This is a genomic window from Neptunicoccus sediminis, from assembly GCF_001719615.1.
Lineage (GTDB): Bacteria > Pseudomonadota > Alphaproteobacteria > Rhodobacterales > Rhodobacteraceae > Amylibacter > Amylibacter sediminis.
Genome location: NZ_MDVX01000001.1, coordinates 229201 through 457600 on the forward strand (window position 1 = coordinate 229201; position 228400 = coordinate 457600).

At 57.6% G+C, this 228400-nt stretch carries 213 protein-coding genes and 1 tRNA gene (2 of these 214 running past the window's edge); 90 read left to right on the top strand and 124 right to left on the bottom strand.

The window, feature by feature from the left end:
* The 4 genes from mnmG to hemJ form a co-directional block, all read right to left on the bottom strand.
* Positions 1-713: the 5' end (the start) of a tRNA uridine-5-carboxymethylaminomethyl(34) synthesis enzyme MnmG gene (gene mnmG, locus BFV97_RS01075; RefSeq protein WP_069298467.1), read on the bottom strand. It extends 1165 nt beyond the left edge of the window; the window shows 713 of its 1878 coding nt (coding positions 1-713); the start codon lies at positions 711-713; its stop codon lies off the left edge, out of view.
* Between the two features lie 15 nt (positions 714-728).
* Positions 729-2006 (bottom strand): tRNA uridine-5-carboxymethylaminomethyl(34) synthesis GTPase MnmE, encoded by a 1278-nt coding sequence (mnmE, locus tag BFV97_RS01080; protein ID WP_069298468.1) that lies wholly within the window; start codon positions 2004-2006, stop codon positions 729-731.
* A gap of 55 nt (positions 2007-2061) precedes the next feature.
* Positions 2062-3333, bottom strand: a complete 1272-nt coding sequence (gene rho / locus BFV97_RS01085; protein ID WP_069298469.1) for a transcription termination factor Rho — start codon at positions 3331-3333, stop codon at positions 2062-2064.
* A gap of 150 nt (positions 3334-3483) precedes the next feature.
* Complete coding sequence (gene hemJ, locus BFV97_RS01090) at positions 3484-3936, bottom strand: protoporphyrinogen oxidase HemJ (protein ID WP_069298470.1); 453 nt, start codon at positions 3934-3936, stop codon at positions 3484-3486.
* Between the two features lie 512 nt (positions 3937-4448).
* Between hemJ and BFV97_RS01095 the strand changes: the two genes are divergently transcribed.
* Genes BFV97_RS01095 through dnaQ form a run of 4 tightly spaced genes read left to right on the top strand, consistent with a single transcriptional unit; the run spans position 4449 to position 7159 of the window.
* Positions 4449-5045, top strand: a complete 597-nt coding sequence (locus BFV97_RS01095; protein ID WP_069298471.1) for a Maf family nucleotide pyrophosphatase — start codon at positions 4449-4451, stop codon at positions 5043-5045.
* Positions 5042-5872 carry a shikimate dehydrogenase gene (locus tag BFV97_RS01100; protein WP_069298472.1) on the top strand — a complete coding sequence of 277 codons (831 nt, stop codon included), beginning with the start codon at positions 5042-5044 and terminating at the stop codon, positions 5870-5872. Before BFV97_RS01095 ends, BFV97_RS01100 begins: the two co-directional genes overlap by 4 nt.
* The gene (gene coaE / locus BFV97_RS01105) at positions 5869-6477 is read left to right on the top strand and encodes a dephospho-CoA kinase (RefSeq protein ID WP_069298473.1); all 609 of its coding nucleotides are present in this window, start codon (positions 5869-5871) and stop codon (positions 6475-6477) included. The genes BFV97_RS01100 and coaE overlap by 4 nt, the downstream gene beginning before the upstream one ends.
* Positions 6470-7159, top strand: a complete 690-nt coding sequence (gene dnaQ / locus BFV97_RS01110) for a DNA polymerase III subunit epsilon (protein ID WP_069298474.1) — start codon at positions 6470-6472, stop codon at positions 7157-7159. Before coaE ends, dnaQ begins: the two co-directional genes overlap by 8 nt.
* Here dnaQ and secB read toward each other — a convergent pair.
* On the bottom strand, positions 7149-7634 hold the full coding sequence (secB, locus tag BFV97_RS01115) for a protein-export chaperone SecB (RefSeq protein ID WP_069298475.1): 486 nt from the start codon (positions 7632-7634) through the stop codon (positions 7149-7151). The two genes, dnaQ and secB, sit on opposite strands and share 11 nt — an antisense overlap.
* 72 nt (positions 7635-7706) lie before the next feature.
* Entirely contained in the window at positions 7707-8210 is a 504-nt protein-coding gene (locus BFV97_RS01120) for an FxsA family protein (RefSeq protein ID WP_069298476.1), read from the bottom strand.
* 113 nt (positions 8211-8323) lie between these two features.
* On the opposite strand from BFV97_RS01120, the gene BFV97_RS01125 reads away from it, so the two are divergent.
* From BFV97_RS01125 to BFV97_RS01135, 3 genes are all read left to right on the top strand, one after another.
* Positions 8324-8983 (top strand): Tim44/TimA family putative adaptor protein, encoded by a 660-nt coding sequence (locus tag BFV97_RS01125; protein ID WP_069298477.1) that lies wholly within the window; start codon positions 8324-8326, stop codon positions 8981-8983.
* Positions 8984-9063: 80 nt separating this feature from the next.
* Positions 9064-10041, top strand: coding sequence for a murein transglycosylase A (gene mltA / locus BFV97_RS01130; RefSeq protein WP_083225442.1), 978 nt, complete (start codon positions 9064-9066; stop codon positions 10039-10041).
* A 3-nt stretch (positions 10042-10044) separates the two neighbouring features.
* Positions 10045-10647, top strand: a complete 603-nt coding sequence (locus BFV97_RS01135; protein ID WP_069298479.1) for a Smr/MutS family protein — start codon at positions 10045-10047, stop codon at positions 10645-10647.
* On the opposite strand, the gene BFV97_RS01140 is transcribed toward BFV97_RS01135, so the two are convergent.
* The 10 genes from BFV97_RS01140 to BFV97_RS01185 form a co-directional block, all read right to left on the bottom strand.
* Positions 10625-11854: an MFS transporter gene (locus tag BFV97_RS01140; RefSeq protein WP_069298480.1), complete on the bottom strand. Its 1230-nt coding sequence runs from the start codon at positions 11852-11854 to the stop codon at positions 10625-10627. The genes BFV97_RS01135 and BFV97_RS01140 overlap by 23 nt on opposite strands.
* 38 nt (positions 11855-11892) lie before the next feature.
* The gene (hslU, locus tag BFV97_RS01145; RefSeq protein WP_069298481.1) at positions 11893-13200 is read right to left on the bottom strand and encodes an ATP-dependent protease ATPase subunit HslU; all 1308 of its coding nucleotides are present in this window, start codon (positions 13198-13200) and stop codon (positions 11893-11895) included.
* A 100-nt stretch (positions 13201-13300) separates the two neighbouring features.
* Positions 13301-13864 (bottom strand): ATP-dependent protease subunit HslV, encoded by a 564-nt coding sequence (gene hslV, locus BFV97_RS01150; RefSeq protein WP_069298482.1) that lies wholly within the window; start codon positions 13862-13864, stop codon positions 13301-13303.
* Positions 13865-13977: 113 nt separating this feature from the next.
* On the bottom strand, positions 13978-16479 hold the full coding sequence (gene infB, locus BFV97_RS01155; RefSeq protein ID WP_069298483.1) for a translation initiation factor IF-2: 2502 nt from the start codon (positions 16477-16479) through the stop codon (positions 13978-13980).
* Between the two features lie 6 nt (positions 16480-16485).
* A complete protein-coding gene (locus BFV97_RS01160) occupies positions 16486-17127 on the bottom strand; it encodes an RNA-binding protein (RefSeq protein WP_425412259.1) in 642 nt (213 codons plus the stop codon).
* Between the two features lie 24 nt (positions 17128-17151).
* On the bottom strand, positions 17152-18777 hold the full coding sequence (gene nusA, locus BFV97_RS01165) for a transcription termination factor NusA (protein WP_069298485.1): 1626 nt from the start codon (positions 18775-18777) through the stop codon (positions 17152-17154).
* The gene (gene rimP, locus BFV97_RS01170) at positions 18774-19337 is read right to left on the bottom strand and encodes a ribosome maturation factor RimP (protein WP_069298486.1); all 564 of its coding nucleotides are present in this window, start codon (positions 19335-19337) and stop codon (positions 18774-18776) included. Before rimP ends, nusA begins: the two co-directional genes overlap by 4 nt.
* Before the next feature lie 199 nt (positions 19338-19536).
* Positions 19537-20214 carry an SDR family NAD(P)-dependent oxidoreductase gene (locus BFV97_RS01175; protein WP_069298487.1) on the bottom strand — a complete coding sequence of 226 codons (678 nt, stop codon included), beginning with the start codon at positions 20212-20214 and terminating at the stop codon, positions 19537-19539.
* Entirely contained in the window at positions 20211-20678 is a 468-nt protein-coding gene (locus BFV97_RS01180) for a TspO/MBR family protein (RefSeq protein ID WP_069298488.1), read from the bottom strand. Before BFV97_RS01180 ends, BFV97_RS01175 begins: the two co-directional genes overlap by 4 nt.
* A gap of 67 nt (positions 20679-20745) precedes the next feature.
* A complete protein-coding gene (locus tag BFV97_RS01185) occupies positions 20746-22089 on the bottom strand; it encodes a glutamine synthetase family protein (protein ID WP_069298489.1) in 1344 nt (447 codons plus the stop codon).
* A 389-nt stretch (positions 22090-22478) separates the two neighbouring features.
* Between BFV97_RS01185 and BFV97_RS01190 the strand changes: the two genes are divergently transcribed.
* Positions 22479-23384: a LysR family transcriptional regulator gene (locus BFV97_RS01190; protein WP_069298490.1), complete on the top strand. Its 906-nt coding sequence runs from the start codon at positions 22479-22481 to the stop codon at positions 23382-23384.
* Positions 23385-23415: 31 nt separating this feature from the next.
* Here BFV97_RS01190 and BFV97_RS01195 read toward each other — a convergent pair whose 3' ends face one another.
* The 4 genes from BFV97_RS01195 to BFV97_RS01210 are packed head-to-tail and all read right to left on the bottom strand — an operon-like array spanning position 23416 to position 26375.
* Positions 23416-24357, bottom strand: coding sequence for an OmpA family protein (locus BFV97_RS01195; RefSeq protein WP_069298491.1), 942 nt, complete (start codon positions 24355-24357; stop codon positions 23416-23418).
* Complete coding sequence (locus tag BFV97_RS01200; protein ID WP_083225443.1) at positions 24354-24923, bottom strand: peroxidase-related enzyme; 570 nt, start codon at positions 24921-24923, stop codon at positions 24354-24356. Before BFV97_RS01200 ends, BFV97_RS01195 begins: the two co-directional genes overlap by 4 nt.
* Positions 24924-24939: 16 nt before the next feature.
* Complete coding sequence (locus BFV97_RS01205; protein ID WP_069299019.1) at positions 24940-25650, bottom strand: GNAT family N-acetyltransferase; 711 nt, start codon at positions 25648-25650, stop codon at positions 24940-24942.
* Entirely contained in the window at positions 25650-26375 is a 726-nt protein-coding gene (locus tag BFV97_RS01210; RefSeq protein ID WP_069298492.1) for a competence/damage-inducible protein A, read from the bottom strand. The genes BFV97_RS01205 and BFV97_RS01210 overlap by 1 nt, the downstream gene beginning before the upstream one ends.
* A 40-nt stretch (positions 26376-26415) precedes the next feature.
* Here BFV97_RS01210 and sfsA point away from each other — a divergent pair, with 40 nt between their 5' ends.
* From sfsA to radC, 3 genes are all read left to right on the top strand, one after another.
* A complete protein-coding gene (gene sfsA / locus BFV97_RS01215) occupies positions 26416-27123 on the top strand; it encodes a DNA/RNA nuclease SfsA (RefSeq protein ID WP_069298493.1) in 708 nt (235 codons plus the stop codon).
* 67 nt (positions 27124-27190) lie between these two features.
* Positions 27191-28045 carry a type I methionyl aminopeptidase gene (gene map / locus BFV97_RS01220; protein WP_245667518.1) on the top strand — a complete coding sequence of 285 codons (855 nt, stop codon included), beginning with the start codon at positions 27191-27193 and terminating at the stop codon, positions 28043-28045.
* Between the two features lie 49 nt (positions 28046-28094).
* Positions 28095-28853, top strand: coding sequence for a RadC family protein (gene radC, locus BFV97_RS01225; protein ID WP_083225445.1), 759 nt, complete (start codon positions 28095-28097; stop codon positions 28851-28853).
* Between the two features lie 81 nt (positions 28854-28934).
* On the opposite strand, the gene BFV97_RS01230 is transcribed toward radC, so the two are convergent.
* From BFV97_RS01230 to secA, 3 genes are all read right to left on the bottom strand, one after another.
* A complete protein-coding gene (locus BFV97_RS01230; RefSeq protein ID WP_069298496.1) occupies positions 28935-30437 on the bottom strand; it encodes a phosphate ABC transporter substrate-binding/OmpA family protein in 1503 nt (500 codons plus the stop codon).
* Between the two features lie 15 nt (positions 30438-30452).
* The gene (locus BFV97_RS01235; protein WP_069298497.1) at positions 30453-31631 is read right to left on the bottom strand and encodes a hypothetical protein; all 1179 of its coding nucleotides are present in this window, start codon (positions 31629-31631) and stop codon (positions 30453-30455) included.
* Between the two features lie 201 nt (positions 31632-31832).
* Positions 31833-34682 carry a preprotein translocase subunit SecA gene (gene secA, locus BFV97_RS01240; protein WP_069298498.1) on the bottom strand — a complete coding sequence of 950 codons (2850 nt, stop codon included), beginning with the start codon at positions 34680-34682 and terminating at the stop codon, positions 31833-31835.
* Positions 34683-34938: 256 nt separating this feature from the next.
* Here secA and BFV97_RS01245 point away from each other — a divergent pair, with 256 nt between their 5' ends.
* Genes BFV97_RS01245 through BFV97_RS01255 form a run of 3 tightly spaced genes read left to right on the top strand, consistent with a single transcriptional unit; the run spans position 34939 to position 37540 of the window.
* Positions 34939-35781, top strand: a complete 843-nt coding sequence (locus BFV97_RS01245; protein WP_069298499.1) for a peptidylprolyl isomerase — start codon at positions 34939-34941, stop codon at positions 35779-35781.
* A gap of 17 nt (positions 35782-35798) precedes the next feature.
* A complete protein-coding gene (gene argJ / locus BFV97_RS01250; protein WP_083225446.1) occupies positions 35799-37145 on the top strand; it encodes a bifunctional glutamate N-acetyltransferase/amino-acid acetyltransferase ArgJ in 1347 nt (448 codons plus the stop codon).
* Positions 37142-37540 (top strand): (deoxy)nucleoside triphosphate pyrophosphohydrolase, encoded by a 399-nt coding sequence (locus BFV97_RS01255; RefSeq protein ID WP_069298500.1) that lies wholly within the window; start codon positions 37142-37144, stop codon positions 37538-37540. The genes argJ and BFV97_RS01255 overlap by 4 nt, the downstream gene beginning before the upstream one ends.
* Here the strand turns inward: BFV97_RS01255 and hemH are convergent.
* Positions 37535-38578 (bottom strand): ferrochelatase, encoded by a 1044-nt coding sequence (gene hemH, locus BFV97_RS01260; RefSeq protein WP_069298501.1) that lies wholly within the window; start codon positions 38576-38578, stop codon positions 37535-37537. The two genes, BFV97_RS01255 and hemH, sit on opposite strands and share 6 nt — an antisense overlap.
* Positions 38579-38626: 48 nt before the next feature.
* Entirely contained in the window at positions 38627-39457 is an 831-nt protein-coding gene (locus BFV97_RS01265; RefSeq protein ID WP_069298502.1) for a methyltransferase domain-containing protein, read from the bottom strand.
* On the opposite strand from BFV97_RS01265, the gene BFV97_RS01270 reads away from it, so the two are divergent.
* Genes BFV97_RS01270 through BFV97_RS01285 form a run of 4 tightly spaced genes read left to right on the top strand, consistent with a single transcriptional unit; the run spans position 39439 to position 41804 of the window.
* Positions 39439-40236, top strand: a complete 798-nt coding sequence (locus tag BFV97_RS01270) for a ComF family protein (RefSeq protein WP_245667522.1) — start codon at positions 39439-39441, stop codon at positions 40234-40236. The genes BFV97_RS01265 and BFV97_RS01270 overlap by 19 nt on opposite strands.
* A 37-nt stretch (positions 40237-40273) precedes the next feature.
* The gene (gene grxC, locus BFV97_RS01275; protein WP_069299022.1) at positions 40274-40531 is read left to right on the top strand and encodes a glutaredoxin 3; all 258 of its coding nucleotides are present in this window, start codon (positions 40274-40276) and stop codon (positions 40529-40531) included.
* Between the two features lie 2 nt (positions 40532-40533).
* Positions 40534-41370 carry a carbon-nitrogen hydrolase family protein gene (locus BFV97_RS01280; protein ID WP_069299023.1) on the top strand — a complete coding sequence of 279 codons (837 nt, stop codon included), beginning with the start codon at positions 40534-40536 and terminating at the stop codon, positions 41368-41370.
* Entirely contained in the window at positions 41367-41804 is a 438-nt protein-coding gene (locus tag BFV97_RS01285) for a MarR family winged helix-turn-helix transcriptional regulator (RefSeq protein WP_069298503.1), read from the top strand. Before BFV97_RS01280 ends, BFV97_RS01285 begins: the two co-directional genes overlap by 4 nt.
* 4 nt (positions 41805-41808) lie before the next feature.
* On the opposite strand, the gene ubiG is transcribed toward BFV97_RS01285, so the two are convergent.
* Positions 41809-42552, bottom strand: coding sequence for a bifunctional 2-polyprenyl-6-hydroxyphenol methylase/3-demethylubiquinol 3-O-methyltransferase UbiG (gene ubiG, locus BFV97_RS01290; protein ID WP_069298504.1), 744 nt, complete (start codon positions 42550-42552; stop codon positions 41809-41811).
* 61 nt (positions 42553-42613) lie between these two features.
* Here ubiG and pip point away from each other — a divergent pair, with 61 nt between their 5' ends.
* Positions 42614-43579 carry a prolyl aminopeptidase gene (gene pip / locus BFV97_RS01295; RefSeq protein WP_069298505.1) on the top strand — a complete coding sequence of 322 codons (966 nt, stop codon included), beginning with the start codon at positions 42614-42616 and terminating at the stop codon, positions 43577-43579.
* On the opposite strand, the gene BFV97_RS01300 is transcribed toward pip, so the two are convergent.
* The 5 genes from BFV97_RS01300 to BFV97_RS01320 all read right to left on the bottom strand — a co-directional run bounded on the left by BFV97_RS01300 (position 43580) and on the right by BFV97_RS01320 (position 48899).
* Positions 43580-44719, bottom strand: a complete 1140-nt coding sequence (locus BFV97_RS01300; protein WP_069298506.1) for a benzoate/H(+) symporter BenE family transporter — start codon at positions 44717-44719, stop codon at positions 43580-43582.
* Between the two features lie 91 nt (positions 44720-44810).
* Positions 44811-46844 carry an NADPH-dependent 2,4-dienoyl-CoA reductase gene (locus BFV97_RS01305; RefSeq protein ID WP_069298507.1) on the bottom strand — a complete coding sequence of 678 codons (2034 nt, stop codon included), beginning with the start codon at positions 46842-46844 and terminating at the stop codon, positions 44811-44813.
* A 106-nt stretch (positions 46845-46950) separates the two neighbouring features.
* Positions 46951-47337, bottom strand: a complete 387-nt coding sequence (locus tag BFV97_RS01310) for a hypothetical protein (protein ID WP_069298508.1) — start codon at positions 47335-47337, stop codon at positions 46951-46953.
* Positions 47338-47346: 9 nt separating this feature from the next.
* Positions 47347-48120, bottom strand: coding sequence for a DUF6478 family protein (locus tag BFV97_RS01315; RefSeq protein WP_108721608.1), 774 nt, complete (start codon positions 48118-48120; stop codon positions 47347-47349).
* A 143-nt stretch (positions 48121-48263) separates the two neighbouring features.
* Positions 48264-48899 (bottom strand): hypothetical protein, encoded by a 636-nt coding sequence (locus tag BFV97_RS01320; RefSeq protein WP_157888249.1) that lies wholly within the window; start codon positions 48897-48899, stop codon positions 48264-48266.
* A gap of 65 nt (positions 48900-48964) precedes the next feature.
* Between BFV97_RS01320 and BFV97_RS01325 the strand changes: the two genes are divergently transcribed.
* From BFV97_RS01325 to BFV97_RS01335, 3 genes are read left to right on the top strand one after another with little or no spacing between them, the layout of a single operon-like run.
* Positions 48965-49888, top strand: a complete 924-nt coding sequence (locus tag BFV97_RS01325) for a CPBP family intramembrane glutamic endopeptidase (protein WP_069298510.1) — start codon at positions 48965-48967, stop codon at positions 49886-49888.
* Between the two features lie 57 nt (positions 49889-49945).
* Positions 49946-50869, top strand: coding sequence for an acetyl-CoA carboxylase, carboxyltransferase subunit beta (accD, locus tag BFV97_RS01330; protein ID WP_069298511.1), 924 nt, complete (start codon positions 49946-49948; stop codon positions 50867-50869).
* A gap of 47 nt (positions 50870-50916) precedes the next feature.
* A complete protein-coding gene (locus BFV97_RS01335; RefSeq protein WP_069299025.1) occupies positions 50917-52152 on the top strand; it encodes a bifunctional folylpolyglutamate synthase/dihydrofolate synthase in 1236 nt (411 codons plus the stop codon).
* 129 nt (positions 52153-52281) lie between these two features.
* Here BFV97_RS01335 and trxA read toward each other — a convergent pair whose 3' ends face one another.
* From trxA to regB, 8 genes are all read right to left on the bottom strand, one after another.
* A complete protein-coding gene (gene trxA, locus BFV97_RS01340; protein ID WP_069298512.1) occupies positions 52282-52602 on the bottom strand; it encodes a thioredoxin in 321 nt (106 codons plus the stop codon).
* 61 nt (positions 52603-52663) lie between these two features.
* Positions 52664-56044: a double-strand break repair helicase AddA gene (addA, locus tag BFV97_RS01345; protein WP_083225448.1), complete on the bottom strand. Its 3381-nt coding sequence runs from the start codon at positions 56042-56044 to the stop codon at positions 52664-52666.
* Positions 56044-59010 (bottom strand): double-strand break repair protein AddB, encoded by a 2967-nt coding sequence (gene addB, locus BFV97_RS01350; RefSeq protein ID WP_069298513.1) that lies wholly within the window; start codon positions 59008-59010, stop codon positions 56044-56046. The genes addA and addB overlap by 1 nt, the downstream gene beginning before the upstream one ends.
* Positions 59003-59695, bottom strand: coding sequence for a nucleotidyltransferase family protein (locus BFV97_RS01355; protein WP_069298514.1), 693 nt, complete (start codon positions 59693-59695; stop codon positions 59003-59005). Before BFV97_RS01355 ends, addB begins: the two co-directional genes overlap by 8 nt.
* Positions 59692-60699: an aminoglycoside phosphotransferase family protein gene (locus BFV97_RS01360; protein WP_069298515.1), complete on the bottom strand. Its 1008-nt coding sequence runs from the start codon at positions 60697-60699 to the stop codon at positions 59692-59694. Before BFV97_RS01360 ends, BFV97_RS01355 begins: the two co-directional genes overlap by 4 nt.
* A 6-nt stretch (positions 60700-60705) precedes the next feature.
* Positions 60706-61194 (bottom strand): tRNA (adenosine(37)-N6)-threonylcarbamoyltransferase complex ATPase subunit type 1 TsaE, encoded by a 489-nt coding sequence (gene tsaE, locus BFV97_RS01365; RefSeq protein ID WP_069298516.1) that lies wholly within the window; start codon positions 61192-61194, stop codon positions 60706-60708.
* A 73-nt stretch (positions 61195-61267) separates the two neighbouring features.
* The gene (locus tag BFV97_RS01370) at positions 61268-62452 is read right to left on the bottom strand and encodes a PAS-domain containing protein (protein WP_216635936.1); all 1185 of its coding nucleotides are present in this window, start codon (positions 62450-62452) and stop codon (positions 61268-61270) included.
* A 107-nt stretch (positions 62453-62559) separates the two neighbouring features.
* Positions 62560-63984: a sensor histidine kinase RegB gene (gene regB / locus BFV97_RS01375; protein WP_069298518.1), complete on the bottom strand. Its 1425-nt coding sequence runs from the start codon at positions 63982-63984 to the stop codon at positions 62560-62562.
* A gap of 182 nt (positions 63985-64166) precedes the next feature.
* Between regB and BFV97_RS01380 the strand changes: the two genes are divergently transcribed.
* The gene (locus BFV97_RS01380; protein WP_069298519.1) at positions 64167-64721 is read left to right on the top strand and encodes an ActR/PrrA/RegA family redox response regulator transcription factor; all 555 of its coding nucleotides are present in this window, start codon (positions 64167-64169) and stop codon (positions 64719-64721) included.
* A 5-nt stretch (positions 64722-64726) separates the two neighbouring features.
* Here BFV97_RS01380 and cdd read toward each other — a convergent pair whose 3' ends face one another.
* Positions 64727-65641, bottom strand: a complete 915-nt coding sequence (gene cdd, locus BFV97_RS01385; RefSeq protein WP_069298520.1) for a cytidine deaminase — start codon at positions 65639-65641, stop codon at positions 64727-64729.
* Between the two features lie 39 nt (positions 65642-65680).
* On the bottom strand, positions 65681-66559 hold the full coding sequence (locus BFV97_RS01390; RefSeq protein WP_069298521.1) for a LysR substrate-binding domain-containing protein: 879 nt from the start codon (positions 66557-66559) through the stop codon (positions 65681-65683).
* Positions 66560-66659: 100 nt separating this feature from the next.
* On the opposite strand from BFV97_RS01390, the gene BFV97_RS18685 reads away from it, so the two are divergent.
* Positions 66660-66827: a hypothetical protein gene (locus tag BFV97_RS18685; protein WP_157888250.1), complete on the top strand. Its 168-nt coding sequence runs from the start codon at positions 66660-66662 to the stop codon at positions 66825-66827.
* A gap of 12 nt (positions 66828-66839) precedes the next feature.
* Here BFV97_RS18685 and BFV97_RS01395 read toward each other — a convergent pair whose 3' ends face one another.
* Positions 66840-67427, bottom strand: coding sequence for an HD domain-containing protein (locus tag BFV97_RS01395; protein ID WP_069298522.1), 588 nt, complete (start codon positions 67425-67427; stop codon positions 66840-66842).
* A gap of 88 nt (positions 67428-67515) precedes the next feature.
* On the opposite strand from BFV97_RS01395, the gene BFV97_RS01400 reads away from it, so the two are divergent.
* The 4 genes from BFV97_RS01400 (at position 67516) to BFV97_RS01415 (ending at position 70660) form a co-directional block, all read left to right on the top strand.
* Positions 67516-67845, top strand: coding sequence for a hypothetical protein (locus BFV97_RS01400; protein WP_069298523.1), 330 nt, complete (start codon positions 67516-67518; stop codon positions 67843-67845).
* A gap of 80 nt (positions 67846-67925) precedes the next feature.
* A complete protein-coding gene (ahcY, locus tag BFV97_RS01405; protein WP_069298524.1) occupies positions 67926-69311 on the top strand; it encodes an adenosylhomocysteinase in 1386 nt (461 codons plus the stop codon).
* A 224-nt stretch (positions 69312-69535) separates the two neighbouring features.
* Positions 69536-69877, top strand: coding sequence for a DUF2853 family protein (locus BFV97_RS01410; protein WP_069298525.1), 342 nt, complete (start codon positions 69536-69538; stop codon positions 69875-69877).
* Positions 69878-69943: 66 nt separating this feature from the next.
* A complete protein-coding gene (locus BFV97_RS01415; protein ID WP_069298526.1) occupies positions 69944-70660 on the top strand; it encodes an extensin-like domain-containing protein in 717 nt (238 codons plus the stop codon).
* A 3-nt stretch (positions 70661-70663) separates the two neighbouring features.
* Here BFV97_RS01415 and BFV97_RS01420 read toward each other — a convergent pair whose 3' ends face one another.
* Genes BFV97_RS01420 through tsaD form a run of 3 tightly spaced genes read right to left on the bottom strand, consistent with a single transcriptional unit; the run spans position 70664 to position 73154 of the window.
* Positions 70664-71077 carry an EVE domain-containing protein gene (locus BFV97_RS01420; RefSeq protein WP_069298527.1) on the bottom strand — a complete coding sequence of 138 codons (414 nt, stop codon included), beginning with the start codon at positions 71075-71077 and terminating at the stop codon, positions 70664-70666.
* A gap of 14 nt (positions 71078-71091) precedes the next feature.
* Positions 71092-72063 carry an NAD(P)H-dependent glycerol-3-phosphate dehydrogenase gene (locus BFV97_RS01425; RefSeq protein WP_069298528.1) on the bottom strand — a complete coding sequence of 324 codons (972 nt, stop codon included), beginning with the start codon at positions 72061-72063 and terminating at the stop codon, positions 71092-71094.
* Positions 72060-73154, bottom strand: coding sequence for a tRNA (adenosine(37)-N6)-threonylcarbamoyltransferase complex transferase subunit TsaD (tsaD, locus tag BFV97_RS01430; protein WP_069299027.1), 1095 nt, complete (start codon positions 73152-73154; stop codon positions 72060-72062). The genes BFV97_RS01425 and tsaD overlap by 4 nt, the downstream gene beginning before the upstream one ends.
* A 79-nt stretch (positions 73155-73233) precedes the next feature.
* Between tsaD and BFV97_RS01435 the strand changes: the two genes are divergently transcribed.
* From BFV97_RS01435 to BFV97_RS01445, 3 genes are all read left to right on the top strand, one after another.
* On the top strand, positions 73234-73953 hold the full coding sequence (locus tag BFV97_RS01435) for a uroporphyrinogen-III synthase (protein WP_083225450.1): 720 nt from the start codon (positions 73234-73236) through the stop codon (positions 73951-73953).
* Positions 73954-74064: 111 nt separating this feature from the next.
* Positions 74065-75723 (top strand): hypothetical protein, encoded by a 1659-nt coding sequence (locus BFV97_RS01440; protein WP_069298530.1) that lies wholly within the window; start codon positions 74065-74067, stop codon positions 75721-75723.
* Between the two features lie 15 nt (positions 75724-75738).
* Positions 75739-77166, top strand: a complete 1428-nt coding sequence (locus BFV97_RS01445; protein ID WP_069298531.1) for a heme biosynthesis protein HemY — start codon at positions 75739-75741, stop codon at positions 77164-77166.
* Here the strand turns inward: BFV97_RS01445 and BFV97_RS01450 are convergent.
* From BFV97_RS01450 to BFV97_RS01495, 10 genes are all read right to left on the bottom strand, one after another.
* Positions 77084-78046, bottom strand: a complete 963-nt coding sequence (locus tag BFV97_RS01450; protein WP_069298532.1) for an alpha/beta fold hydrolase — start codon at positions 78044-78046, stop codon at positions 77084-77086. The two genes, BFV97_RS01445 and BFV97_RS01450, sit on opposite strands and share 83 nt — an antisense overlap.
* On the bottom strand, positions 78043-79482 hold the full coding sequence (locus BFV97_RS01455) for a protein adenylyltransferase SelO (protein WP_069298533.1): 1440 nt from the start codon (positions 79480-79482) through the stop codon (positions 78043-78045). The genes BFV97_RS01450 and BFV97_RS01455 overlap by 4 nt, the downstream gene beginning before the upstream one ends.
* Positions 79479-80408 carry an ornithine cyclodeaminase family protein gene (locus BFV97_RS01460; RefSeq protein ID WP_069298534.1) on the bottom strand — a complete coding sequence of 310 codons (930 nt, stop codon included), beginning with the start codon at positions 80406-80408 and terminating at the stop codon, positions 79479-79481. The genes BFV97_RS01455 and BFV97_RS01460 overlap by 4 nt, the downstream gene beginning before the upstream one ends.
* A 37-nt stretch (positions 80409-80445) precedes the next feature.
* Entirely contained in the window at positions 80446-80916 is a 471-nt protein-coding gene (locus tag BFV97_RS01465) for a YaiI/YqxD family protein (protein WP_069298535.1), read from the bottom strand.
* Positions 80913-82370 carry a Si-specific NAD(P)(+) transhydrogenase gene (gene sthA, locus BFV97_RS01470; RefSeq protein ID WP_069298536.1) on the bottom strand — a complete coding sequence of 486 codons (1458 nt, stop codon included), beginning with the start codon at positions 82368-82370 and terminating at the stop codon, positions 80913-80915. Before sthA ends, BFV97_RS01465 begins: the two co-directional genes overlap by 4 nt.
* Before the next feature lie 3 nt (positions 82371-82373).
* A complete protein-coding gene (fghA, locus tag BFV97_RS01475; protein ID WP_069298537.1) occupies positions 82374-83207 on the bottom strand; it encodes an S-formylglutathione hydrolase in 834 nt (277 codons plus the stop codon).
* 195 nt (positions 83208-83402) lie between these two features.
* Positions 83403-84341, bottom strand: coding sequence for an AEC family transporter (locus tag BFV97_RS01480; RefSeq protein WP_069298538.1), 939 nt, complete (start codon positions 84339-84341; stop codon positions 83403-83405).
* A 9-nt stretch (positions 84342-84350) separates the two neighbouring features.
* Positions 84351-85034, bottom strand: coding sequence for a nitroreductase family protein (locus BFV97_RS01485; RefSeq protein ID WP_069298539.1), 684 nt, complete (start codon positions 85032-85034; stop codon positions 84351-84353).
* Entirely contained in the window at positions 85031-85747 is a 717-nt protein-coding gene (locus BFV97_RS01490; protein WP_069298540.1) for an NYN domain-containing protein, read from the bottom strand. Before BFV97_RS01490 ends, BFV97_RS01485 begins: the two co-directional genes overlap by 4 nt.
* Positions 85744-86856: an S-(hydroxymethyl)glutathione dehydrogenase/class III alcohol dehydrogenase gene (locus tag BFV97_RS01495; protein WP_069298541.1), complete on the bottom strand. Its 1113-nt coding sequence runs from the start codon at positions 86854-86856 to the stop codon at positions 85744-85746. Before BFV97_RS01495 ends, BFV97_RS01490 begins: the two co-directional genes overlap by 4 nt.
* A 115-nt stretch (positions 86857-86971) precedes the next feature.
* Here BFV97_RS01495 and BFV97_RS01500 point away from each other — a divergent pair, with 115 nt between their 5' ends.
* Entirely contained in the window at positions 86972-87796 is an 825-nt protein-coding gene (locus BFV97_RS01500) for a hypothetical protein (RefSeq protein WP_069298542.1), read from the top strand.
* A 181-nt stretch (positions 87797-87977) separates the two neighbouring features.
* Entirely contained in the window at positions 87978-88892 is a 915-nt protein-coding gene (locus BFV97_RS01505; protein WP_216635937.1) for a leucine-rich repeat domain-containing protein, read from the top strand.
* On the opposite strand, the gene BFV97_RS01510 is transcribed toward BFV97_RS01505, so the two are convergent.
* The 9 genes from BFV97_RS01510 to BFV97_RS01550 form a co-directional block, all read right to left on the bottom strand.
* Positions 88889-91753, bottom strand: coding sequence for an error-prone DNA polymerase (locus BFV97_RS01510; protein WP_069298544.1), 2865 nt, complete (start codon positions 91751-91753; stop codon positions 88889-88891). The two genes, BFV97_RS01505 and BFV97_RS01510, sit on opposite strands and share 4 nt — an antisense overlap.
* Positions 91754-92005: 252 nt before the next feature.
* Entirely contained in the window at positions 92006-92506 is a 501-nt protein-coding gene (locus BFV97_RS01515) for a hypothetical protein (protein ID WP_069298545.1), read from the bottom strand.
* Entirely contained in the window at positions 92503-92988 is a 486-nt protein-coding gene (locus BFV97_RS01520; protein ID WP_069298546.1) for an RNA pyrophosphohydrolase, read from the bottom strand. The genes BFV97_RS01515 and BFV97_RS01520 overlap by 4 nt, the downstream gene beginning before the upstream one ends.
* The gene (locus tag BFV97_RS01525) at positions 92985-94316 is read right to left on the bottom strand and encodes a S41 family peptidase (RefSeq protein WP_069298547.1); all 1332 of its coding nucleotides are present in this window, start codon (positions 94314-94316) and stop codon (positions 92985-92987) included. The genes BFV97_RS01520 and BFV97_RS01525 overlap by 4 nt, the downstream gene beginning before the upstream one ends.
* Before the next feature lie 9 nt (positions 94317-94325).
* Positions 94326-95468: a murein hydrolase activator EnvC family protein gene (locus tag BFV97_RS01530; RefSeq protein ID WP_069298548.1), complete on the bottom strand. Its 1143-nt coding sequence runs from the start codon at positions 95466-95468 to the stop codon at positions 94326-94328.
* Positions 95465-96982, bottom strand: a complete 1518-nt coding sequence (gene gpmI / locus BFV97_RS01535) for a 2,3-bisphosphoglycerate-independent phosphoglycerate mutase (protein WP_069298549.1) — start codon at positions 96980-96982, stop codon at positions 95465-95467. Before gpmI ends, BFV97_RS01530 begins: the two co-directional genes overlap by 4 nt.
* An 86-nt stretch (positions 96983-97068) precedes the next feature.
* Positions 97069-97539, bottom strand: a complete 471-nt coding sequence (rlmH, locus tag BFV97_RS01540) for a 23S rRNA (pseudouridine(1915)-N(3))-methyltransferase RlmH (protein ID WP_069298550.1) — start codon at positions 97537-97539, stop codon at positions 97069-97071.
* 7 nt (positions 97540-97546) lie between these two features.
* Positions 97547-97876, bottom strand: a complete 330-nt coding sequence (gene rsfS / locus BFV97_RS01545; protein ID WP_069298551.1) for a ribosome silencing factor — start codon at positions 97874-97876, stop codon at positions 97547-97549.
* Between the two features lie 156 nt (positions 97877-98032).
* Positions 98033-98902 carry a branched-chain amino acid aminotransferase gene (locus BFV97_RS01550; RefSeq protein ID WP_069298552.1) on the bottom strand — a complete coding sequence of 290 codons (870 nt, stop codon included), beginning with the start codon at positions 98900-98902 and terminating at the stop codon, positions 98033-98035.
* Positions 98903-99077: 175 nt separating this feature from the next.
* On the opposite strand from BFV97_RS01550, the gene BFV97_RS01555 reads away from it, so the two are divergent.
* From BFV97_RS01555 to dxs, 6 genes are read left to right on the top strand one after another with little or no spacing between them, the layout of a single operon-like run.
* Positions 99078-99575 carry a MarR family winged helix-turn-helix transcriptional regulator gene (locus BFV97_RS01555; protein WP_069298553.1) on the top strand — a complete coding sequence of 166 codons (498 nt, stop codon included), beginning with the start codon at positions 99078-99080 and terminating at the stop codon, positions 99573-99575.
* A 6-nt stretch (positions 99576-99581) separates the two neighbouring features.
* Positions 99582-100289, top strand: coding sequence for a response regulator (locus BFV97_RS01560; RefSeq protein ID WP_069298554.1), 708 nt, complete (start codon positions 99582-99584; stop codon positions 100287-100289).
* Between the two features lie 33 nt (positions 100290-100322).
* On the top strand, positions 100323-101255 hold the full coding sequence (locus BFV97_RS01565) for a histone deacetylase family protein (RefSeq protein WP_069298555.1): 933 nt from the start codon (positions 100323-100325) through the stop codon (positions 101253-101255).
* Positions 101255-101494, top strand: coding sequence for an exodeoxyribonuclease VII small subunit (locus BFV97_RS01570; protein WP_069298556.1), 240 nt, complete (start codon positions 101255-101257; stop codon positions 101492-101494). The genes BFV97_RS01565 and BFV97_RS01570 overlap by 1 nt, the downstream gene beginning before the upstream one ends.
* A gap of 6 nt (positions 101495-101500) precedes the next feature.
* Positions 101501-102370, top strand: a complete 870-nt coding sequence (locus tag BFV97_RS01575; protein WP_425412251.1) for a polyprenyl synthetase family protein — start codon at positions 101501-101503, stop codon at positions 102368-102370.
* Positions 102371-102396: 26 nt separating this feature from the next.
* Positions 102397-104325, top strand: coding sequence for a 1-deoxy-D-xylulose-5-phosphate synthase (gene dxs / locus BFV97_RS01580; RefSeq protein WP_069298557.1), 1929 nt, complete (start codon positions 102397-102399; stop codon positions 104323-104325).
* An 18-nt stretch (positions 104326-104343) separates the two neighbouring features.
* Here dxs and BFV97_RS01585 read toward each other — a convergent pair whose 3' ends face one another.
* Genes BFV97_RS01585 through hslO form a run of 5 tightly spaced genes read right to left on the bottom strand, consistent with a single transcriptional unit; the run spans position 104344 to position 109238 of the window.
* On the bottom strand, positions 104344-105150 hold the full coding sequence (locus BFV97_RS01585) for an ion transporter (protein WP_083225451.1): 807 nt from the start codon (positions 105148-105150) through the stop codon (positions 104344-104346).
* A gap of 38 nt (positions 105151-105188) precedes the next feature.
* The gene (locus tag BFV97_RS01590) at positions 105189-106415 is read right to left on the bottom strand and encodes a class I SAM-dependent RNA methyltransferase (RefSeq protein WP_069298558.1); all 1227 of its coding nucleotides are present in this window, start codon (positions 106413-106415) and stop codon (positions 105189-105191) included.
* 55 nt (positions 106416-106470) lie between these two features.
* Positions 106471-107625 carry a CCA tRNA nucleotidyltransferase gene (locus BFV97_RS01595; protein ID WP_069298559.1) on the bottom strand — a complete coding sequence of 385 codons (1155 nt, stop codon included), beginning with the start codon at positions 107623-107625 and terminating at the stop codon, positions 106471-106473.
* The gene (locus BFV97_RS01600; RefSeq protein ID WP_069298560.1) at positions 107609-108256 is read right to left on the bottom strand and encodes a CoA pyrophosphatase; all 648 of its coding nucleotides are present in this window, start codon (positions 108254-108256) and stop codon (positions 107609-107611) included. The genes BFV97_RS01595 and BFV97_RS01600 overlap by 17 nt, the downstream gene beginning before the upstream one ends.
* Positions 108246-109238 carry an Hsp33 family molecular chaperone HslO gene (gene hslO / locus BFV97_RS01605; protein ID WP_069298561.1) on the bottom strand — a complete coding sequence of 331 codons (993 nt, stop codon included), beginning with the start codon at positions 109236-109238 and terminating at the stop codon, positions 108246-108248. Before hslO ends, BFV97_RS01600 begins: the two co-directional genes overlap by 11 nt.
* Positions 109239-109335: 97 nt before the next feature.
* Here hslO and BFV97_RS01610 point away from each other — a divergent pair, with 97 nt between their 5' ends.
* The gene (locus BFV97_RS01610; RefSeq protein ID WP_069298562.1) at positions 109336-109773 is read left to right on the top strand and encodes an NUDIX hydrolase; all 438 of its coding nucleotides are present in this window, start codon (positions 109336-109338) and stop codon (positions 109771-109773) included.
* Here the strand turns inward: BFV97_RS01610 and BFV97_RS01615 are convergent.
* Positions 109770-111113, bottom strand: coding sequence for a PP2C family protein-serine/threonine phosphatase (locus BFV97_RS01615; RefSeq protein WP_245667524.1), 1344 nt, complete (start codon positions 111111-111113; stop codon positions 109770-109772). The two genes, BFV97_RS01610 and BFV97_RS01615, sit on opposite strands and share 4 nt — an antisense overlap.
* 155 nt (positions 111114-111268) lie before the next feature.
* Between BFV97_RS01615 and BFV97_RS01620 the strand changes: the two genes are divergently transcribed.
* Positions 111269-111613, top strand: coding sequence for an Hpt domain-containing protein (locus tag BFV97_RS01620; RefSeq protein ID WP_069298564.1), 345 nt, complete (start codon positions 111269-111271; stop codon positions 111611-111613).
* Between the two features lie 47 nt (positions 111614-111660).
* On the opposite strand, the gene BFV97_RS01625 is transcribed toward BFV97_RS01620, so the two are convergent.
* Positions 111661-112422: an alpha/beta fold hydrolase gene (locus tag BFV97_RS01625; protein ID WP_245667525.1), complete on the bottom strand. Its 762-nt coding sequence runs from the start codon at positions 112420-112422 to the stop codon at positions 111661-111663.
* Positions 112423-112555: 133 nt separating this feature from the next.
* Between BFV97_RS01625 and BFV97_RS01630 the strand changes: the two genes are divergently transcribed.
* On the top strand, positions 112556-113773 hold the full coding sequence (locus tag BFV97_RS01630; RefSeq protein ID WP_069298565.1) for an argininosuccinate synthase: 1218 nt from the start codon (positions 112556-112558) through the stop codon (positions 113771-113773).
* A gap of 56 nt (positions 113774-113829) precedes the next feature.
* On the opposite strand, the gene BFV97_RS01635 is transcribed toward BFV97_RS01630, so the two are convergent.
* On the bottom strand, positions 113830-114552 hold the full coding sequence (locus tag BFV97_RS01635) for a sulfotransferase-like domain-containing protein (protein WP_069298566.1): 723 nt from the start codon (positions 114550-114552) through the stop codon (positions 113830-113832).
* Between the two features lie 105 nt (positions 114553-114657).
* Here BFV97_RS01635 and msrA point away from each other — a divergent pair, with 105 nt between their 5' ends.
* Entirely contained in the window at positions 114658-115308 is a 651-nt protein-coding gene (gene msrA / locus BFV97_RS01640) for a peptide-methionine (S)-S-oxide reductase MsrA (protein WP_069298567.1), read from the top strand.
* Positions 115309-115314: 6 nt separating this feature from the next.
* Here msrA and BFV97_RS01645 read toward each other — a convergent pair whose 3' ends face one another.
* A complete protein-coding gene (locus BFV97_RS01645; protein WP_069298568.1) occupies positions 115315-115596 on the bottom strand; it encodes a YggT family protein in 282 nt (93 codons plus the stop codon).
* Between the two features lie 178 nt (positions 115597-115774).
* Between BFV97_RS01645 and BFV97_RS01650 the strand changes: the two genes are divergently transcribed.
* Complete coding sequence (locus tag BFV97_RS01650) at positions 115775-117106, top strand: MFS transporter (RefSeq protein ID WP_069298569.1); 1332 nt, start codon at positions 115775-115777, stop codon at positions 117104-117106.
* Between the two features lie 4 nt (positions 117107-117110).
* Positions 117111-118097: a penicillin-insensitive murein endopeptidase gene (gene mepA, locus BFV97_RS01655; protein WP_083225452.1), complete on the top strand. Its 987-nt coding sequence runs from the start codon at positions 117111-117113 to the stop codon at positions 118095-118097.
* A gap of 69 nt (positions 118098-118166) precedes the next feature.
* Here the strand turns inward: mepA and BFV97_RS01660 are convergent, their stop codons facing one another.
* Positions 118167-119036 (bottom strand): LOG family protein, encoded by an 870-nt coding sequence (locus BFV97_RS01660; protein WP_069298570.1) that lies wholly within the window; start codon positions 119034-119036, stop codon positions 118167-118169.
* Between the two features lie 97 nt (positions 119037-119133).
* Here BFV97_RS01660 and BFV97_RS01665 point away from each other — a divergent pair, with 97 nt between their 5' ends.
* The 5 genes from BFV97_RS01665 (at position 119134) to BFV97_RS01685 (ending at position 123279) form a co-directional block, all read left to right on the top strand.
* Positions 119134-120054, top strand: coding sequence for a threonine/serine dehydratase (locus BFV97_RS01665; protein ID WP_069298571.1), 921 nt, complete (start codon positions 119134-119136; stop codon positions 120052-120054).
* 66 nt (positions 120055-120120) lie between these two features.
* Entirely contained in the window at positions 120121-120948 is an 828-nt protein-coding gene (gene dapD / locus BFV97_RS01670; RefSeq protein WP_069298572.1) for a 2,3,4,5-tetrahydropyridine-2,6-dicarboxylate N-succinyltransferase, read from the top strand.
* A 62-nt stretch (positions 120949-121010) separates the two neighbouring features.
* Positions 121011-121334: a hypothetical protein gene (locus tag BFV97_RS01675; protein ID WP_069298573.1), complete on the top strand. Its 324-nt coding sequence runs from the start codon at positions 121011-121013 to the stop codon at positions 121332-121334.
* 117 nt (positions 121335-121451) lie between these two features.
* A complete protein-coding gene (locus BFV97_RS01680; RefSeq protein ID WP_069298574.1) occupies positions 121452-122114 on the top strand; it encodes an HAD hydrolase-like protein in 663 nt (220 codons plus the stop codon).
* Positions 122104-123279, top strand: coding sequence for an FAD-dependent monooxygenase (locus tag BFV97_RS01685; protein WP_069298575.1), 1176 nt, complete (start codon positions 122104-122106; stop codon positions 123277-123279). The genes BFV97_RS01680 and BFV97_RS01685 overlap by 11 nt, the downstream gene beginning before the upstream one ends.
* A 257-nt stretch (positions 123280-123536) precedes the next feature.
* On the opposite strand, the gene BFV97_RS01690 is transcribed toward BFV97_RS01685, so the two are convergent.
* From BFV97_RS01690 to BFV97_RS01700, 3 genes are all read right to left on the bottom strand, one after another.
* A complete protein-coding gene (locus BFV97_RS01690; RefSeq protein ID WP_069299032.1) occupies positions 123537-124643 on the bottom strand; it encodes a site-specific DNA-methyltransferase in 1107 nt (368 codons plus the stop codon).
* A gap of 90 nt (positions 124644-124733) precedes the next feature.
* Positions 124734-125366, bottom strand: a complete 633-nt coding sequence (locus BFV97_RS01695) for a ribonuclease HII (RefSeq protein WP_069298576.1) — start codon at positions 125364-125366, stop codon at positions 124734-124736.
* 95 nt (positions 125367-125461) lie between these two features.
* Positions 125462-125854: a hypothetical protein gene (locus BFV97_RS01700; RefSeq protein ID WP_069298577.1), complete on the bottom strand. Its 393-nt coding sequence runs from the start codon at positions 125852-125854 to the stop codon at positions 125462-125464.
* Positions 125855-126020: 166 nt separating this feature from the next.
* Between BFV97_RS01700 and BFV97_RS01705 the strand changes: the two genes are divergently transcribed.
* The 11 genes from BFV97_RS01705 (at position 126021) to BFV97_RS01755 (ending at position 138026) form a co-directional block, all read left to right on the top strand.
* On the top strand, positions 126021-126338 hold the full coding sequence (locus BFV97_RS01705) for a hypothetical protein (RefSeq protein WP_069298578.1): 318 nt from the start codon (positions 126021-126023) through the stop codon (positions 126336-126338).
* Positions 126310-127035 (top strand): winged helix-turn-helix domain-containing protein, encoded by a 726-nt coding sequence (locus tag BFV97_RS01710; protein WP_083225491.1) that lies wholly within the window; start codon positions 126310-126312, stop codon positions 127033-127035. The genes BFV97_RS01705 and BFV97_RS01710 overlap by 29 nt, the downstream gene beginning before the upstream one ends.
* Before the next feature lie 174 nt (positions 127036-127209).
* Positions 127210-128652: a DUF2125 domain-containing protein gene (locus BFV97_RS01715; protein ID WP_069298579.1), complete on the top strand. Its 1443-nt coding sequence runs from the start codon at positions 127210-127212 to the stop codon at positions 128650-128652.
* A 93-nt stretch (positions 128653-128745) separates the two neighbouring features.
* Complete coding sequence (locus BFV97_RS01720; protein WP_069299034.1) at positions 128746-130092, top strand: TldD/PmbA family protein; 1347 nt, start codon at positions 128746-128748, stop codon at positions 130090-130092.
* On the top strand, positions 130085-130855 hold the full coding sequence (locus tag BFV97_RS01725) for a 3'(2'),5'-bisphosphate nucleotidase CysQ (RefSeq protein ID WP_342672140.1): 771 nt from the start codon (positions 130085-130087) through the stop codon (positions 130853-130855). Before BFV97_RS01720 ends, BFV97_RS01725 begins: the two co-directional genes overlap by 8 nt.
* A 130-nt stretch (positions 130856-130985) precedes the next feature.
* Positions 130986-132269 carry a 3-deoxy-D-manno-octulosonic acid transferase gene (locus tag BFV97_RS01730; RefSeq protein ID WP_069298581.1) on the top strand — a complete coding sequence of 428 codons (1284 nt, stop codon included), beginning with the start codon at positions 130986-130988 and terminating at the stop codon, positions 132267-132269.
* Positions 132266-133264: a tetraacyldisaccharide 4'-kinase gene (gene lpxK / locus BFV97_RS01735; protein ID WP_069298582.1), complete on the top strand. Its 999-nt coding sequence runs from the start codon at positions 132266-132268 to the stop codon at positions 133262-133264. The genes BFV97_RS01730 and lpxK overlap by 4 nt, the downstream gene beginning before the upstream one ends.
* 197 nt (positions 133265-133461) lie before the next feature.
* A complete protein-coding gene (locus tag BFV97_RS01740; RefSeq protein ID WP_069298583.1) occupies positions 133462-134580 on the top strand; it encodes an aminotransferase class V-fold PLP-dependent enzyme in 1119 nt (372 codons plus the stop codon).
* Positions 134581-134628: 48 nt separating this feature from the next.
* Complete coding sequence (locus tag BFV97_RS01745; RefSeq protein ID WP_069298584.1) at positions 134629-136605, top strand: 3-hydroxyacyl-CoA dehydrogenase NAD-binding domain-containing protein; 1977 nt, start codon at positions 134629-134631, stop codon at positions 136603-136605.
* Positions 136598-137017, top strand: a complete 420-nt coding sequence (locus tag BFV97_RS01750) for an acyl-CoA thioesterase (protein ID WP_069298585.1) — start codon at positions 136598-136600, stop codon at positions 137015-137017. The genes BFV97_RS01745 and BFV97_RS01750 overlap by 8 nt, the downstream gene beginning before the upstream one ends.
* Before the next feature lie 22 nt (positions 137018-137039).
* Positions 137040-138026 carry a glycoside hydrolase domain-containing protein gene (locus BFV97_RS01755; protein WP_157888252.1) on the top strand — a complete coding sequence of 329 codons (987 nt, stop codon included), beginning with the start codon at positions 137040-137042 and terminating at the stop codon, positions 138024-138026.
* 4 nt (positions 138027-138030) lie between these two features.
* Here BFV97_RS01755 and BFV97_RS01760 read toward each other — a convergent pair whose 3' ends face one another.
* From BFV97_RS01760 to BFV97_RS01770, 3 genes are read right to left on the bottom strand one after another with little or no spacing between them, the layout of a single operon-like run.
* Positions 138031-139173, bottom strand: a complete 1143-nt coding sequence (locus BFV97_RS01760) for a CaiB/BaiF CoA transferase family protein (protein WP_069298587.1) — start codon at positions 139171-139173, stop codon at positions 138031-138033.
* A 3-nt stretch (positions 139174-139176) separates the two neighbouring features.
* Positions 139177-139782 carry a DsbA family protein gene (locus tag BFV97_RS01765; RefSeq protein ID WP_069298588.1) on the bottom strand — a complete coding sequence of 202 codons (606 nt, stop codon included), beginning with the start codon at positions 139780-139782 and terminating at the stop codon, positions 139177-139179.
* Between the two features lie 17 nt (positions 139783-139799).
* Positions 139800-140339, bottom strand: a complete 540-nt coding sequence (locus tag BFV97_RS01770) for a DUF721 domain-containing protein (protein WP_069298589.1) — start codon at positions 140337-140339, stop codon at positions 139800-139802.
* A gap of 149 nt (positions 140340-140488) precedes the next feature.
* Here BFV97_RS01770 and BFV97_RS01775 point away from each other — a divergent pair, with 149 nt between their 5' ends.
* On the top strand, positions 140489-141466 hold the full coding sequence (locus BFV97_RS01775) for an A/G-specific adenine glycosylase (protein WP_083225492.1): 978 nt from the start codon (positions 140489-140491) through the stop codon (positions 141464-141466).
* 14 nt (positions 141467-141480) lie between these two features.
* Here BFV97_RS01775 and BFV97_RS01780 read toward each other — a convergent pair whose 3' ends face one another.
* The 7 genes from BFV97_RS01780 to BFV97_RS01810 form a co-directional block, all read right to left on the bottom strand.
* Positions 141481-142716, bottom strand: coding sequence for a Tm-1-like ATP-binding domain-containing protein (locus BFV97_RS01780; RefSeq protein WP_069298591.1), 1236 nt, complete (start codon positions 142714-142716; stop codon positions 141481-141483).
* Positions 142709-143656 (bottom strand): phosphotransferase enzyme family protein, encoded by a 948-nt coding sequence (locus tag BFV97_RS01785; RefSeq protein WP_069298592.1) that lies wholly within the window; start codon positions 143654-143656, stop codon positions 142709-142711. The genes BFV97_RS01780 and BFV97_RS01785 overlap by 8 nt, the downstream gene beginning before the upstream one ends.
* Positions 143653-144933 (bottom strand): aspartate aminotransferase family protein, encoded by a 1281-nt coding sequence (locus BFV97_RS01790; RefSeq protein WP_069298593.1) that lies wholly within the window; start codon positions 144931-144933, stop codon positions 143653-143655. The genes BFV97_RS01785 and BFV97_RS01790 overlap by 4 nt, the downstream gene beginning before the upstream one ends.
* The gene (locus BFV97_RS01795; protein WP_069298594.1) at positions 144930-146414 is read right to left on the bottom strand and encodes an aldehyde dehydrogenase family protein; all 1485 of its coding nucleotides are present in this window, start codon (positions 146412-146414) and stop codon (positions 144930-144932) included. The genes BFV97_RS01790 and BFV97_RS01795 overlap by 4 nt, the downstream gene beginning before the upstream one ends.
* Positions 146411-147895 (bottom strand): tripartite tricarboxylate transporter permease, encoded by a 1485-nt coding sequence (locus tag BFV97_RS01800; RefSeq protein WP_069298595.1) that lies wholly within the window; start codon positions 147893-147895, stop codon positions 146411-146413. The genes BFV97_RS01795 and BFV97_RS01800 overlap by 4 nt, the downstream gene beginning before the upstream one ends.
* Before the next feature lies 1 nt (position 147896).
* Complete coding sequence (locus tag BFV97_RS01805; RefSeq protein ID WP_069298596.1) at positions 147897-148415, bottom strand: tripartite tricarboxylate transporter TctB family protein; 519 nt, start codon at positions 148413-148415, stop codon at positions 147897-147899.
* 70 nt (positions 148416-148485) lie between these two features.
* Positions 148486-149427, bottom strand: a complete 942-nt coding sequence (locus BFV97_RS01810; protein WP_083225455.1) for a tripartite tricarboxylate transporter substrate-binding protein — start codon at positions 149425-149427, stop codon at positions 148486-148488.
* Positions 149428-149567: 140 nt separating this feature from the next.
* Between BFV97_RS01810 and BFV97_RS01815 the strand changes: the two genes are divergently transcribed.
* The 3 genes from BFV97_RS01815 (at position 149568) to BFV97_RS01825 (ending at position 153007) form a co-directional block, all read left to right on the top strand.
* Positions 149568-150341, top strand: coding sequence for an IclR family transcriptional regulator (locus tag BFV97_RS01815; RefSeq protein WP_069298597.1), 774 nt, complete (start codon positions 149568-149570; stop codon positions 150339-150341).
* A gap of 53 nt (positions 150342-150394) precedes the next feature.
* On the top strand, positions 150395-151747 hold the full coding sequence (locus BFV97_RS01820; RefSeq protein WP_069298598.1) for an aminotransferase class III-fold pyridoxal phosphate-dependent enzyme: 1353 nt from the start codon (positions 150395-150397) through the stop codon (positions 151745-151747).
* Between the two features lie 126 nt (positions 151748-151873).
* Complete coding sequence (locus BFV97_RS01825) at positions 151874-153007, top strand: alkane 1-monooxygenase (protein WP_069298599.1); 1134 nt, start codon at positions 151874-151876, stop codon at positions 153005-153007.
* Positions 153008-153097: 90 nt separating this feature from the next.
* Here the strand turns inward: BFV97_RS01825 and serA are convergent, their stop codons facing one another.
* Complete coding sequence (serA, locus tag BFV97_RS01830; RefSeq protein ID WP_069298600.1) at positions 153098-154693, bottom strand: phosphoglycerate dehydrogenase; 1596 nt, start codon at positions 154691-154693, stop codon at positions 153098-153100.
* A gap of 62 nt (positions 154694-154755) precedes the next feature.
* On the bottom strand, positions 154756-155895 hold the full coding sequence (locus tag BFV97_RS01835) for a phosphoserine transaminase (RefSeq protein WP_069298601.1): 1140 nt from the start codon (positions 155893-155895) through the stop codon (positions 154756-154758).
* Positions 155896-156051: 156 nt separating this feature from the next.
* On the opposite strand from BFV97_RS01835, the gene serB reads away from it, so the two are divergent.
* The 5 genes from serB (at position 156052) to BFV97_RS01860 (ending at position 161051) form a co-directional block, all read left to right on the top strand.
* Positions 156052-156933: a phosphoserine phosphatase SerB gene (gene serB / locus BFV97_RS01840; RefSeq protein ID WP_069298602.1), complete on the top strand. Its 882-nt coding sequence runs from the start codon at positions 156052-156054 to the stop codon at positions 156931-156933.
* A 68-nt stretch (positions 156934-157001) separates the two neighbouring features.
* On the top strand, positions 157002-158243 hold the full coding sequence (locus tag BFV97_RS01845; RefSeq protein ID WP_245667527.1) for an aminotransferase-like domain-containing protein: 1242 nt from the start codon (positions 157002-157004) through the stop codon (positions 158241-158243).
* A gap of 226 nt (positions 158244-158469) precedes the next feature.
* Positions 158470-160239 (top strand): sulfoacetaldehyde acetyltransferase, encoded by a 1770-nt coding sequence (xsc, locus tag BFV97_RS01850; protein ID WP_069298604.1) that lies wholly within the window; start codon positions 158470-158472, stop codon positions 160237-160239.
* Between the two features lie 113 nt (positions 160240-160352).
* Entirely contained in the window at positions 160353-160949 is a 597-nt protein-coding gene (locus BFV97_RS01855) for an alpha-ketoglutarate-dependent dioxygenase AlkB (protein ID WP_069298605.1), read from the top strand.
* A gap of 10 nt (positions 160950-160959) precedes the next feature.
* A tRNA-Ser gene (locus BFV97_RS01860) sits at positions 160960-161051 on the top strand.
* A 318-nt stretch (positions 161052-161369) separates the two neighbouring features.
* On the opposite strand, the gene BFV97_RS01865 is transcribed toward BFV97_RS01860, so the two are convergent.
* On the bottom strand, positions 161370-166532 hold the full coding sequence (locus BFV97_RS01865; RefSeq protein ID WP_069298606.1) for a DUF7507 domain-containing protein: 5163 nt from the start codon (positions 166530-166532) through the stop codon (positions 161370-161372).
* 521 nt (positions 166533-167053) lie between these two features.
* On the opposite strand from BFV97_RS01865, the gene BFV97_RS01870 reads away from it, so the two are divergent.
* The gene (locus BFV97_RS01870) at positions 167054-169546 is read left to right on the top strand and encodes a cation:proton antiporter (RefSeq protein WP_069298607.1); all 2493 of its coding nucleotides are present in this window, start codon (positions 167054-167056) and stop codon (positions 169544-169546) included.
* 26 nt (positions 169547-169572) lie between these two features.
* On the opposite strand, the gene trhA is transcribed toward BFV97_RS01870, so the two are convergent.
* From trhA to BFV97_RS01905, 7 genes are all read right to left on the bottom strand, one after another.
* Positions 169573-170214: a PAQR family membrane homeostasis protein TrhA gene (gene trhA, locus BFV97_RS01875; protein WP_069298608.1), complete on the bottom strand. Its 642-nt coding sequence runs from the start codon at positions 170212-170214 to the stop codon at positions 169573-169575.
* Between the two features lie 133 nt (positions 170215-170347).
* Complete coding sequence (locus BFV97_RS01880) at positions 170348-171478, bottom strand: AI-2E family transporter (protein ID WP_069298609.1); 1131 nt, start codon at positions 171476-171478, stop codon at positions 170348-170350.
* Between the two features lie 55 nt (positions 171479-171533).
* Entirely contained in the window at positions 171534-172481 is a 948-nt protein-coding gene (locus BFV97_RS01885; protein ID WP_069298610.1) for a YihY/virulence factor BrkB family protein, read from the bottom strand.
* Positions 172482-172546: 65 nt separating this feature from the next.
* On the bottom strand, positions 172547-173812 hold the full coding sequence (locus BFV97_RS01890) for a DUF3618 domain-containing protein (RefSeq protein ID WP_069298611.1): 1266 nt from the start codon (positions 173810-173812) through the stop codon (positions 172547-172549).
* Entirely contained in the window at positions 173805-174203 is a 399-nt protein-coding gene (locus BFV97_RS01895; protein WP_069298612.1) for a phage holin family protein, read from the bottom strand. The genes BFV97_RS01890 and BFV97_RS01895 overlap by 8 nt, the downstream gene beginning before the upstream one ends.
* Positions 174200-174748 (bottom strand): hypothetical protein, encoded by a 549-nt coding sequence (locus BFV97_RS01900; protein WP_069298613.1) that lies wholly within the window; start codon positions 174746-174748, stop codon positions 174200-174202. The genes BFV97_RS01895 and BFV97_RS01900 overlap by 4 nt, the downstream gene beginning before the upstream one ends.
* 426 nt (positions 174749-175174) lie before the next feature.
* Positions 175175-176461 (bottom strand): acyl-CoA dehydrogenase family protein, encoded by a 1287-nt coding sequence (locus BFV97_RS01905; protein WP_069298614.1) that lies wholly within the window; start codon positions 176459-176461, stop codon positions 175175-175177.
* Positions 176462-176659: 198 nt separating this feature from the next.
* Between BFV97_RS01905 and BFV97_RS01910 the strand changes: the two genes are divergently transcribed.
* From BFV97_RS01910 to BFV97_RS01920, 3 genes are all read left to right on the top strand, one after another.
* Entirely contained in the window at positions 176660-177823 is a 1164-nt protein-coding gene (locus tag BFV97_RS01910; protein WP_069298615.1) for an acetyl-CoA C-acetyltransferase, read from the top strand.
* 121 nt (positions 177824-177944) lie between these two features.
* The gene (locus tag BFV97_RS01915) at positions 177945-178688 is read left to right on the top strand and encodes a FadR/GntR family transcriptional regulator (RefSeq protein ID WP_069298616.1); all 744 of its coding nucleotides are present in this window, start codon (positions 177945-177947) and stop codon (positions 178686-178688) included.
* 149 nt (positions 178689-178837) lie between these two features.
* Positions 178838-179473 (top strand): hypothetical protein, encoded by a 636-nt coding sequence (locus BFV97_RS01920; protein WP_069298617.1) that lies wholly within the window; start codon positions 178838-178840, stop codon positions 179471-179473.
* A gap of 229 nt (positions 179474-179702) precedes the next feature.
* On the opposite strand, the gene BFV97_RS01925 is transcribed toward BFV97_RS01920, so the two are convergent.
* The 6 genes from BFV97_RS01925 to BFV97_RS01950 form a co-directional block, all read right to left on the bottom strand.
* On the bottom strand, positions 179703-181292 hold the full coding sequence (locus BFV97_RS01925) for an acyl-CoA synthetase (protein WP_216635938.1): 1590 nt from the start codon (positions 181290-181292) through the stop codon (positions 179703-179705).
* Positions 181293-181347: 55 nt separating this feature from the next.
* Positions 181348-182655: a TRAP transporter large permease gene (locus BFV97_RS01930; protein WP_069298619.1), complete on the bottom strand. Its 1308-nt coding sequence runs from the start codon at positions 182653-182655 to the stop codon at positions 181348-181350.
* A complete protein-coding gene (locus tag BFV97_RS01935) occupies positions 182648-183184 on the bottom strand; it encodes a TRAP transporter small permease (protein ID WP_069298620.1) in 537 nt (178 codons plus the stop codon). The genes BFV97_RS01930 and BFV97_RS01935 overlap by 8 nt, the downstream gene beginning before the upstream one ends.
* Positions 183185-183245: 61 nt before the next feature.
* Positions 183246-184382: a C4-dicarboxylate TRAP transporter substrate-binding protein gene (locus BFV97_RS01940; protein WP_069298621.1), complete on the bottom strand. Its 1137-nt coding sequence runs from the start codon at positions 184380-184382 to the stop codon at positions 183246-183248.
* 156 nt (positions 184383-184538) lie between these two features.
* A complete protein-coding gene (locus tag BFV97_RS01945) occupies positions 184539-185315 on the bottom strand; it encodes an enoyl-CoA hydratase-related protein (RefSeq protein ID WP_069298622.1) in 777 nt (258 codons plus the stop codon).
* A 27-nt stretch (positions 185316-185342) separates the two neighbouring features.
* On the bottom strand, positions 185343-186218 hold the full coding sequence (locus BFV97_RS01950) for a crotonase/enoyl-CoA hydratase family protein (protein WP_069298623.1): 876 nt from the start codon (positions 186216-186218) through the stop codon (positions 185343-185345).
* A gap of 366 nt (positions 186219-186584) precedes the next feature.
* Between BFV97_RS01950 and BFV97_RS01955 the strand changes: the two genes are divergently transcribed.
* The 4 genes from BFV97_RS01955 (at position 186585) to BFV97_RS01970 (ending at position 193687) form a co-directional block, all read left to right on the top strand.
* Entirely contained in the window at positions 186585-187616 is a 1032-nt protein-coding gene (locus BFV97_RS01955) for a phosphotransferase family protein (protein WP_069298624.1), read from the top strand.
* A 97-nt stretch (positions 187617-187713) separates the two neighbouring features.
* Positions 187714-189276 (top strand): class I adenylate-forming enzyme family protein, encoded by a 1563-nt coding sequence (locus BFV97_RS01960; RefSeq protein ID WP_069298625.1) that lies wholly within the window; start codon positions 187714-187716, stop codon positions 189274-189276.
* A gap of 158 nt (positions 189277-189434) precedes the next feature.
* Positions 189435-190574: an efflux RND transporter periplasmic adaptor subunit gene (locus tag BFV97_RS01965; RefSeq protein WP_069298626.1), complete on the top strand. Its 1140-nt coding sequence runs from the start codon at positions 189435-189437 to the stop codon at positions 190572-190574.
* Positions 190571-193687, top strand: a complete 3117-nt coding sequence (locus BFV97_RS01970; protein WP_069298627.1) for an efflux RND transporter permease subunit — start codon at positions 190571-190573, stop codon at positions 193685-193687. The genes BFV97_RS01965 and BFV97_RS01970 overlap by 4 nt, the downstream gene beginning before the upstream one ends.
* 34 nt (positions 193688-193721) lie before the next feature.
* Here the strand turns inward: BFV97_RS01970 and BFV97_RS01975 are convergent, their stop codons facing one another.
* Complete coding sequence (locus tag BFV97_RS01975) at positions 193722-194900, bottom strand: alpha-D-ribose 1-methylphosphonate 5-triphosphate diphosphatase (protein WP_069298628.1); 1179 nt, start codon at positions 194898-194900, stop codon at positions 193722-193724.
* A gap of 104 nt (positions 194901-195004) precedes the next feature.
* Between BFV97_RS01975 and BFV97_RS01980 the strand changes: the two genes are divergently transcribed.
* The gene (locus BFV97_RS01980; protein ID WP_069298629.1) at positions 195005-195691 is read left to right on the top strand and encodes a DUF1045 domain-containing protein; all 687 of its coding nucleotides are present in this window, start codon (positions 195005-195007) and stop codon (positions 195689-195691) included.
* Here BFV97_RS01980 and phnN read toward each other — a convergent pair.
* Genes phnN through phnG form a run of 7 tightly spaced genes read right to left on the bottom strand, consistent with a single transcriptional unit; the run spans position 195666 to position 200681 of the window.
* Complete coding sequence (gene phnN / locus BFV97_RS01985; protein WP_069298630.1) at positions 195666-196214, bottom strand: phosphonate metabolism protein/1,5-bisphosphokinase (PRPP-forming) PhnN; 549 nt, start codon at positions 196212-196214, stop codon at positions 195666-195668. The two genes, BFV97_RS01980 and phnN, sit on opposite strands and share 26 nt — an antisense overlap.
* Positions 196214-196897, bottom strand: coding sequence for a phosphonate C-P lyase system protein PhnL (phnL, locus tag BFV97_RS01990; RefSeq protein WP_069298631.1), 684 nt, complete (start codon positions 196895-196897; stop codon positions 196214-196216). The genes phnN and phnL overlap by 1 nt, the downstream gene beginning before the upstream one ends.
* 2 nt (positions 196898-196899) lie before the next feature.
* Positions 196900-197670, bottom strand: a complete 771-nt coding sequence (gene phnK, locus BFV97_RS01995; RefSeq protein ID WP_069298632.1) for a phosphonate C-P lyase system protein PhnK — start codon at positions 197668-197670, stop codon at positions 196900-196902.
* The gene (locus tag BFV97_RS02000; RefSeq protein WP_069298633.1) at positions 197667-198536 is read right to left on the bottom strand and encodes an alpha-D-ribose 1-methylphosphonate 5-phosphate C-P-lyase PhnJ; all 870 of its coding nucleotides are present in this window, start codon (positions 198534-198536) and stop codon (positions 197667-197669) included. Before BFV97_RS02000 ends, phnK begins: the two co-directional genes overlap by 4 nt.
* 32 nt (positions 198537-198568) lie before the next feature.
* The gene (locus BFV97_RS02005; protein ID WP_069298634.1) at positions 198569-199669 is read right to left on the bottom strand and encodes a carbon-phosphorus lyase complex subunit; all 1101 of its coding nucleotides are present in this window, start codon (positions 199667-199669) and stop codon (positions 198569-198571) included.
* Complete coding sequence (phnH, locus tag BFV97_RS02010; RefSeq protein ID WP_069298635.1) at positions 199660-200238, bottom strand: phosphonate C-P lyase system protein PhnH; 579 nt, start codon at positions 200236-200238, stop codon at positions 199660-199662. The genes BFV97_RS02005 and phnH overlap by 10 nt, the downstream gene beginning before the upstream one ends.
* On the bottom strand, positions 200238-200681 hold the full coding sequence (gene phnG, locus BFV97_RS02015) for a phosphonate C-P lyase system protein PhnG (protein ID WP_069298636.1): 444 nt from the start codon (positions 200679-200681) through the stop codon (positions 200238-200240). Before phnG ends, phnH begins: the two co-directional genes overlap by 1 nt.
* Positions 200682-200781: 100 nt before the next feature.
* On the opposite strand from phnG, the gene phnF reads away from it, so the two are divergent.
* Positions 200782-201489: a phosphonate metabolism transcriptional regulator PhnF gene (gene phnF / locus BFV97_RS02020; RefSeq protein WP_069298637.1), complete on the top strand. Its 708-nt coding sequence runs from the start codon at positions 200782-200784 to the stop codon at positions 201487-201489.
* Positions 201490-201588: 99 nt separating this feature from the next.
* Here phnF and phnE (BFV97_RS02025) read toward each other — a convergent pair whose 3' ends face one another.
* The 4 genes from phnE (BFV97_RS02025) to phnC form a co-directional block, all read right to left on the bottom strand.
* On the bottom strand, positions 201589-202914 hold the full coding sequence (gene phnE, locus BFV97_RS02025) for a phosphonate ABC transporter, permease protein PhnE (protein WP_069298638.1): 1326 nt from the start codon (positions 202912-202914) through the stop codon (positions 201589-201591).
* Positions 202911-203759: a phosphonate ABC transporter, permease protein PhnE gene (phnE, locus tag BFV97_RS02030; RefSeq protein ID WP_069298639.1), complete on the bottom strand. Its 849-nt coding sequence runs from the start codon at positions 203757-203759 to the stop codon at positions 202911-202913. Before phnE (BFV97_RS02030) ends, phnE (BFV97_RS02025) begins: the two co-directional genes overlap by 4 nt.
* Positions 203760-203838: 79 nt before the next feature.
* The gene (gene phnD / locus BFV97_RS02035; RefSeq protein ID WP_069298640.1) at positions 203839-204741 is read right to left on the bottom strand and encodes a phosphonate ABC transporter substrate-binding protein; all 903 of its coding nucleotides are present in this window, start codon (positions 204739-204741) and stop codon (positions 203839-203841) included.
* A gap of 54 nt (positions 204742-204795) precedes the next feature.
* On the bottom strand, positions 204796-205611 hold the full coding sequence (gene phnC / locus BFV97_RS02040; protein WP_069298641.1) for a phosphonate ABC transporter ATP-binding protein: 816 nt from the start codon (positions 205609-205611) through the stop codon (positions 204796-204798).
* Between the two features lie 416 nt (positions 205612-206027).
* Between phnC and hemP the strand changes: the two genes are divergently transcribed.
* The 7 genes from hemP to BFV97_RS02075 all read left to right on the top strand — a co-directional run bounded on the left by hemP (position 206028) and on the right by BFV97_RS02075 (position 215321).
* Positions 206028-206204, top strand: coding sequence for a hemin uptake protein HemP (gene hemP, locus BFV97_RS02045; protein WP_083225493.1), 177 nt, complete (start codon positions 206028-206030; stop codon positions 206202-206204).
* Between the two features lie 99 nt (positions 206205-206303).
* A complete protein-coding gene (locus BFV97_RS02050) occupies positions 206304-207581 on the top strand; it encodes an imelysin family protein (RefSeq protein ID WP_069298643.1) in 1278 nt (425 codons plus the stop codon).
* Positions 207582-207865: 284 nt separating this feature from the next.
* Positions 207866-209359, top strand: coding sequence for a di-heme oxidoreductase family protein (locus BFV97_RS02055; RefSeq protein ID WP_069299036.1), 1494 nt, complete (start codon positions 207866-207868; stop codon positions 209357-209359).
* 3 nt (positions 209360-209362) lie between these two features.
* Positions 209363-210373 (top strand): imelysin family protein, encoded by a 1011-nt coding sequence (locus tag BFV97_RS02060; protein ID WP_069298644.1) that lies wholly within the window; start codon positions 209363-209365, stop codon positions 210371-210373.
* Positions 210374-210375: 2 nt separating this feature from the next.
* Positions 210376-211446, top strand: a complete 1071-nt coding sequence (locus BFV97_RS02065) for a DUF1513 domain-containing protein (protein WP_069298645.1) — start codon at positions 210376-210378, stop codon at positions 211444-211446.
* A gap of 289 nt (positions 211447-211735) precedes the next feature.
* The gene (locus tag BFV97_RS02070; RefSeq protein ID WP_069298646.1) at positions 211736-214921 is read left to right on the top strand and encodes a PAS domain S-box protein; all 3186 of its coding nucleotides are present in this window, start codon (positions 211736-211738) and stop codon (positions 214919-214921) included.
* A gap of 13 nt (positions 214922-214934) precedes the next feature.
* Positions 214935-215321 (top strand): response regulator, encoded by a 387-nt coding sequence (locus BFV97_RS02075; protein ID WP_069298647.1) that lies wholly within the window; start codon positions 214935-214937, stop codon positions 215319-215321.
* A gap of 71 nt (positions 215322-215392) precedes the next feature.
* Here BFV97_RS02075 and BFV97_RS02080 read toward each other — a convergent pair whose 3' ends face one another.
* Positions 215393-215716 (bottom strand): Hpt domain-containing protein, encoded by a 324-nt coding sequence (locus BFV97_RS02080; protein ID WP_069298648.1) that lies wholly within the window; start codon positions 215714-215716, stop codon positions 215393-215395.
* Complete coding sequence (locus BFV97_RS02085; protein WP_157888253.1) at positions 215716-216783, bottom strand: response regulator; 1068 nt, start codon at positions 216781-216783, stop codon at positions 215716-215718. Before BFV97_RS02085 ends, BFV97_RS02080 begins: the two co-directional genes overlap by 1 nt.
* Before the next feature lie 654 nt (positions 216784-217437).
* Between BFV97_RS02085 and BFV97_RS02090 the strand changes: the two genes are divergently transcribed.
* Both BFV97_RS02090 and BFV97_RS02095 read left to right on the top strand, forming a co-directional pair.
* On the top strand, positions 217438-218478 hold the full coding sequence (locus BFV97_RS02090) for an extracellular solute-binding protein (RefSeq protein ID WP_069298650.1): 1041 nt from the start codon (positions 217438-217440) through the stop codon (positions 218476-218478).
* Between the two features lie 274 nt (positions 218479-218752).
* On the top strand, positions 218753-218953 hold the full coding sequence (locus BFV97_RS02095; protein ID WP_069298651.1) for a hypothetical protein: 201 nt from the start codon (positions 218753-218755) through the stop codon (positions 218951-218953).
* A gap of 60 nt (positions 218954-219013) precedes the next feature.
* Here the strand turns inward: BFV97_RS02095 and BFV97_RS02100 are convergent, their stop codons facing one another.
* From BFV97_RS02100 to BFV97_RS02130, 7 genes are all read right to left on the bottom strand, one after another.
* Positions 219014-220099, bottom strand: coding sequence for an ABC transporter ATP-binding protein (locus BFV97_RS02100; RefSeq protein ID WP_069298652.1), 1086 nt, complete (start codon positions 220097-220099; stop codon positions 219014-219016).
* Positions 220096-220905 (bottom strand): ABC transporter permease, encoded by an 810-nt coding sequence (locus BFV97_RS02105; RefSeq protein ID WP_069298653.1) that lies wholly within the window; start codon positions 220903-220905, stop codon positions 220096-220098. The genes BFV97_RS02100 and BFV97_RS02105 overlap by 4 nt, the downstream gene beginning before the upstream one ends.
* Complete coding sequence (locus BFV97_RS02110) at positions 220902-221780, bottom strand: ABC transporter permease (RefSeq protein ID WP_069298654.1); 879 nt, start codon at positions 221778-221780, stop codon at positions 220902-220904. Before BFV97_RS02110 ends, BFV97_RS02105 begins: the two co-directional genes overlap by 4 nt.
* 102 nt (positions 221781-221882) lie before the next feature.
* Complete coding sequence (locus BFV97_RS02115) at positions 221883-223283, bottom strand: aminotransferase (protein WP_069298655.1); 1401 nt, start codon at positions 223281-223283, stop codon at positions 221883-221885.
* Positions 223284-223352: 69 nt separating this feature from the next.
* Positions 223353-224135: a carnitinyl-CoA dehydratase gene (locus tag BFV97_RS02120; protein ID WP_069298656.1), complete on the bottom strand. Its 783-nt coding sequence runs from the start codon at positions 224133-224135 to the stop codon at positions 223353-223355.
* Complete coding sequence (locus BFV97_RS02125) at positions 224132-226210, bottom strand: acetate--CoA ligase family protein (RefSeq protein WP_069298657.1); 2079 nt, start codon at positions 226208-226210, stop codon at positions 224132-224134. Before BFV97_RS02125 ends, BFV97_RS02120 begins: the two co-directional genes overlap by 4 nt.
* 232 nt (positions 226211-226442) lie before the next feature.
* The gene (locus BFV97_RS02130; RefSeq protein ID WP_069298658.1) at positions 226443-227603 is read right to left on the bottom strand and encodes an acyl-CoA dehydrogenase family protein; all 1161 of its coding nucleotides are present in this window, start codon (positions 227601-227603) and stop codon (positions 226443-226445) included.
* Positions 227604-227677: 74 nt separating this feature from the next.
* Here BFV97_RS02130 and BFV97_RS02135 point away from each other — a divergent pair, with 74 nt between their 5' ends.
* Positions 227678-228400, top strand: partial view of a GlxA family transcriptional regulator gene (locus BFV97_RS02135; RefSeq protein ID WP_069298659.1) — the 5' portion only. The gene runs 234 nt beyond the window's last position; the window shows 723 of its 957 coding nt (coding positions 1-723); it begins with the start codon at positions 227678-227680; its stop codon lies off the right edge, out of view.

Genomic DNA, 228400 nt, shown 5'->3' on the forward strand with positions numbered 1-228400 from the left:
GCGACCGGTTCTTTTGAGAGAAATGAAAACAGGCTGGGATTATCATCCGCAGGTTGGGTTTCCAGACCGTCCCAGTTGATCGTGCGCCCATCCAATCGCGGCGGCGTGCCCGTCTTGAGCCGGCCCATGGGAAGGTCAAAGCTGTCCATCCGATTTGCCAGATCGAGCGAGGGCTTATCACCCATGCGGCCGCCGGGTTTGGAGACATCCCCGATGTGAATGACGCCGCGCAGAAATGTACCTGTGGTCAGGATGACGGCAGGTGCTTTCACCTTTGACCCGTCAGCCAACACCACGCCGGACACCGCGTCTCCGTTCATGATGAAATCTGTCACCTCGGACTCGATAACTTCTAGCCCATCTCGTGCAGAAAATTCTCTTTGCATCGCTTCCCGATACAATGCCCGATCTGCTTGCGTTCTGGGGCCTTGAACAGCCGGACCCTTGCGCCGGTTCAGCAAGCGAAACTGGATGCCGGCCTGATCTGCAACACGTCCCATCACGCCGTCCAGCGCGTCAATTTCCCGAACGAGATGACCTTTTCCCAACCCGCCTATCGCGGGGTTGCAGGACATCTCACCAATTTTCTTAAAGCTGTGCGTCACCAAAGCTGTGCGTGCGCCCATGCGCCAGGCTGCCTGCGCGGCCTCTGCCCCGGCATGCCCGCCTCCGATCACCACAACATCAAAGTCATATTGTTTCACGTGAAACATTCCCGCTGCTCGCGCCTATTTCCCTAAGCAGAAACTGGCGAAAATTTCGTCTAAAAGATCTTCTACACCTACGCGGCCGATAATTGAGTTCATCGCATGTGTTGCCGCGTGCAATTCCATAGCAATCAACTCGCTCTCTCCATTGGATTGGATCAGCTCCTGCGCTGCCTTCATATACAGCGTTGCTGACTCCATCGCAATACGATGCCGTTGCCGCACGGCAGATTGGGTGATCGCGACGCGCGATCCCAACACAGATGTGACATGCTCGATCATGCGATCCAGCCCCGCGCCGGTTTTGCCAGAGACGCCATCAGCTCTGCCCGCATCCGATTTTCCAACCAAAACAAGGTCATCCGCCTGCACAGCAACACCAAAACTCTCGCTACTGCCGTTTTCGGTCAAAAAAATGCGCAGGTCCGCTGTTTCCGCCCGGTTGCGCGCAAGCTCGACGCCGAGCGCCTCAATAGTATCGGCGGTTTCCCGCAAGCCGGCTGTATCAAGCACTGTCACCGGAATACCCTGCAGGTTCATCCGAACTTCAATAACATCCCGAGTCGTGCCTGCAATTTCGGAGGTAATGGCCGCTTGCCGCCCTGCTAGTGCATTCAGCAGAGTGGATTTTCCAATGTTGGGGGGGCCAATGATTGCAACCTCGAAACCGTCCCGCACGCGCTCTGCGACAAAACTCCCGGCGATTTCCCTTTCAAGATCGGCCATTACCCCATCCATCAACGCCCCGACTTCCGGGGTAACGTCCACCGGCACGTCTTCATCCGCGAAATCAATCGTGGCTTCGATCAGAGCTGCCGCGCGAATCAGATCGGCGCGCCATTTCTCGACTTTCTCGGTCAGCCCGCCATCCATCAAAGCGAAAGCTTGACGTCGTTGAGCCTCTGTCTCTGCCTCGATTAAATCGCTGAGCCCTTCAACCTGACTAAGATCCAATTGTTCATTTTCGAGCGCTCTGCGGGTAAATTCGCCGGGTTCGGCCATTCGTGCACCCGTCTTGGACAGGGCTTCCTGCACGGCCTCAATCACAGCAGGGCTGCCGTGGCATTGCAATTCCACCACTGGTTCGCCTGTAAAGCTCGCGCCTTTTTGAAAAACCAGCACGAGAGCTTGGTCCAGTACGATACCGTCGGCCGACTTCAGCAGCCGGAGCCCACGGCCGTCCGGCAGAGAGGAACAAAGCTGTTCTGCAACGGAAAAAGCGGCGTCCCCTGATATGCGTATCACGGAAACACCGGCTTTTCCTCGCGCTGTGGCAAGGGCGTAGATTGTCGCTGACATGATTAAACCTTTGAATCGAAAGGCTAATTATGGCGGAGTTGTCCTCGCCACTTTTTTAGGTGTTCATGGAGTCGAAAAATTCCGAGTTAGATTTCGTCTGCTTCATCTTACCAAGCAGGAATTCAATCGCATCGGTCGTTCCCATTGGGTTCAGAATGCGCCGCAGCACGAAGGTTTTGGTCAAATCGCCTTTATCAACCAACAGCTCCTCTTTCCGCGTGCCGGACTTCAGAATGTCTATCGCCGGGTAAACCCGTTTGTCCGCGATCTTACGATCAAGAACCAGTTCACTGTTACCCGTCCCTTTGAATTCCTCAAAGATAACCTCATCCATGCGCGAACCAGTGTCGATCAGCGCCGTAGCGATGATGGTCAGAGAGCCGCCCTCTTCGATATTACGGGCCGCCCCGAAGAAGCGTTTAGGACGTTGCAGAGCGTTGGCATCCACACCGCCGGTCAGAACCTTACCAGAGGACGGTACAACCGTGTTAAAGGCCCGTCCGAGGCGTGTGATGCTATCCAGCAAGATCACAACATCGCGCTTATGTTCGACGAGACGTTTCGCCTTTTCGATTACCATCTCTGACACCGCAACGTGCCGGGTCGCAGGTTCGTCAAAGGTAGAGGATACCACCTCACCCTTAACAGAACGTTGCATGTCGGTTACTTCTTCCGGCCGCTCGTCGATCAGCAACACGATGAGATAACATTCCGGGTGATTCTTCTCGATGCTGGCTGCGATATTTTGCAGAATCATCGTTTTACCTGTGCGCGGCGGTGCCACGATCAAAGAGCGTTGGCCCTTCCCGATTGGCGCAACAAGGTCGATCACACGCGGTGTCTTATCCTTAACTGTAGGGTCTTCGACTTCCATTTTCAGGCGCTCTTCAGGGTAAAGCGGCGTCAGGTTGTCGAAATGCACCTTGTGTTTGGCGTTCTCGGGATCGCTAAAGTTGATGGTGGTCACTTTGGTCAGCGCGAAATAGCGTTCGCTTTCATCCGGTGCTTTAATGACCCCTTCCACGGTATCCCCAGTCCGCAAAGAGTGTTTGCGGATCTGGTCGGGGCTGACATAAATGTCTTCAGGTCCAGGGAGATAGTTGGATTCCGGCGAACGCAAGAAGCCGAATCCGTCTTGCATCAGTTCCAACACGCCATCGCCCGAAATCTCGGCACCGTCTTCGGCCATTTCCTTCAGGATGGCGAACATCATGTCGCCCTTACGCATGGTAGATGCGTTTTCGATCTCTAGCTCTTCTGCCTGTTTCAGCAGATCTGCCGGGCTCATCGCTTTGAGTTCGGACAAGGAGACTTTTTCGGGTTCCATGTGAAATATCCTTATGACGCCTACCTGTTCGGTGTGCGTATAGCTTTCGTGTTCTGGGGGTATCAGCCTATCAGGCGGTTGGGGAAACCAGACTGTTTTTTTGCCTTGTAGGACAAAAGGATCGCGCTGTCAATTTCGCTGAGAAAAGCCTTAGAACGGTCGTACAACGATCATCGTAACGATGATAATCATTAAAACTGTGGGCAGTTCGTTCATGATCCGGTAGGACCGCGCGCTGCGTGTATTCCGGTCTGCCGCGAACTCCTTTCGCCGTTTCGCCAGCCAATGGTGGTAGTGGGTCATTCCCAACACCATCGCGGCCTTGATCCAAGGGTAGAACGACCCCCAATCCACTATACCCGGTGTGAACGCCAGCATCAGGCCAAAGACCCATGTGGCAATCATCGCCGGATTCATAATCAGCCGCAAAAGCCGGACTTCCATGCCTTTGAAAACTTCACTCGTCTCTGATCCGACAGGTCCGTGTTCCACGTGGTTCACGAACAGTCGGGGTAGATACAGCAGGCCCGCCATCCAGCTGATCACGGATAAGATATGGAGGGTTTTCGCCCACGGGTAAACCGTCGCCAGTAGATCGGTCATAATCTTTTCTTAAGCCAGTTTTAAGTTTCTCGGGTCAGAGCGGTTTTACACACGGGTTCGATACACACTCAATAAATATATAAGATTTAGAAAAGATGTTTATGAAGTAGGAGATCGCGAAACCTGTGGATTAAATTTCTATGCACAGATTTTGGCTGCTTTCCGGTTCTATTGATAACTTTCTGCTTTTCCAGCCACAGCCTGTGTGCAGCAGAGGTTAACGCCTGTTTTTCAATGCAGTGTTTGATCAAAAGCCTGTGGATAACTCTGTGTGCAAAAAAGGATTAGTGGATTCAGCCCACAGAATCGAACCGTTTATGGTGTTCTTTCCCCCCTGTTCAAAACTCCGGTATCGCTGGGGATAAATCCCTGGAATATCCACGGTGTCAAATCCGCAGGGGATAACCGTGGAAAACTCCAGAGAGTTCAGCCCGATTCGTCCACAGGCTCTGGTTCATGGTTTTAATCTGCGGTAGGCACAGAAATATGACAGTCACCGTGGAAAATAATAAATGACCCAGATTGTACTTGCCTCAGGTTCACAGATTCGCGGCGCCCTGCTGCGGGATGCGGGGGTCGAATTTACGACCGATGTGCCCCGTGTGGACGAAGAATCGATTCTTCTGTCGCTTCAGGCAGAAGGCGCAAAACCCGGTGATATTGCCGACACCCTTGCAGAATACAAAGCCCGGCGCATTGCCGACCGCCGTCCTGCGTCACTGGTGATTGCCGCGGATCAGGTGCTGACCTGCAACGGGCAGGTCTATAGTAAACCCAAATCTATCGACGAGGCGCGGGACCATTTGAAATCCCTGCGCGGTCAGGGGCATCAGTTACTTTCAGCGGTGGTGGTTTATGAACAGGCCAAACCGGTTTGGCGTCATATTGGACGGGCCCAACTGGTCATGCGGGAGTTTTCAGACAGCTTTATAGAGGATTATCTGGTGAAAGCCGGTGATACAGTCCTGACATCTGTCGGCTGCTATCAGCTTGAAAACATTGGAGTTACACTGTTCTCGCGGGTGCAGGGCGACTATTTCACCATTCTGGGGTTGCCCTTATTGGAGCTTCTCGATTTTCTGCGCAGCAGAGGAGCGATTGAATCATGAAAAACCCCCGTGTGCCCTTGGCTGGTGTGATCGGCTGGCCGATTTCGCACAGTAAATCACCGCGTATCCACGGTTACTGGCTCTCACAGCATGATGTGGCGGGGCATTACGTGCCCCTTGGCATCGCGCCCGAGGACTTCACAGAGATGATGCAGCAGTTGCCCAAACTGGGGTTCGTCGGGGCGAATGTGACTATTCCCCATAAAGAGGCAGCGTTGGAACTGGCGACCGAGGTTACACCCCGCGCGAAAATGATCGGTGCCGCAAATACGCTGGAGTTTTTGCCCGACGGCGGATTTCGTGCGGATAATACGGACGGGATCGGTTTCATTAACAACCTGCGCCAGCGCGCGCCGGACTGGGATGCGGGCGCAGGTCCGGCGCTGGTTCTGGGCGCGGGCGGTGCAAGCCGTGCGGTCCTGTGGTCCCTGCTGGATGCTGGCGTTCCCGAAATCCTGCTGGCCAATCGCACCCGCGCGCGTGCAGACGCCCTACGGACTGAATTTGGCGATAGGATCAGTGTCATAGACTGGTCGAAAATTTCAGATGCCACAGCAGAGTCCGCGCTGGTGGTGAACACCACTTCTTTAGGGATGAGCGGCCAGCCGCCTTTGGAGATCACCCTCCATTGTGCGCCGGATGCATTGGTGACAGATCTGGTTTACGCGCCCCTGACGACCGATTTGTTGCAACAGGCACAGGATAAGGGGCTTCGGACGGTGGATGGTCTGGGAATGCTGTTGCATCAGGCCGTACCCGGCTTTGAAGCATGGTTTGGCGTCCGGCCAGAGGTTGACGACACGTTGCGAGGGGTGGTTTTGAAATGATACAAAAACCCTATATTCTTGGGCTTACCGGCTCTATCGGCATGGGCAAATCCACCACGGCAAAGCTGTTTGCGGATCGCGGCATTCCTGTCTGGGATGCGGATGCGACCGTGCATCAGCTTTATTCAGGTGACACCCCTGCCGTGCGCCAGATCGCAGAAATGCTGCCCGAAGCGGTGGAAAACAAGGTGGTGAACCGGGACAGGCTGAAGGCTGCAATCGCCAAGGATCAAAGCATCCTGCAAAAACTGGAGCAGATCGTACACCCGCTGATCGCACAAAGCCGCGCCGATTTTGTAGCGGACGCGCGGGATCGCGGCGATGATATAGTCATCATCGACCACCCGCTACTGCTGGAAAGCACATCCGATCGTTACTGCGACGGGGTGCTTGTCGTGACAATAGATGCCGCCGAACAGCGCCGCCGCGTGCTGGAGCGGGGTACAATGGATGAAAAAACGCTGGAAATCATCCTTGCCAAACAGATGCCGGACGCCGAAAAACGCAAACGGGCGGATTTCATCGTTGAAACCACCACGCCAGAGGCCGCAGGCCAGCAGGTGGACGCCGTGATCGCGAAGATTAAGGACAGTTTGAATGCGTGAAATCGTAATGGATACGGAAACCACCGGACTAGACCCCAAAAGCGGCGACCGGATCGTTGAAATCGGTGGCGTGGAACTGTGGAACCACCTGCCCACGGGTAAAACCTATCACCAGTATATCAATCCCGAACGGGATATGCCGCAAGAGGCATTTGACGTACACGGTCTGTCGATTGATTTTCTCCGCGACAAGCCGGTATTTGCCAAAATCGCGCAGGAGTTTCTGGATTTTGTCGGGGATGCCAAGCTGGTGATCCACAACGCCGCGTTTGACATGAAATTCCTCAACGCAGAGCTGGGCTGGCTCAACATGCCGCAACTGCCCTATTCACAGGCGATTGATACGCTGGACATCGCGCGCCGCAAATTTCCCGGTGCGCAAAACTCCCTCGATGCCCTGTGCCGCCGCTTCGGGATCACCACGGAGCGGGCGCTGCACGGCGCGTTGCTCGATAGTGAAATCCTTGCCGAAGTTTATCTGGAACTGATCGGCGGTCGCCAACCCGACTTTGCGCTGGGGATCGTCGGGGGCACTGATAGCGACAAATCCGGTTCGCCAAGCAGCTGGACGGTTCCGCCCCGCCCCAAAACACTTCCGCCCCGGATAACCGAGGCGGAAAAAGAGAACCATGATGCCTTCATCAAGACCCTTGGTCCTGATGCGGCATGGCTTAATTCGTAGGCGCTTGTTCTGCGGCGGCCTGCTGGCGGCGCATCAGTTCCGAACGATAAAGCTGCATGAAATCAATGTTGTCGATGTTCAGCGGCGGGAAACCACCGTCTGCTGTGACATCCCGTGCGATACGGCGCACGAAGGGGAACATCATGCGGGGACATTCGATCATCAGGAAAGGGTGCAGCTGGTCTTCAGGGATGTTTTCGATCTGAAACAGACCGGCATAGTCAATCTCCAGCAGGAAGACAGCCTGCTCGCCGGATTTGGCGCTCACGTTCAGCTTTAGGGCAACTTCATAGCCGTTATCGCTTTTCTTTGCGGCGTCCAGATTAACCTGAACATTCACTTCCGGCTTGAGATCGCCGCCCAGATTTTTCTGTGCTGCGACATTTTCAAAGGAAAGATCCCGGATGTACTGGTTAACGATCTTCATTGCGACGGGCTTTGCTTCTTGTGCCGCGCCGTTGTTTTCTTCGGCCATGCCTAAACTCCCAATTCATAAATCTGCGCGGTGGTACCAATTCTACCGCTATAGGACAACGGCAATACCCGCCTAATCCGGCTTTGTCCAACCGGAGTTTCCGCGCGTTTGTGCATCATCGTCGTCCAGCACCACGTAATCCCCGTCAACCGTGCCATTGTCGGGACGGGTGCCCTGTCGGGGATCGGAACGGGGTCCCCCCGCGCTGGTGAAAATCACGGTGCTTTTGTTCACAAACTTTGCTGCACCCCAGCGGATTAGCAGGGCGCGAACCGGCGGTGTCAGCATCAATAGGCCGATGGTGTCGGTGAAAAAACCCGGTGTCAGCAAAAGCACGCCCGCCACAAGGATCATTGCGCCGTTCACGATCGGGTCCATCGGGCTTTGGCCCGTGCGCAGGTTGTTTTGCAACCGCGCCAATGCCGCCATCCCCTGCAAGCGCAGCAGATAGGTGCCGATTACTGCGGTCAGAATGACAATTGCCAGCGTTGGCCACAGTCCCAGCCAGCCGCCGACCTGAATGAACAGGCCGATCTCGATGATCGGTATGGCTATAAACAGGATTAAAAGCGGCATCTGGCCTCACATTCTCTCTTTTCGCATTCGGTGGACTTGAACCCCACTGTGTCCTAAATAAGTGTGACACGCGGTGAATTCCACCGTCTCTGTAAAAATATGAAAGAGGTTCCATGAACTCCGCCCTAATTCAGTTGCTTGTTCTGGCGGCTATTGCCGTATTTCTAGTGTTGCGGTTGCGTAATGTTCTTGGAACACGCGACGGATACGAACCGCCGGTAGAACGCACCGGCCCCACCACGGGCGGTCCCGCCCGCGACTTTGAAGTGATAGAGGGTGGTCCGGACCCCGACATCGCGGATCACGTCGATCCTGACAGCCGCGCCGGTCAGGCGTTTGCGGCGATGAAACGGGTAGAATCCGATTTCTCTGTGTCCGAATTCCAGTCCGGCGCCCGTCAAGCCTATGAAATGATCCTGATGGCCTTTGAAGGGGATGATCTGGAAACCCTGAAAGGCTTCCTCGCCCCCGATGTTTACGACAGCTTTGCTGCCGTGGTCGAAGAGCGTCAGTCCAAAGGTTTGAAAGTAGAGGCTAATTTCATCGGTATGCGCGAAATGAAGCTGATGGACGCGATGTTTGATCCAGCCAATAACGAGGCTGAAATCACCATGAAGTTTATCGCTGAAATCACATCCTGCGTAAAGAACGACGCGGGCGAAGTGATCGAGGGCGACCCGAATACGATCAAACGTCAAAAAGATGTTTGGACTTTCGCCCGAATTATGGGAAGTGACGATCCGAACTGGCAACTGGTTGCAACCGGAGAGTAACAATAAGACGAACGGCGGAATTTTTACGGGCTGCCGTTCTTGCAATCGGTGCGCTGACACACACAGCACAGGCAGACACGATGACCGTTAAAGCCGTTTCCTTTTCAGAACTTCCAGATTGGGAAACGGATGACCACGGCGCGGCGCTGGCTGTTTTTGTGCAGTCGTGCGATAAAATCCGCGTGAACAACCAGACTGCGGCAGAGGATTGGACCGAACTTTGCGCCTTTGCCCGCCAGACCACAGACGCGCGGGCGTTCTTTGAACTCTTCTTCCAGCCGGTCCTGATCGAAGACGGTAGCCACACGCTATTCACCGGATATTACGAACCGGAAATCGTCGGGTCGCGCCATCGGACCGGTAAATTCCAGTATCCCCTGTATAAGCGCCCCCGCGAGATGACACTGGGCAAACCGTGGAAGACCCGTGCCGAGATCGAATCCGGAGCTTTGGACGGGCGCGGGCTGGAACTGGCTTGGCTGTCCGATCCAGTAGAGAATTTCTTTTTGCATGTGCAGGGGTCTGGCCGGATCAAGCTGAATGAAGGCGGTGCCATGCGGGTCGGCTTTGATGGCAAGAACGGCCAGCCCTATCGGTCTATCGGTAAGGAGATGATACGCCGTGGCATTCTGTCCGCGCATAAGGCGTCGGCGGGACGGATCAAGGCTTGGGTGCGCAAAAACCCGGTGGATGGCCGACGCATCCTGCAACATAACCCCTCTTTCGTTTTTTTCCGCGAATTAACCGGCCTTAACCCCGACGCAGGCCCGCCGGGTGCGATGGGGGTCTCTGTCAGCACGGGCCGCACTATTGCCGTGGACGACGACTACATACCCCTTGGTGCGCCTGTGTGGATCGACAAACGGGGCAAGGACCCGATCCGCCGCCTAATGGTGGCGCAGGACGTAGGTTCGGCCATCAAAGGGGCACAGCGGGCGGATATATTCTATGGTTCCGGAGCAGAGGCAGGCCGGATTGCTGGCCGGATCAAGGATGGCGGACGCATGTTCACTCTGTTGCCCCACGCCTCTGTCAAACGTCTCTTGCCGGAGGGCTGAACCATGCCCCGCAAGACGCGCCGTTCCCTGACTGATGATGAAAAAGACCTATGGAAGAAAGTGGTCGAACAGGTGGAGTCTATCGAATCCGCGCCGCCCCTGATCACCCAACCCAATTCCAAACCGATCAAAAAGAAACAAACACCGCCTGTACCGGATATTCAGCCTTTCAAGATCGGTGCCAAGGCGCAGGCCAAGGCAACCACCCGCGCCAAACCGCCCTCTTTCGTGGATCGCCCGAACCAGACCTCTCCCAATATGGACCGACGCAATTTTCAGCGCTTGCTCAAAGGTCAGTTGGAAATTGACGCGACACTGGACCTGCACGGGCTGACAGCGGATCAGGCGCGGATGCAATTGCAGATGTTTGTGCAAAACGCAAACCGGATGGGCAACCGGCTGATCCTTGTGATCACCGGCAAAGGCAATAAACAGTTCGTGGATGAATTCAACCGCCCCCGCAGTGGTGTGCTGCGCACCGGCGTGCCGGAATGGTTAAAAACCGGCCCTGTGTCCCATCTGGTGCTACAGGTCACACAGGCCCACGGCAAACACGGCGGAGGCGGTGCGTATTACGTCTACCTCAGGCGGCAACGGGCGCGGTGATGTTTGCACGGATGCGGCGGGTCACATAGGCGGTCCACAGGGACACGAGCACCATATAGACCGCATAGCCGACCATCTGATCAGGGAATGTAACGCCCAGATCAATGCCCCAGCCGGTAAACGCCGGTCCCACGGCCGAGCCGAAGACCATCAAGGCGGTGGCCAGTGCCTTGATGGACCCGATGCTGCGGGTGCCGTAAACCTCGGGCCAGAAAGAGGCACCAATCGTGGCATAGGCACCGCCTCCGACACCGATGATCGCAAAGGCAATCGCGGCGATGAACAGGCTGTCCGAGATGCCGAGCATGACAAAGCCGATGGCCATCGGGATTTGCGAAACCGCCAGCAAGCGTGTGCTGCCCCAGCGGTCCACAGCCCAGCCGCCGAAGAGTCCGGAAACCACCAGAGTTGCCGTGTAAATCGGGAAGAGCGCCACCAGTTCAACGTGGCTCCAGCCTTTGACATCGGCCATGTGAACCTGTTGGAAGAACAGCGCGGTTCCAAAGGTGCTCGACAGGGTAGCGATCGGGATCAACCCCCAGAACCGCCAGTCTGCCAGCACCTCTGCGCGGGTCCAGTGACGGCCCGACATGCCGGTTGCATCCGAAGATGTAGACACATCCGCTGGCACACGCTCTGCCCGTAAAAGCCACAATAACAGGGGGATACACAGTATCAGGAATCCCGCAGCTATCAGCCAGAGGCTCTGCCAGTGGAACTGCAACATCAGTGCTACAAAGACCACAGGCAGGATCGCCTGCCCCAGCGCAAAGCCCAAGCCCGCATAGGAAATCGCCTTGCCCCGCGCCCGCACAAACCAGCGGGCCATCGCCACAACCGCGATATGGGACAGCATCCCCTGCCCCGTAAACCGCAACCCGAAGACCAGGACCGGCAGCAGCCAGACCGCGCCGATGCGGCTCATCACCACACAGAGCACTGCAAGCGCAGCCATCACACTGACCGCCAGAACCCTGACGCGAAAGTGGTCCGCTGAACTGCCCGCCCAGATCATCAGCATCCCCGACACCATTGTCCCGAGAAAGTAAATCCCGCCCCAATCGCCGTGAGACAGATCAAAAGCAGACTGGATTTCACCTGCAAAGATAGAGATGAAATAGGTCTGCCCGAAGCTAGACAGAAAAGTCAGCAGGACACCGGCTGCCAACCAGCGGAAATTGTCGCGTATGAACTGGAATGTGGTCATACGCGATCAAGATCAGGAATTTACGGAAAGGTCACGCGCTAAAGCACGTAGCGGCTGACATCCGTGCTGCGGGCCAGTTCGCCAAGGTTGGCTTCCACGTATTCCGCATCAATCAGAACCTTGCTGCCGCCCTGATCCGGTGCGGTAAAGCCAAGTTCGTCAAACACCCGTTCGATGATGGTATAAAGCCGCCGCGCGCCGATATTCTCGACCGAGGCGTTAACCTCGGCCGCAATCTTGGCAATCGCTGCGATGCCGCTTTCATCAAAGCTGACCTCGACGTTTTCGGTGGCCATAAGGGCTGCATATTGACGGGTCAGGGCATTGTCGGTCTCTGTCAGAATGCGCACGAAATCCTCTTCGGTCAGCGCGCGCAGTTCCACACGGATCGGCAGGCGACCCTGCAACTCCGGCAGAAGATCGCTTGGTTTGGCGATATGGAAGGCACCAGAGGCGATGAACAGGATATGGTCGGTTTTTACAGGCCCGTGCTTGGTGGACACTGTGGTGCCTTCGATCAAAGGCAGCAAATCGCGCTGCACCCCCTCGCGGGAGACATCGCCGCCACGGGCATCGGATTTCGCGCAAACCTTGTCAATCTCGTCCAGAAACACGATGCCGTTTTCTTCCACGGCGGCAACTGCTTCACGGGTGACAGTCTCCTGATCCACCAGCTTGTCGGCTTCCTCGTCAATCAGCACCTTATAGCTGTCCGCCACAGTCATCTTGCGGCGCTGGGTGCGCCCTGAAAAGGCTTTGCCAAAGATGTCACCCAGATTCATCATCCCCATATTGCCGCCGGGCTGCCCCGGAATATCCAGCATCTGCATAGGGTTAGAGGTATCTGCAACGTCCAGTTCGATTTCTTTATCGTCCAGCAAACCCTCGCGCAGTTTCTTGCGGAACATCTCGCGGGTCTGTTCGCGGCTCTCCGGTCCGGTCAGCGCGTCGAGCACCCGCTCCTCGGCAGCACCATGGGCGTTCGCCTTTACCTCTTCGCGCTTGTGTTCACGGATCATCACAATGGCGCTGTCCACAAGATCGCGGATGATCTGTTCCACGTCACGGCCCACATAACCGACCTCAGTGAACTTGGTGGCCTCAACCTTCAGGAAGGGTGCTTTGGCCAGCTTTGCCAAACGGCGCGAGATTTCGGTTTTCCCGACACCCGTGGGGCCGATCATCAGAATGTTCTTCGGATACACCTCGTCGCGCAGGTCGTCAGACAGGTGCTTGCGCCGCCAGCGGTTGCGCAGCGCCACGGCTACAGCCCGTTTCGCGTCCTTCTGGCCGATGATGAAACGGTCCAGTTCGCTTACAATTTCACGTGGGGTCAAATCAGTCATTTACACGTTACCTTCTTTAATCTGCCACGGGGCAATTGGTCCTGCCCCTTACATGGGGCGATATGGTTAACAGCCAACATCAGGCAGAGGATCGCCGCCTCTAAGCGGATCCTGAAATCTTTTCTACTGTCATATTGCCGTTGGTATAGACGCAAATCTCTGCGGCAATTTCCAAAGCCCGCCGTGCGACCTCCTCGGCGGATTTATCGCTGTCTGCCATCGCCCGCGCCGCGGCCAGCGCGAAATTCCCGCCTGACCCGATTGCAGCCACATCATTTTCCGGCTCCAGCACGTCCCCCGCGCCTGTGATCACAAACAGGTCGGACCCGTCTGTCACGATCAGCATCGCTTCCAGATTGCGCAGGTATTTGTCCATACGCCAGTCTTTGGCCAGCTCCACAGATGCTTTTGCCAGTTGCCCGGGAGAGGCCTCAAGCTTTGCCTCAAGGCGCTCCAGCAGGGTAAAGGCATCGGCAGTTGATCCGGCAAAGCCGCAGACAACATCATGTCCACCGGGCGAAATCCGGCGGACCTTGCGGGCAGTGCCCTTGATGACGGTCTGCCCCAGTGAAACCTGACCGTCGCCAGCCAGAACCACTTCACCGCCTTTGCGCACGCCCACAATCGTTGTCCCGTGCCAGCCTGGAAATTTATCTTCGCTCATCTGTGTCACCATCCTTCTTCTGGCTTCAAATATCCCCGCCGGAGGCTGCTATGGCCAGCCAAAACGAAAAAGGGCGCAGCTTGCGCGCGCCCTTTTCCTGAAACGGGTCCGGATTAATCCAGTTTGCGTTCGATTTCTTCGGTTTCAAAGATCTCGATCACGTCACCTTCACGGATATCCTCGTAGTTCTCGAACGCCATACCACATTCCTGACCACCCTGAACTTCTTTCACTTCGTCTTTGAAGCGTTTCAGAGTTTTCAGTTTGCCTTCGTGGATCACAACGTTGTCACGCAGCAACCGCACCCCTGCCGAACGGCGGGCGACACCTTCGGTGACTTCACAACCGGCAATCTTGCCTGTACCGGAAATCTTGAAGACTTCTTTGATGGTTGCATAACCGATGAAGGTTTCCTTGATCTCGGCGGACAGCAGGCCAGAGGCCGCAGCTTTCACATCGTCAACCAGATCGTAGATGATGGAATAGTAACGGATTTCCACACTTTTCTGGTTCGCGCTGTTCCGTGCCGGTGCATTTGCCCGCACGTTAAAGCCGATGATCGGCGCGCCAGAGGCTTCGGCCAGTGTCACGTCGCTTTCGGTGATGGCGCCGACGCCGGAGTGTAGCACCCGAACGCGGACTTCGTCGTTGCCAACTTTTTCCATCGCCTGAACAATCGCTTCGGCAGAACCTTGCACGTCCGCTTTTACCAGAATTGGCAGCTCGGAGACGTTTTCATCTGCTTTGGCTTTGGCCAGCAACTGATCCAGTGTTGTACCGGCGCCAGCAGCGGCTTTCTTGTCTTTCGCCGCACTGATCCGGTAATCCGCAATCTCGCGGGCTTCTGATTCGCTGGATACAACGTTCAGAACGTCACCGGCCTCAGGGGCACCGTTCAGACCCAGAACCTCTACAGGCACGGATGGTCCGGCTTCGTCAACGCGTTCGCCCTTGTCGTTGATCAGCGCACGGACCTTACCGTATTGCTCACCCACAACGAAGATGTCGCCTTTGCGCAGCGTACCGTTTTGCACCAGAACCGTGGCAACAGGGCCGCGGCCTACGTCCAGCTTCGCCTCAATCACAGCGCCTTCGGCATTGCGGTTCGGGTTGGCTTTCAGCTCCAGCAATTCGGATTGCAGCGAGATCGCTTCAAGCAGTTTGTCGAGCCCCTCGCCCTTTAGCGCGGACATTTCAACATCCTGAACTTCACCGGACATGGCCTCAACGATCACTTCGTGACGCAGAAGCTCTGCACGCACCGCATCAGGGTCCGCACCGGGTTTGTCCATTTTGTTGATCGCAACAATCATCGGCACTTCGGCTGCATGGGCGTGGTGGATCGCTTCGATCGTCTGGGGCATGACGCTGTCATCAGCGGCAACAACCAGAACCACGATATCCGTGACCTGTGCACCCCGTGCCCGCATGGACGTAAACGCCGCGTGACCCGGTGTATCAAGGAAGGACAGCAATGTGCCATCGTCGGTTGTGATCTGGTAGGCACCGATGTGCTGGGTGATGCCGCCGGCTTCTCCGGAGACAACGTTCGTTTTACGGATCGCATCAAGCACAGAGGTTTTACCGTGGTCCACGTGGCCCATGATGGTGATCACAGGGGCGCGCGGTCTGAGGTCTTCTTCTTTGTCTTCAACCGTGATGATCGCTTCTTCAACGTCGGCGTCAGAGACACGCACCACTTTGTGGCCGAACTCTTCAACAATCAGTTCCGCAGTATCTGCGTCAATTGTCTGGTTCTGTGTCGCCATGATACCGTTTGTCATCAGTGCTTTAACAACAGCAGCGGTTTTTTCCGCCATGCGGTTGGCCAGTTCCTGAACGGTGATCGCTTCAGGCACCTGCACGTCGCGAATGATCTTTTCGCGTTCCTGCTTGCCACCCATCGACTTGCGGCGTTCCCGTTCCTGGGCGCGTTTCATCGCAGCCATAGAGCGTTGGCGTCCGCCTTCGCGACCCGACAGGGCCTGACTGATGGTCAGCTTGCCGGAGCTGCGACGGTCGTCGCCGCCCTTGCCGCGGGTCGGTTTCTTTTCTTCGGGGCGGGCCGGGCTTTTGTCGTCCCGTTTCGGACCCTTGGCCGGTGCTTTGGCTGCGGCGGCTTCGACAGCGGCCGGATCGACCGGAGCGACTGTGTCGGCGGCAGGTTTGGCGTCGGGTTTCGCCTTGGCTGCGGGTTTGTTCGCAGCTTCCTTGGCGTCCTTCTCGGCCTGTTCCTTGGCCCGCAGGCGTTCAGCGCGTTCTTCTTCCTCGCGCTCTTTTTCTTCTTTCTCACGGCGGCGCGCTTCCCGCTCTGCCTCGCGGCGTGCGGTTTCTTCTGCCTCTTTGGCAGCGCGCTCGGCTTCTTGTGCCTTGGCCGCCAGCAACGCCTTCTTACGGCGCTCCATTTCCACGTCGGAAATGCCCGGTGCGTTTACGCCACCGGATTTACCACCAGAACCGCCGCCGGATGTGCCGGGTTTTGGCACGATCACGCGCTTGCGCTTCTTCTCGACCACAACCGATTTAGTGCGCCCATGGGAAAAACTCTGCCGTACACGGCTTGTAGATGGTCGGCTACCGCCCAACCCCAATGGCTTTTTATCGTCGTCGCTCATTCGTCTTTAACCTTTCACCGCCGGATCGTCCGGCTGCATTGCCTCTGTTATGGCATCCCTGCCGCGTAGTCCGGCAAGCCTTGCCGCATCGCGTTTGACCGATTTTGTCAAACCCCCGCCGACAAGCGCCGCATGTATCACATAGTCACGCCCAAAAGCCAAACCCAATTCGGCGGCTGTCAGGCAGGAAATATAGGTATTCTGGCCGTTTGGCGGGCGAAGCTTGCGCTTTTGGGATTCCGAGCCGTCATTTGACTGCAGCAGAACCAAGGCAGCTTCGGAAATTAGCGCGCCTTTGGTCTTTTCAAACCCACAAATAGCATTTCCACCCCTGCGGGCAAGGGAAATCAGGTCCACAAGCCGCTGAACCAGAAGCTGTTCCAACAATTCCAGCAAGCCGTCCGGCACAGTTGCCCGTGCTTTGGCTGCCCTTGAGAACAGATTTTTCTTAATAGAGAGTTCCAGCGCAGACCGCTCTGCGCTGACCCACATGCCCCGTCCCGGAAGACGTTCGGCCAAATCAGGTGTCACCACGCCGTCTGGCGAAAGGACAAACCGAATGAGCCCTTTGCAGGGCTGAACCTCTCCCGTCGCTATACAGCGGCGGGTGGTTTCATCGGTTTGTGTCTTTCGTCCAGCGCGACCCAATGGCATATCCCGAAATCTGACGCATCAGACTTCGGTCTCCTCGGCTGTTTCGGCGTCGTCGTCTTCGACGTCATCGCCGGCCGCATCTTCGGCAAGTTGCTCTTCTGTGACCCAACCCAGCATCAGGCGGGCAGTCATTACCAGTTGCTGTGCCTCGTCGAGACCCACATCAAAGGTTTCCAGCAGACCTTCGTCCTTGACCCGTTTGCCGTCTACCGTGGTGTAGCCACCAGCCAGTTCCCAGTCTGCACAGGTCGCAAAATCCTCCAGCGTTTTCACGCCGTCTTTGGCCAGAGCGACCATCATTTGCGGGGTCAGACCTTCAAAGTCGATCAGGGATTGTTCGACACCCAGTTCCTTGGCTTCTTCCAGCGCCTTGGCGTTCATTTCATCCAGAGACTCACGGGCACGGGCCTGCAATTCCTCGGCTGTGTCCTGATCAAAGCCTTCAATCGACAGCAGTTCTTCGATTTCGATGTAGGCAACCTCTTCCAGAGTAGCAAAGCCTTCGGATACCAGAAGCTGTGCAACCACTTCGTCCACGTTCATGGTGTCCATGAACAGTTTGGAACGTTCTTCGAACTCTTTCTGACGACGCTCGGATTCTTCGGCTTCGGTCATGATGTCGATGTCCAGACCTGTGAGCTGGCTTGCCAGACGCACGTTCTGACCGCGACGGCCAATGGCCAGCGACAGTTGATCGTCCGGTACAACAACTTCAATCCGTTCTGCATCGTCGTCCAGAACAACCTTGGACACTTCTGCCGGTTGCAGCGCGTTTACAAGGAAGGTCGGCGCATCGTCATTCCAAGGGATGATGTCGATCTTTTCGCCTTGCAGTTCGTTCACAACAGCCTGAACACGGCTGCCGCGCATACCAACACAGGCACCCACCGGATCAATGGAGTTGTCATAAGAGATCACGCCGATCTTGGCGCGGGAGCCCGGATCACGGGCAACGGCCTTGATCTCAATGATGCCATCATAGATTTCCGGTACTTCCATTTTGAACAGCTCTGCCATGAATTCGGGGCTGGTACGGCTGAGGAAGATTTGCGGGCCGCGCATTTCAGAGCGGACTTCTTTGATATAGGCGCGGATGCGGTCACCGTTGCGGAACAGTTCGCGGTTGATCAACTGGTCGCGGCGCAGCACGGCTTCACCGCGGCCCACATCCACAATCACGTTGCCGTATTCTACACGTTTGACCAGACCGTTGATAATCGTGCCTTCGCGGTCTTTGAATTCGTCGTACTGGCGCTCGCGCTCGGCTTCACGCACTTTTTGCAGGATAACCTGTTTCGCAGACTGCGCGGCGATCCGGCCAAAGTCCATTGGCGGCAGATCGTCGATTACCCAGTCACCCACTTCGGGGTTATCCAGATGGGCGCGGGCCTCTTCGACGGTCATTTCGGTGAAGTGGTTTTCAACCTCGGCCACGACTTCGCGCACGCGGGTCATTTCCAGTTCGCCGGATTTCCGGTCGATCTTGGCGCGGATGTCCAGTTCGGGGCCGTATTTCGATTTGGCGGCTTTGGCGTAGGATTCCTCCATCGCCTGCAACACCAGATCGGGGTCGATCATTTTTTCGCGGGCAACCGCATCAGCGATTTGCAACAACTCCAAACGGTTCGCACTGGTTATGCTCATGACGCGTCCTCTTCGGTTTCAATATCGTCAAACTTGCTTTCATCCAGCCCACCGTCTTTGCGGGCTTTTAAACTTTCTGCGATCAACGCATCGCTGAGAACCAGCTTGGCGTCGGACAGCCAGTCGAATTGCAGACCGATGATGCCTTGCGGGATCTCTATCAGCACTTCGCCGTCCTGTGTCCCGCGCAATTCGCCCTTAAAACGGCGCTGGCCGTCGATCAACTCGCTGGTTTCGATCTTGGCTTCATAGCCTTCCCAAGCGTCGAAATCCTTCAGCCGTGTCAGCGGGCGGTCGATGCCGGGGCTCGACACTTCCAGCGCGTAATCCCCGTCAATCGGGTCTTCCACGTCCAGAATAGCAGAGAGTTCGGTTGAAATCTTGGCGCAATCATCCACCTCGATGCCACCTTCGGGGCGTTCGGCCATGATTTGCAGGATGGTTTGCTTGCCGCTCATCAGGCGCAGGCGCACCAGTTCATAGCCGAGATCCTCGATCACGGGCTGTACAATTTCTGCCAATCGTTTGTCGATGGCCGCTTTCGCGATCAGATCAGACATGGATATGGTCCCTTAGGCTACAGTGTCGGGCACAGGATGTGTCAGGCACAAAAAAACGGGCGCGCGGCCCGTCGTGAAATCCGATGGAAGTCTGGGGTTGGAGGCCAGTCTTACCGCTGTTGAGGTGGATATACGCCTGCGAATCGGAAAAGGCAAGCCACGCTTTCAGAATAAGCAATAGACCGCAAGTTTGGAGCACCTACCACGGTACGGGTTTTCCCGCCCAGTCAAAGAACTGTCCGGTCTGCTCCGGCGTCAGCCCGTCCAGCACTGTGATCAGATTTGCGGCCGCCTGTTCGGGCGGGACAGAGGCGTGATTGCGATAGTTTTCGGTGAAGGCGGTTGTCACAGTGCCCGGATGCAGCACAACACAGATCGCCTGTTTATGGCTGCGGGAAAGTTCAATGGCTGCGGTGTGAATCAGTTGGTTCAACGCCGCTTTGGACGCACGGTAGGAATACCAGCCGCCAAGGTTATTGTCCCCGATGGAACCGACCCGCGCGGACAGGGCCGCAAATACGGCCCGCTCCCGCTTTGGCAGCAACCGTTGTGCGTGCTTCAGAACCAGCGCCGGACCTGTCGCATTCACCGCGAATTGCGCGGCGAGTGTTTCCGGATCAAGCGCCCTGAGTGATTTCTCCGGTTGTGCGTTGTCTGAGGTCAGCGCCCCCGTTGCCGTGATGATGGTGTGATAGGGCGGATCGAGCTTGCCCAGCGCCTGTTGGATCGCGGCTTCATCCGTTATGTCAAAACCATCCGCGCTGCGGGAAAAGGTGGTCACATCACAGCCATCCGAGCGCAGCCTTTGCGCCAGTGCGCTGCCGATACCGCCAGAGCCGCCCAGCACCAAGGCGCGTTTTACGGGTGTTCCGCTCATGGGTTCAGATATAGCAGCGATGCATTCAGCACAGTCGCAAAGCTGACCCAAGCGGCATAGGGCAGGAAGAGCACCGCGGAAATCCGGTCCCGGTTCCAAGTTGTCAGGATAAATCCGAAAATCGCGACCAGCATCAGCACGATCACCCCAAGCGCAAGATCCATGCGGTGGGCACCAAAGAACAGGGGCGACCAACCAAAGTTCAGGATCATCTGTGCAAACCACAGCTTCATCGCGGCGCTACTGCGGTCAATCTGCCAGATACGCCAGCCTGCAATCCCGATCAGGATGTAAAGTGTTGTCCAAACCGGACCGAATACCCAAGCGGGCGGATTGAACGTGGGTTTAACCAATGTATCAAACCACGGACCGGGGGCTGTAGAAACCCCAATCAATGCGCCACAGACAACCACGCCGATGACAAAAACCACAAGCGACAGGAGGTTGGATTTTACCGAAACCATTTTCAGCCCTTTCGAGTGCTATGCCCCGACGGGGCTCGCCCTAGAAATAGACGGGGCAAGGGGTTCGTCAAACCGCATCTACATAGGTGCGCATTTCAAAATCACTCACCACCGCTGCGAATTTTGCCATTTCCTGACGTTTGGCCAGCACGAAAGAGGTAATCAGCAGCGGATCGAAGATCTCGGAAATCAGGGCGCTCTGTTCAAAGGCGTCCACCGCGCTGTCCCAGACTTTGGGCAGTTGTGGCAGCTCCGGATCATAGCCGTCACCCACCGTCGGGGCAGGGGGCATCTTTGCACGGTCCATCCCCCGCAGGGCCGCCCCGAGTATTGTCGCAAGCACAAGATACGGGTTCGCATCCGCGCCGGACACGCGATGTTCAATCCGGCGTGCTTCATCCGGACCGCCCGGAATGCGCACGGCAACGGTGCGATTTTCATAGCCCCAAGCCACAGCGCTCGGCGCGTGGCTCATCGGGGCGAAACGGCGGTAAGAGTTCAGATGGGGCGCAAATATCGCCATTGATTCCGGCATGGTGTCCAGTAATCCCGCCACCGCATGCAGCAACGCGTCAGAGCCTTCCTCCGTACCATTGGCGAAAATGTTATTCCCCTCCGCATCCAGGATTGAGAAATGCACATGCAGCCCGCTGCCGGATCTGTCGCCAAAGGGTTTGGCCATAAAGGTGGCAGACCGTTCGTGTTTGCGGGCCACCGCGCGAACGATCCGTTTGAACATCATGGCATCATCCGCCGCCCGCAGGGGGTCCGGCACATGGTTGAGGTTGATCTCAAACTGCCCCGTACCGTTTTCCGAAATCGCCGCATCCGCGGGAACACCCTGTTCTTCACATTGGCGGTAAACTTCGTTCAGGAAGGGTTCGAAATGATCCAGCTCGTCCAGCGAAACCGTTGCATAGGTTTCGGACACACGGTCCGACATCTGGCTGGTGGCGAAATCCGAGCCGGGATCGGTGACATAAAACTCAAGCTCTGTGGCGACGACGACTGTCAGGCCGCGATCGGCGTATTCCTGAACCACATTCGCCAGCGCCTGACGGGGATCGGCCGGAAACGGGGTGCCGTCTTCATTGGCAAACATCAATTGCACAAAGGCGGCCTGTTCTTCCCCGAGGCTGGAGAGGGTCACGCCCCGTTCGGTGGGCAGGCACAATCCGTCGCCGTCACCCGCCTCAAAAACCAGTGCGTTTTCTTCTACATCATGGCCCCAGACATCCACCACCGCCAGCGACAGCGGCATGCGCAAGCTGCCATCCAGAACTTTCTCAAGGCTGGCGATTGGCATCCGCTTGCCCCTGATCTGTCCGTTCAGATCATAGCACCCCGCCTGCACCGAGGTCACATCAGGGTTTTGTTCAATCCAGTCAGAAGCGGTCTTTGCCGTAGTCATTGTGTCACGATTAATCCTATTGCGTGTAAAATGGGTGATCCATGCGCCGTGAAGCGTCAACTGAAATCTGTGCAGACCGCAGTTTTGTGGTTGTCTTGCAAGCGGAACAGGCCCGCAGGGGGCAGGGGAATCGTCCCGGTAGAGGGAGGACAGGCAGGGACCGGATTTTCTGCGGCTAAATTGTGCAATTTTTCCAAAAATTTCTGAAATTACCAAATATCAACGGGTTATAGTGCTGTTTCCGCAGCACATTTGATTGTTTCATTGTATCCAATGCCCCAACAATACCTGAATCTGACGGGTGAATGTCCCTTTGTTTCCCAAATCGTGACGCATTTGCGGACCATAATAAACGGCATTGAGCAATAATAATATCGAGGTATTGAGGAATGGACCGTTTGACCGAGATGGAAGCCTTTGCCAGTGTTGTTGATCTGGGTGGTTTCACCGATGCAGCCCGAAAAATGGGATTGTCGAAATCCGCGATTTCAAAACATGTTTCCTCACTGGAAGCACGGCTCGGTGCGCGTCTGCTCAACCGCACTACACGCCGTGTCAGCCCGACGGAAATCGGTCTTGCCTATTATGACAAAGCCCGTCAGGTGCTGGACGATGCGGGCGAGGCGGATGCGATGGTTACATCCATGCAATCCACGCCGCGCGGGTCCCTGCGTCTGTCGGCCACAACCGATTTCGGTGTGAACCATATTTCCAAGGCGCTGGGTGCCTTTCTGAACCGTTATCCTGAAATCAATGTGAACATGGTCCTGTCCAACCGGAATGTGGATTTGCTCTCTGAAGGGTTCGACCTTGCGATCCGCATTGGTGAAATGCAGGACAGTTCCCTGCGCGCCCGCAAACTGGCAGAGACCAATATGCGGGTTATCGGGTCTCCGAAATATTTTCAGGACAATGGTGTTCCAAAGCGGATTGACGATCTGGCACAGCACAAACTGCTGCATTTTTCCAACCAGTCTTCGGGCAACTCGTGGAAGATTACCTCTAGCACCGGCGAAAAACGTCTGATTCGCGCCGGCGGCAGCCTGACGGTGAATGACGGGCAATCCTTGTTGCAGGCGGCAGAGGCCGGACTTGGCATCGCCTATCTGCCCAGCTTTTTGTACCACGATGCAGTAGAAGTCGGTCGCCTGAAAGCGGTCCTGCCGGATCTGCCGGTAGAGCAGCTTGGCATTCATGTTGTCTATCCGCCGGGTCTGTATACCCAGCCGAAACTGCGGGCATTCATTGATTTTCTGGTGGAGCATTTCAAAGGCAAAGGTCCCGAAAGCTGGTAGGCTCTCGGGGCGCTATTGTGTCCGGCCCGGACTAACGGGAGAAAACTGCCTCGACACGGCGGTTTTTCTGACGTCCGGCCTCGGTCGCGTTATCGGCGCGGGGGGACAAAAAGCCGACACCGTGGGCAGAAAGACGGCCCGCATCAATGCCGTGATCACGGATCAAGGCGCGGCGCACGCTATCGGCCCGCTTGGTTGAAATGGCGATATTGGCCTCGACCGAACCTGACATATCTGAATGCCCGACCAGCAGCACTTTCATCTCAAGATCCTGTTTCAGCAGTTCAGCCAGTTTGCTGAGCGATCCGGTGGGATCATTGCCCAGTTCCGCACTGCCTGTCTGAAACTCCAGCCCCTCAAGAACGAGCGATACCGGACCGATCTGACCCGTGGCGGCTGTTGGCTCAACCAGCTTTTCCGGCGGCTTCAGGGCTTGCACACTACTTGCATCCGACCATGCACCGGGGCTGTATTCCGTCATCTGCACATAAACCGCCACCGGCGACCGGCTTAGCAGAAAGGTCACATAGGCGGGATTTTCCGACACCGTTTGTTTGGCGGTGATGAAACGATAGTTGCGCAGATTCACCCGCATCATCGGTTCGTCCACCACATCAATACCAAAGCGGAAATCAAACCCGCCGCATTCTTTGGCAACGCAATACAGCAGGGTCTCATAGCCGGCCCGTTCCAACTGGCTGAGAATACCGGATTGCACCTGCGCTACGGTGCTTTCGCCCCCCATCAGCCAAACCGTACGCTGGATGTTCTTCGGCGCAGCAACCTTGGGAATTTCCCCGTCCTTAAACGGTCCGACTGGCACCAGCGCCGGCAGCGCGGGTTCCATTTCCGAGTAGGTTGCCTTCGCACCCAGCGGCAGTTGCAGTACAAACTCTGCCGCCGCTGCCGACAGTGGCAAGGCAGTGAGCAGACTGCAAAAGGTCAGGGCGCGGAGTGCAAAAGCAGCTTTCATCGGTAGGCGCTGTGATACTCCGCGTTGGGTTCCATCGCCACCGCCGAAGAAAAGCGGTTGGACATGTTGTAGAACGACGCAACCGCAGCCACATCCCAAATATCCGCGTCAGACAGGCCCGCGTCCCGCAAAAGCTGGCGGTCCGGTTCTTCGATCTTGGCGCTGGCCTCGGTCATCTTCACCGCAAAGTCGAGCATGGCCCGTTCCCGTGCAGACAGTTCGGCCACACGGTAGTTCATCACCAAAGCTTCTCCCAGTTCGGGTTTGCCGCTTAGCTGGCGCACGGCGGCCCCGTGGGACACAAGGCAGTAGAAACATTTGTTGTGGGAACTGACCACAACGGCAATCATTTCCCGCTCCAGTTTGCTCAGCCCGCTGTCCCCCAGCATCAGATCGTTATACATGCCGGTAAAGGCGTTCAGCTTGTCCACGTTATGGGCGTAGGATTGCAGAACATTCGGCACAAACCCCAGTTTCTCTACGCAGATGTCGAAATAGCGTTGGGTTTCCGGCGGCAGCGGATCCATCTGCGGCAGGTTCAGGGCGGTTACAAGAGGTTTGGTCACAATCAGAATGCTCCGGTTAGGGTGTTTTAATACGATAGTGATACTGGGTGGCGGTTTCCATGCCCATTTTACGGTAGAGCGATTGCGCGCCGGTGTTCGACTGTGTCGCGAGAACGGCAAAGACCGTTGCACCGTTCTCCACGCCCCAACCGGCAGCAGCCCGCATCAGGTTTTCCGCCACTCCGCGCCGCCGCACCCGTGTGAGCACTTCCACCGCATGGGCCATTGTCACCCCGTTGTGACAGCCGACAAAAGCCGCCGCAGCGGGGCGAGCTTCCATCCGACCGAGAATATAAGTCTTGGCACAACAGGCCCGCTCCATCACGTCGATCCGCGTGCGCCCGATACCGCCTTCGGCCCAGATTTCCGTCAGAATAGCCATTGGAAGGCCGGTGAAAATCGCCTTTCGTTTCGGGTCATACCCTTGGGCAATCTCGCGGGCATCCCCAACCAGCAGGTCCACCGGATCCTTTATGCTATAGCCCCGTGCGGCAAGGTCCTGATCCAGAGCGGACTGGTCGCCACGGATCATGAACAGCTTGTCCTGACCCATCGCCTCCATCGCGGCTTCGGCCTGCGCGATATCGCCCTCACCAGAGGCCGCAGACACACGTTGTCCGCCGCCGCGTCCTTCGCGCAGAGTCCACCCGCCCAGTTCCCGCGTTTTATGGGCGGGCCAGCTTGCATCGACGGCTTCAAAAAGCTGTTGTTCCGAAGGTATCTGCATCATTCAATCCCAAAAGCGTCACGGACCCGTGCGCTTGCCTCTGCCACACGCGCAGCCTCTGTGCCACGCAAAACCACGTTACTGCCCAGGCCCTGCGGCGTGTTGAACGGATAAGATCCGATCGACAGATCGCCAAAAGCCTGCGCAACTTCAGCCAGCGGTCCGGCAACATCCCCTTCGGGCAGATCCACCCGCACAGTTTGCGACACCAGCGGCACACCTGCAGCCAGTTCCGGCAGCAGGGCGTCCAGCATTGCTTCGAATATCTTTGGTACGCCGGCCATGACATGCACGTTCTCCACCGAAAAACCGGGGGCCTTGGATACAGGATTGTCAATCAGCCGCGCCCCGTCCGGTATCCGCGCCATCCGCATCCGCGCTTCGTTGATAGCCGCGCGCCCTTCGGGATAATTGGTGGCCAATACCTCCATCGCGTCCTCACGCACATCAATGCCGATCCCGAAAGCGGCAGCCACATTATCCGCCGTGATGTCATCATGGGTCGGCCCGATACCGCCGCTGGTAAACACATGCTGGTACTTGTGGCGCAACGCATTGACCGCGCTTTGGATTTCACCGCCATCGTCAGAGATCACCCGCACTTCTTTCAGGTCGATCCCCACATCAGTCAGCCGCCCCGCAAGGTGATACATATTCGCATCCCGCGTGCGCCCCGAAAGGATTTCATCACCAATCACCAAAAGTGCCGCCGTGGGGTTCGCCATATCGCTTGTCCTTATGTTTCCATCGTTTTAGGCTCGGTCGATGAAGTTTTCCAGCCCGCTTATCCGCGCCACCCTGATCCGCCGTTACAAACGCTTTCTTGCCGATTGCCGCCTTGAAGACGGTCGAGAGGTCGTGGCCCATTGCGCTAACACGGGCGCCATGACCGGATTAAAGCAGGAAGGGCAGGGCATCTGGCTGGAACCCAACGATGACCCCAAACGCAAGCTGAACTATAGCTGGAAGTTTGTGGAACTCGGAAACGGGCATTTTGCCGGAATTGATACCGGACTGGCCAACCGCCTGGTGCGCGAAGCACTGGATGCGGGACGGATCAAGGAACTTACCGGATATGACAACATCCGTGCAGAGGCAAAATACGGCCAGAACTCCCGCATTGATTTCCTCCTTACAGCAGAAGGCCGTCCCGATGCCTATGTCGAGGTTAAAAGTGTGACCCTGCATGGTGCGCCGGACTGGGCGGAATTTCCCGATACCGTCACGCTACGCGGCACCAAACATCTGGGCGAACTGACACAAATGGTGGCGCAGGGACATCGCGCCGTGATGCTCTATCTGGTGCAGCGGACAGATTGCACACGTTTCCGTCTGGCAGAGGCGCTCGATCCTGCCTATGCCACAGCCTACCGCGAAGCGCATGCTGCGGGCGTAGAGATGTTATGTTACGCTTGTGATATTACGCCGTCGGGCATACATCTTGGCACCGCACTGCCTGTAGAACAAATTTGAACGGGATGACTGGCAAAAAGGCTTAAATTGTCCTAATACGCCAGCCATTCACAGATCGGAGGTCCCCGTGGAAGGACGCCAAGCCCCAAGGCTCAACAAAGACGGTATTACCATTCACTCTGCGGAAGAGTTTGAAGGCATGCGTCGTGCAGGCCGTCTGGCCGCTGAAATTCTGGATATGATCGCGCCCCATGTTGTGCCGGGGGTAAAGCTCGACGAGCTGGACCAGATCTGCCACGATTTCATGATCGCCAATAACTCCATTCCTGCAACGCTTGATTATAAGGGCTATCCGAAGTCCTCGTGCATTTCGGTGAACCACGTGGTGTGTCACGGCATTCCAGGTGGCAAAATTCCGATGTGGAAAAACGACAAACACAAACGGACCGATGACACTCTGTTTGACGGTGACATCCTGAACATTGATGTGACTTGTATTCTGGACGGCTGGTTCGGGGATAACTCCCGCATGTATGTGGCCGGCAAGCCGAAACCCTACGCAGAGCGGCTGATCCAAGTCACCCATGATGCGCTGATGATCGGGATCGAACAGGTCAAACCGGGAAATACTTTTGGCGATATTGGCGCCGCCATCCAGCGCTACGTAGAAGCACAGGGCTGTTCCGTGGTGCGGGATTTCTGCGGTCACGGACTCGGGCGCGTATTCCATTCGCCGCCCAATGTGTTGCACTACGGGCGTTGGGGCACCGGACCTGTGCTGGAAGAAGGCATGTTCTTTACGATTGAGCCGATGGTCAATCTGGGCCGTCCCGAAACCAAGGTTCTGGCGGACGACTGGACGGCAATTACGCGGGACAAGAAACTCTCGGCCCAGTTTGAGCACTCTCTCGGGGTGACAGCGGATGGATTCGAAATCTTCACGGAATCCCCTGCAGGGCTGTTCCATCCCACCCAGCCTTGAACGGCGTGGGATTCATCACTGATTAACCAATTGCGTGCAAACTCGGCCTATGTCCGACTCCAAACGCGCCTTTGAAGAACAGCCACAACTGGGGTTTGCCGTGGTGGAAACCACGGCCCCCTTTGAACGTACCACGCCGGAATTTAGCAAGGACCACCGCAGACGATTGCGGGACCGGTTCATGCGGGCGGGGGCGGCAGGGCTGAACGAATATGAACTTCTGGAACTCATCCTGTTTCGCGCCATACCGCGGCGGGATGTAAAACCGCTGGCAAAACGCCTGATGGCGCGGTTTGGTGACATCAACCGCGTGATCTCGGCCCGCCCCGCACTTCTGCTGGATGTGGACGGGGTGGGGGAAGCCGTGGTGCAGGAACTCAAGATAGTTGAAGCTGCGGCGCATTCGCTGGCGCAGGCAAAGGTTTTGAACACCGATGTGCTGTCCAGCTGGTCCGCATTGATGACCTATTGCAAAACCGCAATGGCGCACCGGGAAACCGAACAGTTCCGCATCCTGTTTCTGGACCGCAAAAACGTGCTGATCGCGGATGAGGAACAGCAGAAAGGCACCGTGGATCACGTCCCCGTCTACCCGCGCGAGGTGGCCAAGCGCGCGTTAGAACTGAACGCCAGCGCTTTGATCCTTGTCCACAATCACCCGTCCGGCAATCCCGAACCTTCGCAAGCCGACATTGATATGACTCAAATGGTCGAACAGGCTGTAAACGCCATTGGCGTCACAATCCATGACCATGTCATTATCGGTGCTGAAAGCGACAGCAGCTTTCGCGCGCTCGGCCTGCTCTGACCACCACCAGCTTCTTCTGGCGTGAAATATCCCGGGGGCGCGGGGGCAGAGCCCCCGATCCATCGAAAGCAGTCAGATGGATTAGTCCGCGCGGTCCTTCACCCAAACCTCAACCCGACGGTTGATCTCTGCATCAGCGGCGCTGTCTTCGCAGACCAGCGGCGACGCTTCTCCATAGCCAAGAACGCGAAACTCCACATCTTCCAGTGAACCATCAGGCGCGGCTTGGATCAGGGCTGCCTGAACCGCTTCGGCCCGTTGCTTGGACAAAGCCTTATTCTGCCGTGCGCGGCCATCACCGTCTGAAAATCCCATCAGATAAACGATCTTGTCTGCGTAATTCCCAAGGATCAGTCCGGCGGCAAGATGTTCGGCGTTCTCGCGGGATTGGGCGTCCAGTCGGGTTGATCCGGGTTGGAACCGAAAGGTCGCGGACAGTCGTTTTGCGCCGGACATAATGCCGGTCATTTCCCGCACATCGGACAGGGGAACCTCTTTGCCGATAATCATCAGGGAGTTGGCCAGTCGCTGCCCTTGTTCATCCAGCCCGAGCGTTGCAATCCCCATATCCGCAAAGCCCAGATCCACCATCACAGCCTGTGCTTGCGGGCTGCGCAGAAACTCCAGAAACTCCCGTGCGAACAGGGGCATACGCTTTGCAGGGCGGGTCACGGACAGCTCGAATGTCATCGGATAGGAACCGGATTGCAGGGTAAAGGCTTTGGCCGCATTATACATGCCACAAGACCCGCGCAGACCCATTGGCCGGGCTGTACGCAGCATGGAAAACGGCAGAACCGCGATCCCGAAGGGATCATTCGCCACCACATCCGCCATATCCTTTAACCGGGCGTGCTCTTGCACAATAACGCCGGCCTGCGGTGCCAGTCCCATCGTGGCCAGACGGTCCTGAAACGGGCCCGCGCCCGCAGCAACATGAAGTGTCAGGGCGGAATCGCTACCGCCGAGGTCCTTCCAGTTGGTAATCTCGCCTGCGAGCACCTGTCGCATCTGGTCCATTGTAATGCCGTCCACCGGATTAACGTCCGATGCTGCGATCACGACCGCATCCAGACCGATGACCTGTGTGCGGGCCGGATCGGGGGATTGCAGCGTGGAAAACACAAGTGTGTCGCTCCCGTCGCGCATGGCGCTATAGGGATCACCGCCATCCTGCGGCGCCAGTTCGACAGTTGCCAGAGGACCGGCCGCTTCGGACGCGATTTCAACAGTCTGCGCCCCATCCGCGCCTGTGATCATCTCGACCTCGGCGCCCTGATAGATTGCAAATGCTTCCAACAGCGGCAGTGCTACGGCGCTGTCTCCGGCGATGGCAAAACGGGCAGTAGTCTCTTGGGGTGTCGGGCAACCGTCACCGTCACAGGTTACGGTGCGGGCATCCACCGTCAGGGGGCCAAATTCGGTTTTGACCCTGTAGAATTCCCCATCGTATTCCAGAAGGGTGCCTTCCACTTTCAGATCGCCGGTTTTTGCGGATAGCAGCACATCCTGTGCGCTTGAAAGTGTCGGGCTGCCAAGAAGCAGGGCCGCCAGACCCAATCGGCAAAGCAGTGAACGGAACATGAAAACCCTCGCTGGTTACTTGCGGGCTACTTTCATGTCTTTCAGCGCGTTTTTCAACAGCAGACTGGTTTGCACGGCGCCGCATTCGGGCAAACGCAAGGATATTTTACGAAAGCCGGCTTTGGCGTTGGGCTGGTGGCGGGCGGTCTGAATTTTCATCGCAGCGCCACAGGCCGTTTCACCGCGCAGGGTTTCGACCGCGAAAGAGACGATTTGCTGTCCCGCCGTCATCCGCAAGGGCAGGGTATAGACCTGTGCCAGTTGCGGTTCGGGCAGCGCGGCATCGCCCAGTTGTGCCAGATAGCCGCCGCCTTCCATGCGGGAGCGTGCAAAATCGCTCGGGTTCAGACGCCAGATATGGCCCGTTTCGCCCATGCCCGCGCCGTTTTGAAAGGCGTGGAGGAACGTGTCATTTGCGCCTTTCCACGAAATCCCGACACGCTCCAGAGTGGAGAGACCGGCGATATAGGCGCCCACTGTGGATTGCGTACCGTCCGACAGTTCCACGTCAAACCGGGAGTATTCGGCAAATACCGGCACCTTCAGTTCCAACTGTCCCGTAGCGTTCAGCCGTTCTTTGAACTGCAAACCGCCATGCCGGATCGTGGCATTCACATTCGGGTGGCAGGGGGCTTTCAGTTTCAGTTTCACCCGCGCCCCAAAGATCGGGGTGGCCCGCAGGTCCAGTGCACAACTGATTTTCGGGGTTTGCGGGATGCGCAGGGCATCTTTGAAATCGCTGAGCGTGACAGACAGCCCGTTGGTCAGGCCGGTCACTTCGGGGGCTGGCACGTCCGCGATGGAACGTGTCAGCACAATATCGCTGAAATCTGCAGGGGTGGCCAGTTCCGGAGCCCCGTCCTGTACCGCAATCGTGATCACGTCACTGCGTACCGCCGAAGGCACCGTCCGCGTAGCAGGCTCGACAGCGGCAAAGATCATCCGACCGGTTTCCACTTCGGGTTTCGCAGGGGGCACACTGGCAGCGATCCGCACGGGGGCGTCAGACACCAGTGCAGTAGGGCGAATATCTGTCACCGTTGGAATTTGCGGCGCAGCGAGGTTTGCAGCCACGGTCAGATTGGGTTGATACCCTTGGGTGCCGTGATCGCCAAGAAGCAGGCTGGCAGTCGCACCACCGACGGCGAGAACCACACCGGTCGCTACTGTCAGGAGTTTGTCATTAAGAGCCATGATAACCTCGATAAGCGTTAAACTTATCGAAAATTAGCAATCAATCGTGACAGTAATGGGCGGTCAAAAGGGTCGTTTACGGGCGATTTTGCCCCATTCGATTCGATTTTCGCTGCCGGAATCTGGCGAATCTTTGACGGATTGCCGGACTCCGTCAGGTAGCGGGAAAGATTAACACTTTCCCGCCACAAATTGTCTTAATTACAGTTTGCCGTGACACTGTTTGAACTTTTTTCCGCTCCCGCAGGGGCAGGGGGAATTGCGGGACGGATTACCCCATGTCGACTCGTCATTCTCGTCGAAGGCGACTGCAGGTGCCGTTGGTACGGTTTCCGGTTGTCCGCTCGGGGCTGCTTCAGTGGCGGGAACTGCAGCGGCCTGCGCTGCTTGTGCGGCCTGTGCCTCTGCCTGCATCTGGGCGATGATCTCGTTGCGCTCTTCCTCGGACATCATCCGCACGTGACCCAATTGGCCGGTCACATCGGCGCGCAGGCTTTCCAGCATGGCCTCAAACAGGGTGAAGGATTCTGTCTTGTATTCGTTCAACGGATCGCGCTGGGCATAGCCACGGAAACCCACGACAGAGCGCAGATGCTCCAGCGTGACCAGATGCTCGCGCCAGTTCTTGTCGATGGTTTGCAGCAAGATCTGCTTTTCGATGCTCCGGAACTGTTCCGCGCCGAATTGTTCGACCTTCTTGGCCATCGCTTCATCGGCGGCTTCACTGATCCGTTCCCGCAGGTCGGTATCGTCGATGCCTTCTTCATTGGCCCAGTCGATGATCGGCACATCAATCCCGATATGTTCGATCACCTTGCCATAGAGCCCTTCCACATCCCACTGATCGGGATAGGATTTGGCCGGAATACATTCATCCACCAGATCGTCGATCACCTGATCGCGCATATCCTTCACGGTTTCGGACAGGTCATCCGCTTCCATGATTTCAAACCGCTGGCCGAAGATGGCCTTGCGCTGGTCGTTCATCACATCGTCGAATTTCAGCAACTGCTTGCGGATGTCAAAGTTGCGACCTTCCACTTTGGCCTGCGCTTTTTCCAGCGATTTGTTCACCCAAGGGTGGATGATCGCCTCACCTTCGGACATGCCGAGTGTGGACAACACTTTGTCCAGCCGCTCCGATCCGAAGATCCGCATCAGGTCGTCTTCGAGGGACAGGAAGAAGCTGGATTTGCCCGGATCGCCCTGACGTCCCGAACGGCCGCGCAACTGGTTGTCGATGCGGCGGCTTTCGTGACGTTCGGTTGCCAGAACAAACAGGCCGCCCGCGTCGAGCGCTTTTTGTTTGTCAGCGGCAACCTCGGCTTGAATCCGTTCGCGGATCGCAACCGGATCTGCATCCTCGCCGGCTTCTTCGATGGCTTGCAGAACGCGCATGTCCACGTTGCCACCCAGTTGGATGTCGGTCCCGCGACCGGCCATGTTTGTCGCGATGGTCACAGCACCCGGTTTACCGGCATCGGCAACGATGGCCGCTTCCTGTTCGTGGAAACGGGCGTTCAGTACGTTATGCGGGATGCCTTCGGGACGGGCTGCCAAGGCGTCAATCGCATCTGCATCGGCGTTGAATTTGACCTTGTTCTCCTCCTTTTTCATCCCTTCGGCCCGCGTGCGCAGGTTGGCCGCGATCTGTTTCAGCAGGGCGGTGTCTTTCAGAAGGTTGGAAAGATACTCGGACTTTTCAATCGAGGTCGTGCCCACAAGGGTCGGTTGACCCTTTACATAGGCTTTGGCGATTTCCTCAACGATGGCGGTGAATTTTTCCTTGGCGGTGCGGTAGATCGCATCGTGTTCGTCAATCCGCGCGATGGGTTTGTTGGTGGGAATTTCCACCACACCCAGCCCGTAGATTTCGGAAAATTCTTCGGCTTCGGTCAGGGCGGTGCCTGTCATGCCCGCCAGCTTATCATAGAGGCGGAAATAGTTCTGGAAAGTCACAGAGGCCAGTGTGACGTTTTCGGGCTGGATGTTCACGCCCTCTTTCGCCTCAATCGCCTGATGCAGACCATCGGACAGGCGGCGGCCTTGCATCATGCGTCCGGTAAATTCGTCAATCAGCATCACATCGCCGTCTTTGACGATGTAATCCTTCTCACGCTTGAACAGCACATGGGCGCGCAGGGCGTTGTTCACGTGGTGGACGAGCGTTGTGCTTTCCGGATCATACAGAGAGGTGCCCTCTTCCATCAAACCCTGCGCCAGAAACTGTTGCTCGACAAATTCGTTGCCTTCTTCCGTCAGAACGGCAGAGCGGGCTTTTTCGTCGATGGTGTAATGCTCTTCCTTCAGGGAGGGGATCAACTGGTCCACTTTGACGTAAAGGTCGGAGCGGTCTTCGGAAGGTCCGGAAATGATCAGCGGTGTCCGCGCTTCGTCGATCAGGATCGAGTCCACCTCGTCAACAATCGCAAAAAAGTGATCGCGCTGGGCAATCTGGGACAGTTCGGACTTCATGTTGTCGCGCAGATAATCAAACCCGAGCTCGTTGTTGGTGGCATAGGTCACATCGGCGCGGTAGGCAGCAATTTTGACATCCTCGGGCATATTGGGCACCACGATTCCGGTGGTCATGCCGAGGAAGGAATAGACCTGATCCATCCATTCCGCATCACGCCGCGCCAGATAATCGTTCACCGTCACCACATGGACGCCGCGTCCTGCAAGCGCGTTCAGATACACGGGCAGGGTCGCCATCAGCGTCTTGCCTTCACCGGTCTTCATTTCTGAAATATTGCCCCGGTGCAGGAAAATACCGCCGATCAACTGAACATCGAAAGGACGCAGGCCAAGTGTGCGCTTTGCTGCTTCCCGTGCGTTGGCAAATGCCTCTGGCAGCAGGGAATCCAGCGTTTCGCCACCCTTGTAGCGTTCTTTGAATTCTTCGGTTTTGGCTTTGATGCCGTCATCGCTGAGCGCTTCAAAATCCGGTTCCAGACTGTTGATTTTAGCGACCAGCGACTTCACCGATTTGATCTTGCGATCATTGGGCGTCCCAATGATTTTTCTACTAATAGTGCCCAAGCCCAGCATAGCTGCTCCGTATATTTTCTACGCCGCACGACTGGCGGCAAAAAACTGACGTGACTGTGAAGGAACGTGCCAAAGCCTGCCTTGTGGCGGGGGGTTAGTCAGCGTAAAGCTGCTGCAACGCCGGATCGTCCTTGCATTCATGCCAGATTGGCATCTAAGCGGGTCTGTTCGCACTGTCAACGTTGCCCCAAACGTTCGGCACCATAAATACATGACGTGTCTGTAGGAAAACAGGCCAGAAAACAGGAGCAAGATCATGAAATTCACACGACTAATTGCCGCCTCTTCCGTTGCCGTAATGATGGCAACCGTCGCCCCCGCACAAGACGCGCCCACCGCACAAACCGTTCTGGCGACAGTGAACGGCAAGGAGATTACAGTCGGTCATGTGATCGCACTGACACGGCGTCTGCCCGAGCGTTTCCAGCAACTGGAAGACAAGGATCTTTATAAGGGCGTTCTGGATCAGTTGATCCAGCAAACCGCGCTGGCCGAGGATGTGGATACGTCCAAGAAATCCATCCAGATCGCGATTGAAAACGAGACCCGTGCTCTGTTGGCTTCCGAGACCCTGACCAAAATTGAAAACGCTGCCGTTTCTGATGAGCAGGTGCAAGCAGCCTACGACGAAGCCTTCGCAAATGCGCCTGCGGAAATGGAATACAAAGCCTCTCATATTCTGGTGGAAACCGAGGAAGAAGCCAAGGAACTGGTGAAAACCATCAAAGGTGGAGCGGATTTCGCGGAAACGGCCAAAGAAAACTCCACCGGACCATCCGGCCCGAATGGAGGCGATCTCGGCTGGATGGCCAAAGGGCGCACCGTACCGGAATTTGAAAACGCCATGATCGCACTAGAGCCGGGCGAAGTGTCCGACCCTGTGAAATCCCAGTTCGGCTGGCACGTTATCAAATTGGCAGAAACCCGTGAGGCTCCCAAGCCGACACTGGAAGAAGTGCGCGAGCAACTGGTCGAACAGATGAAAGCACAAGCTGTGGCAGAGCACATGGAAACAATCGAGGACTCTGCAGAGATTAATCGGGTTGAAATTGAATTCGATCCGTCCATTATCCGCGACACAGAATTGTTGGATAATTAATCCCTTGGGGGGCAGATATGGCCAAAACAAAAGCAAAGCTGAAACGTAAGGTCAGCAAGTTAAAGAAAAAGGTCAAAGGGTTGAAAGCCGAAATAAAGGCGCAATCGACGCAGCCTGCGGTTTCGCCCCTTGCCCCCTCCGAAGGCTTTCCGGCCCTTCCCGAAATCGGCGGCGTCACATTCGCAGCCGGTGCTGCCAGTGTAAAATATAAAAACCGCACCGACGTGATGCTGGCCCACGTTGCCAAAGGCAGCGCCGTTGCCGGTGTGTTCACCCGATCCTCTACCCGCTCCGCGCCGGTGCTGGACTGTCAGGCCAAACTGGTCGAACTGCAAAAAACCGATGTTGTCGAGGATGCTTTGGGGGTTGTTGTGAACTCTGGCAATTCCAACGCTTTCACGGGGCAGGTCGGTGCAAAATCCGTCGAATTTGTCTGTGCAGCAGCGGCCAAAACGCTTGGGGTCGGGGCTGGTAACATACTGACATCCTCTACCGGCGTGATTGGCCAGCCGCTGCCTCATGACCGGATCACGGCTGTTCTGGACGATCTGGCCAAGGGTCTTGATCCGTCGCGGGGCGAGGAAGCCGCGCAGGCCATTATGACCACGGACACTTTTCCCAAAGGGGTTGCAGCCAGCGTGGAAATTGACGGCAAACAGGTGAATATCGCCGGTTTCGCCAAGGGTTCAGGCATGATTGCGCCGGATATGGCGACGATGCTGGTCTATATCTTTACCGATGCAGCAATTACGTCCGCTGCGTTTCAGGCGCTGGTCTCGGATCATAACAAGACCACTTTCAACGCGATAACTGTTGATAGCGATACGTCCACCTCTGACACGTTACTCGCCTTTGCAACCGGCGCTGCGGGCAATGCGCGGATTTCCGATGCGCAGAGTGCTGACGGTCAAAAGCTCGGCGCGGCGCTGCAATCCGTGATGCGCGATCTGGCCCATCTGGTTGTAAAGGACGGAGAGGGCGCGACCAAATTCCTTGAAGTCGCTGTCACCGGAGCCTCTGATGATGCCTCGGCGCAGATTGTGGCCCTAGCGATTGCCAATTCACCGCTGGTGAAAACCGCTGTTGCAGGGGAAGACCCGAATTGGGGCCGCGTTGTCATGGCCGTTGGTAAGTCCGGTGAACCTGCGGATCGGGATAAGATCGCCATCCGCTTCGGGGATATTCTGGTGGCGGAAAACGGTTGGGTCTCGCCCGAGTATACTGAACAGCAGGGTGTGGATTACATGAAACAGCAGGACCTGCGCATTGCAACCGATCTGGGGATCGGAGAGGGCGCTGCGACTGTCTGGACCTGTGATCTGACCCACGGTTATATCACCATCAACGCCGATTACCGTTCATGAAGACACTTCTGGTTTCTGCGGTCGCCCTGATCGACAAGGACGGCCGCGTCTTGCTGGCGCAGCGCCCCGAAGGAAAGACGCTTGCCGGTTTGTGGGAATTTCCGGGCGGCAAGGTGGAGCCGGGGGAAACCCCCGAACACGCCCTGATCCGCGAGTTGGAAGAAGAACTGGCGATTAACACATGGGAAAGCTGCCTCGCGCCGCTGACCTTTGCCAGCCACAGCTATGAAGATTTCCACCTTTTGATGCCGCTATACGCCTGCCGGAAATGGGACGGTATCCCGACGCCCCAGGAAAATCAGGTGCTGAAATGGGTGCGCCCGAAAGAGATGTCCAACTATCCGATGCCACCAGCGGATATACCGCTGATCGCCATGCTGCGAGACCTGCTATAGCCAGCCGCCCGTTTCGGATTTGATGATTTCCGCCATCATTTCAACGTGATCGGGACGCTCGTTCAGGCACGGAATATAGGTGAAGGTTTCGCCGCCCGCTTCTTTGAATGCGTCCTGAATTTCATCGTTGATCTCTTCGAGTGTCTCGACACAATCCGATGAAAAGGCCGGAGCCATCACCGCGATGTTCTTCTTGCCTTCCCGCGCCAGTCGGGCGACGTCTTCGACGGTATAGGGCTGTAGCCATTCTTCCGGCCCGAATTGCGACTGAAAGGTCAGCTGCACTTTGTCCGCAGGCAGGCCCAGTTCCTCGCGCAACAGTCGCGTGGTTTTCTGACAGTGGCAGTGATAGGGGTCGCCTTCCATCAAATAGCGGATCGGAACACCATGATAGGATGTGACCAGCATGTCCGGCTCAACATCCAGCTTGGCGTAGGTTTCTTTTACGGTCGCGGCCAATGCCTTGATATAAAGCGGGTTTTCGTAATAGGCAGGCACCGTGCGAATGGACGGTTGCCACTTCATGTCCATCAGGGCGCGGAAGGCTTCGTCATTGGCGGTGGCTGTGGTCGGCGCGGAATACTGCGGATAGAGCGGGAAAAATACGATCCGGTCGCAGCCCTTTTCCTTCATCCGCTCTATCACCGAACGGGTGGACGGGTTGCCGTAGCGCATGCAAAAATCCACCTCCACGCGATCACCATAGAGCCCCTTAAGCGTCTCTTTCAACGCTTCGCACTGGTTGCGTGTGATGGTCAGCAGCGGGCTTTCGTCTTTGTCGGTGTTCCAGATACTGCGATATGCCTCGCCAGAGGTGAAAGGCCGTTTGCTCAGGATGATAAGCTGCAAGAGCGGCTGCCATTTCCAACGGGCATAGTCGATCACGCGGCGGTCCGACAGGAACTGGCTCAGGTAGCGGCGCATGGACCAATAGTCCGTTGCGTCGGGTGTGCCGAGATTGGAGATGATCACCCCAACCTTGCCAAAACTTACAGCGGGATGGTCGGCGGCGGCGTGGGCTGGTTTTTCTGCGGTCATGATGTCTCTCTCTGGTCCCGATCGGAGGTATCCTAAAGGCGGAAGCGATCAAGTCTTTTTATCAACTGCGGGAAATTCTGTCACACCCAGCGCATCAGCCAACCGGGTTTGCGCCGATCCGGGGCGCAGGGGTTTTTGTTGTGTATCCGACGGTGCCCAGCCTGTCAGGAAGGCCATTTCAAACGTCGCCATCATACGACCGTCTTCCATATGGTCCCGTGCGTAAATCTGCGTCATGCGCAAAAAGACATCGCGGCGGGCGAAATTGCGGCTGCGATCGCTCAGGGCGTTGGTCTCGCCCATTGCGCGCAACTCACGCATCAAATGCCAGGGGCTTTCATAGGCCACGCGCAGGGGTTCAAGATCGGCAACCGGCAAACCGTAGCCGGCCCGTTGCATCAACGCCCCCAATCCGCGCAGTTCCGCCATTGGTGCCACATGGGGACGGATACCGCCGCGCAGCTCGGCCTCGGATTCTGTCAGGCTGTGACGCAGTTCTTTCAGGGTTTCCCCCGCAAACATCACCGCAATCATCAATCCGTCCGGCCGCAGGGCGCGGCGCATCTGGATCAATTGGCCCACAGGATCGCTGGCCCAATGCAGGCACAGGCAGTGCACGATCAGATCGCAACTCTCCGGTTCCAGATCCAGCGTTTCTGCATCTGGTATCACACGGGCAGCCACACCCGTTTTTTCCGCCCAATAAGACCCGTTCCAGCCAATAAACACCGGATCGGTAAAGGTTCTGTTAACGTCTTTCAGTCTTTCTGAAACTTCATCGGCTGCGAAATCATGCAGGAACAAGGCATCGGTGCCCGTCACGCGGGCGCGGTGCTGGTCCAGTGCTTGCGGATCGAACAGTGTCTGGGTTGGGTTCATCGGGCAAATCTCCTGCCGCAGACCTAGCGCCCAATGTCAAAAAGGAAAAGCCTATCCTGCACGTCACGCAGAAATTGATCCGTCTTGCCTATCCGCCGCGCTGCCTGTCCTGTGGCGTTGACACCGCCGCGGAAAATACCCTGTGCCAGACCTGCTGGCCAGAGGCGCATTTCTTTTCTGGCAGTGTCTGCAACGGGTGCGGTGTACCCTTGGAGGGACATGCGGAAGAGGCCGATTTATGTGAAGCCTGCTTTTCCAATCCGGTGCCTTGGGCGCAGGGGCGATCTGTAGGTCTGTATGAAGGGCCGCTGCGCCGTATGGTTCTGGGGTTGAAACACGGAGACCGACAGGACAGCGCACCGCATATGGCCCGTTGGATGCTGGGGGTTGGCGCGGGGCTGATCACGCCGCAGACCGTTCTGGTGCCGGTGCCCCTGCACTGGAGCAGGATGCTAAAGCGACGATACAACCAGTCCGTCCTGCTGGCTCGCGCCCTTGCTGCAAGTAGTACAGCGCAGGTGCTGCCCGACGGGTTGCAGCGGGTGCGGGCGACGAAGACGCAAAAGGACATGACCCGCGCGGAACGGTTTGAAAATCAACGCAGTGCGATCCGACCCCATTCGCGGCGCACCCCGCTGATCCGCGACAGGCCGGTTCTCCTGATCGACGATGTGATGACCACCGGCGCAACGCTCTCTGCCTGTACGCATGCCTGTTTCACAGCCGGTGCCGCATCTGTCAGCGTTCTTGTTTTTGCCCGCGTTGCAAGGCTGGCGTAAAGCCCTATATATTGTGGCAAACAATAGGAATGCCATGATGAAAAATGTTGAAATCTATACCACGCCCATCTGCGGTTACTGTGCAGCCGCCAAACGCTTGCTGAACGGGAAATCCGTGTCTTTTGCGGAAATTGACGTGATGACCAACCCCGAAAAGAAGGCGGAAATGATCCAGCGCGCCAATGGCGGGCGGACTGTGCCGCAAATCTTTATCGGTGAGACCCACGTGGGCGGTTTTGATGATCTGAACCTGCTGGAACGGCAGGGTAAACTTGATGCTTTGTTAGCAGGATGACCCTGCGCGCCGGTCTGATCCAGCTGAACAGCAGCGACGATCCGGTTGCCAATCTGCCCCGCACGCAGGGGCTGATTGCGCAGGCGGCGGGGCAGGGTGCGAAATTCGTTGCCACCCCCGAAGTGACCAACGTGTTGTCCACCAGTCGCAGCCATCAAAAGGCTGTCTTGCAGCAAGAAGAGCAGGACCAGACCCTTGCCGCCTTGCGTGAACAGGCTGCTGATCTGGGGATCTGGCTGCTGATCGGTTCGCTCGGGCTGTTGACGGAAGACGCGGACGGGCGCTTTGCAAACCGCAGCTTTCTGGTTGATCCGCAAGGAAAAATCATAGCCCGTTACGATAAGATCCACATGTTTGACGTGCAGGTGACTGAAACCGAGACCTACCGAGAAAGTGACGGTTATCGCCCCGGTGACACTGCGACACTGGCTGAAACGCCCTTTGGCACCATCGGCATGACCATCTGCTATGACATGCGTTTTCCCCATCTCTATCGCCAGCTTGCACAGGCCGGCGCCACTATTCTGACGGCTCCGGCTGCATTTTCACCCGTCACGGGCGCGGCCCACTGGCACAGTCTTTTGCGGGCGCGGGCGATTGAGAACGGCTGTTTCGTGATTGCTCCGGCGCAGACGGGCACCCATGACATCTCCAAGGGCAAGCCGCGCTCTACCTATGGCCACACGCTGGTGGTCGACCCTTGGGGCGAGGTGTTACTGGACGCGGGAAAAGAAGAAGGCGCGTTTCTGGTTGATCTGGATCTGTCGCAGGTGGAAAGCGCCCGCAAGCGAGTGCCGTCCCTCAGCCACGATCGTCCCTTTCGTCTGCACCAAGGATGAGCGACAGCCCCGATATTTCCCTTGCAATCGGCCTGTTGTCAGAGGTCGTCGCAGCGGATCAACTGATCAAGGGCACGCTGTCCCGCCGACTGCCAAGGGGGATGGAGATGTCCCATTTTTCCGTTCTTAACCATCTGAGCAACTCTGGCGAAAAGACCCCTGCGCAGCTTGCGCGGAACTTTCATCTGACCAAAGGTGCGATGACCAATACGTTGAAGAAACTTGAAAACGCCGGATATATCCATATCCGCCCAGATTGGGACGATGCACGGCGCAAACAAGTGTCTATCAGCAACGCAGGCCGTGTGGCCCGCGAACTGGCGCTAGAGCAATTGGTGCCGGAATTTGAAAAGATCATAGCCGATCTGGGGGAACAGAAAATCCGCCAGACCCTGCCCGTCCTGCGGGCTTTTCGCACGGCGCTGGGCGGTTGATTCCTCAGGTCGGTTTCACGCTGGCTGTGACGTAATTCACGCTCAGATCCCGCTCTGATATGGACCAGCTCCACAATAGCGGGTTGAAGACAAACCCTTTGCGATCCACAGGGGTGAGCCCCGCCTGTTCGATCAGCCCGTACAATTCGTCCGGCGTGATGAACTTGGCCCAGTCATGGGTTCCCTTCGGCAACCAACGCATCACATGTTCCGCTCCGATGATCGCCATCATATAGCTTTTGGGGTTCCGGTTCAGGGTCGAACAGATCATGATCCCGCCCGGTTTCAGCAATTGCTGGCAGGCGGTCAGATAGGCCTGCGGATCAGAAACATGCTCCACCACTTCCATATTCAAGACCGCGTCGAACTGTTCTCCGGCGGCGGCGAGGTCTTCGGCAGTGGTATGGCGATAGTCGATCTCCAGCCCCATCTGATGGGCGTGGACCTGTGCCACGGGTATATTACCCGCCGCCGCATCCGCCCCGACGACTGTCGCGCCCAGTCGGGCCATAGGTTCTGACAACAGGCCGCCACCGCAGCCTATATCAAGGATACGCAGACCCTTCAGACTGTCCAGCGCGTCCTTGTCCCGCCCGAACTCTGCCGTGATCTGGTCCACGATATAACCCAGACGACAGGGGTTCAGCATGTGCAGCGGTTTGAATTTGCCGTTTTCGTCCCACCACTCGGCGGCCATCGTTTCAAACTTTGCGACTTCGTGATCGTCAATTGTTGTCGCTGCTGCCATTGCACTCATGTCCTCGAACTGCCAAGGTTGGGGATCAACCATGAAATAATATAGACCACCTATGCGAAATTCCGAGAGCCAAATTGGCGCATCCCGAAACCTTTACCCTGTCATCCAGCCGTTCAACCAGTTGATGCTGGAGGTTCCGGGCGATCATACGATCTATGTAGAGGAATGCGGGAACCCTAACGGCATCCCTGTTGTCGTGTTTCATGGCGGACCGGGGGGCGGGTGCAGTCCGGGGATGCGGCGGTTTTTTCATCCGGAATTCTATCGCATTATCCTGTTCGACCAACGGGGCTGCGGGCGCTCTCGCCCCCATGCCAGTGTGGAGAACAATACTACATGGGATCTTGTCGCGGATATTGAACTGATCCGGCAGAAACTCGGCATCGAAAACTGGATTGTCTTTGGCGGATCTTGGGGGGCAACGCTGGCGCTGGTCTATGCGCAGACCCATCCTGATCGGGTGAACCATCTGGTCCTGCGCGGTGTCTTTACCATGACTAAATCCGAACTGGACTGGTTTTATGGCGGAGGTGCAGCCGCATTCTTTCCGGATGAGTGGGAACATTTCGCCGGATTGCTGCCCCGCAGTGAACGGGATGACGTCATTGGCAACTATGCCAAGCGCCTGTTTTCCAAAAATGAGGACATACAGGTCCGCTTTGCCCGTGCTTGGACCGAATGGGAAAGCGCACTTGCTGCGCTGGAACAGTCACCCAACCGCGGTGTCGTGCCTGCGGCCTATGCGCTGGCCTTTGCGCGGATCGAGAACCACTACTTCCACAACGCAGGCTTCCTGCGGGAAGACGGGCAGATTTTCAAGGATTTGCACAAGATCGAACATATTCCCGGCTCTATTGTGCAGGGGCGTTACGATATGATCTGTCCGCCGCAAACCGCCTACCGTCTGCGGGATAACTGGCCGGCCGCGCGGCTGTTTACGGTTCCCGATGCGGGCCATTCCCTGTCCGAACCGGGCATCACCTCGACCCTGATCACCATTATGGACGAATTGTCCTGATCAGCGTTTCAATTGCTCTAGCCCCAGTGCCAAAAGTCCCGCAACCAGCCCCCAGAAGGCCGCTCCGATCCCGAAAACACTAACGCCGGAGGCTGTCACTACGAAGGTCAGCGCGGCTGGAAACAGGTGCTCTTTACCGCCAAACCCTGCGCTCGCCGCACCTATAAAAGGGCCGAGCAGCGCGACGCCGGCAACCGTGGCCACCAGCGCCGGGGGAAAGCCTGCAAACATCCCCACCAGCGACGCGCCAAATAGCGCAAGAACCGCATAAGTCAGCGCGTAAACCGGACCTGTCAGCCAGCGTTTGTCCGGATCGGGATGGGTGTCCGGCCCCGTGCAAATAGAGGCGGTGATCGCAGCGAGGTTGGACGTATGCGCACCGGCAAAAGCGGTCAAAACCGATGCGATGCCGGTGACGCCCAGAATAGAACGGCTCGGCGCCTGATACCCCGAAGCCCGCAACACTGCAAAACCGGGCAGGTTTTGTGATGCCATTGTCACTAGATATAATGGCAGCCCCAGCCCCAGCATCACCGGTAGATCAAAGGCTGGTGTGACCCAAACCAGCGTGGAAATCTGCAAGCTCTCCACCGGCTCGAGCATGCCGAGCATAAAGGACAGCCCGATCCCAAGCGCAAGCACCCCCAGCACAGCCCACATGGCAGAAAACAATCGCAGCACAAGGAAACCGGCAATCAGCGGCAGGACGAGCGCCGGAACCACCGCCGCGTGCTCAAAAATTGCGACCACAAATTCAAACAACACGCCCGCCAGCATGGCAGAGGCCAGCGCGGCTGGAATCCGCTCTATCAGCTCTGCGACAACCCGAAAACAGGCTGTAACCAGTACCAGAACCGCAGCGAACAGGAATGCCCCGACCGCCGCTTCAAACCCGTTTCCGCTGCTCGCCGCAATCAGCGCGGCGCCCGGTGTGGACCATGCGGTGATGATGGGCATTTTGTGCCGGATGCTCAGAATGGCAGTGGTTGCCATCATCGAAAGACACAAGGCTGCAACCCATGATCCGGTTTGCACCGGCGTCGCACCCACCGCCTCTGTTGCGGCCAGAATAACCGCCAATGATCCGCCAAAACCGACCAGTGCGGCAACAACTGCTGAGATGACTACGGATGCGCGCATGGGGCCTCGGGACTTGTGGGTGCCCCAGCCTTAGACGCTCCGGCAAGGCAGGAAAACCCCACCTTGCTTCAATGTTCCAAAAATACTCTGATCAGAGGGCAGCGGCCAGACGGGACCCATGATTGATCGCTCGTTTCGCATCCAGTTCGGCTGCCACATCGGCGCCCCCGATTACATGGCAGGATACACCTCTGGACTCTAATTCGTCCGCCAGTGTGCGGTTGGAAATCTGCCCTGCACACATGACAATCGTATCCGCTTCGATCAGGGTCGGGTTTTCGCGCGCCTCGCCAAAGCTGACATGCAGCCCCGCGTCGCTGATTTTTTCATAGTTCACACCAGCCAGCATTTTCACGTTCTTCATCGCCAGCGCAGAGCGGTGGATCCAGCCGGTTGTTTTCCCCAGACCCTTGCCCGGCTTTGAGGATTTGCGTTGCAACAAAGTGACCTGACGTGCAGGCGGTTCCGGCTGCGCCCCTTCCGGCGCCAACCCGCCGCGGGTGTCTTCGGGGTCGCCAACGCCCCATTCCTTTTTCCACAGGTCCAGATCCTCGGTCGGGCTGATGCCCTCGTGGACAAGATACTCTGAGACATCAAATCCGATACCGCCCGCACCGATGACGGCGACCCGTTCGCCCACGTTCACCTTGTCCCGCAACACATCAATATAGCTGACAACGTTACCGCCGTCCTGACCTTCGATGGCCGGATCGCGGGGTGTAACCCCTGTGGCGATGATCACCTCGTCGAACCCCTGCAGGTCCTCTGCGCTGACAAACTGCCCGAGCCGCGTTTCGATGCCTGATGTTGCAACCGCATGGGTGTAGTAGTCCACCAACCCGAAAAACTCTTCCTTGCCGGGGACTTGTTTTGCCATATTCAACTGCCCGCCCAGTTCGCTGGCTGCGTCGAACAGGGTCACTTTATGGCCCCGCTGTGCAGCAACGAGCGCCGTGGACAGTCCGGCCGGACCAGCCCCCACAATCGCAACCGTTTTTGGCGCGTCTGTGGGGGTATAGACCAGTTCGGTTTCCGAACAGGCGCGGGGGTTGACCAGACAGGAGGTCAGTTTCATAGAAAACGTGTGATCCAGACAGGCCTGATTACAGGCGATGCAGGGCGCGATACTTGCGGCCTGACCTGTTGCGGCTTTGTTGACGAAATCCGCATCCGCCAGAAATGGGCGGGCCATAGACACCATATCGGCGCAGCCTTCGGACAGGACGGCTTCGGCCACATCGGGCGTATTGATCCGGTTGGACGTAATGATCGGAATGGACACCGACCCCATCAGCTTTTTTGTCACCCAGCTAAAGGCACGGCGCGGCACGCTTGTGGCGATGGTGGGGATGCGGGCTTCGTGCCAGCCGATGCCGGTATTGATGATGGTGGCTCCGGCTGCCTCAACCGCTTTGGCCAGTTGCACCACTTCTTCCCAGGTGGAGCCGTTTGGCACCAGATCAATCATCGACAGGCGATAGATGATGATGAAATCGTCCCCGACTGCTTTGCGGGTGCGGCGCACAACCTCGACCGGCAGGCGCATCCGGTTTTCGTAGGAACCGCCCCATTCATCGGTGCGCTTGTTGGTGTGGGTCACAAGAAACTGGTTCAGGAAATAGCCTTCGGACCCCATGATCTCGACACCGTCATAACCGGCAGACCGTGCGTTCACAGCGCAGTTCACGATGTCTGCGATCTGTTTTTCAATCCCCGCCGCATCCAGTTCCGCGGGCGGAAACGGAGAGATGGGGGATTTCACCGGCGATGGCGCTACGGCCTTTGGGGTATAGGCATAGCGGCCTGCATGCAGGATCTGCATCGCAATTTTACCGCCCGCATCGTGGACCCTGTCGGTCACGATCTTATGGTGGGCAATATCCGCATCATTATAGAGACCGGACGCGCCGGGCATAACGCCGCCTTCTTCGTTCGGGGCAATGCCACCCGTGACCATCAGGGCAACGCCCCCCCGCGCCCGTTCCGCATAATATTCTGCAACGCGGTTCCAGTCTCCGGTCTCTTCCAGACCAGTGTGCATGGAGCCCATCAAGACCCTGTTGGGCAGGGTGGTAAACCCCAGATCAAGCGGTGCGAGTAAATTCGGGTAGGGAGCTTGTGCCATATGCCGTGAATCCGTCTGTTGAGAACCGTTGGCGCAGCATAGCTTACGTGAACGTCAATTGTCACGCGGGACGCAACGTTAAGGCAGATTTCACACGGCGGCGTGGTTAGCCCATGGTTTCGGTGCAGTGGCGGCGAAAGGCGCGTTTCAGCATATCAAGTTCAGCCCGCAACAGTTCGATTTCCGCCCGCAGGTCTTCTTCCAGCGGTTCGCCGGTGATGATAGAGAACCTGTCGAGAATGACGGTATCCCCCTCGGCCACCAACAGGAATGTTTGCACCCCGTCCGTCAGCAGTTCTGCCGGAATGGTCGCAGTCACTTCCCAATTGTCCCCGTCAGTGCCAATCGGTTCGACCGTGACAGAGCCGACAACGCTGCCCAGATGCAGCATTTCCAGCGCGGGCGTGGGATTGCCCTTACCCTTGGCCCGCATCAAACCGGTGTATTTTCCACCGACGATCTGTTTCTTGTTCAGCAGGAATTTCTTGGCCATACCGCCCCCTTAAATCGACGCGCGCGGACGCCGGATCATTGTCACGTCGCGGATTGTTACCTCGTTCATGGACGGCCCCTCAAAGATCAGGTCCACCCACATGCTGTCGCCGCGATCTTCGTTGAACTGGGTGTAATAAAGGTCGAATTCCACATAGAAATTCTGCCCGCCCATATCCAGCTCCCGCACGATCTGTTCGGTATTCGGACCGTGGCGGATATTCAGCCGCGCAAACATTTCCTGCGGCCGTTCACTTTCAATCCGCATATCCAGCCGCAGAATATGGCTGCGCTTCAATCCGTTGAGCGCTTCAGCAGGCATCTCCACCGCAAGGGACAGAAAAGAGCCGTCGAAATTGAACACATCCATGCGCAGCCCGAAAGGGGCGAAATCTTCCGCGCTGGTGTTGCGGACCTGCCGGAAGGCCAGTTCGGACTGGTTGCAATCGTGAAATATGGTAACTTCGTCACCGATCTTTTGTTTGCTGCCCACCGCTGCCAGACCCGAAGGATAAACCGGACCCGCCCAAGCCTGTGGCCGATAGGCCCATTCCGTGCGGGGTGGTTTGCGAATGGCGTTCGATCCGATGACCGGCAGGGTCAGGCGCGACACGGCCACGTGGTTGATACGGTCGATCAACCGGCGCGCCTGATTTGCCTTTTTGCGCAGGCCACGCAGATCGGACAGGGGCATGTCCTGCACCAATCCACTATGCGCCCGCCAGAAGCGCAGGCTTTGCCGGTGCCGCGTCTCTTCCAGAAATTTTTTCAATCGTTCTAACATGCCGTTTCGTTACACTGGCTGGGACAGACTTGGAAGGTTCATGACTCCGGTGTTAGCCGCAATAGTGCCAATTTGGAAACAATTCGTTGACTGTCGCATATTTCCGCGAATCCCGTTAAATATGCACAGGTTTCGTCATCGGCTCAGTTCAGGGATTTGATCCGGCGGGCGATCTCTTCCATCTGGGAGAAAACCTCTCCGTCGGGCATCAGACTGTCGACGAAATTCACCACCGAAACCGAAACCAGCCGGTCTGATACCACAAAGAACACGCGCCATTGTTCGGCGGTCGTATCGGGAATGACCGGCCCGTCTGCATCCCGTGTGTGGACGTAAAGGATGCCGTCCTCCTGCATGGTCCCCAGAATGCTCAGACGGTCCGGATTGCCCTCACGGCTTAGCGCAGCGCGGCCCTTTTCAGACTGGAAATAACCTTCAAGATCCTGTTCTGCGATCGCCTTCTGAATGCCAGTTTCTGCCAGAACGTTGATAATTACCAATCCCTTAGCGCGGTTTTCAGGTTTGCCGATGTCACAAGGGCCCATCACCACAAACGCCCCGCTGGACGAACTGCGGCTTTGTTTTTCGTTAAAGCAATACCCCGCTGCACGACCCAGAGTCACCGATTGACCGGCGACCTTCACAACCTTCGTATCTTGCGGCACCTCAGAGGCAGAGGCCGACACCCCGAACTCCGGCGCATTTACGCAGCCTGCAAGAAGCACAGCCACAAGACAGGCAAAACCAAGACGCATTCGGGACAGGCAGTTGATTGTCACTATGTCACCCTCTAAACCACGCACCACAGCAGGATCGCTTTGGTACCGGCGGAGGAATACAGCAGATGCTGCCACAAATGAACGATAAATTTGACGCATTCATCGCACCCGCCCGCGAGCACCGGGGCGGGTTGTTGTTTTTGGGCGCGGTTTTGTTCCTGCTGCTGGCCTATACCGAGATCACCTTCGGACTGGTCGCCCTGTTCAGCATCGGGCTGTCTGTGACACAGAACATCCCCCTTGCAGAGTCGATGGGAACGGTTTCCGCCCATGTGTCGAAACCTGAAACGCCGGTTGCGATGATCGGGGTTTTGCTGACTTTCGTCGCAATGCTTGCCGCGGTCTGGCTGACGGTCGGATTGTTTCGCGGCCAGTCTATCGGCACGCTTTTGGGCAGGGGCGGGGTGCTACGCAATTTTCTTCTGGCCTGCATGATCGTGGCGCCGTTTCAGGCAATCGCGTTCACACTGGCGCTGGGCAGCGGTGAAGCCGTGCCAAACCTGCCTCTGTCAAACTGGGTGTTGTGGATGCTGCCCGCCCTGCCGTTGCTGTTGATACAGGTCTCGGCCGAAGAGCTGGTGTTTCGCGGCTATCTGCTACAGGAATTTGCAACGCGGTTTCAGAACCGCTGGATCTGGCTGGTGTTACCGTCACTTGTCTTTGGCAGCCTGCATTTCGACCCCACCCGCTTTGGCACCAACAGTCTGTTGATTGTGGCCGCCACAACCCTGTTCGGGGTGATTGCTGCGGATGTGACAGTGCGCACCGGAAACCTTGGCGCGGCCATCGGTCTGCATCTGATGAACAACTTTCTGGCGATGATGTTGGTGTCGATGGACGGGACGCTGAACGGATTATCCCTGTTCGTGACCCGCATTCACGTCTCGGATCACGAAGCTGTGCGCCAGCTGCTGCTCATGGACATCGCGGCTTTGCTGGTTATTTACGGCTGCTACCTGCTGGTGATGCGCTGGCGGGAGCGGCGGTGATTGCATTCGCTGCGCTGCGGAATTAAATAGGGGCAACAGTTAAATCAGGACACACCCATGAACTGGATTTCGAACTACGTTCGCCCGAAGATCAATTCCCTGTTTTCCCGCCGCGAGGTGCCGGACAATCTGTGGACCAAATGCCCCGAGTGCGACACAATGCTGTTCCACCGCGAACTGGCAGACGGGCTGAACGTATGCTCCAATTGTGATCACCATATGCTGATCACCCCCCGTGACCGTTTTCACGCCCTTTATGACGGCGGCCTGTTCACCGAGGTTGAGGTGCCAGAGCCGAACGCAGACCCGCTGGGGTTCCGCGACCAGAAAAAATATCCCGAACGGATGAAAGCGGCGCAAAAGCAGACTGGCGAGAAAGAAGCCATGCTGGTTGCAGAGGGCAAGATGGGGCGCACCCATGTTGTTACCGCGGGACAGGACTTTTCCTTCATGGGCGGTTCTATGGGCATGTATGTCGGCAACGCAATTATCGCCGCTGCCGAACGTGCGGTGAAAAAGAAATGCCCGATGATCCTGTTTTCTGCCGCCGGTGGTGCGCGGATGCAGGAGGGTATTCTCTCGCTGATGCAAATGCCCCGCACCACGGTTGCCGTGCAAATGCTCAAAGAGGCGGGACTTCCCTATATCGTCGTGCTGACCCATCCGACCACAGGCGGTGTGACCGCCAGTTATGCCATGCTCGGGGATGTGCAAATCGCAGAACCGAACGCCCTGATCTGTTTCGCCGGTCCCCGTGTGATCGAACAGACCATTCGTGAAAAGCTGCCCGAAGGCTTTCAGCGGGCAGAATATTTGCTGGATCACGGCATGCTGGACCGCGTCACCCACCGCAAGGATATGCGGGATGAACTGATCTCCATTGTGCGGATGTTGACAAAGCAGACCCCTCCGGTTGCTGCCGACCTGCCCGCGCCTGCGTCCGAACGTAAGGAAGCGGCGAAAGAGGATTCAACCACGTGACATCACTGGCACAGACGGCCCATAGCGACATTGTGCTTGACCGCCTGATGTCGCTTCACCCCAAGATTATTGACCTGACGCTGGAGCGCATGACCCGTCTTCTCGATGCGCTGGGCAACCCCGAACGCCATTTGCCGCCGGTGATCCATGTTGCCGGTACGAACGGCAAGGGCTCGACCCAGGCGATGATCCGTGCCGGACTGGAGGCGCAAGGCAGCGCGGTTCATGCCTATACCTCGCCCCATCTTGCGCGGTTCCACGAACGGATTCGTGTCGCAGGGGAGCTGATCAGCGAGGAAGACCTGATCAAAGCGCTGGAGGCTTGCGAAACAGCCAATGGTGACACGCCGATCACCTATTTTGAAATCACCACCTGCGCCGCACTGCTGGCTTTTGCCAATACACCGGCAGATTACACCTTGTTAGAGGTCGGACTGGGCGGTCGGCTCGACGCGACCAATGTGATCGACAAGCCCGAGATCTGTGTGATCACGCCGGTTTCCATCGACCACGAACAATACCTCGGTGATACGCTGGGCAAAATCGCCTTTGAAAAGGCTGGCATTCTCAAGCGGAACACGTTCGGCGTGATCGGCCCGCAAGAGGATGAAGCCCTCGAAGTGATCGAACGACAAGCTGCCAAAGTAGGCGCGACCCTTAAGATACATGGCCAGCACTGGCATGTCTGGGAAGAAAACGGCCGTCTGCTTTATCAGGATGAGAACGGGTTGTGGGACTTGCCCATGCCCGCCCTGATCGGCAGCCATCAGATGCAAAACGCCGGTGCCGCCCTTGCCACATTGCGTATCCTCGGGGTGTCCGAAGAGGCGGCGGCGGATGCGATGACAAAAGCCACATGGCCTGCCCGCTTGCAACATTTGCGCAATGGCCCGCTGGTAGAGGCCGCAGGGGAATGCGAACTCTGGCTAGACGGCGGGCATAACCCTGCTGCGGGCAAGGCACTGGCAGAGGCGTTGGATCGCCTGCCGCAACGTCCGCTGCACTTGATCACCGGCATGTTGAACACGAAGGATGCCGCTGGCTACTTGCGACCGCTTGCACAGAAAGCTGTCACCCTGCACGGCGTCACCATTCCGGGCGAAGCCGCCACGCTGAGCGCGGAAGACACCGTTCAGGCTGCCCGCTCGGTCGGTCTGGATGCAGAGGTGGCCGGCTCGGTTCAAGAAGCCATTGAGACCATTAAATCCCGCGACGCTGCGGCCCGTATCCTGATTTGCGGATCACTGTATCTTGCGGGACGGATCTTGCGGGAAAACGACTAAGGCCTTCTTCTGGCGGTCAATATCCCCGCCGGAGGCCAAATTCCCTGCGCTCCGCGCGGGGATATTTTCAGAAAATGGAGAACGCCACGGACTGTACGACAGGCCGTGGCGTTTTTTATGCGGTAGAGATTAGATGCTTTCGTTGATCCAGCCTTGCAACGCGGCTTTCGGGGCTGCGCCGGTTTTGTTGGATACAACTGCGCCGTCTTTGAACAGGAACAGGGCAGGGATGCCGCGCACGCCGAGTTGCGCAGGGGAGCTGGGGTTTTCGTCAACGTTTACTTTGACGATCTTAACCTTGCCTGCCAGTTCGTCGGACAGTTCTTCCAGTGCCGGACCGATTTGTTTACACGGACCGCACCATTCGGCCCAGAAATCCACCACAACGGGCAGATCGGCGTTGGTGACTTCCGCTTCAAAAGTCGCGTCTGTTACAGCTACAGTTGCCATTAATTTTCTCCATAAGGGTATCTGAATGTTACCCGCAACCTATGAACCGGCAGCGGATAGGTCAAGCTGTCGCAGCGGTTTGGAACGCATTCCTCACAATGTCGTGCGGCACTGTCATGATCTCGCGGCTGACAGTCCAGAGCACGGCAACCTCTACCGTTCGGTCGGGATATATGGCGGATAATGCGTCGTGATAGGCCGCAAGCTGGCGCAGGATGCCAAGGGGAATTTCTGCGGGGCAGTCCGGCACTGTGGCGTTGGTTTTGAAATCAATCGCCAGCACCCGGTCCGGCGCTACGACCAGCCGGTCGATGATCCCCTCCATCCTTTGCCCGCCCAGCGCGGCAAGTGGCGCAGAGACGCCCACCTCGGCCAGAACCGTGTCTTCAAACACATACCCCAGTGTAGGATCGTCCAGCACGGCCGCGGCCTCGGCAAAGATATGGTCGAATTCCAGATCCGAGGTTGGCGCTATCGCACCGCTGAGCAGTTGGGCGGCCTTGGCGCGGCGTGCCTCTGGCGGTGTTTTTGTCAGATGCTCCAGCAACAAGTGCACCTGTGTACCCTTGCGCATGGCGCTGTCCTTATCTGCCCCGTCGACGCCGCCAAATACGATTTTGTCACCTTCAAATTTAGATGGCGAAAGCACCTCTGCCGCCTGTTTCGGCGCGGGGGGCATGTGGTTCACCCAATCCGGCAGAGCCGATGTCTTTCGCGGTGTGGTAGCCGGAATTTCCAGCGGGGCATTGCGCCAGTTGTGGAGCACAGACAGACCCGCACCGACGGCTGGAAGCTCGGCCTGTGTGACCGGCATCCAGTCGCCTTGCTCCATCGCTTCGGCCACCAGATTATACCAGCTTGCGCCTTCCTTACCCCGATCCCCAGCACCCGCCACCACCAGCCATTGCTCGGCGCGGGTCAACGCCACATAAAGCAGGCGCATCCGCTCTTGTTCGGCAAAGGTCTTGGCGGCCTCTTTTGCGTCTTTCTGAACCATCGGGGACATGTCTTCGGGGGATTTCCACAGAAAACCACCCTCTTTCAGTGCCAGTATTTGCGAGGAATCGCTGTTGCCCTTGCGCACTTCGGTATCGGGCAGGATCACAATCGGCGCTTCCAGACCTTTCGATCCGTGCACCGTCATTACACGGATCTGCCCCGCACCACTGTCCATTTCCCGTTTGATTTCCACTTTTCCCGCCGCGAACCAGTTCAGGAACCCCGGAAGGCTCGGCGCTTCGAGTTGTTCGTAGCGCATGGCTTGGGACAGGAGTTCGTCGATACCGTCTTCGGCCTCGGCGCCCAGACGGGCGAGGATGTTTTCACGCCCTTTGTGCAGGGTCAGGATACGTTCGATCAATTCGTAAGGACGCAGGAAATCCGCCTGTTTCAGCACATCCCGCAGGATCGCCAGTTGCGCAGGGTAGTGTTTTTCCGCCTCCCGCAAAGCCTGCCACAGGGTTTTGCCCTTTTCACGCGGTTGTGCCACGTGAAACAATTCAGCCTCGCTAAAGCCCAGCAGCGGAGAGCGCAGCGCCTCTGCCAGAGACAGATCATCCTCTGGCAGATCGGCAAACTTCAGCAGCGACAGCATATCCCGCACCGCCAGTTCCTGCCCGACGTCAAGCCTGTCTGCCCCTGCCACAGGCAGATTAAGGGTCTTCAGTTCTTTGATAATGCTGTGAAAAATCGGACGACGGCCCTGTACCAAGATCAGAAAATCGCTTGCCCGCACGGGACGGTTCTGACCGGGCAATTCCTGTTTGCTGTCGAGCACATGTTTGATCCACGCGGCAATCTGGCGGGCAAGAATGGTCTGGGGATTATCCGGTGCAGGGGTGTCCACAGGTTTATACCACGGGGTATCATCCTTGGTCTTTTCCGCCTCGATGAAAGGCCACAAATCCACACGCCCCGGCAGGTCAGTTTTGAACGGGCGATGCAGTGCCTTTTTCAAAAAGCCTTCACCGGCGGGGCCTTCAAACACTTTGTCCACCAGCCGCAAAATCGGTTCGCTGGAGCGGAAGGAATAGGATAGTTCCACTTCTTCCAGCCGGTTCTGCACGGCTTCCAGACGGCTGGAAAACCGTTGGCGCATCACGTCGAATTCCGCAGGATCGGCACCTTGAAAGGAATAAATCGACTGTTTCTCATCCCCGACAACGAAAATGGTCCGGTTGGTATCCTTGCCACTGTCACCGGAAGTAAATTCATCGGTCAGCAGCTTAACCACGTCCCACTGGCTCGGGCTGGTGTCTTGGGCTTCATCCACCAGAACGTGATCAATGCCGCCGTCGAGTTTGTACAGCACCCATTCTGCCGCTCGCGAACCGGACAGCAACCGACCCGCCCGTGCGATCAGATCGTCATAGTCAAGCCGCCCTGTCTGGGTTTTCAACTGGTCGTAACGCTCTAGAAACGCGGCAGAAAATTCGGCCATCGCCTCGGCCCGTTCGAGCGCAAGCTGGTTCACATAGAGCCAGTAAACCTCTTCCGTGCGTTCCATAATTTCATTCAGTGCCTGCACCAGTTCGGGGTGGTTTTCGCGGCACGGTTTTTGCGAGGGCAGCTTGTCCAGCTTGGCAGAAAACGGGCCTGCTTTGGCGCTTGGACCATAAAGCAGCAACCCGCCAGCGCCCTTGAGATAAGACTCTATGCTGGTGGCATTTGCCAGTTGTTCCAGCTTTGGTGCATCGGCGGTATTGGATTGTTCGGCATTCACCACCCGCGCAGTTTCCAGCAGCACTTCGCGGGTGTCGCGGTCCAGCACATAGGCCAGCATATCAGCGGGGCTTTCGCTGTTGGCAGCAGGGAATAGGGCGCGCACCGCTTCAATGTCCAGCGCATCCCGTTTGGAGGCGATTTCCGCCAGCAGCGCATCGGGTTCCAGCCCTGACATGAACCGTGCCAGACGGTCTACTGCGCTGGTGCCGTCCCCGTCCGCGAGACTTTCCAGAATTTCGGCGCGCATCAGTTTGGCCTGACGGTCCTCCAGCACTTCAAACTGGGGCGAGACTCCGGCCTCTAGCGGGAAACGGCGCAGCAGCTTGTCACAGAAAGAGTGGATCGTCTGGATTTTCAGACCGCCCGGCGTTTCAAGCGCATTAGCGAACAAGGTGCGGGCCTTGCGCATAGCAACAGGGTCTAATGCTGTGCCTTCGCCCAGTTCGGACAGGGCCTCGCGCAAGGCGTCATCAGGCATCATCGCCCATTCGCCAAGCCGTTTGAACAGACGGTTCTGCATCTCGGCGGCGGCGGCTTTGGTATAGGTCAGACACAGGATTTTCTGCGGCTGCGTTCCGTTCAACAGCAGCCGCGCCACGCGGTCGGTCAGCACGCGGGTCTTGCCCGAACCGGCATTGGCCGCCACCCAGGTAGAGGCTTCGGGATCGGCAGCGCGAACCTGTGCGCGGGTTGCGTCGTTCATCGGTGCTGCGGCCATCAGTTTGTCCTTCCCACGGGGATTTCCACGGGTGTATCGCTTTCTTCCCATTCGCCTTTGCGGGCAAGATGGTCAAATTCGTAAGCAAAGCTCATATATTGGACGCGCGTTCTCGATGGGAAGCCCTTCTCCGCAGATTGGAAGGACTGCACAAGTTCAACGAACTCTTGCCAGAACGCGTCAATTTCTGCAGGTGTAATGTCTATGCTAAGAGTCAATCCTTTGGTCTCCTGAGCGGCACCGCTTAGACCGATGTACTCCAGTAAAACGGGTATACCCTGACCTATTTTTTCAAATCCGCCAGCGACTGCAATTGCAGCCTCCAATTGAAGTTGTTTATTGAAGTGTTTAACTTGTGCCGGTTTTGGAGGAGAGCCGGATTTATAGTCGTAGATTAGGAAATTACCCGCTTCATCGGTGTCAATCCGGTCCGCTTTGGCCACCAGCTTGAAGTCGAGGGATTCGATCGTGCGTACACCCTCTATTTCCTGCGCGGTGGAGCCGCCCCGCAGACGGCGCTCTGCCTCTTGTGCGACAAACCAGCCGGTGATCCGCGCCAGCCGTGCCAGCCAGATGCGCTGCATCGCGGGCCATGGTACCTCGTTGCGCAGCACCTCTTCTGCTACATCCAGCAGCGCGGTTCGGGCATCTTCGGGAAGGGTCTCGGGATAGCGCTCTACAAAGACCTCAACCACTTTGTGCAGAGCAATGCCGCGGATCAGGGCATCCGGTTCGCGCCCCAGCGGATCGAGCCGCCGCAGTTGCAGAATTTTCTGCGCATAAACCGCGTAAGGGTCTCGGATCAGCCGTTCCACCTGTGTCACTGACAGTTGCTTCAGGCGTTTTCCGGCGGGGGGCATCGGGGCCGGACGGGGCGCGGGGCGAACCGTTGTGGCAGGTCGGTCCATTTGGCGTGCCATGTCGACCCAGTGCTGACCGTTCTCTGTCAGGGTCTTAACAGCAGCTTTGCCGGTTTCGCCCAAACCGTTCATCAGGTTTAGAATGCGCACGATCCAGCGCGAGGCCACTGTCGGCGCATCCCCGTCCCGCAGAGAGTGGCTTATCACCAGTTCTGCGGCGCCGCAGCCTTGCTGGAAATCATGTGCCGAGAGGCCGATCAAACGTTCGGGCGGGGGCAGGCCGATTTGTTTGCGCATGGCGCGGTTCAGCCACGGATCAGGGCTTTCGACACCGGGCCAGATCGGATCATTCATGCCGCCAAGGAGCACCAGATCGGCGGTTTCCACACGGGCCTCCAACGTGCCCCAGATCGCCACCATCGGATGAGAGGCACGGGCCTCCCGCGCGGTTTCAGAGCCTAGTACGTTGGAAAACAACGCGCGGTAATCGGCAAGGCTGAGGGGGCCAGCGGCATCAGCATCTTTTTGCAAGGTATTGAAAACCTGCGCGGCTTTCTCTCCGGTTTCCAGTTTCCACAACTCGTGATCGGTCTCTTGCGAAGGGCCTGCGGCAAGGGCTTCGGCGGTTTGCAGATGCAGTTCCAGCATGGCGGAGAGATCGCCATCGGCCATCGTTTCAAGGGGCGCCAGACAGCGCACGATCCAGTCGGCCCAGACACGGCGGGCGGGATTTTTTTCATCCTTGTCTGCCCAATCGCGCAGGGCGTCGAAGTCCACAAAAGGCGCACCGCCGCGCAGCTTTTGTTTTTCGTATTCACGGGCAAAACGGCGGCTGTCTCCCTCGCGCACGCCGCTGTCAGTTAGCGGGTGTTTCAACAGCGCAATCAGGTCCAGCGGTGTCAGACGTTGCCCCATGCAATTGGCCACCAGCCGCAGAAAAATACCGGGCGGTGTCAGGTGCAGCGGCCGCCCCGCACTGTCATCGGGCAGGATATTCCAGCGTTGCAACACGGCGCTGACACGGCGGGTCAGGGTCCGGTCGGGGGTGATCAGAACGGCACGTTTGCCCTCTTCCAGCGCGGCCCGCAGACGCAGGGCCAGTGCCATGGCTTCTTCCTTGGGGGTTTCGGCCTCTATCAGGGACCAGCCTTTGATTGCGGCCTCCAGATGGGGCACCAGTTCGGGTCCTTCATCAAGCCATTGGTCGGTAAACGGCGCAGGACGCAGCGCCAGAGATACCAGCGCATTGCGGGCCGGATTTGCGGGGCTGTCCGTTGCCCAATCTGCAATATCCCCTAGCGCTACCCCGGCCTGTTTGCAAAAATGTGCCAGCGCCGATTGCGGGTTGTCGAGCGAAACGGATTCCGCACTTAGCGCGTCCCAGTTTTCCACGCTGAGGGCCCGGTCAAGGCCGGGCAAAACCACCGCCCCTTGTGGCAGCGCGGCGACTGCACGCATAAACAGCGCGGTTTCCCCGCGTGATCCGGTGGACCCGATCGCCAACACAGGATGCTCTGGCGGGGTCTCGGCCCATTTCGCCGCGAATGCCAGCGCTGCCGCCCGCTGTCGGTCCTGCGGATCGGTCGGATTTTCCGTGTCCCAGTGTTGCGCTAGAATGTTCAGAAAATCGAGCGAGCGTTGCCAGTGACCGGATTGGTCCTCTACAGATATGTCCGCCAGCGCAGACAGGGGCACGCCCTCGCCCTGCATCTCATCCAGCACGGCGGCAAGGGATTGCGCGAGATCGAACTTCGCGGATTGCGGCGCAATCGACCCGTCGGCAGCCAACAACCGGCCCACAAGTTGCGCGAGCGTCAGTTGCCTGCGCAATTTCGAGACGGGTTCGGGCAGCACCACCGGTAGATCGGGGTGGTTTGCAATATCGGTCAGCACGCGGATTTTCGGCAGCAGCAGCGCACCGTCCTCGGTCAGCAGTTCTTTCAAACGCCGCGCCATTCGCTGTGTGTTTACGAATATCTCGGTGCGGCCCAGCATTTCCGGACCGTAACCGGCCAGTCTTGTTTGCAATCCGGCGATAAAGCTGCGGGAAAAATCGCAGCCCACAGGCACTGCAAAAACGCGGGGTTTGGACGTCGGTTCAAACATGTGCCAAAGCCTCTTCTGCGGCCTGAATGCCCGAAGGCCGACCAACATCCACCCATTTTCCGCTATAAACCCATCCAAAAGCCTGTCGCTCTGCGATCATCTGGTTCCACAGCAGGTTCAGGGAAAAAGACGTTTCCGAAATACCTGCAAGCCGTTCGGTTTTCAGGATTTGTACGCCGGAATAGACATATGGCGCTGTCGGATTTTCGCCGCGACGGATCAGGGTGTCATTTTCGTCTAGGGAAAAGTCGCCGCTGCCTTCATGGGCGATGGTCTGCGCCATCGGCACAAGTGTTAACAGCGCGTCCATTCGATCCGGATTCCAACGGGCTAACAGGTCTGGCACGGGGTTCGGACCGACAAATACCGCGTCAGAGTTCATCACCACGACCGGATCAGACCCGAGCTGTGGCAGTGCATTCATCAACCCGCCGCCAGTTTCCAGAATTTCAGGCTCTTCCCGCAGGCAGGTCACATTTGACTGCTTTGCAAGATGCGCTTCTATCTGTTCTGCGCGGTAGTGGGTGTTGACCACGATGGTTTTGAACCCGTTCAACAGGGAAAGGCTGTGGTCTATCAAGGGTTTACCGTCCACTTTGATCATGGGTTTGGGCATTTTGTCCGTCAGCGGGGCCATGCGCGTTCCAAAACCGGCGGCGAAGATCATCGCGGCTACGGGCTTCATCGTCCGGCCCCGATAATGCGCTTTCGCACCTCTTCTGTTGGTGGCGGCACGTGACGTTCGATCCAGTTTGCAACGGCTGTCAGTCGCGGATCGCGCAGATCCCGCTGCAAATGGTCCCAGACGCGTGGCATGTGGTTAAGATAAACCGGCTTGCCGTCCCGCACGCAAAGCCGAGCGAAAATCCCGATAATTTTGATATTCCGTTGCATTCCCAGTGTGTTATAGGCTGTTTGAAAGCTCTCCCGATCCACACCGGACTGCGTGACATAATGATCAAACATCGCGGTTTGCAAGGTGGGACTGGTATCGCGGCGGGCGTCTTCCAGCAGGGATACAAGGTCATAGGCCGGATGGCCTAGCAGCGCGTCCTGATAGTCAAGCTGTCCGACACGCCGGATGCCGTCCCGATCCGGCAGCCAAAGCAGGTTTTCCGAATGATAATCCCGCAGGACCACTGTGATTTGAGCCAGTCCGTCGCAAGCCTCGGTCATCAGGCTGTCAAATTCCGCACGCAATGCTGGTGAGGTTTCTTGCCCCGTTGCAGCCGGTAGATACCAGTCCGTCAGCAACTGTGCTTCGCGCAAGTAGGTTGCGCTGTCATATGGGGCAATCTCCGCAGGGGGCGGCGCTTTTGCCAGATGGACCAGAACATCGACTGCTGCGGTGTAGAGTTCGACCTCATCCGCGCGGGCGGTGCCGCAAAGACGGGCGAACAGATCATCACCGAAATCCTCTAACAGAAGAAATCCGGCCTCCTCATCGGAGGCCAAAATGCGGGGCGCGGAAATTCCTTGATCCAGCAACCAGTTGGTCATTTTGACAAAGGGGCGGATGTCCTCTCCCCGCTCTGGCGGGGCGTTCATCAGAACAGCGGCGCCGTGCCTCGGGTCCGTCAGCCGGTCATAGCTGCGGTTAGAGGCATCGCCCGCCAGATTGGACCGTGTCGCATGGTTCCATTCGGCGGTTTTCAAAAATTGGGTGATCAGTTCGGAACGGTCGGTCAACGGGGGCTAGCCTTGGGTCTTGGTCATAAATGAAAGCAATGAAACCGTAGTGTTCCATTTGCTGTCAGTCCATTCAAGCGAAACCCGACGCCGGTCATCCTCGCGCAGTTCAAAGGCAATGGAGAGGGCAGATTGCGGGCGCAAACTGCCAAGCCTTTCGGGCCATTCAATCAAGCAGATACTGTCTTCAAACGCCTGATCGAGACCAAGCTCGTATAATTCGTCCACCGCGGTCAGACGATAAAGATCGGCGTGCCAGATTTCCGTGTCGTGCAACTCATAAACCTGCACCAGCGTGAAAGTGGGGGAGGGAACGTCCTCAACCGCGCCGATTTCCTGAAGGCGGGTCTGGATATACATCCGCGCCAATTCGGTTTTGCCTGCCCCCACAGGGCCGGAGAGCAGAACCGTATCGCCAGCCACAAGGGTCTCGGCCAGCACATTTGCCAGCAGTTTTGTGTCTTCAAGACTGTTAAGATCAAAGCAGTGTTTCATGGGACGGGCCTGATTGCGGGAATTGTCCCATCCATCCCCCAGCCCAAAGGCGAATGCAACAGGCTTTACCGGATCAGGCGGTATCGGCCAGCCGTGCCGGGTCCAGCGCGGTGCCAGCCCGCTTGAATTCGCAAAACACCCGACCGTCGGCAATGGGCGAGACTGTCATGGTCAGTTCGGTGCCGCAGATATGGATGATCTGGGCCTGCCACTGGCTGCGCTCGCTGAAGTCGTGGACAAAATTGCGAAACTCGCCCCAGACGGGCGTGGGTTTGCAGTTCTTTTGAAACAACCGGCTGACATCTGTTACCGTTGGCGGTGCCACAGCCTTGGAAAGCGTGCAGCACCACAGGTCGTCAAACGCATCGTTCGCATAGGTCAGTTCCCCCGCCTGATTGAAGATTGCCACCGCGTCAGAAAGGCTCTCCAATGCGGCGTAAAGCTGGCAGATTTCTGCGCGATACCCCGTTTCCATCGCGGCAGAGCGTGAAATATCCTCAAACAACAAGGCGGCCCCGCCGCGGGGGTGGGGCCGCCCTGTCACACGGTAGATGGCGCCGGAGGGTAATGCCCAGTCTACCTCGTATTTTCCGGTGAAGGCACCGCTTTCCAATTCTGCAAATTCCTGTCGCAGCGTGGTAAAATCGCGCGGTTCGGGGATAGAGCCGTTGTTGCGCAAACGGTCCAGAAACGCGCGCATGGTCGGTTTGCGCGCCAGCCAGTCCGGTGCCAGCCCCAAAAGCGAGGACAGGGCCGGGTTGAACAGGGTCAGATCCCGTTCACGGTCAAAAACAGCAATCCCGATCGGCAGATGGGCAAAAGTCGCAGTAAGGGTCTGGATAAAGCGTTTCAGCTCATTCTCTGTCTCTGCGAGAAGGGTTGCGTCCTTGGCGTAAAATACCGTTCCCGAACCGTTTTTCTGGGATTGGATCGAAAAGGTTTCAGGCTTGTCCGGTTGTACGGATTTTAGCCTGAACATTTCTTCCGCTCCGGAAACGGCCTTTGTGGTCAGTTTCTCAAAGGCGCTTATTCCGTCGAAATTTCCCTGCGGGTCCGCCAGAGTTTTTTGGCAGTATTCGTTCAGCCAAGCGACTTGTCCGCCGGATTCAAGCCAGATCCCGAACGGGGCGGTATAGGCGATTTTACCAAGCGTCGGTCCCGCTGATACAAGGGTTCCGGCCCGCCGTGCGCGGCCCGTGGGCGTAGGGACAATCAAGGCGAGACAGATCCCCAGACCGAACAGTAACCCTACAAGCATGATCCCTGTGTGAAAATGCGCCAACCCCGCTGCCTTTCCTGTAATCCGATACCAAAATCACAGGAGACCCTAAAATGGTTAACATGGGGTTAATGGCCGTCCGCTGTCTAATGTGACGGATCAATCTGCCGGTTCGGTCCCACCACAGGGGCGCGGTCCACCTCCAGATCGGCGCGGTTCCAGCGCACGTTGACAATCGCTCCGGTCGCACCTTCCATAGCCTTCATTGCGCCGGCGTTCTGGCCCATCGTGTAGCCGTCCACCGCCGCATTGGTAAAGGTTAACTCCGCGCCGGTCCGTTCCAGCATGGTCTTGGCGATAAACAGACCAAGCCCCATGCCCTCATATTCCGGTCGAGAGGCAGCCTGACCGTCCGAAGACTTGCGTTTGCTCAGGAAAGGGTCTCCGATCCTGCCCAATAAATCCGGTGGATAGCCGCGACCGTCGTCGCCCACCATGACCCGGATGGAACTGTCGCTCCAACTTGTGTGGACCCAAACCGTGCTCTTGGCGAAATCCACCGCATTTTGCACAAGATTGCGAACACCGTGGATAAATTCAGGGTTGCGCTGGGCGTAGGGGATGTCTTCAAGGCGCGGTTGTTCGGCAGAGCCATTGGCGAGGAAGTGAATGATTTTCCCTCTGTTTTCATGGGGTTCTGCGGCTTCCTGCACGATCGAAGTCAAAGGTGCCGTCTTTAGCAGCAGGTCGTCCTTTCCCGCACGCCCCATATCCCGCAGAATATCGCGCAACCGTTCTGCCTGCGATGAAATAAGCTCTGCATCCTCGCGCAGTTCGGGTGAGTCTTCCAGTTCCTCTGCCAGTTCCGAGGCCACAAGTTTGATTGTGGCGAGCGGTGTGCCCATCTCATGGGCGGCGGCTGCCACCACACCGCCAAGCAGGGTTAGTTCATGTTCCCGAGCGAGCGCCATTTGCGTCGCCGCCAGCGCCTGACTCATGGTAAATGTTTCGCTCGTGACGCGCCGCGCATAGCCGCCCAGAAACAGAATGCCAATCACCAGCGCGGTCCAGTAGCCAGCCACATAAAGCTGCGGCAGGGCAACGATTTCTCCGGTTTGCAGGGTCAGGGGCACATAAAAGAACGCCAGCGCGCTGATCGCCAGCAGGGCGATACCGCTCACCAGAAATGTGGCATTGACCCGCAGGGCGGTGGCGGAAATCGTGACGGGCGCAAGGATCAGCAGCGCAAAGGGATTGTTCAGCCCCCCGTTCAGGAACAGCAGGATCACCAGTTGACCCAGATCGAACAGCAGCGTCAGGGTGGTTTCCTGCTGGGACAGGCGTTTGGTTTCGGGCAGCGTAAACGTGGCGGCAAGGTTAAAGATCACCGAAGCACCAATGGCGACCACGTTCATTCCGATCAACAGATCAAGACCCAGCACATAATAAGCCACAGCGACGGCGGCGGTTTGCCCGAAAATCGCCAGCCAGCGCAGGTAAATCAGCGTCCGCATCCGGACCCATTCGCTGCGGGCGGAGGCGTAGAAATAGGGCTGGGTGGTCTCTGACATGGGTTTGCCTGACTTTGTGCGGGGTTGTGACGCGTTCACATCCAGTCGAATTTGGCACAGGGGTGCTTTGGGGTGCAATGACAGATGCGCGGGTTAAGCGGGGGAAACCACGCTACAACACGGGTTTGACCTGACATTCGGGAAACTCTACTAAGGAATAACCACGATACGAAGGGACGGATATGTCGGAAACTGAGATGCGGGAAATCGGAGCGGACAACTCGTTAATGATCCTCGACGACGATGAACCCTTTCGCCGCCGACTGGCACGGGCGATGGAAAAGCGGGGCTTCAACCCGACAGCACTGGATTCCGTGGCTGCGGGACGGGCTTTTTGCACGGCAACGCCCCCGGCTTATGCGGTGGTGGATTTGCGTCTCGAAGACGGTACTGGTCTTGATGTGGTCGAAGTGCTGCGCGCCCGCCGTGCGGATGCCAAGATCGTGGTCCTGACAGGTTATGGTGCGATTGCCACGGCGGTGGCTGCGGTAAAGATTGGCGCGACCGATTATCTGTCGAAACCCGCTGATGCCAAAGACGTGACCCATGCGCTGCTGGCTTTGCCCGGTGACAAGCCGCCGCCACCGGAGAATCCCATGTCTGCGGATCGTGTGCGGTGGGAACACATCCAACGGGTGTTTGAACTGTGCGACCGCAATGTATCGGAAACCGCTAGGCGGCTGAACATGCACCGCCGCACCTTGCAGCGTATTCTGGCAAAGCGCAGCCCCAAGTAGACGGCTCAGCCGATTTGCGCTGTGATGTAGGTTAATGGCACATCCGGCGCGATGGCTGACAAGACGGCCTCTGTTGCGGAACGCTGACTGATCGGGGCCTGCGCCTCTACCAGTGTGGCCGCGGTGATGGCGATAGGGGATTGGCAGGGCTGGCGCATGTTCATCAGCGCCAGCGCGGATTGTAGCGGCGAAAAACTGGGGTTGTAGGCGGCGTTCTCTGCGTAGCGTCCCTGAAACACCGTGCCATCCGCCTGCGCAACCGCGATACCGCAATAGCCGCCGGTGTAGGGCGCATAGCTTGCCTCTGCTGCTTTGAGGGCAGCTTGCGCCAGCGGCTCTTTGCTCTGAATAGTAAGTTGCTGTTTTTGCGGCGACATCAGACCACCCTCCATCCCGAGATCTGCCGGACCAAAGGACTCTGGCAGGTAGTGGGAGAGCGGTTGGGTGGAATAGCTGAAATCTCCTGAATCGGACCCTTTGCGCATCAGGATGTTGAACCCGTGCCCAGCAGAGGCCAGTTCGTTCATAAACTGGCGGCAGTACCCGCAAGGCGCTGCGTTGACGGCGAGAGTGTCCAGACCTTCCTCACCCGCCTGCCAAGCGTGGTTAATGGCGGATTGTTCTCCGTGCACCGAAAAGCTGAGCGCATGGCCGGAAAACTCCATATTAGACCCGAAATAAAGGTTTCCCGTTGTTCGACCCAGTGCAACGGCGCCAACGTGAAAGCCTGACAACGGCACCCGCGCATAGGCAGCGGCCAGCGGCAGCAGTTGGATCATCAGGGTGCCAGTATCCTGCCCCAATTGCGCTGCCGCCCTCTCTACGGTCGCAGCAGGGATCATCGCACCTTTCGACAGGTCAGGCGCCAGCAGGTCGCGCAGGTCCGGCGCGAAATCATCGGGGAAGGGAAGTTCGGTCATGGGGGCGTCTTTCGTATTCTTTTGGGGAGTAACCCTGTTTCACGCAGTATTGGCAACCTGCAACAGCCATTTTCGCAGGATACGCTCCTTCGGACCGTCCCGCGACGGCAACCAGACGAGGTAATAGCCGAGGTTTTCGGAATCCAGTTCAAACAGGAGCTTCAACTGACCCGTTGCTACTTCTCGTTCGATCAGAGAGCGGGGATGCAGTGTCACCCCTAAACCTGCCATCACCCCGGACAGCGCGAGGCTTGAGCGTGACATCAGATTTACCTTCAATTTGTCAAAGTCCAGACCCTCTGCCTCCAGCATGGCGCGGCGCTCCATCATGGAGTCCTCCAGCAGCCAGGGTAGGGATTGTGTGTCTTTAAGGGTCTTGATTTCGCAATCTTTCACCAGATCGGGGTGCGCCACCACACAAAACCCGCCGTCTGTTAGCTTCTCAACCTCCATCCCTTGCCAGTCCCCCGCGCCGTAGCGGATCGCCAGATCAAAGACACCTTGGTTCAGATCCACCAGCGCGACACTCGGGTTGATGTTGATAGGGATTTCAGGATGATCGCGCCAGAAGGACCCGATGCGCGGCATCAGCCAGTTGGTCGCAAAGGCCGGCGTGACAGAGATATTCAGCGGCCGGTCTTCGTGCAGGCGGCGCAGGTCATCGACACCCGCAGCGATTTCCGCAAAACCGGTTTGCAACCGGACCGACAAAGCGTGCCCGCTAGGGGTCAGAACCAGTCCGCGCCCTTGTCTCTGCACCAGTGCCTCTTTGAAATCAGCCTCTAGCCCGCGCACGTGCTGGGCAATGGCCGCATGGGTGACATTCAGTTCCCGTGCGGCCCTGCTAAAATTTAGATGTCGCGCGGTCGCTTCAAACGCACGCAGAGCTGCCAGCGAGGGAATATCGCGCCAGTCCATCAGAATATAAGTTCAGCTAACATTTCCGAAATATTACGGATTCGATCTGCAAAGGCAATCGCCTTAGAGCTAGGGGATATATTCACAGAAAGGACACAGCATGTTCAACTCTATCGCCAAGGCCCTGATGATTGCCACCCGCAACGATAAGACCCGAAATGACGGGTATCACGCGCTAGATTCCGAAGCCTACCGCCATGAGGAGCGCAAGAAACTGGAATTGGAGCGTCAGGAAGCCCTGCGCCGCATCCATTCGCTCCACATTTGAAAGGTTGAAAGCTCAGCTTTCGATCAGATCGGTAAAGACTTCCATAAACGCACCCTTTGATTCCATCGGGGGGTGCGGCCGCAACCTGCGTCTGGGGATGTCGTCGAACACCGGCTTGCCAAACAGCTTATCCGCTTCTTCTTCGGAAAACCCTGCGATCTGAACCGCTTCCAGCCATGCGGAAATCCGGTCTGCCCGTTTGATCTGCTTCTTGATTGTCGGGGGCAGTTCCGCAGGCAGACCGAACCGGATATGGATCGCCGCCATCAACCGTTTGTCCAGCGCGGCATATTCAGGGCCGACCGCATCCTTAACAGGAGAAATCATATCCCCGATCACATATTCCGGTGCGTCATGCAGCAGGGCGGCCAGTTGCCAGTCCCGCCCCGCTTTCGGATAGAGGCGGCGGTAAAGTTCCAGCACAAAGACCGAATGTTCGGCCACGGAATAGGGGTAATCCCCGCGGGTTTGCCCGTTCCACCGCGCAACAAAGGCCAGCCCGTGAGCGATGTCCTCAATTTCTATGTCCAGTGGCGAGGGGTCCAACAGATCCAGCCGCCGCCCCGATAACATCCGCTGCCATGCCCGTTGTGGTTTCATGGGATCTCCTTTGCGGGCATTTCGTTTCTTTCAAGTGCCTATGCAACGATTTCGCGATTCATGCGTTGATTGCATGAAGGAGGCAACAATGAAACGCTTTTTTATCGCACTGACAACCGCCGTTTTGGCAACCACAACCGCACAGGCCGCCACGTCCTGCATGGACTCCGAAGAGATGGAGGCCGCTCTGGTGGATTGGTATTCCGAAAAGGCCGTTGGTCCGAAAATCAGCCGGAATGACACAGACATCCAGCTTTGGGCGTCCGAGCAAAACGGCACATGGACCCTTGTCAGCTATTACGAAAGCGGCCAGTCCTGCGTTGTTGCCCAAGGGGACCACACCACACCGGAACCTGATCTGGAACAGCAGGAAGAGCTGTACTCCCACTTGGAAACACCAACCGACCGGACGCTCTGACACCCCTGTGATTCATTGCCCGTTGAGCAAATAGCCGTTTGCTGCTAAGGCCCTGTCAAAACCAAAAGGAAGGTTCTGACATGGCGTCTGACTACATTGTAAAAGACATTTCACTGGCTGAATTTGGCCGCAAGGAACTAGACATTGCGGAAACCGAAATGCCGGGGTTGATGGCTCTGCGCGAGGAATTCGGTGAAAGCCAGCCCTTGAAAGGGGCGCGGATTGTCGGCTCGCTTCACATGACGATCCAGACCGCCGTTCTGATCGAAACACTGACAGCCCTTGGCGCTGATGTGCGCTGGGCGTCTTGCAACATCTTTTCCACACAAGACCACGCCGCCGCTGCAATCGCTGCGTCCGGTGTTCCTGTCTTTGCGATCAAGGGTCAAACCCTTGAAGAGCATTGGGATTATCTTGACCGGTCCTTCCTGTTTGATGACGGTCCGAACCTGATCCTTGACGATGGCGGCGATGCAACGCTCTACATCCTGCTTGGCGCACGGATCGAAGCAGGCGAAGACTTCGGCGTTCCGACATCCGAAGAAGAAGAAGCGATCCAGAAGCAGATCAAGAAACGTATGGCGGCCTCTCCGGGTTGGTTCACAAAGATGCGTGGCCAGATCAAAGGCGTGTCCGAAGAAACAACAACCGGCGTCCACCGTCTGTATGAACTGCAAAAGAACGGCGACCTGCCATTCCCTGCGATCAACGTGAATGATTCTGTGACCAAGTCGAAATTCGACAACAAATACGGCTGTAAAGAATCGCTCGTGGACGGTATCCGCCGCGCGACAGACACGATGATGGCCGGTAAAACCGCTGTGGTATGCGGGTACGGCGATGTGGGCAAAGGCTCTGCCGCGTCCCTGCGTGGGGCCGGTGCCCGTGTGAAAGTGACTGAAATTGACCCGATCTGCGCGCTTCAGGCAGCGATGGACGGGTTTGAAGTCACCACTCTGGAAGATTGCGTTAAAGACGCGGATATATTTGTGACCACCACCGGCAACAAAGACATCATCCGCATCGAGCATATGCGCGAGATGAAGGATATGGCGATCGTCGGGAACATCGGTCACTTTGATAATGAAATTCAGGTGGCAAATCTTGCCAATCTGAAATGCACAAACATCAAGGATCAGGTGGATATGTACGAAATGCCATCTGGCAACCGTATGATCCTGCTGTCCCAAGGGCGTTTGTTGAACCTTGGCAACGCGACAGGCCACCCGTCCTTTGTGATGTCTGCGTCCTTTACCAATCAGGTGCTGGCCCAGATTGAGTTGTGGACCCGTGGGGAGCAGTACAACAACGAAGTTTACATCCTGCCCAAACATCTGGACGAAAAAGTTGCCCGTCTGCACCTTGCAAAGATCGGCGTGAAACTGACAGAACTGTCCAAAGAACAGGCCGATTACATCGGTGTGACGACCGATGGTCCTTATAAACCGGAACACTATCGTTACTAAACGGTTCTGCCCGGTTTCTGGAAAATGCGAAACGACCGCTCCGGCGGTCGTTTTTTTGTCTGGCGCATGCGCTTTACAGCCGGAATACGGCCAAAACGCAAAGAATGTCACAAGCCCCCTTTTTTTGCATTCCCGCTTCCCCTAAGTTTTGCCCCGAGAAGGGCGCTACACGCAGGATGGCCCTTTCTTGATAACAGGGACAATCCGGCGCTTAGGAGTTAGAAATGGGAAAACGCGACGATTTGATTGCCAGATATGCTGACGATCTGAAGAATAAATGTGGAATGACCCCCGACATGGACCTACTGACCAAAGTAACCATCGGCTGTGGTCCGTCGATTTATGATGCTGATGCGGCAACGGTTGCGTCCAGTCAGGCCGGAGAACTGGAAACCGTCAAACAAAACTTCCTCGTCAAAAAACTCGGGCTGTCCGACGGACCCGAGCTTGATACCGCGATGGAAAAAGTGATCGACACCTATGGCAAATCAGAGCGGAACAAGTACCGCGCTGTGATTTATTACATGCTGACCAAAGAGTTCGGCAAAGAGTCTGTTTACAGTTAATTCTTTTCAAAACCAGAGCTTACGGGCGCCCGCTGTGGCGCCCTTTGTGATTTAAGGGGGATCGCAATGGGGCGCAAAAGTAAGCTCGGCTGGTTGCTTGGCGGTCTGTTTCTGCCCGTGGTCGCGCTGGCATTTGCTGTCACAACGCTATTGTATCACCCGCAAACACCGTTGCCACCGGAGTGGAACCCGACCCGTCCGCTGGATCCCAAGGCCCCGTTGACGCGGATCACCCAATGGAAACTGGCAGGGGCGGTAGCAGAACCGCAACTTTGCGCCGCAGCGTTGGAGCGGATTGCCGCGCCGGTTGTCGCCCTGCCACCGCAAGAGCAAGACGACCAGTGTCACATCAGAAACCGCGTACAGCTTTCGAATCTGGCGACAGCCCGAATTGCCCCGCTGGAAACCCGCTGCGACATCGCCCTGCGGTTGGCCATGTGGGAACATCACGGGTTGCAGCCCGCTGCGCAGGCGCTGCTGGGCGCAGGGATCAGCCGCATTCACCATTATGGCAGCTATTCTTGCCGGACAATCGCAGGGTCATCACGGATGAGCCAGCATGCGACGGCGAATGCGCTGGATATATCCGGTTTCGATCTGACAAACGGGCAAAAAATCCGCTTGCGCAATGATTGGCAAGCTACGGGAAAAACAGCAGAATTTCTGCGCTCGGCACGGAATAGCGCCTGTGCGTGGTTCCGCATGGTGCTAAGCCCTGATTACAACGCCGCACATCATGACCATTTCCACATGGATCAGGGGCGCTGGTCGGGATGCCGCTAGCCTCTACAGGCCGCCCATTTCGCAGATGATGTCCCATTCTTCGGGGCGCACGGGTTGCACCGACAAGCGGGAGTTTTTGACCAGCACCATCTCGGACAGACGCGGATCGGCCTTTACCATGTCCAGCGTGACAGGCGTTTTCAGCGGTTTGACCGCCTTGATGTCCACACATTCCCAGCGGTCATCGTCTGTTGTGCTGTCAGGATGGGCAGTTGCGCAGACCTCGACGATCCCGACAACGGCTTTTTCCTTCAAGGAGTGGTAGAAAAACCCCAGATCGCCGATTGCCATGTCACGCATGAAGTTGCGGGCCTGATAGTTTCGTACACCGTCCCATTCCTCGCCAGCATCGCCCTTGGCAACCTGATCGTCCCAGCCCCATGTGTTGGGTTCCGATTTGAACAGCCAGTAGTTCATGATGCCCTCCGCGTTTATCGGCTTTCCGGTTTCAGGGGGCGCGACATCAGTGTGCGCAGCACCTGTTCCAGTTCCTGCCGTCCATCCAACACATCCGCAACCGCCTGTGCAATCGGCATTTCGATGTTCTGGCGGCTTGCCAGCCCCAAAACCGCCTGCGCTGTGGCGATGCCTTCCACGGTTTTTCCGGTGCCGAACGCCCCTTCGCGGCCCAGTTTTTCCCCGAAAGCAAAGTTGCGGGATTGCAGCGAGGTGCAGCTCAACGCCAGATCGCCAAAGCCGGACAACCCCATCAAAGTCTCTGTTTTTGCCCCCATAGAGGCCGCAAGCCGTGCCAGTTCGGCAAAGCCCCGCGTCATCAGGGCAGCGCGGGCGCTTTCGCCCAGTCCGGCCCCCACCACCAGACCGCAGGCAATGGCGTAGACGTTCTTGAGCGCCCCGCCAAGCGCAACGCCGGTGGTGTCTTGGGACAGATACAATCGCAAGGAAGCAGAGGAGAGAACCTCTTGCAACCAAGCGCCGGTTTTTTGGTCTTCGCAGCCGAGCGAAAGCGCAGTCGGTTTGCCCTGTGTCAGCTCGCTCGCAAAGCCCGGGCCGGAGAGAACGGCGACGGTGGCATCGGGTTTTTTCTCTTTCAATATGTCCTGCTGAAGCAGACCCGTGCCGGTTTCAATACCCTTGGCGCAGAGCAGAACCGGCGCAGCGGCTGGCAGGGACGCTTCGGCCAGAAAGCTGCGCAGATGTTGTGCGGGCAAGACCATCAACAGGATTTCGGCAGTTTGCAAATCCCTAAGATCAGAGGTGATTTCCAATCCGTCAGGCAGGGGTACATCGGGAAGATAGCGTTTGTTTACGCCGGTTTGCCGCATGGTATTGATCTGTTCGGGGTCACGCCCCCAAAGCACCACCTCATTGCCGCCCGATCGCGCTACGCTGGCAAGGGCCGTGCCGAAGGCGCCTGCGCCGATCACGCCAATCCGCGTCACGCTTTGGCTCCTTTTTTACCAGAGCCAAGCATCGGTGTTGCCGCCTTGTCCAGCGGCCAGCGCGGGCGGGCGGACAGGGTCAGGTCATCGCTTTCGCCCCCCGCAAACCGTTCCAGTCCGGCCCATGCGATCATCGCGCCATTATCGGTGCAGTATTTCAGCGGCGGTGCAAGAAATCGGAAACCCTCTTGTGCTGCCACTTTCTGCAGCGCACTGCGGATCAGACTGTTCGCAGCCACACCGCCCGCTACGGCCAACACAGGCGTTTCCACAGGTTTGCCAAAGGCGATACAGGCGCGGCGGGTCTTTTCCGCCAGCGTATCAGCCACCGCCTGCTGGAAACTGGCGCAGAGATCGGCGCGATCCTGTACCGTCAGGCCGCCTTTTTCAGCGACCAGTGTATCGCGCGCACGGCGCAGGGCGGTTTTCAAGCCAGAGAACGACATATCCAGATCGGGACGATCCAGCAGCGGACGGGGAAAGCGGAACCGTTTCGGATCCCCGTTTTTCGCCTCTTCTTCGATCAAAGGCCCGCCGGGATACCCAAGGCCAAGAAGTTTTGCTGATTTGTCAAAGGCTTCGCCGGGGGCGTCGTCAATGGTGCCGCCCATGCGGGTGAACTGATCGGGACCGTGTACCCCCAGAAACTGACAATGCCCACCTGACACCAGCAACATCAGATAGGGGTATTCCACACCATCCGTCATGCGCGGGGTCAGGGCGTGTCCTGCCAGATGGTTGACCCCCACCAGCGGTTTGCCAGAGCCGATGGACAGACCCTTGGCACACATCACACCACTTATCACGCCACCGATAAGTCCGGGTCCGGCTGTCACCGCGATAGCATCCACCTCGCCCAGCGTCAGCCCCGCCTGTTCCAGCGCCTGTTCCACGCATAGGTCCAGCCGCTCTGCATGGGCGCGGGCGGCAATTTCGGGAACCACACCGCCAAAGGCCGCGTGTAACCCTTCCTGCCCCCAGACGACAGAGGATAACACTTCGGCAGACTCGCTATTCGTGCGACGCACTACGGCGGCGGCGGTGTCGTCGCAACTGCTCTCCAGCCCCAATACTGTGATATTATGTGACATTGCCAATCCGCGCCCGTCATGATTTTCTCGTCCCGCAGGTAACATTTGCGCCCCTTTTCAGCAATGGTCACATCACCCCATGACAGAACCCACGCTCCTAATGATCCGGCCCGAGCCGCAATCCCGTGCTTTTCTTCAGTCGTTCGCGGCGCAGAGCGGTTTCACACCGCCTGTGATCTACAGCCCCGTGCTCGGGATTGCGCCGCGCAAGCAGCCGGATTTGCCCACTGACGCCACCCTGTTGCTGTTCACCTCGGTCAATAGCGTGGCTGTCTGGTCCGACTGTACCACAGACCGGACGCCCCGTGCGCTGTGTGTGGGCGACAATACCGCTGATGCTGCACGGGCACAGGGTTTTACGGCGCAAAGTGCCGATGGCACAGGGGAAGACCTGCTTGCTTTGGTGCTGGCGCAGGCCACTGCGAAGGACCGGATTTTTTACCTTTCAGGCAATCATGCTGCGCTTGATCTGGCGCAGGCGTTGCAGGCCAAAGGATTGCAGGCCGAACGGATTGTTCTTTACGATCAATCACCCGTATCCCTGTCGCAAACAGCGCTGGACGCATTGAGCGGGCAGGCAGTCATTGTGCCGGTATTTTCCCCCCGAACCGCGCTCTATCTGGCGGATCAGATCGTCGGCAAGCCGCTTTTTGACTGTCGTTTTCTGTGTATCAGCACGAATGCGACAGTCCCGTTACGGGGGGTACAGGCCCCTGTAGAGATTGCCAGCCACCCGACACGGGCCGCAATGGTTTCGGCTTTGGACCTGATGTTGCGTAATTTCACAGCAAAAGCCTGAAGATTATAGGCAATTTCAGCGCAGTTTACGCATTGGACTTGAGAGAATGGCACAGAGACCCTAGTTTTGACGAAGGGATTCCTCCTAGAAGCAGAATAGGGCTATCGGCACGTGGCAGATAAATCCAAGAAAAAACCGGAAATCGAAGACGCGGAAGTCGTGGGTGGCACCGGTGCCAAAACCACGCCGGACACCAAGCCGACAGAGAAAACCAATGCCGCAGAGGTGAAGGCTGGCAAAACGTCTGATAAAGACGTCGCTAAAGCGGATGCTAAAGGCAGCGACAGCCCGTCCGCAGGTGCGTCTGCAACAGCGGCCAAAGCCCAGTCCTTTGAAAAGAAGTCCCCCACCGATAAAGCCGCTGGCGCGGGGAGCGACGGAAAAATTACAGACACTACATCCGCCGGTAAGACTGTGGATGCTAAACCGGATGCCAAAGCAAAAGACGCCAAACCTGCAAGTGCTGCAGCTGGTGGCTTGGCAGGGGCGGGCACTGTGGCCAAAGCTGGGGAGCCTGTAACCAAGTCGCAGGATAAATCCGGCGCGGATGCGGTGAAGAAACCTGATCCCGTTAAGAAACCTGATCCGGTGGCTACGCCTAACCCCGCTCCTGACGCCCATAGCACTGAGGATGAAGTTGAAGAGGATGACATCGGGTCGTCGTTCTCGGCCAAAGTCCTGCGGGCGCTGGCGCTGATTGTTCTGGGGATCGTCATCGCACTTTGGGGCGCACCAAAACTCGCGCCGATGTTGCCTGCGGGCCTGTCTCCGGTTGCCGAATTTCTGATGCCGGGCCAGACTGAAGCCAAAGCAGAGGTCGCAGCGCTTCGGTCCGATCTTGAGGCACGGTTGGCAGAACTGGAAAACGCCCCGCAGGATGGTGTGGATCAGGCCGCGATTGATGCGGCGATTGCGCAATATGCCGAAAGCCAGCAGGAGGAGCTCGCCGCGATCAAGGACAGCCTTGCAGCAACTGATGGCGTTGAGATTGAATCCCGCGTGGCTTCGCTTGAATCCCGTATCGAGGGCGTAGAGGCCGAACTGACCGCTGTGGGGGAACGCCTTTCGACGCAGATCACCGAAAACGGTGCGACACTTTCCGAAGAGGCCGCATCCAAACTTTCCGGTTTTCAGGCGACATTGCAGGGATTGAAGGCACAAGTGGCTGATCTGGCTGCAAAAAACGGTGCTTTGAACCAGAAAGTTGAAGATGCTGCCAAAGCAGCGGCGCGGCGTGTGGAGGAGGCCCAAAAGGAAGCCTCCAGCAAAGTCGCAACCACAGCGACGAAAAAACTGCTGACAGACATCTCCGTGGCTTTGGACAGCGGTGCACCGTTTCAGTCCGCGCTGGATAGTCTGAGCGAACTCACCGGTGTTGAGGCGCCGGAGGCGCTGGGCGCTGTGGCGCAAAGCGGTACACCGTCCTGGACAACCCTGCGCAACCGTTTCTCCGACCGCGCCCATGCCGCTTTGCGGGCCGATACCAAGGCCAATGCGGGGGAAGGTGTCGTGGGTAAATTCGGCGCTTTCCTGAAAACACAGGTGGGCACCCGCTCTATCGAGCGGCGCGAAGGGGATAGCACCGATGCGATCCTGTCCCGTGTGGAGGATGATTTGGTTAACCGCAGACTTGCCGCCGCGTTGAGCGAGGCTAATTCATTGCCAGAGCCTGCAAAAGCGGCGATGTCACAGTGGATTGCCGATTTGTCCGCCCTGAACGCGGCGCAAACCGCGTTAACCGATCTGAATGCCTCTCTTGGCGCAACCTGATAGAAAGCGCGACACATGCTGTGGTCCCTTATCCGAATAATCTTTTTCATTGCGCTGATTACAGCCGCGGCCTTTGCCGCCAGCTTTTTAATCGAAGCCGGCGGTCAGGTGCAGCTTTCCTTTAACGGCGCGGAATACACGTTTGAGCCGCTGGTCGGGCTGATCGGGCTGGTGTTGCTGATCCTTGCTATCTGGATCGTGGTCAAACTGCTGGCGCTAATGGTGGCGGTGTTTCACTTCTTTAACGGTGATGAAACCGCGATTTCCCGTTATTTCACCCGACACCGCGAACGCAAAGGGTTTGAGGCGCTGGCGGACGGGATGGTTGCCCTTGCCGCAGGTGAAGGACGCACCGCCAGTCAGAAAGCGGCCAAGGCGGAGCGTTATCTCGACCGTCCCGAACTGACCCAGCTTATCAATGCGCAGGCGGCGGAAATTTCCGGCGATACGAAAAAGGCGCTGAAACACTACAAGAACCTGCTGCAAAACGACCGTACCCGCTTTGTCGGCGTTCAGGGAATCATGAAACAGAAACTGGCCGAAGGGGACACGGATACCGCGCTGAAACTGGCAGAGAAAGCTTTTGCCTTGCGGCCGAACCATAATGGCACGCTGGATACTCTGTTTACGTTGCAAACCGAAAAGCAGGAATGGTCCGGTGCGCGCAAGACGATCGAGGCCAAGGTAAAGTCTCACGCGTTACCCCGTGATGTGGGACGCCGCCGCGATGCGGTTCTCTCGCTTGCGGATGCACGTCGTTTGCTGGAAGCAGGGGAAATCCCGTCCGGCAAGGAGGCCGCGTTGCAGGCCAACGCCCTGTCTCCCGATCTGGTGCCCGCAGCGGTTCTGGCGTCCGAGATGCATGTTCTGGACGGCAACAAGAAATCCGCTGCGAAAGTGATCAAAAAGGCGTGGGGCGCGACCCCGCATCCCGATCTTGCCAGTGCCTTTGCAGAGATCGAGCCGGAAGAAACGCCTGCAGCGCGGCTGAAACGGTTTAACAGCCTGCTGCGGATCAACTCTGATCATGCTGAAACCCGAATGCTTCACGCAGAACTGTTGCTGGCAGAGGAAGATTTCCCAGCAGCCCGTCGTGCGATGGGTGATCTGGCGGAAACACAGCCCTCGGCACGGTCCCTGTCCATTATGGCGGCGATTGCACGGGGTGAAGGCGCGGATGAAAAAGTCGTGCGCGGCTGGCTGTCCAAAGCGCTCTCGGCCTCTCGCGGACCGCAATGGATTTGTTCGTCCTGCAACAAAATCCATACCCAATGGGCGCCGAAATGCGACAATTGCGGCACTTTTGACGGGATGGATTGGAAAACCCCGCCGGAAAGCGATGATCTTGGATCGACGACGTCTATGCTTCCGATGATGGATGGTGCGCTTGAAGGGGTGGAACCTGTTCCCGATCCGACAAAAACGCCAGAACAGCGCGATTGACCTGTCGGGCGTGGGTCGTCACCAATGAGTGACCCGCGCCTTTAATCTCTACAATACGCGCCGTGCGGTTGATTTCCCGCAGGCGCATGGCGCAGGCAATCGGGATCACAGTGTCCTTGGTTCCGAAAACAGCCAGCACAGGCATGCCACGATCCAGCAGCCTGCGGTGCACATCGGTCTGGTCCGTATAGATCACATGGCGCAGGCAGCTTAGAACCGCCGCCCCGAAACCGGCAAATCGGGTCTCGCGGCACTGTTTTTCGATCATATCGTTATCCACACCTTCCAGCTTGCCTGCTTGTCTGCTGCCGCGGCGCAGGATCCAGCCGCCGAACAGGAACATGGCAAGATCCCCGATCACCGGCCAGCGGGCGATCCAGTTTGGCTCCGACTTTAGCAACCCCGCAGGGGTGAGCAGGATCAGACGTTTGATCCGGTCCCGCCGCAAGCCCGCGTAATGGGCTGCAATCGCCCCGCCCATCGAATACCCCAGCAAGCTATAACCCGCAGGAACGTCCAGTTTTTCAAGCAGTTCGTCGATCTCCCGCACATAGAACGCCATTGTGTGTCTTGCGTAGGGACGATCCGAAAAGCCGCGGCCAAAGTGATCGAACGTCAACACGCGGTAGCCTGCGCCGGTAAGGGCGCCCAGTTGGTCCCGCCAGACAAAGCTTGGCGTGGTCAGTCCGTGCACCATCACCAGCACCGGCCCGTTTTTGGGTCCGTGCCATTGGTAGTGGATCAATCCACCGGTTATCGGGACAAAATCCCCGGGCGCTGACCGGCGGGCCCGTCCTGTCATGGGGCGGCGCAAGAACCACACCACCGCAAGAAACAACCCGGAGGCAGCGAGAAGCATCGCGGGTGATAGCAGGGTCATGTGCCGCAGAAAGTCTGCTGTACGATCTGGTCCTCGGTCGGGGCGCGTTCATATTCCGCATGTTCCGGTTGCGGATCAAAGGGTCTTGTGACCACCGAAACAAGGGTGTGAAACAGCGTGTAATCCCCCGCCAGTGCGCTTTGAATTGCTTCCTCAACGCGATGGTTTCGCGGGATAAATACCGGATTGGCGGCTTTCATCCCATCCAGTAACGCCGGATCATGCCGCTTGCGCCATTGCTCCAGCCAGAGCTGCGCTTCCAGCGGTTCGACAAACAGCGCGGCGAAAGGCTCCTCTTTGCCGCCACCTGCAATGCGGGTCAGTTCGCTGAAGAACAGGGTGAAATCACACCCCTGATCCGCCATCAGTTTGAACATATCCTGCATGAAAGCGGCGTCCACAGGGATGCCGAGTTTGGCGGCAAATCCGGCGTTCAGAGTTTCGTTAAACAGGTCGGAAAACCGCCCCACAGCGCCTTCGGCCAGTTTGATTGCGGCATCCTGATCAGGGTGCAGCACAGGCAGCAGCGCTTCGGCCAGACGGGACAGGTTCCACACGCCGATATTGGGCTGGTTCACCCAAGCATAGCGCCCGTTGCGGTCAATGGAGCTGAACACCGTATTTGGGTGGAAACGGTCCATAAAGGCGCAGGGACCATAGTCTATGGTCTCTCCGGCGACCTGCATATTGTCGGTGTTCATCACCCCGTGAATAAATCCCAGACACATCCATTGGGAAATCAGACGCGCCTGCCGCTCTGTCACCATTTCGAGCATGGCCAGAACCGGATTTTCCGCTTCTTTGGCAGTAGGATAGTGCCTGTCGATCACGTAATCCGCCAGCGTCTGGATGTGCTCTTTCTGCTCTCGGGCGAAAAAGTATTGGAAGGTGCCAACCCGCACGTGGCTTTGTGCGATGCGGGTCAGGACAGCGCCCGGCAATCCGGTCTCCCGCTGTACCCTTTCCCCCGTAGTAACGGCGGCCAGCGCACGGGTCGTGGGCACGCCAGCGGCAGCCATAAATTCGCTGACGATATATTCCCGCAGCACAGGGCCTAGCGCGGCTTTACCGTCCCCGTTGCGCGAAAACGGGGTCGCGCCGGAGCCTTTCAACTGAATGTCGAGCCGTGTGCCATCAGGGGCGATGATCTCACCCAGCAGATGGGCGCGGCCATCGCCGAGTTGCGGCGACCAGCCGCCGAACTGGTGCCCTGCGTAGGCCATCGCCAGCGGTTCCGATCCTTGGGCCACACCCGCACCGGAGAGCATCTCTAGACCCTTTTGCGACGACAACCATGCCACATCCAACCCGATCTCTTCCGCCAGTCCCGTGTTCAGTTTGATCAGTTCCGGTTCCGGGGCTTGATCAGGATCGACACGGGCGAAGAAACCGTCGGGCAGGCGGGCGTAGCTGTTGTCAAAGGCGGGTCCTGTCATGTGGCGTTCCATTCCTTCAGGATATATTTTGCAGTCATCAGATCCAGATGGGCACCGCCACCGTTTTTGAACAGGGTAATCTCGTCATCGTGACTGCGTTTCGCTGTGCCTGCTACCAGTTCGTGGAAATCGCCTAGAATGTCATCCCTGCTGATAACACCTTCCTCCAGCGGGATTTTCAGTTCTCCGATGTGGTCCATCGTGGTGGCGCGGCTGTCAACAAAGATGCTGCTGCGGGTCAGGGCGGTGTCGTCCACCTCTCGCATGTCGGGGCGGTAGGCGCCGATCAGGTCGATATGTTGGCCCGCGTGCAGCCAGTCGCCCTGCAGGACCGGATCGCTGGACATGGTGGCACAGGACACGATATCGGCCTCTGAGACCGCATTCTCAAGGCTCTCTACCGGCTTGATATCATGGAAGTCTGACAGTTCCTGAGCCATCTCGACCGCTTTGGCGCCGGTTCGGTTCCAGACCAAGAAAGATGCCTTCGGAAAGACCGTAGAATAGGCGCTGACCAGATTGCGCCCGACAGTGCCGGCCCCGACAATCAGGATCGTTTTACTGTCAGGCCGCGCCAGCAGTTTTGCCCCGAGCAAGCTGTCACCGGCGGTTTTCCATTTGGTCACAAGATGAAAGTCGATCACCGCTTCCAGCGTGCCGAATTCATCGTCAAACACCATGACCCCGCCCTGAACCATCGGCTTGCCCTTGGCGACATTGCCCGGAACGATGGTGGCGGATTTTACAGCCACGCCCAATCCGTCGATCCATGCAGCACGGCTGAGCAGGGTATCCTCTCCGCGATAGGCAAACCCGTCTGCAATGCTTGCTGTCGCGAGCGTGTGCCCCTTGGCAAGCGCATCGGTCAAACCTTCCCAGCTCAGTCGGCTGTCCATTTCGTCAAATTCGATAAACGGGATTTTCATTCAAATATTCCTTCTTAATCGGGGAAATGCCGCTTCGTCAGGGTGCGCCACCCCCTGTTTCGCGCAGGGCAAAGCGGACCTCCCGTTCCAACACATCCAGAAAACGGGAGCGGTCGGCCTTGGAAAAGGGTTTGCCGCCACCCTGCCGGAACGGATCGGCCGCCCGCAGATCGGCCATCAAATCCCGCGTGGCCAGACGGTTGCCGATATTGCCCTTGGTGAACAATTCACCGTTGTGCTGGATCACGCGGGCCTCGGCCTCAAGACACTTGGCCGCCAACGGGATGTCGCCCGTGACCACAACATCACCCTTGCCGCAGCGATCGGCGATCCACATATCGGCCACATCGGGACCGGAATCCACCACGACGATTTCCACCAGCGGATGGGGGTTCGGACGGATGCCGCCGTTGGACACCACAAAGACCTTTACCTTATGCCGGTCCGCCACGCGCAGGGTTTCCTCTTTGACCGGACAGGCATCCGCATCAATGAAAATGCAGGTCACTTGGACTCCTTCGTCTTGGCCTTTGTTTCGGTTTTCTTTTTCTCCGGCGCCACCTTGTATTTCTCGGGGATGGGCATGCGGTTGAACGCATCCAGACCGGCGATTTTATAGGCTTCGGCAAGGGTGGGATAGTTAAAGGTGTTCTCGATAAAGTAATCCACCGTGCCTTTCAGGTTCAGCACCGCCTGTGCGATGTGGATCAGTTCGGTTGCACCTTCGCCCATGATCTGCACACCCAACAGGCGGCGGGTTTTCAAGGACACCAGCATTTTCAACATGCCGTTTTCGATCCCCATAATATGCCCGCGTGAGGTTTCGGAAAACCGCGCCAGTCCGATTTCGTAGGGGATGCCCCGCTCCTGTACTTCCTCCTCGGACATGCCGCAGGTGGACATTTCAGGCACCGAATAAATCCCATAAGGGAACCACGGCGATTGCGGCAGGGTCGGTGTATCGAGCGCATGGCAGGCTGCAACACGCCCCTGTTGCAACGATGTAGAGGCAAGCGAGGGGAAGCCGATCACATCGCCCGCAGCATAGATATGGGGCACCTCGGACTGATATGTGTCGCGGTTCACCGTGATGCGCCCGCGATGGTCTGTTTCCAACCCGACCGCGTCCAGATTGAGCGCATCCGTTGCGCCCATCCGACCCGCTGCGAACAACAGCATTTCAGCGCGGACATGACGGCCGTTTTCCATGGAAATTTCGACGAAATCGCCCTTTTGCTCCACCAGTTCCACCTTGGAGCCCAGACGCAGGTCGATGCCCATTTCGCGGATTTGCTGGGTAAACTCCGCGATCAATGTGTCATCAATGAAATCCAGAAAACTGTCGCGGGGTTCGACCAACGTGACCTGCACATCGAGCGAACAAAGGATCGTGGCGTATTCCACCCCGATCACACCGGCGCCAACCACAATCAGACTGCGCGGGATGTTGGGCAGCGTCAGAATCTCGTCACTGTCGAAAATCGTGGTGCCGTTAAAGGGGATGTAATCGGGCCGGAACGGGCGGGTGCCGGTGCAAATGACAAAGCTGTCCGCCGTGATCTCGGTGGTTTCTCCGTCCTGGCTTTTGACTTCGATCACATTGTCGGAAACAAAGCGGGCCTCACCCTCCAGCGTTTCCACACGATTGCGGGTGAACTGGTGTTCCAGCACATCTACTTCGTAATCGAGGGTCTTGTGAAGACGGGCCTGAAGGTCTTGGGATTCGATACGTTCCCGCGCACGGTAGGACCGCCCGTAAAAGCTGCGCTCGCGCCAGCCCGAAAGGTTCAGCGCGGTTTCCCGCAGGGTTTTGGACGGGATGGTGCCGGTGTGAACAGACACACCGCCCACACGGGCGTTGCGTTCCACCACCAGCACCTTGCGGTGCAGTTTCGCCGCCTGGATTGCAGCGGATTTTCCGGCAGGTCCGCTGCCAATAACAACCAGATCGTAGCGGCTCATATATTATACTCCGTAAAGGGCATCGGCGTGAAAGGCGACATGGTCTTCCATAAAGGTTGAGACAAAGAAATAGCTGTGGTCATAGCCTTCCTGCATCCGGAATGTGCCGGGCTGACGGCGAGCAGCCATCGCTTCGGACAGGGCTTCGGGTTTGAGAAGGTCCAGAAAGTTGTCGGCGCTGCCCTGATCTATCAAAATGTGCGACGGATGGCCGGTTTCGCGCATCAACAGGGTTGCGTCATGGGCGGCCCAAGCGGCCTCATCATCGCCCAGATAGGCGGAAAGCTGTTTGCGCCCCCAATCCGAAGCGGTCGGGTTGGTGATCGGGGCAAAGGCGGAAACCGATGTGTACTGATCCGGCCGCGCCATTGCCAGCGTCAGCGCACCATGCCCGCCCATAGAATGTCCGGTGATGCCCTGTGCCTCTTCCAGCAAGGGAAATTCGTTGAACACCAGCGCGGGCAGTTCCTCTGTGATGTAGTCATACATTTTGTAATGGGGCGCCCAAGGGTCCTCAGTGGCGTTCACATAGAACCCTGCGCCCTTGCCCAGGTCATAGGCATCATCGTCGGCCACATCTTCGCCGCGGGGCGAAGTATCGGGGAACACCACGGCTATTCCGTTTTCCGCCGCCCAACGCTGTGCGCCTGCTTTGGTCATGGCGTTTTCATGGGTGCAGGTCAGGCCGGACAGATACCACAGCACCGGAACCTCGTGCAGTTTGGCCTGTGGCGGCACGAACAGGCCGAACGTCATGTCACAGGCGCAGCTGTCCGAGTGGTGGGAATAGACCCCCTGTACCCCGTCGAAGCATTTGTTTTCCGATAGCATTTCCATAGCGGCTCTCCGTGTTTTTCCATCAGGCCTAGCCGAGAATCCGGCCCGCCTCAACAGATCAATCGTTTTGAGGGCAGTTTCGTGCTATGCACGGCCCTTTGTTCCCAAGCGCATAAGCAGAAGGAAACCGCCGGTGGCCAATATTCCCGAAGCTGTTAAAACTGTGATTGAAGAGGAAAAGGGCAAGGCTGGTGTCTAAGTCGGCCCGCTGCCGATCACCCAGCCAAGCACGACAGACAGAGTGGCAACACTGGCCACGGTGGACATCAGGATTGTTGACGACACCCGCGCCGGGGCAACACCGTAATGTTGCGCCAGTATGTAGATGTTGCCCGCGGTCGGCATGGCAGCGGTTGCAATCATGATACCGGCGGCGAAAGGGTCTACGTCAAACACCCAAAGCGCAAAAAACGCGACAGCGGCGGGCTGGATCACCAGCGTCCCAAAGCTGAGCCAGATCGCAATCGCAGGCCGTTCCGCCGACTGCCCCACCAGCGATGCGCCAATGGCAAACAGCGCACAGGGCGTCGCCGCAGAGCCGAGAATCCGCAGGAAATCATCCGCTGGCTGTGGCACCGGAAACTCCAGCGCCGACCAGACCAGCCCCAGCGACATGGACATCACCATCGGGTTCTTCAGCAGGCCGACACCGATGCGGCGCAGCGACCCAAGGGAAACGGAACCCTCTCGTGATGCAGTGATCACGATCACGACGAGCGACCCGAACACGATCAGATCAATCGCCAGCACAAACAGAACCGGCGCCGCAGCCGCATCCCCCAGCAGGGCCACCAGCATGGGCAGGGCCAGAAAGCCGGCGTTTCCGATCACAGCGCATTGTGCCTCAATCGCGGCAATGGCCCATCCGGTACGCCGCAACAGCGCGATGCCCATGAACAGGGCGTAGACCACCAGACAGCCCGCAAGATAGGCCATGCCAAATTCAAGATCGAAAATCTCGTTAATCGGAAGCGAACTGGAAAACCGCAAGAGCATCGCGCTCAGCGCGAAATAAAATACGAATTTGGTTAGATAGGTCGTGGCTTCGGGGCCGAAAAACCGCGTTACAGCGGCGAGATATCCGATCGCAATTAGGGCGAAAAACGGCAACGTTTGCAGGAATATCTCTAGCATTTAAATGTCTTATAAAACGGTCATAATCTGTGACAGCGGCTTTTTGTGTTTTGCAATTTCAGGAACTGTTGCGGTATCGCTTGGATGGCCCGTGGCGATAATCATCGTCGGTTTCTCCGATACGGGACGACCGCACATATCATTGAGAAACTTCATCGGATTGGGTGTGTGGGTCAGGCTGGACAGCCCTGCATGGTGCAAGGCCGTCAGCAGAAAGCCGGTGGCGATCCCGACACTTTCGGGCACGTAGTAATTCTTGAAACTGCTCCCGTCCTCCCGCAGACCATAGCGTTGGGCAAAGACCACGATCAACCACGGCGCGTCCGTCAGATGGGGTTTGTTCTTGTCAGTTCCGATAGGTTCCAGTGCGGCCAGCCACTCGGCTCCGGCACCGCCATCATAAAATACGTCCTCTTCGGATTCCGCAGCCGCGCGGATGCGGGCCTTGCGGTCGGGGTTGCGGATGGCCACAAAATGCCACGGCTGGTGGTTCGCGCCACTGGGCGCGGTTCCGGCGGCGGCGATGCAATCCTCAATCACCCCCTGATCCACCTCCCGATCCGAAAAATCCCGCACGGTATGCCGTTTGCGCATGAAATTCATGAAGGACAGCGCGTGAAACCGTGTCTCGTCGTCGGTGTAGTCGAACCGGTCGGGCAAGGGGATCGGGTTGTATGTCGGAGGAGTGGTCACTTTTGTTTGACCTTTTCCTGAACGAATACGACGTTACCCTGCTTTGTAACCTTGAATTTGCTGATTTCTTCTATGAGATCCAACAGCCGTTTCTTACCAAATGAACGGGGATCAAAATCGGGATAGCGCTTGTTCAACTCTTGCACGACCTGACTGAGATGGACCTCTCCGTTGCCATCATTAACCGCGCGAAGGGCGGTTCGGATGCGGTTGTAAGCAAAGTTCAGGTCTGCTTTTTCCACCGTCGGACCTGTCTTGGCATCTTCGGCCTTGGGCAGCAGGTTTTCGATATAAATGAACCGTTTGCAGGCCATTCTGAAGGCTTCGGGGGTTTTACGTTCCCCGATACCATAGACATGGACACCCTCTTCGCGGATGCGGTGGGCCAGACGGGTGTAATCCCCGTCTGACGAGACGATAAAGAAACCGTCGTAAAGCCCCGAGTGAAGCTGGTCGATCGCGTCGATCACCAGCGCAATATCGCTTGCGTTCTTGCCGGTTGTGGTGCTTGGCACGTGTTGGGCCACGATGCCGAACTGCACCTGATTGTCCGACCAGCGGTTCATCCGCGAGCTGGAAAAATCCCCGTAAATGCGGCGCAGGCTGATTTCACCAAAACTGGCAATTTCCTCAAGGATCACCTCGGCATAGGCCGCACTGACGTTGTCGCCGTCTATAAAGACGGCGAGTCTGGGGATATTGGCGTCGATCAAAATTCCACCACGGCGCGAATAGATTTGCCTTCATGCATCAGATCGAAACCGTGGTTGATTTCGTCCAGTGTCAGCTTGTGGGTGATCATCGGGTCGATCTCAATCTTGCCGTCCATGTACCAGTCTACGATTTTCGGCACATCGGTGCGCCCCGAAGCGCCACCAAAGGCCGTGCCGCGCCAGCTGCGACCGGTGACAAGCTGGAACGGACGGGTAGAGATTTCGGCACCGGCAGGGGCAACGCCGATGATGATGCTTTCACCCCAACCCTTATGGGCCGCTTCCAGTGCTGTGCGCATCACGTTTACATTGCCGGTGGCATCAAAGGTATAATCCGCACCGCCCTTTGTCAGTTCGACCAGATGGGCAACCAGATCGCCGTCCACCTTTGAAGGGTTCACGAAATCGGTCATGCCAAAGTGTTCGGCCATTTCCCGTTTGCCGTCGTTCAGATCAACGCCAACAATCTGGTCGGCACCCGCAAGGCGCAAGCCTTGGATCACGTTCAGCCCGATGCCGCCCAGACCGAATACGATTCCGCGAGAACCGATTTCAACCTTGGCCGTGTTGATCACGGCACCAATTCCAGTCGTCACGCCGCAGCCGATGTAACAAATCTTGTCGAAAGGCGCATCCTTGCGCACTTTGGCCAGCGCGATCTCCGGCACAACCGTGTGGTTGGCAAAGGTGGAACAGCCCATGTAGTGATGGATCGGCGTGCCATCCAGCATGGAAAAGCGGGTGGAGCCATCCGGCAGCAGACCCTGACCTTGGGTGGCGCGTACCTTCTGGCAGAGGTTTGTTTTCGGGTTGAGACAGTATTCGCATTCCCGACATTCCGGCGTATAGAGCGGAATCACGTGATCGCCCACTTCCAGACTGGTGACGCCTTCGCCCACTTCCACCACAACACCAGCCCCTTCATGACCGAGAATTGCAGGGAAGATGCCTTCGGGGTCATCACCGGAGCGGGTGAATTCATCCGTATGGCACAATCCGGTCGCCTTGATCTCGACCAGCACCTCTCCGGCCTTCGGGCCTTCAAGGTTTACTTCCATGATTTCAAGCGGTTTTCCTGCTTCTACAGCAACGGCGGCGCGGGTTCTCATTCACTCTCTCCGTATATGAACTTTCGGGGCTACCCTGCAAAATCTGGCGCTGTTTGACAATTCAAATCCCCTGATTGCTAGGAGTTTATTAACCAATATTTTGCAAGCTGGGGGAATGTGCCGCTGTTTTTTCCTGACGATTATCGCCGTTATGCTTGGGACCTCCCCCGCTCTGGCAGAGCCTTTTCGCCTGTTCAACCGCAGCTTCGACTATTCGGTAGAGGTGTACGGTTCCTTCAATGCACCCTCCGATCTGGCGGAAATCTATCAAAATAACGCAAAGTTTGAACTCTATGTAAAACCCTCGCTAACGCTTTTCAAACTTTCAAAGAATACCACATTCGTGAGCTATGCGACATTTGCCTTGATCAAAGACAGCTACGGGTTCGACTATAACAATAAATACACATTTGCCTTGGGCAGTGAGATTCGCATCAGGCCAAACGACACAGTGAAGCTGGCGTTCGGGGGCAAGTGGAAGATGGAGCAGGAGTTTGCGACCGGTATGATGCGCAGCGCGTTTGTCTGGACGGCCGATGCCTCGCTTTACAAAACGTGGCAACCCCGCTGGCTTCCCGGTCAAAGCAACAGCGAACTGGTGCTGAGCGGTTGGGCCAATCTGCGGCATCCCGGCTCTCTTCATCTGAGCGAGCGTAAGAACGGCCAGTTACAAGCCTTTGCAAAGCTGGCTGTCGCCATGCCTTTTCGCGCGACCCGCTTGAAAATCGCGCCGTTTCTGTCCCTTCTGGCCAAGATCGACCAGAAAGGCAGGGACTTTAACAACAGGCTGGAACCGGCTTTGGGGGTGGAGCTGGAAATTCCGGTTATCGGGGACGGTAGTGTCGCGATCGGGGCGAAAACCGCACGTCAAAACCGCTTTGCCACCCGCACCAGCTCTGGCGGGACGTCTGTTTATGTCAAATGGTACAAAAGGTTCTGAACCTTTGTTCCCGACCGCACTGCCGCGACGCCCGATTTAACTGTTGTAACTTGTCAGTCGTGACCTATTTTTAACCAACAGACTCTCCGTTTATCAGATTTTGAGGTTTTTCATGGGGCTTGCACGGCTGATTCCGGCAATTTCGGCACTGTTTTTTTGTATGACGCCGGCGATAGCGCAGGTGAATGTTCCCGTTGAAAATGACAATCTGCAACTTCCGGTGGATGAGGTTGAAGACAGCACCAACCGGACCAATGTGTTGGGCGCTTATGTGTCTGAACGGGGTGTTCTGGATCTGCGCAATGTGCAAGCGGATGATTTTTCCGAACTGGCTGGCGTAGATGATGTGCGCGACCTGTTGCTGGACGGGTCTTCCATCACCGACCTGACACCGCTGGCCGAAATGCGCGGGGTCGAAATGATCAGCATGTCCGAAACCCAAGTGACGGACCTGTCGCCGCTGACTTCTCTGAAATCCTTGCGTCATCTGTATATGAATGGCTCGGCGGTCACGGATCTCTCGCCGCTGGCGAACATGCCGTGGATCGAGGACATCGGCGCGGATGATACGTTGGTTGAAGACCTCTCGCCGCTTCAGCGTCTGACCAATTTGCGCCGGCTGAGCATTCGCGGGACGCTGGTGTCCGACCTGTCGCCGCTGCGCAATCACAAGAAACTGACATGGCTCAATCTGGCGGATTGTCTGGTGACTGATATTTCCGTTCTGCGCGGATTTGAGGTGATGCACGAACTTTCCCTTGGCGGCACGATGATAGAAGATATTTCGCCCCTGTCAGAGCTGTTCTTGATTAAAATCCTAAAGCTCGACGGGACATTTGTGCGCGACATCACCCCGCTGAGCAAACTGGACCTGCTGGTGGAACTGAACCTCGGGCTGACAGCGGTTGAGGATATTTCACCCCTGTCCAAACTGGAAAACCTCCGGTTTCTGGATCTGAGCGCCACAGCCGTTCAGGATGTCACGCCGCTGGCAGGGCTGGAAAAACTGCGAGAGGTCCGCTTGCAAGGCTCTGCTGTCAATGATTTCACCCCATTGGCAGAGCGGGAAAACCGCGGTCTCAAGATCGGCCGTTAACGCCCGCCCCCCTGTTTCTGCGGCTTCCCGCTCGCAGGGGTTTCCGGCGTTAAAAGGGGCCGCAATAGGGCCATCGGGTGGGCCCGCAGGGTCAGGCGCATGGACACATAGTCTTCCACCACGTTTTCGCCCTCGCTCATCTCTGGCAGGGTGACGGGCGGTTCCTCCAGACCCTCTCCGTCCAGTTCCTGCGCAAACAGCGGCAGGGGCGCTGCGCCTTTGACCGCTTTGGCATGCCACAAAGCCTCGCGGCGGGTGTCGCCCAATGTGGCAAAGGCATCCGCTTCGGCCAGAATCTCCAACACATGGGGCGGGGTTCCGGCACGACGCCAGACATCTTCTACTTGGGTATAACCGTTGCCCCGCGCCGAACAGATCCACGTGGCTTCTTCCTCGCTCATTTTTCGGATCTGGCGAAACCCGAGCCGCAAAGCCAGCCCGCCGCGCCCGTCCGGTTCCATCACATTGTCCCAGTAGCTGGCGTTGATACAGACGGGGCGAACTGTCACTCCGTGTTCGCGGGCATCCCGCACGATCTGGGCCGGAGCGTAAAACCCCATCGGCTGGCTGTTCAGCAATGCGCAGGCAAAAATTCCGGGGTGATGGCATTTCAGCCATGCACTGGCATAGACCAGCAGCGCAAAACTGGCCGCATGGCTTTCGGGAAACCCGTAAGATCCGAAACCTTCGATCTGGCCGAAACAGCGGGCCGCGAAGTCTTCGTCATAGCCGTTTTTCGCCATGCCCGAGAGAAAAAGTTCACGGAATTCAGACACATTGCCGTGTTTCTTGAAGGTGGCGAGTGATCGGCGCAAACGGTCCGCCTGTTCCGGCGTGAACCCCGCGCCAATGATCGCAATCTGCATCGCCTGTTCCTGAAACAGCGGCACGCCAAGGGTCTTGCCCAGCACCTCTCCCAAAGCATCAGAGGGAAAAGACACCTCTTCCAACCCCTGACGGCGGCGGATGAAAGGGTGCACCATATCCCCTTGGATCGGGCCGGGCCGGATGATTGCCACCTCAATCACCAAATCATAAAATGTGCGCGGCCGCATCCGTGGCAAAAAGTTCATCTGCGCGCGGCTTTCCACCTGAAACACCCCCAGACTGTCCGCCTCGCACAGCATGTCGTAAACTTTGGGGTCTTCGGGTGGCAGACTGGCGAGTGTGTATTCCGTGCCGTGGTGGTTTTCGATCAGATCAAACGCCTTGCGGATGCAGGTCAGCATGCCCAGCGACAGCACGTCCACCTTCAGAATACCCAGTGCGTCGATGTCATCCTTGTCCCAGCAAATGACCGTGCGCCCTTCCATCGCGGCATTTTCGATCGGAACCAGCGCGTCCAGCGCGCCTTCGGTAATGACGAAACCGCCCACATGTTGGGACAGGTGACGGGGAAAGCCGACGATCTGATCCACCAGATCAAGGGTCTGTTTCAGGCGCGGCTCGTTCGGGTTCAACCCCAGTTCGCGCAACTGCTCTTCGGGCATTCCGCCGCTGCCCCACCCCCAAAGCTGCGAGGACAGGGCCGAGATCGTATCCCCGGACAGACCCATCGCGCGGCCCACCTCGCGGATCGCCCTTTTGCCACGGTAATGCACCACCGTGGCGCAAAGCCCCGCGCGGTGGCGGCCATAGCGTTCATAGATATACTGGATCACCTCTTCGCGACGTTCATGTTCAAAGTCCACGTCAATATCGGGGGGCTCGTCCCGCGCCTCTGAAACAAATCTCTCAAACACCATCGTCCCCACCTCCGGCGAAACAGAGGTCACGCCGAGGGCAAAACAGGCCACGGAATTGGCCGCCGAGCCGCGCCCCTGACACAGGATGCCACGGGAGCGGGCGAAATCCACCAGATCATGCACGGTCAGGAAATAGGGCGCATAGCCGAGCTTGCCGATCAGGGTCAGTTCATGGGTTAACATCCGCGCCACCCGATCCGGCACGCCTTCGGGGTAGCGCCATTTCAGACCCTCTCGCGACAACCGTTCAAGCCGGGCCTGCGGCGCTTCCCCCACCGAAATTTCCGAAGGGTATTCGTATTTCAACTCATCCAGAGAAAACCGGCAGCGCTGTGCAATTTGACCGCTGCGATGGACCGCGTCCTCATGTCCCTCAAACAGCCGCAACATCGCCGCCTCATCGCGCATATGTCGTTCCGCATTGGACAGCGCCTTATGGCCGATGTCGTCAATGCGCAGGCTTTCGCGGATGCAGGTCAGAACATCGCTCAGCCTGCGGCGCGATCCGCGGTGCATCACCGGCGTGGCAGAAGCAACGGTCTGCATCCCCAACCTTCGCGCCTGCTCTGCCACAGCATCAAACCGTGCGCTATCCTGCCCGTCATAACAGGGCGCCATCAACACAGAAACCGCGCTACCAAAGCGGCGGACCAGCTGTTGTGCGCGATCCTGCCAGCCCGCTGCCCCCCGAGGATAGATCGGGCTGGGGGGCAGCAATATCAGCTCCATCGCTGTTGCCTGTTCCAGAATATCCTCAAACCGCAACAGACAGTCCCCCTTGCCCGCCTGCTGTTTTGCCCGTGTCAGCATCTGGCACAAACCGCCCCAGCCGGTCCTGTCCTGCGGCAGCGCCACCACCGAGAATCCGTCCACGGTTTCCAGTCGCGTTGCAGCTAACAGGCGGGGCACGACAGCCTCTTCCCCTGTTTCGCGCAGCTTGCGGGCAATTTCGCGCAGTTCCACATGGGCGCGCACAATCCCCGCCACAGAGTTCACATCTGCAATGGCAAGGGCTGGCATGGCAAACTCGAACGCTTGACGTGCGTATTCCTCGGCATGAGAGCCGCCGCCCAGAAAGGTGAAATTTGAAGTGTTGCAGAGTTCGACGAATGCCATTGCACAATTATATTCACGTTTTGTTCTTTTTGCGAGTCCCCCTAGACCTCAAAGCGCAGCATTTCCGGCAACGACGGGATTGGATATTTTAACCAAAAAGAGGCTCTTTAAGATTTCTTAACCAATAGGTGTCAAACTGGTCTTGCGGTACAGCCTGGGAAGGCGATGGCCGTCCAAAAAGAAGGCGCCCTGCACGGTTCTATCGGGGCGCCTGATTTCTCTTTTTGGATCAAATATCCAAAACCCGCGCTGTCAGCGGTCTTCCATCTTTTGCAGGTCGGACTCTGTGCATTTGCCCCGTGTCAGGCAGGATTGCAGCAGGTCAATACGGTCTTCGCTGGGCAATGACAGGGTGCCATCGGGACAGGCCTGCATGTCAAGGACCAGTCCGGCGTCCGTGCGGCGCAGGAACATCAGGTGATCCTCGTTGGGGGTGGCGGGCAGACCGCCGCACCAGTGGGCAAGGCAATGAGTCTGGATGGTCAACTCGCGGGTAAAATCTGCGCCAAAGCCGTCCAAGCCCATAAACCGCCCTGTCAGCTTTGCCGGGATCGTGCGGGGTTTGCCTTCGGTATAGGGCGGTTCCGTTCCGGTTGGTCGGATCTTGCCCAAAGCAATTATATAAGTGTCTTCAGAGTCTTGGAACCTGTTGAACGCCTCTGCAAGATTGGGGCGCAAACAGCTGAGCGCACGGGCTTCCGCCGCGAAGAGCAGGCCCGCAATCATCAAAGAAAACAGCCCCGCAAGTTTCATTTTGTTTTGTCCCGAAACTCCCGGATCACCCGCTCATAGGTGTCCCGTTTGAAAGGAACGATCTTTTCCAGCAGGTCTTCGGGTTTCAACCAGCACCATTCGCGGAATTCCGGTTCTTTGGTCGCGATGTTGACCACGGAATCCTCTCCGGTGAAGCGCAGCAGGAACCATTTCTGTTTCTGGCCGCGAAACCGCCCTTTCCAAAGCTTTGGCACCAGAGTGTGGGGCAGGTCGTAGGGAATCCAGTCTTCGGTTTCCGCTACAACCTCTACCGCGCTGGCGGGGATGCCGGTTTCTTCTTCCAGTTCCCGCAGGGCGGCGGTGCGGGGGGATTCGTCCTGCTCCACCCCGCCCTGTGGCATCTGCCAGGCGTCTTTGAAATTGTCGAGCCGCTGTCCGGCAAAGACGTGACCGTCCTTGTTGATGACCATCAGCCCGACACAGGGACGATAGGGTAGCTCTGCGATGGCTTCAGGGGTCATTCGGCATCATTCTCCAGAACGGACAGGCCCTTGAGCACGTCCAGAGCGTAAGCCAGTTGTGAATCATTGTTGCGCAACTCTGCGGCTTTCTCTGCTTGAAGCCGTTCCTCTTCCAACTGGTTTTGTTGGTCTTCGGTCAGGCTGTCATTGCTTAAAGAGCCGCGCAGGTCGGCTTCAAACCGTTGCTGGCGGGCGTCTTCTTCGGCGGCGACTTCAATCTGGGGGCGTTGTTCGACGATGATGTCCGGAGACACACCCAGTGCCTGAATGGACCGGCCCGAAGGCGTGTAATACCGCGCCGTGGTCAGGCGCATCGCGCCATCGCCTTGCAGGGGCATAATCGTCTGCACAGAGCCTTTCCCGAAGGAGCGCGTTCCGATCACCACAGCGCGGTGATGGTCTTGCAGCGCACCCGCAACAATTTCCGAGGCAGAGGCAGAGCCGCCGTTGATCAGCACAACGATAGGTTTGCCCTGCGCCAGATCGCCCGGCTGCGCATTGATCCGGTCGCTATCCTGCGGGTTGCGGCCACGGGTAGAGACGATTTCGCCTTTTTCAAGGAAAGCATCGCTGACCAGAATTGCCTGATTGAGCAAACCGCCCGGATTGTTGCGCAGGTCGATGACAAAGCCGCTTACATTGTCGATCCCGCCAAGTTCCGCGACCTTTTCATTCAGGCCGGCTTCAAGATTGGCATAGGTCTGATCGGAGAAGGTCGTGATCCGCAGAACAACGCTGTCCCCTTCGATCCGCGCGCGGGAGGCTTTGACCTTGATGGTGTCGCGCACGATTGTGACGTCGAAAGGTTCTTCGCTGCCTTCGCGCACGATGGTGATGACGATCTCGCTGCCGATTGGACCGCGCATCAGCTCTACCGCGTCGTCAAGGGTCATGCCGAGCGTGCTTTCGCCGTCCACCTGCGTGATGAAATCGCCCGCTTGCACACCGGCCGCATCTGCAGGGGTGTCGTCAATCGGGCTGACCACTTTGACAAAGCCGTTTTCCTGTGTGACCTCGATGCCAAGACCGCCAAATTCACCCCGTGTCTGCACCTGCATAGAGTCGAAATCTTCGGGAGGCAGATAGGAAGAGTGGGGATCAAGCGAGGTCAGCATCCCGTTAATGGCAGAGCGGATCAGTTCCTGTTCGTCCACCTCTTCCACATAGGCAGAGCGGATACGTTCGAAAATATCACCGAACAGGTCGAGTTGTTCGTAGGTGGATTTCGTGCGCGCGGCCTCTTGTGCGATCAGGGGGCCTGTCAGTTGCGCCGTCAAGACAATCCCTGCCAGAGTTCCGCCAACTGCGGCCAGTGCGAGTTTCTTCATAAATCCATCCTACCTGTCGTTGATGGCAAACCAGATCCCGGGGTCCACGGGTTTGCCGTTATGTCTTAGCTCCATATAGAGCGTTTCTTGCGCGGTTGCACCACTGCCATCAGAGGCTTCCACCAGAAATTCCTGCGTGGCAGCCTGACTGCCACCCAACAACCCCACCGGAGCGCCCTGATCGACGATTTGTCCGGTTTCACCGTAAACCTGTTCCATCCCGGCGATCACCAGTAGATATCCCGCCTGAGGCTCCAGAATGATCACGTTTCCGTAATCCAAAAGTGCGCCGGAATAGCGAATCGTTGCGGCGACCGGTGCAGTCACCAGCGCGAGGGGGCGTGCCGCGATCACCAGACCCGGACGTTTCAATCCGGCGGCATCCACCTCGTTAAAGCCGCGCAGTTGGGTGCCTTCCACCGGCAGGCGCAGGGTGCCGCGCATCCGGTCAAAGGGGATCGTTGCGGCGGCATCGGTATCAGGGGGGAGGACGCCGATGCTTTGTGCAAACAGCTCCAGCGAGGTGGCGCTATCCGCGAGGATCTGGGTCTTGATCGGATCGTCGGACATGCGGGTGGGCAAGTCTGTGCGATCCGAAATCGCCTGACTGAGCGCGACACGGGCCTCTTGCACGCCGGCCAGCCCCAGCCGCAGTTTCTCTTCGGCGCTGGTTTGAAGCGCTTGTAATTCCTGAAGTTCTTCCAGTTGGCTACGCAACTCTTCGGCCTGCCTTTGCAGCGCGGGCGTGACTTCGGACATCATCATACCGGATCGTGCCGTTCCGACAGGGCCGGTCGGGTGGATCAACAGCATTGGCGTGCTCGCCCGTTCCAGCGTTTGCAGGATTCCCAACAGACGACTAAGCTGGTCGCGGCGGTTTTCAAACTCCAGCCGGATCACCCTTTCGCGGATTGTGGCGCCGCGCAGACCGTCCCGCATGGCGCTTAGACCGGCTTCATAGGCCCGTACGGTTTCGCTGAGCGCTTTGACACGGTCCTTGGCGCTTTGGGCGTCGGCCAGATCTCGGGTTGCAGCGCTAAGCGCATCGGCGGCGAGTTGCGCCTTCATCACAGGATCACCCTGCGCCAGTGCCGCGCCACAGGCGAGCGTGGCAGATAAAACTGCCGCGAAAATTCCGCGCCCTGCTCTCATGCGTTTAGCAAACTCTTACCTGTCATTTCAGGCGGCTGATCCAGACCCATCAACGCCAGCAGCGTCGGGGCAAGATCGGCCAACCGACCGTTCGCGCGCAGCTTTGCGCTTTTCGGGCCGCCGATCAAGGCCACTGGCACGGGATTTGTCGTGTGGGCGGTATGTGGCCCGCCGGTGACAGGATCAATCATGGTTTCGCAGTTGCCGTGATCCGCACAAAGCAGCATCGCACCACCTGCATTTTCAAGCGCAATCAGAACCTGACCCAACCCCGCATCCACCGCAGCACAGGCGGTGGTTGCAGCCGCGATGCTGCCGGTGTGACCGACCATATCGGGGTTGGCGTAATTAACCACGATCAAGTGATATTTGCCGGAGTTGATCGCCTCCACCAGATGCTCTGTCACCTCGGCAGAGGACATTTCGGGTTGCAAATCATAGGTCGCGACCTTCGGACTAGCGGCAAGATAGCGGTCCTCGCCGTCCTCGGGGATTTCAACACCGCCGTTCAGGAAAAAGGTCACATGGGGGTATTTTTCGGTTTCCGCGATGCGGAATTGCTGCAAACCCTTTTTTGCAACCCATGCGCCGAGTGTGTTTACGATGTCTTCTTCGGGAAAGATGCAGTCTACATAGGTGCTGTGGGCTTTGGAGTATTCGGTGAAGCCGCTGACCAGCGCCAGTTCGGGGCGGGGGCCTGTGTCAAATCCGTCAAAACCGGGCTGCGCAATCGAGGCGAGGATCTCGCGGGCGCGGTCGGCGCGGAAATTCAGGCAGACCAGTGAATCACCGTCCTTCATGCCATCATAAGCACCAATAACCGCCGGTTTGAAAAATTCATCCATGACGTCATTCGCGTAATTTTCGTCGATCACGGCTTGGGCGCTGGCAAATGCTGCGCCCGTACCGTTCACCATCGCCTGATAGGCCAGTTCCACGCGATCCCAGCGGTTGTCGCGATCAAGGGCGTAATACCGGCCCGAAACAGTGGCAATCGTTGCACTTTCAGGAAGGGCAGTTTGCAGGGAGGCCAGATACCTGTCGGCAGATTGCGGGGCCACGTCGCGCCCGTCAGTGAACAGGTGCAGGGCGGTCTTGCGTCCTGCCTTGTCCATAATGTCTGCCATAGCGATCATATGGTCGATATGGCTGTGCACACCACCGTCCGACAGAACACCGCAGAGATGCACAACACCGTTGCCGGTGGTCATGATGCGTTCCACCGCAGGCTGCTGTGCCAGTTCGCCCCGTGTGATGATGCCGTTGATCTTGGCCAGATCCATTTCCACCACGCGCCCTGCGCCGATGTTCATATGGCCCACTTCGGAATTACCCATCTGACCTTCTGGCAGGCCGACATCCGGCCCGAAAGTTGTCAGTGTGTTGTTTGGGCAGTCCCGCAGGATACGGTCGAAGTTCGGTGTGTCCGCCAGCGCGACCGCGTTGCCTTCGGTTTCGGGGCGCAATCCCCAGCCGTCCAGAATACACAATACAACGGGTTTGATCGGGGACATCTGCTTACCTCTGGTCGGTTGTTGCCTTGCTGTGCAGATAGCGGCGATCGTTCTGAATGGCAAGTTTGCCCGCGGGATTCGGCGGATCAGGCCCGATGGTAGGGCGCATTCCCCAGGATCGAGGCTGCGCGGTAAAGTTGTTCGCTTAACATGACGCGCACCAGCATATGAGGCCAAACCATTTTTCCGAACGACAGCGCAAAATCAGCATCGGCCCGCAAATCCGGCGCCAGCCCGTCCGCCCCGCCAATCAGGATCGCCAGATCCTGCGTTCCGGTGTCGCGCCACTGGCCGAGCTTGTCCGAAAAATCCACCGAGCTGAGCAATTTGCCCCGCTCGTCCATGATCATGGTTAATGCGCCTTTGGGGATGGCCTTTCGCAACAGATCTGCTTCGGCGGCCATGCCTGCGTTCTTTTTATCCTCAACCTCAATCACGTTTACAGGACCGAGCCCCAAAGCGCGGCCCGATTTGTTAAAACGGTCAAGGTAATCGGAAATCAACGCCAGTTCGGGCCCCTTACGCAAGCGCCCGACAGCAATGATATGCAGCCGCATCAAAGGCTTATTCCGCGTCTTCCGCTACGGGCTGCCACATTTTTTCCAGCTGGTAGAACTCACGCACTTCGGGGCGGAACAGATGAACGATCACGTCCCCCGCGTCGATCAGAACCCAGTCTCCCGCAGCTTTGCCTTCGATCCGCGGATTAACGCCTTTATTTTGCTTCAGGCGCTCTGACAGCTTTTCAGCCATAGAGACAACTTGACGGGTTGAGCGGCCTGAAGCCACAACCATGTGATCGGCAACGGAAGATTTTCCGGCCAGATCCAGTGTCACGATGTCTTCGGCCTTGTCGCCTTGCAGCGAGTTCAGAACCAGATCCAGCATCGACATTGCTGGAATGTTTTCTTCTTTTTCGGCCGCTTGGGGCCCAACACGTTCAACCAGAACGATGTCCTCCGAATATACGCCACTCTTCCTCGGGCGCTGAGATACGATAAGGGTATCAGAGCGACCGAGTAGTCTCAAGCGAGAACAGGTAGGGCTAAATCAGCTGCGGACCAGTTTTTCGTATTCTTCCGAAATACTGCGAGTCAGTTCGCCTACTTCAAATGTGTGTTCACCGATCTGGCCAACAGGTGTGACCTCTGCGGCGGTGCCGGTCAGCCAGCATTGCTCGAACCCGTCGAGCTCTTCTGCCATGATGTGACGCTCTACCACCTCAACGCCGCGATCCTTCAGCATACCGATGACGGTCTGACGGGTCAGGCCATTCAGGAAACAGTCGGGTTTCGGGGTGTGAACCACGCCGTCTTTCACAAAGAAGATGTTCGCGCCTGTTGCCTCGGCCACATAGCCGCGGTGGTCGAACATCATCGCATCCGAACAGCCTTTGGCCTCGGCTTCGTGTTTTGCCATTGTGCAGATCATATAAAGACCGGCGGCTTTGGCAAAGCAGGGGATGGTTTCAGGGGACGGACGCTTCCAGCGGGAAATATCCAGCTTGGCGCCAACCATTTTGGCATCGCCGTAATAGGCGCCCCATTCCCAAACCGCGATGGCCATCCGGACAGGGTTTTTGGCAGAGGCGACGCCCATGTCATCCCCTGAACCGCGCCAGCAGACAGCCCGCACATAGGCGTCTTTCAGGCCGCTGGCTTCCAGCGTTTCATATTTGGCCGCTTCGATTTCATCGACGGTGTAGGGGATCGGGATGTCCAGTTCCTTGCCGGAAAACAGCAGCCGCTCGGAATGTTCGCGGCTTTTGAAGATCTTGCCATTATAGGCCCGCTCGCCTTCAAAAACAGAGGAAGCATAGTGCAAGGCGTGGGTCAGAATGTGGACATTTGCCTCCCGCCAGGGGACAAGTTTTCCGTCCAGCCAAATAGAACCATCACGATCATCGTAAGCGCCGGCCATTGTATTTCCTCCACCAGAAGCTGTGTATTTTGCATTAATTGCGTGTTGACGTAGAAATAAGACATAAAATTACGCCAAAGTCGAAATTTGCTATCATTTGATTCTTGGAAAGTCAACAAGACTGACATAAATTGGCGGGTAGCGGTAAAATTTGTGATCGGATGAAATATCAACCATGCAGGATCGTTTGCAACCCGGCGGGGAAAACCTGCTTTTTCTGACCGATGACCAGCTTTTGCAGGGCATTGAACTGCTGTTCTTTGCCTATCGCAATTTCACGTCCGATCCGGACCGTATCCTTGAAAACTATACTTACGGGCGCGCCCATCATCGTGCGATCCATTTTATTCACCGGCGCCCCGGCACAACCGTGAATGCGTTGTTGGATATTCTGGGCGTTACAAAACAGTCTCTGAACCGCGTATTGCGTCAGTTGATTGATGACGGTCTGGTGGAAAGCAAGGTCGGCGTGCGCGACCGGCGGGAGCGGCATCTATACCTGACCGCTGCGGGGCAGGCGCTGGAATCGGATCTGTCTTCGACCCAGCGGAAACGCCTGCGTGCGGCCTATAAAGAGGCCGGACCGGATGCGGTGCACGGTTTTCGGAAAGTTCTCGAAAATATTATGGACCCGTCCATGCGCCAGCATGTTAAGAAGTTGGTAAAGGACTGATCTTGCATGAATGAACCCCTGTCAGACGCTCATATTCTTATCGTTGATGATGACGAGCGTATCCGCACGCTGTTGCAAAAATTTCTGTCCCGTAACGGCTATTGGGTGACAGCAGCACGGGATGCCGCCCATGCCCGCCGCTTGCTTGCCGGACTGGATTTCGATCTGATCGTGCTGGATGTGATGATGCCGGGCGAGGACGGTCTGACCCTGACCCGCAGCCTGCGCGAAACCCTGACAACGCCGATCCTGTTGCTGACGGCCAAAGGAGAATCGAGCGAGCGGATCATGGGGTTAGAGGCGGGTGCGGATGATTATCTGACCAAACCGTTTGAGCCCAAAGAACTGGTCCTGCGGATCAATGCGATCCTGCGCCGCGTGCCGGTGGAACAGGCTGTTGTAGAAGCGCCGAAAACCCTGCAACTCGGGCCGGTGCGTTACGATGTGATCCGCGGCGAGTTGTGGGAAGGCGATACGCTGATCCGGCTAACCGCCACCGAAAGCACGCTGATGCGGATTTTCTCCGCCAACCCCCATTCCCCTATCAGTCGCAGCAAGCTGGTAGAGGATCTGGGCCGCGACAGCGATCATGCGCAGGAACGGGCCGTGGATGTGCAGATCACCCGCCTGCGCCGCAAGATAGAGGCAGACCCGAAGTCGCCACGCTATCTGCAAACCGTGCGTGGTGCGGGGTACATGCTGGCCCCCGATTAAAATATCTGCCCCGACGGACCGGAGGAGGGTTCAATGACCACCGCTTTTCTGACCCACAGCGATTGCCTGTCGCACCACAACCCCAAAGGGCACCCTGAATCCGTGGCCCGGTTAGAGGCCATTCACCAACGTATCTCCGCGCCGGAATTTGATGGCCTGATGCGGATTGAAGCGCCGCTTTGCACCGATGAGGACATATTGCTGGCCCATCCTGCGGCCCATCTGTCCGCGATTAAGGCGGCCTCACCTGAAAGCGGCTTTCAGTTTATTGACGGCGATACATCCTTGTCACCGGGCAGTTTGCAAGCAGCCTTTCGTGCGGTCGGGGCGAATGTACAAGCCGTGGATATGGTTCTGTCGGGGCAGGTGCAAAACGCCTTTTGCGCCACACGACCGCCCGGCCATCACGCAGAACAGCAGCAGGCTATGGGGTTCTGTTTTTTCGGGAATGTGGTGATCGGCGCAAAACACGCGTTGGAACGGCATGGTTTGTCCCGTGTGGCGATCGTGGATTTCGATGTGCATCACGGCAATGGCACACAGGATCTGGTCTGGGATGATCCGCGTATCCTGTTCGCCTCTACCCATCAGATGCCGCTTTACCCCGGCACGGGTGCGGCGTCCGAAACCGGCGCTTCGGGTAATGTGGTGAATGTGCCTCTGGCCCCTCACGCTGACGGGTCGGATCTGCGCGACGCTTTCGCGCAGGAAATCCTGCCGGCGCTTCATCAGCACCAGCCGGAGATGATCTTTATCTCCGCCGGATTTGACGCCCATGCCCGTGATCCGCTGGCCAATTTGAACTTTACCGAAGAAGATTTCGCTTGGGCCACCCGCGCCTTGTGTGATTTCGCCCGACAAAGCTGTCAGGGACGTGTGGTCTCGACTTTGGAGGGTGGATATGATTTGCAGGCGCTGGCTGCATCCGTTGCAGCCCATGTTGGCGTTTTGATGGAGCAGACCTAATGGCGGATACACCGATTTCCGAAATGAGTTTTGAAACCGCAATGGCGGAGCTGGAAAAGGTCGTTGGACAGTTGGAAAGCAGTCAGGTTGCGCTGGAAGAAAGCATCAAGCTTTATGATCGCGGTGCAGAGCTGAAAAAGCATTGCGCGGTGAAGCTGAAAGAAGCGGAAGAGAAAATCGCCCAGATTACCCTAGGTGCGGATGGCAGTCCTGCTGGTCTGAAGCCTTTCGAGGGTTAGATTTCCGTGGAACGTTTTGAACACAGGCTGGCCCGCATTGCGGCGGCCACGGAACAGGCGCTGCGCGATCTGCTGCCGCCGGTTGCCACCAATCCGATTGCCGCGCCGATGCATCACGCCGCCCTGAACGGGGGCAAGCGGCTGCGGGCCTATCTTGCGGTGGAATCTGCCGCCTTGTTCGGGCTGGATGTGGTGAATACAGCAGCGGCGATAGAGGCCATGCACGCTTATTCACTGGTGCATGACGATCTGCCCTGCATGGATGACGACGACCTGCGCCGTGGCAAGCCAACCGTCCACGTTCAATGGGACGAAGCCACCGCAGTTCTGGCCGGAGATGCCCTGCAAACGCTGGCTTTTGAAATTCTGGCCGATCCGCTGACCTCGGCCAATGCCTCGGTGCGGATCAAACTGGTGGCTGATCTGGCGCGGGCCTCCGGCGCAAATGGTATGGTTCTGGGGCAGGTGCAGGATATTGCCGCCGAGAGCGCGGATACGCCTTTAACACTGGATCAGATCACCGAATTGCAGGCCAATAAAACCGGTGCGTTGATCGAATGGTCGGCCTGTTCCGGCGCGACACTGGCGCAGGAAGATGCAGGCCCGCTGGCCGCATATTCCGCCGCGCTCGGCCGTGCCTTTCAGATACAGGATGATGTGCTGGATGTGATCGGGGATGCCAAGCTCGCCGGAAAACGTCTGCAAAAGGATGCCGAAGCGGGCAAAGCCACTTTTGTTTCCATCCTCGGACTTGAAGCCGCGCAACAGCAGGCCAGATCATTGGTAGATCAGGCCTGTGATGCCCTTTCCGTCTATGAATCCCGTGCCGAACCGTTGCGACAAGTGGCGCAATTCGTCATAAGCCGCAATTCGTGATAAAACGGCCCCAGAAGGAACCCCTTGTGAGCGACAGACCCAACACACCCCTGCTGGATCAGGTAAATGCCCCCGAAGACCTGAAACGTTTTTCTGATAAAGAATTGCGTCAGGTGGCGGACGAATTGCGTGCGGAAACCATTTCTGCCGTATCCGAAACCGGCGGGCATCTTGGCGCGGGGTTGGGCGTCGTAGAGCTGACCACAGCGATTCACGCGGTGTTTGACACGCCAAAGGACCGTCTGATCTGGGATGTCAGCCACCAGTGCTACCCCCATAAAATCCTGACAGGACGGCGGGATCGTATCCGCACGCTGCGGCAGGAAAACGGCCTGTCCGGTTTCACCAAACGCAGCGAAAGCGCCTTTGATCCCTTTGGCGCGGCCCACAGTTCCACCTCTATTTCTGCCGCGCTGGGCTTTGCCGTAGCGCGTGATCTGGGCGGCGCACCGGAACACGGGTTGGGCGATGCAATTGCCGTGATCGGGGACGGTGCCATGTCCGCTGGCATGGCTTACGAGGCGATGAACAACGCGGGCCATCTGAAAAAGCGTCTGATTGTCATTCTGAACGACAATGAAATGTCCATCGCACCGCCAGTGGGCGCGATGTCGTCCTATTTGTCGAAACTCTATGCCGGTGAACCGTTTCAGGAATTCAAATCCGCCGCCAAAAGCGCGATTTCCCTGCTGCCCGAACCATTTCAGGACGGGGCGAAACGGGCCAAGGATATGGTCAAACACATGACCGTTGGCGGCACCCTGTTCGAACAGCTCGGCTTTTCCTACGTGGGGCCGATTGACGGACACGATATGGAACAGCTTCTGGCCGTTTTGCGAACCGTAAAACAGCGGGCCACCGGGCCGATGCTGATCCATGTGCTGACGCAAAAAGGCAAGGGGTATGCACCGGCGGAAGAGTCTTCGGACAAATACCACGGGGTTGCAAAATTCGATGTTATTTCGGGCAAACAGAAGAAAACGCCTTCAAATGCACCCAGTTACACCTCGGTCTTCGCGCAGAGCCTGATTGCAGAGGCAGAGAAAGACAGTAAGGTTGTCGCCGTCACAGCTGCCATGCCGGATGGGACAGGGCTGGATAAATTCGCCGCCCGTTTCGGATCGCGCTGCTTTGATGTGGGCATTGCCGAACAACACGCTGTTACCTTTTGTGCAGGCATGGCGGCGGGCGGGCTAAAACCGTTCTGCGCGCTCTATTCCACCTTTTTGCAACGGGGCTACGATCAGGTGGTCCACGATGTGGCAATCCAGCGTCTGCCGGTCCGTTTTGCCATCGACCGCGCCGGACTGGTCGGTGCGGACGGGGCGACCCATGCGGGCAGCTTTGACATCGGGTTTCTTGCCAATCTGCCGGATTTTGTCGTGATGGCCGCCGCAGATGAGGCCGAGCTCGTCCATATGGTCGCCACGGCTGCCAGCATCAATGACCGCCCCAGCGCGTTCCGTTTCCCGCGGGGCGAAGGGGTCGGCGTTGACCTGCCAGAGGTTGGCGTTCCGCTGGAAATCGGCAAAGGTCGCATCATTCAGGACGGCAGCCGCGTTGCATTTCTGTCCTTTGGCACCCGTTTGCAGGAATGCGAACAGGCAGCGATCTCGCTGGCGCGCAAGGGGATCACCCCGACCATCGCAGATGCCCGTTTTGCCAAACCGCTGGATGAGGATTTGATCCGTGATCTTGCCGCCAACCACGAAGCCCTGATCACTATTGAAGAAGGCGCAGTAGGGGGTTTTGGCTCTCATGTGGCGCAGTTCTTGGCCGAGAGTGGCGTCTTTGATACGGGGCTGAAGTTCCGCTCTATGGTGCTGCCCGATACCTTCATCGACCAGAGCAGCCCCGCCCGCATGTATGAAACAGCCGGAATGAACGCGCCCCAGATTGAGGCGAAAGTACTGGATGTTTTGGGGATTTCACAGATCAGCAAAGCCCGCGCCTGACGCGGGCTGCGCCTTGGGTTATTTTTCCAGCCGCGCCAGTCTTGCGCTGATCTCGTCCAGTCGGGCCACCACGTCATCACGATAGGCGCCCGTCGCCTCGGCATCTTCGGCAAGGTGGGCGTCCTGCATGGAGTTCACGATCAGACCCACCAGCAGGTTCACTACAGCAAAGGTTGTCACCATGATGAAGGGAACGAAAAACGCCCAAGCGTAAGGGTAAACCTGCATCACAGGGCGCACGATCCCCATCGACCAGCTTTCCAGCGTCATGATCTGGAACAAAGAATAGGCAGAGCGCCCCAGCGTGCCAAACCAGTCAGGAAACGTAGCGCCGAACAGCTTGGTGGCCATCACCGAGCCGATATAAAAAATGATGGTCATCAGCAAGAAAACCGAGGCCATCCCCGGCAGGGCAGAGACAAAGCCTTCGACCACACGACGCAGGCTGGGGGCAAAGGAAATGACCCGCAACACCCGCAGAATACGCAAGGCCCGCAGCACAGAAAGCCCGCCGCTGCCCGGTGCAAGCGATACGCCAACCACCAGAAAATCAAAGATATTCCACGGTTTGAGAAAAAAGCGCCACCCATAAGCGACCAGCTTTACCAGCAGCTCTACCACGAAAATGGCCAGACAAATGCCGTCAATCACAGCTAACAGACCGCCCGACATCTGTTTGACCGTTTCAGACGTTTCCAGACCCAGAACGATCGCGTTCACCATGATCACGGCCAGTACGAAATACCGTACCTGCGGGGATTCCACCCATTGTGTCAGTCTGGCGCGAAAATCGCCTTTGGCATGTGGCTGCGTAGAAATATTCATAGCGGATTTATAGGGGCTCTGAACTGGGGAAACCAGTGTTAACGGCGTGTGAAATGCGCGACCAATTCGCAGTGTCCGGACCACAAAAACTGGTCCACAACCTGCACCCACTCCAGCGTGAAGCCGCCGTCCAGCAGCGTGCGGGCATCGCGGGCGAATGTTGCAGGGTTGCAGGACACAAAGGCCAGTTTACCCACACCGCTGTCAGCGATGTGTCGGGTCTGTTCTTTCGCGCCAGCGCGGGGCGGGTCCATGACAACGGCGTCATAGGCTTTGAACTCATCCGAAAGCAGCGGGTTGCGGAACAGATCCCGCTGGACCGTGCGCAGCTTTTTCAGGCCGGTTGCATGACGCCACCCCCGATCCATCGCATCCAGCATCGGTTGGCTTGATTCAATCGCAACCACCTCGGCTTTGCGGGCCAGTGGCAGGGAAAACGTGCCACAACCGGCAAACAGGTCGAGCACGGATTTGCTCTTGCCGGTGATTTCATCCACCGCATCCCAAAGCGCGGCCTCTCCGTGGGCCGTGGCTTGTAGAAAGGCGCCATTGGGCGGGGTGACAAGCGCACCGCCAAAGTCCTGCTGGGCCGGCTGGCGTTCCAGCACAATATCACCGTTCCAGAACACGCGGGCAAACCCGTTGTCATGGGCGATTTTTACCACATCCTGCAGGGTGGAGGTGTCCATCGGTTTCGCCTCTGTCAGATCCACATCCAACCCGCCAAGGCTGGTGGATACAGACAGGCGCACCGCGCCCTTGCGGGTGGCAGCCAGTTGCACCAGAGCCTTTAACCCGTCAAAACCGTTCATGATTTCAGGTTCAAGCAGCGTACAGGTTTCAATCGCCACCAATTGATCAGAGCTTCGGGCATGAAAGCCGAGCATCGCACCCGATTTGGTTCGTTTGCCGGTAAACACCGCACGCCGCCGCGAATTGGGCGGACTGGTCACAGTCTCGCGAAAGCTGGCTTCTATCCCTTGACGTTTCAGTGCCGTATCAACGATCCCCCGTTTCCATTCTGCTAGGAAATCACCGCGAATGTGCTGGGTCGCGCAGCCGCCGCAGGTTTTGAAGTGACGGCAGGGGGCTTTGATGCGGATGGGGGCCGGTTCCAGAATGCGCAGGTTCTCCAGACGGTCGCCCGCCAGATCACCACTGACCCTTTCGCCGGGGGCAGTGTAGGCGGCAAAAATCTCGGTCCCGTCCAGCGTTCCAACACCGTCGCCCTGGCTGCCCAATGTATCAATCGTAAGTTCTGTCATGCCGTTGCCTTATAGAAAAACACTGCCCGCCGAAAGGGATCTGTCGGCTGCGGCGTCAGGGTCGCCCGCTCAATAAATCAGCTTTGGAGCGGGTGAAACCGGATTCGATCCACGCACTTTCCAATTCGCGCAGTTTATCGCCGAGCGCCTTACCTTCAAAACCTTGCAAGTCTTTGGCGGCCACAGGAAATAGGGCCTGCGCCCCCTCATCGACCTGCGCAACAATCGCCGGATCGACAGACACGCCAAGACTCGCCGCCTGCACCAGTGCCAGATCAAGACCGGTGTCCCGCCCGAACCGATAGGCGGCGACCTTCGGGGATAGCGCCTGATCATTAGCCTGACGAAATTGCCTGACCCGCGCCGCATCTGCATTGCTCAGCCGCAGCGCAGCTTTCAGACCGTCGCCGCCCAATACCAGCAGACGGCGCAACCAGTCGGCAGGCAGGTCAAGTTGTTGTTCCAGATGCACCAGCGGCGCAAAACTGCGCGTGGTCGCGCCGGGCAGAATACGCCCCAATACGCCGGTTTGCTCCATCGCGCAGAGCGCCATTTCCGGCGTTTCGGCCAGCAACAGCTTGCGCATCTCCGCGCCAATCCGCTCTTTGGACAAAGTGTCCAGACCGTCCAGATTATCGCTGATCGCAGCCAGAGCCTCGGGGTCGAGGCCGGCAGTTTGATCGCCGTACCACGCAAAAAACCGGAAATACCGCAGGATGCGCAGGTAGTCTTCCTTGATGCGGCGATCTGCATCCTCAATAAACCGCAAGCGTTGCGCCATAAGGTCGGGCAACCCGTTGAGTGGATCAACAATGCGCCCGTCCGCCCCTGCATAAAGCGCGTTCATGGTGAAATCCCGCCGCCGCGCATCATCCTTAATATCGGTTGAAAAGGCGACGACAGCTCGGCGCCCGAAGGTTTCCACATCCTTGCGAAAACTGGTGACTTCAAAGCCGTGATCACCGATCAATACCGTGACCGTGCCGTGATCTATCCCTGTCGGAACGCTGCGGAAGCCTTTGGTTTCCATAATTTTTTGCACGTCTTCAGGCAGGGCAGAGGTGGCGACATCAAGATCGGACACCGGCGCATGTAACAGGGCGTTGCGCACGCATCCCCCGACGAAATAGGCTTGGAAGCCCCGTTCCGTCAGCGCGCCCAGCAAGGCTTGGGATGCGCTGTCGCGCAACCAGTCAGCCGTGATCTGCATGGCCATCCTGCCCGACAGTTTCGGCCAGCAAACGCAACATCCGCGCGGTCGCGCCCCAGATGTAATACGGGCCATAAGGCACCACGTAATAATGTCGTGGCTTGCCCATCCAGATGCGGCCTTCGATGAAATAATTTGCAGGATTGAGAACATGATCCAGCGGCACCTGAAACACTTCTTCAACCTCGCCGGGGTCGGATAGGGATGCAAAATCGGTGGAAATTTCCGCGACCACCGGATGCACCTCAAAGCCGGTCACAGTCTTGTGGCAGGGCAACCGCCCGATCAACCGCGCGTGTTTGCGGCTGAGTCCGATTTCTTCAAAAGCTTCCCGCAGGGCGGCGTCCTCAACCGAATTATCGCTGGTTTCGACCTTGCCACCGGGAAAAGAGACCTGCCCCGGATGGTGTTTCAAATGGGCCGCGCGCTTGGTCAGAACCAGTTTCGGACCCTCGGGCGCCGGTATGATCGGCACCAGCACCGCAGCGGGGCGGAAGTTCCACGACGCATCTGCCCCGTCGTTGTTCAGGTCAAAATCCGACGACCCGTCCCGTGTAGAGGCGGTTGCCAGCGCGGTTGAAATCCGCGCCAGCACATCACTGTGATTCCGTTGATCGCCTTCAAGGGGCATCCGGCGCGTCTTTCCCCAGTGTCTCGGGTGGCAGCTCGTAATGGGCGCCGCAGAACTGGCAATCCGCTGTGACCATGCCGTTTTCAGCGGTCATTTTCTGGATGTCCTTGGCCGAATAAATCGACATTGTTTGACGCACTTTGTCCTCTCCGCAGGTACAGCCGAATTCTACCGGCTGGGCAGGGAAAACCCGTGGCGTCTCTTCATGAAACAGCCGCCGCAAAAGCTGTTGCTGGCCGACATGGGGGCCGATCAATTCCATTTCTTCGACCGAATCCAGCAGAATCGACGCGCGGTTCCAGTTTTCGTCATCATCGTCATTTGCGTCGGCTGGCGGGGCCGGTTCGGCGTCGGTTGGCTCGTCACTCGCTTTCACAAAAGGCGAGGCTTTGGGCATATGTTGCAGCATAATGCCGCCTGCGCGCCACGCGGGGCCTTCGGTCTGACCGAGTTCCTGCGCCGCCGAGGTGACAAAACGGGTTGGCAGCTGTTCGGAGTGGGCAAAGTAGTTTTCCGCACAGGCCGCCAGAGAGCCGCCGGTCAGCGGGGTGATTCCCTGATAGGGTTGGGTGCCTTTGCCTTGATCTATCAGGATCGCAAACATGCCCTTGCCGAGCAGTTCAAACGGGGCGAGCGAGCTTGCCTCGATTGCATCGGCATCAAAGCTGGCATACGCGCGAATTCTGGCCGGTTCGGCCTCGCTCTTCGGGGCAAAATAGTCCGTCGCGATGATGCGCAATGGGCCGTCGCCGCGGATCTGGATGGAAAGTTTCCATCGCAAATCAATGGTCTGTCCAATCAGAGCCGTTAAAAGAGCAGCTTCCGCAACCTGGCCCGAAACCACCGCCGGATAATCATGCTGGCGCAGGATCTGATCCAGAGTAGAGTCAAGCCGCGCGACACGGCCCCGCACATCGGCGCGGTCCAGTTGGAATGGCAGGATGACGTCATCCCACCGTTTGGTGTCTTTTTCAGTGTGCATGGTTCTTATCCTTGTTACTGCGTGGAAATAGTGTTGTTTTCGGATAAGTGCAAATGCAGCGCCCCTGCGGGCCGGTAAATTCTTTGAGGGAACAGATATGAGACGCTTCGGAGAGCCGAAACGGAACGGGGTGTCTTATACCCAGCGGGCGGGTGCTTATGGTATCATCGCGGACGGAAGCGACCTGATGTTGACCCTGCAAAACGCAGAATTTCCCGAGATTCAATTGCCGGGTGGCGGCATCGATCCGGGCGAAACGCCCCTGCAAGCCTTGCACCGCGAGGTTTATGAGGAAACAGGCTTTCACATCACCAACCCCCGTCGCATAGGGGCGTACCAGCGGTATACCTATATGCCGGAATACAGGATTTGGGCGCGCAAGGTCTGTCACATCTATACCTGCACTGCGGCGCTGCGCATCGGTCCGCCAACGGAACCGGAGCACGAAGTCCTCTGGATGAGCCCACGAGAGGCAATAGACATGCTCAGCAATAGCGGGGACCGGGCTTTTGTCCGGCGTGTCTGTCGGGTCTAACCGTCGAGTGTTTTATGGGTCTGAATATGTCTCCTTTCGTTGGTCATTGGGACATCCGCTGCGCCGTAATTGGTAAATTCAAACATGATTGCGGATAAATCATCTGCGAACGGTCTGCCCTGCGCAAACTGCGTCAGTTCCCACGTCAGATCGGACAGAAATTCCGCACCCGTGCTTGATGCGTGGGCCTCGATGATGTGCAAAAGGTTTGCATCATCCAACAAGTCCCCGTTAAAATTCTGACACTCCGTAAGTCCATCGGAATACAATAATAATCGGTCCCCGGGACACATCGTGAACACAAGTGTCTCATACGCCATATCCGGTAACAGCCCGATCGGAGGTCCGCCTTGACCCAGAAAGCGGGCACCCTGCACGTTTTTGCAAAGGATTGGGTGGGGATGGCCCGCCTGAACCATTTCGACCTTGCCGGTGGCCAGATCCAGATCGGCAAAAACCATCGTAAAATAAAGCTCTGTCGTCATTTCTTCGATCATGAGCTGGTTGAGAGATGCGGCAATATCGGCCGGCGACCGTTGTCGGTATTGTCCGTCCCCGATGTGCTCAAACGCAACATTCTGATCGCGATTGTGCGCACTGAGGTATCCAGCCAGTCGCGCCGTAAGCAGGGCGGAAGACACCCCGTGTCCCGAAACGTCGATCGAATAGAGTCCTAACCGCGTATCAGTGAAATTGAAAAACCCGACTAGATCGCCGCCCACGTGACTGCTGGGCTCAAACAGAACCGCCATCTCGCCATAGTTTCCCTTTCTGTAGGGAGGCGGAATCAGGGATTTCTGCAGTTTTTCCGCTTCCATCAGGTCTTTGTTGATGCCTTCGTAAAGGATCTGGAGTTCATCAAGAGTATTCGCAAGAGCGGCATTCTGTGCGATAAGTGTTTGCTCGATATTCAATACACGCTCCCCCGCGCGGATACGTGCCTTTAGTTCAGCGGTGTTCACGGGCTTGGAGAGGAAATCATCCGCTCCGATGTCCAGCCCCTTCGCGACATCATTCTTTTCGTTCTTGGACGTAAGAAGGATGAAATAACCGTAGCTTTCCCTCTCTAAACGACGGAATTCCCTACAGAATTCCAGTCCGTCCATTTCCGGCATCATCCAATCGCTCAACACCAAATCGATCGGCTGGCTTTTGCAGATCTCCAAAGCCTCAACCCCGCTAGACGCCTCTTGTACGATATACCCCCATTTCTGCAGGCTAAGCGCAACAATCCTCCGTTGCAGATGACTGTCGTCCACGACGAGAATGCGCAGCGGTTCTTCCCCAATCCGATGCATGAGCTTTGACGGCATGTCCTGTTTAGGTTTCGCATTTTTCACGTTTGGACCTTTGACTGATCAAGACCAGATTCGTGGGAAACCTTTAAGAAATCGTCTACACGTCCCGATTTTTTTCATGGCAGTATTTAACGGAAAATTCAGATTTTCTGGCTGTTATTGGGTCAGAGATTCGGTTTCGCGAAAGGTAACAATGGATGATCAATTGGGCGCAGGTCAGGCAGTTGGAGCAGGACGTGGGCCCGGAAGATATCGGCGCAGTCATTGCCTTGTTCCTTGCCGAAGTCGAGGAGGCGATAAAGGATTTGCAGGCGATGCCGCCCGACGACACCGAAAAAATTGGTGCGATGCTCCACTTTCTTAAGGGCTGCGCGTCCAACGTAGGGTTTGAAGCTTTTGCAGAAAATTGTGCACAGGGGGAGTTGAAGGCGCAGAACGGTCAAATTTCTGATGTATCAACCGCAGCTGTGGCAAAAATTTATGAAGGGTCCAAGCAGTTGTTTCTGGCAGAATTTTCGGCACATTCCACGGCGCAATTGTGATGTGCCAGGACGGTCGCTTATGTTTTTAATCTGGTTCCTGATTTCCTTCAGGATAGGAAATCTTTCACAATGGTCAGAAACTCTTTCGGCTTTTCCGCATGTAGCCAGTGTCCGGCTTGCGGAATTGTTGAAAGAGTCAGTTGGGGAAATTTTTTCTCCAGTTCAGACTGCCCGTTTGCATCAACGTAATCCGAAGCACCACCCCGAATGGCAAGGGTCGGCCTTTCAAAGCAGAAATCAATATCCGGAAATCCTACAATATCTGCCATGTGGGCGGCCAAAGCTTCATGGTTCAAGAGCCAGCGTGCCTGCCCGTCTTGGAACTCCAGGCTTTGGGAAAAGAACGCCGCCAGCGAGGGATCCTCCGTTCTTTGTTGAAGCCAGGTCTGGGCTTCTGACCGTCGGGTAAACTCACTCAGCGGCAATTCTTGCATGATCGCAATGTTGTCTGACTGATCGTGGGTATATGTCACAGGCGCAATGTCAGCTACGATAAGGCGCTCGATCTTTTCAGGCGCGGTTGCGGCGAGCGTCATGGCGGTCTTGCCACCCATTGAATGCCCCAAAACCGTCGCTTTTCCGCCAAGCGCGTCAATGGTTTCGCCAAGATCTGCCGCCAAATCGTAATAGCTGTTCGAATCACTCCAACCGCTTTTGCCATGATTACGCAGATCCACCGAAACGACCCAATGATCTCTTGCTAAATTACGCGCCAGACTGTGCCAGTTTCGTGCCGATCCGAACAGGCCGTGAACAATGACAAGGGGGATGCCGGTCTCATCACCGAAACTGTAAGAATTTAGTATCATCGCTATGAATTTCCGGTGTTTTATGGGGTTGTAGAGCGTACAGCCCCCATGGTGCGGACACTATGTCCCCTTGTCGAGAGCAAAAAAACCAAATAGATGCGAGAAAAATTCACGTTATTTAGGAGACGGCTCGATGGCGGCACCGAAAAAAGTAGTTCTGGCGTATTCTGGCGGGCTGGATACTTCGATCATTTTGAAATGGTTGCAGACAGAGTACGACTGCGAAGTAGTGACTTTCACTGCGGATTTGGGACAGGGTGAAGAGCTTGACCCCGCCCGCAAGAAAGCCGAGCTGCTGGGAATCAAGCCGGAAAATATCTTCATTGAAGATGTCCGCGAAGAATTCGTCCGCGATTTCGTCTTCCCCATGTTCCGCGCAAATGCGGTCTATGAAGGTCTGTACCTGCTTGGCACGTCCATCGCCCGCCCTCTGATTTCCAAACGACTTGTTGAAATCGCTAAGGAAACCGGCGCGGATGCCGTGGCCCACGGGGCGACGGGTAAAGGTAACGATCAGGTGCGTTTCGAACTTTCTGCCTACGCGCTGAACCCTGACATCAAGGTGATCGCACCATGGCGGGAATGGGACCTGTCCAGCCGGACCAAACTGCTGGCATTTGCCGAAGAAAACCAGATTCCGATCGCCAAAGACAAGCGCGGGGAAGCGCCTTTCTCTGTGGATGCGAACCTGCTGCACACCTCTTCGGAAGGAAAGGTTCTAGAAGATCCTGCACAGGAAGCACCAGACTATGTCTACCAGCGCACGGTTAACCCCGAAGATGCGCCGGACACGCCGGAATTTGTGGAGATTACCTATAAAAAAGGTGATCCGGTTGCGTTGAACGGCGAAGAGAAATCGCCTGCTGAAATGCTGACTGCTTTGAACGAATTGGGTGGCAAGCACGGTGTCGGCCGGCTTGATCTTGTGGAAGGCCGGTATGTCGGGATGAAATCCCGCGGCGTTTATGAAACACCGGGTGGGACCATCATGCTGGAAGCGCACCGCGGGATTGAATCGATCACGCTCGACCGGGGTGCAGCCCATCTTAAGGATGAGTTGATGCCAAAGTACGCGGAGCTGATCTACAACGGGTACTGGTTCAGCCCTGAACGGGAAATGTTGCAGGCGCTGATCGATCAGAGCCAGACTTTCGTGAATGGCGTTGTGCGGGTGAAACTGTTCAAAGGATCCGTCAATACAGTGGCGCGGTGGTCCAACGACAGCCTGTATTCCGAACAGCACGTGACCTTCGAAGATGATGCGGGTGCCTATGATCAGGCGGATGCGGCCGGCTTTATCAAGATTAATGCACTGCGTCTGAAGTTGCTTGCAGCGCGGAACAACCGCTAAAAACTAATAGTATTAATGCCGGGGCTCCATGCTCCGGCATTTTTTTCAGCACAATTTCAAGAGTTCAGTTTCAACGGAGCGATCCGTTCATAGATCGCAAGCGCCTGTTTCAAAACCGGCTTCAGATTGTCAGAAACCTCCGGCAACGGGCCTTCTGCGCCGGCAAAGCCTGTGCTGTTCCAGACCGCGCCGTACCAGTGCGGCGCCCAGACCCCGTCCTGCGGATTGCCACCTTTTGCCCATGACAACATTGCCGGTTCAAACGGTATCCCGAGACGCTGGCAAAGCAGCCGGAGCATTTTGTCGGGGTTTTCGCGAATGTCCGCGCTGTCGATCACGATCGGCGGGGCGCTGCCGTCTGCATTGACCAGATCAATCAGTTCTGCCTGTTGGCGAAAGCCGATGTCGTCCAGCGTCGGATTGCCCCGCTTTTTGTCATAAGAGGCTAACACCCGCGCGGGATGACGGATCAGAAACACATTGGTCATTTCCTTGATCCAACTGCGATCCACCCCTTGGATCATATGCTGGGTCATATGCTTTTGATAGAACACCGGCTTTCCTTGGGGGCCGGCTCTTGTGCAGGCTTCGATCACCGCATTGGCATCTTGTTCACCGGCAGCCAGAATCTCGGCGCCCATTGGATGATCAAGGCCCGTTGCCTTTAGATAGGCAGCGTAAAAGGGTTCGTCCCAAACCTCTGTGTCTGGGCGCTGGGCAAAGGCGTACATCATCGCAGTGGACAGGTTTCGCGGGCCGGACCACATGGCGATCTTCAACGGTTTGTCTTTAGAAGTCACATTTATCACCGAGTTGTTAATTGTAAGTGAACGTGTGAATGCGCAGTAACAATAAAACCCTTAAAGCGAAAGAACTGTTGTTCCATGGTCCATGCCACGCAATTTTTGCGCCTGATCGCGCTGACTTTTCTTGCAGGAATTCTGCCGGTTAAGGCGGCTCTGGCAGAGGATGCGATTTTTGCGGGGGGATGTTTCTGGTGCGTGGAATCCGATTTTGAATCGCTTCCCGGCGTGTTTGACGCCCGAACCGGATACATCGGTGGGCCTGCGGATAAGGCGGATTACAAAACTGTGTCCAAAGGGGGAACCGGCCATTACGAAGCTGTGCTGATCCGGTTTGACCCTGCCAAAATCAGCTATGCCAGTCTGCTGCATAAATTCTGGCGCTCCGTCGATCCGACGGATGCGGGGGGGCAGTTTTGTGATCGGGGCGACAGTTATCGCACCGCAATATTCCCAGTCAGCGCCGCGCAAGAAAAGACTGCGCGCACATCAAAGGCCAGAGCTGAAGCTGCACTGGGTCAACGTATCGTCACGCCCATTTTGAAAGCCCCGGCGTTTTACCCCGCTGAAGACTATCATCAGGACTATTACAAAAGTTCCAAGAAAGTCTTAACGCGGTTCGGATTGATCACGCGCAAGGATGCTTACAAAAGATACCGCGATGCCTGCGGGCGGGACCAGCGCATCCGCGCCCTGTGGGGCGCAGAGGCGCACAGCCTGCCGAGCAATTAAAGCAAATCAGTAGATCATGTTCTGCGTGATAATGATCCGCAGCACGACAATGCCCAAAAACACAATGATCGGAGAGAAATCCAGACCTCCGGTTGGTGGCAGAAAGCGGCGGATTGGTTCGTAGATCGGTTCCAATATGCGATTCAGGCCAAAGTAGATCTGTGCGACAATCGGTTGACGCATGTTCAGAACCTGAAAGTTCACCAGCCAGCCGATCACGATATGCGCGATCAAAATCCACCATGCAACGTTCAGAATGGCGAGAAGGATAAGTCCGAGAGTGGTCATCTGTATTCCCATTTTGCTTTCTAAGAGACCTAGTGTCTGCAAGGCTCCAACGCAAGATGGTGCAGCGGGGTTACGACGGCGTTACCGCGAAGTCGGCCTGAAACGGCGTTAGTCCTTGCACGGCTTTGCGGAAACGGGTTCTACTCTGGCAAAGACCAATTCATTAAGGAACCACCCAATGGCCACCGTACCCTCAAAAAAATCTGTCTGGGGCTGGTTCTTTTATGATTGGGCAGCACAGCCTTATCACACTTTGCTGATCACATTCTTTTTTGCGCCGTATTTCACCGATTTCGTCGCGATCGACAAAGAGACAGGCACCGCCTATTGGAGCCTGATGCTTACCGTGACAGGTATAATCATTGCCATCGCAGCACCAATTTTAGGCGCAATTTCCGATACCACCGGCCCGCGCAAGCCGTGGATTCTATTATTTTCAGTGTTTTACATCGTCGGGGCATCGGGGCTGTGGTTCGCCGTGCCCCAGATGGAGACGGTATTCTGGGTTCTGATCTCCTTTGCGATCGGGCTTATCGGGGTTGAGTTATCGCAGATATTTGTAAACGGAATCTTACCGACTTTAGGGGATAAGGATGATCTGGGCCGCATTTCGGGCAGCGGCTGGGCCTTTGGCTATCTTGGCGGTTTCTTCGCGCTGATCCTTGTGATCCTGTTTGTTGTCGTCTTGTCAGAAGGTAAAACCATCACCGGCATGGAGCCGATCCTCGGGCTTGACCCGAATATGGGAGAGGACAAACGTGCGCTCGGCCCTTTAACCGCGCTCTGGTATTTTATTTTTATCTTGCCGTTTTTCTTTTGGGTGCCAGATGTTACGCGGCGCAAACGGGCGGTTGGCGCTGTCGGGCAAGCGTTGCGCGGGTTGTGGAACACCATTCGCAGCCTGCCCCAGCGTGGCAGCTTTGCCATGTATCTGGGGTCTTCCATGTTTTATCGTGACGCGTTGAACGGTCTGTATTCCTTCGGGGGAATCTACGCCACGGGGGTGCTTGGCTGGGAGATCGGCCAGCTTGGGGTTTACGGGATCGTCTCAATCGCAGCGGGCGCGTTGTTCAGCTGGCTTGGCGGGTATCTTGACAAATGGATGGGGCCGAAATTCGTTGTAGTCCTTTCGATTTCCATCCTGATCGGCGTCTGTGTCCTGATTGCAGGAACCGGACGCACGGCGGTGTTTGGCGTGGAACTGGCGGCGGGCAGCAGCCTGCCCGACATCCTGTTCATGATCTGCGGTGCCTCTATCGGCGCGGCGGGTGGCACCATTCAGGCGGCCTCCCGGACGTTGCTGGTGCATCAGGTTAAGGACGACCGGCTGACCGAGGCATTTGGCCTTTATGCCCTGTCCGGTCGCGCCACAACCTTCATCGCGCCGATGCTGATCGGCATTTGTGTGCTTGCCACAGGTAGCCAGCGGTTTGGAATTTCACTACCAATTATACTATTGTTCGGCATCGGACTGATCATGTTGAAGTGGGTTAAGACATCAAAGGAGTAGACGAATGCGATTTTCTGTCGTGGGGGGTGTTGCTGTGCTGGCCTGTGCCTTGGGCTTTCCGGTACTGGCGCAGACAGGGAAAACAGTGCGGGACGGGGTTGGTATAGCGCCTGTTGCCGAAACGCAGATCATTCGCAAATCGACCTCCGGCACCAAGGCGAACCAGCTTTTCGGATCGAAGGGGGGGCCTTCCCGCCATAAACCCGCCGCCATTGGCACCTATGCCAAAGGGTGTCTGGCCGGCGGCGTGAAATTGCCCGAAACCGGCCCGACATGGCAGGCCATGCGGCTTAGCAGGAACCGGCATTGGGGCCATCCCGAGACGATCCAGTTTCTCAAAGATCTGAGCGCATATGCAGCTACCCAACCGGGGTGGTCGGGGCTGTATTTCGGGGATATTTCACAGGCGCGGGGCGGTCCGATGCTGTCAGGGCACCAGTCCCACCAACTGGGGCTGGATGCGGATATCTGGCTTTATCGCGCGGTGCGTCTGAACCTCAGCCGGTCCGAACGGGAGCGTCTGTCCTCAACCAATGTGCGCTCTGGCGACCAGCGCAGCGTCAACAGCAACTGGACCCAGCAACACGCCAATATTATCAAACGGGCTGCCGAAGACCCCCGTGTGGACCGTATTTTCATCACCGCTCCGGCGAAAATCTGGATGTGTAACAATACCCGAGGCAACCGGAAGTGGTTGCAAAAGGTTCGTCCGCTTTATGGCCATAACACCCATTTCCACGTGCGTCTGAAATGCCCGCGCGGTCAGGCTGGCTGTATCAACCAGACCCCCACGGTCAAAGCGCTGTCCAAGGGCGGTGACGGGTGTGATGCAACGCTGAACTGGTGGGTGACGGATTATCTCAATCCGCCAAAGAAAGTGACGCAGAAAAAGAAGAAGTCTGCGAAAAAGACGCCGCGCAAACGGGGGGCGCGGGATTACACAATGGCTGATTTGCCCAAGCAGTGCATGACGGTCCTGCAAAGCAATTGACAGCGATCCGTTTCGCACCACGGGGGCGCAATTTTAGATTGCGCCCCTTTTATTTTATCCGCGCGAGCGTTAGCTGACGGATTGTTCCGGTAAAGTTGAATCAATCAGCGGTTCGTCCAGAGGCTCGACGATGTCCTTGAAATCCTCAATGATCTGAACAGCCTGTGCGGCGGTTTCCACAAAATGGAACAGTTTTATATCCTCTGCCGAGATCGTGCCCGCATCTGCCAGCGCCTCCCAGTTGATGATCTTGCGCCAGAAATCCTCACCGAATAGCAGAACCGGCATCCGACCCATGCGTCCGGTCTGGATCAGTGTCAGGGTCTCGAACAACTCGTCCAGCGTTCCAAAACCGCCCGGAAACACCGTGATCGCCTTGGCGCGCATCAAGAAATGTATCTTGCGGGTGGCGAAATAGTGGAAGTTGAAACAAAGGTCCGGCGTGCAATATTCGTTCGGTGCCTGTTCATGGGGCAGCACGATGTTCAGCGACATAGAGGCACCGCCCGCATCCGCCGCACCGCGGTTGCCTGCTTCCATTACACCCGGTCCGCCGCCGGTCACGATCACATCTTCACGCCCGTAGCTTTCCATTGATTTGATCGTCATCAAACGGGCAAACTCGCGGGCTTGGTCGTAGTATTTTGACAGTTCGGCCAGCGTTTCGGTGCGGGCTTCATCCTTGCGGGACGGTTCGGGAATGCGTGCGCCGCCAAACATTACAACGGTGCTTTCGATCCCTTTCTCTGCAAGGATCAGTTCGGGTTTAAGCATTTCAAGCTGGATGCGCGTTGCCCGCAATTCATCGCGGCACAGAAAATCATCGTCGGCAAACGCCAGTCGATAGGCGGGAGAACGGGTTTGTGGCGTGTCGGGAACACCGGCTGCTCTGGTAATGTCGTCTTCGGCGTTTGGAAATGTATTCTGTTTTCGTGCCATTGATAAAGCCTCTTGGTTCTGTGTTGCACCAGCATTGCCTCTCGTCTAGCCTTTTGCAATCTCCGTGTCAGGTCAAGAAATCGGGAAGACTGGACTTATGAATTGGAAAACAGAAATAACCGCAGCCTATCAGCGGGTTGCTCCTCATGTGCTGCGCACGCCGGTGCTGGAAATAGACGGCTTCGGGCTTGGCTATCCGGTCTCGCTGAAACTGGAGCAAGTGCAACATACCGGCAGCTTCAAGGCGCGGGGCGCGTTTAACACGCTGCTGTCGCTGGATGTGCCGGCAGCGGGGCTGGTGGCAGCATCGGGGGGCAACCACGGCGCGGCTGTGGCCTATGCTGCGCAGAAACTGGGCCACCGCGCAAAGATTTTTGTGCCGGAACTGGCAGGCCCCGCGAAAATCGGCCTGATCGAACGCTGCGGTGCGGATCTGGAAGTGGTCGGCGGCGTATATGCCAACGCGCTGACTGCGGCGCAGGCTTACGAGGCTGAAACCGGCGCGATGCAGGTGCACGCCTATGATGCCGGTCCGACTGTGGCAGGGCAGGGGACCGTGGCGCTGGAGTGGGAAGAACAGGGGTTGGATGCAGACACGGTGCTGATCGCTGTCGGCGGCGGCGGTCTGATTGGCGGGGCGATGGCATGGCTTGGCGAGCGGCGGAAAATCGTAGCCGTGGAACCTGTGCTTGCCCCGACACTGAATGCCGCGTTGACTGCCGGAGAACCGACGCAGGTGGAGGTGAGCGGTGTTGCAGCCAATGCGCTGGGCGCGGGAAAAATCGGCCAGATCTGTTTTGATCTGGCACAGGAAACGCAGGTTGAATCTGTGCTCGTACCTGATGATGCAATCCTGAAAGCACAGAGGGCGATTTGGCAGGAAACCCGCCAGTTGGTCGAACCTGCTGGCGCGACGGCCCTGTCAGCGTTGATGTGCGGCGCCTATAAGCCCGCACCGGGAGAGAAGGTAGCTGTGCTGTTGTGCGGCAGCAACTTGTCCGAAGACCCCTTCGGGTGATTGCGCGACGGGCGCTTTAGGGCTATAGCGCCTTGGAACTTCAGACCATCAGAACGGAAAACCGATATGTCTAATGCACAGCTTGAATCCGCCATCGAAGCCGCTTGGGAAGATCGTGACGCGATCACACCGGCCACCACGGGCGAAACCCGCGATGCGATCGAGTCAACGCTGAACGCGCTGGACAGCGGCAAGCTGCGGGTTGCAGAGCGTCAGGACAGCGGTGACTGGCATGTAAACCAATGGGCAAAAAAGGCTGTTCTGCTGGGCTTTCGCCTGAAGGACATGGAACAGCAGTCCGGCGGGCCGCAAGGCGCTGGCTGGTGGGACAAAGTGGACAGCAAGTTCAAAGGCTGGGACGATGCACAGTGGAAGGAAGCCGGCTTTCGCGCGGTGCCCAACTGTATCGTTCGTAAATCCGCTTATGTGGCACCGGGCGTGGTGCTGATGCCCTCTTTTGTGAACCTCGGCGCGTATGTGGATAGCGGCACGATGGTTGACACTTGGGCCACTGTGGGAAGCTGCGCGCAGATCGGTAAAAACGTCCACCTGTCGGGTGGTGTCGGCATCGGTGGTGTTTTGGAACCCATGCAGGCCGGCCCGACCATCATCGAAGACAACTGCTTTATCGGGGCCCGCTCCGAAGTGGTCGAAGGCTGTATCGTGCGCGAAGGTTCGGTTCTGGGCATGGGCGTGTTTATCGGCCAGTCCACCAAGATCGTGGACCGCGAAACCGGCGAAGTGATGTACGGCGAGGTGCCCTCCGGTTCGGTTGTGGTGTCCGGTTCCATGCCATCGAAAAACGGTGTGAACCTCTACTGTGCCGTGATCGTGAAACGGGTGGATGCGCAAACGCGCTCCAAAACCTCGATCAACGAGTTGCTGCGCGACTAAGCGACCGGCACCACTAAAACGGCGCACTGCCCCTGTGTGGTGCGCCAGCAAAGGCATTCCCTGTGGCAAAACCTGACTCCAAACAACAAGTCTTCACGCTCTTGGTCGAAGTCGGCCGCAGCGATGGCGATGGCCTGCCAAAGAACGCAACCGGCGCAGCGCTGATGTGTTTTGCCAGCGGGATCGACGAAGCCGAAGCGGTGCGCGAAACCGTGGCGATTCTGAAACAGGCGGATATGGCGCCTTTGGATGTGTCGGGCTATGGCACGCTGGCGGAACGCCGCGCAGAGGGCCATGACATCAGCGAAGACGAAGAAGGCTTGATGCAACGGGCGCTCGATGAAAATTCGGTTGTTGTTGCGCAAGTCACCCCGTTTTACGACTGATCCGGCGGCACACCCATGCGCCGCACGCGGGGTCTTTGACGCATGTCTGCGGTATAGGCTGGCAATTCGCGGTGAATTTACCGATAACAGCGGCGACAGGACCAGCAGCGGGTTATCATGCTTACACTCTTCTTCGACCTCGACGGGACACTGATTGACCCTAAAGAGGGCATCACCCAAGCCATACAGCACGCGCTTGGCGAAATGGGGATGGAAGACATTCCCCACGCCAACGATCTGACATGGTGTATCGGGCCGCCCCTGTGGAACAGCTTTGACGTCTTGCTCGGCCCCGGAGCGGATCTGGATCAGGCGGTAGATTTCTACCGCGCGTTTTATACCGATGAGGCCATGTATCTGGCGGATGTCTATGACGGAGTCGGGGAAATGTTCGACGCTTTGCATCAGGTGGATGCGAAAATGTTCATCACCACCAGCAAGCCCCATGTCTACGCGCAGGAAATCATCGAACATTTTGGCATCCACGCCCATGTCGAACAGCTGTTCGGCTCCGAGTTGGACGGGACTAATTCTGACAAAACCGACCTGCTGAAACATGCGCTGGATGAAACCGGTGCTGATCCGGCAAAAACCGTCATGATCGGGGACCGCCGTTTCGACATTTTCGGGGCGCGCAACAATGACATCCCGAGTGTCGGGGCGCTGTGGGGCTATGGCGAGCCGGACGAGTTGCGCCAGTCCGAAGCAGATGCGCTGGCCGGAGCCCCTGAAGAGGTGCCGGAAATAGTCTTTGATCTTTTGGGGTTAGATGCTGACTGACATCATAGCCTGTGACGTTCTGATCGTCGGTGGCGGGCCTGCGGGCCTGTCCGTTGCCTCCCATCTCGGGGATGAGGTGCACAGTATCGTGGTGCATCAGGACGCAGAGATCGGCCTGCCGGTCCGCACCAGTGGCGGCACGTGGCAACGGGATATGCAGGCGCTGGACATCCCGTCGCAGATGTACCGCGTGATCGACCAGCTCGACTTTTTTTCGGATAACGCTGAAGCCCGTTTTGCCGTGAAAGACGATAAAATGGCCGTGATGGACGTCACAGCTGTGTATAAACACCTTGCCAGCCTGTCCGACGACAAACGCAGCGAATTGATGACCGGAGCCAAATTCCTAAGCTGTATCGAGCAGGAGGACGGGCAGTTCCTGTCGCAAATCCGCTCGCGGGAGCGGGGAAGTTTCAGCATCCTGTCGCGCATGGTGATCGACGCTTCCGGCTGGCAATGTGCCGTGTTGGAAAGTCTGGGACTGGGGCAGAAGCCGCAGCGGACCGGCGTGGGGATCGAATACGAATTTCCGCGCGGAGATTTTGCCCCGAACAGGGCGGTTCTGTTTGTCGGATCATCTGCGCTGACGGGATATGGCTGGATCTTTCCGACGCCGAATGACCGGCTGCGACTGGGGATCGGAGTGATCAATCCCGACACCGATCTGACGCCAAGACAGGTCATGGAAGCCTTTGAAAGCACAGGGCAGGCGGCCCGCTACGGGATTGAAATTCCGCAAAACTATGAGGTGAATGCAGGAATTATCCCCTCAGAACCTTATGATCCCGAACTGGTATTTGGCAACGTTGTGCGCACGGGGGACGCTGCAAATTTTGCCACGCCGACAGTCGGTGAAGGCATCCGCATCGCGGTGGAATACGGCCGTTTGCTGGGGGCCGAAGTGACGGCCTACCTTAACGGAGATGACAAAGCCCTGCGCCGGTATGAAGTTGCGGCACGGCAAGAATTCCAGCGGGATTACACCTTTGGTTTCATGGTTAACAAACGCATTGCCGGATATTCACCGGAGCGCTGGGATAAATCCGTCGCGCGTTTGGGCCGGTTGTCAGAGCAGGAAATGACGGCGCTGGTGCGGTCCCGTTTTTCCTTGCGCACAATGGCGCGAACGATCTGGTTAACCTTTAAGGCCAAGATTTCCGGCTAAAGGTGGCGCCCGTAATCTGGCGGGAATCGTTTAAAACGCACGAAAACAATCAATTATTCAAGTGTCTGTGATTGTTAGATAATCGGCTTCATCATACTGCATATATGAAGCTTCATATAAGAAGCTTCTTAAATGAAGCTTCGCAAATGCAGGGTCTTGATGCGGCTGCTGTCTGACGACAAAAAAGGCCCTGCCACAAGGGCAGGGCTAGTCAGGCTTCGCGCCCGGGGGCGGCCCCGGGCGTCGGCGGTAAACTCTTAAGCGCTCATTTCGGCGCGGATTTGTTCTCTGAGAAGGTCGATCGGCATGGTCTTGCCTTCCTTGCGGAAGCCCCAATAGGTCCAGCCGTTACAGGATGGCGCGCCTTCCAGCGCGGCGCCCACTTGATGGATGGAACCTTTGCAGTCATTTCCGATCAGCGTGCCGTCGGCGCGAACTTTGGCCGTATGCCGCCCGTTCAACGCATACAATTTTTCGCCAGGGTTGAGCATTCCACGTTCCACCAATTGCCCGAAAGGCACCCGTGGCGCGGCCCGTTTTGAGGTCGAGACCTCCAGCGATTCCTTGTCGAACTTGCGGGTGTCTTTGATCCGACGGGCGGCCACTTCGCGGTAGGCTTCTTCCCGTTCGATTCCGATAAAATTCCGTCCCAGTTTCTTTGCCACAGCGCCGGTTGTGCCGGTGCCAAAGAACGGATCTAGAACCACATCTCCCACATTGGTAGAGCCGATCAGAACGCGGTGCAGCAGGCTTTCCGGTTTCTGGGTCGGGTGTGCCTTATTTCCCTCTGCGTCTTTCAAACGCTCGTGACCGTTACAGATCGGCAACACCCAGTCGGAGCGCATTTGCACGCCGTCGTTCAGCGCTTTGAGAGCTTCATAATTGAAGGTCGGCTTGGATTTTTCATCCTTCGCGGCCCAGATCATCGTCTCGTGGGCGTTGGTCAGTCGCATGCCGCGGAAGTTGGGCATCGGGTTGGATTTGCGCCAGATCACGTCGTTCATGATCCAATAGCCCGCATCCTGCAAACACGCCCCTACGCGGAAAATGTTATGGTAGGACCCGATCACCCAGATCGCCCCGTTCGGCTTTAGGATACGGCGCGCAGCGCGGAGCCAATCCCTTGAAAATTCATCATAAACCTTGAAGCTGTCAAATTGATCCCAGTGGTCGTCAACGGCGTCCACTTTGGAATTGTCGGGTCGGTGCAATTCGCCCTTCAACTGCAAATTATAGGGGGGATCCGCAAAAATCAGGTCTACTGAATTTTCAGGAAGAGCATCCATTACTTCGATGCAATCACCAGACAATATCTGGTTCAGCGGTAGGGAGACCCCACCGTTGGTGTGTTTACTGTTCGTCATGTTCTGCCTCGTCATCGCGCAATTTTTTGCGTCGTTGTCCTTAGAATGAGTCATTCCGGATTCGAGGTCAATTGTATTCTGTGGCCAGAATTAGACGTTTTTGGGGCAGTCCTCAGACCACAACATGTTGTGGATCGGTTTGAAGGAGCGCCGATGATGTTGTGTCACGCCCAAGGTCTCCAAACCTGCGATATGGGCTTTTGTGCCGTAACCCGCATTTGTTTCCCATCCGTAGCCGGGAAACTGTTGCGAAAGCGCCACCATCATCCGGTCCCGCGTCACTTTTGCCACAATGGACGCTGCTGCAATCGACAGACAGCGCCCGTCCCCTTTCACCAGCGTTTCAGACGGGCAGGCCAGTCCCTGCGGCACCTTGTTGCCATCAATCAGCGCAAAGTCCGTCGGCTGCGCCAGCCCTTCAATCGCACGTCGCATGGCCAGCAAAGAGGCTTGCAGAATGTTGATCCGGTCAATTTCTTCCACATCCACGTGAAACACAGAGACATCCGCCTGCGCCATGATCTGATCAAACAGGATCTCCCGCCGTTTCGCCGTCAGCTTTTTCGAATCGTTCAACCCTTCGGGAATATGCCGCGGGTCGAGCACAACCGCACAGGCGGTGACGGGGCCAGCCCAGGGCCCGCGCCCCACCTCGTCAACACCAGCGATGCGGTTCACGCCAAGACTGCGGCGACGTTCGGGTTCTATGGTTATATCAATCATCCCCCGTAGGTGCCGTTTACGGGGCATTTTGGCAAGCCGAAGAACGCAAAACAGCGCCCGAAACGGGGCGCTGTCTGCACGGAATTGGTCTTGGGTTAGCGGCGGTGATAGCCGTGTCTGCCCGCGGGACGGTATTTGTTTACACAGGCTTGATTGTAGAACTTTACCCACCCGTTTTGCGTCCATTTCTTGCGCAGGCAATTCGCTGGTGGGGTAAAGTGGCGTTTCACCGGCCGCTGCGCGTGGTAATATGTCTTTCCGTGGTAGTGAGGCTGGTAATGGGGGCGCGGCTGTGGCGTGGGGCGCACATAGATTGGCTGGTTGTTCGACTTATTCGCTTCATTGGCGATTACGCTGATCACACCCAGCGCGGTCAGCCCCAGCAACAGACGGTCGATATTGTCTTTTGCCAAGGCTGCGGGGGCCGTGATCGGCGCTGCAACAAGGGCAAGGGCGAGAATTCCTGTCAGGGTCATTTTATGGAACATGGCTTTTTCCTCTTAAGGGCTCGGGCAATGCGAAATGCATCGCAACATGGTCCAACCCTGCCAAACCCCGCGCTGTCAGACAAAAACACCGCCGTGTTATGGGATAACATCGCTAAAAACGGGCTTTGTTATTGTATTACCCGCGCGTTTTGCGCAGGAATTTGGCATGAGACACGTATTACATATATGGATACTGGGTGCGCTGCTGGCCGGATTGGTCGTGGCGCATCCGGTGAGCGCACAGCAAAACGGGTGTTTCGCGGATTACAAAGCGAAACGATCGGTGTCGGGCAGTCTGGAATTGCACTATGGTGTGATTGAGCTGGGCGCCCGCGCCTGCCAGTCGCCACGGCGGGCCGAACAGACCGTCAGCCGCCGGATTGCACCGGACGGTTGGACCCTGCTGCGCATCGTTTCCACATTCGGCCGCGCTGGCCTGCAACAGAGACAGGACAATGCCGGACCTTACTTCCTTAGATACTGATGACGCACCGAAAAGCCTGCTGAACCGCTTGAAACCCCGCAACGTGGTGGTGTCCGGTTCGGTGCTGGTCCTGTTACTAATCCTCGTGACGGCGGTGGTGCTGTTCATGGCCTTGCCCGATGCCAATGCATTCAATGACCGTGTGGCGCAGATTTTTGCACAGAACGACGCGCTGACCACCGCAGAGCAGATCAAGCTGCTGGAGATCCTCGCCCAGTCCGGCACGGCGTTTGCCGATGTACTGCAAAGCTACAGGGTAATTATTTTTATCCTGCTGTTACTGGCCTCGGCGCTGTTGCTCTCGGCGCTTTACTTTTTGTTCACCAATTACGGTTTGTCCCGCAGACTGGACGAGATCGAACAGTTCGGCATTCATATCACCAGTCTGATCGTCAGTCGGGACGAGCGGGTCGTCTATATCAACAACATGGAGTTTGAGCTGACCGAGAGCATCTGCGAGACCCTTTCGGTTCTCTGCGAGGCGCGTCTCGATGACGAGGTCATCACTGGCGCAGAGCTGGAGTCCATGATTTCCGGCAAGACGGCTGCCGATTGCGAAGAAGCCGCCGGTGCCACACGGATCAAACGGCTGCGCGACCAGCTTGGCAATCAGCTGGTTTCTCATCTTCTTGTCAAAAACATCAGTCGCAAAGGCTATACCCTGTCGATTGATCGGGATGTCATTCGTATGCTGTGACTGTCACAGCCGGTCAAACGATGTAAAATGGCACAGACTCATCCTTCCGGTCGGGGTAAATTGCAACCGGTTCCGAACTATGAAAGACTAACACCCGTGCTCCATACAAAACCGTCCAGACCCCCGAACACCGGCGTGGCCCGCATCGTATTTCCACAAATTTCAGGAGGCTTCATGTCCCTTTCAATCAAGCGTTTTTCTTCGGCCTTACTGCTTTCAACGGCGCTGGGTGCGCCCGTGTTTGCACAGGAACTGGCGCAGGAGGTCGTGGGCGAATACTTTGACGAACTTCGCGCAGGCGGCATGACCGTGTCACCCGGTGCGCAAAAGGTCAGTGGGTCTATTGTGGAATGGCGCGATATTACGGTTGGTCTGCCCCAGGATGAAGGCCACTATACGCTGGACTTTATGCGGGCAGAGGAACTGGGCGGCGGGAAAGTGTCCCTGAGCTATCCGCCGGAGGTGAAAATCACCATCGACCCCAAGGGGGAGCAATCCCAAGCCGATATTGTCGTGCGCACTGAGGGGATCACCCATATCGTTTCCGGTGAAAAAGCCGCGCGGAACCATGACATTACCGCCAGCCGGATCGCCGTTGCAATGACCAACATGGACCCCCCGTTTTCAATGGAACTGGCCGTCAATGATGTTGTGGTCCGTCAGGTCAGCTCCGGTGCGCAGACGCTCCACTACAAGGGCGATATGAAAGCGGCCAATCTGGAAACGCAGTACGATCTGTTTGACGGCCAGACAAATATTTCTTCAACCGGAAGTTACGATAATCTGTCCGCCAGTTTTGACATGGATGCGGTGAACGAGGCGTCGCTGGACGAGTTGTTTGCCGGTACGCGCAACCTGTCGGTCAGTTACCAGATGGGCAAGATGATTGGCTCTACCGATATTGCTGCGCCGCAATCGGCTATGGTGGTGCAAACCAGCGCCCGCAGTGCCGATGGCAGTTTCTCGGTGCTGGATGGTATCTTTGACATGGGCGGAACAGCACAGGATGTGGCCTATGATGTCAAGCTGAAGGACATCCCCCTGCTGCCCTTTACCGCACAGATGAAGGCTTTGACCACGCAGATGAAACTGCCGTTGAAAAAGGTCGTCGATCCGCTTCCTGCGCGTCTTCAAATGGGGTTTGACGGGCTGGAATTGTCCGACACGGTTTGGGGCATGTTCGATCCGACCGGGGCTCTGCCACGGGATGCGGCCAAGCTGAACATTGATCTGAGCGCACAAATCAAATGGCTGGTCGATGCACTGGGCGCACCGCAGGCCGAATCGTTTCCGGTTGAGGTGGATCACGTGAAAATAAACGACGTTACCCTGAACATCGCCGGTGCCGCCCTGAATGGCAGCGGCGAAGCCAAGCTGAACAACGCGACCTTCCCGCCGATGCCGGTGGGGGAGGTGAACATGGACCTTAAGGGCGGCGTTGGACTGCTGGACAAACTGGTTGCGCTGGGGTTGGTGCCGCAACAACAGGGACAAATGATCAAAATGATGTCGGGCATGTTCACTGTGCCGGGCGGCGATGGCACGGATCATCTGGTATCCAAGATCAAAATGAACCCCGACGGCTCTATTCTGGCCAATGGTCAGCGGATCAAATAACCGCTGCGGTTCAGGTTAAAACGGAACGGCAGGGTTTTGCAGCCCTGCCGTTTGTTCTAGGTGTCTATGACAGATAAAAAAGGCGGAACAGGCATGACAGGCAGATTGTCGGATTTGGCGCAACGGGTATTGGACGCCGCGAAACGCGCAGGGGCGGATAGCGCGGATACGCTGGTGATGGACGGGACCTCCATTTCAATCGAGGTGCGGTCAGGCGCTTTGGAACATGCGGAACGCTCTGAGGGGGTGGATCTGGGGTTGCGGGTGATTTGCGGTGCGAAACAGGCGTGTGTGTCCATTTCCGATGACAGCGCAGCCAGCATCGCCACGATGGCGGAACGGGCCGTGGCTATGGCCCGTGAAGCCCCCGACGATCCCACCTGCGGACTGGCAAGACCGGACCAACTGGCCAGCGGTTGGGATGTGGCCGCGCTGGAGCTTTATGACGATCGTGCCGCGCCAAACCCAGCGGATCTGGAACAACTCGCACTTGAGGCAGAAGCCGCCGCGCTGGAGGTCTCCGGCGTGGATCAGGTGCAGGGTGCCAGCTCCGGCTATAGCGAAACCTCTTTGCATCTGGCCGCCAGCAACGGATTTTCCGGCGGCTATCGCCGTGGCGCCTATTCCACCTCTTGTGTGGCGATTTCCGGTCAGGGCCTGTCGATGGAGCGAGACTACAACGGAGAGGCCCGCAGCCATTACGCCGATTTGCCGGACCCGCGCAGCATTGGCCGGATTGCCGGAGAGCGGGCCGCCGCCCGCGCCGGTTCGACCCGCCCGCCAACCGGCGCCTATCCGGTTTTGTTTGACGAACGGATCGCGGCCTCTTTGATCGGGCATCTGGTCGGCGCGATTAATGGCGCGGCCATCGTGCGCGGGGCCAGCTTTCTTAAGGATGCACTGGGCGAACAGGTTCTGCCTGCCAGCCTGTCCCTGATCGAAAACCCCCACCGTCCCCGCGTGGCGGGCAGCCGCCCGTTTGACGGCGAGGGTCTGCCGGTACAGGAACGCGCACTGGTCAAGGACGGTATCCTGCAAGGCTGGACGCTGGATCTTGCCACAGCGCGCAAACTCGGCATGGAGAGCACGGGCAACGCCAGTCGTGGCGTTTCAACCCCGCCCTCGCCCTCTTTGGGAAATCTGGCGCTGACACCGGGCACAAACAGCCGCGAAGACCTGATTGCGCAGATGGGAACGGGGTTGATAATTACCTCGATGATCGGGTCTACCATTAATCCGAATACAGGGGATTATTCGCGCGGGGCTTCGGGTTTCTGGGTGGAAAACGGGGAAATCACCGGCCCTGTCAATGAATGCACTGTGGCAGGTAACTTGCGGGAAATGCTGATGAATATCACGCCGGCCAATGACGGACGTGCCCATCTCAGCCGTGTTGTCCCAAGCCTTCTGGTTGAGGGGCTGACCATTGCCGGTGCGTGATCTCGACCTGCTTCTGGACGTGGCTGAAGAGGCAGGCGACATTGCCCTCAAACATTTTCAGCAAGACCCAGAACACTGGGACAAGCCCGGTGAGCAAGGGCCGGTTTCTGTGGCCGATCTGGAGGTAAACCGCATGCTCGAGTACCGTCTTCAGGCCGCGCGGCCCGATTACGGCTGGCTGTCCGAGGAAAGCCCCGACGATCCCGAAAGGCTGGACTGCGAGCGCACGTTTATCATCGACCCGATCGACGGCACCCGCAGCTTTATCGCGGGCCATGAGAATTTCGCCCATTCCCTTGCAATCGCTAAAAACGGTGTGGTGACAGCGGCCGTAGTGCATATGCCCGCCAAAACCCTGACGTTCGCTGCCGCGCTTGGCTGCGGCGCGACCTTAAACGGTGAACCGATTGCGCCGAGCCGCGTTGCGACACTCGATCAGGCTGAGGCTCTGGTGGCCAAGCCGATGATGGAGCCGTCCTACTGGCCGGGCGGGGTGCCGCCGCTGCGCCGGAATTTCCGCTCTTCGCTGGCATATCGTTTGTCGCTGGTGGCCAATGGCCGGTTCGATGCGATGATCACGTTTCGCCCAGCATGGGAATGGGATGTGGCCGCCGGCGATCTGATCTGCACCGAAGCCGGCGCAAGTGTTTTTGACACCAAAGGGCAGGTGCCGGTGTATAACTCCCGCGGGGCCAAAACTGCCGGAATGATTGCCTGCGCCCCGCGCATCAGGGACAGCCTGCTGGCCCATGTGACCGGATAGCACAGCCGCATGGATGGCACAGGGTGATTGCAAGCGCCGCTGCCAGCCCTTAAATTCAGACCAGACCTGCACCCGTTCTTTCGTCTGCGCCTCTGGCACAGCGTTATTCAAATTTCCGGCGGAGCCGCTTATGTCCAGCAAGAGCCTTGGTGAGACCCTGATCCGAAGTGCCGCGCGCATCACCGAACCGCTGATGCAGCACGAACTGGCCCGCCGCGTTGCCCGGGGCCACGAAGATGCCAGCCGCGCCCATGAACGGCAGGGTAAAACCGATCTCGTCCGTCCAGACGGCGTGCTGATCTGGTGTCACACCCATGATATGCAAGGCGCGTTAAACCTGATCGGGGTGATCGGCCAGATCCATGCGCAAATGCCCGAGATCACCTTTCTGGTGACAACACAGATGCGGATTCAGGATTATGTGTTCGCCATGCGGATGCCTGCCCGCACCCTGCACCAATACGCGCCTCTGGATAAGCTGGCGGCGGTGGAACGGTTTCTGGATCACTGGCAACCGGACCTGTGCCTTTGGACGGATGACCTGCTGATGCCTGTCCTGAACACGGCCAGCACCAGACGGGGTATCCCTTCGGTACTGGCGGATTTGGGGAATGTCGGGGGCAGCGGTCCGCAGTTTCGCTGGATGTCACGGGTTTCCCGATCCGCATTGCACAGTTTTGAAACCATCTTGACCGCTGACGAAGCCACTGCCAAAGCGGTGCGCGGGTTCGGCGCAGAGGCCAGCGTCATGGGCCGCTTGTGTGAAGAAACGCTCGCATTGCCGCACGACGAAGCCCGCCGTGCGCGGCTGTCGCGGCAATTGGACGGCCGCCCTGTCTGGCTGGCGGCGAAAGTGGCGCAGGCAGAGATCAGTCAGGTGCTCGAAGCGCATAGTCAGGCGATGCGGATGACCCACCGCCTGCTGCTGATCATAGTGCCGGCCAGTCCGGACGATGTGCCTGCCGTTCAATCTGCTTGTGACACGTCCGGCATTGTCTGGCGCTGCAGCGACGATCTTGACGATCTGCCCCCCCGCACCGATGTGATCATCGCGCGGGGGCTGGACGGGCTGGGCCTGTGGTACCAACTGGCTGCCGTGTGTTTTCTGGGTGGCTCACTGGTAGAGCGGGGCGGCCATACACCGCTAGAGGCCGCAGGGTTGGGTTCTGCCATCATCCACGGGCCCCATGTGGACAATTACGCCGATATTTACCTGCGATTGCAACAGGCTGGTGCCGCGATCGAGGTCAACTCTGTTCCGTCCCTCGCAGAGGCCGTAAGCGAGTTAATCGTACCGGACCGTGCTGCTGAAATGGCCCATGCAGGCTGGCATGTCTGTTCGGAAGGGGCCGATGCGACGGATGAACTGGTTGAGGTTCTTTGGGATATGATCCCGATGGGGGCGCCCCTATGAAGCCGCCCGCCTTCTGGACTGCGCCACAGTCCGCACCCGGATTTTGGCCATATGTGCTGGCACCGCTTTCTGCGCTCTGGCGGTTTGGCGCTGCGCGGCGTCACGCCAAGGGGCGCCACCTGCGGGTGCCGGTGCCGGTGATTTGCGTTGGAAATATCAACATTGGCGGCACAGGTAAAACCCCGACTGTGATTGCCCTGATGGGCTTGCTGGCCGAGATGGGGATGCGCCCCCATGTGGTCTCTAAAGGTTACGGCGGGCAGGCGGTCGGGCCGCTGCGGGTGGATGAGGTGAATCATACCGCCAGCGATGTGGGCGACGAGCCCCTGTTGCTGGCCGCATTCGGTCCGTGCTGGGTCGCCAAGGACCGCGCAGAGGGTGCGAATGCTGCTGTTGCCGCAGGGGCGGATGTGATCATTCTGGATGACGGGATGCAAAATCCCGATCTGGTCAAGGATTTCACCATCACGGTTGTGGATGCTGCCGTGGGCTTTGGCAACGGGCGGGTGCTGCCCGCCGGACCCTTGCGCCAGACCCTTGAAAGCGGGTTGGCACAGGCGGATATGGTCCTGTCCATCGGCCCGCCAGAGGCACAGAAGGCCTTTGCAACAGCATGGCCCGATCTTCGCGGCGTGCCTCTGTTGCGGGCCGAGTTGAAGCCGCTTGAAACCGGAATGCTCTGGCAGGATCTGCGGGCCTTTGCCTTTGCCGGAATTGGCCGGCCTGAGAAATTCTTTGAAACCTTGCGGGCAAGCGGTGCCACAGTTGTGGCAACACGGTCGTTCGGGGATCACGAGACCCTGTCGGATACGCTGCTCAAGCGGATGGAGAGCGAGGCCGAGAGTCTGGGTGCGCAAATGGTGACAACCGAAAAAGACGCTGTGCGTCTGCCCCGCACCTTTCGCCATAAGGTTGTCACCCTCCCCGTGCGTCTGTCAGTTGAGGAACCGGAGCGTCTGGGCGCGATGCTGGAACCTGTTGTGGCGCGCAACTAGGCCGTTTCGCGGTGTCGGAGGGCGTGGAAAATGGATATTTCTAGCCAGAAGAAGCCGGCGTGTTCGGGCTTGGATCGCTGGCGCGGTGAAAACCTGTTATAAGGGGTGCGGAGCGTGGTTTGGCACCATAATCGGCTTGCGCTTTGATCTGCGCTGCGTAGCCTACGGCGCAAACCTGTTTGCAAAAGGATGACGTGATGAACAGTGCAGTTGACCCGGATGGTTTGATGGAATTTTCGGTGGTGTTCACCGATAGGTCTCTTAACCATATGAGCAAGGCGTTCCAGCAGGTTATGCTGGATATTTCCGGTATGTTGAAAGAGGTCTACAAGGCGGACGGTGTCGCCATTGTTCCGGGGGGCGGCACCTACGGGATGGAGGCTGTAGCCCGCCAGTTCGCTGCCGGTAAAAAGGCGTTGGTGATCCGTAACGGCTGGTTCTCCTACCGTTGGACCCAAATCTTTGAGGCAGGCGGCATTCCGGCCAGCGAAACTGTGATGAAGGCCAGTCCGGTGGCCAATGAAACCGCATCGCCCTTTGCCCCGGCACCAATCAGCGAAGTGGTGGCGAAAATTGCCGAGGATCAGCCCGATGTGGTTTTTGCCCCTCATGTGGAAACCTCCAGCGGGATGATTCTGCCGGATGACTATATCACCGCGGTGGCCGAGGCGGTTCACGCCTATGGCGGGTTGTTTGTTCTGGATTGCATTGCATCGGGCTGTGTCTGGGTGGATATGCAGAAAACCGGCGTCGATATTCTGATCTCCGCCCCGCAAAAGGGCTGGTCTGCATCGCCCTCCGCCGGTCTGGTCATGATGAGCGAACGGGCGCTGGCCAAAATTGGCGAGACGCAAAGCAGTTCTTTTGCCTGTGATCTGGGCAAGTGGTATTCCATCATGCAAGCCTATGAAAACGGCGGGCATGCCTATCACGCCACCATGCCCACCGATGCGCTGCGGTCGTTTCGCGATACCATGCTGGAAACCAAAAACTACGGGTTTGACAAGGTCTGCGCCGAGCAATTGGAACTTGGTGCAGCGGTGCGGAAACTGCTGGCGGAAAAGGGCTTTACCAGTGTGGCGGCGGACGGGTTCGGAGCGCCGGGTGTGGTGGTCAGCTACACCGATGATCCCGACATCCAGAATGGCAGCAAGTTTGCGGCCCAAGGGATGCAGATCGCAGCCGGTGTGCCGTTGATGTGTGACGAGCCTGCGGATTACAAATCCTTCCGTTTGGGGTTGTTTGGTCTGGATAAACTGCACGATGTGGACGGCGCGGTCGCAAAGCTGCGAACGGCGCTGGATGCGGTGGTCTAGGCCGGGACCGGCTGACGGATTGACGAAATAAGCTGAGGAAACAAGACGATGACGGCAGTAACAATGGAAACGACCGACGGTATTGCCGTCATCACGGTAGACAATCCTCCGGTGAATGCTTTGGACCACGGGGTCCGTCAGGGGCTGGCGGACGCGGTGGCGCAGACCGATGCAGATGATGCGGTGCAGGCGGTGGTTCTGATTGCGGCTGGTCGAACCTTTATGGCCGGGGCCGAGATCAAGGAATTTGGCAAGCCGATGCAGGACCCGAACCTGCCCGATGTTGTTCTGGCGATTGAAGCCGCCCGCAAACCCTGGGTCGCAGCGATTCACGGCACAGCGCTTGGCGGTGGTCTCGAAGTAGCGCTGGGCTGTCATTACCGGATCGTGGATGCCCGCGCGAAACTGGGTCTTCCCGAGGTGCATCTGGGCCTTATTCCGGGGGCGGGCGGGACTGTACGTCTGCCCCGCGTGGTGCCGGTCGCCCGCGCGGCGGAAATGGTGGCAACGGGGCGTCCGGTTCGCGCACAGGATGCGGTGCAAATCGGGCTGGCCGACCGGAAATCCGACGGAGATCTGCGTGCTGATGCTATCGCCTTTGCCCGTGAAATCGCCAGCGATCCCTTGCCCGAAGCCCTCGTGAACCGTGCGCCGGTGGATACACCGGATGAGGAAAGCTGGCGTGACATAGCGGGCAAGCTGGTTTCCAAGGCACGGGGGCAGAATTCTGTGATCCGCGCCGTGGATGCTATCGGAGAATCCGTGCGTCTGGACGGAACAGCGGCGCTGGCGGTGGAGCGGCAGGTATTTTCAGACCTGATGGCTGACCCGCAATCGGCGGCCTTGCGTCATGTGTTCTTTGCGGAACGCTCCGTTGGCAAGCTGCCGGAACTGCGCGGCGTTGCGCCCCGTTCGCTGTCCCATGTGGGGGTGATTGGCGGTGGCACGATGGGGGCAGGTATTGCCGTGGCGCTGCTGCTGTCCGGCCTGCACGTCACAATGATCGAGCGGGATGCTGACGCGCTGTCTATCGGTCAGAACCGCGTTGCCGATACGCTGATGGCCAGTGTGCAGCGGGGGCTGATTTCACCGGACAAGCGGGATAGTTTGCTCAAAGGGTTCATCGGTTCGGTTGAATACGACTCTCTGGCGCAGGCCGATCTGGTGATCGAAGCGGTGTTTGAGGATATGGAGGTCAAGAAACAGGTGTTTGCCGCACTGGATGCAGCCACACGGCCTGAAGCGGTGCTGGCCACCAATACCTCTTATCTGGATGTGAACGAGATCGCCGCCAGCGTGACCGATCCCTCCCGCGTGTTGGGGCTGCATTTCTTCTCTCCCGCCCATGTGATGAAACTGCTGGAAATCGTGCGCCCTGATCAGGTCGCGGATGATGTGCTGGCAACAGGTTTCGCGCTGGGGCAACAGTTGGGCAAGATCTCTGTGCCTGCGGGGGTTTGTGACGGGTTTATCGGCAATCGCATCCTGTCAGCCTACCGGCGGGAGTGTGACTATATGGTTGAGGATGGCGCCACACCGCAGGAAGTGGACAGCGCGATGAAAGCCTATGGTTTCCCGATGGGCATTTTCGCGATGCAGGATATGGCAGGGCTGGACATCGGCTGGGCCGCCCGCAAACGCCGCGCCCCGACCCGCGATCCTAAGGAGAGATACGTGTCCATCGCAGATCGTCTGTGCGAGTTGGGCCGTTTCGGGCAGAAAACCGGTGCGGGCTGGTTCAATTATCCCGAAGGCAGCCGCAGGGGGGAAGCTGATCCGCTGGTTGCAGAGATCATTGCCGAAGAAGCGGCGAAAAACGGGGTTGAGCAGCGCGACTTTACCGCAGAGGAAATCATGGACCGCATCCTTGGTGCGATGGTGTCCGAAGGTAAGGCGATTCTGGACGAGGGCATTGCCGCCAGCCCCGAGGCTATCGACGTGGTGATGATCAACGGCTACGGCTTCCCGCGCTGGCGGGGCGGTCCGATGTTTGCTGCACGGGCGGCGGAACAGGGCAATGGCTGATCCGGTTCATACCACCACGCAAGTGGTCCGGTTCCAGCATTGCGATCCGGCGGGGATTGTCTTTTATCCCCGCTATTTCGAGATGTTGAACCTGACGGTAGAGGAATTTTTTGAACAGACCGCAGGCTGGTCGTTCCACCGGATGCACGAAGATTTGAAAACCTCGGTGCCGACGGTGCATATTGAAACCGACTTTACCGATGTGTCGCGGCTGGAGGACCGTCTGGATTTCCAACTGCGTGTTGCACGGCTCGGACGGCGCAGTCTTGACCTGACGATAGAGGCGCTGTGCGGGGCCGAACAGCGTCTGAGTGCGCGGATTACCCTTGTCTGTGTGGATTTCATCAAGAAACATGCGGTGCCTTGGCCCGAACCGCTGCGCGCTGTGTTAGAGCCGTTATCAGAGGGATGATATGGACCTGACACGGCGGCAGATGATGGCACTCACAGGCGCTGGGCTTGTCTGCCCTGCTACCGGACGGGCCGAGGTTCTGCCTGCTTTCATCCCGACCGCCGTGATTGACGCCGCTTTTGACATGACACGGCGCAAGGGAATGATGGAAATGCTGGTGGCGCGCAAGGTGCGCACTGTGTTCCGCTATTACGCCTATAAAGACCAGCCCGAACGCAACCTGCCCCATAAGGTTCTGCGCCGTCACGAAGCCGAGGCGCTATGGGATGCAGGCATCAACATCGGCGCGGTCTTTCAGTACAACAACGACAAGCTGGAAAGCATCACGCCAGAGCGCGGGCAGGCGGATGCGGAACATGCGCTCGATTACGCACAGAACACGATCGGCCAACCCGCAGGCTCTGCCATCTATTTCGGCGTAGACGGAAGTTGGAACGGCGCTGCGCAACTGGCCGGTGTTATGGCCTATTTCGAATCCGTGCGCCGCGTGTTCCAGCAAAACGGCAACCGCTACCGTGTGGGGGCTTATGGCTCGGGGTTGGTGCTCGGGCGGTTGCTCGATACGGGGCTGACGGATCTGACATGGCTTGCCCTGTCGCGGGGCTGGCCCGGCACACGGCAGTTCTACAATCAGGAGCGGTGGAACCTGTTCCAGTTTTCCCACCATCTTTGGTTCGGAAAAAATCAGGTGGACGGGAATGTGATCAATCCGGTCGCACCGGATTTCGGAGACTTCTCCCGCACGTCTGTCGGGAAACCTGCGGATTTCGGAACGGCGTTTTTGTTAAAGGACCAGTTCTATTTTTCAAGCCGCCGTAAGGCAGCGGTCTATGAAAAACCCGATGAAACCGCGAAAGTCGTGCAATCTCTGACGCTGGCCTATAACCCGATTGTATTAAAATCCATCAAGGACTGGCACGCGGTGTCGTTGGACGGGACGGACCGGATCGCAGGTTATGTCCGCGCCGAAGTTTTGACCTCCTCGGCGCAGATGCCTGCCTATAAATAGGCGTTCAGGCCGGTTTTTTTCCGAGCAGTTCTTCCGTATGCGCGCCAAGCTTGGGGGCCGCATCCTTGGTGGCCAGATCAGAACCCGAGAACCGCATCGGAGAGCGTACACCGGGCAGCCCGTCCAGTTCGATCTTCATGCCACGCGCCTGCACATGGGGGTCCTCAAACAGCTCTTTCATGTCGTTGATCGGGCCAGCCGGAACCGTATTGGCATCACAGGCGGCCAGCAACGCGGCTTTGGTATGTTTGCGGGTTTCCTCTTGCAGAATGGGCACCAAAACGTCGCGGTGTTTCACCCGCAGCGGATTGGTGATGTAATCGGCATGGCTCGCCAGATCGGGACGGTTGAGAATATCGCAAAAGCGGCGGTACTGGCCGTCGTTGCCACAGGCAATAATCACATGCCCGTCGGATGTGGGCAGCACCTGATAGGGTACAATATTCGGATGGGCGTTGCCCGATAATCCCGGCGGATTTCCGGTGGCCAGATAGTTCCACGCCTGATTTGCCGTCACTGCCGCGGCCACGTCCAGCAGGGACATATCAATATGCTGCCCTTTGCCGGTTCTTTCACGGTGGGCCAGTGCGGCCTGAATGGCGATCACGGAATAAAGCCCTGTGAACAGGTCGGTAATCGCCACACCGCATTTCTGCGGTTCGCCACCGGGTTCGCCGGTAATGGACATCAGGCCCGACATGCCCTGCATCAGAAAGTCATAACCGGCGCGGGGGGCATAGGGTCCGGTCTGCCCGAAGCCTGTGACCGAACAATAGACCAGACGGGGGTTGGCCTCTTTCAGACTGTCGTAGTCCAGCCCGTATTTCGCCAGCCCGCCAACCTTGAAGTTCTCGATCAACACATCGGCTTCAGAAATCAGGCCCAGCAGGTCCGCCTTGCCTTCGGGGGTGCGAAAATCCACCACAACCGATTTCTTGCCGCGATTGCAGGCGTGAAAATAACCGGCGGCCACATCATCACCCCGATCAATAAAGGGCGGACCCCATTTGCGGGTGTCATCGCCGTCCGGCGCTTCGATTTTGACGACCTCCGCCCCCAGATCGGCAAGCGTCTGACCAGCCCAGGGACCGGCCAGAATACGGGCGAGTTCGACGACCCTCAGGCCGTGCAAAGGTGTATTTGTCATGAATCAGCTGCCAAGCTCTGCGTCGATGATCTCGGCCAGTTCGCTATAGGGCAGGTTGCCGTATTTGGTGCCGTTCACAAGCAGCGTCGGCGTGGAGTTCACTTCATCCGCTGTCGAGGTTTCCTGAAAGCGGGCGACCATGGCTTCGGCCATTTTCTGATCGTTCAGACATGCGTCCAGTTGTTCGTCAGACAGACCGGCAATTTTGCCGATCTTGCGCATTTCACCAACGATTGCAGCAGGCTCGCCAGCGCGGGACCACTCGGCCTGACGTTTGTAGAGCATATCCGCGATGCCAAAGAATTTCGCCGGATCGCAGCGGGCAATCATCGCACCCCATAGGCCGAAACGGTCAAAATAGACTTCGCGGTAGACGAAATTGATCTTATCCGTGTCGATGTAATTCGCTTTCAGCTGCGGATAAGTGTTGGCATGGAAACTGGCGCAATGGGGGCAGGTGAAAGAGGCGTATTCTGTCACCGTAACTTTGGCCAGCTCGTTGCCAAGGCGCATATCCGGAACGGTCAGGGTTTCTTCCTGTGCGAAGGTGAAACTGCCGGGCAGGGTGGTCGCGGCCAGAGTGGCCAGTGCTGTGCGGCGGGTAATCATAACGGGAACCTCTTGGATTAGGATTTTTGTTTTTTCAGGATGTTTTCACCCAGCGCGGCAAGGGCCGCTTTTAACCCACCGTCTGACACGTCAGATACGGTCCGGGCAAGCACCTCTTTCTTTTCGGCGCTCAGGGGCGGTTTTTCGGGGCGGTCGTGGTGGAAATCCGCCTGTTTGTCGGCAAAGCCGGTCGGGGAGGTCTGGGTAATGTGGATGCGGCTGATCGCGGCATAGCCGTAGGTGGCGTTCACGCGATCCTTGATCTGGGGCAATTGCATCTGCACCATCGGCGCATTGGCACCGGTTGTCAGCAGGGTCAGGGTTGCCCCCATGCCCTGACGGGTATAGCCGACTTTCACAGGGCGGGCGATCCGCGCAACAGACTCTCCGGCGATTTCCGCCCAATGGGTCAGCAGACGGGTCTCCGAGAACCCCCGCTTTTCCGAAGCCTTGCGGATTTGGGTGCCAAGGATACCGCCGGTTTGCAGAAAACCACGGGCCTTGCGCCGCGTAAACGCGGGCTTGGGCGGGGAATTCTTCGATTTCATGGCGGCCATGGCTGTCTTAACCTTTGATTCACGTTATCTTACGCAGGCAAAGGGCGGATGCCAGCGAATTGGTGGTAAAGAGGTGATAAAACTTGTGTGAGAAGTTGACACAGCAGGCGGCAGAATTGCTGGACTGGTACGATATTCATGCCCGCGAAATGCCGTGGCGTGTCGGCCCCGCTGCGCGGCAGGACGGCGTGCGGCCCGACCCCTATCACATCTGGTTGTCAGAGGTGATGTTGCAGCAGACAACCGTGGCTGCTGTGAAGGATTATTTCCGCAAATTTGTCAGCCGCTGGCCGACGGTGGGTGATCTGGCAGGGGCTCAGGACGGTGATATTATGGCGGCTTGGGCGGGGCTGGGCTATTATGCCCGCGCCCGCAACCTGCTGAAATGTGCCCGCGTGGTAGCGCAGGATTATGATGGCGTTTTTCCCAATACTTACGAGGAACTGTTAAAGCTGCCGGGTATCGGCCCCTACACAGCCGCCGCCGTTTCAGCCATTGCCTTTGACCGCCGCGCGGTGGTCCTTGATGGAAATGTAGAGCGGGTTATGGCCCGTTATTACAGGGTTTTAGACCCTTTGCCTGCCTCCAAAGAGACTCTTCGCAGCCTTGCAGACGGTCTGACACCGGACCGCCGCTGTGGGGACTACGCGCAGGCGGTAATGGATCTGGGGGCGACGATTTGTACGCCGCGCTCCCCGGCCTGCGGTATTTGCCCGTGGATGTCAGGCTGCGCTGCGCGTCTGGCGGGCGATGCGGCCAGCCTGCCGCGCAAGACACCGAAGGCCGCGAAACCGATCCGGCTCGGCATCGCCTATGTGGCAGAGCGCACAGATGGCGCAGTGCTGCTGGAACGCCGTCCCGACAAGGGGCTACTGGGCGGAATGCTGGGCTGGCCCGGCAGCACGTGGCAAGAGGCACCCCATGACGCAGAGCCGCCCCTTGCTGCGGACTGGCAGGACAGGGGCGAGGTGCGCCACACCTTCACCCATTTCCACCTGCGCCTTCAGGTCCGCTTTGCCCAAGACGTCAGCGGCGATCCGGACAGTGGCAGTTTTCTGCCCCGTGACCGGTTTTCCCCTGCCGATCTGCCCACCGTCATGCGCAAGGCATGGGATCTCTGTCGCTAACCCCTTGCGGGACTTCAGCCTTTGCGGATCGTCCCGTCGGCCACCCATGCGTCAAAGATTTCCAACGCTTTATCGGCAAACGCCTGATCATTGATATGGGCATCCACCTCGGAATATGCGATCGGATCAGTCATGACCTTGCGGGCTTCGTCGGTAAACGCGGCCAGCCCTTCGGGATCATGGGCCACATCGCCTTCCTTATCCCACTCCTCAACCCCTTGTAGAGGCATGATAAAATGGGTTGGCGCTTTGGCCTGCGCCAGACGCTTTGCCACCTCGCGGGCGGATTCGCGGCGTTCCTCGGCGTTGAAAGCGGATGATTTGATCAGGCGGTTATGCTCGTGGAAGGGGCGGTCGCGATAGTTTTCGGGGATGTCCTGCCAGCCTGCGAAATCCACCAGATCGAAACAGCCGGGGGCCACGATCTGCGGGATGCCGCTGCGCCCTGCGTTCAACATCCGCTGGTTGCCGCTGCTGACCACAGATCCGGCGATGAGATTGCCGAGTTCCGACAAGCCAAAGTCCATGACACAGCAGAACCGCCCCTGCGCGGCAAGGGATTCAAAGGCCATGCCGCCCATGCCGGTGGCGTGGAAAATGGCAACCTCGTAGCCCCGTTGTTCCAAAGCGGGTTTCAGCAATTTCATGTATTTCAGACAGGACGACCCAAGCGAGGTCATCCCGACAATGGGTCGGTCCGTGGCGGATGGCTCTACCGCGCGTGCTGCGCCCAGCACGGCACCGGCAGCTTGTGACAGGGAGGCCTTGCAGACAGAGTTCAATCCGTAGAGGCCGCCCGCCCAAAGGATCATCTGGATGTCCGCAGACAGGCGTTCCGGCGGGATGATCGGGGAAAAAGAGACCGTGGACACAACATATTTCGGCACGCCCATTGGCAGGGCCTGACAAACATCGAGCGCCAGATCGGTGCCCATGGTGCCGCCCAGAATAACCACACCGTCAAAGGCGCCGTCACGGTAAAGCTGCGCTGCAAGCTGCGAGGCGCCACGCGCCATAATCTGCATGGCAGTGTTTTCATCGCCAGAGTCAATCGCTGCCTTGATAGAGCTTCCAGCGGCTTCGGCCACGGCGTGTTTGGAGTGGTCGCAAGGCACTGACGGGTCGCCCAAAACGCTGACATCCATCGTCAGAACACCGCCTCCCATCGCGGTGATCCGTTCTGCCATATAGTTCAACTCGTCGTCTTTCGTGTCATAGGTGCCGACGATCAGAATAGTCTTGTCAGACATGGGTGCCTCCCGAATTTAGCCAGTTTGCAACCACTTGGGTCGCCTTATTGATGTGCTGCCTGTTGCGTTCCTGTGCGTTTTGAAGCTCCATCCGCGTCACGATCCAGCCCACATAGGTACAGGCGCGCAACGCGATAAACAGGGGCAGATGGGTGATGTTGATAGCGCGTTCGGACTGGTAGCCATCGATCAATGCCGCTTGCAATGTCTCCGCATTTCCTTCCTCGCGGATGCGGAAAATCGTTGTGGCCAGTTCAAACAGCCGGAAGCCGTGACCGCTATCGTCAAAGTCGATCAGATGCAGGTCGTTCCCGTCGATCAGGATATTCTCGCGCAGCAGGTCGGCGTGGATCAGACCGAAATCATGCTGCCCCTCCGCCAGTGCAGTTGCAGCCTTCGCGCGAAAGCGCTCAAGCAGCGCTTTTTGCTCTGCCGTCAGGGTCGGATTTTCCCAGAACCGCCCCCAGAGCGGCGTCTCACCGATCAGACCTTCGGCATCCCAGGCCGGACGGGTGAACCCCTGTGGCGGTGTCCACGCATCAGAAGCCCCATGCATCCGCGCCATTGCCTGACCGAGCCTGTAAAACGTGCCCTCCGGATCATCCAGATCAAGCGGCGTTCCATAGGCGCCCATCTGATGGCCGGGCAACCATGTCAGCAGATCGAATTGCGCGCCCTCTAACACTTGTAGATGGGCACCATCCGCGCCGGAAATCGGGCGGGACAGCGAAAGTCCGGCCCCGTCAAGGGCGTCCATCCACGCCAGTTCCGAGCGCAACTCCGCGTCTGTGCGATAGCCACCACGGTGATGGCGCAGCGCATAGACCGCATCCGGCGTCGTCACGCGGTAGACGCGGTTTTCTCTCTCGGCCACCAGTTCGACAGCGGTGGCATTTACATCCCAGCGGGCAATCGCCTGTTGCGCAAGCGTCTCTGTCATGGCTGCACATCCGTCAGCACCTGATCCAGCGTTTCCACCAGCAGATCCGCATTCTCGCGGGTGAATTGCAGGTTCGGTCTGATCTTCAGCGTGTTGTAATGGATGCCGATTTTGTTCAGCAGCACACCGCACTTGCGCAGTTCCTCAATCACCCGCAACAGATACTCTGTCGCAGGCGCTTTGGTGGCGCGATCTGTCACCAGTTCCGCCCCAAAGAACATGCCCCGCCCCCGCACATCGCCAATGACAGGGTGTTTGGCGGCAAGCTCTTGCAGCCTGGCTTTGGCATAGGCCCCCACGTCGGCCGCCTGTTGCATCAGGCCCTCTTGTTCGATCACGTCCAGCACAGCCATTGCAGTGGCGCAGGACACGGGATTGCCGCCAAAGGTGTTAAAATAGCGGAAGGCTGTGCGGAATTTGTGCATGATCGCAGATGTTGTCACGACACCCGCCACCGGATGGCCGTTGCCCATTGGTTTGCCAAGGGTCACAACATCGGGCGTAATCCCCTGATACTGATGCCCCCACATATGGCTTCCGGTGCGTCCGAAACCGGGCTGGACCTCATCCGCGATCAGGAGTCCTCCGGCATCGTGGACAGCTTTCAGCGTCGCATCAAGGAAACCAACGGGCAGATCGGGAAAACCTTCATTGGCAAAGAACGGGTCGATCAGCAGGGCGGCAAACCCGTGGCCGCTCTCTTCCAGTTCGACAATCCTTGCCTGCACCTGCTCGGCAAAATACGCCGCCGGATCATCCGAGGGCGGACGATAGCTGTCAGGGGCCGGTACATGTCGGATGTGACCCGATTTGCCGAACTTCGACGGGTTGGTAGTGGATAGGGCCGAAACTGCCGTGGTGTTGCCGTGGTAGGTGTGATCGGTGACGATGATCCCCGTTTTTCCAGTGACGGCCTCTGCCATGCGCAGGGCAACATCGTTGGCCTCTGACCCCGTGCAACACAGCAGCGCAGTGTTCAGCGGATCGTCAAAGGTCGCTGTCAGCCTTTCCGCATAATCGACAATACCTTCGTGCAGATAGCGGGTGTGGGTATTCAGTGTCGCCGCCTGATCGCACATGGCTTTGACCACATGAGGGTGGCAATGGCCCACATGGGGGACATTGTTGTAACAGTCGAGGTATTTCTTGCCGTCATGGTCCCAGACCCAGACGCCTTCCCCTTTCACCAGATGAACAGGCTCTTCGTAAAAGGTGGACATGTTGGGCCCAAGAACGGCATCACGGCGGGCGAGGAGAGACTTGCTGAGCGGGTTCATAACTGTATCCATGCCGTTTTCAGGTTGGTGTATTTATCCAGCGCGTGAAGTGATTTGTCCGAACCGTTGCCCGATTGTTTATGACCTGTCAGCGGCACGGTGTTATCCGGCCCGCCGTAGGTGTTCACATGGACAACGCCCGCATTGATCGCCCCGATCATGCGATGGGCGCGGGACAGATTGGCGGTCCAGACACCAGCCGCGAGGCCAAGTTCGCTGTCATTGGCAAGCTGTACCGCTTCTTCTTCCGTTTCAAACGGCGTTACCGCCAGAACCGGCCCGAAGACTTCCTTGCGGAACACGGTGTTGGATGGGGTTACGCCGGACAGGATAGTTGGCGCCATATAGCTGCCGCCAGTGTCTTCAAGAATACGCTTGCCGCCTGTGACGCATTCCGCGCCCTCGTTGATTGCGGCTTGCGTCAGGCGCAGGTTTCCGGCCAGTTGGGTTTCCGAATTGACCGCGCCAATCTGGGTGTTCAGGTCCAGCGGATCACCAACCTTAAAGGCTTCGGCGTGGGTTTTCAGCGCGGCCACAAAATCATCGCGGATGCTGCGTTCGACCAGCAGGCGGGACGCGGCCACACAGACCTGCCCTGCATTGCGAAAGATGCCGCCGGCGGAAACTGCCGCCGCTTTGTCGAGATCCGGCGCATCGGCAAAGACCACATTCGGGGATTTCCCGCCCAGTTCCAGATAGACCCGTTTCAGGTTCGACTGGGCCGATGCCTCCAGCAGCTTGCGCCCCGTCATCCCCGATCCGGTAAAGGCCAGAACATCCACGTCCATAGACCGTGCCAGCGCATCCCCCGCGATCCGGCCATCGCCGGTGATGACGTTCAGCACACCCGCAGGCAGACCGGCGCCCGCGGCGATTTCAGCCAGCCGCAGCAGCGACAGGGATGCAGTCTCAGCCGGTTTCACTACGATGGAATTGCCCGCTGCAATAGCAGGGGCGATTTTCCACGCGCCGATCATCAGCGGGAAGTTCCAAGGGATGATCGCACCGACCACGCCAACAGGTTCGTAATGCACCAGACCCAGCGTGCCGGGGGCGGTTGGGGCAATTTCGCCCGGTATCTTGTCGATGGCCTCGGCGTAATAGCGGAAGGTTGCAGCGGCGGAACCGGCCTCGGCCTTGTAAGCCATGGCAAATTCCGTGCCGTTGTCGCGGATGCCAAGCACCGACAGCGCCAGCGCATCGGCCTCAATCGCGTCGGCCACGGCAAAGAGGATCTTCTTGCGGGCAGCAGGGGCCAGTCGGGACCAGCGCCCGTCGTTAAAGGCCGTGCGGGCAGAGGCCACGGCCATATCCACCTCGGCCGAAGTGGCGTTGGCAATCGTGGTCAGTTGCGCACCGTCAATCGGAGAGGTCACAACCATCGGTTCGGCAGACCCTTGCACGGGCGCGTTGTCGATGAACAGGGATTGCGGCGCTAGGGTTTCACGCCGCAGCGCGTCAATTTGCGTTTGTGTGGTCATTGATTTTCCGTGGAGTTGCGATCCTTCCACATGCGCCAGGCATGAGAGCCAAGCACGACGAGGATCAGAAGAAACAGGATAAAGGCGATGGGACGGTCGATCATATCAAACGGGGTTTTGACCCGCATCATCGAGGTGCGCAGTTTCGCCTCCATGATGCCGCCCAGAACCATGCCCAGAATGATCGGCACAATCGGCAGGTTGAGCCGTTTCAGGATGAACCCGAACACACCGAAACCGGCAGCAATAGCGCAGTCGATGGTAGAATTGCGCAAGGAATATACGCCGACAAAAGACAGGGTCAGAATGATGATGCCCAAAAAGCGGGTCGGAATCTGGATGATCTTCAGCAGCAGGTTGGTCGAAAACAGCAGGAATATTACCACCATCACGTTCAGCACCAGAAGCGCGATGTATAGCGCGATGACAAAATCCATCTGGTTCTGGAACAACTGCGGACCGGGCACAACATTATGCACATAAAACACGGACAGCATCATCGCCGTCAGCGCCTCGCCCGGAATGCCAAGCGCCAGCAACGGTATCATCGCTGCGGCGGGTACGGCATTGTTCGACGCTTCGGAGGCGATCAAACCTTCGGGTGCGCCGTTGCCAAACAACTCCGGCGTTTTCGATCCGCGCCGGGCGGCGGTGTAGGACATGAATTGCGCGGTAAATTCCCCGACACCCGGGATCATCCCCATCAGTACCCCGAAAGAGGCACTGACACTGGCCACCCGTTTGTGGCGGAGCAGTTCCTTAAAGCCTTGGAACAGATCGCCGGACAATGTGCCGGTGCGTGGGGCGCGGTTCTTGTCCACCAGCAGAACGATGGCTTGGGAAATGGCGAATAGCCCCAGCACGACCACGATCAGATCAACGCCGCCGGACAGCCAGCTTTGCCCGAAGGTGTAGCGTTTGGAATACTGGATCGGCTCTAGCCCGATGGTGTTCAGCCAGATGCCGAAACAGGCCAAAGCACCCGCAATCAGGATCTGCCCGCGATGGGCCAGCACCACCAGAATGATGCCGAGCAGCGAGGCGAGGAAAATCTCGCGGCTGCCGAAATGGGGGGCGATCGCGGCCAGTACGGGGGACAGGAAGATCAGGCAGACCACTGCAAAGACGCCGCCGAAAAAGCTGGCGGAATAGGCCAGCGACAGGGCGCGGCGGCCCTCGCCCCGTTGGGTCATCGGATAGCCGTCATAGGTGGTCAGTGCGTTGACCGCAGTGCCCGGTGTGTTCACCAGAACGGCAGGTATCGCGCCGCCATACATGGAACTGCCGTAAATCCCCAACAGCGCGGTCAGGCCGACGATAGGATCAAGCGAAAAGGTCGCCGGAAGCAGGATGGCAATCGCCACCGCAGCGCCCACACCGGGAATAGCGCCGATAATGACGCCTCCGACAGAGCCGACGACAAGGGCGATCAGGACATCCCAGCGGGCGAGAATGTCAAAGCTGGAGAGAAGCAGGTCCATATCAGAAGTTCAGAATCATAAAGTTGCGCAATCCGTCTGGCAGATACTCATAGAGCGCGCCTCCGGGGATTTTCACGCCGAGAAGTGTCTTGAAGATCACCACAATCGCCACACCGGAGGCAGCCGCCCAGCCCAGCATGGCCGGACCGCGATACCCCATGCGCAGAGCAAGGAGGAAGGTGAAGAGAACGGTGCTCGGCAGATAGCCCAGACGCGGGACCAGCACCACATAGACCATGAACCAGCCGACAAACTCCAGCGCGCGCAGCCAGATCACGACCTCATTACCAAGGCCGGCTTTGGCCCGCTGGCGCATGTGGGTTAAAAGATGCAGGCCAGTGAAGCCCACCATGCCAATCACGCCCACACCGGGCCAGAAAGCGGGCTGTGCAAAGAGTTTCCCCTTGGCAGAAAATTTGGCCTGCTCCCCGATCTGGCTCAGCAGAAAGGCAGAGGCTACGAAGAGCAATCCGACAAACAGCATCTCTCCGGGTTTGGCTTTATTCGGTTCGGCGCTCATCGGTTTGTCTCCGTCAGGTGCAAAAGGACCGGCCCGAACGGGGGCCGGTCCGTGTCAGTTTGGCGAACGCTTATTCCACCATACCGTTGAGTGTTTGCAGTTTGCCGGTGTCTGTTTCGATCCGCGCAGCGGATGTTTCGGCATCCTGCCAGTAAACTGCAGCGCCGGTTTCAGCGGCCAGTTTCTGGGCGCGCTCGGACATCATGGTTTTCTTGGCAACCGCAATGATCTTTTCGCGCACGTCCTGCGGGGTGTCTTTGGTCACAAACAGACCGTTCCACAGGGAAATCCCGAGGTCGCCGTTCACTTCACCCATGGTTGGCGCGTCAGACACTTGTGGAATACGCTCGTCCGTCATGGTGGCCAGCACGGTGATGCTGTCGAGACAGGGCAGAACCAGCTGCAAAGTGGTGTTGACGACATCCGCATCGCCAGAGGCCAGCGTGTTGCAATCAAGCGCATCAAATGCGGCTTCGGAGCCCCATTCAAAACCGGCTGTTTTTGCATAGGCCAGCGACACTTTGGTCGGGATCAGCGGCGCACCGAAATGCCCCAGCGCCAGATCGTTGGACTTGGCATGTTCGGCCATTTCCTCAACCGTTTTGAACGGCGCGTCACCGGATGTTGCCAGCACAAACGGATAGGTCAGGAAAATACCCAGCGGGTCGAATTTTGCCGGTGTCAGTTCGTCGATGCCGATTTCATGACCGATCAGCGGAACGCCAATCACGAAAGAGCCGATGGTGTAGCCGTCCGCAGGGGCGGTTGCCACGTCAATTGCACCGGGAAAGGGGCCGCCGCCGCCGCCCGGTTTGTTCACAACAGCCGCTGCCACGCCGTATTCCTTTTGGAAATCTTCAGCGATCATGCGGGTCAGAACGTCTTCCAGATCACCCGGAGGCCACGGCACGATGAAGTTAACCGGCTTTTCGGGGTATTCCGCCAGTGCAGGTGTGCCAAAAGCGGCAGCCGTCAGAGCAGCCGTGGCTGCTGCGGTAAGAAAATATTTCATATGGGACTCCCTGTCCGATGTCTTGTGTTCCAAGTCATGACCGTGGATCACTATTCAATCCATCGGTTGAAATAATGATTGCTTCAAAGCTGGAACGGTGTCAAACAAAAAACGATGCAGTTGCAACGATGGGATGACTGATGAGCACAGTTGAGAAGGCATTGGAGATACTGGACCTGTTCCACACAGCCCGTCCCTCAGTGGGTCTGTCAGAGGCCGCGCGGCTGCTGAACCGCGATAAAGCCACGGTGCAACGCTATCTGAGCGCACTGGAATCCCAAGGTTTTCTGGAACAGGATCCGCTGAGCAAAGCCTATCATCTCGGCCCGGCCGTAACCCGTCTGGCTTCTGTGCGAAATCTGACCTATCCGGTTGAAGTCGCAGTAAAAAACGTGCTGTCGGATTTGGTGCAAAAGACCGGCGAGACGGCCCATCTCAGCCATCATCAGAAAGCCGGGTTAAGTGATGTCGCCATTGTCGAGACCTCTTTGAATGCCACAAGGGTCTATATCGAGCCTGCGGATATTCTGCCCTATCACGCGACAGCCTCGGGCGTGGCCTATCTGAGCGCGGTAGAACCGGCGCGGCTTGACAGTCTTCTGGACCAGTCTTTCCGACGCTACACCGACACCACCCCCATTTCCCGCGAATCAGTCATGACGCTTGTAGAGCAGGCAAAGGCATCGGGCTTTGCGCTGATGCTGGGGACTTTTGATCATGACGTGGTTGGTATGGCCGCACCGGTTTTCAACCATCTTGATGCCGTCTGCGGATCAATCGCAGTGGCAACGCCGCTGTCCCGGTTTGACGACAAGGCCAGAGACACGATTGCCCTTCACCTGCGCGACTCCGCGCAAGCCATTTCCAGAATTTACGGTGCACGGCGGCAGCCAGCACTCGACGCGGCCGAATAGGCCAGACCCGTAACCGACGCCCCGTGCGGGCACTTCCATGAAGGACCGGAAAGATGAAAGACGAAAACTTCCTCAAAGAAAACAACGCTCGCCATATGTGGCATCCGATGGCGCATCCGGGCGGACAACAGGACAATCCACCCGCGATTATCACCGGCGCTTCGGGCGTGAAAATCACCGACATCGACGGACATGAAACCATTGATGCTGTTGGCGGGCTTTGGAATGTGAACCTCGGCTATTCCTGCGATCCGGTAAAAGAAGCGATCACCAAGCAGTTGGAGCAGCTTCCTTATTATTCCGCTTTTGCCGGTACGTCGAATGATGCCGCGATTGAACTGTCCTACATGCTACGGGAGTTCTTTCAACCCGAAGGCATGGGGCGTGCGTTCTTCACCAGCGGTGGATCTGATTCCGTTGAAACCAGCCTGCGTCTGGCCCGTCAGTACCACAAAATCCGTGGCGAGACCCAGCGCACCAAATTCCTGAGCCTTAAAAAAGGTTATCACGGCACCCATTTCGGCGGCGCTTCGGTGAACGGGAACAACCGTTTCCGCACTGCCTATGAACCGCTGCTGCCGGGCTGCCGCCACCTGCCGGCGCCCTATACCTACCGCAACCCCTACAATGAAACCGATCCTGCGAAACTGGCGCAACTGATCCTGCAAGCCGCAGAAGACGAGATCGCATTTGAGGGCGCAAACACAATTGCCGCCTTCATTATGGAACCGGTTCTTGGCGCCGGTGGTATCATGGTTCCCCATGAATCCTTCATGCCCGGCATGCGCGAAATCTGTTCCCGCCACGGTATCCTGATGATCGCGGATGAGGTGATTACCGCCTTTGGCCGCACAGGCGACTGGTCCGGTTCCCGCCACTGGGGCGTGCAGCCCGATATGATGTGTACGGCCAAGGCGATTACCAACGGCTATTACCCGTTCGGGGCCTGCATGATTGCCGAAGGCATGGCCGAAGTATTTGAGAAATCCGGTCCCGAAGGATCTATCGGCCACGGCTACACCTATTCCGCCCATCCGGTCGGCGCGGCGGCTGCGATTGCCTGTCTGAAAGAAACGCAACGTCTGGACGTGCGGGAAAACGCCGCCGCCCGTGGGACGCAGATGTTTGAAGGCGTGCAACGTCTGAAGGAAAAACACAGCGTGATCGGTGACGTGCGCGGGGGCCACGGCTTGATGACTGCGATCGAGTTCGTTTCCGACCGCGAGAGCAAGAAACAGATGGCACCGGACTTTGGCGCGAAAGTTGCCAAGGTTGCCTATAAAAACGGCGCGATGCTGCGGGTTTCGGGCGCAAATATCCTGTTGTCCCCGGGTTTGGTGATTACCGAAGCCGAAGTGGACACCATTCTGAACGCGGTAGATGCCGGTATCACAGCGGCGGGCTAGGTCCCGTCCGACGATCCGCTGCTACAGGGTTGGCCGCCACCACTTGGGCGGCCAGCCTTTCCCACCGTTTGAATTGTGTGTTCCCGTGTTTCGTGCGAGATTGCGAAAAAAAACACCGGAGCATTCATGTCAGGCGCCCCCGTCCGATCCGATTTTCTGTCCGCGCTGCCGTTCTGGTTGTCGCTGGCCTATCTGCCAGTCGTCGCGCTGGCGGGCTGGCTGGGGGGCTGGTGGCTGGCGCTGACGCCTGTTTTCGGCTGGTGGGTGATGTCGCTGGTGGATGTCATCGGCGGGCTGCGCACTGAAAATGCCGATCCGCAGACACCGGATGAAAACCTGCGCTGGTATACGCTGATCACCCTGATCTGGCCTTTTTTACAGGCTGTTCTGGTCTTTGGCGCACTGGCCTATGTCAGCTATAGCGACCGGCTCGGTACACGGGAAAGCTGGATTTTTATGGCCACCGTCGGTATTGCCAGCGGCACCATCGGGATCAACTACGCCCATGAACTGATGCACCAAAAGTCCCGCTTTGAGCGGTTTTTGGGGGATATGCTGATGACAATGGTGCTCTATGGTCATTTCCGCAGCGAACATCTGCTGGTGCATCACCGCTATGTGGGCACGCCGCGCGATCCGGTCACAGCGCGGTACAACGAAGGTTTCCACCGGTTTTTTCGGCGTGTTCTGGTTTCTTGCCTGCGCTCCGCTTTCAAGGCGGAAAAGGCAATGCTGGCGCGCAAGGGGTTGCCGGCCTCTCACCGCAGTAATCCGTTCTGGAAATATGCTGCATGGCAGTTGGGCTGGCTGCTGCTGGCCTATCTGATTGGCGGATGGGCCGGCGTTGGCATGTTCTGTCTGCAAGCGCTGGTGGCGGTCTGGCAGTTGGAACTGGTGAATTATGTGGAACATTACGGGCTGACCCGCCGTCATCTGGGAAAGGGCAAATACGAACACGTCCTGCCACGTCATTCATGGAACGCGGCGCATCGCCTGACGAATTATGTGCTGATCAATCTGCAACGCCATTCCGACCACCACTATAAACCCAGCCGCCGTTTTCCGCTGCTGCAAAACTACGACGCGGATGAGGCACCGCAGCTGCCTTACAGCTATCCGATCATGACGATTATGGCGATGATGCCTCCGGTCTGGCGGCGCTACATGAATCCCAAAGTGCGGGCGTGGCGGCGTAAGTATTATCCCGATGTGGAGGATTGGACGCCCTATAACAAGGCAACGAACCCATTGCCGCGCTAGACCCGTTCCCCGATACCAGACTCCGGAAATGAAAAAACCTGCGGGCATCACAAGGACACTCGCAGGTTTTCAATCAATCACAACAGGGATTTACTCTACATCGAATTCCAGCGGCTTGACCTGCTGGAACATGCCTGTCTTGCGCAGCTTCTCCAGAACCGGAACCGGCGGCTGTGCGTCCAGATACAGCAGCGCAATCGCGTTTGCACCTGCTTCGGAACGGCCCAGTGTGAAATTCGCGATGTTCACGTCATTCTCGCCCATAGTCTGACCCAGCGTCCCGATGATACCCGGCATGTCGTCGTTAGTGGTATAAAGCATGTGACGGCCCACTTCGGCGTCGATGTTGATGCCTTTGATCTGGATGAACCGCGGTTTCCCGTCAGAAAAGACTGTCCCTGCGATGGAACGCTCTTTCTTTGCGGTTTTCACGGTCAGCTTGATGTAGCTGTCAAACACACCGGATTTTTCCTGTGTGGTGGTAGAACACTGGATGCCGCGCTCTGCCGCGACAACCGGGGCGGACACCATGTTCACATCAGGGTTCTGCGCTTTCATCACACCTGCAATCGCCGCAGAGGATAGGGCTTTGGTGTTCATTTCCGCAACTTTACCATCGTAAAGGATATTCACGCTTTCAATGGCTTCTTCCGTCATCTGACCGATGAAAGCGCCCAGATGGGAGGCGAGTTTCACAAACGGACCCAGCACCGGCGCTTCTTCCGCCGTGATTGACGGCATGTTGATCGCGTTGGTGACAGCACCGTTCAGCAGGTAGTCTGAAATCTGTTCGGCCACTTGAATTGCCACGTTTTCCTGCGCCTCGCTGGTCGCTGCGCCAAGGTGCGGGGTGACAACCACGTTTGGCAGGTTGAACAGCGGACTGTCTGTAGCAGGCTCTACCGCGAACACGTCAAAGGCGGCGCCCGCAACATGGCCGGACTTCAGCGCCTCGGCCAGCGCGTCTTCGTCCACCAGACCGCCACGGGCACAGTTCACAATGCGCACGCCTTTCTTCATCTTTGCGATAGCTTCCGCGTCGATCATTCCGGCGGTTTTTTCGGTTTTCGGAACGTGCAGCGTGATAAAATCGGCTTGGGCCAGCAGTTCGTCCAGCTCTACTTTTTTGACGCCCAGTTCGGCGGCACGCTCTTCGGACAGGAAGGGGTCATAGGCCACAACCTTCATCTTCAGACCCAGTGCGCGGCTGGCGACAATGGAACCGATGTTACCGGAGCCGATCAGACCAAGGGTCTTGTTGGTCAGCTCGACCCCCATAAACTTGGACTTTTCCCATTTGCCTGCATGTGTAGAAGCTGATGCTTCGGGGATTTGACGGGCCACAGCAAACATCATCGCAATCGCGTGTTCTGCGGTGGTGATAGAGTTACCGAAAGGTGTGTTCATCACGATCACACCTTTGCGGGAAGCGGCGTTCAGATCCACATTGTCCACACCGATACCTGCACGGCCGATCACCTTCAGGTTGGTCGCGTTTTCGAGGATTTTTTCGGTGACTTTGGTGGCTGAACGAATGGCAAGACCGTCGTATTCCCCGATGCGTTTCATCAGTTCTACTTTGTCTTTACCCAGATCCGGTTCAAAATCCACTTCGATGCCGTTGTCACGGAAGATTTGCACGGCTGTTGGGCTGAGTTTGTCAGAGACAAGTACTTTAGGGGCCATTTTGGGCGTTCCTTATGTATAAATGTATGGGGTAGCCCCGCGTCTGGCGCGGGGCGAAAAGCTTATTGCGAGATCTCGGCGTTGAACGCCCAGTCGAGCCAAGGCAGAAGTGCTGCAATGTCGGCAGTTTCAACCGTTCCGCCGCACCAGATGCGCAGGCCCGCAGGGGCATCGCGGTAGGCACCGATGTCAAGCGCCACACCTTCGGCTTCCAGACGTTTTGCAACCGCTTTGGCAAAAGCCGCGCCGTCCGTGATCCGCGCATCCGTGAACTTCAGACAGACAGAGGTATTGGAGCGTGTCTCGGGCGTTTCGGCCAGAAAGTCGATCCAGTCGTTTGCCGCCACGAAAGCCTCGATCTCGGCAAGGTTCGCATTGGCGCGGGCTTTCAGCCCTTCCTGTCCGCCAACAGATTTCGCCCAGTCGAGCGCGAAGAGGTAGTCTTCAACGCAGAGCATCGAAGGCGTGTTGATCGTTGCACCGGTAAAGATACCGTCGATCAGCTTGCCGCCTTTGGTCATGCGGAAGATTTTCGGCAGGGGCCACGGCGGGGTGTAGCTTTCCAGACGCTCAACCGCGCGGGGCGACAGGATCAGCACACCGTGGGCGGCTTCCCCGCCCAGAACCTTCTGCCAGGAGAAAGTCGTCACATCCAGTTTGTCCCAAGGCAGGTCTTGGGCAAAGGCCGCAGAGGTCGCATCGCAAATGGTCAGGCCAGCACGGTCTGCCGGAATGAAGTCGCCGTTTGGCACACGCACACCGGATGTTGTGCCGTTCCATGTGAACACCACGTCGTCGTCAAAGTTAATCGCGGAAAGGTCGGGAAGCTGGCCGTAATCCGCATTCAAATGCGTTACGTCCAGTTTAAGTTGTTTGGTCACATCCGTCACCCAACCCGCACCGAAACTTTCCCAAGACAGCATGGTCACACCCCGTGCGCCAAGCAGCGACCAGAGCGCCATTTCAACCGCACCCGTGTCGGATGCAGGAACGATGCCGATCTTGTAATCGGCCGGGACGCCAAGAACTTCGCGGGTGGTTTCGATTGCGGCTTTCAGCTTGTCTTTGCCCACAGCAGCGCGGTGGGAACGGCCAAGCGGCGCATCGCGCAACGCATCCAGAGACCACGTCGGTGGTTTCGTGCAGGGGCCAGAGCTAAAACGGGGATTTTGCGGGCGTGCGCCCGGCTGAGATGTCGTCATCAGTGGTATCCTTCCAGATATAAGCCTCTCGTTGGGGAGAGGTGTCCCACCGTCGCGTCTAAGTTAGTTTTTGCTGCATCGCAACAGGAAACACTGGTCATTCTGACGTTTTTGGCGAATAAAGCGCCGCAAGTTGACCCAGAACAGAGTGCCCAGATGTACGTTGCGACCCTTATTTCCAAGCCCGAAGATGCCCGAGTTACACCAGAACTGGTGTCCTCGATAAAATCGCGCCTGAACGGGTCGCGGGTGGACTGGCTGGCTGAAGGCATCGCCTGTGATGTCTATTTTGAACAGGAACTCAGCGGCTTTGACGTGTTCTGGCGGGGGCTGGAGCGGATGCGAATCGACTTTTGCGTGCAGCCTGTCGCGGGCCGCCGAAAGAAGGTTCTGCTCGCGGATATGGACAGCACGATGATCCAGCAGGAATGTATCGACGAACTCGCCGCGGAAGCGGGCGTGGGAGAGCGGGTTGCCGACATCACCGCAAGGGCGATGAACGGCCAACTGGACTTTGAGGCGGCGTTAAAGGAACGGGTCGGCCTGCTGAAAGGACTGCCGGTTGCGATGATTGAAAAGGTTTTAAAAGAGCGTATCACCCTGATGCCCGGCGGTCGCGAACTGGTGGCGACCATGCGGGCGAACGGGGCTTATGCAGCACTGGTGTCCGGCGGATTTACCAGCTTCACTGCGGCTGTTGCGGCAGAGCTGGGGTTTGATGAAAACCGCGCAAACACGCTGTTGCAGGAGGGTGGCAAGCTGACTGGCGAACACGGGGTTCCGGTGCTGGGCAAGCAGGCCAAGGTGGACGCGCTAAACGACATAACTGCGGCGCGCGGCCTGACGCCGGATGACGTGATTGCCGTGGGTGACGGGGCCAATGATCTGGGCATGTTGCATCTGGCCGGATCGGGCGTGGCGCTTCACGCCAAACCCGTTGTCGCCGCCGAGGTCGATTTGCGTCTGAACCATGCGGACCTGACCGGACTGTTGTATTTGCAAGGTTACAAAGCGGCAGAGTTTATCGGCACCGCGTAAGTTCGCGATCTATTTAGCTTGACAGTAGGTTCGTTTCCCTGACCTAAATAGGTCAGGAGGACAGACCTATGACACCACAAGAGACACCTATGGATTGGGGCACCCGCTATGCTGCGCGTATGGCTGGCATGAAAGCATCGGAAATCCGCGAGCTTCTCAAGCTGCTGGACCAGCCGGACATCATCTCTTTTGCGGGCGGTATTCCCGATCCGGCGCTGTTCCCCCAAGCCGAGATCGCACAGACCTATGCGCAGATTTGCGGCGACCGCGCCCTGTTTGACGCGGCGCTGCAATATTCCGTCTCCGAAGGCGACGCGGGCCTGCGCCAGTGGATCGTCAGCTACATGGCTAAACGGGGTGTGACCTGTGGTCCGGAAAATATACTGATTACAAATGGTTCCCAACAGGCGCTGGAGTTTCTGGGCCGTATGTTCCTGTCCCCCAAAGACACCGCAATGGTCGAAGCCCCGACCTATCTCGGGGCGTTGCAGGCGTTTTCCGCGATGGAGCCGGTCTATGACACGTTGCCCAACGGCGCGACCAACCGCACGGTTGCGTCCTACCGCGATAAGGCTGGGGCGGCTGGCGGCGTTCTGAAATTTGCCTATGTGGTTCCGGACTTTGCCAACCCGACCGGCCACACCCTGAACATCGAAGAGCGGAGAGAACTGCTGCAATTCGCCAGCGATCTTAATATTCCGGTGATTGAGGACAGCCCCTATGTTGCCCTGCGCTATGACGGGCAGGAGGTGCCAATGCTTCAGGCGCTGGATTGCGAAGATCAGGGCGGAATAGAGTCTTCCCGCGTCATCAGTCTCGGATCGTTTTCCAAGGTCTTCACCCCCGGTCTGCGGGTCGGCTGGATTTGTGCCCCGACAGAGGTGATCGGCAAGCTGACCCTGATGAAACAAGCCTCCGACCTAAGCAATTCGGCCATTAACCAACGGGTGATCGCGACACTCGCCACCACGCGCTTCGACCAGCAGGTGGCGCAAGGCATCGCCCATTATCGCGTAAAGCGCGACGCTATGCTGGACGCGCTGGAACGACACATGCCCGATGGTGTGACATGGAGCAAACCAGAGGGCGGGCTGTTTATCTGGGTCACACTCCCCGAAGGGCTCGACGCGACCGCCTTGCTGCAACAAGCCGTAGAACAGGCCCGCGTTGCCTATGTGCCCGGACATGCGTTTTTCGCGGACGGTTCGGGGCGCAACACCCTTCGGCTTAGCTTTAGTCTGCCGTCTGTGGATGCAATCGAAGACGGGATTGCAAAGCTGGGTGCGCTGCTTAAGAAAGCGACGGGATGATCTCCTCCGATTGGTAAATTTCGGGAATGTAAGTCCCAAAAATAATCTCTCAGACGCAGTTCTGCTCCGAGGAGGTCAGTATCTGGAATCACGTGATGAAGTAACTGGCCCTACAGTCCGGCGCGGCTTTATCGCTTTAACTGACACAAATCTTTCGGGCGCAAATTCCCTGCGCCTGACGGATGCCGATCAAAGCGCATTGCGTGATAACTCAAGGAACCGCCCCATGAAAATGACAACAGAAGAAGCCTTTGTAAAAGTCTTGCAAATGCATGGTATCGAACATGCGTTCGGGATCATCGGTTCGGCCATGATGCCGATTTCCGACCTGTTTCCCGAGGCGGGGATCAAGTTCTGGGATTGCGCCCATGAATGTAACGCTGGCATGATGTCCGACGGCTACACCCGCGCGTCCGGTAAAATGTCCATGATGGTTGCGCAAAACGGTCCGGGGATCACCAACTTCGTCACGCCGGTAAAGACCGCCTATTGGAACCACACGCCGCTGCTGCTGGTCACACCACAAGCGGCCAACAAGACTATCGGTCAGGGTGGTTTTCAGGAAGTCGAACAGATGAAACTGTTTGAAGACATGGTGGCCTATCAGGAAGAAGTCCGCGACCCGAGCCGGATTGCCGAAGTGCTGAACCGCGTGATCGAAAACGCCTTCCGCGCCTCTGCGCCTGCGCAGATCAACATCCCGCGCGATTACTGGACGCAAGTCATCGACATCGAGCTGCCGAAAATCGTCCGTCTGGAGCGCCCCGCCGGTGGTGAAACCGCACTGAGCGAAGCAGCCAAACTGCTGTCCTCCGCAAAATTCCCGGTGATCCTGAACGGCGCTGGCGTGATCCTTGCCGGTGCGATCGAAGACAGTGCAAAACTGGCCGAAGCACTGGATGCGCCGGTGTGTTCGGGCTACCAGCACAATGATGCGTTTCCGGGCTCCCACCCGCTGGCCGCCGGTCCGCTGGGCTATAACGGGTCCAAAGCTGCGATGGAGCTGATCTCCAAGGCGGATGTGGTTCTGGCGCTTGGGACACGGTTGAACCCGTTCTCCACACTGCCGGGCTATGGCATTGATTACTGGCCGAAAGACGCCGCCGTTATTCAGGTGGACATCAATTCCGACCGGATCGGTCTGACCAAAGACGTGACTGTTGCCATTCAGGGCGATGCGAAGAAAGTCGCACAGGAACTGCTGGCCCGTCTGGACGATGGCGCAGGCGATACCAACCGCGAAGAGCGTAAGGCCACCATCGCCAAGACCAAATCCGCATGGGCGCAGGAACTGACGTCTATGGATCACGAGGACGATGATCCGGGCACCACATGGAACGAACGCGCCCGTGACCGCGAGCCGGGCAAGATGTCCCCGCGTATGGCCTGGCGTGCGATCCAGTCGGCCCTGCCAAAAGAGGCGATCATCTCTTCGGACATCGGCAACAACTGCGCCATCGGTAACGCCTACCCGACCTTTGAAGAAGGGCGCAAATACCTCGCACCCGGTCTGTTCGGTCCTTGCGGTTACGGTTTCCCTGCCATTTGCGGTGCGAAAGTCGCGCAGCCCGACGTGCCTGTTGTGGGCTTTGCCGGCGACGGTGCCTTCGGGATTTCCATGAACGAAATGGTATCCTGCGGCCGCGACGACTGGCCGGCAATCACAATGGTTATCTTCCGCAACTACCAGTGGGGCGCGGAAAAACGGAACACCACCCTGTGGTTCGATGACAACTTTGTCGGTACAGAACTGGACACCAATGTGTCCTACGCCGGTATCGCGCAGGCCTGTGGTCTGGTCGGCGTGCAAGCGACCTCTATGGAGGATCTGACAGACAAGCTGGACACAGCGATCAAGGCGCAGATGAACGAAGGCAAGACCACCTTTATCGAAGTGCTGCTCAATCAGGAACTGGGCGAACCCTTCCGTCGTGATGCGATGAAAAAGCCTGTGTCTGTTGCTGGCATCAGCAAAGACGACATGCGTCCGCAATAAATCCAGCGGAATTGCGAATCAGAACGGCGCCGGACATCTCCGGCGCCGTTTTTGTTTTCGTGCACGAAATAAGCAATGTTGCCATTTTGTTCTAAATTTAATACATTAGAAACATGCTGCTATCCGAAGACCTGTTCCCCATTGTATTGCCTCGTGGCCTGACCTATCTGCCGGAGTATCTGAGCGGGAAGGAAGAGCAACGCCTGCTTGAAGCGATCGAGCAGGGACCGTGGGATCTGACCTACGCCAGACGGCGGAAACATTATGGTAAAGCTTATCAGGACACGGCAAACCTGCGGCCCCTGCTGATGCCCGCCGCAATCATCCGGCTGGCGACGCGGATCCACAGCGAAGGGCTGCTGCCCTATGTGCCGCAAAAGGCGCTCGTAAACGAATATCGGCCAGGGCAGGGAATCGCGGACCATGTGGACCGCGCCGGATCCCCCGGCGGTAAGGTAATTTCTGTGTCTTTGGGGTCTGGCGCCGAGATGCGTTTCATCGAACCTTCAGGGCGCAGGCACCACATATACCTCGAACCGCGCTCTCTTCTTCTGTTTGAAGGGGCGGCACGGGACAGTTGGACCCACGGCATCGCAGGCCGCCATTCCGACCTACGCCACGGCATCACCGTTGCCCGAAAACGCCGCCTGTCCGTAACCCTGCGCTGCGGACCAAATAAACCCCTTGCCCCCGCCGCCCAATCCCAATAAACACGCCAACGGAGACGTGGCCGAGTGGTCGAAGGCGCTCCCCTGCTAAGGGAGTAGACGGGTTGAACCGTCTCGAGGGTTCGAATCCCTTCGTCTCCGCCACATGCTTTTGCTTGTGTCTAGATTCACATGGAGACAGTAAAAAACTGGACTCTTTTGTCTACCAAATGGATCTGTTGATATTTTTGATTTAGCAACAAGTTCCGCATTCGCCTTTTTCTGTCTGGATTGCTCACCCCGGCCTTTTGTGCTTGAGGAGCCGCCGATAGATTGACGCGTTATGCGGAGAAGGTTTTGCGGAAAATGTTTACATTTTGGTGCAATAATAGTGTGTTGCCCATGGGCCATCGTCCCCAGCGAATAACGGTTTGTGCTGGTTTTGCGCTACGCTCCCCCCTCCCATCTGTGACAGCCGTTACTTTATGGTGTGATCGCTACTCTGAACTGGAGTGCGCCGATCTCGCCGGGTAGGAAATTTCCGGAGCAGTTCCACTCGACCGAACCTGAATAACTCGCCCCGTTACTGACGGGCTTAGCCAGATTGCACGTTAGGTTGGGCGACAGGATTTGCGGATCGGGAATGGGTTCCGACAACGCGGTATAGGGTGGGGTCCGGTCGAATACTTTGACGTTGCTGACAGGTGCAGTATCAGTGTTTTCCAGATAGATCCGGTAGAGCAAAATGTCATTCGCGCCACCCAAGTTTGAGGTCGCTTCCGACGTGCCGGCAGTCTCGTTTTCGACTGTTTTGGTTAAACGGACCTGCCCGGTTTCGGCCGCGACAGTGATCTCATCGGTATTGCTTGCGCTGCTGACCGCGGCGGTGCCGGAGAAGGCAGTTGTGGCGATGATCTTATAGGTGAACCTGCTGCCCGTACCTGCGCCTGTACCGGCTGAGACGCGGGACTGGACACAGATTGTTTGTCCCGCGCTGACGGACAGCGGTCCGGTCAACGGGACGCCCGGCCCGCCGCTACATCCGGCGTCGTGGTAGAGGGCCGCACTAAAGGCGCCCGTTGGGACGGATGTACTGTCCGCGAGAGAGAAGGTCACATTTCCGTCGGATGTCGCAGTGTAGAGATGGGGCAGGGATACGATTTGGCCCTGGCCAACCGTGCTGACCTGATTTTGGGTGAGGACGGGGATCTCCAAAAGGCCAAAGTTTAATTCGGTCAAATTGCCGAACGGATCGGGGGTAAACGTGAAGGTTCCATCGTGCGGATCGGGGTTTGACAGGCCAGGCAGACCGGATGCTCGCTCCGAGATCGGTCGATAGCCGTTGGCCGGAATTGCGCGAATTGTGAGTTCTCCGGTGTGGGAGGATGGTAACGCATAGGTCCATGTCCCGTCGGAGGCGACGTCGGGCGTTGCGATGACAGTTCCGGTGCCGTCCAGAATTTCCACGACGGCAGAGGATAAACCGGGTTCGCCACCGTTGATTTCTGCATCATGGGCGGTGCCGCCGGCTGCGCCGTTGTCCTTGAAGACGCGGCCCGACAGGATCCGGTCGCTGGTGATCAAATTGACGGAATAAGACGCTTCGTCGTCATCGGCAATTTGATCGAACAGGTCATCCGTCAAGGGGCCAGTGGCGGGATCGCTATCCGGGTCGGGCAGGGAGCTGTAGATGATCTCCGCCGTATTGGTGAGCTCTCCGCTGTCGCGCACTGTGGTGGTAATGATGAGGGTTTCGCTGGCACCGGACAGGATTTCATCGACGAACCACAGGCCGGTACCCGGGTCATATGTATCGCCCGTAGAGGGTGCGCTGTCGGACACATAGGAAAATCCGCTTGGTATAAGGTCGATCACTTTGACCCCTGACGGCGACCCGCCGCTGACGTTAGTAATAGTGATGATCCAGTCGATCACGTCGCCTTCGGATACATTTACAATTGGGGTGGTTGTGCCTGTCAGGGCAGCATACTTCGTCAATTCCAGATCGCTGGCAGCGGCGTCAAAGCCGAAGTCCTGATCGGTCGTGACGCTGCCCGCAGTCACGCCAACACCAAGCAGCGGGTTCGATGTGCCGATCGTGTTACCTGCGCCAAGGTCCGGATCTGCTTCGTCCAATTCGACCCTGTAGCTGGAGTTGATCAGCAGTTCACCAACGGCGTAGGTACCGTCAGCCTCTGTGTCTGTTGTGATCAGGAACATGTCGTCACTGGTGTCCGCCGGCGTGCCTGCATCGGCGTAGACAGAGATGCCGATGCCTGCGCCAAAATTGGCCTCACCATTGTCCTTAACGTCTGAGGCATTTGCGTCATTGTAGACATTGCCTGAGATCGCGCCAAAGGGGATGGGGGCGGGGCCGCGGCAGGACATGCCATCGCTGTCGCCGGCTTCATCGACCGTGCTGTTGGCGATCAACTGCGCCTCTCCGGTGGTGGTGTTTGTCAGGTAGAGGTTGTTGGTTGTGTTGCTGTAAACGTAAAACCGCCCGTCTTCATCAAACCAGATCGACCCGAAAATTCCGCCGTAGATTGCGGGCCCGAATTCCGTGACTGTCGTCGCGCCCGGCAAACCACCGTTTGGGTCCACCTTGAACGCGCGGCCACTGGCTTGGTTGATGCCGTAAATCAGCCCGTCCACCGGATTATAGGCAAGGTCCCGGACGTCAACGCTTTGGCTAAGGCTAAGAGACCCCAAATTGGCAGGATTGTTTGGATCAGTAAGGCTGATCAACTGCCATGTTGATGTATTGTCTACATAAATCATTGTACCGTTTGGCAGAATGTCACCTGCAACGGATCCGTCTGCGCTTCCGGCTGGCAGATTGCCGAGGTCAGTGAAATTGCCTGCACCGTCGAGCCGGTAAAGATCCTGTCGCCCTGGGCGCACTGCGTACATATATCCGTCCAGCGCGTTATAGCCCCAGTTGGCGTTCAGGTCTCTTGGTGCGGTGCCGATGTCCTGAAAGCCGATGACATAGCTTGCGCCGCTTGCGGTGAAGCCAAGCCGCCGCACCACCCTGTCGCTGTCGTAGCGATAGAGGCTGCTGTCGCAAAGGAACGGCGGTGGATCGCTGGAAATGGTGAGGGTGTAATCTTCGACCTCGCCGTCAAAGGCAATGGTCTGCCCCGTGGTGTCTGTGGACCAGCGGAAACGTGCAAAGGTGGGCAGCGTTGTCGCGCCGGCGGGAACGGCTACCTCAAAGCGTATGGAGCCGTTTGTCGAGCCGTCTTTGTCCAGCGCATCGCCGTCCTGAAGATTGGTGGCGACTTGTTCTCCGGCCTGCAGGAATGTGCCATCGCCGTTAAAGTCGATGAAGGCCTGGAGGTATGCCGATTTCTGCGGTGGGCTGCCCAGATCGTTAACCGTCACGGTAATCTCGGCCAATCCGCCCAGATAAAGCGTTGGCAACACGACCCCGTTTTCATCATCATTGCCGTCCAGATCGTCGCCCGAAGCTGTCGCATTGTTTTGGGCGATAAGGTCAATATCCGGTGCAACGGACCCTAGATAGATTTCCGGCGCGCCGGGGCCTTCGATGATATGTTGGGGATCGCCATAGCTGGCGGGCGCGTCGCCGCGATCGGCGTCTGGCGGGGTTCTTATGGTGATGCCATAGTCTTCGACCTCCCCGTCGGTGGCGGGCGAAATCGCGGTGAGGCCGGCAGTGCTCGACCAGCGCAATCGCGCAAAAGTCGGGCTGAGAGCCGCTGTTGCGGGAACTGAAATCGCAAAGCTGATTTCACCGTTGGTGGCGCCGTCCAGGTCTTGCGGGCCGCCGTCCTGAATGTCCGTGGCGACCTGATCCCCGAGGGACAGGAATGACCCGTCACCGCCAAAGTCTACAAACGCCTGCAAATACCCCGTTCCGGGTGTGGGTTCACTGACAGGGATTGTCACTGTGCGGGTCAGGGCGCTGTAAAGCTGAGGGAAGTTTTCCTCGCTTTCGTCATCCTTGCCATCCAGATCATCGCCTGTGCCATCCACAGAATGCTGTGTCGAGCTGTCGCCGTCCCCGTTTACCGCGCCGATCCAGTAAGAGGATGTATCGGCATGTTGCGGGTCGCCGTAGGTGATCGGCGCGTCACCGCGATCAGGGCCGGAGCCTGCATAAATGGTCGTGGGATCGTCCCGCCCCTCACCCGGGCCGTTTTGCGCTACGCCATCACCGTCCCAAGGGTTTTCTGAGTCCGACAGATCGGAAACCGTAGTGCCGCCGGGGGTTTGTGCCGTGACCTGTGCCTGATTGGAAATCGTTGTGTCCAAATCAGCGGGAACCAATGTGTAGGTCGCTGTATAGACGGCCTTTTCTCCAACCAGAAGCGTGCCTTCCGGCGACAGTGATGTTGCGGCCTGAAAGGTGATGACGGGGGGAATGCCAGCGCCGCTGAATTGGGTTTCAGCAAGTTGCACATTGGTCAGATCCACATTGCCGAAGTTTTCTGCGGTGAAGACATAGGCGATGGTTTCGCCGGGGTCTGCATAGCCGTTAAGGTTGGTGTCCACCAGTTGGGCCAGCTTCAATAGGCCCACCGATCCAACGTCAATCGAGACCTGGGCCGGCGCGGAATAGGCCTGTGGTTCGCTTGGCAGGATGATCGGGGATTGAAAGCGGTATTCAATGGGCGTGGGGGCGGCAAAAAACGCCACGAAAGGGGTGAATGTCAGTTCGCCCGTGTTGTCGTCATAGCTCCACGTGCCCTCACCGATCACATCAAACCCAACGCGGTGGCCTTCGCTGTCTGTAACGATGTTCAATGCGCCTGTCGGGGGAACCAGATCGATTGCCTGCATGGCATATTCGCTGGGCTGCTGGGAGTTGTTGGCGGGCGCGTTATCGTTTTCTGTGGCGACGGAATCGTTGAACAGGATATTCACCGTCACCGGTTCGCCAAGAACCTGTTCTTTGATGTCGTCTTGCAGAAGCGGCGCTTTGAAGTCACCACATTTCAATTCGTAAGTTTGCGTCTGATCGTAGGTCGGATTGGCGAGAAGAACGAGAAAGCCGTTATTTGCTGTCCGGCCAAAACGGAAGGACGAGGTTTGCGGGTAAGAAATTTCCAGACCCGAGACCGGCTGGTTTGCGTAAGGCTGATCACCTGCAAGGTAAAATGTCTCTGTTCCGAGGCTGGGATCAGGCCCCTCGATATAGCCGCGATAGGTGGTGGCATTGCGATCGACCCGCACATATTCCACCGTTCCGTCGCACAGGTTGACATATACCTGTTCATTGAACGGTCCGTCGATGTCGTTGATCTGGATTTCCACATCGGCCGTGACAGGAACACCACCGGAATTTGAAAAGATATTATGGGTGCCGGCCTGAAAAATGTAGAAATCCACGAAATGGGCATCCTGCCCGACAGAGGTGATCATGATCTGCCCGTTACCAGTCCCGAACTGATGGTCGCGGGTCGCGAGCGTCATGATGCCGACGATATCAACCGAGGTCCCACCGACGGTTCCGACATTCCGCCAGATTCCCCGTTTGCCAAGGCCGCTACCCACAACGGTTGGCGCGCCGGTGGGTTGGAGTACAAGCTGCTGCGCCAAAGCCATGCTGCTGCCAGCGAGCATAATCAGCAGGCCCAGTACAACACAAAAGACCTGTTGCAAAAGCAGACGCGCCACATCCTGCCCTATCCTGTGCAGTTGTTCTGCGCAAGCACGACAGGGGGCAGTAGATTTTTGTGAGGCGCTGGCGCCAAATTTGAACGTTATAGGCATGTAATTATTTTCAAAACTTATTGATCCGACCATCTGGATTTACGCGCTATGCTGCGGGTAAACCACCGCTCCAAAAGTATAGGACCATGTCTCTTAAGGATTCCTTTCACCCGGCCGATTGCTTTGGAGATGCGTAATTTTCCAGTGCGTTTCCGGTGGGAATTGTGATGTTTCGGCCAAGGTTTATTGATGTTTAATTGCCGTTTATCCCAATAGGTTTAATGTGAATAATTCATCGAAAATTCGATGTAACTTGGCAGGTTTGGGGGGGACCGATCCGATCCTTTCGACGGTTAACGGGCAAGACCCGCCCGACTTAGGCAAACCGGCCAAGCTATTCAGTGGTGCCCAATGTTTCGCCAGTTCTTTTCCGTGCCGCTGCATTTAAGCGGTGCACCCGCCGTTTACTGTGGTATTTCAATCATATGGACATCGTTTTAATCACTACAATTGTTGCGACCCTGTTTGTCGTGATCGGTATAGCCGAGCCGTTGGCGGCGCGTCTGCGGATGCCCTACAGTGCGCTTCTGGCGGTCATTGGCATTCTGATCAGTGTTACAGCAATCTTCTTTATGCAGACGGATCTGACAGATGCGCTCAACCCCGTTGCCGAAGTGATTCTCGGGTTTCCGATCCGGTCCAACGTGTTTCTCTATGTCTTTCTGCCGACGCTGTTGTTTCAGGCCACGCTGGGGATGAACCTGCGGCGGATGCTGGATGACTGGGTGCCGATTCTCGTGCTGGCGGTGGTGGCCGTGGTCGTAGCAACGCTTTTTGTCGGTTACGCGCTGTCATGGGCGACGACCTTGCCGCTGGCGGCCTGTTTGCTGATCGGGGCGATTGTTTCAACGACAGACCCGTCGGCGGTTGTGTCGATCTTCCGGTCCATTTCTGCCCCAAGACGGGTGGCGCGGATCATTGAGGGCGAAAGCCTGTTGAATGACGCCGCCGCAATCGCGTTGTTCGGTCTTTTCATGGGGTTTGTGATGCTCGGGGTTCCCGACCCGACGCTTGCAGATGCGCTGGCACAATTTCCAATGCTGATTGCGGGCGGTGTGCTGGCCGGATGGGTGATGGCCCGCATTGCGATTTGGGTGATGGCGGCGTTTCCCCAGTTTGAACTGGCGCAGATTTCAATCTCTGTGGCGCTGCCTTATCTGGTTTACATCGGGGCAGAGCAAAGCATCGGCGCCTCGGGTGTGATCGCGGTCGTGGCGGCGGGTCTGACGCTGAACCTTGCGGGACCGGGGCGTTTGTTGCCCCAAACATGGATCAACCTGCGAGAGCTTTGGGATGTGTTGGCTCACTGGGCTGGAGCGTTGATTTTTATTCTGGCCGCCTTCCTTATTCCGCGCTTTCTCGCGGATGTGCATCTGCATGATTTCCTGCTGGTCGGGGTGGTGATCCTTGCGGCTATTACCGCGCGTGCGGTGATCCTGTTCGGGCTGATGCCGATGCTGCATAAATTCCGCCTGTCGCCCAAGGTTGAACGACCCTATCGCACGGCGATCCTGTGGGGCGGGCTGCGCGGCGCGGTCACTTTGGCGCTGGCTCTGGCAGTCACCGAGAGTTTTCGCGTGCCCAACGACATTCAGCGGGTCGTGGGGATTCTGGCCACCGGCTTCACGCTGTTTACCCTGCTGGTGCAAGGCACCACGCTGCGGCGCGTGATCCGCTGGTTGGGTCTTGAAGATCTGTCACCGATTGACGAGGCCCTGTCCCGTCAGGTGGTGGCGGTTGCGCTGCAGACCGTGCGCGAGGACGTGGCCCGCACCACCGAAAACTACGAGTTGACCCATGAGATCGTCCGTTCCGAGGCCAAGCAATTCGGGGACCGGCTGGAAGAGGCGGTAAAGCTGGCGGAAGACAATGCAGATATTCTGGAACGGGACCGTGTGACGCTGGGCCTTATCGCGCTGGCTGGCCATGAACGGGACACGATCCTTGACCGTGTGCGGGAACGCACGATTTCGGCGCGGATGGCAGAGCAGGTTCTGTCAGATGCGGACCGTCTGATCGAGGGGGCGCGCAGCGGCGGGCGCAGCGGCTATCAACGGGCCGCGCGGCGCAGTGTGTCCTACGGGCGGGGGTTCCGGATTGCAGGGCTGTTGCACAACCGGCTACGGATTTCTGCACCGCTTGCGAATATGACGGCCGACAGGTTTGAACTGCTTTTGTCCCAACGGCTGGTGCTGCGGGATCTGAATGCTTTTATCGGCGGTCGCATCCGCCGCATCCACGGACGGCGGTTGGCGGATCTGTTAACGGAGCTGTTGTCGCGCCGGATTGAATCGGTTGAAACCGCGCTCGAAGGACTACGCTTGCAATATCCCGGATATGCCGAAGAACTGGAGCGCCGATTTATCCGGCGCACGGCCCTGCGGCTTGAGGAACGGGAATACACCGCCATGCGGGAGGACGGTTTGATCGGGGCCGAGGTCTTTACCAAATTGATGGAGCAAACGGCCACAAGGCGGGCCGCTGCCGAGGACCGCCCCCATCTGGATGTGGCCTTCCAGCGGATCGAACTGGTGCGCCAGTTTCCGCTGTTTGTCGATCTGGACGAGGCCACGCTCAAACGGCTCGCCCGTGCGCTTCAGACCCGTTACGCAAATGCCGGAGAGATCATCATGCGCCGCGATACACCCGCCCGCAGCGTGTTTTTTATCGCTTCTGGCGCGGCGGAAATGGAAACAGCGGGGCAGACGTGGCGTCTCGGTCGGGGAGAGATGTTCGGCCAGATGGCAATCCTGACCAATAAGGCGCGGCGTACCGAGGTGCGGGCGATTGCGCCGTCAACTCTGCTGGTGCTCGACGAAATGCGCTTTCGCCGCTTGCTGGGTCGCAGTCCTGCCATTCAGGAAGCGGTGCGCGCCAGTGCCGAGAGGCGGGGCATTTCAACCAGCGATCTGGTGTAAACCGCCTGACACGCCAAGGGTTGAGGTCAGGAAAACAGCGCGATCCAGATGCCGGCAAACATCAAAATGCCGCCAATATTCACCCAAGCGTGCCAGATAGCGTAACGGTAGGGCATGGACCGCCGTGCATAAAACACCGTGCCGATCACATAGGCCGCAGCACCCGCGATGATGCACCAGAGCGTCAGAACCGGCATGTCCTGCATATCGGGCAGCGCCAGCAATCCGATCGCGCCAAGCCCGAGATAAGAGGCCATCGACCATTTGGACTGCACCGAAACATCGGTCATTTTCTTATACATGGCAACGCAGGTCAGCCCCCAGCAAATCCCCAAAAGCGACAAGGTCCAGCCCGTGTTGGCAAGCACGAAAAACGGGGTGAATGTTCCGGCGATACTGGGATAAATCGCGGCGTGATCCAATCGGCGCAGAATGACGCGGTGGCTGTGCCAGGGTGCAAAATGGTAGGTCCAAGAGGCCACATTCGACGCCAGCGCACAGAACACATAAACCAGCACGGCAAAAAAGACCGACAACGGGTGCGTAGCAGCGGTTTTAACCAGCATCAGCCCGCCAGCGATAAAGATCAGCACCAGCCCTAGAAAATGGACTGCCGTATCAGCGCGACGATGAGAGGCGAACTGGCTGGGATAGGTTGTATCTGTCATGGAAGCCCTGCTTGTAGAACGCCACGGGCGTAGCCGCAACAGTCTGAAAAGTCCAATAAATCCGCAATTTTACACAGATGACGTAAGGGTAACTTTGCCTTTAAATGTAGGAATTCAACGCAATCGGAAGCGCTTAATCCTGTGGAGAGGCTGTGGCGTGGTCGTCATCTGCACCGCCGATAAACCGACCGATCACCCGGAGGGACCGGGATTCATCACAGGCGATTTTGATCACGATCAGGATTGGCAAGGCCACCACCATGCCCATTACAGACCAGATCCACGCAAAGAACGCGACCGTCAGGAACACGACAGTTGTGTTCAGCTGCATCCTGCGGGAAATCAGCAGCGGCGTCACCAACTGCCCTTCAATAGAGGTCAGCGTCGCATAGGTTGCAAACACGCCAAGCGCGGTCCATGCGCTTTCGAGGCTGACAAAGGCCACCGAGCCGGCAATGGCAGCGCCCATCAGCCCGCCAAGGAACGGCACGAAATTCAGCCCGAACGCCAGAAAACCGAAGACCAGAACATTGGGCATGCCCCAGAAATACATCGCGATGCTGACGGTCACGCCCAAACCGATGTTGATCAGGGTGATGCCCCCTAGGTAGTACCCAAGCCGGTCTTCAATCGCATGCAGTACCTCAACAGCGCGGCGTTTCTCGGCAAACGCGTCGATGCTGGCAATAGTCTTGGTTAAAAACAGATCACCCGATGCAATCAGGAAGAACAGCAGAATAAGGGCGAAAAGAATACGGCTCAGGAAACTGGGCGCCATGCTGAAAATGGCCGTTACGATGCCCGGATCGGACACGACTTCGACCTCAACGGTTTCCTTCTCCTGATCCGCAACAATCTCGCCCGCCGCAACTGTGGCGTCTTTAATCGCCTCAAGCGTGCCACCGGAATTTGAGAGTTGTTCCTTCATCTGTTCAATCAGCCACGGCAAATCCTCAATGAACTGCGCCGTGGGGGAACTGATCTGGATCAGGAACAATCCGATTACTATGGTAAGCACAGTCACAAACAGGGAGGCGGAAATGAAGGGCGGGACGCCGCTTCGCTCCAGCCAGCGACGGGGGCGGTTCAGGATCAGATAGCCGATAAAGGCGGTGGTGACAGGGATCAGAAAGTCGCTTGCCCAGACCAGCGCCTGCAACAACAGGATGATAAAGATACCGTAGAGTGGCACCCGCAACCCGTTCAGCCATAGGGTAGGTTTCGTGTCCGGCTGCGTCGCGATCTCTGGTGTTGTGTCGCTCATAGCGCCACCCCGGCGATGTTGTAGGTGGCGATCTTGCGGGACGGGGCTGCGCCGCTCACTTGCCCGCAGCCTCGCCCAGATTGTCGGCTTTCACCGCATCGCGCTGACCCATCGGTTCGTCCTTGCCAACCGTGGTATCCTTGCGGGTCTGTGCCTCCAGCTCGGCGTTCACTTCTGCACCGACCAGTACGATATAGGCGGAAATCCAGAACCACATCAGCAGCACAATGGCACCGGCCAACGTGCCGAAACTTTCATTGTAGGATCCGAAATTCCCGACGTAGAACGCGAAACCGACAGAGGCGACGATCCACATAAGACAGCCGATAATCGCCCCGGGCGACGCCCATTGCCATTCAGGGCGATCCCGCGAAGGGGCAAAATGATAGAGTGCAGCCAGACCCAGCATGGTCATGACCACCAGCAAAAGCCACGGTAGAACGGTGGCAAGAATGGAACTTAGCGGGCCGAGATTGGCAAAGGCCAGAATAGCCGGAACCGCCAGCGTCACCCCAAGCCCGACCACCAGTCCCGAGATCAGCAACAGGGTAAGCCCGAGCGTTACCAGCTTCAGTTTAATAAACCCGCGGGATTCGTTTTCGTCGTAAACCACGTTCAGCCCTTCAATCAGGCTGGCCATGCCTTTGGACGCCGAATAAAGCGCCACCAGAATACCGACAATCGCCGCCAGACCCAGCCCGCCATCCCGCGAACCGGCAACAGAAGTCGCCTGATCGGTGATGATTGTCATGACTTCTTCGGGCATCAACCCCGAGAACGACTGCATTTGATCGACAATCTGGCTTGGCTCTACCAGCAGTCCGCTGATAGCAATTACAGCCGTGATTGCGGGGAACAGGGCCAGAAGTCCGTAAAAGGCGACACCTGCAGCCACAAGCCCGATCCGGTCATTCGCGATCTCGTCCTTGACGCGGAAGGCGACATCTTTCCAGCCTTTGGCGGGGATATTGTCAGGGGATTCAGCAGTGCGGCCTCGTGCCATCTGGGTCTTCCTTATCACTCGGGGGGGAGAGGAGAAGGGGGCCGCGCTGCAGCCCCCTACGAATGTCAGGTGTTTGGTTTCCCAAGCTTTTCTTCTTTAGCCTTGGACTTGGCTTTGTCAGCAACGCGGGTGGCTGCGGATTTGGCTGTGTCACCGACAGCCTCGACCGCGGATTTATCGCCCGGCGCACCGCTGTCCAGATCGGATTTGGTCTCGGATGCGATGTCCTTGACCTCTTCCTGAACCGACTTGGCAACGCGTGTGGCTTTCTCTTTCTCTTCATGAAAGATGCGCTCCGCTTCTTCAAACATCTTGTCGCTATGCTGACCGACGTATTTGTCCTCAGTCCGGGTGCGCGGCAATGCACCGCCCAGCGCAGCCCCCACAGCAAGCGCCAGCGCACCTACTACAAGCGGTTGACGGTCGTAGAAGTCCACCGCTGCATCCGCCCCTTCAGAGGCTCTCTGCGTGGCAGCCCGACGCATTTCGATGGCTTTCTCGCGGGCTTCGATAACGCGCTTGCGGCCTTCTTCTGTCAGGTTTTCAGTCCCTTCCGCGATACGGTTGCGTGCGGCGGACAGTCTGTCCTGAACGTTGCTGGCACCACTCGCCACAGCCGATTTACCAGAGGCCGCAGCGGAAGACACCTTGTCCCGCAGATTACCCGCACTGTCGCGCAGCTTGTCGGCACCATGTGATACGCTTCCCGATACCTGATCTTTGGCATCGGCAACGCTGCCGGCCACTTGGTCCTTGGCATCAGCGACACGATCCCGCGCATTGGCAAGAGTGTCCTTGGCATCAGCGGCGCGATCCGCAATGTAGGAAGACCCGTCATCATTGTCATCCTGTGACCAGGACGGCAGTGGGTCGCCGTTCCCCAGCGTGTTTACAGGCGCTGTGTAGGGCATGCCCTTGCGGCTGCGGGACTGGCGATATTCGTCTTCGCGGCTGCGGTAGTCATCCGCCGGATGGGGGGCGACACGGGTCGCGGGATAGGCGTGACGGTCGCGGTTGTCATAGCTGTCGTAACGATCATTGGAGCGGTAGCCGCTGGAACGGTAGGATTGCTCCCGTTTCTGACCGTTGCCAAACATCATCCACGCAAGACCGATCCCTGTCAGCGCCAGCGGCACCGGATTGGCTTTGACCTGATCCACAACAGAACGTCCCAGATCGCCGCCGTGTTCGCGGAACTGGTCGCCAACCTGACGTACCAATGTGTCGATTGAGAATTTGTCTTGCAGCGTTTCGATATTGTCGCTCAGATTGGCACGCTGCCGTTCAATGTCGCGTTCAATTTCACTTGCACTTCGAGTGTCGTTAGGCATCGTAAGACTCCTTGATAGCTTTGGCATCACGTTTCACGTTTTTGGCAGTACGTGTCGGCGCGAGGCTGGACAGTTTCAGATCGCTCAACCCTTTGCTGATCATCCCGTAGGCGATCCCCGCAAGGATCACACCGACGATCAGGGCAGCCCAACCGGCATCCAGACCCGCTTCGGCCAGACCGGCCACAAGGGCGCCTGCCAGAACGTTCAGGGCCACCAGCGCGATGATTGCGGCGCCTGCGATCATGCCAACGGCCGTACCGGCACGGTTGACGTTTTCGCTGATTTCGGCGCGGGCCAGATCGACTTCGCTGCGGACCAGCGAACTAACGTTGTTCAGCGCCTCACTCAGGACAGAGCCTGCGCTTTTGTTTGGTTGATGGTCACTCATGAGAAGTCTCCTCCTGTGCGTGTTGTTCCTGTCTGAACGGCAGGAGCGTAGGTTCCGTAGTCTTGCGACGGTGTGGAACCAGGATCACTTTGGCTGTGGGTGTGGTCACTGTCGTGGCTGGCGCGACCGGAGGCTTTTGCAAAGCGTGTCGCGGCGAACCCGAGCAGTGCTGCACCACCAAGGAACATCAATGGATTCTTGCGGGCGAATTGGGTCACATCCTCAACCATAGTGCCGAGGTCCTTGTCCCGCAGCGCATCAGACGCATCGGCCAGACCTTCGGCCATTTGACCGAATGTGCGTTCCTGGGGCGATCCGTTGCGCATCTCGTCTGCGGCTGTGCGCAGGGCAGAGGCAACGCCGGATACTTCGTCAGCGACCGAGGCTTTTGCGTTGTCAGCCTGCTGCACGGCTGCATTCGCAGCAGTTTGCGCAGCGCTGTTGGCTGTGTCTTTCGCTTGATCGGCAAGGTTTGAAGCGGTTTCTTTTGCTTTATCCGCTGCGGACGGCTTGCCTTGGGTGTTTAACGTATTCTGATTGGTCATAATCCGTCTCCTGTTCAGTTAGAATGCAAGGCTGATGACGGCCAAAACGACGACAACGACCCCGATGATGTAAAATACATTGTGCATGTTCTTTTCTCCTTCTAACGCGGCGCGTCTGCGTGGCACCTATTGCAGTCTCAACGCAGCCTCGGTTTGAATCGTTCCGGCGTTTCTGACGAAATTGTCACCAATGGGAGAGTAGGGTGCAGATTATGCACGTCACCACAGGGCGCGTTTGCAGGGCTACGGGGCTGGTAATGCTGGGAAAAACCGCCACTCGCGCTGGCGTGATATGGACCGCAAATTTTTTAACCTTCCGCCCGCTGTGACGGGGGCGCAGGTTGCCCCTGTCGCGGTCGGGGCGCTTGGAACACCAGCCTCTGTCTAAGGCTGGCGTTTTTGAAGTGGGTAATTTTTCGCCGGTTCTCAGGTCTGCGTCAGGCCCAAAGCCATGTTACTGACCGCCGGTTCCTGATCCGACAGCTTTCCATTGGGCCGGTCTGCATTGGCCTTGGCCTGCTTTTTGTATTCCAGTCGTGCGATCTGGTCGCGGTGGACCTCATCCGGGCCGTCGGCAAGGCGCAACATACGCGCCGTCGCATAGGCTGCCGCCAGCCCGAAATCGTTGCTGGTGCCACCGCCGCCGAACAACTGGATGGCCCAGTCGATCACCTGACAGGCCATATTTGGCACCGCAACCTTGATCATGGCGATCTCGGCTTTGGCCTCTTTATTGCCAACAGTGTCCATCATATGGGCGGCCCGCAGGGTCAGCAGACGGGACTGTTCGATCAGGATACGGGACTGGGCGATGCGTTCACGGGTGACGGACTGTTCGGACAGAACTTTGCCAAATGTCGTCCGTTCACCGGCGCGTACCACCATTTTTTCCAGCGTGCGTTCGGCCAACCCGATCAGGCGCATACAGTGGTGGATGCGTCCCGGTCCAAGACGGCCCTGTGCGATTTCAAACCCGCAGCCTTCCCCCAGCAGCATGTTAGAGGCAGGCACACGCACGTTGTCAAAGATCACTTCAGAGGCACGGTCCGGTACGCCGTAAAATCCGAACACAGGGATCGAACGTTTCACGGTGACGCCGGGCGTGTCTTTCGGGACGAGGATCATGGATTGCTGACGATAGGTCTCGGCGCTCGGGTCGGATTTACCCATAAAGATGATGATCTTGCAGCGGGGATCGGTCGCGCCGGTGGTATACCATTTATGCCCGTTGATCACATATTCATCACCGTCCCGCACGATGGCGCTCTCGATATTGCGCGCATCCGAAGAGGCTACAGCGGGTTCCGTCATCGCAAAACTGGAGCGGATTTCACCCTTCAGCAGCGGTTCCAGCCACTGTTTCTTGTGTTCCTCGGTGCCATAGCGTTCCAGCACTTCCATGTTGCCCGTGTCAGGGGCAGAACAGTTGAACACCTCCGGTGCAAGGTGGCTGCGACCCATGATTTCACACAGGGCAGCATATTCCAGATTGTTCAGTCCGGCCCCTTTGTCCGATTCCGGCAGGAAAAGGTTCCACAATCCGGCCTCTTTCGCCTTGATTTTCAGCTCCTCCACAACGGGATGCACACCCCAGGGGCCAATATCCTCGGACTCCCGATAAAAGCGGGCTTCGTTCGGATAGATATGCTGGTCCATGAAATCTTTCAGACGATCTTCCAGCGCACGGGTTTTATCGGATTTTTCAGGGATCATTTCAGGCTCGTTCGTTAGGGGCGGGCTTGCTCCGGTGGCTGCATTTTGCGTGGTGCTAAGCCGGAGAGACCCATTGATAAACAGAAATTAGTGACGTATTGTCTGACACTAATGGCGTAGCATAGCGGAATTGCGATGGGAAGACGAAACATGCTCCCGCTCCGTGTGGGACGCAGGGTCAAAAAGGAGGAACGGATCATGGCCGATGCATATATCGTAGAGTCGCTGCGCACCGCAGGGGGGCGACGCAAAGGGGCGCTGGCAGACTGGCACCCCGCTGATATGGGGGCGGAAATTCTGAATGCACTGGTAGAGCGCACGGGGATTGATCCGGCAGCGATCGACGATGTGATTATGGGCTGTGTCACCAAAGGTGGCGAGCAGGCGTTCAACATCGGGCGCAACGCGGTGCTGGCCTCCAAGCTGCCCCAGACTGTGCCTTCTACCACAGTGGATCGCCAGTGCGGCAGTTCCCAGCAGGCGGTGCATTTTGGCGCGGCTATGGTGATGGCGGGCGTGCAGGACGTGGTGATTGCCTCTGGAGTGGAAAGCATGACACGGGTGCCCATGTTCGCGGATATGAGCAGCTTCGCCAAAGCGGGTATCGGGGCCGATCCGGTCAGCCCGCGCATTGCAGAGCGGTTTGGCGTGACAGGTTTCAGCCAGTTCACAGGGGCCGAGATGATTGCGCAGAAACACGGTTTCTCGCGCGGGGATCTGGACGCTTATGCGCTGGAAAGCCATAAACGGGCAGCGGCTGCCACAGAAGCGGGGGCGTTCCAGCGGGAAATCCTGCCACTTCACACGGCAGCGGGCGCACATACGCGCGACGAAGGCATCCGTTATGACGCCACCGCGCAATCCATTGGCAGCGTTGATACACTGACCGAGGGCGGCAAGCTGAGCGCGGCAAATGCCAGCCAGATTTGCGACGGGGCGTCGGGGCTGATGATCGTGTCCGAACGGGCGCTCAAGACCCACGGGCTCACCCCGATTGCGCGGATTGTGGATATGACCGTGACGGCGGGTGATCCGGTGATCATGCTGGAAGAACCGATCGAGGCCACCCGTCAGGCACTGGCAAAATCCGGTATGACGCTGGATCAGATCGACCTTTACGAGGTGAACGAAGCCTTTGCCCCCGTACCGCTGGCATGGATGAAAGAGCTGGACGCCGACCCCGCACGCACCAACGCGCAGGGCGGGGCGATTGCGCTTGGTCATCCGCTCGGGGCGAGCGGCACACGGTTGATGTCTACCCTTATTCACGGGCTGCGGGCCTCGGGCAAACGTTACGGGTTGCAGACCATGTGCGAAGGCGGCGGCACTGCGAATGTGACCATCCTGGAGGCGCTGTCCTGACGGGGCAGTTTTCCAACACCCGCAAGCCGCCTTTCGGTTCACAAAGGGGGCGGTTTGCTGTTAAATTGGCGCAGCAGCGCACGGGTCTGTCCGCACGCCTGCAACCGATGGAGTAGAAGACATGAGTTTGCGCAGCCAGCATCTGAAGGTGAATTATGCCTATCGCCAGTTTGCCGATGAAATCGAAGCGCAGATCATGCAGGGCACGCTAAAGCCCGGCGAACGTCTGCCCGGCGAAGTGGAGCTGGCGCAACTGTTCGGCGTCACCCGTTCTACCGTGCGCGAAGGGCTGCGCCAGTTGGAAAGCGAAGGTCTGGTGCATCGCCCCACGCCCCGCCGACTGGAAGTTGCGCTGCCCCAAAGCGACAAACTCGCCAGCCGATCCAGCCGCGCAATGGTACTGATGAATGTCACCTTTCGGGAGTTGTGGCAGGTGGCACTGGAAACCGAACCGCTGGCCGCAGAACTGGCCGCGCGACAGGGCCGGCCAGAGGCTCTGGCCGCGTTGAAAGACATTCACGCCCGTCTGGTGGCCGCTAAGGACGACGTGGCCGAAACCACGCGCCTTGATATGGAATTTCACACCCAAGTGGCCGAGATGAGCGAGAACCGCGTGCTCTGCCTTGTGCGCGAACCGCTGACATTGCTGCTGTATCAGGGGTTTATCCAGATCACCCCTTCCGTCCCCCAAGCCATCGAACGCCAGATCGTCGCGCACGGTCAGATCGTGGAAGCGATTGAGGCTAAAGACCCCGAACGCGCCCGAGACTGGGCCCACCGCCACATCCAAGACTTCTGGCGCGGCATCCAAATTGCAGGGCTACAGGATGAGCCGTCGATCTCGAAAGAGAACAGGATGAAATGAGGGGGGTGGATATTAGGACTTGATAATAAAATCACGTGCCAGAGAATTCGAACCCTTGCCAAACCAAAGATTAAGTATGACTTCTCCATCATCACATAGCTAAATATGGTTGTTACACGGAAACAACTTTTCGAAAGATTTCAATTGGCATGAATGACGATGTAATTCAGGATTTTCTTCGCACGAAATCTATCTCCTGCATCTCGGACGTAGATCGAGATCTGATTGTGGACTACGCTATTAGCTCAAGGTCTTACGATGTTAGCGGGTTCAATAACCTAATTGACCAAAGCCCTGATTGGGCATCAGTGCTAGTGTCGCATATCCATTTGGATCATTTGTTGACACGCTTCCTGATGGAGTTTTGTGTGCGCCCAAAGTCGGTTAGCCCAGATGTAAGACGCATGAGTGTTTTAGATAAGTGTTTTTTCCTCCACGGAGTTGGAGTTTTGTCGGACGGTTCGCTTTCGGCGATCAAACACCTGAACAGGGTGCGTAACCGTTTTGCCCATCAGCTTGAATTTGATGTTCCCGAAAAGTTTGTTTCTGAATACCGCGCAGCTCAGATATCAGCCTACGGAGATAGAGTCTATCAACGTGAAGAGTATCGTCTTGCTGAAGGCGGCCAGCTACCTTTTAAGACAATGCTCAAACTTTCGGTTTTATTTGTTGAAGAAGAACGTTTAGCACATCTTATCATGGGGTTGAATGCAGCCCGAGCTCGCGCTGACCTAGAAGAAGCTTGCCGATTTGCAAATCTGCAATTGGCGAAATCTAACACATGATAAATATGTGATTTCCACGACGTTTAGTATCTCAGTACTACTTTCTTAAAGTCTCGAGTGTTCTAGTATCATTCGCCTGTCAATTTCCACCACGACCTTTCCAACAATATTGAGAGGAATTGCATCGAAATCACAGTTGGATCGTTTCTTATTCCGTAATTTTCACGTTCGGTTGCCCCTTTAAGCAACCGAACGTATAATTTTTTGCCTCCGGTCCGCTCGACCCCTATCACCCCCCGTCAAACACCCCCTGATACTCCACCCGCAGGTCTTTTTTCAGGATCTTGCCGCTCGCGTTTTTGGGGAGTTGCTTTACGATCTCGATGTGTTTTGGCGATTTGAACCCTGCCAGATTTTCGCGGCAGTAGTCCATCAGTTGCTCCCGTGTCACCGATGATCCGTCTTTGGCCACGACAACCGCTGTCACCGCTTCGATCCATGTGGGGTGGGGGATGCCGAACACGGCGACTTCGGCCACATCGGGGTGGTGGAAGATGGCTTCCTCGACCTCCCGGCTGGCGACGTTTTCGCCGCCGGTTTTGATCATGTCTTTCTTGCGGTCCACCACGTACAGGTAGCCGTCCCCGTCAAACCGCCCCAGATCGCCGCTGTGGAACCAGCCGTTGGCAAAGGCTTCGGCGGTTTTGTCGGTGTCTTTGTAATATTCAAGGATCAGGTGGGGGCTGCGGTGGACGATTTCGCCGACCTCGCCCACGGCTACGGGCTGGTCACTGTCATCGACCACACGGGTTTCCACGTTCAGCGCCGGACGCCCTGCCGAGCCTAGCTTGGTCAACTGGTCTTCGGGTTGCAGGATGGTGGCGATGGGAGCCATTTCCGTCTGTCCGTAAAAGTTCCACAGCTTCATGTTTGGCAAACGCTGCATCAGTTCCTCGATAATCGCGGTGGGCATGATAGAGGCGCCGTAATACCCCGCTTCAAGGCTGCTCAGGTCCCGTTTGTCAAAATCGGGATGCCGCAGCAGAGCAATCCAGACGGTGGGCGGGCAGAACAGTTTGGTCACGCCTTCCGCTTCAATCGCCGCCAGCATTTCGGCGGGGTCGGCCTTGTCATGCAGGATGCTGGTCACGCCAAGATAGAGGTCCGGCGACAGGAAGCAGTCCAGTTGTGCGCAGTGAAACAGGGGCAGGCAATGGAGCGAGACCGCGTCGCCGGTCATTTTGCCGTCCACGATGCAGCTGATATACTGGGCATAAAGTGCGCTGGAGGTCAGCAGCGCACCCTTGGGCCGTGATTCCGTACCGCTGGTGTACATCATCTGGATCGGGTCATCCGGGTCCACATCCACCCAGACTTCACCGTCATCGGCGTGATCCAGCAGGGTCGAAACCGGCGCCCAGTGGTCCGGTGCGGCAACATCGGCATGGGGGATCACAAACCGCTGCATCTCCCCCTTGCCAAGCTGCGCCAGCGCCGCATCTGCCGTGGCACAAAGCGCGTCTTCGGCAATGATGGCACAGGCGCCGGAATGGTCGAGGATATAGGCCACATCTTCAGCGTTCAGCATGAAATTCACAGGCGTAGTCACCGCCCCGAGCCGCGCCAGCGCAAAACGCAGCACCACGAAGGCGCGATTGTTATGGCTGAGAAGGGCAACACGGTCGCCCTTCTTGATGCCATTGGATTTCAGCCCGTTGGCCGCACGGTTCACAGCGCGGTTCAGTTCGGCAAAGGTTTCCGAGGAACCGCGGAATTTTAGTGCGGTTTTATCCGGTGTGCGCGCGGCTGAGCGGTGCAAAAGATCACCAAGCTGCTGGCTGCGGGCCCGCCGGACCAGCGTTGTGTTTTGGGATGTCATTTCCATAACTCCTTTGGCATTTCCGGACAGGGCCGGACGATAGGTCGTTTCAGGATCAGTTCAGCAATTCCGGCAGGAACAGAACCAGTGCGGGGAAGGCCGAGAGCAGGGCCACGATGGCAAGGTCCATCACGATGAACCACATCACGCCGCGGAAGATGGCAGAGGTTTTCACCAGATCGCCCACCACGCTTTTGATGACAAAAACATTCATCCCGATAGGCGGTGTGATCATCCCGATTTCCAGAAGTTTGGTCAGCACGATGCCAAACCAAAGCAGGCTCCACCCCGAATTATCCACCACCGGCAGGATGATCGGCAGGGTCAGCAACATGGCCCCGATCGGTTCCAGAAACATGCCCATCAGCAGGTAAACCAGCACGATGCCAAGCATCAAAAGCGCGGGGTTGGAGGCCACGGACATGATGCCCGAGGACAGGTAATCCCCTGCACCCGACAGGGCGAGAAACCGTGTCAGCAGGCTCGCACCAATAGCGATCACCAGCAGCGAGGCGGTGGTCATGGTGGTTTCCCGCGCTGCCTTGAGAAAGCGTTCCAGTGTCAGTTCACCGCTAACTAGTGCGACGATACAGGCCAGAAACGCACCCACAGCACCGGCTTCGGTGGGGGTAAAGATACCGCCGAACAAACCACCAAAGATGCCGATCATAATCAGGAAAATCGGCCATGTGTCCTTTAGTGCGATGATGCGTTCGGACAGGCTGACCTTTTCGTCCCGCTCCGGTGCCAGATCGGGGTTCAGTTTCACCCGTACCAGCACAACAATGATGTAGCCTACAGTGGTCAGGATACCGGCGCTGATGCCGCCCAGAAACAGTTTGGCGATAGAGACCTGTGCAATCACGCCGTAAAGGATCAGGATGATCGACGGCGGGATCAAGGCACCGATGGTCCCCGCAACCGCTACAGTGCCTGTGGCCAGTTCGGGATGGTATCTGTGTTTCATCATCTCGGGGATGGCGATGCGCCCCATTGCAGCAGAGCAGGCGATGGACGATCCGGACACAGCGGCAAAACCGGCAGACCCGAAAATCGCAGCAATCGCCAGCCCGCCGGGAATGGCTGAAAGCCAGATCCGCGCCGCGTTGAACATGCCTTTGGTCAGTTGCGTGTGATAGCTGATGAACCCCAGAAACAGGAACATCGGAATAGAGCTGAGCACCCAGTTCGACGTGAACTGATAGGGAATAACCCCAAGCGCACCCCAGGCGACACGGGACCCCATCAGGGACCACAATCCGATGAAGGAGACACCGATCAGGGAGACTCCGATCGGCACCCGCAGGGCGATCAGGGCCATAAGGGAACCAAGACCGGTCAGGCCAATTGCGACATCAGTCATGAACGATCTCATCTGCTTCAAGTGTTTCGTGAAGTCCGTTGCGGGTTTTGAACACGCGCACCAGAACTTTGTATCCGGCGATCAGGCAGATCAGCGCACCGCCTATCGGGATGGCCCAATAGCTCGGCCAGATTGCGATCAGACTGGAGCCTTGCTCCATCGAGGCGCCGGAGTTGGTCTTTTTCATCGCCTCGGTGAACCCGCTGATGGCCAGCAGCCCGAAGACGAAAATGGTGAACAGACCGGAAAACACCGACAGCCAGCCCTGTATCGTGCGGGGCATCATATCTGTCAGGAACTCAACCGATATATGGGCGTTCTTTTCCTCTGCCACACCAAGGGCAATGAATACGACGATAATCATGTAGTAATGGCCAACGATCACAATCGTTCCGGTCAGCGGCGCATTGAACACATACCGGCCCACCACATCCGCTGTCACGTGCAGCATCATTAAAACGATACATATCGTCCCGAGCAGCGATCCGATCTTTGTCAATCCAGACAGGGCTTTCCCCACATGAACCATCTAATTCCTCCCCTGAAATCCGTGTCGGGCGCCAGCAGTTAACGCTGGCACCCTTAAGTGATTATTTACCGTAGCTGCTTAGGTCGATCTTGGAATAGATCTCGTTCCAGTAAATCTCGGTCAGCGCATCGGCAGAGTCCACATCCGCTGTCAGCTCTGTCCAGCGGCCCAGCAGTTCGCGCAGTTTCTCCGCTGCCGCGTCCCCGTTTTCCAGACTGAAACGGTCTTTGTATACGGTTGCAACGTTTTTCACGTCATTAGCGATGAAGTCGCGGTTCATTGCAACAAGCGCGTCAGAGGCCGGACCGTATTCGATCCCCAGTTCCGGCGATTTCGCCTTACCGGCGCGGGCTTCTTCAAGGTAAACCCAAGTCATCTCAGAGGCGAGCTTGGCGCTGGCTTTCATCACGGCGGATTTGCCGCTGTCGGACAGACCGTTCCAACGGTCCTTGTTCATCATGGTCGGAACCGTGAACTGGCCACCGGGCAAACCTGTGTAGAGGTATTTGACCACTTCGATGAAGCTGAAGTTTACGAAATCCGCAGTATTGGATGCCGTGCAATCCAGAACACCCTGATTGAGCGCCTCAAAGGTTTCGTTCACCGACATAGAGACCGGAACAGCACCCACGGTTTCCGCCCAGCGGGACCAGTATGCCCCGGCGGTGCGGATGCGTTTGCCTTTCAGATCTTCGGGAGAGTTCAGCGGAACCACACATTGCAGCGCATAGGATGTGGTCATGGCTGCACCGAGATACACCTGATTTTGCTTGGCAGTTTCGCTCAGGCAGTCGGGACAGTTCAGCATCACGTATTCGGTCAACGCACCGGCAAAGGCTGCTGAGCTGGTCTCGCCGGAAAATTCTTCCAGTTCTACCAGTTGGGAAAATTCCGAAATCATGTTCAGGTTCGGAAATTCGGCAGGGAAATAGGGCGTCAGGATCGCGGCTGTATCCGCCAGACCGTCGCGCAAACCGGCGTTGCCTTCGGCAAAGGACAGCAGCGACAGCGGAAAGACCCGCATGGTCAGTTCGCCACCGGAGTTTTCTTCGATGGCTTCTGCATAGGCTTCCAGAACCGCTGTGGGTTTGGAGTTCGGCGGCCAACCGCCCGCAAAGCTAAGCTGGTCCGCCTGCACAGCCGGTGCCAGCGCCAGCAGGGATGCCCCTGCGAGTACCGATCTAATGATACGTTTCATAATGTGTTCCTCCTGTTTGTGTTCCGGAAGCCGGAACGGTCATATGAACGAAAATTCTCCTGCCCCGCTCCTCCCGGGGTGGATAGTCTTGTGATCCTTTGGAGGGGATCGCCGCACCGGATGTCGCTCGCGTCCGGGGGTGTTTTCAGCGCAGGGTTATGAATGAAACCGTGGTGCGCGTTTTTCCTTGAAAGCGGCCAGCCCTTCGGCAAAGTCGCGGGACTCTCCTGCTTCTTTTTGCAATTTGCGTTCTGTGGAGAGGGCGCTGGCGAAATCGCTGTCTGCCGCGCTCCAGGCTGCCTGGCGGATCAGACTGTAGCTGTGGGACGGGCCCTGTGCCAGCCGCGCGGCGATTTCAAAGGCAGTCGCTTCGACCGCGTCATCGTCGGCAAGCCGTGTGATCAGCCCCCAGTCCAGCGCTTGTTCTGCCGGAATTTTCTCTGCCAGCAGCATCATTTCCATTGCGCGAACCCGTCCGACCGCCTTGGTCAGCAGCCACGTGGCCCCGCCATCAGGGATCAGGCCGATGCGGGCGAAAGCCTCAAGGAAATAGGCGCTTTTGCCTGCTACGATGATGTCACAAGCCAGCGCAATGGAGGCCCCAACCCCCGCAGCCGCCCCGCGCACGGCACTGATCACAGGCACCTCCAGATCGCGGATGGTTAGCATCAAGGGGTTGTATTCCTGTTCCAGCGTCGCCCCCACGTCAAACCCCGTGGTGTCTTCAGGCATGGCAGCATTCAGGTTGGCCCCTGCGGAAAAAGCCCGCTCGCTGCCTGCAAGGATGATGGCCCGCGCGGTTTTTGACTCGCTTACTAGCAGATCGCGCAAGGCTCCGGCCATATCCGCTGTCATGGCGTTCATGGCTTTGGGATCGTTCAGACGCAGGGTCGTTACCCCGTCCTTGCGCTCTACCAAAATCTTGTCTGTCATTGCGTGTCCTCCCAACACTTTAACGGATCAGGCCCAGGGGGGCTCGTTCCACCAGGGGAAAAATCCGGGCATGTCGGTGCTGACACGATCGGGAAATTCCGCTGGTCGTTTTTCAAAGAAACTGGCCACACCTTCGGCAGAATCGCCCTGCACACTGCGGGCGGCCACGGCGCGGCTGTCGATCTGGTGCGCCATCATCGGATGGGGCGCGCCGGACATCTGCCACAGCATCTGGCGGGTCATCGCCACAGACACTGGTGCTGCGTTATCCGCGATCTCCTGCGCGATGTCATAGGCCGCTGGCAACAGATCATCGGGCGCATGGATGGAGCGGATCAAACCTGCCGCCAACGCCTCTTCCGCGCCAAAAACGCGGCCCGAGTAGCACCACTCCAGCGCGGTGGACAGGCCCACAGCGCGGGACAGGAACCAGCTTGACGCCGCTTCCGGTACAATGCCGCGGCGGGCAAAAACAAAGCCGAATTTCGCTTTGTCCGAGGCGATGCGAATATCCATTGGCAGCTGCATGGTGCTGCCGATCCCGACAGAGGGACCGTTTACCGCAGCAATCACGGGCTTGAGGCATCGAAACAGGCGCAAGGCCAGCAACCCACCGGAATCGCGGTTCTGTGGATTGCTCCAAGTGGCGGGGTCGGTGGATTTCGGGTCCAGATCCGCCGAAGAAAACGCATCCCCGTCATCAAGATCCGCACCGGCACAAAAGCCGCGACCCGCCCCTGTCACCACAATGGCGCGCACATCGTCATCCGCATCCGCCAGATCGAGCGCGGCAATCATCTCCTGCATCATCGTTTCGTTGAACGCGTTCAGCTTTTCGGGCCGGTTCAACGTCAGGGTCATGATGTTGTCAGCTACAGCGGTCTGAATGGTGGTAAAGCTCATGGACGGTCTCCGGTGGCGCACTGGCGCAAGCCCGTCCCGACGGGGCGGTCGGGCCGTAGAATGGTGTCAAAGAAGGCCGCTTGGCGCATAGATGGAATATCCGATTAGTGTCTGACAGTAATACACTGAGGAGAATCGGCGGGTCTGTCAATATGATTGTCGCCTGACGCTGCGAAGCGCAAACTTTGACGCGCACTGTAAGATGCTAGTGTATGGGTGCTTAACTTCCCAGACCGATCTCTATGTTGCGCCGTAAGGTTATTTCGCGCCATCGTGAAAATCGTTGACGCTGGCAGCTCGTCTATTTATGTCCTAATGTCAGACACTAATTGGCGACATTACAGCACCAGCGAGACGAACAGACCTATGGCCATTCAACCCGATTTTGACCCCGCCACACTCGAAAGCCTTCTGGGAGAGCCTGTCGCGCTTGCACCTGTGACAAGCGGGCAGTCCAACCCGACGTGGTTTGTCAGCACCGCAACACGGGAATTGGTTCTGCGAAAGAAACCTGCGGGCGTTACAGCCTCCAGCGCTCATGCGGTGGACCGGGAACACCGCGTGATGTCAGCGCTTTCCAACAGCGCGGTGCCGGTGCCTGATATGGTGATGTTCGAGCCCGATCCGGCGGTAATCGGCACGCCGTTCTATCTGATGGAGCGGCTTTACGGCCATGTATCCGAAACCAGTGACCTGCCCGCACTGGCCGCAGAGGAACGGGGCGCAGTGTTCAACGATGCTGCGCGGGTTCTGGCGGCAATCCACACGGTAGACTGGCAGGCGGCTGATCTTTCGGATTACGGCAAGACGCAGGATTACTACCCCCGACAGGTCCGCCGCTGGGCGCGACAGTGGGAGACTGCAAAAGCGGCCGGAATGGAGGCGCAGTTCAGCAACCGGATCGACAGGCTCGCCGCTTGGTTTGCAGAAAACATCCCCGCCGAAAGCCCGACAACGCTGGTCCACGGGGATTACCGGATCGGTAATGTGATGTATGCCACCGGCCCTGCACGGATCGAGGCTGTGCTCGATTGGGAGCTATCAACACTGGGCGATCCCTTGTCGGACCTTGCCCACTGGATGATGTTCTATGACCTGACGCCCGAACAGATGGGGGGCTTGGCCGGACTGGATCTTGCCGCACTCGGGATTCCTGACGGGGCGGCGTTTATGGATCATTACCGTGCCAGCGGCGGCTGTGATGCGCCCCTGACGCGGTTCCACCGCGCTTTTGCCATGTACCGCATGTCGGTCATTCTTGCCGGAATCACGGCGCGGGCAAAGGCAGGGCAGGCAGCCCATGACGACGCGGTGGCCGTGGGTGCGATGGCGCCGCAGTTCGCGCTGATTGCCGAACGGCTGCTGTCGTCGGACAAGGCGCATCAGGCAGTCGGGTAACTGTGCAGTAGCGTCAGTGTTGAAACCGGCACCGCGCAGTTCTAGCCTTCGCTGAACCGCGCCTGTACCCTGTAAGACCCTCCAAGAAAGTTCAGATATGACCGTGATGCCGACCACCCGCACCGAAGTTCACTTCCAAGACCGCGCACTGACCTGTTTTGAGAACCGCGCCGCGCTGGTGATGGATCAGATCGACGCTGTCTTTGCCCGCTTTGCAGAGCGCACCGCCATTGTGGACGAACGGGAACGGCTGACCTATGGCGCGTTATCGGCCCGAGTTGACGGATGCGCGGCGCAATTGCAGCGGCTCGGCCTGTCGGGGGGGGATCGGGTCGGGCTGATCCTGTCCAACCGGCTGGAGTTCGTTGTCTCGCTGCTTGCGATCTGGCGGCTCGGGGCGGTTCCGGTGCCGATGAACGTGCGCGAGGCAGCCCCCGAAACCGCCTTTATCCTTAATGATTGCAGCGCGGCGGGCCTGATCTTTGATCCCGCCCATGACGGCGCAATTCCGGCGCAAGACGATGTGCCTGATTTGAAATGGCGATTGGACATCGACAGTATTGAACGCAGCGCTCCGGATAGTTTTGATCCGGCAGCGCCTGCGATGGATGAGGATGATCTGGCTTGTATTCTGTATACTTCGGGCACCACCGGAAAACCCAAAGGCGCGATGCTGACCCACCTCGGGATCATCCATTCGATGCTGCATTTCGCCCATCACCTGCAACTGGACGAACAGGACGCGGCCCTACTGGTTGTGCCTGCAACCCATGTGACAGGGTTGATCGCGCTGGTCATGACCAGCCTTGGGGTCGGGTCCAAACTGGTGATGCAAGAGGCTTTCAATACCCGTGCGGTGCTGAACGTGACCCAAGCCGAAAAGATCAGCTATTCCGTGATGGTTCCGGCCATGTACAACCTGATCCTTCTGCGCGAGGATCTGACGCAATATGACCTCAGCTCTTTGCGCATCGGTGCCTATGGCGGTGCCCCGATGCCGGTGCCAACGATTGAAAAGCTCGCGCAGCTGGTGCCGGATCTGACCTTGGTAAACGCGTACGGCGCGACCGAGACGACTTCCCCTTCGACGATCATGCCGCTGGATGCGGACCGTTCGGCGTTTGATACGATCGGCAAGCCTGTGGCCTGCGGTGAAATCCTGATTATGGATGAGGACAAGCGCGAATGTCCTGTTGGCACTGTGGGGGAAATCTGGATTCGCGGGCCGATGGTTGTGGCGGGATACTGGAACCGTCCCGATGCCACCGCGTCCGAGTTCGTAGGCGGGTTCTGGCGTTCCGGCGATATGGGCGCGATGGACGAAAACGGCTATGTGCGGATTTTCGACCGGATCAAGGACGTGGTGAATCGCGGCGGCTACAAGGTGTTCAGCTCCGAAGTTGAAAGCGTTTTGATGACCCATCCCGATGTGGCAGAAGCTGCGATCATCGCAAAACCCTGCCCCGTATTGGGCGAACGGGTCCACGCCGTAATCTGTCCCAAGGCCGCACAGGTGAACGAAGCCGCGCTGAGCGCCCTTTGCGCCGAAAACCTGAGCGATTACAAAGTCCCCGAGAGCTATTCCATCTCTCACGAACCGTTGCCGCGAAATGCGAATGGCAAGGTGTTGAAACGAACCCTGAAAGAGACCTTTCTGTAACGTCTTGGCTTTTACCTTTTTTGTCGGGTAACGTAATCTTTATTAAAAAGACCTGTCTTCCACCCCGCCTGTGGTGTCGCATTCTGCCATAAGCTGCGAGACTGAACCGGCTGGGTTTGCCAGACAGAACCTACACCGAACCGACAAGGACAAAACCGATGAACGTCTTGCGCCAGATTATCCTCTGTGCAGCAGCGCTTGCTGCGGCGCTTTATATCTGGGCGAATTATGTGCCGTCAGCCGCGCCGTTTCTGGCAAAGCTCGGTCTGAAGACAGAACAACCGCAGGACGCGAATGCGGGGCGTGGCAGGTTCCAGCGTGGCCCGACACAGGTGGTGACAGCGCCGGTTCGGGAGCAAACACTGGCCGACAGGATCAGCGCTATCGGGGATGGGCGGGCGCTCCATTCCATCGCGGTGCGGGCCAAGGCTGTGGGGTTGATCACCGAACTGCCCTTGTCGGCGGGCGGCTATGTTGAAAAAGGCCAGCTGATTGCCCGTCTTGAGGATGAAGCCGAAACCATCGCAGTGGAACAGGCCCGTGTCCGGCTGGAGGATGCACAGGCCGCAGCAGAGCGTATTGCGCGGCTGGAAACCACAGGGGCCGTAACCGAGGTGCGCCTGCGGGAAACGCAACTGTCCCTGCGCAATGCCGAACTGGCCTTGCGGCAGGCAGAGTATAACCTTGAGCAGCGCAAGATCGAAGCGCCGGTTTCGGGCTATACAGGGATTATCGACATTGCGGTGGGGGATCGGGTCAACGCGCAGGATGTTCTGGTAACAATCACCGACCGCTCGCAAATCCTGATTGATTTTCGCGTGCCCGAACGGGTGATCGGCAAGATCGCGACCGGACAGGTGTTCACGGCTGTGCCGCTGGGTCTGCGCAATGTAGAAATGACCGGAGAGATCAGTGCGGTTGATACCATCGTGGACCGCACCAGTCGCACCTTGCGGGTGCAGGGGCGGCTGGACAATACAGCCGACCGGTTGCGCGCGGGTATGGCCTTTTCCGTCAGTCTGAATTTTCCGGGTGAAACCCTGCTGTCCATCGCGCCGCTGGCTTTGCAATGGTCCAGCGACGGGGCGTTTGTCTGGGTGCTGCGGGAGGGCAAGGTACACCGCGCGGCACTGGCAATCCGGCAGCGCAACAGTGACAGCGTATTGGTAGAGAGCGACGCTTTGCGTGCGGGCGATGAGATCGTCACCGAAGGGGTGCAGACCCTGCGCGAAGGCGCAGAGGTTGTGTTGTCCGAAAAAGCCGCCGCGGTGCAGGACGGGATCGGGGACCGCACATGAACCCTAAAACCGAAGATCCGGCACCCGCAGGGCTGGCCTCTGGCACAGCGCTGTTTGTGCGCCGACCGATCCTAGCCTTTGTGCTGAACGCATTGATCGTTCTGGCTGGTATTGCGGGGTTCTTCGGGGCCGAAATCCGCGAGTTGCCCAATGTGGACCGTCCGGTTGTCACCGTCACCACACAGTTTTCCGGTGCCGCCCCTGAAACCGTTGATCAAGAGGTCACAGGCCGGATCGAAGGCGCTGTCGGACGGGTTGCTGGTGTGCGCTCGATCTCTTCCAATTCCCGTTTCGGACGCAGCCGCGTAACGCTGGAGTTTGACGACAAGGTAAACATCGACATAGCCGCGACAGATGTGCGCGATGCGGTAGCGCGGATCGTGAACCAGTTGCCCGACACCGCCGAACAGCCCCAGATCGTCAAGGCAGATGCCAATGCGCAGGCAGTGATGCGGATAGCGGTGACGTCTTCGGGGCGCTCTCCGCAGGATCTGACGCGGATTGTGCAGGACAGGGTAGAGGACCGCTTGATCTCGGTAGACGGGGTGGCGGATTTGCAGGTTTACGGCGACCGCGATCCGGTGTTTCGGGTGGACATCGACCAGATGGAACTGGCCAGCCGCGGGCTGACACTGGCGGATGTGCGCAACAGTCTGGCGGATGTGGCCTATGACTCCCCTTCCGGTGATCTGGCAGGCGACAGCCAGTCGATCAACGTGCGCACCACGGCCAGCGTTGCCACGGCAGCGGCCTTTGAAGCGCTGGAAATCCGCTCGAATGTTATCCTTGGCGATGTGGCGCGCGTGACCCTTGGTCCGGCCCCCGGTGAGACCGTTCTGCGGGCCAACGGACAATCCGGTCTTGGCATCGGGATCATCCGGCAGGCCACATCAAACACGCTGGACATCTCAAAGAATGTGCGCGCTGTTGTGGCGGAACTGGACGCGACCCTCCCCGATGATGTGAGCATCTTTGTCACCTCCGATGATGCGGTCTTCATCGAAGGCTCTATCACCGAGGTGGTAAAGACCCTTCTGTTGGCGGTGACGATTGTAGTGATCGTGATCTTTATCTTCCTGCGGGATTTCCGCGCCACGCTTATTCCTGCATTAACCCTTCCGGTGGCGCTGGTCGGGGCGCTGGCGGCGATTTATCTGGTGGGGTTCTCAATCAATATTCTAACGCTGTTGGCGCTGGTGCTGGCAACGGGCATGGTGGTGGATGACGCTATTGTGGTGCTGGAAAACATCGTGCGCCTGCGCAGTCAGGGCATGGGGCCACGGGCGGCGGCGGTGCTGGGCACGCAGCAGGTGTTCTTTGCGGTTGTGACCACAACAGCCACGCTTGCGGCGGTGTTCATTCCGCTGTCGTTCCTACCCGGACAGGTGGGTGGGCTGTTCCGCGAGTTCGGCTTCACGCTGGCGATTGCGGTGATGTTATCCTCGGTTGTGGCGCTGACCTTCTGTCCGGTTCTTGCCAGCCGCCTGTTGACGCGCAAGCCGCAGGCGAAGGACCAGCGCGGTCCGATGATCTGGCTGGGGGGCGTGCTGTCGCGCAGTTACGCCGCAGCCCTGCGCGGGGTGCTGGCCGTGCCCTTTGCCGTTGTGCTGGTGGCGGTGTTGTTCACCGTGACAGCCGCGTTCATGGCCGGGGGCATCCGGCAGGAACTGACCCCGCGAGAGGACCGCGCCGTTGCCCTGCTCAGCCTCACAGCATCCCAAGGGGTGTCCCTGTCCTACACGCAAGACAAGATGCAGCAGATCGAGGATGCGGTCGAACCCCTGCGGCAAAGCGGCGAGATCACCAATGTGTTTTCCATCACCGGATTTGGTGCGGACAATCGCGGGTTCATGGTGTTCACCCTTGCAAAATGGGACGAAAGGAAACGGTCACAGCAGGACATCGTTGCCGAAATCAACAGGGGACTGAGAGGCATTGTCGGTGTCCGCGCCTTTGCGATCCAGCCCAATTCGCTCGGCATTCGGGGCGCGGGGCGCGGGCTGGCCTTTGCCATCACGGGGGATAACTACGGGCAACTGGCGGATGTGGCCGAGACCCTTGTGGACCGCATGAACGAGGTGCCGGGCATGGGCAAGGTGCAGTTGCAATATGAAACCACCCAGCCGCAGCTGTTCGTGCAGATCGACCGCACGCGGGCGTCCGATCTCGGGATCAACATCACCGGACTTGGCGAAGCCTTGCAGGCGGTTCTGAACGGGCGCAAGGTGGGGTCGGTGTTCATAGATGACACCAGCTATGACGTGCAGATGCTCTCGACCACCAATCCGGTGAATGATCCGGGTGATCTGGAGAATATCTTTGTACAGTCTGGTGACGGGCAAATGGTTCCCATGTCGAGCTTTGTGACGCTGGAAGAACGGGCAGTCGCACCTGAACTGGACCGCGAGGGGCAGAAACGCTCGGTCGAGATCACAGCAGGTCTGACGCCGGAACTGTCGCTCGGGGATGCGCTGGCAACGGTGGAACAGTTGGCCGATGAGGTTCTTGCAGAGGAAAATTTCATCGTGCCGCTGGCCGAGGCCGCGACGCTGGACCAGACAAACTCCGGCCTGTTCGTGACCTTCGGTTTCGCGGTTCTCGTGGTGTTTCTGGTGCTATCGGCCCAGTTTGAAAGCTTTATTTCGGCTGTGGTGGTCATGTCGACCGTGCCAATCGGACTGGCCTGCGCGGTCTTTGCGTTGGTGCTGACAGGGCTGAGCCTGAACGTCTACAGCCAGATTGGTTTGGTGATGCTGATCGGGATCATGGCCAAGAACGGGATTTTGATCGTGGAGTTCGCCAACCAGTTGCGGGATCGCGGGCAGGATGTCTACAGCGCCATTCTTGAGGCTTCGACCGTGCGGTTGCGTCCGGTGATGATGACGATGACCTCTACAGTCATCGGGGGCGTGCCGCTGATCCTGTCATCCGGAGCAGGGGCCGAAGCCCGCGAGGCGCTGGGCTGGGTGATCGTGGGCGGGCTGGGACTGGCCACGGTTTCGACCCTGTTCCTGACCCCTGTGGCCTATCTGCTGCTGGCGCGGTTCTCGACACCTAAAGCGGCACAAGAGGCCCGACTGAAAGCCGAACTGCAAGAGGCGCAGGCAATCTGAGCATCGCCTGCACCTCTGAACCAGAAGGTTCCCCCTAACCGACCCGCTGCCCGCCACTCCAGACACCTTTGATGCAAGGCAGGTGGTAGGACAGAGAAAACGCCAGCAGGTCGGCCCGTTTCCCGACAGCGATCTCTCCGCGATCCGGCAGGTCCACAGCACATGCAGGCTGGTGCGTTACGGTGCGCAACCCGCTGGCCATATTGCCCTGTTCCAGCCCGAGCCGCACCGCCCCCATCAGCAGCGAAGAGGGTGCATAGTCGGAACTCAGCACATCCAGCACCCCGTCCTGCACCAGTTCCTGCGCTGCAACATTGCCCGAATGACTGCCACCGCGCAAAAGGTTCGGGGCACCCATCATCACGCGGATTCCGGCGGTCCTGCAGGCTCTGGCCGCTTCCAGCGTCGTCGGAAACTCTGCCACCCGCACGCCTTTGCCTGTAGAGATCTCAACATCCGAAACAGTGGTGTCGTCATGGCTGGCCAGTACCGCGCCAAGGTCACGCCCGATCCGCGCTGCCCCTTCTTCGTGCAGGGCGCCGTATTTTTCGCGGGTGGCGTAGAGGGTCTCGTAATGGGCCGAAATCTCGGCGGGGGTCATGCCGTATTTGCCCCGCAGGTATTCGTCCATCTTGCTTAGATCGCGGAACTGGCGTTGGCCGGGGGTGTGGTCCATCAGGCTGACAATTCCGATCCGGTCCGCACGGCTGAACTCTTCCATCTCTTCGATCAGGGTTTCCGAACAGATTTCTGCCCGCAGATGCAAAAAATGGCTGATCCGCATGGCACCGCTGTTTTGCAGGTCCAGAATGTCATTGGCCAGTTCACGGGCGTATTTGCGATAGTTCGATCCTGTCGTCGTGACCGATGAACCGACCCGCAGCGCATCAAACACTGTCGTGATCCCGACCGAGACCAGCTCTGCATCATGGGCGATTGCTGCCGCTTTGGTGGGCCATTTCACTCCGGGGCGCGGCTGCATATGGCGCTCCAGATTGTCGGTGTGCAGTTCCACCAGACCGGGGCACAGGAAATCGCCGCCCAAATCAACCGCCCCGCTGATTGCGCTGTGACCGGAGTCAAGCTCGGTGATGATCCCGTCATCCACGCGCAGGGTTCCGTTGATGACTTCGTCTTTCAAAACGATACGCGCATTCGTCAGGGTCAGGGATAATCCCTTTCGGGCCTGTGCCGCGCAGTCTGTGTCTTTCATTGTTTTACTACCAGTTTCAGTTGTGATTTCAGGGTGTAATGTCATGAGGGTGTAACATCTTGATGTCTAATATCCGGCCCAGAGCAAAAGGAGCCCGACTGACCATGTACCAGCGTTATGCCGTCTATTTCACACCGCCAAGCGGCCATCCCCTCGGTACGTTCGGGGCAGGGTGGCTTGGCTGGGATATTACGGCGGGCAAAGCCGTGCCGCATCTGCGGCTCAACGGATTGCCGCTTCCGGTGGAGCAGATCACGGCGACGCCGCGCGGCTATGGTTTGCACGGGACGCTGAAAGCCCCCTTTATCCTTGATGCCGCTTACACGCAGCAAGACTTGTATGATGCGCTGCAAAGCTACGTCGCGGCGCAGGAACCTGTGGCAATCGGCAGGCTGCAACTGGACAGCATCGGGCAGTTTCTGGCGCTGCGCCCGAAGGATGTTGATCCGGCCTTCCCCGCGCTGGTGGCAGATTGCGTTATGGCGCTGGACCGGTTTCGCGCCCCGATGGGCGATCAGGAACTGCACCGCCGCAGGGCCGCCAATCTGTCTCCCCGACAGGATGAATTGCTGCGCCTTTGGGGCTATCCCTATGTGCTGGATGAATTCCGCTTTCATGTGACCCTCACCGGAAGTCTGAGCGACAGTGAACAGGCGCAGACGCGGGCGGTGCTGGAACAGGCACTGGAACCGCATTTGACAAGACCCTTCACGCTGGACGCGCTGTGCCTGTGCGGGCAGTTGCAGAACGGGTGTTTCCAACTGATCAAACGGTATCCGCTGACGGGGTGAAACCCGCGACCATTTGTTCAACGGCGTGATCGAGCGGGCCGGAATTGTCGATCTCGATGGTTCTGGCCGCTGTCTGGAACGGCAGATTTGCCCGTTGCAGTCTGGCGTCAATATCTTCGGGCGTTTCGCGGCCCCGCAGGATCAGCCGCTCGCGCAGCACGTCAGGCGTGACCACCAGTGACAGCACTGTGACCTGCGGATATTTGCGCAGGATTTCGGGCATGGCCGCGCGGGAGCCGTTGAAAACCACGTCCCGCCCCTCTGCCAGCGCCCGATCCATCGCCGCAGGAATGCCGTAGCGGGTGTTATGGGCGTCCCACCACAGGGCAAAGTGGCCCTGCTCCAGCTTGGTCTGAAACTCTGCCGCGCTGACACCGTCGATACTCTCGCCGCCGGCATCGCTTGGCCGCGTGATCACACGGCGGATGCGCAAAAGCTGCGGGCAACGCACCAATGCCGCATCCAGAACCGTGTCCTTGCCGGCCCCTGACGGGCCGACCACTGTAAACAATCGCCCCGCCATCAGGCTGCGGCCTTCGGTGCGAATTCGATCACGTCGATTTCGCGGGTGCAGACCTGTTTACGGGCCGCTTTGTCGTGAAAAATGCCGACGATTGCCGTGCCCCGCGCCTTGGCGGTTTCGATCAGACCCAGCACCGTTTCGCGGTTGCGCCCGTCAAGGCTGGCGGTGGGTTCATCCAGCAACAGCGCGGGATAGTCATAGGCAAAGCCCCGCGCGATATTGACCCGTTGCTGCTCGCCCCCCGAAAAGGTCAGCGGTGACAGATCCCAAAGCCGCTCCGGAATACGCAGCAGGGACAGCAGTTCGCTGGCCCGTTCCAGTGCGGCATCGCGCGGGGTGCCCCGTTGCAGCAGCGGTTCGGCCACCACGTTCAGGGTTGGCACCCGTGGCACCACCCGCAGGAACTGGCTGACATAGCCAAGCGTGTGTTTGCGCATCTGCAAAATCTCGCGCGGTTCGGCCTGTGCCACGTCCAGATCTCCAACACGGATTTCCCCGCTTTGGGTCAGGTAGTTGCCATAGATCATCCGCATGAGCGTCGATTTCCCTGCGCCCGATGCCCCTGTCAGCCCGACACATTCGCCCGGATTTACGGTCAGGTTGCCATTGCCCATCACTGGGATCACTGCGCCGCCCTGATTGTGCAGCACAAAGGATTTGGTCGCGTTTTTAACTGTAATCATGGTCACACCTGTAGAACCGAGGAAACGAGAAGTTGGCTGTAGCTGTGCTGCGGATCATCCAGCACCTGATCCGTCAGGCCGGTTTCCACCACATGCCCGTCTTTCATCACTATCAAACGATCGGCCAGCAGGCGCACCACAGCAAGGTCATGAGTGACGATAATCGCAGACAGTCCCAGATCGCGGACCAACTCGCGGATCATGTCCAGCAGACGGGCCTGAACCGACACGTCCAGACCCCCGGTGGGTTCATCCATAAATACCAGTCTCGGCCCTGTCACCAGATTGCGGGCGATTTGCAGCCGTTGCTGCATCCCCCCCGAAAAAGCAGTGGGTCGGTCGTCGATGCGATCCGCGCGGATTTCCACACGGCCGAGCCAGTCAGCGGCCTGTGCGCGGATGTCTCCGTAGTGCCGTGCGCCCACAGCCATCAGCCGTTCGCCTACATTGCCACCCGCACTCACCCCCATGCGCAGCCCGTCGCGGGCGTGCTGGTGGACAAAGGCCCAATCGGTGCGCCCCAGCATACGGCGTTCCGGTTCGGACATGGTGACAGTGTCTTTCAGCCCGTCGGTTTTGGTGTCAAACAGCACCGCGCCGCTGTCCGGTTCCAGATGCCCGGCCAAACAGTTCAGAAGGGTGGATTTGCCCGATCCGCTTTCCCCGACGATGCCCATGACTTCACCGGGATAGAGATCAAAAGACACATCCTTGCAACCGATCCGCTGGCCATAGTATTTCGACAGGTTTTGAACGTCCAACAAAGGGGTCATGCCGCATCCTTTCCCATTGGGGTGCCTTGTGCACCCACGTGGCCCGCCTGCCGGCGGCTTTCGCAGTAATCCGTGTCGGAACAGACAAACATCCGTCCGCCGTCGTCATCTACGATGACTTCATCCAGATAGGTGTGATCCGCTGCGCACAGGGCGCAGGCACCCTCGGCTTTGCTGGCCTCAAACGGGTAGTCGTCGAAATCAAGGCTGACCACCTGCGTATAGGGCGGGATTGCGTAGATACGTTGTTCGCGGCCCGCACCGAACAGCTGGATCGCGGCCATCTCCATCTTGGGGTTGTCAAACCGCGGGATCGGGGAGGGGTCCATTACATAACGCCCCTCTACCTTTACCGGATAGGCATAGGCGGTGGCGATCTGGCCGTGCTGGGAAATATCCTCAAAAAGTTTCACGTGGATCAACCCGTATTCTTCCAGTGCATGCATCTTGCGGGTTTCGGTTTCGCGGGGCTCCAGAAAGCGCAGGGGTTCGGGGATCGGCACCTGATAGACCAGTATCTGGTCCTCGTTCAGCGGTTCTTCGGGGATGCGATGGCGGGTCTGGATCACACTGGCCTGCGTGGTGGCCTGCGTGACGCCCACAGCGGCGGTCTTTTCAAAGAAACGGCGGATCGACACGGCGTTTGTGGTGTCATCGGCACCTTGGTCGATCACCTTCAGCGTGTCATCCGGTGTCAGACAGGCGGCCGTGACCTGCACGCCGCCTGTACCCCAGCCATAAGGCATCGGCATTTCGCGGCTGGCAAAAGGCACCTGATATCCCGGTATCGCCAACCCTTTGAGGATCGCACGGCGGATCATGCGTTTGGTCTGTTCGTCCAGATAGGCGAAGTTATAATCGCTCATGTCACTGGTCCTTGTGTTTTGGCAGGTCATGGTTATTCCGCCGCAAGTCTGGTGTCCGCCTGCGCGGTGGCGGCGGTGCGGATGGATCGGATCAGTTCCAGTTCGGACTGGAAATCCACGTAATGGGGCAGTTTGATATGCTCCAGAAATCCGGTGGCCTGAATATTGTCGGAATGGCTGAGCACGAATTCCTCGTCCTGCGCGGGGGCACCGGCGAAATCCTCGCCCAGTTCGTTCCAGCGCAGGGCGCGGTCTACCAGCGCCATGGAAATCGCCTTGCGCTCGCATTGGCCGAACACCAGCCCATAGCCCCGTGTAAACTGGGGTGGCTCGGTTTTAGAGCCTTTGAACTGGTTCACGGTTTCACATTCCGTCACCGTTATCTCCCCGATTTCAATGGAAAAACCCAACTCGGGGATGTCCATTTCAATCGCCACCTTTCCGATGCGCAATTCGCCCACAAAGGCGTGGTTGCGGGCATATCCGCGCTGGGTGGAATAGGCGAGACCCAGCAGGAAACCCTCATCCGCGCGGGTCAGATTTTGCAGGCGCAAGGCACGGTTCGCGGGCAGTTCCAAAGGCTCTCGCGTCAGGTCCGGCGGAGTGTCATCTGTCGCCTCGGCGGTTTCGATCAAACCGTCTTTGTTGAGAAAATCCATCACATGGGGTTTGCGCTCTGCTGCCAGATCAGGGGTGTCCTGCGTTGGCGTTTCCGGCGAACCGCCCTCGGCCGCCAGTTTGAAATCCAGCAGGCGGTGGGTGTAGTCGAAGGTCGGCCCGAGGATCTGTCCGCCCGGCACGTCTTTGAACGTGGCCGAAATACGCCGCTGGCATTGCATGGTGTCGGTTTCAACCGGACGGGAGGCGCCGAAACGGGGCAGGGTGGTGCGGTAGGCGCGGATCAGAAAGATCGCTTCAATCAGATCTCCACGGGATTGTTTGATCGCAAGCGCCGCCAGATCAGGATCGAACAAAGACCCTTCAGACATCACCCGATCCACCGCCAAAGACATCTGTTCACGGATTTGCGCCAGTGACAGCTCGGCCACCGCAGGATCGCCACGGCGCACCTCGGCCAGCCAGTCATGGGCGGCATCAATGGCCTTTTCACCGCCTTTTACAGCTACATACATGGGGGTGTCTCCGGTTTGGTGCTGCGGGGCAGGGCAGCGATTTTGTCACCAGAGGTGAAGAAAAAATCACAGCCCAGCGGGAAGAGTGCCGCATTCGATTGAAACGGCTCCAGCGCGGGCAGGGACAATTGTGCTTGGTCCTTGATCCCCGGTCCTGTCAGGGTTGTGCCCGATTGCGTCAGTGCTGGCAGTTCGACGATCAGCGTGGCAGCACGGTCGGGATATTGGTCTGTCCCGATGGCATATTGCGTCAGGGGCAAAAGATCGTCCCACGCGCCAAGGGCAAAATCCGCCAGCGGTGCCGGCACAAACGGCGCACCCGTGTGAAACGTCAGCCAGTCGCGGATCGGTTGAGAGTCTAAATCCCCCGCCAGATGCAGTTTTGTTTCCGGATCGCATAGGGTCAGCAACAGGCTGCCCGCCGCTGTGGACAGACCCTTCGGCGGCACTGCGCCGTCAAGTGTTTCGATCATGCCGGGGCGGGCCATGACGTTCATGATCGCGCGAAAGGCGGTGGCGGATTGCTGGGCGGCATTGCCAAAACCGCCGGACAGGGCAGAAAGCTGCATCAGTCGTCTCCTCTGACCATGGTGAAGAAATCCACTTTGGTGGCATTTGCGCGGAGCTGAATGGCGGCTTGTTGCCTTGCACGGGTCTCGCGCAGGGGGTGCAGAATCTCTGTTTCGATCCGGTCTGCTGCCGGTGTCTGCATTAACGCGTCCACCAACGCGGCCTGTGTGGCGTGGGCCTTGTCGCGCCCCTGCACATAGCTGTGACCGACCGTCCCCTCGTCCAGCCGGAGCGAGCAACGGGTCACTGTGACCTCTCCCACATTAAACGCAGAGCCGGTGCCGCCCGTGCGTCCGCGCACCATGACACCGCCCGTTTCAGGCTGGCGCAGTACCGTAAACCTGTGGGTTTCAGACAGGGTCTGGCAAAGTTCTTTAACGGCCTGGGGGGCTGATTTTGCCAGCAACCCCATCCAGTTTCTGCGGTTCGTTTGATCATCCATCTAGACAAGTTCCCGATGTGTCTATTATACTATACAACTAGACAAGTGGTAGCGCGATTCCGGTGCGCTTGCCAGATGAATTTTGTGAAGGTTTTGTGACGTGAAAAAACAGCCAGTCTGGAAAGATATTGCCGAGCGGATCAGCCGTGATATTGCCAAGGGGCATCACAAGGCGGGGGAAAAACTGCCAACGGAAGCGGCCTATGCCGCGCGGTTCGGGGTGAACCGCCACACGGTCCGTCACGCGATTTCCGCGCTTGTGGAAGAGGGACTGGTCTATACGCGGCGCGGTGCGGGGGCTTTTGTCGCCTCTGATCCGGTGCGCTATTCCGTTGGTAAACGTGTGCGCTTTCATCAGTCTGTGGCAGAGGCGGGGCATCAGGGGTCAAAAGAGTTCCTGTCGATGACAACCCGCCCTGCGGATGCAGAAGAGGCCCGCGCTTTGGCAAGGCGCAAGGGCATTCAGGTGCATGTGGTTGAAGGTCTGGCGCGGGTGAATGAAACGCCGGTTGCGCATTTCTTATCAGTGTTTCCGGCGGCCCGGTTCACTGATCTGCTGGCGCATTTGCAGGCGCTTAATTCGATTACCGCCGCCTTTGCAGCCTGCGGGGTGCAGGACTACACCCGTCAGGAAACACGGCTGGCCGCAGTCAACGCCAATGCAACCTCGGGCGGTCTGTTAAACCTTCCGGCGGGCGCTGCCCTGTTGCGCAGCATCAACGTCGATGTGGATATGGACGGGCAGCCGGTGGAATACGGCCGCACATGGTTTTCAGGCCAGCACATTGAGCTGGTCATCAAGGATTAACCCGCCCCGAAATTCGGTGGAAAAGCGGCGCGGGCAGGGGGATACACCCTCGGCTGTGCTCGGGCGGTTAAGACTCTTGAGGCCCTTATGTTATTAGGTTCAAGAGTCTTTGTTTCCGATCAGTTTTCCGCGCAGCCAGCCGGAAATCGTGTCCATCATCATCACCATCAAAACAATTAGAACGATGTAGTAAGTGACTTCTTCCCAGTCCTTGCCGGTAATGATCGCCTGTGTCAGCAACAGCCCGATACCGCCCCCCACAATCGCGCCGATGATGGTGGCGCTGCGGGTGTTGGATTCCAGATTATAGAGCACCTGACTGATGAATACGGGGGTGATCTGCGGGATGACGCCAAAGCGGTAACGCTGAATAGGTATCGCGCCGGTCGAACGAATACCTTCGATCTGTTTATCGTCCACATTTTCAAGAGTCTCCGAGAACATCTTGCCAAAGGTGCCGGTGTCCGTCAGCAGGATCGCCAGTGCGCCGGTCAGTGGTCCGGGACCAAAAGCACGGGACAGGATGATGGTCCAGATCAGACCATCCACACCCCGCAGGAAATCAAAAATCCGCCGCATGGAGAACCGCGCCACCATATTTTTCGTGAAGTTCTGTGCCGACAGAAAGGCCAGCGGCAAGGCGATCAGCGCCGCACCGATTGTTCCCAAGAAGGCCATAAGGATCGTCTCAAAAATCGCCCAAGCCACATCAGAGTGCCGCCACATCGCGTTGTTCCAAAAGCCGTCCCACATCAGCGCGAGATTGCTTCTATTCGGGTCGATCCGCGGCGCAGAGCTGGCAAGATAGGCCAGTTGTGCGGGGCTTTTCCCGTAAAAGGGACTGTCGAGCGTGAAGAAAAACATCTCCCATCCGGTGAAATAACGAAAGATTTCGGTTTTGGCTTTGGTCACATTGATCCGCCCGCCCGGTACGGTGATCGCGACGCGGTTGCGTGAGGCCGAGATGAAATCGGGTATTTCGGCTGTGGGCAGTTCAAGGTCGATGCCGCTGTTGCGGGTGGTGACAATGATCGGGCCATAGTCCGGTACGTCGTAGTAGACAACTTTTCCGGACAGTTCGACCACGCTGTTATCACGCAAGGTTACAAAGGCATCCGTGCCGTCGCTCTCGACCCATTCGGGGTAGCTGCCTTCGGGATAACGGCCCTTTTTTTCACCTTCGATTGCCGCCGTAAGGGTGCCTGCTCCACGGTTTGATTTGGTGATATGCGTTTTGTAGGAATAGCTGTCCGCCACCAGCGTGCGTGCGTTTTCAAGGCTGGCCCGCTGGCCAAGTCCACCGATGTCAAACGTGAAGAAGATGTAGACGAAATAGGTCAGAACCGCACTGAGCAGGGCAAAAGACAGGGTCTTTTTACCGTTCACCTGCCGGACGGCGCCGGATTTCAAAGTTGCAGTGGTCATTTGGTGTCTCCCACCAGTGTGTTGCGCAGAAGGCCGGACAGTTGGTCCACGGCGACGATGGCGAGGAACAACAGGATAAAGATCGCGGCGGCCTCGTCGTATTTGCCCTGCCCCCAACTGATCGCGTTGCGCAGGTCATAGCCGATACCGCCCGCGCCCACGAAACCCAGAATGGCAGAGGCGCGGATGTTGATTTCAAACCGCAGCAGGGCGTAGCTGATGAAGTTCGGGGACACCTGCGGGATCACCCCCAGCCACATCCGCTGCATCCAGCCCGCCCCGACAGAGGCAAGACCCTCAACCGGTCTCAGATCGGCGTTTTCGGTGACTTCGGAAAACAATTTGCCAAGCGCCCCGACCGTATGAAAGGCAATGGCGATCATGGCAGGGACAGGGCCGCCGCCAAGAATGAAGATCAGCACAAGGGCGATGACGATTTCAGGAATGGCCCGCATGATGTCGGAGATGCGGCGAAATACAGGGATCATGCGGGGCCAGCGGGCCAGACCGCGGGTGGACAGCAGCGCCAGAAAAACCGCCGCAATCGCGCCGGCCAGTGTAGCCGCAGCAGCGATGTTCAGGGTTTCCACAAGGCTCGGGAAAAAGGCAACCAGATGGGCGGGCAGCAGGGTGATTTTCTGCGCGGCCTCGCCCAGAACCTCCGCAGGGAAGTCGAGCACATGGGGCAGACCGTTCCAGAAACCTCCGGCGTTCCGCTCGTCTGCGGTGATGAAGCCGCTGCAAAGCATGGCCACCAGAAGGACCAGCATCACGCCGCTATAGAGTCTTTTTCGGTGGGTTTGGGCCAGATAGCTGGCGCGGGTATCCAATGCGCTCGGTGACATTTTATTTTCCTGGGGAGTCTGAAAAAATTGACCGAGCAGAACGGGGTTCAGCTCGGCCAGATGCGGGTTGAAAATCTCTTTAGTTGGATTTCAATTCGCGGGCTTTGATAATAACATCATAGGCTTCATGGGTAATTGGCGCGAAGGCTTTGGCCTCGCCGTTGGCCACACCATAGGCACAGTCAGGGTCCATCGCGTGCAGTGAGCCTACCAGACCTGTCATCTTGATCTTAACGTCTGCAGGCAGGGATTTGCGCAGAACGACGGGACCTTCGGGGATGGTCTTGGATTTCCAGATCTGAACCATCTCGTTCATATCCACCAGACCCGCATCAACCGCCTTGCGCAGCGCACCGGAGTTGTAGCCGTCTTCCCAGTTGCCCAGACCGTCGGCCCATGTCACGCCTGCGTCGATGTCACCGTTGGCAACTGCAACAATGGTCTGTTCGTGACCGCCGGTGAATTTCACTTCACCGAAGTAGTCGCCAGAGTCCATAGACGCACCGGTTGCCGCAGGAATTTCAATGGACGGGATCAGGAAGCCTGATGTGGAGTTCGGATCACCAAAGCCGAAAACCTTGTCTTTCATGTCTTCCAGCGACGTGATGCCGCTGTCCTTGCGGGCAAAGCCGATGGAATAATAACCGTAACCGCCATCTGCATTGTATTTCACCAGAACCGGCTCAACCGCGTCGGGATCGGAGAGGTAGGTCTTTGCGTAGCCGGATGCGCCAAGCCATGCCATGTCGATAGTGCCGCCCAACAGCCCCTGAATAACGCCGTTGTAATCGGCTGGGGCGAACAGTTTGGTTTCAACGCCCAGCAGATCGGTCGTTTTGTCCGCCAGACACTGGTAGCTGTTCATCCGGTCCTGTGCGTTTTCGCCACCCAGAATGCCGATGCGGAATTCGGTGATCTCTTGGGCCTGTACAGCACCGCACAGGGCGGATGTCGCAAGGATCGCTGCGATCAGTTTTTTCATTGGTCTTTCTCCAGTCGAAAATCCCGCCGGTATTGACGGGTTAGGGTTGAATTGTCAGGCAATGGCCAGTTCCGGCATCTTGTGATCGGCCAGCACATCGACGCTTGTGGATGTTGCTGCTTCGCTAAAGCTGTTGTCCGCGCCGTAGATGTCGCGGGCCGCGCTCAGGGTCAGTTCGTCGCCGGTGCCGTCAAACACCACGCGGCCCGCTCGCATCCCGATGATCCGGTCGCAATAGCGCCGTGCGGTATCTAGGGTGTGCAAATTGCAGATGACCAGCTTGCCGTCCTGATCGTGAATGGAGCGCAGGCTGTCCATGACGATCTGGGCGTTCATCGGATCGAGCGAGGCAATCGGCTCGTCCGCGAGTATGATTTGCGGGTCCTGCATCAAGGCCCGAGCAATGGCCACGCGCTGTTGCTGCCCGCCAGAGAGCGCTTGTGCCCGCTTGGCGGCGTGCTCAGAAATGCCCAGACGTTCAAGAATATCAATCGCATGGTGGATGTCCTTTTCCGGATAGATGTTGAACATCGTGGCCAGCGTGTTGCGCCGGTTCAGCGTGCCGTGCAGAACATTGGAGACAACATCCATACGCGGCACCAGATTGAACTGTTGAAAGATCATGGCACATCGGGATTGCCATGCCCGTTTCTCTGCCCCTTGTAAGGAAGAGATCTCTTGCCCGCGAAACAGAATTCTGCCGCTTGTCGGATCGTTCAGCCGGTTCAGCATCCGAAGCAGGGTTGACTTACCCGCGCCCGACGCGCCGATGATACCGATAAACTGGTTACGCCCGACCGAGAGATCGACCTGATCGACCGCCGTGGATGTTGCGAATTTTTTGGTTAGTCCCGAAAGCTGAAGTAGCATGTGTCACCCGATGTTCTGTCAGGGCGGGGAATAAGCGGGCTATGCGTCATGCAGTTGTCAGTTTCTTAAAGGTTTTGTGAACACGCATTTTTTCCTGTTTTGCAGAACGCGGCAGAGGTGCTTCTGAGCCAAAGGCACCGTGTTACTCGTCTCACGAAAAAGAGAGATATGCCTGTGTTGACTTCCCTGACTTATTTTGTCAGGTAATTGTCATCAGCCACCCGAATGCGGAATCACCGGGCAGCCAGCACGCGAAATCAAAGACGAGAGGGGCTGAACATGGCTGACCCGTCCACCCGGACCATCCGACACGGGAAACCGCGTTTAACGGACGTTTGTCCGAATTGGGGCGACTGGCCTGTTGAATGGCACTCTCGGGATCGAGGGATAGAAACATGGGTATAGTTTACAAAGATATGCAGATTACTGGCGGACAGGGTGCAGCAGACGGATTTTCGACCCCCGTCAGCCAAACGCCAGTCCATGCGGCTGCCGAACTGACCGAGCACGGGCCAACCGCCTATATCCGGCATCTCGATCAGGTCTACACCCTGCGTATCACCCGTGCAAACAAGCTGATCCTGACAAAATGAACCCGCTGGCGACCTGACGGGGCGACCCAACGGGGCGGTGCGGCTTGCGTGCCGCCCGAACGCCGCAAACCACGCTTTACCAAGCAGAAAGACCCTAACATGAAGACCCTTACGCAACTGGCGGGCCTGCTGGCCGCAACCACGGCCCTGACAGCCCCCACACTGGCAGAAACAGCGCCGGAAAAGGCAGCCGTAATTTCGACCTATGCGGATATTGCAGAAGCAACTTACAGCGACAGCCTCTACGCCGCAAAAAACCTGCAATCAGCTGTTGCTGCGCTGGTGGCCGACCCCTCTGCCGAAGCCTTGCAAGCGGCCAAAGCTGCATGGCTGGCCGCGCGGGTGCCTTACCAGCAAAGCGAAGTGTTCCGCTTTGGCAATGCGATTGTCGACGATTGGGAAGGTAAGGTTAACGCTTGGCCGCTAGACGAGGGGCTGATCGACTATGTGGATGCGTCTTATGGCGGTGCGACAGATGAAAACGCAGCAGCCGTGTTGAACGTGGTGGCCAACCCGACGTTTCAATTGGGGGGAACAGATGTGGATGCGACAACCATCACCCCCGCGCTGCTGGAGGAAACCTTGCAGGAAGCGGACGGGGTCGAGGCAAACGTGGCCACAGGCTATCACGCGATTGAATTTTTGCTCTGGGGGCAGGATCTGAACGGACATGACGCGGGCAGTGGCAACCGTCCCTGGACCGATTATGCCAAGGGCGATGACTGCACGAATGGCAACTGCGATCGACGCGGGGCCTATTTGCAGGCGGCAACCGATCTGCTGGTCAGCGATCTGGACTGGATGGCCGCGCAATGGGGGGCCGATGGAGAAGCCCGCGCCGCGATCAGTGGTGATGAAATCGCCGGTCTTTCAGCAATGCTGACGGGAATGGGGTCGCTGTCTTATGGGGAGCAGGCCGGAGAGCGGATGCGTCTTGGCCTGATGTTGAACGATCCGGAAGAAGAGCACGACTGTTTCTCGGACAACACCCATAACAGTCACTATTATGACGGGCTGGGGGTGCAGAATGTGTACCTTGGCGAATATGTCCGCATTGACGGTACAGTCGTTAGCGGTCCGTCGCTGGCGGATCTGGTCGCGGCAAAAGATCCTGCATTGGATGCGCAGATGCAGGGCAAACTGTCCAACACCATGATGGCACTGGGCCGGATCAAATCCGCGGCCGAGGCCGGATTTGCCTATGACCAGATGCTGGAGCAAGGCAATGCGGCGGGCGAAGCGCTGGTGATGGGTGGTGTGAACGGTCTGATCGACCAGACCCGCACCATTGAACGGATCGTGACAGAGCTGGGATTGAGCAGCGTCGCTTTTGAAGGCTCTGACAGTCTCGATAATCCGGGGGCAGTGTTCGAATAAAACCCATTTCAGGCGGCAGGCTTCGGCCTGTCGCCTGTAGTTCCTGAGGCTTCAGGGGGCAAGCGGCGAAAGCTTGCCCATTCACCGCCCCCTGCGGGGCTGGACTAAAGTTTTCAAACTGGTATCACCCCGCCGTCGGGCTGTGCCAACAGGTTGCAAGGCGGCACCGGAATACAAGCAGGGCGCGTTGGTGCCTTGATGTTTCTGTTCCGGGTCTCAAGCCTTCGCCAGAGAGTAAGTATATGGACATAAACAAAATCTTCCGCAGCCTGTCCTGTTCTGCGATGATCGCGCTCCTGCCGTTTGTTGCGCAAGCGCAGGTGCTGCAACCGGATGACAGCCACCTTGACGTGGTGCCCAGAACCAAAGCGGAAATCGCGCGGATCAAGGCCGTGACCGCCCCGCCGACCGATTTCAGCCAACCCCAGAAATTTGAAGAAAACAGCGCCGGCGCCGCCAGTGTGCGGGTCCGCGACAGCCGCGATGCGTTTTCTGCCATGTCCGGTAATATGCCCTTCGCCCGAGAGTTGGATTTCAAGGTCGGCAACGGCATTTTCCGCAAGCTGTGGGTGTCTTCGCCAAGCTCTACGCTGGCCTCTGACGGGTTGGGGCCGCTGTTTAACGCCCGCTCCTGCCAGCGCTGCCACCTGAAAGACGGGCGCGGCCATCCGCCAGAACCGGGCGATGAGAACGCGGTGTCTTTCCTGATGCGGATTTCCGTGCCCACGCCGGAACGTGTCACATCCGATTTGGAAAGCTACCTCAGCACCCGCCCCGATCCGGTCTACGGCAGCCAGATACAGGACGCAGGACTTGCCGGTCACAAAGCCGAGGCGCGGATCGGCGTGAGCTATACAGAAACCGAGATTCCCCTGTCGGGCGGTGAAATCGCGGTCCTGCGAAAGCCTCTGTTTACGTTAGATGATCTCGGCTACGGACCATTGGCCAAAGGTGCAGTGCTTAGCCCCCGTGTGGCTCCGCAGATGATCGGTCTGGGTCTGTTAGAGGCGATACCAGCGGCGGATATTCTATCCCGCGAAGACCCTGATGATGCGGATGGCGACGGGATTTCGGGCCGTGCCAATATCGTCTGGTCGGCGGAACTCCAGCGTCCGATGCTGGGGCGGTTCGGATTGAAAGCGGGCCAGCCCAGCATTCGCGATCAGACTGCTGCCGCATTCTTGGGGGACATCGGAATTTCGTCGTCCCTGCATGACGCTGCTTACGGGGATTGCACGCCCGCGCAGGATGTTTGCGTGGCTGCGGTGCACGGCGATCAGGATGAACGGGTCTTTGAGGTGGACAGCGAAACGCTCGACCTTGTGACGTTTTACAGCCGCAATCTGGGGGTGCCCAAGCGCCGTAATGTGAATGATCCGCAGGTTTTGCGTGGCAAACAAGTGTTTTACCAAACCGGATGCACAGCCTGCCACACGCCGAATTTCGTAACGAACCGACTGAAGAACCAGCCCGAGCAAAGCTTCCAGTTGATCTGGCCCTATACCGATATGCTGCTGCACGACATGGGTGCGGGGCTGGCGGATAACGCACCCGAAGCCCGCGCCAGCGGTTCGGAATGGCGCACGCCGCCGCTGTGGGGGATCGGCCTGACCAAAGATGTCAGCGGTCACACACGGTTTCTGCACGACGGACGCGCCCGCAACTTGCTGGAGGCGGTGCTCTGGCACGGCGGCGAGGCGCAAGCCTCCCGCGACACTGTTATACAAATGCCCCCCAGCGATCGGGCTGCCCTGATCCGTTTCCTTGAAAGTCTGTAACCCATGAAGAAACTCTGCACCCTTTTTCTTGCCCTTATCTTGCCTGTCTCGGCCAGTGCGGATACCGCGCTGGTGGATCGCGTGATCAGCAACCACGTGATCCCGCGGTTCCAGACACTGGCGCGCACGACGGCGCAACTGGCGGAAACGGCGGCGCAGACCTGTGATCTGGACAACGGGCAGGTGATTTCCGACTATCATGCGGCCTTTGATGCGTGGGTTGGCGTCAGTCATTTGCGCTTTGGTCCGACCGAGGTGGACGACCGCGCCTTTGCGCTGGCGTTCTGGCCGGACCCGCGCAGCAAAACCCCCAAGGCGTTGTACAAGATGATCAGCGAAGAGGATCCGGTGATCCAACTGCCAGCGAATTATTCCCAAGCCTCCATTGCGGTGCGCGGGTTTTACGCGATGGAATATCTTCTGTTTGATGCGCCCACGCGGGAACTTGGCCACGGTGAATATCAATGCGCGCTGTTTCAGGCGATGACACAGGATACGGCGGCGATCAGTCAGGACATTCTGGATGACTGGCAACCGGATTATGCCGCGCTGATGCTGTCCGCGGGCCAGAACGAGCGTTACCAGACCGAAAAAGAGGCGGTGCAGGAATTTTTCAAAGCGGCGCTGACGGGATTTCAGTTCACCAAAGACACGCGCATCGCGCGACCGCTTGGCACCTTTGACAAACCGCGCCCGAACCGGGCCGAGGCCCGCCGCTCCGGTCGCTCTCTGCGCAACGTGGTTCTTGCGACCGAGGCTTCGCTTGATCTGGCCCGCCGTTTGGGGCGGGGTGACGAAACCATCCAGAGCCGTTTTGACAGGTTGGAACACGTTTTCACCACTGCGGTCGCCAAACTGGAAAGTCCGGTCTTTGCGGATGTTATGGACCCGCAGAGCCGTGTGAAAGTCGAGGTGGTGCAACAGTCCGTGGACCGGCTGCTGGAATACACGCTCGGCGGTCTCGGGCCGTATCTCGGGGTGGCCGAAGGGTTTAACGCGCTGGACGGAGATTAACCATGACCAGCCGCCGTGGATTTCTCGCAGGACTGGCCGCCGCCGGTTTTGCCCCGCGCACCACATGGGCCAGTGCCGGGGCGCCTGCCTGTCTGGCTGCGGCGCGAACGGACACGGGGGGCTATGTGCTATGCGGATTGTCCGGTGCGGGGGAGGTCCTGTTTGACATTCCGTTGCCCGATCGCGGCCACGCGGCTGCCGCCCATCCCCACCGCGCCGATGCGGTGGCTTTTGCCCGACGACCGGGCCGTTTTGCGGTCGTGGTTAACTGTGTGAACGGGGCGGTTCGGGCAAGGCTTGACGCGCCGGAGGGCAGGCATTTCTACGGTCATGGCAGCTTTGATCTGGACGGACGGTATCTGTTCACGACAGAAAACGATTATGAGGCAGGCCAGGGTGTTATCGGCGTTTGGGACTGCGCAGAGGATTATCGCCGCGTAGGGGAGTTTGCCTCTGGCGGGGTCGGTCCGCATGAGATCAAAACCCTGCCCTCCGGTGCTCTGGTGGTGGCCAACGGCGGGATTGAGACCCATCCCGAGGCAGGGCGGGCCAAGCTGAATATCCCCTTGATGGAACCGAACCTCTGTTATCTTTCAACGCAGGGGCAGCCGCTTGAGACACTGCGTCTTGATCCTGCCCTCCACAAAAATTCAATCCGCCATCTGGATGTTTCGGGCGATGGACTGGTTGCAGTCGGGATGCAGTGGCAGGGGGAGACGGGGCAGGTGGTGCCGCTGGTCTTTACCCACCGACCCGGAGAACAGGCGGTTTTTCCCGATATTGCGCCTGAAGTTTATCGCCGGATGCTGGGCTATGTGGGCAGTATTGCGATTAACAACGCAGGGGACAGGCTGGCCGCGACCTCGCCGCGCGGTGGGGTCGTGCTGGGCACGGCGACCAAACCGCGGGCCGGTGAACCGGCGCTGGAACCCTATCCGGATGTTTGCGGTGTTACCTTTGGTCCTTGGGGCCGGATGGTGACAACCGGCGCAGGGCAGGTGATCGGCGGGCTGGCGCAGCAGCCGCAACACTATCCCAGGTTGCAGTGGGACAATCATCTGGTGCGGATCTGATCCCCGCGGAAAACCGCAGGACCGGTCTGCAAAAAAAAGCTGCGGCGCCTTGCACATCAGGGGCTGGTCCGTCCTTAATCCACGCATTACCCTAGGGTTAAGCCGGATCAAGCGTTGCAAATTTGCTGAAAATCCGAAGTACTGCCAAATATAAACCGCATTTGTGTATATAGCTGTTTGGGCAAAGTGCGGAGTATGCTAGTTTGTCGAAAAAATCGCGTTGCTGTGCCTTTCTACCCTAGGACGAATGGTGCCAGAATGACCGAAAATAATGCAGGCAGGCTAAATTATGGCTAAAAACCAATTCGCAATTACAGTGCGCAGTTTTGGCGGACTGTGTTTTCGGAAATCTATGGTCTGTGCCGCCATTTTCCTGTCCCTCGTGCCAAATGTCCTTGCCGCGCAGCCTGTTGCCGGCCCTGAAAGCAGCCTTCTGGCGCAGTTTATTGCGGAATATTACTGGTACGTCATTTCCGGCTCTATGCTGTTCATGTCGCTTCTTCTGGCGCTGGTGGCTGTGACCATCCGCAACATCCACCTGCTGCGCCATCGCCGTCACAAGATTATCGCACAGGGTGCCGAACTGGAATTCCAGAAACAGGCAATGGATCACCACGCCATTGTCAGCATTGCCAACAACGAAGGGATCATCACCTATGTGAATGAGAACTTCAAAAAAGTGACCGGCTATACCGAAGAGGAAATCATCGGGAAAGAGGTCAAGGTTCTCTGGGCAGAGCGCAAACTTGACGAAACGATGAAAGACCTGCTGCGGGCGCTGGATCGCAAAGAGCCGTGGTCCGGCGAAATCCCCACCAGAAAGAAGAATGGCAATTTTTTCTGGGCGCAGGCGACGATGGTTCCGTTTTTTGATTCCAACGGCAATTACGTCAACACCACCTCTATCCGCACCGATGTCACCGCAAACAAGATGGCCGAGGCGAAACGGCAGCTTACCTCTTCGCTGGATCTGCTGAAGGACGAAGTGGCGATGTTCTGGCCCGACACGCTTCAGCTGGTTTACATGAACAAAGCGGCACGGGAACAGAACGGCTGGTCGGAACTGGATTATCGCGCGAAGACTGTTTTTGACGTTTACATCCCGATCAAACGGGCGCCGTTTGAAAAACTGCTGGAATCCCTGAAACATACGCGCACGGGTCAGGCCAGCTTTGAGATGCCTGCGGGCAAGCGCGTCATCGAGATCACGCTCCAGTATGTGACCCCGCCAAATGAAAACCCGCGTTATGTGGCGATAATCCGTGACGTAACCGAGGCTGCGCGCTCCAAACGCGAAGTCGCCAATATGCGCACCGTTCTCGATCTGGCCGAATACGAAGTCTACATCATGGACTCCCAGTCGCTGGAATATACCTATCTCAACAAGGCGGCCTTGCGTGCGGTCGGGTGGAATGAAAACGAATATCGCGGCAGGTCGCCTGCGGATGACGACGAACAGTTCGACCGCGACAGTTTTGAAAAACGCGTTGCGCCGCTGCGCGAGGGCAAGAAGACCGCCATTACATTTGAACGCCGCACATTGCACCGCCGCCCTACCGAAGTGACCATTCAAAAGCTGCGGATGGACGATCAGGGAGAGCGTTTCGTCGCGATTGTCCGTGACATCACGGAACGGGCAACTGCGGAGCGGGAAATCCGGCGGTTCAAGACCGCGCTCGATCTTAGTTCCGACTCGGTTCATATGTTCTGGCCCGAAACCCTGCGTTATTTCTATGGCAACGAAGAAGCTTTGCGTCGCGCAGATAAGACGTTTGATGACTTCATTAACCATGGCCCGCTCGACACCAATACCACGCTAACACGCAAGGTGCTGCAAAAGCGTCTCGACCAGTTGATGAGCGGCGAAGTCTCTTCCCAGGTCTATGAGACGCAGCATGTCCTTGCCAACGGATCAATCATGCCGGTTGAGGTGAATCTCCAGTATATCGAGCCGAGATACCACCGGCCCTATTTCCTCGCGATCATCCGCGACCTGACCAAAACAAAAGCTGCGGACAAGGCGAAATCGGAATTTGTGGCCACCGTCAGCCACGAATTGCGTACGCCACTGACCTCTATCAAAGGGTCGCTCGGTCTGGTGCGCACCGGCGCGATGGGGGTCTTGCCGGACAAGCCCAAAGCCATGATCGAAATCGCCTATAATAACTGCGAACGATTGGTCCGTTTGATCAACGATATTCTGGACATCGAAAAAATCGAAGCGGGCAAGATGGATTTCCAGATGGAGCGGCTGGACATGACCCAGCTTTTGCAGGATGCGCTGGAAGCCAACAAATCCTACGGCGAGGAGTTGGACATTACCTTTACCGCCACCGCCCCCGAGGTTCCGGTCTATACCCACGGCGATGCAGGGCGTTTGTTGCAGGTTATGGCGAACCTCATGTCCAACGCGGCGAAATTCTCGAACAGCGGCAGCACGGTGGATATTAAGCTTGAAGCAGTCGAAAGCCGCTTGCGTGTGACCGTTTCGGATCAGGGTGCCGGTATTCCGCTGGAAGCCCAGCCAACGATTTTTGACAAGTTCACGCAGGCGGATTCGTCTGATGTGCGCAAAAAAGGCGGCACCGGACTGGGGTTGAGCATCTCCAAGATGATCGTGGAACAACATGGCGGCGAATTGAAATTCCGCAGTGTTCCGGATGTGGGCACCGACTTCTGGTTTGAACTGGAACTGCTCGAAGCGGTCAAACTGCTGCCCGCCAGTACGCTTTCCCCTGCCTTGCCGCAGATTCTTGTGTGTGAGGACGACCGTGATCTTGCGCTTACCCTGAAGAACCTGCTGGAGTTTGAAGGCTTCAACGTCACCATTTCGCCGGATGTTTCCACCGCGCGGGAGCGTCTGAACCACATGGATTTCGACGCCATGACTCTGGACCTGACGCTGCCTGACGGCAACGGGCTGGACCTGTTGCAAGATCTGCGCAACACGGATGAGCACGCCGATTTGCCGGTTGTAATCATCACCGGCAGCCAGATCGAAATGCGGGAACCTTTGCCAGACAACCTAAAGGGGCTGTTCCGCAAGCCTCCCAACAGCCATGAGCTGATCACTTTGTTACAGACCGTAACCACGGAGACCACCACCCTTCGCCCGCGTATCCTGCACGTGGAGGACGACGCGGGCACGCGGGAGGTTGTGAAGAACATCATGGCGGATGCGGCGGATGTGGATGCCGCCCCGACCCTAGACTCGGCACGAGGAAAGCTCGACGCCAAAAGCTATGATCTGATGCTGCTGGACCTGAACCTGCCGGACGGGAACGGGCTTGAGCTTTTGAAGACGCTCAAGCACGACAGTTGCAGTAAAATGCCGATTATCGTTTTCTCCGGCGATGAAAGCACCGACCTGAAGGATGAGAATATTTCCTCTGTCATGCTGAAATCCCGCGTTACAAACGAAAAAATCCTTGCAGAGATCATGGATACCATGAAAAACAAGCTCACCTTATCTTAGAGAATACATTACGATGGCCGTCTTTGAAAAAATCCTCCACGTCGAAGATGACGCGGATATCCGGGAAATAGCTAAAATTGCGTTGGAAATGATCGGCGGGTTGGATGTGCATCAATGCGCTTCGGGCCATGATGCTATCGCGATCGCTGAAGAATACGCACCGGACCTTATTCTGCTTGATGTAATGATGCCTGTGATCGGCGGCGAGGAAACCCTGCGCGAACTGCGTAAAAATCCTGCGCTGGATCAGGTGCCGGCGGTGTTTATGACGGCCAAGGCCCATCAGAAGGAAAAGCAGGCTCTGCTGGATCAAGGGGCTGTTGCGGTGATTGTAAAGCCGTTCGACCCGACAACACTGGCCGATGAAATCCGCGCGATCTGGGAGGCACAGGCACGCTAGCGTGCTGTGTCCCCCAAGGGTATCAATTATAAAAAGGCGTCTGGATCAGGCGGCAGGCTTAGGCGGCCGTCTCAGGCGTCGATTGCGTCCTGTACGTGGCCGCTCAGGGTTGTGACACCGTCGCATAGCGTGCTGCTGTAGCCACCTTTTTCGATGGCGGTGTTCACTTCTTTTTCCAGATTGGCAGCAAAACTGCCCAGTGTGGCAAAGCCCAATGTCCCTGCCAGACCGTGAATTTTATGCACGATAAACCGCAGCTCGTCCATGTCGCTCGCTGTGCAGGTCCCCGCCGTCAGCTTTTCGTGGAGCGCCGTCAGGCGCTCCTTTCGCTCGGGCAGGCTGCTTACGAATTTTCCGCGGATTTCCAGCAGCTTGTCAGACAATGCAACGTTCATCAAAAGCCCATTTCAAGTTTTGACACATTTTTGGTCGAGGGATGTTTCAGTCGGTTGCGAATGGTGTCAATTTTGCTGGACCAGCCGCTGTTGCCGGGATGACGGCGCATGGAGCGGGCCGCAGCTTCGGCGGCGTCTACCGCCTTATACAGCGGCTCAAGCGTGCTCTTGCTGCTGAAGAAGCCGCATTTGACGGGCTGCCCCATGACCAGTTGCACATCCATTTTCGCACCATTGTCATAAACCAGCTCCATATCGCGGATCGACATGGCAATCTCGCCGGGCAGATCGTTGAATGTGTCCATCACAACCTTGTGGCAGATGGCGACGAACTGGCCGTTGCCCCGATAGCTGAGGAAAAACTCGCTGCGGCGCAGGTTGTCAGAGATCGCTTCGGCAATGTCGATGATGGTATTGGCAAAATCGCTGCCAGAGCTGTGCTGGTGAATGGTCGAGATATTCGCCACCTGAAAGGCCACGATGCACGATCCGAACAGACCGCCCCGTGTCAGTTGCAGCAGGTAGTTTTCAAACGCCAGTTTTCCGATCACACCGGCAACGCCTTCGATGCGGATTTCTTCGGACATAGCGACAGAGTTCTTCGTCTCGATCTGGTCGCGCAGGGCTTCCAGTGCAAAGCTCTTGTCTTCGGCTGCGGCATGTTCCTGCACCAGACGCGCGGCAAGGTTCACACGGGTGCCCAGTTCCAGAACGTCAAAGGGTTTGGTAACGTAATCCGATGCACCCGCTGCGAAGGCGCGGTCGATATACTGCCGGTCCGCCATTGCGGTGATCATCAGGATCGGCGCAGAGCGGTATGCAGGGAATTTGCGTATATGGTTGCACAGTTCGATCCCGTCCATTTCCGGCATCTGGATATCCAGAAGGAAACAGTCAAAGCGGGTCGGACTATTCTGGATCGTTTTCAGGGCCTCAGCCCCCGAAGTCACCAGAGTAATATCAGGAAAACCAGCCGCACCCACAACTTCTTTCAATAGCTCCAGGATGATTTCGTCGTCATCAACCGCGAGAATCTTCATTGGCCCCACCATGTCTTTCTTGTTCACAAGACGCGCTCCCAGGTTTCTACCAAGCGTCAGGGATTGGTTTCATCTTGTGGTAGTATTCTTAAATATTGTGGCGTGTTTGTGACGCATTGTTGTTAACACTGGTACAGAGTCCGGAAAAACCTATGGGAAACCTGCAAAAAACGGTGCAAACTTGTCACGAAACTGGCCGACTTATCGGGAAGGTCGGTTTTGCAATTAAAAATTCACTTTTGCCAAGAATCGACCCTGAGTCGACAATAATTGCAAAAAACGGCCCAAAACCGGAGCGTTTCAAGAACCGCTGAGGGCGGAAATACGGGGTTTTTCGTAAAGCTAAACTTTACAAAATGTAAACTTTTGTAAAGGACGAAACGCGTGACCTCGACCCATGGGCTTTCAACTGCAGGGAATCTGATAGGCCCCTTGTGTCAGACACTATTCACGCCAAGGACCTGTCTAGGTTGGGTGGATCGGGGGCGGTAGCACAACCCAGAGGATAGCTTGCCGCAAGGGATCGGTTCAGGGACGACAGATTTCAGGCAGGCGTGACCGGAAAACTGCCCCGCAGCAGGGGCAAATCTGTGGACCATGGCACGGCGCTGGACTAGAGTTTTGGGACCAACATGGCGCTTGGACAACGATTCAGCGCTTATTAACCTAATGGGAGATAACATGAAGCTTAATATGCTGATGACAGGGACCATTCTGTCCGGATTCCTCGCAGCCGCTGCGGCTGGTGCGCAAGAACTGGTCGTGCTGGACTGGTCCGGCTACGAAGATGAAGGCTTTCTGCAAAGCTACATTGAAAAACACGGCGGACCGCCAACCTTTTCCTTCTTTGGTGAAGAAGAAGAGGCCTTTCAGAAGTTGCGGTCCGGCTTTAAGGCCGATGTGTCCCATCCCTGTAGCCAGTCCGTTTCCAAATGGCTGGATGCCGGTTTGATCGAACCCATCGACCCTTCCAGAGTGGAACGTTGGGATGAAGTGAACGCCGGTATGAAAGAGGCGTTCAAGTTTGACGGCGAGTATTACCTGATCCCTTCGGATTGGGGCACAACGGCTTTGACCTATCGCAGCGATCTGGTGGACCCGGCGGCGATGAATACGTTGGAAGTGTTCAAGGACCCGAAATACGCAGGCCGTATTTCCCTGCCCGACAATGTGGATGACGTCTATGCGCTCGCTTATCTGGCGACAGGTACACAGGATTGGTCCAAAGCCACTGATGAGGATTTCGCCAAGGCCAATGAATGGCTGCGGGCGGTGCATCCGATGGTTCGAGCTTATTGGGCGGACGGCGCAGAGCTGGGTCAGTTGATGACCAGCGGCGAAGTTATCGTGGCCTGGGCCTGGAACGAGACCCCGACAACGCTGGCAGGGGAGGGTATTCCTGTTGAGGCTAACCGCGCGACCAAAGAAGGCTCTTCCACATGGTTCTGTGGATATGTGAACCTGAAGGACGGTCCGAACGACGAAGCGCTGATGTATGATTTCTTCAACACATGGCTGTCACCTGAAACCACCCAGTATATCGTGAACGAGTGGGGCTATGGCAGCGGCAACGAAGCGCAGATGGCTACGCTTGGGACCGAAACGCTGGAAGGGGCCGGTCTGGGAGAGATCGACGTGCCAATTCTGGCGCAAATCCCGATGGACCAGCAACTGCGCGAAAAGATGATCGCAGAATTTGAGAAGATCAAAGCCGGTTTCTAAATTGCGAAGGCGAAAAACCACAAAGGGCGCTCGGTCGGGCGCCCTTTTTTTATGTCCGCAGGTCAGATGATTCGACGGATGTTCCCGGTTGTGTGGGCCAAATTTGCAGATTGCGCCTTTGGTGCGCCCGACACTGGGGCTATTTCGATAAAATTATATACGAATTGATAGGATAGAAGCGCAAAGTAGATAGTGTCCTATTCCCTTCCCAACGGGCGCGGTGCGGATATTTATCGTAAATTTGTTTCAGTAAACAAATCCTGAAGGAAAGATCATGAACTGCAAACAAATTGAGATGAATGTGCGGCAATCACGGATTTCTGCCTTGAAAAGCCTGAACGGGGCCAGCAGATCCGCGCGTCCCTCTGCATTCTATTTGAAGCGTTCTGTCGGGCAGGCCCATTGGCCCGAGCCGGTTGCAGCGGTGGAGGACAGGCTTTTCACCACATTCAAAACGATGTGCTACTTTGTGTAACAGGGCTATTCGCGGGACAGACCGATTGCACAGGCCGGACGGCAGTCTGTTACAGACGGCTCACTTCAGCAGCAGCACAGACTCCGCGCCCCAGCCGACGCGGGCGCGGTCCTGACGGGACAGAACAGAACGTCCGGCAGTGTTGCGCATGGATATTGTGACAGGGTGGTCTACGCCGTCCAGCTTTACATCATAATAGGTCATATCCCCGTAGTAATAGACATCCTCTACGATGCCGGATGCCTCCCGTTCGGAGTGTGCGTTTTCGCCGGACAGGATCGTCAGCATCTCCGGCCGCACCCCTGCGGTCACGCTGGCATCGACGCCGCCCGGGGCTTGTTCGGCGGGAATGGTGACTTTGCCAAGCCCCGCGATGTCACAGTCAAAGGTGTCGCCGGTGCCATCGCTGACGGATACATCAAGGAAGTTCATCACGCCGATAAATTCAGCCACCTTGCGGTTCACAGGGCGGCGGTAAAGATCCTGCGGCGAGGCAAGCTGCCCGATCCGCCCCTCAAACATCACCGCGATGCGGTCGGACATGGTCAGCGCTTCTTCCTGATCATGTGTCACTAGAATAAATGTGATCCCGACTGCCCGTTGCAGGTGGCGCAGTTCGGATTGCATCTGTTCGCGCATCTTCTTGTCGAGCGCGGACAGCGGTTCGTCCAGCAGCAGCACCTTGGGCTTCAGCACCAGCGCACGGGCAAGCGCCACGCGCTGTCTCTGCCCGCCGGACATGGCATGAGAGGCCCGCTCGCCGTATCCCTCCAGCCCGACCTGTTTCAGCGCAGTGGCCACCTCGGTTGCGATCTGGTCCTTGGGCATCTTGCGCGCCTTCAACCCGTAGGCGACATTTTCGGCCACCGACATATGGGGAAAGATGGCATAGCTTTGGAACACCATATTGGTGGGGCGGCGGTTTGCGGGCACATTGTCCATCGACTGTCCGGCAATTTCCACATGACCCGCCGTGACATCCTCAAATCCGGCGATGGTGCGCAGCAGGGTTGTCTTGCCGCATCCCGAAGGCCCGAGCAGGGAGAAAAACTCGCCCGTGCGGATTTCCGCGTTCACATCATGTAGCGCCTGAAAGTCGCCGTAGAATTTGTCGATACCGCTCAGGCGGATGATCGGGTCGGTCATAGGAATCCTCCGGCATCTTCAATGCCTGTTTTTCTTGCGCTACGGCGGCGGAAATATTCGGCTGTGGCCAGCAGGGTCAGTGACAGGATCAGCAGGATCGTGCCAAGGGCCATCAGGCTGGGCAGTTTTTGCGGAAACCGCAGTTGTCCCCAGATATAGACCGGCAGCGTGGGTTCGGTTCCGGCCAGAAAGAAGGCGATGATGAATTCGTCCAACGATATGGTGAAAGAGATCAGCATCGAGGACACCACACCGGGTAGCACCAGCGGCATTGTCACCAGCCAGAAGGTGGCCAGTTTGCTCCGCCCCAGATCGAATGAGGCTTCCTCAAGGCTCTGGTCAAGGTTGAGGAATGCCGACGACAGGATCGCCACACAAAACGGCGTACAGATCAGCACATGCCCCAGCACAATGGTCCAGAGCGACAGATCAAACCCCATTTGCAAGATCACCACCAGCAGGGACACACCGACGATAATCTCGGGCAGCACCAGCGGGATCATGATGAACCCCATCACTGCCTTTTGTCCGCGAAACTTGTAGCGCGAGGAGGCCCGCGCCGCCAGAATACCAAGGCTCGTCGCGATGATCGCCGTGCTGACAGCAATCAACAGGCTGTTCTTCGTGGCGGTGTGCAGGGCTTCGGTTTCCCACAGCACATTAAACCAGTTCAGCGTGAAGCCTTTGAGGGGAAAAGAGACAATCGAACTGTCGTTAAAGGCAAAGATCGGCAACAGCAGGGCAGGGGCGTAGAGAAACACCAGAAACACCCCGATATAGAGCTTGAACCACTTCCCAGACTTCATTTCTGCCCCACCAGATATTTGCGGTTCAACCAGACGAAGATCAGGGAGATCACCGATACAAGGAACATGGCAGACAGGGCCAGCGCCGCGCCAAGCGGGGCGTTATTGGCCTTTTTGAACTGTAATTCGATCATGTTGGAAATCATCAATCCGTTCGGGCCGCCCACCAGCCGCGGCGTGACGTAATCCCCGATGGTGGGGATAAAGACGATGACAGTTGCCGCCACTACGCCCGGCATCGCCAGTGGCAGGGTGACTCGGATGAACCGGCGCAGCGGACCGTCGCCCAGATCTTCGGCTGCTTCCAGCAGGGAGCGGTCGATTTTTTCCAGCGCGACAAAGATCGGCAGGATGGCGAAAGGCACCCATGCATGGGCCAGCGTCACCACCACTGCATTCTGGTTATAAAGAATAAAGGACAGCGGCTGTTCGATCACCCCAATCCCCAGCAGCGAGCCGTTGATCACACCGTTGTACCCGAGGATCACCTTCCACAGAAAAATCCGCATCAGGTAACTGGTCCAGAACGGAATGGTAATCAGGAAGATCCACAGCGGTTTGCGCTTTTGCGGGACGTAAAAGCTGACGTAATAGGCGACCGGAAAGGCCAGCAGGATCGTCAGCGCCGTGACGAACGCGGAAATCTTCAGGGACCGAGCCATCAGTGTCTGGTAGATCGGCTCGGACCACGCCTCGATATAATTTTTCAACGTGAAGGTTTTATCAAGATCCAGATAGTCCTGAGTCCAGAAACTGAGCGCGATAACCATTGCAAGCGGTGCGGCCAGCAGCAGGATGGAATAGACCAGAGTCGGACTGACCAGCAGCCAGCCCGAGGCTTCCTCCGAGCGGCGCCATTTGGCAAGCTGGCTCATGCGATACAGCCTTGGTTCATCGGTTTGTAATCACTTCGCATTCTGTCCCTTGTGCTTGGGGCTAATGGAACGTTGGAATCCGGTTCAACGCAAGCGAAAATGTCAGAAATGTCCCTCTTCGCGAAGCTGTTTTGTGACCTTTTCGATCGAGGTGCGCAAGGTCTTTACCAGAAAATCCACGTCCTTGCGTGTCAGGGTCAGGGGGGGCGACATTACGTTCAGATGACCGATCGGGCGCACCAGCAGGCCAAGGCTCTCGGCGGTGGTTGCAATGCGTTTGCCGATGTCCACTTCGTCAGGGAAGAGTTCTTTTGTGGCCTTGTTCTTCACATTCTCCACACACATCATCAGCTTGCGTCCGCGCACGTTTCCAACGATTTCAAGGTCGTTCAGCGTGTTGAGCTGTTCCTCGAAATATGTGCCCACATCGGCTGCATTTTGCAGCAGGTTTTCGCGTTCCATGATCTCGATGTTTTTCAGCGCGGCAGCACAACAAACCGGATGGCCGCTATAGGTATAACCACTGGTGAACCAGCGGTTTTCGTCGCCCTTGGAGATCACATCATGGATACGATCCGAATAGATCATCGCGCCCATAGGCAGATAGCCCGAGGACAGCCCCTTGGCCGTAGTGATGATGTCCGGCACCACATCGAATTCATCCTCAATCGCAAAGAAATGCCCCAACCGTCCAAAAGCGGTCACGACCTCATCCGCGAGGAACAGGATGTCGTGCTTCTGACAAACCTCCCACATCCGTTTCAGATAGCCCTTGGGGGGCACAAGCACCCCACCCGACGCCTGAATCGGTTCGGCAAAGAAGGCGGCAACCTTATCCGCGCCGATCTCTGCGATTTTGGCTTCAAACTCAGCGATCAACTGGTCGGTAAATTCCTCTTCGGTGGGATTGCCCTCGGCACGGTAGAAATGCGGTGCCGAGATATGGTGGATGCCGTCGCGCAGGTACTGGAACTCTGTCACTTTGTCGGCGGCCTTGTTGCCGATGGACATGGTGACAAAGGTGGACCCGTGATAGGCCTGATCCCGCGCGATGATATGGGTCTTTTCGGGCTTGCCACGACAGTAGTTGTAGAACCCCACCAGACGATAGGCCGAATCCACCGCCGTAGAACCGCCGGTGGTAAAGTGCATCCGGTTCAGATCACCCGGAGTCAGACTGGCCAGCTTTTCCGCCAGCAGTGCACTCGGCCCGTTGGTCATATCCACAAAGGTCGAGGAATAGGCCAGCTTTTCAACCTGCTCGGCAATGGTCTGTGCCATCTCCTTGCGGCCCAACCCGATATTGGTACACCACATGCCGCCCACAGCATCCAGATAGGATTTGCCGTTGGCATCTTTCAGATAACAGCCTTCGCCGCTCTCAACGACCATCGCGCCTTCCTTTTCGAAACTGTCGAAATGGGTCCACGGGTGGAGCGTGTGGCGCTGATCCAATGCGCGCAAATGGGCTTCTGCATCGTTCTGGCCTTTATCGGTAAGCATGGTGTTTCCTTTATTTCTGAAATGAATTCCGGGTGGTCTGTCCTGTGCTAGTGTGAAACGATAGCGGGGCTAACGGCCCTTCCAGACCGGATCACGCCCTTCGGCAAAGGCGCGGGCACCTTCCAGCTGGTCTTCGGAGGAATAAAGCCGGTCCACGGATTCAAGCTGGCGCTGGGTGATCCGGTTCATGGCGTCCTGAAACTTGCTGTCCTCGGCATCGCGCACGACTTCCTTGATCGCCGCGTAAACCAGTGGCGGTCCGGTTTCGAGCATCCGCGCCATGTCCCAAGCCTTGTCCAGCAGATCCGCGCCGGAATGGATCTGGTTCACAAACCCCCAGCGGTGCGCTTCCTCGGCATCGAGCCAGCGCCCCGTCAGCAGCATTTCCATTGCGATGTGATAGGGGATGCGCTTGGGCAGCTTGATGCTCGCCGCATCGGCAACCGTGCCGGAACGGATTTCAGGCAGCGCGAAAGAGGCATGGTCCGCCGCCAGAATAATATCCGCCGACAGCGCCAGTTCCAGCCCGCCGCCACAGCATATGCCGTTCACAGCCGCGATCACAGGCTTGTTCAGCCCGCGCAATTCCTGCAAGCCGCCAAAACCGCCCACGCCGTAATCCCCGTCAACCGCGTCCCCGTCCGCGGCGGCTTTCAGGTCCCAGCCGGGGCAGAAGAATTTTTCGCCGCCGCCGGTGACAATGGCCACCCGCAGTTCCGGATCGTCGCGGAAATCTGCAAAGACCTCGCCCATGATGCGGCTGGTGGCCAGATCAATGGCATTGGCCTTGGGGCGGTCCAGTGTCACCTCCAGAATGCCGCCCTCGCGGCGGGTTTTTATCGGGTCTGTCATGTCAGGGCCTTCTCGTTTGTGTGTGTCTGTGACGTGTTGGTCGCACGCGCACCGGCCTGCCGTCGCAGCAGGGCGTCTGCTGCAATGGCATCGGTGGGGGTGCAGATCAACGGATTGATTTCAACTTCTTCCAAGCCGTCCGCATTGGCAAGGACGTAGTTCTGAACCGCTTCTATGGCGTCCAGAATAGCAGGCAAATGGGCAGCAGGGGCATTGCGGAACCCGTTCAGCAATTTGCTGATTTTAAGTGTGGCAAGCGCCGCTGCAATTTCTGCGCGGGTGGAGGGGACCAACAGGGACACGCTGTCTTCCAGCAGTTCGGTCAGCACCCCGCCAGCCCCCAAAGTCAGAACAAATCCGTGGGCCGGATCCTTGACCACACCGACCAGCAATTCCGCCACGGTGCCTGTAATCATCTCTTCAACCAGAAACTGCGCACAAGGCATCGCTGCGGCTGCGGCTTCCACGGCCTCCGACTGTTGTAGGTTCAACGCCACTGCTCCGGCCTCTGATTTATGGGCGATGCCCACCCCTTTGAGCACGACAGGAAAACCGATTTCCCCTGCCATCTGCGCAGCCTGAACGGGGGAGGTGGCCTGCGCGGATTTGGGGATGCGCAATCCGTGGGCGTGAAGCGCGGTTTTGGCTGCGGCCTCGCTTGTCACCTCGGCCGGACCGCTGGCAGGGGGCAACAGGACCGGCTGTTCCGACAAAGCGCCAAAGCCCGAGGCCGCTGCCACCGCTTCGATGGTTTCGCGCAGACCCAACATCGGGATAACGCCTTTGGCCACAAGCCGCGCGGCGATGGTTTCCGACAGGTTTTCCGGCAGGGTCGTCACCATAGCCACAACACCACCGCTGCGGGTTTTGGCCAGTCCGGCGGCATCTATGGCGCAATCCCAATCCGCATCGGAGCATTTGTCGGCGCGGGGAAAATCCACCACCAACAGGGTCAGCGCCAGATGGGGTTCCATCATCGCGGCCCATGCGCTGGCCATCGCCTCTGTGTTGCGCCAGATATAGGTGTGATAATCCAGCGGATTTGCCAAAGCCACCATCGGGCCCAGCGCGTCGCGCAGGTTGCGGCTCTGACTGTCTGTGAGGGGCGGAAAGCTGACCGGCGTGCCATGTGCGGTATCCGCTGCAAGGCTCGCCTCGCCGCCCGAACAACTGATCGAGGCGATCTCGCCAGAGGGCAGCGGGCCTGCAAAATGAAGCAGTTTCAGGGTTTCAAGAAAGGTCGGCAGGCTGTCCACCCGCGCAATGTTAAGACGCCGCAACAGGGCCGTCGCCCCCGCGTCTCCCCCCGCGACAGATGCCGTGTGGGAAATGGTGGCGGCTTTCGCCTGATCCGACTTCCCCACTTTTAGCGCTACAATCGGTTTGCCCAGTTCTGCCGCCTTTCGCGACAAAGCTTCATAGGCGCGGATGTCGTTAAACCCTTCAATATGCAGCCCAAGGGCCGTAATGCGCGGATCTTCCAGAAAATGCGCACCGATTTCCGCCATGCCGGTCTGCGCCTGATTTCCCGCACAGACCACAGCCGCGATTGGCAGACCCCGTTGCTGCATGGTGATGTTTATGGCCATGTTGGAGGATTGCATGACAATGGCCACCCCGCTGTCCACCTGCGCCCCGCCATGCTGGTCAGGCCACAGGATCGCAGACTCAAGATAGTTGATCATCCCGTAACAGTTTGGCCCCAACACCGGCATCCGGCCCGCCGCCGCAACCAGTTGCGCCTGCAAATCAGAACCGGCTGCGTCTTCGTGATCGGCTTCGGAAAATCCCGAGGCAAAGCAGATGGCGCCACCGGCCCCCATAGCAGACAGTTCCGCTACAACGTCGAGCGTTGCATGCCGGTTCACCCCGATGAAACAGGCGTCCGGCGGCTCTGGCAGATCCTGAAGGCTGGTAAAAGCGGGCAGGTTTCCAAGGGGCTTGCCCTTGGGGTGCACCGGATGGATCGCCCCGTCAAATCCCAAGCGTTGTGCCTGATCTGCCACCGCTTCGCACCAGGCGCCGCCACCGATGATGGCAATGGATTTCGGGGAAAAGAGTCTTTGCAGGGTCATGGCTTCAGCAGTCTCGGGAAAAAGGGTTCCAGCCTCCGGCGGGGATATTTTCTGCCAGAAGAAGCAAGGATTTGTTAACGGGAATCAGTTTTAACAGTTGTGCGGTACAGGCTGGGAAGCCGATGACCGCGCCAGGAGAAGGCCCTCTGCCGCTGTTTACGGCGCAGAGGGCTGTTTCCACCCCGCCGCGCCTTTCTTCTGGCTTTAAATATCCCCGCGAGGAGCGCATGACCTACGCGCCCAATGCGCGCAAAAGCTCGCGGCTGATGATGTGACGCTGGATTTCGGATGTACCGTCCCAGATCCGTTCTACGCGGGCATCACGCCAGAAGCGTTCCAGCGGATAGTCGTCCATCAAGCCCATGCCGCCGTGGATCTGGATCGCCGCATCCGTGACGCGGGACAGCATTTCAGAGGCGTAGAGCTTTGCGCTGGCAATCTCTCGGTTCGCGGGCAGGCCCTTGTCCAGCCGGTCCGCCGCGGCGAGGGTCAACAGGTCTGCTGCGTCGATTTCGGTAATCATGTCAGCGATCTGAAAGCTGACGCCCTGAAACTTGCCGATGGGCTGGCCAAACTGTTCCCGCTCGGCGGCGTAGGACAGTGCGTAGTCAAAGACGCGGCGCGCGCGGCCCACGGACATGGTCGCGACAGTAATCCGCGTGGCGTAGAGCCATTCGTTCATCACCGCAAAGCCGCCGTCTACCTCTCCCAGCACCTGCGCGTCGGGCAGGCGGCAGTCGTCGAATTCAAGGATCATATTCTTGTAGCCGCGATGGGACACGGATTTATAACCGTCGCGGATGGTAAAGCCCGGTGTGCCACGATCCACCAGAAACGTGGTGATCCGTTTCTTCGGGCCTTTGGGCGTGTCGTCTTCGCCCGTGGCGATAAAGACGATGATGAAATCTGCGTGATCCGCACCGGAGATAAAGTGTTTGGTGCCGTTTACTACCCAGTCGCCACCATCGCGCACGGCCGAGCATTTCATTCCGCGTACATCCGAACCGGCGCCCGGTTCCGTCATCGCCAGCGCGTCCATCCGTTCCCCGCGCATGGCGGGCATCAGATAGCGTTCGCGCTGTTCGGCGTTACAGGCCATCAGGATATTTTGCGGACGGCCAAAGAAATGGTTCAGCGCCATAGAACCACGCCCCAGTTCCCGTTCCACCAGCGCAAATTCCCGGTGGTTCAGTCCGGCACCGCCTACTTCTTCGGGAAAGTTGCAGCCGTAAAACCCCAGTTCCAGCGTCTTGCGCTTGATCTCATCGGCAATTTCCGTGGGCACTTCGCCTGTGCGCTCGACCAGTTCCTCATGGGGGTAGATCTCTTTCTCAACAAAAGATCGCACGGTGGAAGCGATCATTTCCTGTTCTTCGGTCAGGCCGTATTGCATGTCGGAATCCTTTTGATGTTCCCCCGAGCCTATGGCTCTTGCCAAAGCAGACCTTGCACAAGTATGCCTTGATCATGCCGGATTGGAAAAAATCATCCTCTGGCGGGCTGCGGGTCGGGGTGCTTTTATTTGATCACTTCTCGAACCATTGTCTCGCCAATGCCATCGAACCGCTGCGCGCGACCAATGATCTTGCGGGTGCGTCCCTGTTTGAGTGGCGGTTCCTGTCGCTCGACGGGGCGCCAGTGACCAGCTCCAGCGGGCTGCAAATCACACCGCGCGGACGTTTGGAGGGCAATGACGGGGATATGCTGTTCGTGATGCCAAGCTATGCCCATCACAGCCACACCGGAGCCGCCACGCGGGCGGGGTTGCGGGCGGCGGCAGGGCGATTCGACACGATCGCGGGTTTTGACACGGGCGCGTGGCTCATGGCGGTGGCGGGGCTGTTGCAGGGGCGGCGGGCAACGATCCACTGGGAAGAACTGGATGCGTTTGCCGAAACCTTCTCCGATACAGAGGTGCTGCGGGAACGTTACGTGATAGACGGCAACCGGATCACCTGCACGGGGGCGATTGCGGCTTTTGATCTGGCGATGCATCTGATCGCCTCTCAACACGGAGAGGCATTGCGTCAGGATGTGGCGACTTTGTTTATGTCGGATGCCCGCGCCGAGAGCGGTTTTGGACGGGCGCGGGATCGTCTGGTGGGACGGGCGCTTGATTTGATGCAGGCCCATGTGGAACACCCGCTGTCTGTCAAGGATCTGGCGCGGCGGCTGGCTGTGTCGCAAAAA

Excerpts from the sequence above, each read along its gene's own strand:
- mnmE (WP_069298468.1), bottom strand. The coding sequence starts at position 2,006 with ATGTCAGCGACAATCTACGCCCTTGCCACAGCGCGAGGAAAAGCCGGT.
- rho (WP_069298469.1), bottom strand. The coding sequence starts at position 3,333 with ATGGAACCCGAAAAAGTCTCCTTGTCCGAACTCAAAGCGATGAGCCCG.
- hemJ (WP_069298470.1), bottom strand. The coding sequence starts at position 3,936 with ATGACCGATCTACTGGCGACGGTTTACCCGTGGGCGAAAACCCTCCAT.
- BFV97_RS01095 (WP_069298471.1), top strand. The coding sequence starts at position 4,449 with ATGACCCAGATTGTACTTGCCTCAGGTTCACAGATTCGCGGCGCCCTG.
- BFV97_RS01100 (WP_069298472.1), top strand. The coding sequence starts at position 5,042 with ATGAAAAACCCCCGTGTGCCCTTGGCTGGTGTGATCGGCTGGCCGATT.
- coaE (WP_069298473.1), top strand. The coding sequence starts at position 5,869 with ATGATACAAAAACCCTATATTCTTGGGCTTACCGGCTCTATCGGCATG.
- dnaQ (WP_069298474.1), top strand. The coding sequence starts at position 6,470 with ATGCGTGAAATCGTAATGGATACGGAAACCACCGGACTAGACCCCAAA.
- secB (WP_069298475.1), bottom strand. The coding sequence starts at position 7,634 with ATGGCCGAAGAAAACAACGGCGCGGCACAAGAAGCAAAGCCCGTCGCA.
- BFV97_RS01120 (WP_069298476.1), bottom strand. The coding sequence starts at position 8,210 with ATGCCGCTTTTAATCCTGTTTATAGCCATACCGATCATCGAGATCGGC.
- BFV97_RS01125 (WP_069298477.1), top strand. The coding sequence starts at position 8,324 with ATGAACTCCGCCCTAATTCAGTTGCTTGTTCTGGCGGCTATTGCCGTA.
- mltA (WP_083225442.1), top strand. The coding sequence starts at position 9,064 with ATGACCGTTAAAGCCGTTTCCTTTTCAGAACTTCCAGATTGGGAAACG.
- BFV97_RS01135 (WP_069298479.1), top strand. The coding sequence starts at position 10,045 with ATGCCCCGCAAGACGCGCCGTTCCCTGACTGATGATGAAAAAGACCTA.
- BFV97_RS01140 (WP_069298480.1), bottom strand. The coding sequence starts at position 11,854 with ATGACCACATTCCAGTTCATACGCGACAATTTCCGCTGGTTGGCAGCC.
- hslU (WP_069298481.1), bottom strand. The coding sequence starts at position 13,200 with ATGACTGATTTGACCCCACGTGAAATTGTAAGCGAACTGGACCGTTTC.
- hslV (WP_069298482.1), bottom strand. The coding sequence starts at position 13,864 with ATGAGCGAAGATAAATTTCCAGGCTGGCACGGGACAACGATTGTGGGC.
- infB (WP_069298483.1), bottom strand. The coding sequence starts at position 16,479 with ATGAGCGACGACGATAAAAAGCCATTGGGGTTGGGCGGTAGCCGACCA.
- nusA (WP_069298485.1), bottom strand. The coding sequence starts at position 18,777 with ATGAGCATAACCAGTGCGAACCGTTTGGAGTTGTTGCAAATCGCTGAT.
- rimP (WP_069298486.1), bottom strand. The coding sequence starts at position 19,337 with ATGTCTGATCTGATCGCGAAAGCGGCCATCGACAAACGATTGGCAGAA.
- BFV97_RS01175 (WP_069298487.1), bottom strand. The coding sequence starts at position 20,214 with ATGAGCGGAACACCCGTAAAACGCGCCTTGGTGCTGGGCGGCTCTGGC.
- BFV97_RS01180 (WP_069298488.1), bottom strand. The coding sequence starts at position 20,678 with ATGGTTTCGGTAAAATCCAACCTCCTGTCGCTTGTGGTTTTTGTCATC.
- BFV97_RS01185 (WP_069298489.1), bottom strand. The coding sequence starts at position 22,089 with ATGACTACGGCAAAGACCGCTTCTGACTGGATTGAACAAAACCCTGAT.
- BFV97_RS01190 (WP_069298490.1), top strand. The coding sequence starts at position 22,479 with ATGGACCGTTTGACCGAGATGGAAGCCTTTGCCAGTGTTGTTGATCTG.
- BFV97_RS01195 (WP_069298491.1), bottom strand. The coding sequence starts at position 24,357 with ATGAAAGCTGCTTTTGCACTCCGCGCCCTGACCTTTTGCAGTCTGCTC.
- BFV97_RS01205 (WP_069299019.1), bottom strand. The coding sequence starts at position 25,650 with ATGCAGATACCTTCGGAACAACAGCTTTTTGAAGCCGTCGATGCAAGC.
- BFV97_RS01210 (WP_069298492.1), bottom strand. The coding sequence starts at position 26,375 with ATGGCGAACCCCACGGCGGCACTTTTGGTGATTGGTGATGAAATCCTT.
- sfsA (WP_069298493.1), top strand. The coding sequence starts at position 26,416 with ATGAAGTTTTCCAGCCCGCTTATCCGCGCCACCCTGATCCGCCGTTAC.
- radC (WP_083225445.1), top strand. The coding sequence starts at position 28,095 with ATGTCCGACTCCAAACGCGCCTTTGAAGAACAGCCACAACTGGGGTTT.
- BFV97_RS01230 (WP_069298496.1), bottom strand. The coding sequence starts at position 30,437 with ATGTTCCGTTCACTGCTTTGCCGATTGGGTCTGGCGGCCCTGCTTCTT.
- BFV97_RS01235 (WP_069298497.1), bottom strand. The coding sequence starts at position 31,631 with ATGGCTCTTAATGACAAACTCCTGACAGTAGCGACCGGTGTGGTTCTC.
- secA (WP_069298498.1), bottom strand. The coding sequence starts at position 34,682 with ATGCTGGGCTTGGGCACTATTAGTAGAAAAATCATTGGGACGCCCAAT.
- BFV97_RS01245 (WP_069298499.1), top strand. The coding sequence starts at position 34,939 with ATGAAATTCACACGACTAATTGCCGCCTCTTCCGTTGCCGTAATGATG.
- argJ (WP_083225446.1), top strand. The coding sequence starts at position 35,799 with ATGGCCAAAACAAAAGCAAAGCTGAAACGTAAGGTCAGCAAGTTAAAG.
- BFV97_RS01255 (WP_069298500.1), top strand. The coding sequence starts at position 37,142 with ATGAAGACACTTCTGGTTTCTGCGGTCGCCCTGATCGACAAGGACGGC.
- hemH (WP_069298501.1), bottom strand. The coding sequence starts at position 38,578 with ATGACCGCAGAAAAACCAGCCCACGCCGCCGCCGACCATCCCGCTGTA.
- BFV97_RS01265 (WP_069298502.1), bottom strand. The coding sequence starts at position 39,457 with ATGAACCCAACCCAGACACTGTTCGATCCGCAAGCACTGGACCAGCAC.
- grxC (WP_069299022.1), top strand. The coding sequence starts at position 40,274 with ATGAAAAATGTTGAAATCTATACCACGCCCATCTGCGGTTACTGTGCA.
- BFV97_RS01285 (WP_069298503.1), top strand. The coding sequence starts at position 41,367 with ATGAGCGACAGCCCCGATATTTCCCTTGCAATCGGCCTGTTGTCAGAG.
- ubiG (WP_069298504.1), bottom strand. The coding sequence starts at position 42,552 with ATGGCAGCAGCGACAACAATTGACGATCACGAAGTCGCAAAGTTTGAA.
- pip (WP_069298505.1), top strand. The coding sequence starts at position 42,614 with ATGCGAAATTCCGAGAGCCAAATTGGCGCATCCCGAAACCTTTACCCT.
- BFV97_RS01300 (WP_069298506.1), bottom strand. The coding sequence starts at position 44,719 with ATGCGCGCATCCGTAGTCATCTCAGCAGTTGTTGCCGCACTGGTCGGT.
- BFV97_RS01305 (WP_069298507.1), bottom strand. The coding sequence starts at position 46,844 with ATGGCACAAGCTCCCTACCCGAATTTACTCGCACCGCTTGATCTGGGG.
- BFV97_RS01310 (WP_069298508.1), bottom strand. The coding sequence starts at position 47,337 with ATGGCCAAGAAATTCCTGCTGAACAAGAAACAGATCGTCGGTGGAAAA.
- BFV97_RS01315 (WP_108721608.1), bottom strand. The coding sequence starts at position 48,120 with ATGTTAGAACGATTGAAAAAATTTCTGGAAGAGACGCGGCACCGGCAA.
- BFV97_RS01325 (WP_069298510.1), top strand. The coding sequence starts at position 48,965 with ATGCTGCCACAAATGAACGATAAATTTGACGCATTCATCGCACCCGCC.
- accD (WP_069298511.1), top strand. The coding sequence starts at position 49,946 with ATGAACTGGATTTCGAACTACGTTCGCCCGAAGATCAATTCCCTGTTT.
- BFV97_RS01335 (WP_069299025.1), top strand. The coding sequence starts at position 50,917 with ATGTCGCTTCACCCCAAGATTATTGACCTGACGCTGGAGCGCATGACC.
- trxA (WP_069298512.1), bottom strand. The coding sequence starts at position 52,602 with ATGGCAACTGTAGCTGTAACAGACGCGACTTTTGAAGCGGAAGTCACC.
- addA (WP_083225448.1), bottom strand. The coding sequence starts at position 56,044 with ATGGCCGCAGCACCGATGAACGACGCAACCCGCGCACAGGTTCGCGCT.
- addB (WP_069298513.1), bottom strand. The coding sequence starts at position 59,010 with ATGTTTGAACCGACGTCCAAACCCCGCGTTTTTGCAGTGCCTGTGGGC.
- BFV97_RS01355 (WP_069298514.1), bottom strand. The coding sequence starts at position 59,695 with ATGAAGCCCGTAGCCGCGATGATCTTCGCCGCCGGTTTTGGAACGCGC.
- tsaE (WP_069298516.1), bottom strand. The coding sequence starts at position 61,194 with ATGAAACACTGCTTTGATCTTAACAGTCTTGAAGACACAAAACTGCTG.
- BFV97_RS01370 (WP_216635936.1), bottom strand. The coding sequence starts at position 62,452 with ATGCTTGTAGGGTTACTGTTCGGTCTGGGGATCTGTCTCGCCTTGATT.
- regB (WP_069298518.1), bottom strand. The coding sequence starts at position 63,984 with ATGTCAGAGACCACCCAGCCCTATTTCTACGCCTCCGCCCGCAGCGAA.
- BFV97_RS01380 (WP_069298519.1), top strand. The coding sequence starts at position 64,167 with ATGTCGGAAACTGAGATGCGGGAAATCGGAGCGGACAACTCGTTAATG.
- cdd (WP_069298520.1), bottom strand. The coding sequence starts at position 65,641 with ATGACCGAACTTCCCTTCCCCGATGATTTCGCGCCGGACCTGCGCGAC.
- BFV97_RS01390 (WP_069298521.1), bottom strand. The coding sequence starts at position 66,559 with ATGGACTGGCGCGATATTCCCTCGCTGGCAGCTCTGCGTGCGTTTGAA.
- BFV97_RS18685 (WP_157888250.1), top strand. The coding sequence starts at position 66,660 with ATGTTCAACTCTATCGCCAAGGCCCTGATGATTGCCACCCGCAACGAT.
- BFV97_RS01395 (WP_069298522.1), bottom strand. The coding sequence starts at position 67,427 with ATGAAACCACAACGGGCATGGCAGCGGATGTTATCGGGGCGGCGGCTG.
- BFV97_RS01400 (WP_069298523.1), top strand. The coding sequence starts at position 67,516 with ATGAAACGCTTTTTTATCGCACTGACAACCGCCGTTTTGGCAACCACA.
- ahcY (WP_069298524.1), top strand. The coding sequence starts at position 67,926 with ATGGCGTCTGACTACATTGTAAAAGACATTTCACTGGCTGAATTTGGC.
- BFV97_RS01410 (WP_069298525.1), top strand. The coding sequence starts at position 69,536 with ATGGGAAAACGCGACGATTTGATTGCCAGATATGCTGACGATCTGAAG.
- BFV97_RS01415 (WP_069298526.1), top strand. The coding sequence starts at position 69,944 with ATGGGGCGCAAAAGTAAGCTCGGCTGGTTGCTTGGCGGTCTGTTTCTG.
- BFV97_RS01420 (WP_069298527.1), bottom strand. The coding sequence starts at position 71,077 with ATGAACTACTGGCTGTTCAAATCGGAACCCAACACATGGGGCTGGGAC.
- tsaD (WP_069299027.1), bottom strand. The coding sequence starts at position 73,154 with ATGTCACATAATATCACAGTATTGGGGCTGGAGAGCAGTTGCGACGAC.
- BFV97_RS01435 (WP_083225450.1), top strand. The coding sequence starts at position 73,234 with ATGACAGAACCCACGCTCCTAATGATCCGGCCCGAGCCGCAATCCCGT.
- BFV97_RS01445 (WP_069298531.1), top strand. The coding sequence starts at position 75,739 with ATGCTGTGGTCCCTTATCCGAATAATCTTTTTCATTGCGCTGATTACA.
- BFV97_RS01450 (WP_069298532.1), bottom strand. The coding sequence starts at position 78,046 with ATGACCCTGCTATCACCCGCGATGCTTCTCGCTGCCTCCGGGTTGTTT.
- BFV97_RS01455 (WP_069298533.1), bottom strand. The coding sequence starts at position 79,482 with ATGACAGGACCCGCCTTTGACAACAGCTACGCCCGCCTGCCCGACGGT.
- BFV97_RS01460 (WP_069298534.1), bottom strand. The coding sequence starts at position 80,408 with ATGAAAATCCCGTTTATCGAATTTGACGAAATGGACAGCCGACTGAGC.
- sthA (WP_069298536.1), bottom strand. The coding sequence starts at position 82,370 with ATGAGCCGCTACGATCTGGTTGTTATTGGCAGCGGACCTGCCGGAAAA.
- fghA (WP_069298537.1), bottom strand. The coding sequence starts at position 83,207 with ATGGAAATGCTATCGGAAAACAAATGCTTCGACGGGGTACAGGGGGTC.
- BFV97_RS01480 (WP_069298538.1), bottom strand. The coding sequence starts at position 84,341 with ATGCTAGAGATATTCCTGCAAACGTTGCCGTTTTTCGCCCTAATTGCG.
- BFV97_RS01495 (WP_069298541.1), bottom strand. The coding sequence starts at position 86,856 with ATGAGAACCCGCGCCGCCGTTGCTGTAGAAGCAGGAAAACCGCTTGAA.
- BFV97_RS01500 (WP_069298542.1), top strand. The coding sequence starts at position 86,972 with ATGTGCCGCTGTTTTTTCCTGACGATTATCGCCGTTATGCTTGGGACC.
- BFV97_RS01510 (WP_069298544.1), bottom strand. The coding sequence starts at position 91,753 with ATGGCATTCGTCGAACTCTGCAACACTTCAAATTTCACCTTTCTGGGC.
- BFV97_RS01515 (WP_069298545.1), bottom strand. The coding sequence starts at position 92,506 with ATGAAACTTGCGGGGCTGTTTTCTTTGATGATTGCGGGCCTGCTCTTC.
- BFV97_RS01520 (WP_069298546.1), bottom strand. The coding sequence starts at position 92,988 with ATGACCCCTGAAGCCATCGCAGAGCTACCCTATCGTCCCTGTGTCGGG.
- BFV97_RS01525 (WP_069298547.1), bottom strand. The coding sequence starts at position 94,316 with ATGAAGAAACTCGCACTGGCCGCAGTTGGCGGAACTCTGGCAGGGATT.
- BFV97_RS01530 (WP_069298548.1), bottom strand. The coding sequence starts at position 95,468 with ATGAGAGCAGGGCGCGGAATTTTCGCGGCAGTTTTATCTGCCACGCTC.
- gpmI (WP_069298549.1), bottom strand. The coding sequence starts at position 96,982 with ATGTCCCCGATCAAACCCGTTGTATTGTGTATTCTGGACGGCTGGGGA.
- rlmH (WP_069298550.1), bottom strand. The coding sequence starts at position 97,539 with ATGCGGCTGCATATCATTGCTGTCGGGCGCTTGCGTAAGGGGCCCGAA.
- rsfS (WP_069298551.1), bottom strand. The coding sequence starts at position 97,876 with ATGTCGATGCTGGATCTGGTTCTGAACTCGCTGCAAGGCGACAAGGCC.
- BFV97_RS01550 (WP_069298552.1), bottom strand. The coding sequence starts at position 98,902 with ATGGCCGGCGCTTACGATGATCGTGATGGTTCTATTTGGCTGGACGGA.
- BFV97_RS01555 (WP_069298553.1), top strand. The coding sequence starts at position 99,078 with ATGCAGGATCGTTTGCAACCCGGCGGGGAAAACCTGCTTTTTCTGACC.
- BFV97_RS01560 (WP_069298554.1), top strand. The coding sequence starts at position 99,582 with ATGAATGAACCCCTGTCAGACGCTCATATTCTTATCGTTGATGATGAC.
- BFV97_RS01565 (WP_069298555.1), top strand. The coding sequence starts at position 100,323 with ATGACCACCGCTTTTCTGACCCACAGCGATTGCCTGTCGCACCACAAC.
- BFV97_RS01570 (WP_069298556.1), top strand. The coding sequence starts at position 101,255 with ATGGCGGATACACCGATTTCCGAAATGAGTTTTGAAACCGCAATGGCG.
- BFV97_RS01585 (WP_083225451.1), bottom strand. The coding sequence starts at position 105,150 with ATGAATATTTCTACGCAGCCACATGCCAAAGGCGATTTTCGCGCCAGA.
- BFV97_RS01590 (WP_069298558.1), bottom strand. The coding sequence starts at position 106,415 with ATGACAGAACTTACGATTGATACATTGGGCAGCCAGGGCGACGGTGTT.
- BFV97_RS01595 (WP_069298559.1), bottom strand. The coding sequence starts at position 107,625 with ATGCAGATCACGGCTGACTGGTTGCGCGACAGCGCATCCCAAGCCTTG.
- BFV97_RS01600 (WP_069298560.1), bottom strand. The coding sequence starts at position 108,256 with ATGCCCCTTGAAGGCGATCAACGGAATCACAGTGATGTGCTGGCGCGG.
- hslO (WP_069298561.1), bottom strand. The coding sequence starts at position 109,238 with ATGCACACTGAAAAAGACACCAAACGGTGGGATGACGTCATCCTGCCA.
- BFV97_RS01610 (WP_069298562.1), top strand. The coding sequence starts at position 109,336 with ATGAGACGCTTCGGAGAGCCGAAACGGAACGGGGTGTCTTATACCCAG.
- BFV97_RS01620 (WP_069298564.1), top strand. The coding sequence starts at position 111,269 with ATGATCAATTGGGCGCAGGTCAGGCAGTTGGAGCAGGACGTGGGCCCG.
- BFV97_RS01625 (WP_245667525.1), bottom strand. The coding sequence starts at position 112,422 with ATGATACTAAATTCTTACAGTTTCGGTGATGAGACCGGCATCCCCCTT.
- BFV97_RS01630 (WP_069298565.1), top strand. The coding sequence starts at position 112,556 with ATGGCGGCACCGAAAAAAGTAGTTCTGGCGTATTCTGGCGGGCTGGAT.
- msrA (WP_069298567.1), top strand. The coding sequence starts at position 114,658 with ATGGTCCATGCCACGCAATTTTTGCGCCTGATCGCGCTGACTTTTCTT.
- BFV97_RS01645 (WP_069298568.1), bottom strand. The coding sequence starts at position 115,596 with ATGACCACTCTCGGACTTATCCTTCTCGCCATTCTGAACGTTGCATGG.
- BFV97_RS01650 (WP_069298569.1), top strand. The coding sequence starts at position 115,775 with ATGGCCACCGTACCCTCAAAAAAATCTGTCTGGGGCTGGTTCTTTTAT.
- mepA (WP_083225452.1), top strand. The coding sequence starts at position 117,111 with ATGCGATTTTCTGTCGTGGGGGGTGTTGCTGTGCTGGCCTGTGCCTTG.
- BFV97_RS01660 (WP_069298570.1), bottom strand. The coding sequence starts at position 119,036 with ATGGCACGAAAACAGAATACATTTCCAAACGCCGAAGACGACATTACC.
- BFV97_RS01665 (WP_069298571.1), top strand. The coding sequence starts at position 119,134 with ATGAATTGGAAAACAGAAATAACCGCAGCCTATCAGCGGGTTGCTCCT.
- dapD (WP_069298572.1), top strand. The coding sequence starts at position 120,121 with ATGTCTAATGCACAGCTTGAATCCGCCATCGAAGCCGCTTGGGAAGAT.
- BFV97_RS01680 (WP_069298574.1), top strand. The coding sequence starts at position 121,452 with ATGCTTACACTCTTCTTCGACCTCGACGGGACACTGATTGACCCTAAA.
- BFV97_RS01685 (WP_069298575.1), top strand. The coding sequence starts at position 122,104 with ATGCTGACTGACATCATAGCCTGTGACGTTCTGATCGTCGGTGGCGGG.
- BFV97_RS01690 (WP_069299032.1), bottom strand. The coding sequence starts at position 124,643 with ATGACGAACAGTAAACACACCAACGGTGGGGTCTCCCTACCGCTGAAC.
- BFV97_RS01695 (WP_069298576.1), bottom strand. The coding sequence starts at position 125,366 with ATGATTGATATAACCATAGAACCCGAACGTCGCCGCAGTCTTGGCGTG.
- BFV97_RS01700 (WP_069298577.1), bottom strand. The coding sequence starts at position 125,854 with ATGTTCCATAAAATGACCCTGACAGGAATTCTCGCCCTTGCCCTTGTT.
- BFV97_RS01705 (WP_069298578.1), top strand. The coding sequence starts at position 126,021 with ATGAGACACGTATTACATATATGGATACTGGGTGCGCTGCTGGCCGGA.
- BFV97_RS01710 (WP_083225491.1), top strand. The coding sequence starts at position 126,310 with ATGCCGGACCTTACTTCCTTAGATACTGATGACGCACCGAAAAGCCTG.
- BFV97_RS01715 (WP_069298579.1), top strand. The coding sequence starts at position 127,210 with ATGTCCCTTTCAATCAAGCGTTTTTCTTCGGCCTTACTGCTTTCAACG.
- BFV97_RS01720 (WP_069299034.1), top strand. The coding sequence starts at position 128,746 with ATGACAGGCAGATTGTCGGATTTGGCGCAACGGGTATTGGACGCCGCG.
- BFV97_RS01730 (WP_069298581.1), top strand. The coding sequence starts at position 130,986 with ATGTCCAGCAAGAGCCTTGGTGAGACCCTGATCCGAAGTGCCGCGCGC.
- lpxK (WP_069298582.1), top strand. The coding sequence starts at position 132,266 with ATGAAGCCGCCCGCCTTCTGGACTGCGCCACAGTCCGCACCCGGATTT.
- BFV97_RS01740 (WP_069298583.1), top strand. The coding sequence starts at position 133,462 with ATGAACAGTGCAGTTGACCCGGATGGTTTGATGGAATTTTCGGTGGTG.
- BFV97_RS01745 (WP_069298584.1), top strand. The coding sequence starts at position 134,629 with ATGACGGCAGTAACAATGGAAACGACCGACGGTATTGCCGTCATCACG.
- BFV97_RS01750 (WP_069298585.1), top strand. The coding sequence starts at position 136,598 with ATGGCTGATCCGGTTCATACCACCACGCAAGTGGTCCGGTTCCAGCAT.
- BFV97_RS01755 (WP_157888252.1), top strand. The coding sequence starts at position 137,040 with ATGATGGCACTCACAGGCGCTGGGCTTGTCTGCCCTGCTACCGGACGG.
- BFV97_RS01760 (WP_069298587.1), bottom strand. The coding sequence starts at position 139,173 with ATGACAAATACACCTTTGCACGGCCTGAGGGTCGTCGAACTCGCCCGT.
- BFV97_RS01765 (WP_069298588.1), bottom strand. The coding sequence starts at position 139,782 with ATGATTACCCGCCGCACAGCACTGGCCACTCTGGCCGCGACCACCCTG.
- BFV97_RS01770 (WP_069298589.1), bottom strand. The coding sequence starts at position 140,339 with ATGGCCGCCATGAAATCGAAGAATTCCCCGCCCAAGCCCGCGTTTACG.
- BFV97_RS01775 (WP_083225492.1), top strand. The coding sequence starts at position 140,489 with ATGCCGTGGCGTGTCGGCCCCGCTGCGCGGCAGGACGGCGTGCGGCCC.
- BFV97_RS01780 (WP_069298591.1), bottom strand. The coding sequence starts at position 142,716 with ATGTCTGACAAGACTATTCTGATCGTCGGCACCTATGACACGAAAGAC.
- BFV97_RS01785 (WP_069298592.1), bottom strand. The coding sequence starts at position 143,656 with ATGACAGAGACGCTTGCGCAACAGGCGATTGCCCGCTGGGATGTAAAT.
- BFV97_RS01790 (WP_069298593.1), bottom strand. The coding sequence starts at position 144,933 with ATGAACCCGCTCAGCAAGTCTCTCCTCGCCCGCCGTGATGCCGTTCTT.
- BFV97_RS01795 (WP_069298594.1), bottom strand. The coding sequence starts at position 146,414 with ATGACCACACAAACGCAAATTGACGCGCTGCGGCGTGAAACCCTAGCG.
- BFV97_RS01800 (WP_069298595.1), bottom strand. The coding sequence starts at position 147,895 with ATGGACCTGCTTCTCTCCAGCTTTGACATTCTCGCCCGCTGGGATGTC.
- BFV97_RS01805 (WP_069298596.1), bottom strand. The coding sequence starts at position 148,415 with ATGAGCGCCGAACCGAATAAAGCCAAACCCGGAGAGATGCTGTTTGTC.
- BFV97_RS01810 (WP_083225455.1), bottom strand. The coding sequence starts at position 149,427 with ATGAAATATTTTCTTACCGCAGCAGCCACGGCTGCTCTGACGGCTGCC.
- BFV97_RS01815 (WP_069298597.1), top strand. The coding sequence starts at position 149,568 with ATGAGCACAGTTGAGAAGGCATTGGAGATACTGGACCTGTTCCACACA.
- BFV97_RS01820 (WP_069298598.1), top strand. The coding sequence starts at position 150,395 with ATGAAAGACGAAAACTTCCTCAAAGAAAACAACGCTCGCCATATGTGG.
- BFV97_RS01825 (WP_069298599.1), top strand. The coding sequence starts at position 151,874 with ATGTCAGGCGCCCCCGTCCGATCCGATTTTCTGTCCGCGCTGCCGTTC.
- serA (WP_069298600.1), bottom strand. The coding sequence starts at position 154,693 with ATGGCCCCTAAAGTACTTGTCTCTGACAAACTCAGCCCAACAGCCGTG.
- BFV97_RS01835 (WP_069298601.1), bottom strand. The coding sequence starts at position 155,895 with ATGACGACATCTCAGCCGGGCGCACGCCCGCAAAATCCCCGTTTTAGC.
- serB (WP_069298602.1), top strand. The coding sequence starts at position 156,052 with ATGTACGTTGCGACCCTTATTTCCAAGCCCGAAGATGCCCGAGTTACA.
- BFV97_RS01845 (WP_245667527.1), top strand. The coding sequence starts at position 157,002 with ATGACACCACAAGAGACACCTATGGATTGGGGCACCCGCTATGCTGCG.
- xsc (WP_069298604.1), top strand. The coding sequence starts at position 158,470 with ATGAAAATGACAACAGAAGAAGCCTTTGTAAAAGTCTTGCAAATGCAT.
- BFV97_RS01855 (WP_069298605.1), top strand. The coding sequence starts at position 160,353 with ATGCTGCTATCCGAAGACCTGTTCCCCATTGTATTGCCTCGTGGCCTG.
- BFV97_RS01870 (WP_069298607.1), top strand. The coding sequence starts at position 167,054 with ATGGACATCGTTTTAATCACTACAATTGTTGCGACCCTGTTTGTCGTG.
- trhA (WP_069298608.1), bottom strand. The coding sequence starts at position 170,214 with ATGACAGATACAACCTATCCCAGCCAGTTCGCCTCTCATCGTCGCGCT.
- BFV97_RS01880 (WP_069298609.1), bottom strand. The coding sequence starts at position 171,478 with ATGAGCGACACAACACCAGAGATCGCGACGCAGCCGGACACGAAACCT.
- BFV97_RS01885 (WP_069298610.1), bottom strand. The coding sequence starts at position 172,481 with ATGGCACGAGGCCGCACTGCTGAATCCCCTGACAATATCCCCGCCAAA.
- BFV97_RS01890 (WP_069298611.1), bottom strand. The coding sequence starts at position 173,812 with ATGCCTAACGACACTCGAAGTGCAAGTGAAATTGAACGCGACATTGAA.
- BFV97_RS01895 (WP_069298612.1), bottom strand. The coding sequence starts at position 174,203 with ATGAGTGACCATCAACCAAACAAAAGCGCAGGCTCTGTCCTGAGTGAG.
- BFV97_RS01900 (WP_069298613.1), bottom strand. The coding sequence starts at position 174,748 with ATGACCAATCAGAATACGTTAAACACCCAAGGCAAGCCGTCCGCAGCG.
- BFV97_RS01905 (WP_069298614.1), bottom strand. The coding sequence starts at position 176,461 with ATGATCCCTGAAAAATCCGATAAAACCCGTGCGCTGGAAGATCGTCTG.
- BFV97_RS01910 (WP_069298615.1), top strand. The coding sequence starts at position 176,660 with ATGGCCGATGCATATATCGTAGAGTCGCTGCGCACCGCAGGGGGGCGA.
- BFV97_RS01915 (WP_069298616.1), top strand. The coding sequence starts at position 177,945 with ATGAGTTTGCGCAGCCAGCATCTGAAGGTGAATTATGCCTATCGCCAG.
- BFV97_RS01920 (WP_069298617.1), top strand. The coding sequence starts at position 178,838 with ATGAATGACGATGTAATTCAGGATTTTCTTCGCACGAAATCTATCTCC.
- BFV97_RS01925 (WP_216635938.1), bottom strand. The coding sequence starts at position 181,292 with ATGACATCCCAAAACACAACGCTGGTCCGGCGGGCCCGCAGCCAGCAG.
- BFV97_RS01930 (WP_069298619.1), bottom strand. The coding sequence starts at position 182,655 with ATGACTGATGTCGCAATTGGCCTGACCGGTCTTGGTTCCCTTATGGCC.
- BFV97_RS01935 (WP_069298620.1), bottom strand. The coding sequence starts at position 183,184 with ATGGTTCATGTGGGGAAAGCCCTGTCTGGATTGACAAAGATCGGATCG.
- BFV97_RS01940 (WP_069298621.1), bottom strand. The coding sequence starts at position 184,382 with ATGAAACGTATCATTAGATCGGTACTCGCAGGGGCATCCCTGCTGGCG.
- BFV97_RS01945 (WP_069298622.1), bottom strand. The coding sequence starts at position 185,315 with ATGACAGACAAGATTTTGGTAGAGCGCAAGGACGGGGTAACGACCCTG.
- BFV97_RS01950 (WP_069298623.1), bottom strand. The coding sequence starts at position 186,218 with ATGAGCTTTACCACCATTCAGACCGCTGTAGCTGACAACATCATGACC.
- BFV97_RS01955 (WP_069298624.1), top strand. The coding sequence starts at position 186,585 with ATGGCCATTCAACCCGATTTTGACCCCGCCACACTCGAAAGCCTTCTG.
- BFV97_RS01960 (WP_069298625.1), top strand. The coding sequence starts at position 187,714 with ATGACCGTGATGCCGACCACCCGCACCGAAGTTCACTTCCAAGACCGC.
- BFV97_RS01965 (WP_069298626.1), top strand. The coding sequence starts at position 189,435 with ATGAACGTCTTGCGCCAGATTATCCTCTGTGCAGCAGCGCTTGCTGCG.
- BFV97_RS01970 (WP_069298627.1), top strand. The coding sequence starts at position 190,571 with ATGAACCCTAAAACCGAAGATCCGGCACCCGCAGGGCTGGCCTCTGGC.
- BFV97_RS01975 (WP_069298628.1), bottom strand. The coding sequence starts at position 194,900 with ATGAAAGACACAGACTGCGCGGCACAGGCCCGAAAGGGATTATCCCTG.
- BFV97_RS01980 (WP_069298629.1), top strand. The coding sequence starts at position 195,005 with ATGTACCAGCGTTATGCCGTCTATTTCACACCGCCAAGCGGCCATCCC.
- phnN (WP_069298630.1), bottom strand. The coding sequence starts at position 196,214 with ATGGCGGGGCGATTGTTTACAGTGGTCGGCCCGTCAGGGGCCGGCAAG.
- phnL (WP_069298631.1), bottom strand. The coding sequence starts at position 196,897 with ATGATTACAGTTAAAAACGCGACCAAATCCTTTGTGCTGCACAATCAG.
- phnK (WP_069298632.1), bottom strand. The coding sequence starts at position 197,670 with ATGACCCCTTTGTTGGACGTTCAAAACCTGTCGAAATACTATGGCCAG.
- BFV97_RS02000 (WP_069298633.1), bottom strand. The coding sequence starts at position 198,536 with ATGAGCGATTATAACTTCGCCTATCTGGACGAACAGACCAAACGCATG.
- BFV97_RS02005 (WP_069298634.1), bottom strand. The coding sequence starts at position 199,669 with ATGTATGTAGCTGTAAAAGGCGGTGAAAAGGCCATTGATGCCGCCCAT.
- phnH (WP_069298635.1), bottom strand. The coding sequence starts at position 200,238 with ATGCAGCTTTCTGCCCTGTCCGGCGGTTTTGGCAATGCCGCCCAGCAA.
- phnG (WP_069298636.1), bottom strand. The coding sequence starts at position 200,681 with ATGGATGATCAAACGAACCGCAGAAACTGGATGGGGTTGCTGGCAAAA.
- phnE (WP_069298638.1), bottom strand. The coding sequence starts at position 202,914 with ATGACCACTGCAACTTTGAAATCCGGCGCCGTCCGGCAGGTGAACGGT.
- phnE (WP_069298639.1), bottom strand. The coding sequence starts at position 203,759 with ATGTCACCGAGCGCATTGGATACCCGCGCCAGCTATCTGGCCCAAACC.
- phnD (WP_069298640.1), bottom strand. The coding sequence starts at position 204,741 with ATGAAAAAACTGATCGCAGCGATCCTTGCGACATCCGCCCTGTGCGGT.
- phnC (WP_069298641.1), bottom strand. The coding sequence starts at position 205,611 with ATGCTACTTCAGCTTTCGGGACTAACCAAAAAATTCGCAACATCCACG.
- hemP (WP_083225493.1), top strand. The coding sequence starts at position 206,028 with ATGCAGATTACTGGCGGACAGGGTGCAGCAGACGGATTTTCGACCCCC.
- BFV97_RS02050 (WP_069298643.1), top strand. The coding sequence starts at position 206,304 with ATGAAGACCCTTACGCAACTGGCGGGCCTGCTGGCCGCAACCACGGCC.
- BFV97_RS02055 (WP_069299036.1), top strand. The coding sequence starts at position 207,866 with ATGATCGCGCTCCTGCCGTTTGTTGCGCAAGCGCAGGTGCTGCAACCG.
- BFV97_RS02060 (WP_069298644.1), top strand. The coding sequence starts at position 209,363 with ATGAAGAAACTCTGCACCCTTTTTCTTGCCCTTATCTTGCCTGTCTCG.
- BFV97_RS02065 (WP_069298645.1), top strand. The coding sequence starts at position 210,376 with ATGACCAGCCGCCGTGGATTTCTCGCAGGACTGGCCGCCGCCGGTTTT.
- BFV97_RS02070 (WP_069298646.1), top strand. The coding sequence starts at position 211,736 with ATGGCTAAAAACCAATTCGCAATTACAGTGCGCAGTTTTGGCGGACTG.
- BFV97_RS02075 (WP_069298647.1), top strand. The coding sequence starts at position 214,935 with ATGGCCGTCTTTGAAAAAATCCTCCACGTCGAAGATGACGCGGATATC.
- BFV97_RS02080 (WP_069298648.1), bottom strand. The coding sequence starts at position 215,716 with ATGAACGTTGCATTGTCTGACAAGCTGCTGGAAATCCGCGGAAAATTC.
- BFV97_RS02090 (WP_069298650.1), top strand. The coding sequence starts at position 217,438 with ATGAAGCTTAATATGCTGATGACAGGGACCATTCTGTCCGGATTCCTC.
- BFV97_RS02095 (WP_069298651.1), top strand. The coding sequence starts at position 218,753 with ATGAACTGCAAACAAATTGAGATGAATGTGCGGCAATCACGGATTTCT.
- BFV97_RS02100 (WP_069298652.1), bottom strand. The coding sequence starts at position 220,099 with ATGACCGACCCGATCATCCGCCTGAGCGGTATCGACAAATTCTACGGC.
- BFV97_RS02105 (WP_069298653.1), bottom strand. The coding sequence starts at position 220,905 with ATGAAGTCTGGGAAGTGGTTCAAGCTCTATATCGGGGTGTTTCTGGTG.
- BFV97_RS02110 (WP_069298654.1), bottom strand. The coding sequence starts at position 221,780 with ATGAGCCAGCTTGCCAAATGGCGCCGCTCGGAGGAAGCCTCGGGCTGG.
- BFV97_RS02115 (WP_069298655.1), bottom strand. The coding sequence starts at position 223,283 with ATGCTTACCGATAAAGGCCAGAACGATGCAGAAGCCCATTTGCGCGCA.
- BFV97_RS02120 (WP_069298656.1), bottom strand. The coding sequence starts at position 224,135 with ATGACAGACCCGATAAAAACCCGCCGCGAGGGCGGCATTCTGGAGGTG.
- BFV97_RS02125 (WP_069298657.1), bottom strand. The coding sequence starts at position 226,210 with ATGACCCTGCAAAGACTCTTTTCCCCGAAATCCATTGCCATCATCGGT.
- BFV97_RS02130 (WP_069298658.1), bottom strand. The coding sequence starts at position 227,603 with ATGCAATACGGCCTGACCGAAGAACAGGAAATGATCGCTTCCACCGTG.